Origin of the sequence: Pseudomonas peli (genome assembly GCF_900099645.1) — a bacterium.
In the GTDB taxonomy this organism is placed as follows: domain Bacteria; phylum Pseudomonadota; class Gammaproteobacteria; order Pseudomonadales; family Pseudomonadaceae; genus Aquipseudomonas; species Aquipseudomonas peli.
On sequence record NZ_FMTL01000001.1, the window covers coordinates 1,424,610 to 1,655,295 of the forward strand.

Sequence of the window (230,686 nt, forward strand, 5' to 3'; positions counted from 1 at the left end):
TTGAGCACATGCTCCAATACGCTGCCCTGAGCCAGCCCCAGGTAGGCCAACTCCCAATACCAACGCGCCAGCGTGGCATGCACAGCGGCCTTGTGAGCACCGGTCGCATCGGCCAGTTGCTGCAGTGACACTTGGATACGGTGATTGATCTCGCTTTCTTGCCGATCAAGCATCGAGTAGGCCAGTAATCGCACATCATCCGCAGGGTCGCGCAGCGCCAGCTTGAGAATGGGGATCGAGTCCTTGCTGGGCATCCGTCGGGTGGCAAACAAGGCACTCACGCGCTTTTGCGCACTGGGCGCATGGCGCAATACATCCTGTAAACCACCGTCCTGGAACATCAAGTCACGGCTGCGTTCTTGCGGACGAAACGGCAGGTCAGGGACGCCAATCGCATCCCAGGCCTGTTCTTTTTGCGTGCGCGGCATATACAGCGCCGGAAAGACCGCGATGGCCACCCCAATAGCACCCAGTACCGGGACAAAGAAAGACAGGCTGAAGATAAACAGCGGGCTCCACGGCAATGGATATTTGTAGCGATTTGGCAGTAGCAGCCAGACACCTGCCGCCAGCAGCGCGCTGCTGATGCCATGGGCAGAAACGAACAGCAGCGCGGCCGCGCCGATAGGCATCTCTTGGAACAACGCCCCCCAACTGCCTAACTCAAATACAAAGGCGCCGCTAAACAGCCACTTGCTTATCATCGAACCCACACTCATTGAATAGGAAGTGACGCAATGCTTCGCGCTCACGCCCGACGCCGATGTCATAGTGGTGGGTGCGTACACCGAGACTTTCCAGCGTCTGCCCCAGTCCAAAACGCTCAGTGAGCATGCTGTGCAGACGCTGCAGGTAACCCTTGGAGCCTTCAGCCGATGTCAGTGGCAGCAACACCAACACGCAGGGATTCGACTGATCAACAGATTTGAGCTGCAGGTCCAGTCCGCGCTGACTGCTTTCGAGCAGGTTCAACAATTCCTCACGGTGCGCTGACGGGCCCACGGTGAAACCCAACAAATAGGCATCAAGGCCATGCTGCTGGGCATCGTGTAAACAACGCTTGAGGTTCTGACTGAACACCTGGGCATCACTGTCCTCGAGCTGAAGCGCCTGCGGATCACTCAACAACAAGTCGGCAATGTGTCCTGCCAGAATCGCCAAAAGGCTCAAGGTTCTGTCGTTGAAGGAGAAAAACGGCATCTGCTCAACAGCCAGCAGCGCCAGGATCCGACCTTCGGTGTCGACCAAGGGAATGCACGCTTGGTACTGGGAATGCTCGCGACTCTCACCGCGCTCTAACAGGTCTTCCCGCACACTTAGCAACTCACCGCGTTCCAGGCAAAGCTTGACGAGCAAATCATCTGCCCGCATGGGTTTGCCCGCACCCAAGCTGTTCAGTGGTTGCAATTCAAGCTGACCACTGGGAGCTACACGGTACAACCCCGCCACATGGAACGAGCCATATTGTGCCAACAAGTTCATGATCGACTCAGCGAGCGCGGCCAACGCATCGTCACCACGGGGTAACGCACGCAATTGGCTGCGCAAGCCTAACAGCGAGCTGCGCAAGCTGCGGTCATTGCCTGCCACACGCTGCTCAAGGCGGTCGTGAGAGATCCGTAGCATGTAGTGCGTGCGCGTAAACGCATCCAAACGCAGCTGCCGATAGTCGTTGGCCATGTCCAGGCGTTCCAGACGACGCTCCCAGATGTCGCGAAACTCCCCCACCAGCATGCCGGTAATCAGAACGCCAACGATGAACGAATCCGGTATGTCCTGATACACCACATAACCGCTCGCGCGGTAGGCAAACAAAACCAACACCAGCAGCACCGCACTGATCAGGCCATGCATAAAGCCATAGCGCATACCCAGCAACAGGGGCGCCAACACCAACCATGGGAAAGTGTTGTGTACCAACATTGGATCATGAGGTGACAGCCAATACCCCAGGCCCAGTCCCAGCCCAGTCAGTATCAGTGTTTCCAGCCACGAAACGTGCGAACTGGCACGTGGGGCTAGCGTGAAATCCTTGTGCGCCGAGTCCATAACAATTACTCGAGCGACAAATCGCCAATAAGCTCACGCAACACTTTTTGCGCAGTCCCTGCCAGGCTTTCGCGTGACCAGCCGGCGCGAGCGCCACTGCTGCTCCACACTACACGGCCACTGTTCGGTTCGATGATCTGCAGGCTAATACCCACGGCTGGCTCGCCATCGAGACCGCTTTTGTATTGCCATTCATCAACACTGCCGCTGACAACGTAATCAAGGTTTTCCTGACGCGCCCACGCCAATGCCTGATTAAAGCGTTCACGATCATCCAGCAGGGGCATTTCATCTTGTGTAACGACGGGGTACAGCCGAGGGCGCAATCCCTCCTCGGCCATTACACTGAGCAAAATGTGCTCGCTGCGCTCACCCGCTTGCGGTGCTTGGGAATAATTGATCAGCGGCAGCAGCCCCCACTGTGCGTCACGCGGTAGCGATTCACTCGCTTCGCGGGTGAAGCTTGAACAGCCCGTGACCAAAAGTGCAACGGCCATCAGGGCCAGGCAGCGAATGGATAACATCGTGTATTTCTCCTGTTAAATCTCTGATCAACGCCCAAAACGGGCGCTATAGGTCAAACCAAAAGTCCCACCCGCCTCGCCACCACCACTGCGCGGTGCCGATTGGTAACCGAAGGTGACGGCTAGCTCGTCATCACCCAACACTTCCACACCCAAGCCGGTATTGATTGCGTAATTGAACTCTTGCTCGGTCCACTGCCAACCTGCGAGTACGTCGACCAGCCAGGTGTACTGAGCGCGCCCACGGTTCAGTGCACCGGGAAAACCACGCCGCCAAGTACTGCCGACATACAACTGGCCGAAACGCTCCTGCAGCAGGTCACTCGCCACGGCACCTTCAATATTCAATGGCCCGCCATTGGGCACACTGATGGTGTCACCTTGCTCGTCAATCTCCTGCCGTGTACTCAGAAGATCGGGATCAATACCACTTTCTAAACGGTTGTTCTGGTAGTTCACACCGCTGCGCAGTAACCAGGCGGGCCCCTCAAAAAATACTGCATGCGTGAGTTCGAGGTTGAACTCTTCACCATTGCCAATCGCATCGCCCTGACGCGTCGCAAACCGCTGATGCCCCAGCGACCAGTTGAGTTGATCACGCGCGGAGAAGCTGTGCCGTCCACTGACATTCAGGCCATCACGCATGCCCAATGCCCGCAGCAGTCCACCCTGATCAGTTTCCCGATGCCAGTCCAGCCCTAGCTGCAGTTCATCACGCGAGGACACCTGCCACGAACGCAAAACGCCAAACCCCAGGCGATCCTCATCAGTGCGTAAACTGCCATCAAAAGTCAGGGCAAAAGCGCCATCGCTCAGTTCACGCTGCAACATCAACTTGGCATTTCTCTCGCGACCCAGCACATCACTGTCGAGCGTCTCACCGTCATACTGCGCCTGGCTGAGCCTCACGTCGGCATACCAGTCGTTGCCTACGTGCCGGGCTATTTGCAGAGACGGGCCGTACAGGTCAATACCGCCAAAGTCACGCTGCATCCAGCCAAGCTGCATGCCCTGCGGCATGCGCTCGTGCAGTTCCACAGTCTGACGCAGCAACTGCTGGCGCACACCGGAGACCTGTTCATCCGACAGACTGGCCAAGCCTTCACCTAGTGCCGCACCACTGCGACCCAAGCGAGTAAGCGCCTCGACACGCTGAGAGGGGTCAAGCCCACCCTCCGCAAGCATATGCTCAAGCTGTTGGCGGTTCTGCGCACGCAGCGCTTCTTGTAGCTGCTCATAGCGACTGATGCTTAACCCTTGAATGCGCGCCCAGGCCAGCCATTGATCTTTCAACGCTGCCTGATTGCTGGCATCAAGTTGAGTGAGAAACTGAGTGAACCAGACTTGCAACATTGGCAATGAGCCGTCCTGCCACATCAGCGCCTGGCGCTCGGCACTGCGCATAGACTGCGTACCGCCTACCAGGCGCAAGTACATGCTGTAACGTTCAGGATTGCCTGCCAATTGCCCAGGCTTAATGCGCGACAGTAGAAACGTGCGTAGGCGCAAGGCCTTGTCCGCATAGCCCGCACCTTCAAGGGCGTCGGCATAGGCGGACTGAACCAACCAGTCACCAGGGCGCAACTTTAGGTACATTCTGAACCAGCCCAGTGCCGGCCCCGTGCGGTTTAACAGCATATTGGCACTGGCGAATGGCAGCCACAGTTCACCGTCATTGGCAGCTAAAGCCCGCCATTGTTGCAGCAAAACCGGCAGCTCATCTCGGCGACCCTGATCAATAAACAGCCAAAGCAAGCGCTGACGAAATACGTTCTGATCCGGGTATAGGCTCAACCCCAGGCGATAAATACGCTCGGCCTCATCTATTCGCCCGCTCCGGCTGGCGAGCACGCCGCGCGCGCTCAACACCGAGGCTTGCCGCGCACCACTAGGCGAGCGGCTGGCTTGGTCGACCAGCGCCTGCAGTTGCTGCCACTCCCCCAATTGTTCCGCCAGGCTCAGCGCACTGCTCAACCGTCTTGGATCCGCATTACGCTGCCAACTCTGAATCAGCAGAGCCAAGGCCTTTTCGGGGGCTTGCTGGGTATAAATATGGATCAAACGCTCTTCGGCATTACTGCCTAGCGTTCCATCCAGCGCCAAGAGCCGCTCGTATGCAGCACGCACATCATCGTCGCGCTCCAGTTCCCAGGCGAGGTTACCGCGCAGAAACCAGTAATCGCTGCTTTCCACCTGAGTATTATCGATAGCATCCAGCACAGCCCAGGCCGCAGGCGCATCAAACCGCGCCCAATCCACTTCCGCCCACCGTACCCGCTGTTCGATGGTCAAACCGAAGCGTTTATCTATCTCGGCCCACAAGTGGGACTCCTGCTCATATTGCAAGGTATGTTCAAGAATCTGCTGCAGACGCACCCAGGCGATCTTCTGCTCGGGGTACTGCCGCACATAGCTGCGCAACCAAGCCTCACCCTGCTCAGGTGTACCCCGCGATTGATGGCTGTAAACCAATGCATCCAGCTCTTCATCGGTTAGCCGGCGCTGTTGCGCCAACTGTGCCAACAAGGGAATTGCTTGATCAAAGTCAAACAGCTGGGCAGCCAGGCGCCAGGCATGCTCGCGCATGGCGGCATCCTCTGTGAGCTGCAAGGCCATCACCCAATAAAGCAGTGCGTCCTGGGGTCGTGCGGTCCACTCCGCCAGCTTGGCCATTTGCGACAACAGTTCAAGGTCATCAGGTCTATCGTGGAGCAACACCTGCCCGGTCGCCCACGCACGCTCAAGGTCACCGGCGGCCAGGTGCAGCCGCATTTCCACGGCTAACGCCTCAGGATCTTCAGGACGCTGGGAACGCCAGCGCTCCACGAACAATTCGGCCAAATCATAACGATGACTGCCGACGGAGGCCCTCACCGCTGCCTCCAACAGAACAGTGTCTGTTCCGTCCAACTCAAGCATGTGCTGACTGAGCAACTCCACCGCACGCTCGCCGCGCTCAGCGGACAACAGGCTATAGAAAGCCTGCTCAAGAAAGGCCATACGCGCGCCTGGGGTGGCTGCGGACGCCATCAACTCCAAGTACAAATCAGCGGCTAACTGAGCGTTACCACTGGCGAGGTACCATTTCGCGGCCTCGCCAAGCCATTCCACTTGACGCGCGGGGTCACGTGCTGCCAATTCAGCATAAACTGGCGCCGCCAGTGCCGGCGCACCCAACGCTAAGGCATATTTCGCCATACGCAATCGTTGAGCATCGGACAACACCGAACGATCGAGCGCAGCAAAGCTTTCAATCAGCTGTTTCTTGAGGGAAGGTTCAATACCTTGCGGGTCGGCCAATGCCTGCAAAGCATCAAGCTCAGCACGGTAAAAAGGGAGGCTGTCTACTCCCGCGGGGCTGAGTTTGAGCAGATGGCTGCGTGCGCGTGGGTAATCACCCAAGGCAATCAATTGCTCAATCAGGCTGAGGCGCAGCGCCTGGTCTTGAGGGTGCGCCTCAAGCAGGAGCTCCGAATAGTTGATCGATACGGCATCTGGCTGCTTGCCGTCTGGCAGAAATGCATCCTCGCCTTTATAGACCAACACCAGCAGGCCACCGACGAGTAGAGCAACCAGCAACAGGGTCCATGGGCTCAGCAAACGCCTAGTTTTAACGGCAGGTGAGTTGGGCATCAAGCACCTGCTTCAGTGGCACATCAAAATGCGATAACCCCTGCCGCTGAAGTCCAGCGTATGTTTTCCCCGCCACGACCAGGCTGCAACTGCCAGTTGCACGAACACTGAAGTTCAACGGCAGGTTGCCCGCGAACGACAGGCGCACGCGTTGATCATCCAAATAATCCCACGCCAGCAATGGCAGGCTGGCTTGTTCAAGCGATGGACGCGGATCGCGCTGATCACGCAAGACCAGCACAGCGTGGTCACGGCTTAAATGAACATAGCGGCCTTGGGGCAGATCACGCACACCAGCAATACCCTCAGAACGAAGCAGATCAGGCCAACCCATTGCTGGGTCAAGTCGCACAGTACGCAACCCGTCCATCGCGCGGATTTGCCAACTCCCATCACTGCGCTTGGCCAAGCTGGCTTGATAGAGACCATGCATGCGTGGAATGTAATCGCTCATCCACAGCGAGATGGGCTGCTGATCCTGCATATCACGGTAAATATCGTGCATCACCTTGATGGAGGCTTGTTTAGTGCCTGAGTAGAAGTGGTAGTACAGGTGAAGCCCGCGCAGTCTGCGTGGTTTATCGGTCAGCGCGAAGGTTTCCATCACCCCGCGGAAACCGTAATACGGACCGGTCCACAAGTTGGTGTAGACGTTCTCGTTAATCACCGGCGCATAGTAGTGAGGCCCCCCCGCAGTCGGCCGAATCAGCGGATAGAGGCCTGTGAGTGATGGGTAGGCATTGGTCAATGCCGTATTGCCGCCATTGACGTTGGCCAGGCCGCTGTCGTAAGCCAGCTTGATGGTGGCAGCATCCGGCATGGCATCACCCGACCAGAACACCATTTTCACTGGCTTTTTAGCCGTGGTGAGGCGCTGATTGATGTAGTCCCGTGACCCGACAATTTCACGCGTGAAATCCAGCTTGTCATACCCCGGAATCGCCATCATGTAGCCATATTCCGGGTTGAAGCCCTCACGCTTTGCGGCCGACTCAGGTTGCCAGAAAAAAGGATGGCTGAAGGTATGTGTGGCCACTTCTACTTTGTCGTCAGCCAGGATTTCGCGGGCAACCGGCTCAAGTTCACGAGCAAGGTGAGGGTACTTCCCACGCGGCCCGACCTCGCCCTCAATCACCGAGACAGAAGTCAAAAAGGGATTGGGCCGGATGAACTCCTTGAGAACGGCAACGCCGGAATAAGGCGTACCGGGGATCTCGGCGCGAGAGACGAACCCATCACCATCGATGTGCACAGTGGCGATGCGGCGACCATTCTCAGTGGTGGCATCGGGCCTGGGCATGACCTGCAATTGCAATGCACGCTGCAAGAAGTCAAAGGGGTCGAGAATCCAACGGCGTTGCCCCTGCGCCTCTTCGAACACATAAGGTGACAGTGCAATCCCGCCCCACGCCCCGATAGCAACGGGCGTGTAAACACCTGGCTCACGGCCCTTCAGCGCCAGCACTGGCTGAGTATCCCCATCAAGCATAGTCAACGCAGGCAAATCGCGGCTGCGCGCTACCAGCGGCGCCTCGAAGCTACCCAACAATTTAGCATCGTGCTCGACCACTTCCGCCGTTCCGCTCAAGGGCGCAGACATGAAGCGCAGCCCCAGGCGTTTGAGTACGCCATCGTTCTCAGTCGGCAACCCCGCAAAAATCGCCAGGGGGATATGCTCGTCCATGCGTGCAATGAGCCACTGATTAAAGGCCTGGGCATTGGCGGGCGAACCGCTGGTCATCCAGGTAATAACGCCTGCATACAACCCACTCATCGGCCCGACAGGCAATTCATCTGAGGGTAAGTAGTCCACCCTATAACCCAGGTACTCGAGCAATCCACCCAACGAGATATGGCCTGGGTTGTCCTCCATAGGCCCTTCACGGGGATCATAGATCAACGCAATTCGACGCGGCTGCACCTCGATCGAGCTGACCCCCAGGTAATTCAGGTCAGGCAGGGTGACATAAGGAATAAAGCCCTCAGATTGCAGCTTCCGCGCCAGCTCGCGAGCCTCATCGCGACGCTCTGGCGGCAAATAATCAATCGCAACGAGCGGAATACCCTGAGCGCGCAATGGCTGCAGGTGTAACTCAAGCCAATCACGATCGTCCTGAGGCACGACGCGGTATGAGCGCCTTGAAGCATCCCAGCCGGCATGAATTGACTCAACCGCCACGGCAGCAGCAACACCCGGCAACTCGGGCAACACCTCAAAGCCGCGATTGAAAAATAGCTTCAAGCTGGGTTCGCGACGGTGCAACTCAGCAAGAAAATCTCTCAGGGCAAGGCGCTGAGCCTCTCTTTCATCTTCAGGCAGCAACTGAAAGCTATCGAGGGTGTCGAGGAACAGACCTGAATACCCTGCGGCGCGAAGCTCAGCCGCGCGCTTTAGCAAATGCGCCCGCCACACCGGGGATGTCAACCGCATCACCTGGCTATTCCAGGCTTGGTTGCGCACATTCTTTTCAGTCGACGCCTGCGCACCCTCACCGACCACGGCCAAGTCGCCGTGAAACTCACCAACGGATAAGTAGGCAAACGGCTGACTGCCCTGAGCCCTCAGCAACTCCACATCTTTTTTCTGGACGTGCTCAGGCTCGAGCACGCTCCAATCGAACTGAGCAAGCTCGCTAAATGGCGGATTGGCGGCGTACCAGAACGCGACACTTTGCGGCACATCAGAGAATGCATAAGCGGAAGAAAGACAGCCTGAACAGGCCACCCAAGCGCCCAAAACATTAAGCAGCTGGCGACTCCAAAAACGGTTAAATCTAATAGCCATACGAATTAACTAAAACCGACCTTGGTTAACCTTAAAAAACACTCGAATATAATAGAGCGCAATAAAATGCAAAGCCATTATTCACAACAGATACAAGCAGCGCAAGTTAATACACCAGAGTCATACAAATGACGCCAAACTTATAGCGAAGACAAGCCACTCATAACATATAAAGTTAATATAATTTTTAATTCACTAAAGCTTAAAACACTCAAGCAACTTTAATTTTAAACTCAAGCTAGCTGGGCAACAGCGACCCCGACGACGCATCGCCAGTAAAGACTCTCATTTCTAATAAAACGCGCAAAACACCAGCCCCGCATCAATAAATCAACTCACTACTCGCTGCAACGGCACATACAACTTGGAGTAAAGAGCCTCTACGGCATCACGCGCCTGCGGCGCTATATAGCCACCTTCCAGCGCCAATACCTGATAGATGCCTCGACGCAGCATCTCTTGACTCAGGTCGCCAGGATTGCCACGGGTGGTGCAGAGAAAGCGCACCCAGGAGGTCATGATGATCCAACTGTTGAGGGTCAGCGCCTCGATTTGCGCCGCATCCATGAGCAGGATGCCGGCCTCGACAAAGCCCTGATAAATACCCTGCGCGCGCTGTAGGCAGCGCTGCGAGAACAGCTTGTAACGTTCAGCCAGCTCAGGGTCGCTGTCGAGCAGGTGTTCCAGGTCGCGGTGCAGAAAGCGGTAATGCCACATCGCCGCCAACAGCGCTTCGAGGTAAAAGGTCTTGTCCTGCACCGTCAGCGCACGACCTTCAGGACGGCGCAGGAAGGTGTCTACCTGACGCTCATAGAGGGCAAACAACTCGGCGATGATCGCCTGCTTGTTACGGAAGTGGTAGTACAGGTTACCCGGCGAAATCCCCAGGTGCGCCGCGATATGGTTGGTGGTGACATTGCGCTCGCCCTGCGCATTAAACAGCGCCAGGCTTTCCTGAATGATGCGTTCGCGGGTTTTCAGTGGGACGGACATAGCGGCTCGATCTCGACTCAAAAGCCCGGCAAAGGTACACGCAGAAACAGCCAAAGTGTTACCCGCGCACCAACTGGCATGCGGCACCAACTGTTCGATGGGCTGCGTCCGTCGGCTGGCCTCGGCATCCTATTTGACAGATTAGAGCAATTGCTCTAAAAATCCAGCACACCTTTTCTGCAGCGGCTCAGACCTTCTGACGCACTGCACTGCTGGAATGCCGAGGAGCAATACCATGGTCGCCGACGTCGCTTACCTTGAACAAAGCCTGCACAACAGCCAACAACAGCTCAGTCAGCTGGAGAACAGCTTTGCCCGGCAGCGTGAGGCGTTCAAGGCCAACCCGATGCCTTCGGCTGAGCAGCGCATCCAGTGGCTCAACGTGCTGCGCGACCTGCTCAGCAACGAACGTGATGCGCTGATCCGTGCTATCTCCCAGGATTTCAGCAACCGCAGCGCTGACGAAACCCTGCTCGCCGAGCTGATGCCTAGCCTGCATGGCATTCACTACGCGACTAAACGCATCAAGAAATGGATGAAGCCTTCACGCCGCAGCGTCGGCATGCAGTTTATGCCAGCTGCCGCCAAGGTCATCTACCAGCCACTGGGCGTGGTTGGCGTGATCGTGCCGTGGAACTACCCGCTGTTCCTCGCCATTGGTCCGCTGGTTGGCGCGCTGTCGGCCGGTAACCGGGTGATGATCAAGATGAGCGAGTCGACACCCGCCACCTCGCAACTGGTCAAAGACCTTTTGGCCAAGGTGTTCCCCGAAGACCTGGTCACCGTGGTGCTGGGCGAAGCGGAAGTCGGCATGGCCTTCTCCAAGCTGCCCTTTGATCACCTGCTATTCACCGGTGCCACCAGCATCGGCAGGCATGTGATGCGCGCCGTCGCTGACAACCTGACCCCTGTGACGCTGGAACTGGGCGGTAAATCGCCTGCCATCGTCAGTGCTGATGTGCCGCTGAATGACGCTGCCGAGCGCATCGCTTTCGGCAAAACCATGAATGCCGGCCAGACCTGCGTGGCCCCGGATTATGTGTTGGTACCGAAAGACCGCGTGGAGGGCTTTGTCGAGGCTTACCGCAATGCTGTGCTGGGCTTCTACCCAACACTTGCCGACAACCCCGACTACACCGCGATTATCAACGAGCGCCAGCAGCAACGCCTGAACAGCTACCTGCAGGACGCCGAAGGCAAGGGCGCAACCATTGTCCCGCTTTATCCCGCCGCTCAGGGCCGACGCATGCCCTATGCCGTACTGCTGAATGTGACGGATGACATGAAGGTGATGCAGGACGAGATCTTCGGCCCGCTGCTGCCGATCATCCCCTACGACAAGCTGGACGACGCGTTCAGCTTTATCAACGAGCGCGACCGACCGCTGGCGCTCTACTACTTCGGCTACGACAAGGGCGAGCAACAGCGCGTACTGCATGAGACCCACTCGGGCGGCGTATGCATCAACGACACCTTGTTGCACGTGGCGCAGGATGACATGCCCTTCGGCGGCGTCGGCCCATCTGGAATGGGTCACTACCACGGCCATGAAGGCTTTCTCACCTTCAGCAAGGCCAAGGGCGTGTTTATCAAACAGCGCTTCAACGCCGCCAAGATGATCTACCCGCCTTACGGCAAGTCGATCCAGAAGCTGGTGTACAAATTCTTCGTTCGCTAACTCCATCGCGCCCTGGTTACTCAGGGCCATGGCCTGCTCGGTGAAAACAATAATGCCTGACACCACCCTTGAAACGCCCAACCTGAGCCGACGCAGCCTGCTTAAGGTTGGCTTGATGGGCTCAGCACTGCTTGCCACAGCGGGGCTGACTGCCAGCCTGAGCGGCTGTTCGGCCAGCATGCCAAAAGCCGGTTTTGCGGTGATCCGCGAGTCTGACCTGGCCTTCCTGAACGCCTTGATCCCGGTGATGCTGGCCGGCGCCGTAACCACGGAACAGCTGCCGCAAGCGGTATCAAACACCCTCGCGAACCTTGATTACAGCCTTAACCACCTATCACCGGAACTGCTCAAACTGACCGTGCAGCTGTTCGATGTACTGGCACTGCCGATCACCCGCGGCCCGCTTACCGGGATTTGGGGTAGCTGGGAGAACGCCTCAAGCGCCGATGTACAGGCCTTCCTCGACCGCTGGCAGAACAGCTCAATCAGCCTGCTGAAAATGGGCCACGCGTCGCTGCTACAACTGGTGATGATGAGCTGGTACAGCCGCCCAGAATCATGGGCGCATTGCGGCTACCCCGGCCCACCGACAGTTTGAACTTGCGGCATCTCTAATAAGAATTCGCCTGAGAGCACCCTAAATGCCTGTACCCGACAGTTTCAAAGAAGGCTTGGCCCGTGGTTGGAAAACCTACAATGGCTCACGCCTGGACAACGACCTGACCCTGGAAGCCGACGTGGCCATCGTTGGTAGCGGAGCCGGTGGCGGCACCACAGCGGAGATTCTCAGCGCTGCCGGATTCAAAGTGCTGTTGATTGAAGAAGGCCCGCTGAAGACCAGCGACGACTTCAAGATGCTCGAAGACAAAGCCTACGCCAGCCTCTATCAGGAAGGCATCGGCCGCATGAGCAAGGACGGCGCCATCACCATCATGCAAGGCCGCGCTGTGGGCGGCACCACGCTGATCAACTGGACCTCGAGCTTCCGCACCCCTGCCACAACGCTGGAGCACTGGGCCACGGAACATGGCGTCAAAGGCCATAGCCCTGAAGAAATGGCGCCCTGGTTCGAGCAAATGGAGCAGCGCCTCGGTGTAGCGCCCTGGGCTGTACCGCCAAATGCCAATAACGCGGTGATCAGCAGTGGCTGTGAAAAGTTGGGCTATGAGTGGAAAGTCATACCGCGCAACGTGCGCGGCTGCTGGAACCTCGGCTACTGCGGCATGGGCTGCCCGACCAATGCCAAGCAATCGATGCTGGTCACCACCATCCCCGCCACCCTGGAAAAGGGCGGCGAGCTGCTCTATCTCGCCCGCGCCGATAAATTGCTGATCGACGGCGATCACGTTACCGGAATCGAATGCCTCGGCATGGACGAGCGCAGCGTCGCGCCCAATGGCCGCAAAATCACGGTCAAAGCCAAGCACTATGTCTTGTCGGGCGGCGGCATCAACACCCCCGGCTTGCTTCTGCGCTCGAATGCGCCAGACCCGCACCAGCGCACCGGCAAACGCACTTACCTGCACCTGGTGAACTTCTCTGCAGCCTTGTTCGAGCAGGTGATCAACCCTTACTACGGCGCACCGCAGTCGATCTACTCCGACCATTTCCAATGGGATGACGGCACGGCCGGGCGCCTCTCCTACAAGCTCGAAGTGCCGCCGCTGCAACCGGCGCTGACAGCGACCCTGCTCGGGCGCTTCGGCATCGACAATGCCATGCGCATGGAACAGCTGCCCAACACCAACGTGATGCTCGCCCTGCTGCGCGACGGCTTCCACCCGGAGAGTGCCGAAGGCCGCGTGGAACTGCGCGGTGACGGCAGCCCGGTGCTCGACTACCAAATGACCGACTACACCTGGGATGGTGTACGCCGCGCCTTCCATACCATGGCCGAGATCCAGTTCGCCGCCGGTGCCAAGGCAGTGCTGCCGCTGCATGCCGACGCCGGTTACGTGAAAACCCTGGCTGAAGCCAAGAGCCTGATCGATAACCTCAGCCTGGAGCTGTACCGCACCCGCCTGGGCAGCGCCCACGTGATGGGCGGCTGTGCCATGGGTGAGGACCCGCAGCAGGCCGTCACCGACAGCCTGGGCCGCCACCACCAGCTGAGCAACCTGTCGATCCATGACGGCTCGCTGTTCCCCACCAGTATCGGCGCCAACCCGCAACTGTCGGTCTATGGGCTGACCGCCAAACTTGCGAGCAAACTCGCCGAACGCCTCAAGTCCGCCTGATGGCGAGGTATTCACGGGCCCTTGCCGGCCCGTGAATCGCCTGGATCGGTGGCACCTGACTTGGCCACGGGGAAACGCTGCGCTACCATCCGACTCCCCAACGGACCCGCCAGGACGTCACGATGAATCGAGTGTTATACCCAGGCACCTTCGACCCCATCACCAAGGGGCACGGCGACCTGGTCGAGCGTGCTGCACGGCTGTTCGACAGCGTGATCATTGCGGTCGCGGCCAGCCCGAAGAAGAACCCACTGTTCAGCTTGGAGCAACGCGTTGAGCTGGCACGCGAAGTCACCAAGCACCTGCCGAACGTTGAGGTCGTGGGTTTTTCTACTCTTCTGGCACACTTCGCCAAGGAACAGGGCGCGAATGTATTCCTGCGTGGTCTGCGCGCGGTCTCTGACTTCGAATACGAGTTCCAGCTGGCCAACATGAACCGCCAACTGGCACCCAATGTGGAAAGCTTGTTCCTCACGCCGTCGGAGAAGTACTCGTTTATTTCCTCGACCCTGGTGCGCGAAATAGCCGCGCTGGGCGGTGATATCACCAACTTCGTGCACCCAGCCGTGGCTGCCGCGCTGACTGAACGCTTCAAGCGCTGACCACTGAAGCCTCTGTTCACGACTGAAACGCTGTTGTTATCCAACTAGGGTGGCGCACTCCAGATCGTGGGCAAGGCGCGTGCATGCGCGGCCCTGATGCGGCACAATTCCTCTCATAGTCTTCCTGCACACATCTAGGCTGCGCCTGCGGGCTGCAGCAGGAGTTGTTCTGTCATGTCCTTGATCATCACCGACGACTGCATCAACTGCGACGTCTGCGAACCCGAATGCCCGAATGCGGCGATCTCCCAGGGTGAGGAAATCTACGAGATCGACCCCAACCTGTGCACCGAATGCGTCGGCCACTACGACGAACCCCAATGCCAGCAGGTCTGCCCAGTCGATTGCATCCCGCTCGATGAGAACAACGTCGAGAGCAAGGATGAGTTGATGCAGAAGTACCTGATCATTACCGGTAAAGCATGAAAACCGGCCGCCTGATCCGCGGCCTGCTCCCCTGGCGCCCTCTGCTCGGTGCGCTTGCCTTACTGTGTGCCTTTGAGCTGCAGGCCGCCGCTCAGCCTCAACATATCGCCATTGCCAGCGCACACCCTGCCGCCACCGTGGCCGGGCAAGAAACCTTGGCCCTGGGTGGCAATGCTTTTGACGCAGCGGTGGCCATCAGCGCCGCCTTGGCGGTAGTTGAACCTTACGGCTCGGGCCTGGGTGGAGGCGGTTTCTTTCTGCTGCGCGAAGCCGAGGAATCGCCGACCTACCGCTTTCTCGATGCCCGCGAACGCGCTCCGCAAGCCGCCCACGCCGATCTGTACCGGGTCGACGGCGAAATCCGCAAAGACCTTTCGCTGAATGGCGCACTGGCTGCTGCTATCCCCGGCCTGCCGGCCGCACTGGTCGAACTGGCCGAACGCTTCGGCCGTCTGCCATTGCGCGATTCACTGGCCCCGGCAATCCGACTCGCCAGCAGCGGCGTCAGCATCGACCGGGTCTACCGTGAGCGCGCGGGCTGGCGCATCGAGGCCATGCGCCAGGATGTGGAAACGGCGCGGATCTTCCTCGACAAAGGCGAAATACCTGAAGAATTCGGTCTACTGCGCCAACCGGAGCTGGCACGCACCCTCGAACAGCTCGGCAGCCAGGGCCGTCCAGGTTTCTACGCCGGCGAGGTCGCGGAGCAGCTGGTCAAGGCCATAAAGGATGCGGGTGGGATCTGGACGCTCAAGGACCTGGCCGACTATCGCATCGTTGAACGCCAACCCCTGCGTGTCTCATTGAGTCAGGGCCGCGAACTGATCAGCGCACCTCCGCCGTCTGCCGGAGGCATCGCCCTAGGGCAAAGCCTGCTCATGCTGCAGCAGTTGCCCTGGCAGACAACCGACCGTGTGCAACGCACACACCTTATCGTCGAAGTACTGCGCCGCGCCTATCGGGATCGCGGCCTGCTGGGTGACCCGGACTTTGTTCATAACCCGACGCAGCACCTGCTGGCACCTGCTCATCTAAATCAGCTAGTCAGCAGCATCGACCCGCAACGCGCTACCCCAAGTGACAACCTACCGCCCAGCAACACCTGGCATGAAGGCGACCACACCACCCATTTCTCGGTTCTCGACACTGAAGGCAATGCCGTGGCTGCCACCCTGTCGGTCAACCTGCCTTTTGGCGCAGCCTTCACTGCACCCGGAACCGGCGTATTGTTGAACAACGAGATGGATGACTTTGCCGCCGACGCCCAAGGCAGCAATGCCTATGGCCTGCGCGGTAGCCAGGCCAACAGCATCGCCGCCGGCAAACGGCCTCTGTCGAGCATGAGCCCAAGCTTTATCGAAAGCACCGAGGATTTCGCCAGCTTCGGCACGCCAGGCGGCAGCCGAATTCCTAGCATGGTTTTGTTAGCCATGCTGGAGTACCTGGATCATCAGCCCATCGAGCGCTGGCCCAGCGTCAGCCGCTACCACCACCAGTTCCGCCCAGATCTGATCGAGCACGAGCCCGATACATTCAGCCCAGCAGAAATCTCGGCGCTAGAAGCGCTCGGGCATCAGTTGAAATCCACAGGCAGGCAATACGGCAATCAGCAGGTGCTGCTGTGGAACAAGCAGGGCGGGAAGGTTGAAGCGGCAAGCGATCCACGCGGGCTCGGTACTGCGGTAGTCACACCAGTAGTACCGCAATAATGCGGATCACTGATGCGCCAGATGAGCGCTTCTCAGGGCTGCCAAACCAAACACCGCGACAGCCCAGAAGCAGCGAAAACTATCAGTTCTGCTTATAGCCGCTAGTCGTGCAGCCCAGGCAACGTACAAAAGCTTCCTTGCCTGGCTCAACGACCAGTGCATGGCCCGCTTCACCAATATTGCCGCCAGCGGCCGTGAACGGCAGGCTCACCACGAATGCCAAGGCACCGATGGCAGTTGCACCGATCAGCAATGGCCGTGCAATCAGCAGATCGCCAATCATCGAAAAAGCTTTAGGAGCATCAGCCGTGTATAGAGGGTCGCCGCTAGAGTTCTGCTGCGCTACGTCAGCATAAGCCGGCAGCGTCAGCAGGCCAGTGGTCAGCGCCAGAGCAGCAGCGGTTGAGCGGAACAGTTTCATGGGGCGATCCTTAAGCTATTAGGAGGCGGTGAGACTAACTATAACAGCGCATTGATAATTGTCAGCGTGACGGCCGTCAATCGCCATAAAAGGCATATTCAGGTTTTTTCGGAATAAAGGGCCGATAAAACGCCAGTATCTTCTCTAGATCGGCTGCTTCATCCCCGCTCGGCACAAAAGTCGGACCAATAAACACGCGGCGATTTTGATAGTCCAACGCCCCGAGCACAATCGGTACGCCAGCGCCGAGGGCGATGTGGTAGAAGCCCATCTTCCAGCGCTCAACCTTTTTGCGCGTACCTTCGGGTGAAAGAATCAGCATAAATTGCTGATGCTCGCTAAAGGCCCGTACCGCCTGCTCAACCGTATTGCCCTGACGCTCACGACGAATGGCAATGCCACCCCACAACCGCATCAATGCGCCAAAAGGCCAGCGGAAAATCGTATGTTTGCCGAACCAACGAGCATTCAGACGCAGCACGAACTTCACCGCGATAAAGATCACAAAGTCCCAATTGGACGTATGGTGCGCGCCGATCACCACAAATTTATCGAGCTTCGGCAGTTCACCTTCGATGCGCCACCCCATCAGCTTCAGCGCCAGACGCCCGACCCACTCGGCCAGTGGGTTACGGGGTAAATAGTTACCGGACATCATTACCTCGGTCATTCTTATTGTTGTGTTGTTCAGCTCAAACACAGGTGCCAGCGGCCAAAGTTAGCCTGGCCAAAAGTCTTAGCGTTGGCAGCGCGGACAATACACGCTGGCGCGCTGGCCCAGCTTGACTTCACGTAACGTGCTACCACAGGTCTTGCAAAACTCACCGCCACGCCCGTACACAAACAGTTCCTGCTGAAAATAACCGGGCTGCCCATCACCACCGACAAAATCCCGTAGCGTGGTACCACCGCGCTCGATGGCATACGCGAGGATGCGTTTGATCTCATCCGCCAGTTTCAGATAGCGCGCCCGCGACACTGAGCCTGCTTCACGGCGCGGGTCGATACCGGCAGCAAACAGTGCTTCGCTGGCGTAGATATTGCCAACGCCCACCACCACCGCGTTATCCATGATGAAAGGTTTGACGGCCATGGCACGACCACGGGACAACTGAAACAATCGCTCGCCATCGAACAGATCGGTCAACGGTTCAGGTCCCAGCTTGCTGAGCAGCACATGGCGAAGCGGATCACTGCTCCACAGCAGCGCACCAAAGCGCCGCGGATCGGTGTAGCGCAAGGCCAAACCGGACTCCAGCTCGATATCCACATGCTCATGCTTGGCCGCCGGCAGGCCCACCTCGACCAGACGCAGGCTGCCGGACATGCCCAGGTGGCTGATCAAACTCCCGGTTTCAGCCTTGATCAGCAGGTACTTAGCACGCCGCTCGACACACTCGATGCGTTGCCCGGACAGCTGGATATCCAAATCTTCGGGAATCGGCCAGCGCAAGCGCCGCTCGCGCACGATGACACGACTGACGCGCTGCCCCTCAAGGTAGGGGGCGATGCCACGGCGGGTGGTTTCTACTTCTGGAAGTTCGGGCATGGCAGGTCGTCAGGTGAGCCGAAAAACGGGCGCTCACCTTAGCAGGAATGGGTAAAAGCGACGAGTCAGGCAGCCCGGGCTAACTTGCGCCCATGTCACGGATGCTCTCGCGCAGGTTCTCGAAGTCATACTCCGACAACCCGACATATTCCAGCACCAGCTGTTCGATGCTCTGCCATTCAAAGTCATCGGGTTGGTTACCCAAGACGCGATAGCTCGAGCAAATGTGCTCGGCCATTTTAAGAATCGCCAACAGGGTTTTCAGCTGCGCATCCCGACTGGAGTCTTCTGTGAAAATTGCCAGCGCATTATGGTGACTGGCGATGGCTTCGCACAGGTGCAACGGCAGGTTCCATGACTTGGCAGTGAAATAACCGACCACAGCATGGTTAGTGTTGAGCAGACGGTTCTCGGTATCCACCACACGACGCTCATCGGTGGCACTGGCGTAGGCTTCTTCAAGTACGGTCATGTAATTGGGAAAGCGCTTGATCATCAGCGGGATGCCACAATTGTGGAACAAGCCGAGGGTGTAGGCCTCATCGGGGGAGTGATAGCCGATGCGCTTGGCCAGCGTCAGGCAGGTCATGGCCACATCCTGAGCGGTGTCCCAGAACCGGTTGAGGGTGACGATGGCCTCATCCGTCAGCTCTCCACGGATCGACTGAGCGTTGATCAGGTTGATCACCGTGTTGCAACCCAGCAGGTTGACCGCCTGCTGGATCGAGGCAATGCGATTGGTCAGGCCGAAGAACGGTGAATTCACCAGTTTCAGTAGCGCACCGGACAGCCCCGGGTCGTGGCTGATCAATTTGGCGATCGTCCGCAGATCCGGGTTCGGCATCACCTGCTCCATCTGCAAGTCCACCATGATCTGCGGCTGCGGTGGCACGCTGATGCCCTGCAGCACCTGCTGGATATATTCGGCGGAGAGCTCTTGAGACATGACGGGCACAACCGGTATGAGAGGTAGTAGACAGTCTAGCTAAACCCACAACACTTCCACAGACGACTTTTGTAACCGACCTAAGGCGGCGCAACCCGCTATAATTCCGCTCTTTTTTCGGAGTTCCCAGCATGTCCATGCCCAGCCTGCGCCTGAAAGCCAACGCCGATCGACGCCTGCGCGCCGGCCATTTGTGGGTGTACAGCAACGAAATTGACGTTGCCGCCACACCGTTGAGCGGTTTTGCCGCTGGCGATCAAGCCGTGCTCGAAGCCGCAGGGGGTAAGCCGCTGGGTATTGTCGCAATGAGCCCGAACAACCTCATCTGCGCGCGCCTGCTCTCGCGTGATGTCAAGCACGTGTTGGACAAATCCCTGCTGGTGCATCGCCTGAACGTCGCCCTGTCGCTGCGTGAGCGGCTGTTCGATAAACCCTGCTACCGCCTGGTGTATGGCGACTCCGATCTGCTGCCGGGCCTGGTGGTCGACCGTTTCTTTGACATTCTGGTGGTGCAACTGGCTTCCGCCACCATGGAACGCCACAAGGACGACGTGCTCGCCGCCCTGATCCAGGTGTGCAAACCCAGCGGCATCCTGCTCAAGAACGACTCCGCTGCCCGCGATGCAGAAGGCCTCGCGCGTTATGTGGAAACCCCGTTCGGCGTGGTGCCGGAATGGGTTGCCCTGGAAGAGAACGGTGTGAAGTTTGAAGCGCCAGTGATCGAAGGGCAAAAGACCGGCTGGTTCTACGACCACCGCATGAACCGCGCGCGCCTGGCGCCTTACGTCAAAGGCAAGCGCGTACTCGACCTGTTCAGCTATATCGGCGGCTGGGGCGTGCAGGCTGCGGCCTTCGGTGCTAGCGACGTGATGTGCGTGGACGCCTCCGGTTTCGCCCTCGACGGCGTGGAGCGCAACGCTGCACTGAATGGTTTGACCGACCAGGTCGCCTGCGTCGAAGGCGATGTGTTTGAAGCGCTGAAACAGCTCAAGGCCTCGGAAGAGCGCTTCGATGTGATCGTCGCCGACCCACCCGCCTTTATCAAACGCAAGAAAGACCAGAAGAACGGTGAAGGCGCGTATCGCCGCCTTAATGAACAGGCGATGCGCCTGCTCAACAAGGACGGCATCCTGATCAGCGCCAGCTGCTCCATGCACCTGGAAGAAGACAACCTGCAGAACATTCTGCTGACCAGCGCGCGCCATCTGGACCGCAATATCCAGCTGCTCGAACGCGGCGCCCAGGGCCCAGACCACCCGGTGCACCCAGCCATCGCCGAGACCCGTTACATCAAGAGTCTGACGGTGCGTCTGCTGCCAAACAGCTGATCCAGCAGCCTCACACAACTTGACCCATACTGGACACGCTTGGGCCAAGGGGGTGAGCGTGAGCGATTGCACACAGGACGAGGCACTGTTCAGCAAGGTCTTCGAATCAGCGCCACTGGGCATGGCGCTGATCGACTCGAACGGACGACTGCAGCACATCAATACGGCACTGGCGCAGCTGCTTCAGTGTTCGCCGCAGGCGCTGCTGGGGATGACCCTGGAAGACCTGCTGCACCCGCAAGACCGCGGCGTTTGTCGCTATGCCCGCGAGCAGGCGAGGCGTAAGCAAGCGGATACGCCCTGCGGAGAGGTCCGCCTCCAGCGCGGCGAGGACGATTATCTGTGGTCCCGGCTCAGCCTCTGCCCCGTGTCGACCGGCGACAGCCCTATCAGCCATTACCTGATTCGCGTGGAGCTACCCCGCACCACCCAGGAACGCGCCGAACAGATCTACCTGCTCAGCTTTGCCCTGGACTACATCACGGACGGCGTGCTGTTACTGGATGATCAGCTCTGCATCCGTTACATCAACGAGGCCGCCAGCCGCCTGCTCGGTCAAGCCAGGCAGTACTTGCTGGGCCAGGCCATTGGCCAGGCATTGGCCAGGCATTGGCCCCGCTCGCCCGGCACAGTGACGAGGAGCTGCACGATGTCATCGACAGGCGGCACGCGCTCTCTCTGGACCTGGTCCATCCGGTCGACAACAGCCATCACCACGTCTCGGTCCAGTTCAACCGGTTTCTCTATGACCGACGAGACTACAGCCTGGCGCTTATTCACGATGTCACTGACCAGCAACGCATGGCGGCAACCTTGCGTCAGAGCGAGCGCCAGTTCCGTGTGCTGATTGAAAATACCCACGATGCGATTGGCCGGCTCACCCCAGATTTTCGCTTGATCTATGCCAACCCGGCGCTGGAAGCGCTCTGCCAGCTGCCGTTGGTCGAGGCCCGTGGCCGTCCGGCACGGGAGGCCTTCGGCGACAACTCGCAGGTCGACATCTTCGCTGACATGGTGCGCGAGGTGGCCAACAGCGCCACCTCGATCGAGCAGGAACTGATCCACGGCATCGACGGTCCGCCCGACCAGCAACATCATTACCTCGTGCAACTGGTCCCGGAACTCAACCCCGACGGCGAGGTGAATAGCGTGCTGTCGATGGCCCGCGACATCACCAGCATCCGCAAGACCGAGCGGCGCCTCTCGGAAAGTAACCAGCAATTGCGTGAGCTGACCAGCCGCCGCGAATCAGCCCGCGAGGAAGAGCGCAAGCTGATCGCCCAGGAAATCCATGACGAGCTGGGCCAGCACCTCACCGCCCTGCGCATGGGCATCTCAATGCTGCGCTTGCAGTTCGGCGAGCAGGCTCCTGGCCTGAACGATAAAGTGCTGCACCTGATGGGCCTGTGTGATCGCACCATTCAGGTGGTCCGCTCCATCGCCACCAGCCTGCGCCCCGCCGCGCTTAATATGGGATTGTACCCGGCGCTGGAGTGGCTGATTGGCGAGTTCCGCCAGCACAGCCAAATCCACTGCGATTTCACCACCCATACCGGCGAGCCACGGCTTAGCGATGAACAGGCGACGAAAGCCTTCCGCGTGGTCCAGGAAGCCCTCAACAACATTGCCCGGCATTCCGGCGCCAGCCGCGCCCAGGTCAGCCTTGAGCAACTCGATGACGTCTATCGGCTGGACATCACCGATAACGGGCGCGGATTCGATACCGACCTGGTCAATAAACGCTCGTTAGGCCTGGCGGGCATGCGCGAACGAGGGATCAGCCTGGGCGGCGAAGTCGTGATTTTCAGCCACCCGGGACAGGGCACCACCGTGCAAGCCACCTTTCCCGCTACGCCGCCCGAGGAGGCACCGTGATCCGTATTCTCATCGCTGACGACCACGCCATCATGCGGGGCGGGCTCAAACAACTGATCGAATTCGATCGACACCTGCAAGTCGTGGCGGAGGCGGAGAACGGCAGCCAGGTGCTCGAGCGGCTGCGCGACACAGCGGTCGACCTGCTGCTGCTGGACATGAGCATGCCTGGCCTGAGCGGCGAAGACCTGATCGCCCGCATACGCACCCATCACGCCAAGCTGCCTATTCTGCTGCTGAGCATGCACAACGAACCGCAGATCGCCCAGCGCGCACTCAAGGCCGGCGCGGCTGGCTACCTGACCAAGGATCACAACCCGGAAACCCTGCTCGCGGTGATCCACCGCACGGCGGCCGGCGGACGCTACCTGGACCCACGCATCGCCGAACAACTCGCCTTTGCCGGCACTGCAACCGGCGAGAGCACCCTCAAGGACCTCTCGGACCGCGAATACCAGATCCTGCGTATGCTCGCCCAAGGCCTGAGCGTCAACCAGATCGCCGAACACCTGGTGATCAGCAACAAGACCGTCAGCACCCACAAGGCCCGCCTGATGGAAAAAATGGGCTTCAGCTGCAACGCCGAAATCATCAAGTACGCCATGGCCCAGGGCCTGACCGAGTAGGGAAAACCTTACAAAAAAGCAGGATGTCCCGACGCCATCATCGGAATCCTCCGATAGTTCAGCCCGCCGCCTGACTCCATTCTGACACCAGCCCCGCAGCCCGGCATGCGCGGCCCTGGTGTCCAATGGAGCGCACACGTGACCAATCCGACCTCTTCAGCCCTTTGGCTTCCAACGGCCATCTCGAGCCTCAGTTGCTTCGTGTTGCTCGGGCTCGCCGCACAGGTCCCCTCCACGTATTGGCTGGCCAGCGCACTGCTGCCGGGCGCACTGGTTTACCTGTGTCAGCGCCATGCCGCCGGCATCCAGGCCACCGCGCTGCTGCAGGCGCAGCAGCAGGGCGTCGAGCACGGTCAGGCTGAAGAGGCCGCACGCCACGTCGCAGGCCTGCCGGAACTCTGCCGCACCATTACCCCCATCTGGTCGCAGCAGATCGACGCCGCCCGTCAGCACACCCAGACCGCCATCGACGCCCTCAGCGAGCGTTTCACCCACCTGGCGCAGCGCATCAGCGCGGCAGTGGGCACCGGCGCGCAACACGACAATGACACCCTGCTCAACCTGCTGGCCAGCAGTGAGCGCGAGTTGGAGGACATCGTCAGCCAGCTACGCCAGGCGCTTAACAGCAAAGAAACGCTGCTCGCCGAGGTGGTCAGCCTCAACAGCCACACCGCTCAGCTCAGGGCCATGGCCAAGGACGTCGGCGACGTCGCCAAGCAAACCAACCTGCTCGCACTGAACGCCGCCATCGAAGCCGCGCGGGCCGGCGAAGCTGGGCGCGGTTTTGCCGTGGTCGCCGACGAAGTGCGCAAGCTCTCCACGCTGTCGGAAGAAACCGGCCGACGCATCGGCGAGACCATAGAAACCGTCAGCTCCGCCATTGAACGCACCCTGCACGTCTCCAACGAGCATGCCAGCCGCGATGCCAACACCCTGGGCAACGCCAGTGAAGTGATCCGCCAGGTCATTGAAGACTTCCGTAACGGGGTCACTCGCCTGGTCGCGCATGGCAACGCGCTGCACACCCAGAACCAGGCAGTGGGTGACGAGATTTCCGAAGTCCTAGTGGCGCTGCAGTTCCAGGACCGGGTCAGCCAGATGCTTGGCCACATGCGTGATGACATCGAGAAGCTGGGCCTGCGCTTGGGCGAAACCACCCAGCACATCGACGCACGCGACTGGCTGGATGACCTGTCCCACACCTACACCACCCCCGAACAGCACGCCATCCACCATGGCCGTAGCACCCCCGCCGCCAGCAGCGCTGCCGACATCACTTTTTTCTGAGGACAAACCATGGCCAAGACCATTCTCATCGTCGACGACTCCGCCTCCATCCGCCAGGTCGTCGGCATGACCCTAAAAGGTGCCGGGTACGACGTCATCGAAGGTGTCGACGGCAAAGACGCGCTGACCAAGCTCGACGGGCGCAAGGTTCACCTGATCATCAGCGACGTGAACATGCCGAACATGGACGGCATCACCTTCCTGAAAAACGTCAAGCAACTGCCCAACTACAAATTCACCCCCGTGATCATGCTGACCACTGAAGCGGGGGACGGCAAAAAAGGCGAAGGCCAAGCCGCTGGCGCCAAGGCCTGGGTCGTCAAACCCTTCCAGCCGGCACAAATGCTGACGGCTGTTTCCAAACTGATTCTGCCTTAGGCCAGGAGCGACGCCATGTCTGCTACTTCGCTCGCCGACGACACCCGTCACCTGGCACTCGACGGCCCCCTGAGCATCTACACCGCCGCCGACACCAAGCCGCAACTGACCGCCGCCCTGCAGGGTGCAATTGCCCTGCAGATCGACCTGAGCCAGGTTGAAGAATTTGACTGCGCCGGGCTGCAGCTGCTGCTGGCGACCCAGGCGCACGCGCAGCGGATGGACATCTGCCTGCGCTTTATCGGTGCCAGCGCACCCATTGTCGAGCTGCTGCACCTGAGCGGCCTGGCCGGGCAACTGCCCATAGAGGAGGCCTGCGCATGAACCTCGACAGCGTGATCGGCACCTTCATCGCCGAAAGCCAAGAGTTGCTGCAGCAGATGGAAGACGCCTTGCTGCAGATTGAGCACGCGCCCGATGACGCTGAGCGGATCAATGCGATCTTTCGCGCCGCACACACCATCAAAGGCTCGGCAGGTCTGTTCGGCTTCGACTCCATCGTAGCCTTCACCCACGTCGCCGAAAGCGTGCTCGACCGGGTACGCGCCGGCGATGTGCGCTTCAATGGCGACCTCATCGCGCTGATGCTCAACGTGGGCGACCACCTCGCCGGGCTGATCAGCCAGCTCGCCAGCGGCCATGACCTGAGCGACCTGCCAGAGACCACACGGGCAACCGAAGCGGCGCTGACCGGTGAACTGAGCCACTACCTCGAACCGCAGCCGGCCAACACGACACCTGCCGCAGCGCCCGATACCCCCACACCGGTTGCCGGAGCCGGGCACTGGCACCTGTCGCTGCGCTTCGGTGTCGACACCCTGCGCAACGGCATGGACCCCCTGGCGTTCTTGCGCTACCTCGGCACCCTGGGCAGCATCCTGCATGTGGAACCGGTGCTCGACCACCTGCCGCCCCTGGAGGCGCTCGACCCGGAGAGCTGCTACCTCGGCCTGGAGGTGGCGTTCGAATCCCAGGCCGACCAGAGCGCCATAGAAGGTGCATTTGAATTCGTCCGCGAGGAAGGCAGCATTCGCATACTGCCGCCTCAGGCGCCCTTGTCCGCCTTCCGTGAGCTGATCGCAGAACGCGCCGCCGAAGGCACAGCCCAGGTCGAGCGCCTGGTGCGGTGTGGAAGCCTGGCCGCTGACGCCTTCGAGCAGGCGGCGCAGCACAACGACAGCGCACACGAAACCGCCACCACCCGCGCCGCCGACACCCCAGAACGCGCCGCCAAGGACAACAGCCGCACCAGCAAGGACGCCAACCTGATCCGCGTCGACGCCGACAAGCTCGACCAACTGATCAACCTGGTCGGCGAACTGATCATCGCGGGCGCCAACACCCGCATGCTGGCCCAGCGCAGCAATCTGGCTGATATGTGCGAGTCCGCCGAGACCCTCTCGCGCCTGGTCGAAGAAGTGCGCGACAGCGCCCTGACCCTGCGCATGGTGCAGATCGGCGCCACCTTCAACCGCTTCCAGCGCGTGGTGCGTGATGTCTCCCGCGAGATAGGCAAAGACATCGTCCTGCAGATCAGCGGCGGCGATACCGAGCTGGACAAAACCGTGGTGGAAAAAATTGGTGATCCGCTCACCCACCTGGTGCGCAACGCCATGGATCACGGCATCGAACCGGCCGAAGTACGGCACAGCGCCGGCAAGCCATTGCAGGGCGTCGTGCGCCTGAACGCTTACCACGAGGCCGGCGGCATCGTCATCGAAGTGTCCGATGACGGCGGCGGTCTCAACCCGCAAAAGATTCTCGCCAAAGCGACCCAGCGCGGCCTGGTCAGCGAGGGCCAGCAGTTCGGCGACAAAGACCTGCTCAACCTGATCTTCGAGCCCGGCTTCTCCACCGCCGAGCAGATCAGCAACCTCTCTGGCCGTGGCGTCGGCATGGACGTAGTCAAGCGCAACATCACCGCCCTGCGCGGCACCGTCGAACTCGACAGCGTGCTGGGCCAGGGCACCTGCGTGCGCATCCGCCTGCCCCTGACCCTGGCCATCATTGACGGCCTCTTGATCGGCGTCGGCCAGTCCAGCTATGTGGTGCCGCTGGACATGGTCGAGGAATGCATCGAACTGCCCAGTGCCGAGATCGCCGGGCAGCAGCACCTCGACCTGCGCGGCGAGGTATTGCCCTTCATTCGCCTGCGGCAGTTGTTCGATGACCAGAGCCAGCCGCCACGCCGCGAAAACGTGGTGGTGGTGCGCTATGCCGGCATCCGTGCCGGGCTGGTGGTTGACCAGTTGCTCGGCGAGTTCCAGACCGTGATCAAACCCCTGGGCAAAGTGTTCTGCCAGGTGCCTGCACTGAGCGGCTTCACCATTCTCGGCAGCGGCGCCGTGGCCTTGATCCTCGATATCCCAGGCCTGCTGACGCAGGTCACGCAGCACGCCAATACGCGCATCGCTGGCCAATCCAATGCACTGAGGAGTACCGCGCAATGAACCGCGCCCTTCGCAGCATCGCGCTGCTTGGCTTGGCGTCCCGCCTGGCAGTCATTGCCGATTGCATTTACGGATGCCTGGGTCGGCCATGCGCTGAGGCACTTCAACCCCGTGAACTGTGTATCAGTCGGGCAAACGTTGCTGGCCGTGGGCGCGGATTCACCCGCGTCGGGAGCTGAACCATGCAGAGCCATCTTGAACTGCACGGCCAAACAGAGCCGCAGCGCCAGTACCTGACATTCCGGGTCGACCAGGATCTGTACGGCGTCGCGACCGGCCAGGTGCGTGAAATTCTCGAACTCGACCAGATCACGCTGGTACCGATGATGCCCAGCGTGGTGCGCGGCGTAATCAACCTGCGCGGTGTGATCGTACCGATCATCGATCTGGCAGAACGTTTTGGCCACGGCCACACACGCCTCGGCGTACGCACCTGCATCGTCATCATGGAAATTCACGAAGACGAGGAAACCCACTTGATGGGCGCTCTGGTCGACGCCGTCAACGCCGTCGTGGAAATCGAACCCAGCGCCATTCGCAAGGCGCCGGCGTTCGGCAGCCGCATTCGCGGCGAGTTTATCGAGGACATGGCCCGTATCGGCGAGCACTTCCTCACCCTGCTGTGCATGGAGCAGGTGCTGTCTGTCACCCAGATCGCCGCCATGGCAGGCCAACTCAGCGAAGTCCCCCATTTTTCATCCGATGCGCGCGCGCAGGAGCAAGCAAATGACCATCAGCAAAAAGATGATTCTTCTGGTTCTCTCAGCCGTGCTTGGCATCCTTGTGCTGTCTGGCGTGGGCTATCAGCAGATCAACCAGGTGTTCAACGCCGCCAACCACGGCAACATCAATTCAATCCCCAGCCTCGTTGCCCTGGAGAAAATGGGCGGCGCGGTGAACGTCCAGATCCAACTGGTCTACCAGCACATCCTGACGACCGATGCCGCCGCCATGGCGGAACTCGAGCCGAGGATCACCAGCAATCGCAACGAAATCCAGCAATCGATTGAGGACTACACCAAGGTGTTGTCCGACGATCAGGACAAGCAGTTGCTTGAGGCCGACCGCACAGCCATCGTCACCTTCCTGCAGGGTGCTGACGCAGTCCTGGAGTTTTCACGCAAGAACGAGAACGAGGCCGCTCGCAACGCGCTCATCGCCTTGCAGCAGGGGGCCATCGATCCGCTGCATGAAGCCATTCAGAGACACCTGGACTACAACATCGATGCCGCCAACAAAGGCAGTCAGTCGGCGCAGAGCACCCTTGAGCAAGCCACGCTGATCTCCATCGCCGTGTCGCTGGTCACCCTACTGGTCATCAGCCTGATCGGCACGCTGATCACCCGCAACCTGCTGAGCCAGCTCGGCGGTGAACCGCTCTATGCCGCCGACATGGTGAGCCGCATTGCCGCGGGTGACTTGACCGTCAATGTGGAGACCAAGGCCGGTGACACCACCAGCATGCTGGCGGCGATCAAAGGCATGGTGGACAAGCTCGCGCAGATCATCGGTGAGGTGCGCAGCAACGCCGATTCACTGTCCAGCGCCTCCGAGCAAATTTCCTCTACGGCCCAAAGCATGAGCCAGGGCGCATCGGAACAAGCCGCTTCGGTCGAAGAAACCAGTGCGTCGATGGAGCAGATGTCCGCTTCCATCGCACAGAACACCGAAAACGCCAAGGTCACTGATGGCATGGCCAGCAAGGCAGCGCGCGAGGCTGACGAGGGCGGTCAGGCGGTGAAGGACACCGTGGCGGCGATGAATACCATCGCCGACAAGATCGGCATCGTCGACGACATCGCCTACCAGACCAACCTGCTGGCACTCAATGCGGCCATCGAAGCGGCCCGCGCCGGCGAGCACGGCAAAGGCTTCGCCGTGGTGGCGGCAGAAGTGCGCAAGCTGGCTGAGCGCAGCCAGGTAGCTGCTCAGGAAATCAGCGAAGTGGCCAAGAACAGCGTCTCGCTGGCCGAGCGCGCCGGCAGCCTGCTCGATCAGATGGTGCCGTCGATCGCCAAAACCTCCGATTTGGTGCAGGAAATCTCCGCCGCTTCCGAGGAGCAGAGCGCCGGTGTCGGGCAGATCAACACGGCCATGAACCAACTCAGCGAGATCACCCAGCAATCGGCCTCCGCGTCCGAGGAACTGGCCGCCACCGCCGAAGAGATGAGTGGCCAGGCCGAACAGCTGCAGCAGTTGATGGACTTTTTCAAAATCCACAGCAGCGGTGGCAGCAAACGTGCTGAGCGCAGTGAGGCGGTCAGGCGCACGCGTGACGACAGCGAGGTCAGCAATACCTCGTTCGCCCTGGAGTCTGCGCCTGGCGGTTTCATCCGCTTCCAACACTGACACCCTATTGGCAGCGGGCACCCAAAGGTGCCCCAGGAGCGACGCATGTCCAGCTTCAACCCAGCGACCGCCACGGACACCCGCCAGCAATACCTGACCTTCACCCTTGGCGAGGCGCTCTTTGCTGTCGGCACGCTGAATGTCCGCGAGATCATCGAATATGGGCACCTCACGCCGGTACCGCTGATGCCACCGAGCATCCTCGGCGTGATCAACCTGCGCGGCGGTGTAGTGCCGATCCTGGACCTGCGTCAGCGCTTCGGTCAGGGGGCAACCCAGGTCAGTCGGCGCTCTTGCATCGTCATTCTGGAAGTCCAGCGCAGCGGTATCGACCAGGTCATCGGCATCGTCGTCGAGGCGGTGAATGCCGTGCTGGAGATTCCCGAACAGGACATCGAACCGCCGCCCAGCTTCGGCAGCCAAATCCCCACCGACTTCCTCATCGGCATGGGCAAGCTCGATACACGCCTGGTGGTGCTGCTCGACATTGGCCGCGTGCTGTCGCTCGATGACCTGCAGTTACTGGCCGGTCGCGAACTACCCGAATCGGCCTGAGCCCAGGAGCCTGCAATGAGTGTCACCAACCTGAGCAACCGCGAATTCCAGCAGTTCCGCGACATGATCTACGGGATCGCCGGCATCGCCATGGGTGAGGCCAAACGCCAGCTGATCGCCGGTCGTCTGAGCAAGCGCCTACGCCACTACGAGCTGAACAGTTTCGGCGATTATTTTCAGTTGTTGCTCAAGGACCAGGCCGAGTTGCAGACCGCAGTCGACCTGCTGACCACCAACGAAACCTACTTCTTCCGCGAGCCCAAGCATTTCGACTTTCTCCGCGAGCGCCTGCAAAACGAACTGCGCAGCACAAGCCAACCGCTGCGCGTCTGGAGCGCGGCGTGCTCCAGTGGCGAGGAACCCTACACCCTCGCCTTGCTCCTGGCCGACTGCCTGGGCCCGCGGCCATGGGAGATACTCGCCTCGGACATCAGCACACGCATCCTCGACAAAGCGCGCGCCGGCATCTATCCCATGGAGGATGCCAGTGGCATCCCGCGCGAGCTGCTACATCGCCACTGCCTGCAAGGCACCGGCCAGCATGCCGGCCTGTTCACCCTGGAGCCTGCGCTCAAGCAGCGGATCAGCTTTCGCCAGATCAACCTCAACAATGCCTTGCCTGATGTCGGCCTGTTCGACGTGATCTTCCTGCGCAACGTGATGATCTATTTCGACCAACCCACCAAACGCCAGGTGGTCCAACGCCTGAGTGCGCGGCTGCGGCCGGGGGGGTACTTTTTCGTCAGCCACTCGGAAAGCCTTAACGGCTTCAGCGACGAGCTGCAGGCCCTGCGCCCCTCCATTTACCGCAAGCCTCATGCATAAGCCCGAGGGCGTTATCGAGATATTCCTGCAACCAGGGGATCTCTACTTCGGTGACCGCCACACGCGCATCCGCACGTTATTGGGCTCGTGCGTGTCACTGGTGCTGTGGCATCCCCACGAACGGCTCGGTGGCATGTGCCATTACATACTCCCCAGCCGCAACCGCCAGGGTGAGCAACTGGATGGCCGCTATGCCGACGAAGCGCTGCACCTGCTGCTCAAGGAGGTTAATGCCAGTGGCACCCATATCGAGGACTACCGCATCAGCCTGTTCGGCGGCGGCAACATGTTTGGCGCCCTGACGCCGCGCAACATCGGCGAAACAAACGTCAGCGCAGGCCTGGAACTGCTCGCCGCTCACGGCCTGCGTTGCCACGCTCGGCATGCCGGCGGGCGGGGCTACCGCAACCTGATTTTCGACATATGGAGCGGCCACGTCGCACTGCGCTGCCCCTCTCAACAACAGATCGCTACACGCCGCTATGAGGCGCAACCATCATGAAGAACATCAAGGTGATGATCGTCGACGACTCCGCTGTCGTCCGCCAAGTGTTGAGCGGGAGCCTGTCCGAACACGCAGGTATCGAGGTGATCGGCACGGCTGCCGACCCCCTCTTCGCCCTGGACAAGATGCAACGTAACTGGCCTGACGTGATTGTCCTGGACGTGGAAATGCCGCGCATGGACGGCATCACCTTCCTCAAGAAGCTGATGGCCGAACACCCGACGCCTGTGGTGATCTGCTCGACCCTCACCGAGAAAGGTGCAGCCACCACCATGGAAGCCATGGCAGCAGGCGCGGTGGCCATCGTCACCAAGCCACAAGGTGGCCTGCGCCAGTTCCTGCTGGAGGCCACCGAGGAGCTGGTCAGCGCCATTCGTGCCGCCTCCCAGGCGCGGCTCAAGCGCCTCACGCCCGCATCACCGCCCGTACAGCCAACCCCGAAACTCAACGCCGACGCCATACTTGCTCCGGGCAGTGGCAACGCCATGACCCGCACCACCGAACGCATCATCGCCCTTGGCACCTCCACCGGCGGCACACAGGCCCTCGAGTACGTGCTCACTGCGTTGCCACGCGTCTGCCCGGGTATCGTCATTGTCCAGCACATGCCCGAACGCTTCACCGCAGCGTTCGCCGAGCGCCTCAACGGCCTCTGCCAGATCGAAGTAATAGAAGCCCGCAATGGCGACCGCGTTATACCCGGGCGCGCCCTGATCGCCCCCGGCGGACGCCATATGCTGCTCAAGCGCAGTGGTGCGCAATACCTGGTCGAAGTGGTCGACGGCCCGCCCGTATCCCGTCACAAACCCTCGGTCGACGTGCTGTTTCGCTCCACCGCCCGCGCCGCCGGGGCCAATGCCACCGGCATCATCATGACCGGCATGGGCGACGACGGCGCCCGTGGCCTGCGCGAAATGCACGACGCCGGCGCCCTCACCCTCGGCCAGGACGAAGCCAGTTGCGTGGTCTATGGCATGCCCAGAGAAGCGATGAAGCTCGGCGCGGTCAACCGCGAGATTGCGCTGGAGCAAATCCCCGCCTACATCCTGCGCAGCGACCGCCCCTAACCAGCAGCCTTTCCCCACATACCCTGCCGGGCGTAGAATCAAGCGATTCATCGCCTGGCACCCCCCGGCGGACCCGTGAGCTCCGGCTGCCCGAACGGTGATCCCGTTTCGTCATGCAGCCCCACAACCCTGCGGCGACCTGCCGCCCAACGACGCTCACCGCACACATACCCCGAATTAGTCGCAGGAAACCGCCATGCCTGATTACCGCTCGAAAACATCTACCCACGGCCGCAATATGGCCGGCGCTCGCGCCCTGTGGCGCGCCACCGGGATGAAGGACGAAGACTTCAAGAAGCCGATCATCGCCATCGCCAACTCCTTCACCCAGTTCGTGCCCGGCCACGTGCACCTGAAGGACATGGGCCAGCTGGTCGCCCGCGAGATCGAGAAACACGGCGGCGTGGCCAAAGAATTCAACACCATCGCGGTCGATGACGGCATCGCCATGGGCCACGACGGCATGCTCTATTCGCTGCCGAGCCGCGAGATCATCGCCGACTCCGTGGAGTACATGGTCAACGCCCACTGCGCCGACGCCATCGTCTGCATCAGTAACTGCGACAAGATCACCCCCGGCATGCTGCTGGCATCGCTGCGCCTGAACATCCCAGTGATCTTCGTGTCCGGCGGGCCGATGGAAGCGGGCAAAACCAAGCTGGCCAGCCACGGTCTGGACCTGGTCGACGCCATGGTGATCGCCGCAGACGACACGGCCAGTGACGAAAAAGTCGCCGAATACGAGCGCAGCGCCTGCCCGACCTGCGGCAGCTGCTCCGGCATGTTTACCGCCAACTCGATGAACTGCCTGATGGAAGCCCTGGGCCTGGCCCTGCCGGGCAACGGTTCGACCCTGGCCACCCACAGCGACCGCGAGCAGCTGTTCCTGCAAGCCGGCCGCACCGCCGTCGAGTTGTGCAAACGCTACTACGGTGAAGGCGATGCCTCGGTGCTGCCGCGCAACATCGCCAACTTCAAAGCGTTCGAGAACGCCATGACCCTGGACATCGCCATGGGTGGTTCAACCAATACCATCCTGCATCTGCTGGCCGCCGCCCAGGAAGGCGAAGTCGATTTCGACCTGCGCGATATCGACCGTCTGTCGCGCAAAGTACCGCAGCTGTGCAAAGTCGCGCCGAATATCCAGAAGTACCACATGGAAGACGTGCACCGCGCCGGCGGCATCTTCAGCATCCTCGGTTCGCTGGCCCGTGGCGGCCTGCTGCACACCGACCTGCCGACCGTACACAGCACGTCCATGGCCGAAGCCATCGCCAAATGGGACATCACCCAGACCGACGATGAAGCCGTGCACACCTTTTTCCGTGCAGGCCCGGCCGGCATCCCGACCCAGACCGCGTTTAGCCAGAGCACGCGCTGGGACACTGTGGATGATGACCGTGAAAACGGCTGCATCCGCAGCGTCGAGCATGCGTACTCGCAAGAAGGCGGCCTGGCCGTGCTCTATGGCAACATCGCTGTCGACGGCTGTGTGGTGAAAACCGCTGGTGTGGATGAGTCCATCCACGTCTTCGAAGGCACCGCGAAAATCTTCGAGAGCCAGGACAGCGCCGTGCGCGGCATCCTTGCCGACGAAGTGCAGGCTGGTGACATCGTCATCATCCGCTACGAAGGCCCGAAAGGCGGCCCAGGCATGCAGGAAATGCTCTACCCAACCTCGTACCTGAAATCCAAAGGCCTGGGCAAAGCCTGCGCCCTGCTCACTGACGGCCGCTTCTCCGGTGGTACCTCGGGCCTGTCCATCGGCCACGCCTCGCCGGAAGCCGCAGCAGGTGGTGCCATCGGCCTGGTGCGCGAAGGCGACAAGATCCTGATCAACATCCACGAGCGCAGCATCAACCTGCTGATCAGCGATGAAGAGTTGGCCGCACGCCGCGTGGAACAGGACAAGAAAGGCTGGAAGCCGGTGGAAGTGCGCCCGCGCAAAGTCACCACGGCGCTCAAGGCCTATGCCCTGCTCGCCACCAGCGCCGACAAGGGCGCAGTGCGTGACAAGGCCCTGCTGGACAAACTGGTGCCGTAAACCAACACGCAGCAGACAAAAGCCCGGCCTAGTGCCGGGCTTTTTGTTTTCAGCTCACGCCCATATAGCGCCCGGCGCGATGGTTGATCGCCAGCACCATGTTCAACGCCAGCGCGCCGAGGATCGACAGCGCCACCTTGTCCAGCGGCACAACCATTACCGCGCCCAGCACGATCAGCACATCAATGGCCATCTGCACATTGCCGGCGCGCATGCCGAAACGCTCCTGCAGGTACAGCGCGAGGATATTCACCCCACCCAGGCTGGCGCGGTGACGGAACAGCATCAGCAGCCCCAGGCCCATGGCGAAACCGCCGAACAGCGCGGCATACACCACATTCAGGTGAGTGAAGCCGATCCAGTGCGGGGTTAATTCGGCCAACAGCGAGACCATCCCCACCGCACAGAAGGTGCGCAGGGTGAACGGCCAGCCCATGCGCCAGATGGCCAGGGCGTAGAACGGCAGGTTGATCAGAAAGAACATCAGGCCGAAGGGCCAGCCGAACAGGTACTTCATCAGAAAGGCCAAACCCACGGTGCCACCTGTGAGCAACCCGGCCTGGCTGTACAAGGTGATGCCCAGCGCCACCATGGCGGTGCCCAGCAGCAGCGCCAGGCCATCTTCCCAGAGCGGGTGGCGAATAAAGAGCGCGGCAATACGATCCGGCTCGGCGTGATCGGCATCAGCGTCATGCATGGAGAACAACCTGTAGAGGGCAAACGACAAGAGACAGCGTAGCGGCCAGCAAGGCAGCGCCTGGCATCGATTAACGCGACACAACGACGATGCGCAGCGTGACACGCACGACCAGCGGCCATCCTGGCGAAGATCAATGCTGCACAGAAAAACTCAACCCGAACGGGCTATTTGCGATCCCACACTTCAAACACATAGCCCGGCGTTTCCAGGCCTTCCGGGTGTTCGATGGCGGAAGACAGGTGCCAGTCAGCCTCATCCACGTCAGGGAAGTAGGCATCGCCCTGGGGGCTGATGCCTACGCGGGTCAGGTACAGGCGATCAGCCTGGGCCAGACCCAGCTCATAGAGTTGCGCACCACCGATCAGCATCAGCTCCTCGGCATCCTCTTCGCGTGCCCAGGCTTCGGCCCGCTCAAGCGCGGCGTCGAGGCTGGCGAACACTTCTGCACCTTCCAGCTGCAAGCCAGGCTGACGGCTGACCACCAGATTAAGCCGACCCGGCAAGGGGCGACCGAGCGAGTCCCAGGTCTTGCGACCCATGATGATCGGCTTGCCCAAGGTCAGGGCCTTGAAGTGCTTGAGATCCGCCGGCAAATGCCAGGGCAGTTGGTTATCGCGGCCAATGACGCGGTTTTCCGCGAGGGCGGCGATCATGCAGAGAGGCAGAGAATTTTTCATAGACGCGAGAATACCGTCTGCGTAGCGATCATTGAAGCCTTCCCCTGAACAGACTCGGTACCCTTAACCATCCTGGCGCTTACCCACCACGCGGTTACGCCCCTGCTCCTTGGCCAGGTAGAGCGCGACATCTGCCAGGCGCAAGGCATCACCCAGACTCTGATGCGGCTGCGGGGTCAGGTAGGCCATGCCGATGCTCAGCGTAACCACGCCAGCGGCATCCGAATGAGCATGCGTCAGGCCCAGACCTTCGATGGCGCTGCGAATGTCCTGCAGAATCGCCAGCAGTTGCGCTTCCTCCAGGCCATACCAGACGCCGACAAACTCCTCCCCGCCATAACGCGCCGCGCAATCCAACGGCCGCCGCGCGTGCTCGCCAATCACCCGAGCCACCTGGCGCAACGCATCGTCGCCGGCCGCGTGGCCATAGTGGTCGTTGTAACGTTTGAAGAAGTCCACATCCATCATCACCACGCCCAGGGCCTGCTTATCGCGCTGCGCCTGACGCCAGCTGCGCTCGGCACGCTCACTGAAGGCGCGGCGATTGAGCAGTCCTGTGAGGAAATCCTTCTCGGCCAGGTCCTGCAGCAGCCCATTGGCCAGGAAGTTCTGCCGCGTGGCGTACTCGAGGGAATAGCAGCCCACCGAGCCAATGATGTTGGCCAGCGCCAGGAAAAGGGCGTTGCTCAGCAGCAATTCGCCTGCCAGCCCCAGGCTCAATTCCACCGCCAGATAGGCGAAGAAAGTCAGCCAGCCACACAACACCGCAGTGGTGAAGCGCAACCCGGTGAGGAAATAGAAGAACACCGTGACTAGGATGATGCCCTCATAGGGCAGCGCAAAGTTGTGGTAACGGGCCAGGCCAATGATGCCCGCCACGGCCAGGCCGGAGAGTAACGCCACGATGCCGCCGATCAGCTGCAGATGATCACGCAAACCCGGTCGGTAGGTGGCCAGCCAGGCCAGGAGCAGCATCGGCTGAATGACTGCCAAGCGTAGGGCGAGTATCCGGCCGCGCAGTGGGTCCGGCAGGTTGATCGCATCCAGCAGCACAAACAGCAGCGCCAGCAGCGTCGCCACCAGCAATGACCAGCGCATACGCCGCAGAAACACGTTGGCGTGATAACGCTTGAACGCCTGCTCCAGTTCATCGTCAAAACTCAGCGCACGAAATCCCTGCTGATGCTGACGCAGGTAGGGCGAATCCTGATTGACCCAATCCAGATGCGGTAACTTCACGATGGCACTCGCTTTTATTGTTATGCATTCAGGGGCTGGTGATCGATACATGCAGCCGCCCGCTGACGACAGACTAGCTGGACTGGCCACACTAGTACACGCATGCACCGCGGTGCCATGTACCGGCCGCTGCGGTTATGCTCTGGCTTCCACTCAGCTATGGAACACCGCGTGAGCCCACTCAACATCCCCACGCCCAGCCGACTGCAGCGCCTCTGGCTCAGTGAAACCATTCGCTTGCGTGAGGAGCATGCCGGCCCGCTGGACGACAGCGAAGCCAACCGTCGCGCCCAGGCCAAAGGCGGGGCACTCGCTGAGCGCATCCAGAATCGTGCCTGGTCGCTGTGCGAACGCGACGGCCAGGTATCGGCGCTGCAGCATTGGTTACACGGCGCACGCCTGGCTGGGTTGTTGCTGGTGCTGCTGGCTATCCTCAGCGGCAGCGGCTTGGCGGTGGCAGCGTTGGGCGATGGTTTGCGCCCGGTCAATGTGTTCTGGGCCCTGGGCAGCCTGCTCGGGCTGAACCTGCTTCTGCTGCTGGGCTGGGCGCTGGGTCTGCTGCTAAGCCGCGACAGCACGGGCGCCCTCGGCCATCTGTGGTTATGGCTGAGTGCCAAGCTCGCGCGCGACGCCCAAGCCGCACAACTGGCCCCTGCTCTGCTGTTGATGCTGCAACGCCAACGCCTCAGCCGCTGGGGGCTGGGCGTACTGGTGCAGGGTTTCTGGCTGCTAACCCTGCTTACCGCACTGCTGACCCTGCTGGCCCTGCTGGCCACCCGCCGCTATGGCTTTGTCTGGGAAAGCACCCTGCTTGGCGGCGACAGCTTTATCGCCATGACCCAAGCCATCGGCAGCTTGCCGGCGTTGCTCGGTTTCAGCCTGCCGGATGCCGAACTGATCCGCGCAAGCGGCGACAGTGCCCTGGCCAACGAAAGCGCGCGGCTTAGCTGGGCCGGCTGGCTGGTGGGTGTGCTGGTGGTCTACGGCCTACTGCCGCGCCTGGGCCTGCTGCTGCTCTGCCTGTGGCGCTGGCGCCGCGGTTGTGCGGCGCTGAGCCTGGACCTCAGCTTGCCGGGCTACAGCCTGCTGCGCGAACGCCTACAACCGAGCAGCGAACGCCTGGGCGTATGCGATGAGGCTCCGACGCAGCTGCATCAGCCGCAGGCCGGCAGCCTTACCGAAGGTAGCCAGGGTGCGTTGCTGGTAGCCGTCGAGCTGGACCCGCAACGCAGCTGGCCACCCGCGCTGCCCAAGGGCATCGGCGATGCCGGCGTGATCGACAGCCGCGAACAGCGCAACCAGCTGCTCGACCAGCTCAGTCGTTTCCCACCGGCGCGCCTGCTGATTGCCTGCGACCCGCGCCGCTCGCCGGATCGCGGCAGCCTGGCGCTGCTCGGTGAACTGGCGCGTACGGCCAGCGCTACGCGGATCTGGCTGCTGCCCCCACCGCCCGGTGAAGCGCTCGACAGCGCCCGTTTGGGCGACTGGCACCGCGCCCTGGAGCAATTGCAGCTGAGCTACAGCGACAGTGCGCCGTTCAGCTGGCTGGAGCATGGCCATGACTAAAGCCCTCAAGCTGGCCGTGGTCGGCCATACCAATGTCGGCAAGACCTCGCTGCTGCGCACCCTGACCCGCGATGTCGGCTTTGGTGAGGTGTCCCATCGCCCCAGCACCACTCGCCACGTCGAAGGCGCACGGCTGTCGGTGGACGGCGAGGCGCTGCTGGAGCTGTACGACACCCCCGGTCTGGAAGACGCCATCGCCCTGCTCGATTATCTGGAACGCCTGGATCGCCCCGGTGAACGCCTGGACGGCCCGGCGCGGCTGGCGCGCTTTCTCGACGGCAGCGAGGCGCGCCAGCGTTTCGAGCAGGAAGCCAAGGTACTGCGCCAGCTGCTGGCCTCGGACGCCGGCCTCTATGTGATTGATGCGCGCGAGCCGGTGCTGGCCAAATACCGTGACGAGCTGGCGGTGCTGAGCATGTGCGGTCGGCCCTTGCTGCCAGTGCTGAACTTCGTCAGCAGCAGCCAGCACCGCGAACAGGACTGGCGCGACGCCTTGGCCCGCCTTGGCCTGCATGCCCTGGTGTGCTTCGACAGCGTGGCGCCGCCGCTGGATGGCGAGCGTCGCCTATACGACAGCCTGGCGCTGCTGCAGGAAAAAGCCCGACCGCAACTGCAACGCTTGATCGACGATCACCTGGCGCAACGCCAATTGCGCAAAAGCAGCGCTGCGCGGCTGATCGCCGAACTGCTGCTGGACTGTGCCGCCTGCCGCCGTAGCGTGGCGGCGCAAGCGGTGCTGGAACAAGGCGCCATCCACGAACTGCATCAAACCATTCGCCAACGCGAGCAACGCTGTGTGAAAGCCTTGCTGCGCCTGTATGCCTTCCGCCAGGACGACGCCAAGGCCGGTGACCTGCCCTTGCTCGACGGCCGCTGGGGTGACGACCTGTTCAACCCGGAAACACTCAAGCAGCTCGGCATCAATATCGGCGGCGGCATGGCGGCGGGCGCGGCTACTGGCGTGGGCGTCGATCTGCTGGTCGGCGGGATTACCCTCGGCGCGGCGGCGCTGATCGGTGCCGTGCTCGGCGGCAGCGCGCAAACCCTGCGCGGCTATGGCGCGCGGCTGAAAGGCAAACTCAAGGGCCAACGCGAGCTGACCGTGGACGACGCCGTGCTGCGCCTGCTCGCGCTGCGTCAACAGCTGCTACTGCAAGCACTGGAAGCCCGTGGTCATGCCGCGGTCGAGGCCATCAACCTGAGTACGCCGCAGGACACCAGCTGGCGCGAAGGCAAGCTGCCGGAGGCCCTGCACAAAGCCCGCGCCCACCCGGAATGGTCATCGCTCAACCCCGGCGCGACACTGGAAGAGGGCGAGAGGCAGGAGCAGGTGCAGCAGTTGGCGGCGGAGTTGCTCTAGCTCTGAGACATCGCGGCAATGGCCACGATTAACGATCAGACTGCGACAGGCGCCGGGATATGCGGATGCGCCTGGTAGCCAACCAGCTCGAAGTCCTCGAACTTGAACGCCAGCAGATCCTTCACCTCGGGATTGAGCTTCATCACCGGCAGCGGTAGCGGCTCACGGCTCAGTTGCAGGTCGGTCTGCTCGATATGGTTGGCGTACAGGTGGCAGTCGCCGCCAGTCCAGATGAAGTCACCGGGCTGCAAACCGCAGACTTGGGCGACCATCAGGGTCAGCAGCGCGTAGCTGGCGATATTGAATGGCACACCCAAAAATATATCAGCCGAGCGCTGATACAGCTGGCAGCTCAGCTTGCCGTCGGCCACATAGAACTGGAACAGCGCATGACATGGCGGCAGAGCCATCTGCTCAACCAGGGCCGGGTTCCATGCAGATACGATCAGGCGGCGCGAGTCAGGGTTCTTCTTGATCATCTCGATCAACTTGCTGATCTGGTCGATCGACTCGCCGTTCGGCGCCGGCCAGCTGCGCCACTGGTAGCCGTACACCGGGCCAAGATCGCCGTTCTCGTCGGCCCACTCGTCCCAGATACGCACACCGTTGTCCTTCAGGTACTTGATGTTGGTGTCGCCCTGAAGGAACCACAGCAGCTCGTGGATGATGGATTTCAGGTGGCACTTCTTGGTGGTCACCAGCGGGAAGCCGTCGGCCAGGTTGAAGCGCATCTGATGGGCAAAAATACTGTAGGTGCCAGTGCCAGTACGGTCACTCTTGAAGGTGCCGGTCTCACGCACCAGGCGCATCAGGTCGAGGTACTGTTTCATTGCACGGCCTCCTGCGCCGCCTGGCGCTTGTAGGCATAGGCGATCAGACCCAGGCCACCGAGGATCATCGGCACGCAGAGCACCTGGCCCATGGTCAACCAGCCGCCTGCCAGGTAACCCAGCTGAGCATCCGGCACGCGGACAAACTCAACGATAAAACGGAAGATCCCGTAGCACATGGCAAACATGCCGGACACGGCCATGGTCGGGCGCGGCTTGCGCGAGTAGAACCAGAGAATGGCGAACAGCGCCACACCTTCCAGGGCGAACTGGTACAGCTGCGAGGGGTGGCGCGCCAGTTGCTGCGGGTCGGTGGGGAAGATCATCGCCCACGGCACGTCGGTCGCCTTGCCCCACAGTTCGGCGTTGATGAAGTTGCCGATACGCCCAGCACCCAAGCCAATCGGCACCAGCGGCGCAATAAAGTCCATCAGCTCAAAGAAGCTCTTGTTGTTGCGCTTGCCGAACCACCAGGTGGCCAGCATTACGCCGATCAACCCGCCGTGGAACGACATGCCACCTTCCCAGATGCGCAGCATGCGCACCGGTTCGGCGATATAGGCAGCCAAATCGTAGAACAGCACGTACCCCAGGCGGCCACCGAGGATCACGCCCATGGCGACCCAGAACACCAGATCGGAGAGCTTCTCCTTGTTCCAAGTCGGCGCGAAGGCGTTGACCCGGCGCGAGGCCAGCCACCAAGCGCCGCCGATGCCGATCAGGTACATCAGGCCGTACCAATGGATTTTCAGTGGGCCAAGGGCCAGCGCAACTGGGTCGATCTGCGGGTAAGGCAGCATCAAAAACTCCTTAAACGAGGAAACTCAGGCCCACGCTAAACAGCAGCAGGGCAAACAGACGCTTGAGCAGGCGCGGCGACAACTTGTGCGCCAAGCGTGCGCCGACACGAGCAAAGTACATGCTGGGGATCGCAATGCCGGCCAACGCCGGTAGGTAGACAAAGCCCAGGCTCCACTCTGGCAGCGCGGGTTTATCCCAGCCCAGCCAGATAAAACTCAGGGCGCTGGCTATCGCAATCGGCAAACCGCAGGCCGAAGACGTGGCCACCGCCTGCTGCATCGCAACGCTGCGCCAGGTCAGGAACGGCACGGTCAGCGAACCGCCGCCAATCCCGAAAATCGCCGAGGCCCAGCCAATCACGCCACCGGCCAGGGTCAGCGCCGGCTTGCCTGGGACAGTGCGGCTGGCTTTGGGTTTCAGTTCCAGGGCCATTTGCACGGCAATAATGATCGCAAACACGCCGATGATCTTCTGCAGCAGCGGCCCCTGAATCGCCGCTGCAGTCATTGCGCCCAACCCAGCACCGAGCAGAATACCCAGGGTCATCCAGGCAAATACCGGCCACAGCACGGCGCCTTTACGCTGGTGTTCCAGCACCGAGTTGATCGAGGTGAAGATGATCGTCGCCAACGACGTACCGACCGCCAGGTGGGTCAGGATCATCGGATCAAAGCCCTGCGCAGCAAAACTCAGCACCAGCACCGGCACGATGATAATGCCGCCACCCACCCCGAATAACCCGGCAAGCGTTCCGGCGGCAGCCCCCAGGACCAAATACAGCAGCAGTTCCATCAGCACCCCCGCAAACAATCCGGCATGGTAACGGATGCACAGGGCCGGACTCTACTTTGGGCGATGGATGTCCGTCCTGGCTTTGCGTAAAGTGCCTGCATCGCCTGTGGAATAGACCAGCATGCGCCCGACCCTGTACCTGAAGCTGAGCTGTAACCAGATGCACCTGACGCATCTGCAGAGTGGCCGCGTACTGCACTTGCAAGCGGACCCTGCGTTCAGCAACCCACGCCTGTTGGTGGCAGATTTTGCGGCAGCACAACACCTGCTGCTGGGCGGGATCACGGCCCTGCTGCCCCATCGTTTCCTGCGTCTGAGCCGACCACCGCAACTGCTGATTCAACCGCTGGAACGCCTGGAGGGCGGTTTGTCTCAGGTTGAAGAACGCATTCTGCTGGAGCTTGGCCTCGGCTGCGGCGCGCGCAAGGTGCGCCTGCACCTGGGCCAGGAGCTGGACAATGCCGGCGTGCTGGCGAAATTAGGGAGCTGATCATGTGCCTGATCGTCCTGGCCTGGCGACCGGGCCATGCCCAACCGCTGCTGGTGGCCGCCAACCGTGATGAGTTCTATGCTCGCCCGAGCCAGCCCCTGGCCGAATGGCCCGACAGACCGGGACTGATTGCCGGGCGCGATCTGCAAGCCGGAGGTACCTGGCTGGGTGTCGGTCCGGGCGGACGCTTTGCCGCACTGACCAATATTCGCGCCCCCGGCCAGGCATTAGGCAGCCGCTCTCGTGGCGAGCTACCGGCAGCCTTTCTCAGTGGCGACCGCAGCATCGACACATTTCTACAAGACCTGCACGAGCAGCGGCACCACTACAGCGGCTTTAACCTGCTGCTGGGTGACCCTCAGCAGCTCTGGCACTTCAACTCCCATACCGGGAACGCCACGCCCTTGGCGGAAGGCGTACACGGCCTGTCGAATGCCGACCTGAATACGCCCTGGCCCAAGCTGCAGCGGGCCAAGCAGGCCCTGAGCGATGGCCTGCATGAAGCCACCCCACAAATGTTGCTCAAACTGTTGGCCGACCCCACCGGTGCGGCGGACGCGGAGCTGCCGCAAACCGGTATCGGCCTAACCGGCGAACGCCTGCTTTCCAGCGTGTTTATTACCAGTGCCAGCTACGGCACGCGCGCTAGCACCGCCTTGATTGTGAATGCCGACGGCAGCCGCACGCTCACCGAACGCACGTTCGGCAGCCATGGCAGTTATCTGGGTGAGGTGCTCGTGCCCTGTTGAGGCCGCTCAGTCGCTGCGCACAGGTTCGCTGAGCTCATCCAAGGTAAACAGCGGCGCGGCAATCGCCGGGTCGTCGGCATCCGCCACCAGCAGGGGTCGACCATCGGCCTGAAAGGTCAGCCCTTCGATCTTCACCACTGGCGCCAAGCGGCTCAGCGCGACGATATTCAGTTGCGCGTCCAGCCGCCCAAGCACGCTGCCAACGCAGGCACCATCCAGGTAGCTGGAATCAGTAGCCTCTGCCGATGCCGTGAAATACAGCGCGCCCCAGGGCGCCACGCTGAGATCGGTGAGGCTCAATTGCACACCGTCCAGCTCCGGTAATTGCAGCGGCACAATGCGTTGCAAAGTGGCTGCACTCAACTGCCCGCCTTCTAGATCGCGCAGCACCTGCGGCAAATCGAGCAGCACCAGGGCGTTTTCTCGGCCACGACCATTGCCGCGCTGCGCCAGTAGCACCTGCTGGTGATAGACCACGCCGCCTTCGATATTCAGGTCCTGAAAGTGCTCAGCGAGCGCCCGGTACAAGGGATTAAGGTCGATCACGCGCACATTCCCGGCCTCAACCAGACAACCGCGACAGCGGTGTTCGGTGGAACCGGAACCTAACGCCAACAGGCTGTCAGCGGGCAATGACATCAAGGCTTCGAAGTCGGGCTTTCGGCGCTTGCGCAGCTTGGCATCGCTGGGTAATTCGCCGGGGAGCAGAGTCAGCTCGGCCTGCCAGTCGCCGCTCAGGCTGTAGCGCTGCAGCACCAGTGCATCGTCGGCCAACACCCAGAAACTATGCCCCTGACAGACCAATGCACTGGCTGCCGACAGCCGCAGCGTGGCCAGTTGGCGCAATTGCAGGGGGGTTGCGGCAAGCGTCAGCATGAGCCGCGAGCACTCACGCCTGAATATCTGACGCCGGATTGATCATCCGACCCAGGCCGAGGTTGCGTAGGGCCAGCTGCAGGGTGCTGTGAATCACCTGTGGGTTGTCGATGTTCATCACCTGGCCCAGCAGCTCCTGGGCTTTGCCCAGACTGATCTGCCGCAGCAGCCATTTCACCTTGGGCAGGTTGGTGGCGTTCATCGACAAGCCGTCGAAGCCCATCGCCATCAGCAACACGGCGCACGCCGGATCACCGGCCATCTCGCCGCAAATACTCACCGGCTTGCCTTCGGCGTGGGCGCCGGCCACTACCAGGCGCAGCGCCTGCAGCACCGCCGGGTGAAGGAAGTCATAGAGGTCAGCGACGCGCGGGTTGTTACGGTCCACGGCCAAGAGGTATTGGGTCAGGTCATTCGAGCCGACCGAGAGGAAGTCGACTTGGCGTGCCAGTTCGCGCACCTGATAGACCGCAGCGGGGATCTCAATCATCACCCCGACCGGCGGCAGCGGCACGTCGGTGCCTTCATCGCGCACTTCGCCCCAGGCACGGTGAATCAGGTGCAGCGCCTCTTCCAGCTCCTGAATCCCGGAAATCATCGGCAGCAGAATGCGCAGGTTATTCAACCCTTCGCTGGCCTTAAGCATGGCGCGGGTCTGCACCAGGAAGATTTCCGGGTGGTCGAGGGTGACGCGGATACCGCGCCAGCCGAGGAAGGGGTTGTCTTCCTTGATCGGGAAATAGCTCAGCGCCTTGTCACCGCCGATATCCAGGCTGCGCATGGTCACCGGCAGCGGGTGGAAGGCGGCCAGCTGCTCGCGATAGATCGCCAGCTGCTCTTTCTCGCTGGGGAAGCGCTCCTTGATCATAAACGGCACTTCAGTGCGGTACAGACCAACGCCTTCGGCACCGCGCTCCTGGGCGCGCTTTACATCAGCAAGCAGGCCGGTGTTGACCCACAGCGGCATACGGTGGCCGTCGAGGGTTTCGCACGGCAAGGCGCGCAGTGCATCTAGACCCTGCGCCAGCTGGCGTTCTTCCTCGACCACTTCGGCGTATTGCTTGCGCAACACTTCGCTGGGGTTGGTGAACACCTCGCCGTGGTAGCCGTCGACGATCAGCTGAATACCGTCGATCTTCGAATACGGCAGGTCGACCACGCCCATGACCGTGGGAATACCCATGGCCCGCGCAAAGATGGCCACATGCGAGTTACCCGAGCCCTGTACCGAAACCAGGCCGACCAGCTTGCCTTCCGGTACTTCGCCAAGCATCGCCGGCGACAGCTCTTCGCTGACCAGAATGCAGTTGTCCGGGTACACCAAGGTCTGTTGACGCGCCTGCTGCAGATAGGCGAGCAGGCGTCGACCGAGGTCTTTGACATCGCTGGCGCGCTCACGCAGGTAGGCGTCGTCCATCAGTTCAAAACGATTGATGTGCTCGCCAATCACCTGACGCAGTGCGCCCTGGGCCCACTGACCGGTGCGAATGACCTTGACCACCTCGTTACCCAGGGCGGCGTCTTCCAGCATCATCAGGTAGACGTCGAACAGCGCGCGCTCTTCCGGGCGCAGCTGCGTGGCCATTCTCGCCGACAACGCGCGCATGTCGCTGCGAACGCCTTCCAGAGCATCATTGAACAGGGCCAGCTCGGCGGCGATGTCATCGACGGTCTTATCCGGCACCACTTCCAGATCAGCCGGCGGCAGGACCACCACTGCGGTGCCCACGGCTGCGCCAGGCGAGCCGGGTACGCCGATGAACTTGGCTTCCTGAATGCCCTTACCCTGCCGACCCAGGCCACGGATCGAACCGGTGGCCTCGGCGTGGGCGATAACCCCGGCGAGCTGGGCGCTCATGGTCACCAGGAAGGCTTCTTCGCCTTCGTCGAACTGGCGCTGTTCTTTCTGCTGGATGACCAATACACCCATCACCTTGCGGTGGTGAATGATTGGCGCACCGAGAAATGAGGCGTAACGCTCCTCGCCGGTTTCGGCAAAGTAGCGGTAGCGTGGGTGTTCGGACGCGTGTTCGAGGTTGAGCGGCTCTTCGCGGGTGCCGACCAGGCCGACCAAGCCCTCGTTGGGGGCCATGCTGACCTTGCCGATGGCTTTCTTGTTCAAGCCCTCGGTGGCCATCAGCACAAAGCGATTGCTTTCAGGGTCCAGCAGGTAGACCGAGCAGACCTGGCTGCCCATAGCCTCGCGCACTCGCTGCACGATAATGCCCAGCGCCGCCTTGAGGTCCTTGGCGGCATTTACTTCCTGGACAATCTTGCGCAGCGTATTGAGCATACTTGGCTCTAGCCTGTGTCAGTCCCGCGCCAAGAGGCGCGGAGCGAGTTCCTTGAGGGCGCGACGGTAAACCTCGCGCTTGAATGTCACCACCTGGCCCAGCGGGTACCAGTAACTGACCCAGCGCCAGCCGTCGAACTCCGGCTTACCGGTCAGGTCCATGCGCACCCGATCCTCTGCGCCAGTCAAACGCAGGAGGAACCACTTCTGTTTCTGCCCGATGCACAGCGGCTGGCTGTGCGTGCGCACCAGGCGCTGAGGCAGACGATAACGCAACCAGCCTCGGGTGCAGGCGAGAATTTTCACATCCTGCTGTTCAAGGCCAACTTCTTCGTTCAATTCGCGGTACAGCGCTTCTTCCGGTGACTCATGGTCATTGATCCCGCCCTGCGGGAACTGCCAAGCGTCCTGGTTTATCCGACGCGCCCACAGCACCTGGCCGACATCATTGGTCAGAATGATGCCGACATTCGGGCGAAAACCATCGGAATCGATCACGGCACACAACCTCGTAAACGCCTGAATTTAAGACATGCGGGCATTGTTCCACAAAGGCCGCGGCAGCAGCAACGCGAGCGGGGCGCGTAATAGGAATGACCTATAAAAGCCGTTATTCTGGCCGCCTTTCGTAGCTGGCAATCAAAGGTGCTCCCGTGCGTTTGGCTTTATTCGATCTCGACAACACCCTGCTCGGCGGCGACAGCGATCACGCCTGGGGGGACTACCTGTGTGAGCGCGGCATCCTCGACGGGATTGCCTATAAGGCGCGCAACGATGACTTCTATCAGGACTACCTGGCCGGCCGCCTGAACATCACCGACTACCTGAACTTCAGCCTGGAAATCCTCGGCCGCACGGAAATGGCGCAGCTGGAGCAGTGGCACCGCGAGTTTATGCGCGACTGCGTCGAGCCGATCATCCTTGCCAAAGGCGAAGCGCTGCTCGCCGAGCACCGCGAAGCCGGCGACAAGCTGTTGATCATCACCGCCACCAACCGCTTCGTAACCGCGCCGATTGCTGCGCGCCTTGGGGTCGACACCCTGCTGGCCACCGAATGTGAAATGGCCGACGGCCGCTACACCGGACGCACCACCGACGTGCCGTGTTTCAAGGAAGGCAAGGTCACCCGCCTTAACCGCTGGTTGGCGGAAAGCGGCCTTAACCTCAACGACAGTTACTTCTACAGTGACTCAATGAACGACCTGCCCCTGCTGGAGCAAGTCACTCACCCCTTCGCCGTCGACCCCGATCCAAACCTTCGCGCTGAAGCAGAAAAGCGTGGCTGGCCGGTGATCTCGCTGCGCTAAACTAGCTGCAAATAAAAACGCCGCCTGATCAGGCGGCGTTTTTATTGCGGTATTGATCAAGCTGGCTTGGCGCCCATCAACCCCATGATCACCAGCAACAACAACACGATCAGCCCGGCATAGACCGCGCAGAAACCCAGCAGGCGCGTGGGTGCTGGTGCGCCATTAAGGGCTTGCCAGGTGCTCAAGCGGCCCGCCAGCAGCAACCCGGCAACCATCAGCACACCAAACAGCACGCTGCTGAGCAGCAGCCAGGTTTGGCTCAGCGGCAAACCGATAAGATCAACCAGCAACCAGCCGGTTACCGGCAGGCTCAGAGCCAGCAGGCCGAGCACCGGCATGCTGATCAAGCGGGTGCGTTTCAGCTTGCGCTGCAAGATGGCGGCATCACCGCCACGCGAGGCCTTCCATAACATAAACAGATGCACTAACACCCCAACCAGCAAGAGGATGCCGGGCAGCATGTGCAGCATTTTCAGCAATGGGTAATGTTCCATTGTTTCAGTCCTACCGGGTTTCCGGCTTATCCAAGAAAGAGTTTGTACGCCGGGTTATCGCTCTCATCCCAGTAGGGATAGCCGATGGCTTCCAGCGCCGCTGGCACCAAATGGCGCTCGGCCTGCGGCACCTGCAGGCCCGCGACCACTCGACCATCGGCCGCACCGTGATTGCGGTAGTGGAACATTGAGATGTTCCAGCGCCCACCTAATTTCTGTAAGAAATTGAACAATGCACCCGGACGCTCAGGAAACTCGAAGCGGTAAACGCACTCATCCGGCACCGCTGCCGCATGACCGCCAACCATATGACGGATATGCAACTTGGCCAGTTCGTTGTCAGTCAGGTCCAACACCGGGAAGCCCTGGTCGCGCAGACCCTGAACCAGCGCGGCACGCGGGTCACTTTCAGGGTGGGTTTGCACGCCGACAAAGATATGCGCCTCCTTATCTTCGTGATAGCGGTAGTTGAACTCGGTGATCTGCCGCTTGCCAATGGCTTCGCAGAACGCCTTGAAGCTGCCCGGTTGCTCAGGGATGGTCACGGCGATGATCGCTTCACGCTTCTCGCCCAGTTCGGCGCGCTCAGCGACATGGCGCAGGCGGTCGAAGTTGACGTTGGCCCCCGAGTCGATACCCACCAACACGCGCCCACTGCAGCCTTCACGCTCCACATACTTCTTGATCCCAGCCACGCTGAGCGCACCGGCCGGCTCGGTGATCGAACGGGTGTCGTCGTAGATGTCCTTGATCGCCGCACAGATCTCGTCGGTGCTGACGGTGATCACCTCGTCAACATGATCCTTGCACACATCAAAGGTGTGCTGACCGATCTGCGCCACGGCCACGCCATCGGCAAACAGCCCAACCTGCGACAGCACCACACGTTCACCGGCGGCCATCGCGGCCTGCAGGCAATTGGAATCGTCCGGCTCAACACCGATGACCTTGATCTCTGGGCGCAGGTATTTGACATAGGCGGCGATACCCGCAATCAGCCCGCCGCCGCCCACCGGCACGAAGATCGCATCGATCGCCCCCGGTTGCTGACGGAGGATTTCCATCGCAATGGTGCCCTGCCCGGCAATGGTGTGCGGGTCATCATAGGGATGGATATAGATGTAGCCTTTCTCATCGACCAGCTTCAGCGAGTAGGCCAGTGCTTCCGGGAAGCTGTCGCCGTGCAGCACCACCTTGCCGCCGCGCGAGCGTACGCCCTGCACCTTGATTTCAGGGGTGGTCTTGGGCATCACGATGGTCGCCTTGACCCCCAGCACTTTGGCCGCCAGCGCCAGGCCCTGGGCATGGTTGCCGGCCGAGGCGGTCACCACACCGCGCGCCAGCTCCTCAGTCGAAAGCTGCGCCAGTTTGTTGTAGGCACCGCGAATCTTGAACGAGTACACCGGCTGCAGGTCTTCACGCTTGAGCAGAATCTGGTTGCCCAGGCGCTCGGAAAGCTGGTTAGCGGCTTGCAGCGGGGTTTCAACCGCCACGTCATAGACGCGCGAGGTGAGGATTTTCTTGACGTACTGTTCGAGCATGGCGGGATCGCAGGCGGCTTTTCAGAGAGTCAGCGAGTCTACCCCAGCGTTGCGCCGAACGACCATACAAGCCACAGGGTTTTCCCGGCCAGCGGCCCCCTGGCGCCTCAGTCAGGCTATAATTCGCGCCTTTCAATCACTCCCACTCCAGGCCTAAAGATGAATCAGGATCAACTCAAGCAAGCCGTCGCCCAGGCTGCCGTCGACTTTATTCTCCCCAAACTCGACGCCAAGAGTGTGATCGGTGTCGGCACCGGCTCCACTGCCAACTGTTTTATCGATGCCCTGGCCAAGCACAAGATGGAGTTCGACGGCGCTGTGGCCAGTTCCGAAGCCACCGCCGCACGCCTCAAGGGCCATGGTATTCCGGTGTATGAGCTGAACACCGTCAGCGACCTGGAGTTCTATGTGGATGGCGCCGATGAAAGCGACGAGCACCTCAATCTGATCAAGGGCGGTGGCGCGGCCCTGACCCGCGAGAAGATCGTCGCGGCCGTGGCGCAGACCTTTATTTGCATCGCCGACGCCAGCAAGTTGGTGCCAGTCCTCGGCGCCTTCCCACTGCCGGTGGAAGTGATCCCGATGGCGCGCAGCCACGTCGCCCGCCAGTTGGTCAAACTCGGCGGCGATCCGGTGTACCGCGAAGGCGTGGTGACCGACAACGGCAATATCATCCTCGACGTGTTCAACCTGTCGATCACCAACCCGGTGGAGCTGGAAAGCCAGATCAACGCCATCGTCGGCGTGGTCACCAACGGCCTGTTCGCTGCACGCCCAGCTGACCTGCTGTTGCTCGGCACCGCAGAAGGCGTGAAAACCCTCAAGCGCGCCTGATCGCCGCCGGCACTAAGGCAGTCCATAGCGGCTGTGCAAAAATGGATCAGGTCGGCAGACAGCCTGCGTCCTTTGCGACATGCTGCCAGCAGTGCTTAGCAGGTCGTTAAACCGTAATCAGGATCGTCAGGGAGCTTTATGTCCGCATTCGTCTCGTCCACCCATGATCGCCAGTTGGAACTCGCCGACCTGCTGCGTGAGCTGGTCGCCCAGGGGCGGACCAATCAGGACAATGCCGAACAATGCCTGGCAATCCGCCGCAGTGCCGTTAATAACCAGCAGCATCCGCTGGAATTTCTTGCCGCGCAGCAACTGGACGATCTGAAAAACCCTGGCAAGAAGCTTGAACTGGAAGGCCTGACCAGTTGGCTGGCGGAACAATGCGGACAGCCCTTTCTGCGCATCGACCCGCTGAAGATCAATGTTGCCGCCATCACCCCGCTGATGTCCTATGCCTTCGCCCAGCGCCACAAGATTCTTGCTGTGGCGGTGGACAACGACAGCGTGACCATCGCCAGCAGCGAGCCTTTGGTAAATAGCTGGGAAGCCAACCTGACCCACGTGCTCAAGCGTCCGATCAAGCGCGTGGTGGCTAGCCCAACGGATATCCAACGCTTTACTGTGGAGTTCTACCGCCTAGCCAAATCGGTAAGCGGCGCCTCAGCCGGCGACACTAAGATCAGCAACATGGGCAACTTCGAGCAACTGCTCAACCTCGGCGCCCAGGATCAGGAGCCGGACGCTAACGACGCACATATCGTCAATATCGTCGACTGGCTGTTTCAGTACGCCTTCACCCAACGCGCCAGCGATATCCATATCGAGCCACGCCGCGAACAGGGCAGCGTGCGTTTTCGCATCGACGGCGTGTTGCACACCGTCTACCAATTCCCGCCTCAGGTAACAATGGCCATCGTCAGCCGCCTGAAAAGCCTGGGACGGATGAACGTTGCAGAAAAACGTAAACCGCAGGATGGCCGGGTGAAGACCAAGACCCCGGATGGCGGTGAAGTCGAACTGCGCCTGTCGACACTGCCCACCGCGTTTGGCGAAAAAATGGTGATGCGGATCTTCGACCCAGAAGTGCTGCTGAAAAGCTTCGACCAGCTGGGTTTCTCTGCCGACGATCTGAAACGCTGGCAGAGCATGACCAGCCAGCCCAACGGCATCATTCTGGTTACCGGCCCCACCGGATCGGGCAAGACCACCACGCTGTACACCACGCTCAAGCAACTGGCCACGCCGGAAGTTAACCTCTGCACCATCGAAGATCCGATCGAGATGGTCGAGCCGGCCTTCAACCAGATGCAGGTGCAACACAATATCGACCTGACCTTCGCCAGCGGCGTACGCGCGCTGATGCGCCAAGACCCAGACATCATCATGGTCGGCGAAATTCGCGACCTGGAAACCGCCGAGATGGCGATTCAGGCGGCGTTGACCGGACACCTGGTACTGTCCACCCTGCACACCAACGACGCGCCCAGCGCGATCACCCGCCTGCTGGAACTTGGCGTGCCGCACTACCTACTCAAGTCCACCCTGCTCGGTGTAATGGCCCAGCGCCTGGTGCGCACTCTATGCCCGCACTGCAAGGCGCCACAGACGCTGGATGAAGACGGCTGGCAGAGCCTGACCAAACCCTGGAGCGCGCCACTGCCGACTCAAGCCTGCCGTGCCGTAGGTTGCCTGGAATGCCGCGACACCGGTTACCGCGGCCGCGCTGGGGTGTATGAAATCATGCTGATCAATGATGCGATGAAGCCGCTGATCACCGCCGATACCGACCTGATTGCCCTGCGTCGGCATGCGTTCAAGGAAGGCATGCGCAGCCTGCGTCTGTCTGGCGCGCAGAAGGTCGCCGCCGGCCTGACCACCATTGAGGAAGTGCTGCGGGTCACTCCGCAGAGCGAGCAGAAATAGCCTTAGCCCATGCGTTTCAGCTGCGCGGCAAACGCTGCTGACGGGCGAGGATGCTTGCCATTCGCTGCGGCTTGCAGTCCAAGTAGGCTGAAGCCTGCAACCAGCGCTGATTGGAATGCCAGGCGAAGAGAAACTGCCCGCCCTTGAGCTGATCCACCACCATCCGTGCCACTTCCGGACGCACCGCCGGGCAACCCAGGCTGCGGCCGATACGCCCATGCTTCTGTGCCCAGCGTGGGCTGACATAACCGGCGCCATGAATCACGATGGCACGCTCGCGGGCCAGGTCATTCAGGCCAGGCTCCAGGCCATCCATACGCAAGGAATAGCCATGCTTGCCGCGGTAGCTTTCCGCCGTGCGGAACAAGCCCAGACTGGATTGATGGCTACCCAGACGATTGGAAAACACCTCGGCGAAGTTCTCCCCGGACTTGCGGCCGTGGGCGACGAAATCGCGCAATAGCAGACGCTTGCGCTGCAGATCGAATATCCATAACCGCCGCTCGGTGGAAGGCCGCGAATAGTCGATCACCGCAAGGCGGCGAGCCGGACCCGCACCATGATTGACCGCGCACTGCATGGCCGCCAGCGCATGCTGCAGCGCCTGCTGATTGAGCCCGGGGGCAATCTGCGCCAGATCCCTGAGCAAGCCATCCTGCTCGGTTGCTGTCGCCGACAAGGGCATGCAAGAAAGCCAAAAGCCGATCAGGCAGAACCTGCCAAGACGTCCAAACATTGCGCAAATACCTCGAGTACCTTCGGACGTCCTGTCACAAGATCCGCCCCTAGCCCGCCTATACTGGTTGCGGCTAACCCGCTTTTCGGCCGAGGACTGGAGCAGTAGATTGTTCAAAAAACGCACACTCTACCTGAGCGCCGCCCTGCTCATCCTGCCATTGGTCGCCAACGCCACCGGTGCGCCCTTCGCCACCAGCGTCGATCTGCGCCCATTGCTGGCTCATTTGACGCAGCGCTGCAGCCCATTACCGACAAGCCTAGACGAGAATGCTCAGCGCCTGCTGCAGGCTTTTTATGCGCAACGCGACGGCCAGCCGGCCTGGCAGAACAGCGAACAACTGCTGCAATTGCGCGAACAGCTGGCGCAATTGGACGATGACGGCCTGCAGCCCAGTGACTATCTGCTGCCCAGCCTGGTCGCGGAAAGCTTCGCCAAGCAGCGCGACTGCGCGGAACTGCTGACCAGCCACAGCTACCTGCAGGCCCTGCTGCACCTGCGCCGCGGCCGCTTGCTGCAACAGCGCCTGGAACCGCTGTGGCAGGCGCCAGGGCAAACCAACCCGGACCCGCAACTGGCGACCCTCTCACTGGCCCTGCTGCATCTGCACACGCCGTCCCTGGCCTTTGCCAGCGCACGGCCGGCTACCGTGCAATACCAGCGGCTGCGTAGCGCTTATGCGCAACAACGCCTACAGCCGCTGCAGGAGTGGACGACACTCGCCAGCGGCGCACAGCTCAAACCCGGCGGCAAGGATGCGCGACTGCCAGCATTGCGCACACGCCTGATCGCCCAGGGCTACCTGGCTGCACCGCAAGAAGAACTGGGCAGCACCTATGATCTGGCCACACAAAGCGCGCTGGAGAATTTCCAACGCGACCACGGCCTTAACCCGGATGGCATCCTCGGCCCCGCCAGCCTGACCGAGCTGAATATCAGCCCACAGATGCGTCGCGAGCAGCTGCGCGCCAACCTTGAGCGCCTGCGCTGGCTGGCAGACTCTATGGGCGAGGCCAAAGTGCTGATCAATGTTGCGGCCGCCGAAATCCAGGTGCGGCGCGATAACCAGCTGCTTTGGCGCAGCCGTACCCAGGTCGGCCGTGCCGAACGGCAGACTCCGCTGCTCGCCTCCAGCATTGTACGGCTGACCCTCAATCCGACCTGGACCGTGCCGCCGACCATTCTGCGTGAAGACAAATTGCCGGCTATTCGCGAAGACATCAGCTACCTGGAGCGTCACCAGATGAGCGTGCTCGACCGCGACGGCAACCTCCTCGACCCGCAGAGCATCGACTGGGAAAGCCCCGGAGCGATCCGCCTGCGGCAGTCGGCCGGTAGCCATAACCCGCTCGGCCGCGTCGCTGTGCGCTTCGACAATCCATTCGCGGTCTACCTGCACGACACGCCCAGCCAGCAGCTGTTCAGCAAAGCGCCGCGTGCGTTCAGCTCGGGCTGCGTAAGGGTCGAGGCGGTCGATACCCTGCTCGCCTGGCTGCTCACCCCGGATGAGCTGAGCAGCGTGCAGACGCGTATCGCCAGCGGCGAAACCCAGCAATACCGCCTGCAACATCCGGCGCCGCTGCTGATTGCCTATTGGACGGTAGAAGCCAGCAAGGACGGGGCACTGCGCTACTACCCAGACATCTACGCGCGCGACATGCGCCTGGTCAAAGCGCTGGCGCCAAACGTGCACTGATCGGTCGCCATGACCGTTGATCGGCACACTCTGCAACGCCATCGACAGCAGTGCCAACGCCAACTGTGCTTAGATAGCTGAACAGCTAATCCGCAGACTAAAACCCACCAAGGAGCTACACCACATGGAAATCGGCAGCGTCATCTTTCTCTTTGTCGGCCTCGCCGTCGCCATCGTTTTTATGGGTTTCAAGGTCGTGCCGCAGGGTTTTGAATGGACGGTGGAGCGCTTCGGTCGCTACACCAACACCCTTAAGCCTGGCCTGAATATCATCGTCCCGGTGATGGACAAAGTCGGCCGCAAGCTCAACGTAATGGAAAACGTGCTGGATATTCCGCCGCAGGAAGTGATCACCGCCGATAACGCCACGGTGCAGATCGACGCCATCTGCTTCTTCCAGATCATCAATTCGGCCCAGGCCGCCTACGAGGTGAACAACCTCGAACACGCCATCCGCAACCTAGTGATGACCAATATCCGTACCGTGCTCGGCTCCATGGAGCTGGATGCCATGCTCGGCCAACGCGACGCAATCAACGAGAAGCTGCTACGCACCGTTGATGAAGCCACCGCGCCCTGGGGTATCAAGATCACCCGTATCGAGATCAAGGACATCAGCCCACCCGCCGATTTGATGGCCGCCATGTCCGGGCAGATGAAAGCCGAGCGGATCAAGCGCGCACAGATTCTCGAAGCCGAAGGCCTGCGCGCCGCCGCCATCCTTACCGCCGAAGGGCAGAAGCAGGGCGACATCCTCAAGGCCGAAGGCCAGCGCCAGGCTGCCTTCCTCGAAGCCGAAGCGCGCGAACGTGCCGCCCAGGCAGAAGCTGAAGCCACGCGCATGGTTTCCGAAGCCATCGCCCAGGGCAACGTGCAGGCGGTTAACTACTTCGTCGCGCAGAAATACATCGAAGCCCTCGGCCAACTGGCCAGCGCCAATAACAGCAAGGTCATCCTGATGCCGCTGGAAGCCAGCCAGGTGATCGGTGCAGTCGGCGGTATCAGCGAAATTGTCAAAGCCACCTTCGGCGAGAAGAAGGGTTAAACCATGTGGGACTTTTTACAGCACCTGTCGTACTGGAACTGGCTGGCGTTCGGCACTCTGCTGCTGATCCTCGAAGTGTTCGGTGCCGGTGGCTATCTGCTGTGGATCGGCCTGGCCGCCGCCAGCGTCGGCCTGCTGACCTTTATCTTTCCGGGCCTGCCCTGGGCTGCGCAGTTCATCCTGTTCGGCCTACTGTCGATACTCACCGCAGTGTTCTGGTGGCAGCGCCAACGCAGCGCCGCCAAACCCTCCGACCAGCCTGGGCTGAACCAGCGTGGCAGCGAATTCATGGGACGCACCTTTGCCCTGCATGAAGCCATCCATGAGGGGCGTGGCAAGATAAAAGCCGGAGACTCGTTGTGGTTGGTCAGCGGCCCGAATCTACCGGCGGGCACGCCGGTGCGCGTAGTGGGTCAGGACGGTGTGGTACTGCGGGTCGAAGCCGAGTAATCGGCCTAACAGGCAAACCGGCACTGGCGGACAACGCCCAGTGCCGGTTTGCTGCCTGTCAATCAGGCAATGCGTAAACCTTGAACAGCGCCTTGACCATATCCCCCGGCTCACCGAAGTAGCGACCGTATATCTGCTCCAACTCACCGGAGCGCTGCGCCTTGCTAAGGGCCGTGTCGACCAACAGGCGGAAGTCTTCGTCACCACGCGTTAAGGCCATCGCCACCGGGGCGAATTCGTAGATTCGCTCCAGCACCTGCATATCACTGGCATCATCACGCTTGGCCAGGTAATTCTTCAGGAGCATGCGCTCAGAAAAGAACGCATCGGCCTTACCCTCGGCCACCAACTGCACACCTTCCTCCTGGCTGCTGACGGTCACCACCGTAGCGACAACACCCAGCATGCGTTGCTGCTTGCGAATCCAGGCTTCTGTCGCTTCGCCCTGTTTAACCGCATAGGTATGGTTAGCCAAGCCGCGATTGACCGTGGCGCGCCAAGTCGGTCCGCTGTGTGCAACCTCACCGTTGAGCACCTTGAGCAAAGCCTCGGGCGCATCCTTACGCACCAAGACCGCCAGCCCGGCGGTGTAGATGGGCAGGGAGAAACTGACGTGCTTACGCTGACTGAGGCTTTCCACACTGGGCGAGCAGAGCAGGTCGAGCGAACCGTCACGCACGGCGTTCAGCCCTTGTGTCGCCGTCACAGACTGATAGCGCACCTGCAGCGCAGGCAGGTTCAGTTCGGTTTTGACCTGTTCGACCACCTTCTCGCACAGCTCAATCGCATAGCCGCCGACTTCACCGTTTTGCAGGCTGCTGAACGGGGCAATGTCGTCGATGTAGCCCAGATTAAGCGTGTTGCTGCTTTCGATGCGCTGCAACGTCTCGGCGTGGGTTACAGGCGACAGCGCCAGGAGGCAGGCCAGCAGAAGGTTGCACGGATTACACAGGTGAATATTCATATCCATATCCCCAGATTCAAAGGGTTTACCAGCCATTACGCCTTACAGGGCGTGGGTTGCTCGGCAACAAAGCGCTTGGCGATAAAACCGTACAGCAGATAACCCAACGCCAGCACCAGCATCGCGCCGAACACCGCATCCTTGCCCGAGGCATACAGGGCGTAGAAGCAATAAACCATCGCCACCATCAGCACCATCACGTTGCGGGTATAGATCGCCGCGCTGACGCGGGCCTTGTACATGATCACCAACAACCCGGAGAGCGCCGTGATATAAGGGATCAGGTTGGTGACGGCCGCCAGATTGACCAACTTGCTGAACTGCGCGCTGGCGTTCGGCGAGATAGTCGAAAGCGCCAACAGGGTTTGCAACACCCCGCACACGATCATGCCGATCACCGGTGCATTGGCCGCCGTCACCTTGCCGAACAGTTTGAGGAACATGCCCTGATCCGCCGTGACCTTGGCCGTTTGCGCCAAAGTGAACTGCCAACCCAGCAGCGAGCCGATACAGGCCATGACAGCCAAGCCCATGATGATGTTGCAGATAAAGGGGTTGAACATCTGCGCATAGACATAGGCAAATGGCGCGCTGGAGTTGGCCAGTTCGGCATTCGGTACGATGCCCTGAATCACCGTGGTCGACAGCACATACACTACGGCTGCGCCGAGGGTGCCGAACAGGCAGGCCAGCGGCACATTGCGCTCTGGATTTTCCACCGCATCGGAGTTCTGCGCCGCCGACTCCATGCCGAGGAAGGCCCACAGAGTCAGCGGAATACTCTGCGCAATCGCGTCGCTGATCTTCAGGCTGTGCGGGTTCCAGGCATCCTTCAACACCGCAGGGTCAAACCAGAACCAGCCGATCAGGCTGAGCCCCGCCACCGGGATGATCACGCCCCAGACAGTGATCGCGCCAATTCTGCCGGTGATACGCGGGCCGCCGAAGTTGGCCACTGTGGTCAGCCAGATCAGCCCGACCGTGCCGACAAACAGCGGAATCGCGCCACTGCCCAGCCAGGGGAAGAACGGTGTGAGATAACCCACTGCAGAAATACCGATGGCCACGTTGCCGATGGCCAGCGAAAGGAAATACAGAAACGAACAGAGGAAGAACGCCGACTTGCCGTGCGCCTCCTCGGTATAGGCCGACATACCGCCCGAGCGGTGGCAGTAGATGCCGCACTGGGCGAAACAGTAGGCAATGGCCATGGAGCCGACTGCCGTGATGATCCACGACAGCAACGAAACCGCGCCCAACTGGGCCATGCTCGACGGCAACATGATGATGCCGGAGCCCATCATATTGACCGACACCAGGGTGGTGAGCCCCACCAGGCTCATCTTCTTGCTTGACTCAGCCATCGACCTCTCCTTGTTCTTTGCGTGGCACTGGCGCGGCCAGCAGCCAAGGCTGCTGGCCGGGAGTGGCTAAGCGTTACTGTTTGACCACATAGACCTTGTACGTCAGCCCACCCTGGCCATCGCGCTCAATCTCGACGCCATGGTTGTCGTGTTCGAAACCGGGGAAATGGCTATCGAACAGCTCCATCGCCAGCAGGTAATCGATGATCGCCTGCTTGTCCGCGCCAGCCTTTTCGCCCGGCATCATCAGCGGGATGCCCGGTGGATAAGGCACGACTTGCACGGCTACGGTGCGGTCCAGCATGTCACGCACGGAGATCTGCTCAATCTGGCCTTTCACCAGCTTGGCAAACGTCGCCCGCGGTGATGACACCACATCCGGCAACAGGCTGAAGGCGGCGTCCATGTTGTGCAGCAGCTTGGAGGCGAGCATGTCCTGGTGCATGGCGTCGGCCAGGTCCTTGAGGCCCATGCCGGCGTAACGCTCGCCATGGCTGGCGACCAGCTCAGGCATCACCAATTCCAGCGAGGCGTTGCTGTCGTAGTGCTTCTTGAACTCCATCAGCCCGGCGACCAGCGAACCCCACTTGCCCTTGGTTACGCCCAGGCTGAACAGCAGCAGAATCGAATACGGCTCGGTCTTTTCCACCACGATGCCGCGGCTGGAAAGGAACGATGACACCAGCGGCGCCGGAATGCCGCTGGCCTCCATCTGCCCTTCCAGGGTCTGCCCTGGGGTCAGCACGGTGACCTTGATCGGGTCGAGCATGCAGTAATCACGGCCCAGGTCACCAAAGCCATGCCAGCTAGCGCTCGGCTGAAGCACCCAGGCATCGCCCTGGCGTAATGTCTGCGGGTCGAGGTCGGCAAAGGGCACGCCGTTGACCTCATCCGGTTGCCACACGCCAAACCACCAATCCTGCGGCTTGCGCTTACGCACCTCATTACCCAGACGCACCATGGCCTGGCGGAAGGCGATGGCTTCGCCGATGGACTCATCGGTGAGGTACTCGCCGGCATCATCCATCATCTTCGCCGACACATCGGTGGAGGCAATGATGCTGTATTGCGGCGACGTCGAGGTGTGCATCATGAAGGCTTCATTGAACAGCGCCGGCTTGACCGGCACCTTGCCCGAGCGGATATGGATCATCGAGGCCTGCGACAGCGCCGCCAGCAGTTTGTGGGTCGAGTGGGTAACGGTCACCGTGGCGTCATCGGCATGCCGTTCGCCACGGTGCATGCCGTAGCGGCCTTCATACAGCGGATTGAAGCGCGCGTAGGCATACCAGGCTTCGTCGTAGTGAATCCGGTCGACGCTCTGGCTCAGTTCGCGGGTGGTGGTCTGCACGTTGTAGCAAAGGCCGTCGTAGGTCGAGTTGGTCAGCACCGCCAGTACTGGACGGGCCTGTTTGTCGGTCATCAGCGGACTTTCGGCGATTTTCTGCGCCACCGCCTCGGGCGTCAGCTCGCTGCGTGGCACCGGGCCGATCAGCCCGCGTGCGTTACGCCGTGGCCGCAGGTACAGCGGCACAGCGGCACAGCGGCACAGCGCCGGACATATTCAGCGCGTAATTCAGCGATTTGTGGCAATTGCGGTCGACCAGCACCGCGTCGCCATCGGTTACCGCCGAGTGCAGGACGATCTCGTTGCTGGCTGAACTGCCGCCGACCGAGAAGAAGGTGTAATCGGCGCCAAACACCCGCGCGGCATTCTTTTCCGCCTCAGCAATAGGCCCGGAGTGATCATTCAGCGAGCCCAGCTCACCCACCGACACGCTGAGGTCGGAGCGCAGCATCTGCTCGCCGTAGAAGTCGAGAAAACTGCGACCCACTGCGGTCTTCATAAAGGCAGTGCCGCCGGTATGCCCAGGGGTGTGCCAGGAGTATTCGTGGGTGTCAGCGAAGTTCACCAGGGCGCCAAAAAATGGCGGCAGGATGCTGTCCAAATAACGCCGAGCAGCGGCTTCAATGCGTCCGGCGACAAACGCCGGGCTGTCTTCCGGCTGCCAGATAAACCCATCGATATTTTCAACAAACTCCAGCGGCACCCGGCTCTGATGCGCCTGGCTCATGCCGAGCATGATCGGCAGCTGTGCGGTGCGCTGGCGGATCAGCTGAATCAGGTGCAGCGCTAACGGCAGATTTTCCTCACACAAACCCCAGCCGAGGATGACGCAGCAATAGGCTGGGTCGGCGCGAAAGGCGATTTCCGCGTCATCCAGCGAGCTGACTCGCTCAACCTCCAGGCCATGTTGCTGCAAGGCCCGACCCACCTCCTCGGCGCTGCGCAGAACGATGCTGTCCGGGTGCTCCAGGGTGTTGACCACAATCAGCACCGGGTAACGCTGAGCGAGGGATGCCGGCAACGGCACTTTGGCGTGACTCATGATGAACTCCTTGTAATAGACCTGATGGGTGCCAGCCCTTAGCGCTTGAGGCACCAGAAGTGGTAGCCGCCGTCCTGATGCACGGCGCCCTCTACCTCTTTCTCGAAACCGGGGAAGTGGTTGCCCCAATCCTGCAGGGCCTGGATGTAACGAATCCACGGGCCATCCAGCGGCCCGAGGTTCTCGCCGGGCATGACAATCGGGATGCCTGGTGGATACGGCATGATGCCAACCCCGGTAACCCGCCCTGCTGCCTGCTGCAGCGGCAACAGCTCGACCTCGCCGGCTTGCAGCGCCTGGAACGCGGCACGTGGCGTTGTTTCGATCAACGGCAAATTGCCGAAGGCTTCGGCCTGCAGGGCGTCCATGCGGCTGCTGCGCATGTACTCGAACATCTCGCTGCTGAGGTCACGCAGGCCCATGCCGCAGTAGCGCTCAGGCGCCTGGGCGACCAGATCAGGTAACACCCGTTCCAGCGCCACATTGCCGTCGTAGTGGCGCTTGAAGGCCAGCAGCACATTGATCAGCGTGCCCCACTTGCCCTTGGTTACGCCGATGCTGAACAGGCAAAGCACCATAAAATCGGTGATTCGCGACGGCACAATGTTGTTGCGGTAGAGAAAGGCACCGAGGATTGGCGCGGGGATGCCCTCCGCCAACAGCTGGCCGTCGGCACCCATGCCCGGCACCATGATGCCGACCTTGATCGGGTCGAGCATGCACCAGCCTTTTTCCAGGCCAGTGAAACCATGCCATTCGGCGCCTGGCTCCAGCTCCCAGCAGGCGGGATCGCTGGTCAGTTGCTCGACAGCGGCGTCAGCAAAATCAACCGTCTTGCCGGTTTTGCTATCGCAGACCTGCGGCGCGTTCCACGGCTGGAAGAACCAGTCGCCGCGGCTGGCGAACTCGCGGTGGGTACGCGCCAGCGCCTGGCGGAAATCCACCGCCTCGCGCAGCGAATCCTGGGTCAGGCTATAGCCGCCGTTGCCATCCATCATCGCCGCGCCCACCTCGTTGGAGGCAAACAGCGCGTACAACGGCGAGGTACTGGCCTGAATCACGAAAGATTCATTGAAGCGGCTGTGCTCGACCGGGTTGCGGCCGTTGCGGATATGGATAAACGAGGACTGCGACAGCGCCGCCAGCAACTTGTGGGTCGAGTGGGTGGCAAACACCGTAGGGCCATCGGCCGGGTGGCTGGCGGGGTCGCCACGCATGGCGTAACGCCCCTGGTACAGCGGATTGAAGCGCGCGTAGCCGTACCAGGCCTCATCGAAGTGAATGCGCTCACTGCTCTGCGCCAGCATGCCCTCGGCGCGTTCGGCGTGCAGGCACATACCGTCATAGGTGCAATTGGTGACCACGGCATACACGGGCTTGCTGCCCTTGGCCTGGGCGCGCAGCGGGTGGTTGGCGATGGCGGCCTGGATGCGCTGCGCATCGAACTGCGCGGGCAGCAGTGGGCCGATAATCCCGTAGCGGTTGCGTGTCGGCGTCATATACAGCGGCAGGCCGCCAGTCAGCACCAGGCCCTGCTCGATGGATTTGTGGCAATTACGGTCGCACAGGGCGAACTGGTTTTCACCGACACAGGCCATAAAGATCGCCCGGTTGGAACCCGAGGTACCGTTAAGTACCGAGTAGCTGGCGTGGGCGCCAAAGATCCGCGCCACATAGGCTTCGGAGTCTGCCACCGGGCCGCTGTGATCGAGCACTGAACCAAGGCTGCCGCGCTCGATACCGCTGTCGGTGCGAAACAGGTTTTCCCCGAAGAAATCGAAGAATACCCGGCCCACCGGCGACTTGGTAAAGGCAATCCCGCCCTGATGCCCCGGCGCAGCCCAGGAGTGCTCATCTTTCATGGTGTAGCGCAGCAGTGCATCGGTAAACGGCGGCAGCAGGTGCTCAAGGTAGCGGTTGATCGCGGCAATCACCCGACCGACGACAAAGGGCGCCGTGTCTTCGAGCATCCAAACGAACTCGTCGGCCAGCCCCATGGCCTCCACCGTGATGCTTTTCTTGGCATTACGGTCGGCCATCAGAAATACCGGAACGTTTTCGTTGCGCTGGCGAATGCTACGCAGCAACTCCAGTGCCTGGGCATGGGAGCTGTCGTCATTCTTGCCCAGGGTCCAATCGACGCAGATGCAATGCAGCGCCGCATCGGACATCACCGCCGCCAACCCATCCTCGTAGGAAGTGGCCTTGATCAGCTCGGCATTGCGGCTGGCAAACTCGTCGACCAGCTCGTTGAGCACGCGCCCACGCATGCTAGTGGGGCTGCCGAGGTCATCGTCGACCATCAGCACGCGCATTTTCAGGGGTTTGTTGGTTCGTCCAATCATCAACCTGCCTCCATCGTCCTTTTGCGCAAACGCAGTCGCACTGCCTATACCCTGACATCCATTAACCGTGCGGGGGTTAGTGCATAGAAACCGGGGAATTGATGCATGCGCACTCAACGCACTATGCACCGAGCAGCGAAACATCTTGTGACATGGATCAACAGCCTAGTCAGCATCGCGGGCCGCGCAAACTTTCTGACCGAACAAACAGCTGAGTGCGACGAATAGCCGTGCTAGAGCGGCACAGTGCCATTACGAGCGATGGGCAAAGACGCAGAAACAACAAAGCCCCGCGAGGCGGGGCTTTGTTTTGCAGCTAAGCGGGAGGCTTAGGCGTCGCTATCGGCTGTGGCCTTGTAAGCGGCCGCATCCAGCAGCTTGTCCAGCTCGCTGGCATCGCTCGGCTTGAGCTTGAAGAACCAGCTGCCGTACGGATCGCTGTTGACGCTTTCCGGGCTGTCGGCCAGTCCGTCATTGATCGCGATGACTTCACCGGAAACGGGTGCATAGATGTCGGATGCGGCCTTGACCGATTCCACCACCCCGGCTTCCTGACCGGCATTCAGGCTCTTGCCGACTTCTGGCAGCTCGATGAATACCACATCACCCAGGGCTTCCTGCGCGTGATCGGAAATGCCTACGGTAACGCTGCCATCGGCTTCCAGGCGCGCCCACTCGTGGCTGGCGGCGTAACGCAGATCGGCGGGGATATTGCTCATGTGTCGTTCCTCATCTGACATGACGGCGACCACGCCGTCATGGAAATTTAGCAGGCCTTGGCCATACCGAAAGAAAGTCTTTAAAAACCTAGCGAGCCGCTCCAACACGGGCGCTCTCGACCATCCATGGCTAACTCAAGGCTTAGATAAGCGCCTTGCCGTTACGCACAAAACTCGGCTTGACCACCCGCACCGGGTACCACTTGCCGCGAATCTCAACCTCGGCGCGCTCCTGAGTCGCCGCCGGCACGCGGGCCAGGGCGATGGATTTACCCAGGGTCGGCGAGAAGCTGCCGCTGGTAATCTCACCTTCGCCCACGCCCTCAACCCGCACCACCTGATGCGCACGCAGCACGCCGCGCTCTTCCAGCACCAGGCCCACCAGCTTGGAGGGAACGCCTTCGGCCTTCTGCTTCTGCAGCGCGACACGGCCAACGAAACCACGGCTGGCCGGCTCCCAGGCGATGGTCCAGGCCATGTTGGCGGCCAGTGGGGTAACACTTTCGTCCATGTCCTGGCCGTAAAGGTTCATCCCGGCTTCCAGGCGCAGGGTGTCGCGCGCGCCGAGGCCAATCGGGGAAATCCCGGCACCGACCAGCTCATTAAGGAAGGCCACTACTTCGCTGGCGGGCAGCATGATTTCCAGGCCGTCTTCGCCGGTGTAACCGGTGCGGGCGATAAACCACTCGCCATCAGGCTGGCCTTCGAACGGCTTGAGGCTCTGAATCAGGTTGGCGCGCGACTGGCTGACCAGCTCGGCGGTCTTGCTGCGCGCATGCGGGCCTTGAATGGCCAACATTGCCAGTTCGGATCGCTCGTGCAATTGCACGTCGAAGTCGACGCTCTGCAGGTGCATCCAGGCCAGGTCCTTGTCACGCGTCGAGGCATTCACCACCACGCGGTAACCGAAGTCGGTGAGATAGACGATCAGGTCATCCACCACCCCGCCCTGCTCATTGAGCATGCCGCTGTAGAGGGCTTTACCGATACTTTGCAGGCGCTCGATGTCGTTGGCCAGCAAGTGTTGCAGATAGGCCTTGGCCTGGCTGCCACTGACATCCACCACGGTCATGTGCGACACATCGAACACCCCGCAGTCGCGACGCACCTGATGGTGCTCCTCGACCTGCGAGCCATAGTGCAACGGCATGTCCCAACCGCCGAAGTCGACCATCTTGGCACCCAGAGCGAGGTGCAGGTCATAGAGCGGTGTGCGCTGTCCCATAAGTGTCTCCTTGCGGGCTGGGCAGTGCAGCGGCAACCCGGCTGAGCCCACACAATCGGGCACTGGCACGGGCTATCAAGATGATCGGCCGCTGCGAATGGCGCGCATTGTAGCCGCAACACCGGGGGCGGTCATCCCAACGTAGCAGCCTGTCGCGCAGGCCCGTTTGGCTAACCGTGACGGCGCGCCGAACGGCGGATCAGCAGAATCACCGGCAACAGGCCGACCAGTACCAGAGTCAGGGCCGGCAGCGCAGCGCGTGCCCACTCGCCTTCACTGGTCATTTCAAACACCCGCACCGACAGCGTGTCCCAGCCGAAGGGGCGCATCAACAGGGTGGCGGGCATTTCCTTGAGCACATCGACGAACACCAGCAGCGCCGCCGACAGCGCACCCGGCACCAGTAGGGGCAGATAGACCTTGAAGAACAGCCCGACGCCGCCAACACCGAGGCTGCGCGACGCTTCCGGCAAGGAGGGGCGGATGCGCGCCAGACTGTTTTCCAGCGGCCCGTAGGCCACCGCCATAAAGCGGATCATATAGGCCAGCAGCAGCGCCGACAGGCTGCCGAGCAGAATCGGCTTGCCCGCACCGCCCAGCCAGCTAGACAGCGGAATCACCAGCTCACGGTCCAGATAACTGAAGGCCAGCATAATCGCCACCGCCAGCATCGAACCCGGCAAGGCATAGCCGAGGTTGGCCACGCCGACAGTGCCGCGCATCAAACGGGTCGGGGTCAAGCGCCGGGAGAACGCCAACAGCAAAGCCACGCTGACGGTGATCAGCGCCGCCATCGCGCCCAGATACAAGGTGTGCAGGATCAATGCGCTGTAGCGTTCATCCAGATCGAAACGACCGCGCTGCCAGAACCAGACGATCAGCTGCAGCACCGGGATAACAAAGCCACAGGCGAACACCAGGCCGCACCAGGCACTGGCGGCCAGCGCCTTGCCACCCTTGAGGTGATACAGCGCCTTGCCGCGCGGCCGCTCATTCACCGGACGCACCGCACCGCGGGCGCGGCGTTCGCCGTAGAGCACCAACATCACCGCCAGCAGCAGCAGGCTGGCCAGCTGGGTGGCGCTGGTCAGGCTGTAAAAGCTGTACCAAGTCTTGTAGATGGCCGTGGTGAAGGTGTCGAAGTTGAACACCGAGACCGCGCCGAAATCTGCCAGGGTTTCCATGATGGCCAGCGCCAGACCGGCGCCAATCGCCGGGCGCGCCATCGGCAAGGCGACGCGCCAGAACGCACGCCAGGGGCTCAGACCAAGCACCCGCGCCGCTTCCATCAAGCCCTTGCCCTGGGCCAGAAAGGCATTGCGCGCGAGCAGGTAGACGTAGGGGTAGAACACTAGCACCAACACGATGATCACCCCGCCGGTGGAACGCACCCGGGGAAAGCGTACGTCACTGCCAAACCACTCGCGCAGCAGCGTCTGCAGCGGGCCGGCGAAATCCAGCAGGCCGACAAACACGAACGCCAGTACATAGGCGGGAATGGCAAATGGCAGCATCAGCGCCCAGTCCAGCCAGCGCCGACCGGGGAACTCACAGAGGCTGGTGAGCCAGGCCAGGCTGACGCCGAGCAGCGTCACCCCCACGCCCACACCGAGGACCAACACCAGGGTATTGCCGAGCAGACGCGGCAACTGGGTTTGCCACAGGTGCGCCCAGATCTGCTGGTCGACCTCGTGCCAGCTAAACATCAGCACGCTCAGCGGCAGCAGCACCAGCAAGGCAACGGCAAAGGCGATGGGGTACCAGCGGCGCTGGGCAGGATGGGCCACGCAAAATCCTCAAGACAAAAACACAACGCCCCGGGCTAAGCCGGGGCGTCGAGTATAACTGCGTGCGTAGAGTTAGAACCTGATTACGATTTCGCGAGCTAGAGTCCTGCAAGGCAAAAACAGGCGAGGAAGCGGAGTGTACTTTTGTACATGAGCATTCCGAGCCTGTTTTTAACGCCGCAGGGCCGACGCGCAGCAAATCGTTATGGTCTTAGTTCCAGCCAGCGCGGTCCATCAGCATGGTGGCTTCGGCCTGGCGCTTGCCAGCCACTTCGGTGGCGATGGTATCGGCCTTGAAAGTACCCCAGGCAGCCACTTCGGCAGACGGCTCAACCGCCGGGTTGGCCGGGAACTCCTGGTTAACGCCGGCGAAGATGGTCTGCGCTTCTTCGGTGGTCATCCACTCCAGCAGCTTGCGTGCGGCTTCGGCGTTTGGCGCGTACTTGGTCACACCGGCACCGGCCAGGTTGACGTGCACGCCACGGTCGTTCTGGTTCGGCCAGTACGGCTTGACTTTCAGATCCGGCTGCTGCTGGTGCAGGCGGCCGTAGTAGTAGGTGTTGGTGATGCCAACGTCGCACTGGCCGGCGTCGATGGCTTGCAGCAGCGCGGTGTCATCGGCGAACACGTCGGTGGCCAGGTTGTTGACCCAGCCCCTGACGATTTCTTCAGTTTTGGCCGCGCCATGGGTTTCGATCAGGGTGGCGGTCAGCGACTGGTTGTAGACCTTCTTGCTGGTACGCAGGCACAGGCGGCCTTCCCAGTTCTTGTCAGCCAGGGATTCGTAGGTGCTCAGCTCGCTCGGTTTAACCCGCTCGGTGGAGTAGAAGATGGTCCGCGCGCGCAGCGACAGGCCGGTCCAGCTGTCAGTGCTGGAGCGGTACTGGGCCGGGATATTGGCGTTGATAAGCTCAGATTTGGTCGGCTGCAGCACGCCTTCCTGCTCGGCTTGCCAGAGGTTGCCGGCGTCTACGGTGATCAGCAGGTCAGCCGGGGTATTGGCACCTTCAGCCTTCAGACGCGCGATCAGCGGCGCTTCCTTGTCGGTGATGAACTTGACCTTAACCCCGGTTTTGGCGGTGTAGGCATCGAACACCGGCTTGATCAGCTCGTCGATACGCGAGGAATACACCACCACTTCATCGGCGGCCTGCGCTGTGCTGGCGAGCGCAGTGAGGGAGAGTGCGGCGAACAAGCCTTTGCTTACCTGCATGGTGTAATGCCTCTTGGTATAGACGAGTTAAGGTGCCAAATAGTAGTGAATGACATTTAGGTTCTCAACTCGTTATCTATTTAAACCTGTAACAAGTGCCTTCAATCCTCCTTATGCCACCGCCTGCTGCGCGGCCAACTGCTTGGCCTGCTCACGCAAAACAAACTTCTGCACCTTGCCGGTGCTGGTTTTCGGCAGGCAGGTAAACACCACGCAGCCCGGCACCTTGAAACGCGCCATACGCTGCTGACAGAAGGCGATTACTTCCTCGGCCGTCAGCTCGGCACCTGGCTTGAGGGTGACAAAAGCGCAGGGGGTTTCGCCCCATTTGGCATGGGCCATGGCCACCACAGCGGCTTCGAGGATCTGCGGATGGCGATACAGCACGTCTTCCACCTCGATGGAGGAGATGTTCTCGCCGCCGGAAATGATGATGTCCTTGCTGCGATCCTTGATCTCCACATAGCCGTCAGCGTGCCACACCGCCAGATCGCCGGAGTGGAACCAGCCACCGGCAAAGGCCTCGGCGGTGGCAGAGGGGTTTTTCAGGTAGCCCTTCATCACCACGTTGCCGCGCATCATGATTTCGCCGATGGTCTGGCCGTCTTTCGGCACCGGTTGCAGGGTGTCCGGGTCGGCCACCATCAGGCCGTCGAGCAGCGGCGCTCGCACGCCCTGGCGGGACTTCAGGCGCGCACGCTGCTCCGGGCTTTCACTGTCCCACTCGCTTTTCCACTCGCAAGCCACGCTGGGGCCGTAGGTTTCGGTCAGGCCATAAACGTGGGTAACGCGGAATTCCAGGGCTTCCATGGCTTCGATTACCGCAGCGGGTGGCGCGGCGCCGGCGGTGAGCACTTTTACCGGCTGGGTCTTCAGCTCTTTTAGCGCCTCATCAGCGTTGGCCAGCATATTCAGTACGATGGGCGCACCGCAGAAATGGTCGACGCCATGCTCGGCGAGCAACGGGTAGATGGCTTCGGCACGCACATGGCGCAGGCACACGTTGACCCCGACATAGGCGGCCAGCGCCCAGGGGAAGCACCAGCCGTTGCAGTGGAACATCGGCAGCGTCCACAGGTACACCGGGAAGCGGCTCATGTCCCAGCACATGGCGTTGGACAGCGCATTTAGGTGTGCGCCACGGTGATGATAAACCACGCCTTTGGGGTTGCCGGTGGTGCCGGAGGTGTAATTGAGGGAGATCGCCTGCCACTCATCAGCCGGCAACTGCCAGGCATAGTTCGGGTCACCTTCGGCCAACAGCGCCTCGTACTCCAGCTGACCGATCAGCAGACCGTCAGCGTATTCCGGGTCATCGATACCAATCACCAACGGCGGCTGTGGCAAGTGGCCGACCACGCGCTGGGCCAACTCGCCGAACTCCTTGTCCACCAGCAACACCTTGGCTTCGCCGTGCTGCAGGATAAAGGCGATGGCTTCGGCATCCAGGCGGGTATTGATGGCATTCAGCACGGCACCGCACATCGGCACACCAAAATGCGCCTCGAACATCGCCGGGCCGTTGGGCGCGATCACCGCCACCGTGTCGCCCAGGCCGATGCCACGCTGGGCCAGCGCCGAGGCCAAACGAATACTGCGGCTATAGGTTTCGCCCCAGGTCTGCCGCAGGCTGCCATTAATCAGCGCCAGGCGCTGCGGGTAGACGCTGGCGGCGCGCTCAAGAAAGCTCAGCGGGCTGAGCGCCTGAAAATTTGCTGCATCACGGGGCATGCCGTATTCGTAGGGATTGACGCTGTGCATTGTTGTTCTCCAGCTGGGCGTTGTGCGCAGAGACCATAGCAGCCGTAAGGTTTTTGCGATGCGCGACCTTGGTCGAAACCGTGACTCGCAAGTCAGCAATCACGTCAGCATAGGCATCCGAACAGCCATGCTGGGCGCTTGATCGCGGCGCAATAACCGCCGCAGAGCGTTCCAGACTGCGTGACAAGCCTCCATAGCCTTATCTCGGTTTGTCTGGCGTTATCTTTTCAAGGAGTTATCGAGTGACTTCACGCTTACCTGTGATCGTTGGTTTTGGTGGCTATAACGCGGCTGGGCGCAGCTCCTTCCACCATGGTTTCCGCCGCACCGTGATCGAGTCCATGGACACGCCCGCGCGCCAGCAGACCCTAGCCGGCCTGGCGGTGATGATGAAACTGGTCAAGGTGGTTGATGGCCACTATCAGGATGACGCCGGCAACACCCTGAGCCTGGCCGAGATCGACAGCCGTTTCGCCGAGCAGATTCTCGCCTCGACCCTGGTGCGACGCATCGAGAAGCAGCACCTGGATGTCGACGCCGTGCACTGGCAGAAGACCATCGACATCAGCGCCACCGCCGGCCAGCCGCTGAGCTTTATCACCCTGCGCAAGCACCTGCCCGAGCCGCTGCCATCCGACTGGACGGTGGACGAGTTGAACGCCAGCGAAGTACTGGTGACCCTGCACGACAACTGCGAATTCAAGGTCGACAGCTACCGCGCCCTGCCGGTGAAATCCGCCGGACAGCTGCCCAGCGGCTTCGAGCCGAGCGAGCTGTATAACGCGCGCTTCCATCCGCGCGGTCTGGCCATGACCATCGTCGGCGTCACCGACGCCCTACGCGCCACCGGCATCGACTGGCAGACCATCATGCAGCATGTGGCGCCGGACGAAGTCGCAGTGTTTGCCGGCAGCATCATGAGTCAGCTGGATGAAAACGGCTTCGGCGGCCTGATGCAGTCGCGCCTCAAGGGTGGTCGTGTCACCGCCAAGCAGCTGGCCCTGGGCCTGAACACCATGCCGGCGGACTTTATCAACGCCTATGTACTGGGCAGCGTCGGCACCACCGGCAGCGTCACCGGCGCCTGCGCCACCTTCCTTTATAACCTGCAGAAAGGCATCGAGCTGATCAGTACGGGCAAAGCGCGGGTAGCCATCGTCGGCAATAGCGAAGCACCGATCAATCAGGAATGCATCGAGGGCTACGGTGCCATGGGCGCGCTGGCCACCGAAGACGGCCTGCGCCAGATCGAAGGCAACGAGACTGTTGATTTTCGCCGCGCCAGCCGCCCGTTTGGCGAAAACTGCGGCTTTACCCTGGCCGAAGCCTGCCAGTTCGTGGTGCTGATGGACGACGCACTGGCCCTGGAGCTGGGCGCGGACATCCATGGCGCTGTGCCGGATGTGTTTATCAACGCCGACGGCTTCAAGAAATCCATTTCCGCCCCCGGCCCCGGCAACTACCTGACCGTGGCCAAGGCCGTGGCCAGCGCCGTGCAACTGTTGGGCATCGACGCAGTGCGTGAGCGCAGCTTTGTGCATGCCCACGGCTCCAGCACCCCGGCCAACCGCGTGACCGAATCGGAAATTCTCGACCGCGTGGCCGCAGCCTTCTACATCAAGCAGTGGCCGGTCACCGCAGTGAAAGCCTTTGTCGGCCATTCCCTGGCCACCGCCAGTGGTGACCAGGTGATCTCCGCCCTGGGCAGTTTCAAGTACGGCATCATCCCCGGCATCAAGACCATCGATGCGGTGGCTGAAGACGTGCACCAACAGCACCTAAGCTTCGCCACCGCCGACCGCACCCGCGCGCCCGGGCAGCTGGATCTGTGCGTAATCAACTCCAAGGGCTTTGGCGGCAACAACGCCAGCGCCCTGCTGCTGGCGCCGCATGTGGCCGAACGCATGCTGCGCAAGCGCCATGGCGAAGCGGCCTTTGCTGCCTACCTGCAGCGCCGCGAAGCCACGCGCAACGCCGCTCAGGCCTACGACGCGCAGGCGCTGCTGGGTGACCTGGGGATTATCTATAACTTCGGCAACGACCTGATCGACGATAAGCAGATCGAGATCAGCGCCGAACAGATCAAGGTGCCGGGCTTCGCCCAGCCGCTGCTGTTTAAAAAGGACGAACGCTACGGCGATATGCTCGACTGAGCATCAGTGATGGGTGGGCCTGCGGCTAACCCATCCTAAGGCCTTGGCTTAATCCAGCGCACGAGCCAGCTGAATCAGCTCGGCGCGCCAGGGGGCGGCGGCCGGCAGAGCCAGAAAATACGGGTTAAGCAGCGACTCACGCGCCTCATAGGTCAGCACTTCGCCCTTGAGCGTCAGCACTTCACCACCAGCGCCTTCCAGCACGCCCTGCGCCGCGGCGGTGTCCCACTGCGAGGTGGGGGCCAGACGCGGGTAGCAATCGGCATTGCCTTCGGCCAGCTGGCAGAACTTCAGCGAGCTGCCGACATTGGCCAGTTGCAGATCACCAAAACGCTCGCTCAACCCGGTCAACAACGCTTCCTGCGCCGGGCTGGAATGACGGCGGCTGGCCACCAGAGTAAACGCCTCCTGCGGGGCCAGCCGTACACGAATCGGCTCAGCCTGGCCCGCCGCATCGGCGCGCCAAGCTCCCATGCCTGCACCGCCGTAATAGCACTGGCCGGTGGCCGGAATGCCCACCACGCCAAACACCACGCGCCCCTGCTCAATCAGCGCGACGTTGACGGTGAACTCTTCGGAGCCGGCGATAAATTCCTTGGTGCCATCCAGCGGGTCAACCAGCCACCAGCGCGACCACAGCGCACGAGTGCTCAGGGCAATATCGGCCGCCTCTTCGGATAGCACCGGAATATCAGCCGCCAAGGCCAGCAGGCCGTCATTAAGAATATGGTGCGCGGCCATGTCGGCAGCCGTGAGCGGCGACGCATCGGCTTTTTCATTCACCGTCACATCGGCGCGCCAATGCGGCAATGTTGCCGCGCCAGCCTGGCGCACCAGTTCAATCACAGCGGGGATCAGCGGATGGCTCATGGCTTAAAGATCCCACGCTGAGTCAGTACATCGCGGGCCAGGTACAGCGCGGCCAGGGCGCGACCTTCGGTGAATTGCGGGTGCTGGATCAGGCTCGACAGTTCGCGTAGGCTGGTCTGGTCGACGCGCATCGGCTCCGGCTCATCGCCCGGCAGGCGTTCTTCATAGAGGTCCGAGGCCAGTACCACCTGAATCTTCTGGCTCATATAGCCCGGCGACAGGCTCAGCTCGGCCAGCAGCTCAAGCTGGCGCGCACCAAAACCGGCTTCTTCCTTCAGTTCGCGGTTGGCCGCCACCAACACGTCCTCACCGGGTTCGATCAGCCCTTTGGGCAGCGACAACTGATAGTCATCGGTGCCGCCGCAATATTCCTCGACCAGCAGGGCATGCTCGGCATCGACCATCGCCACCACCATCACCGCGCCATAGCCGGAACCCTTGCCCACCAGCCGCTCGTAGGTGCGCTCCACGCCGTTGCTGAAGCGCAGTTGCAGCTCCTCAACGCGGAACAGGCGGCTGCTGGCGACAATTTCGCGAGCGAGTACGGTGGGTTTCTGACGCATGGGGCGGCTCCTGGGCAGGACATAGCGGGTTATCATAGCGCGGCTTTTCCTATTATCTGCGTAGGAGATTGCGCGATCACGACGCCTGCGGCGCAAATCGCGACCGCCTGCGCATCTACCAGAAGAACTGCGCATGCCTGCCTTGCCCTGGAACGCCATCGACACCGTCCTGCTGGATATGGACGGCACCCTGCTCGACCTGCACTTCGACAACCACTTCTGGTTGCAGCACCTGCCGCAGCGCTATGCCGAGCATCATGGCGTCAGCCGCGCGCTGGCCGAAGCCGAACTGCTGCCGCTGTTTCGCGAGCACGCCGGTACGCTCAACTGGTACTGCACGGATTTCTGGAGCCGCGAGTTGAACCTGTCGATCCGCGACCTCAAGCGCGAAGTCGCGCACCTGATCGCCCTGCGCCCGGACGCCGACACCTTTATCCAGGCGCTGCGCCAGGCCGGCAAGCAGGTGGTGCTGATCACCAACGCGCACCGCGATTCGCTGTCGCTGAAGCTGGAACGCATCGAACTGGCGCCCTATTTCGACCGGCTGATCAGCTCCCACGACTATGGCTTCCCCAAGGAAGACCAGCAGTTCTGGCACGCCCTGCAGCAAGACATCAGCTTCACACCGGCGCGCAGCCTGTTTATCGATGACAGCCTGCCGATCCTGCGCAGCGCCGGGCGCTTTGGCATCGGCCACCTGCTCGCCGTGCGTCAGCCCGATAGCCAGGCGGGGCCGAAGGACACCGAGGAGTTTGCAGCCGTCGAAGACTACCGCGCACTGGTGCAGGGGCTTTAACCTCACACCCGCTGGCCGCCCTAGGACGTTGAGGACGCATCATGGATATCAAACAGCTGAAGTTCCTCATCGCCCTGGATGAAACCCGCCACTTCGGCCAGGCCGCCGCGCGTTGCCACATCACCCAGCCGACCCTGTCGATGCGCCTGCGTCAGTTGGAGGACGAACTGGGTCTGGAGTTGGTGCGCCGTGGCCAACGCTTTGAGGGGTTCAGCGCCGAGGGTGAGCGCATTCTGGCCTGGGCGCGCAGCCTGATGGCCGCGCACGATGGCCTGTATGCCGAAGCAGCAGCCTGCCGTGGCCAGCTGGTCGGCACCCTGCGCCTGGGCGTGGTGCCACTGGCCGGTTTCGATCCCATGCGCCTAGTGCAGTTTTTCGCTGAGCAGCATGCCGGGCTGCGCTTTCAGTTGTTCGCCCTGAGCAGCGAGGAAATTCTCGAGCGCCTGGGGCGTAATCAACTCGACCTTGGCCTGTCGTATCTCGACCGCCTCAACCCGGAACATTTTGACAGCCTGGAGCTGGCCGAAACGCGCATGGGCCTGCTGTATGACCGCCGCCACTTCCAGTTCACCGACCCGGCCCTGCGCTGGGAAAGCCTGATCGACCTGCCGCTGGGCCTGCTCTCGGCCGGCATGCACTTTCGCCAGTCCATCGACCACAGCTTTCGCTCCCGTGGCCTGACGCCCAGCCCACGGCTGGAAACCGATGCGGTGCATCAACTACTGCAAGCGGTCAGCGCCGGGCTGTGTTGCGCAATCATGCCGCTCAACAGCGGCCTGGCCGAGTTCACCGAGCACTTGGCGCTGACGCCGATTGAGGATGCCCACACCCTCGCCCCGCTGGGCCTGATCCTGCGCCGCAGCGCGCCGCGCTCGGCCCTGGCCGTGGCCTGCTTTGCTGAAGCGCAGAAACTTTTACCGGACGCGACTGACTGAAAGGCCCAGGTTTGAAGCTTTGATAGATGCTGTCGATCACGAGATCAGCAACAGTGATTAGACGCCCCCGTTAGAGCGGCCTAGGCTGGCGCTATTGCCTCGCCGCCGGGAAGCCTGCTCATGCCACGTCACGCCCCGACCGTCGCTAAAGATTCCGCGCCGATACTGCTGCCAGCACCCACCTACAGCTATGTCGAACTGGCGGACGCACCACAGGACGGCGCTGCTGCGCTGGCCAGCGAGACGGCGCTGGCGATCAGCTACAACGGCATCAGCCACAGCGTGATGATGGTCTCGCCCAGCGACCTTGAAGACTTTATCTACGGTTTCAGCCTGAGTGCCGGCCTGATCGACAGCTTCGATGAGGTCTATGATATTCGCCTCCAGCAGCACGACAGCGCCATCAGCGCCGAGGTGCAAGTCAGCAACCGCGCCTTCTGGGCGCTCAAGCAGCAGCGGCGCACCCTGGCTGGCAACAGCGGCTGCGGTCTGTGTGGGGTGGAGGCGCTTGAACAAGCCCTGCCGCACCTGCAAAGCCTCACGCCCAGTCCACTGCCGGCAGCCGCCCACTTACAAGGTTTACGTACGCGAATTCAGGCCGTACAAACGATGGCCCGCCACAGCGGCGCCGTGCATGCCGCGCTGTTTGTTGATGGCCAGGGGCAGATCCGCCTGTGCCGAGAAGACATCGGCCGGCATAACGCCCTCGACAAGCTGCTCGGTGCCCTGCATCGCGAAGGTGGGGACCCGCGCCAGGGTTTTGCCGTGGTCACCAGCCGTTGCAGCCTGGAGCTGATCCACAAGACCCTGCGCGCCGGCATCGGCACCTTGGTCAGCCTGTCCGCGCCGACCACCCTCAGCGTGCAGTGGGCGCGACAGCACAACCTCAACCTGATTCACCTGCCCCAGCACAACGCGCCACGGGTCTACAGCCCGGCCGCACCCGGAGTCGCCCAGCCATGAGCCTGCAACCGATCAATCCGCGCTATCAACCGTACAAGGGCGCAGCCGCCGGCTGGGGCGCGTTGCGCAGCGTGACGCACTTCTGGCTGGACAGTAAGCAGCCGTTCAAAAATCTGCGTGCCCTGCTCAAAACCAACCAGCACGGCGGCTTCGACTGCCCCGGCTGCGCCTGGGGTGATTCACCGGAAGACGGCCGCATCAAGTTCTGCGAGAACGGCGCCAAAGCGGTCAACTGGGAAGCCACCAAACGCCGTGTGGACGCGGCTTTCTTCGCCCGTTACAGCGTCAGCCAACTGCGTGAACAAAGCGATTACTGGCTTGAATACCAGGGCCGCCTAACCGAGCCGATGCGCTATGACGCCGCCAGCGATCATTACCAACCGATCAGCTGGGACGCCGCTCTCGCCCTGATCGCCGAGCATCTGAATGCGCTGGAAAACCCCAATCAGGCCGAGTTCTACACCTCCGGCCGCGCCAGCAACGAAGCAGCCTACCTCTATCAGCTGTTCGTCCGCGCCTTTGGCAGCAACAACTTCCCTGACTGCTCGAACATGTGCCACGAAGCCAGCGGCGTGGCCCTCGGGCAGAGCGTGGGCGTCGGCAAGGGCAGTGTGACCTTCGCCGACTTCGAGCACAGCGATGCGATCTTCGTGCTCGGGCAGAACCCCGGCACCAACCACCCGCGCATGCTTGAACCGCTGCGCGAGGCGGTGAAGCGCGGCGCGCAGGTGGTGTGCTTCAACCCGCTGAAGGAGCGCGGCCTGGAGCGCTTTCAGCATCCGCAACATGCGCTGGAGATGCTCAGAAACGGCTCCGAACCGCTCAACACCGCGTTCTTCCGCCCGGCTCTGGGCGGTGATTTAGCCGCCCTGCGCGGCATGGCCAAGTTCCTCCTGCAATGGCACCGCGAAGCGCTGGCCCAGGGCGAGCCAGCGGTGTTCGACCTGACCTTTATCGCGGAACACACCCACGGCGTGGACGACTATTTAGCGCTGCTGGATACCAGCAGTTGGGCGTCGCTGGTCGAGCAATCCGGCCTGAGCCTGGATGAGCTGCAACACGCTGCCCTGCTCTACCGCCGTGCCGAGCGGGTGATTATCTGCTGGGCCATGGGCATCACCCAGCACCACAACTCGGTGGCGACCATTCAGGAAATCGTCAACCTGCAGCTGCTGCGCGGCAACCTCGGCCGCCCCGGCGCTGGCCTGTGCCCGGTGCGCGGCCACAGTAACGTGCAGGGCGACCGCACCATGGGCATCAATGAGCGCCCGCCAGCGGCCTTTCTCGATGCGCTGGAGCAACGCTTTAACTTCCAGGTGCCGCGTGCGCAGGGCCACAACACCGTCGAGGCGATCAACGCCATGCTCGACGGAAAGGCCAAGGTGTTTATCGGTTTGGGCGGCAACTTTGCCCAAGCCACCCCGGACAGCCCGCGCAGCCATGCCGCGCTGAGCCGCTGCGCGCTAACCGTGCAGATCAGCACCAAACTCAACCGCAGCCACCTGACCACGGGAGCCGACGCGCTGATCCTGCCGTGCCTCGGCCGTACCGATATCGACCACCAGGCAGGCGGCCCGCAAGCGGTGACCGTGGAAGACTCGTTCAGCATGATCCACGCCTCCTACGGCCAGCTCGAACCGCTGTCGGCGCAGATGCGTTCGGAGCCGGCGATCATTGCCGGTATCGCCAAGGCCACGCTGGGCAATCATCCGGTCGACTGGGACGCGCTGATTGCCGATTACCGGCGCATCCGCGAACTGATTGCCGAGACCATTCCTGGCTTCAAGGACTTCAACCAGCGCCTGCAACACCCCGGCGGTTTCTACCTGGGCAACGCCGCTGCCGAACGGCGCTGGCTGACCGCCAGCCACAAAGCCAACTTCAAGGCAAACCCGCTGCCTACCGATCTGCTGCCGCCGCAGGTGCGCAGCAGCGGGCAAACGCCGGATCTGATCCTGCAGACGCTGCGCTCCCACGATCAGTACAACACCACCATCTATGGCCTGGATGACCGCTACCGTGGGGTCAAAGGCCAGCGCCAGGTGCTGTTCGTCAACGAAGCGGACATCCTGCGCCTGGGCTTTCAGCCGGGGCAGCAGGTCGATATCCAGTCGATCTGGGATGACGGCATCGAGCGCAAGGTTGTGGGCTTTACCCTGCTGGCCTTCGACATTCCCGCTGGCCAAGCGGCGGCCTACTACCCGGAGGCCAACCCCCTGGTGCCGCTGCAGAGTTTTGGCGCGGGCAGCTTTACCCCAACCTCGAAATACGTAGCCATCCGCTTGCAGGCCCATCAGGCCACTGCGCGCATTCTTTAAGCGAATGTGTGGCGGCGATCACAGCGGCGACCAGCGGCAGGGAATTTTTCGGCAAACCGCCCTCTAAGACTGTGCGCGGAGTAATCATCCTTTAAAAACAAAGGCCTAGCTCCGCACACCCATTTAGTCGAGAAGGTCTGCCGTATGCGTACATTATTTTCTGCGCTGGTATTCAGCGCCCTGGCTTCGCCCCTGGCCCTGGCGGGCGATACCGGCAAGGTCGCCATCGGCGGCGGTATTGGTGGCGCCCTGGGCAACGTAATCGGTCAACAAGTCGGTGGCAGCACCGGCGCGGCGATTGGTGCAGGCCTGGGCGGCGCAGCGGGTGGGGTGATTACCGCCCGCGACGGCAACAAGACCGAAGCCGCACTCGGCGGTGGCCTGGGCGCAGCCGGTGGTTCGGTACTGGGTAATAAGGTCGGCGGCAGCACCGGTTCAACCATCGGCGCCGGCCTGGGCGGCGCAGCCGGTGGCGCATTAGCTAATGAATACGCCGGCGGCAGCGAACGTGATCGCGGCCACTACAACGGCAAGAAACACAAGAAGCATAAAAAGCACAAACATCACTAAGTGCCGAGTGCTGACAACAAAAAGCCGCCTAACAGCGGCTTTTTTGTGTGTGGTAAGCACCTTAGCCGCGACGCCAGCCTGGCGGCGCGCTGCTCAAGCGCCGCTATGCAGACGGTTCCATCAGTAGCACCGTCAGCGCCGCCCGCAGGTTCTCGGGAATGCTCATCGGGCGGTTGCTGCTGCGGTCGACGAAGACATGCACAAAGCGCCCGGCCGCGCAGGCCTCATCTTCATCGGCCTTGAACACGGCCAGCTCGTACTGCACCGAACTGTTGCCCAGCTTGCCGACCCGCAGGCCGATCTCGATGCGCTCGGGGAAGGCGATGGAAGCGAAGTAGTCGCAGCTGGAGCTGACCACAAAACCGACTACCTCGCCGTGATGGATATCCAGGCCGCCGACTTCGATCAGGTAGGTGTTCACCGCGCTGTCGAAGAAGCTGTAGTAGGTGACGTTGTTGACGTGACCGTAGACATCGTTGTCATGCCAGCGCGTGGTGATCGGCTGGAAGTGCCGGTAATCGCTGCGCAAGTGTTGGGGTTGGCTCATCGGAAGTCCTTGAGGTTAGCGAGGCGGCTTAATAGGCCACCTGGTAGATGGCCAGGGCATGGGCCTCGGTCATTTCCCGTGGGTTGTTCACCAGCAGGCGCTGTTGCTGCATGGCGTCGCGGGCCAGAGTCGGCAGCATGTCTTGCGGCACGCCGGCATCACGCAGGCGCGTAGGCAGGCCGCTGCGCACACTGAAATCGGCCAGCGCGCCGATAAACTGCTCGGTCTGCTGCAAAACACTGCCGGCGCGCAGCTGATCGCCCAGCACCAGCGGCGCCAGCTCGGCATACAACGGCGCGGCCGCATTGCCGTTGAAGCCCAGCACATGCGGCAGCACCAAGGCGTTACTCAAGCCGTGGGGAATATGGAAATGCCCGCCCAACGGATAAGCCAGCGCATGCACCGCCGCCACCGGCGCATTGGCAAACGCCTGGCCGGCCAGGCAGGAACCCAGCAACATGGCCTGACGCGCCTCGCGGTTACCGCCGTTATGCACCACTTCATCCAGATTGGCCGCCAGCAGGCGCAACGCTTCGCGGGCCAGCAGGTCGGACAGTGGATTCTTTTTCAGCGCACTGGTATAGGCCTCAATGGCATGCACCATGGCGTCGATTCCGGTAGCGGCGGTCACAGCCGGCGGCAGGCCGAGGGTCAGCTCGGCATCGAGCAACGCCAGGTCCGGCAGCAGCAGCGGCGAGACCACGCCCATCTTGGTGGTTTCGCCGGTGGTGATGATGGAAATCTGCGTGACTTCCGAACCGGTGCCGGCGGTGGTCGGCACCAGAATCAGCGGCAAACGCTGACCCCGAGCATTGCCAACGCCGTAAATCTGCGCCAGCTCCTGGCCGCACTCAGGATGCGCCAGCAGCGCCACCAGCTTGGCTACATCCATCGAGCTGCCGCCGCCAAAGCCGACGATCAGCTGCGCCTTGAGCGCGCGGGCCTGCTCGACCGCTGCCAGCAGAATCGCCTCGGGCGGGTCGGCGACCACCTGATCGAAGACCTCAACCGTCAGCTCGGCACGGGCAAAACCTGGCAGCACCTCATCCAGCAGGCCGAGCTTGCTGATGCCCGGATCGGTGACGATCAGCACCCGTTGCGCGCCGCGCTCGCGGCACAGCTCGGCCAAACGCCGGGAGGCGCCGATCTCACACAGAATCTGCGCGGTGGTGGCAAAGCTAAAGGGCAGCATGGGGTGATCCTCTTGTTGTAGTGATTGGCGCGCGCCGCAGCGTGGCTTGCACCCACGCTACGCGCTTCGGTCAGAAGGCGAAACTCGCCTCATCCATGGCCATCAGGCAGTCGGCACCGCCCAGCAGGGACTCCCGATGGGCGCTGGCACGTGGCAACACCCGGCGCAGGTAGAAGTCGGCGGACTGCAACTTGGCCTGGTAGAACGCTGCCTCGCCGCTGCCCGTCTCCAGGGCATCCTGTGCCCGTGCCGCCGCCTGCAGCCAGAAACCGGCCAGCAACACATAGGCCGAATACTGGAGGAAATCCACCGATACCGCGCCGATCTCCTGCACATCGCGCTGGCTGGCGGCAATCACCGCGCTGCTCAGCTCGCGCCACTCACCCAGACGCGCTTGCACGCTTTTGGCCAACTCGGCCAATGCCGGACGGCCCACCTGGGCGTCGCACAGCTCACTGAACTCGGCCTGCAACGCCGACAGTTCGGCACCGCCGTCACCGAGCACCTTGCGGCGGATATAGTCCAGCGCCTGGATGCCGTTGGTGCCTTCATACAGCTGGGTGATGCGGCTGTCGCGCATCAGTTGCTCGATGCCCCACTCGCGGATAAAACCGTGGCCGCCATACACCTGCACCGCGTGGCTGGCGACTTCCTGGCCCATATCGGTAAAGAAGGCTTTAACGATCGGGATCAGCAGCGCCGCGCGCTTGCCGGCGGCCTTGCGCGCGGCGGCGTCCGGATGGCCGTGCTCAAGGTCGAGCTGGCGCGCGCAGTAGGCCGCCAGCATACGGCTGCCTTCGACCAGGCTCTTCTGCGTCAGCAGCATGCGCCGCACATCGGGATGATTGATGATCGGATCAGCCGCCTTGCCCGGTTCGGCCGGCCCGCTCAGCGCGCGCGACTGCAGGCGCTCGCGGGCATAGCGCAGCGCGCCCTGGAAAGCCGCTTCGCCGATGCCTAAGCCCTGCAAACCGACCTGAAAGCGCGCGTCGTTCATCATGGTGAACATGCAGGCCAGGCCCTGGTTGGCTTCGCCGATCAGCCAGCCGGTGGCGCCGTCAAAGTTCATCACGCAGGTGGACGCCCCCTTGATGCCCATCTTGTGCTCGATGGCGCCGCAGGACAGCGCGTTGCGCTCGCCCGGAGTACCGTCGGCAGCGGCGACAAATTTCGGTACCAGCAGCAGGCTGATGCCCTTTACCCCGGCTGGCGCATCCGGCAGACGGGCGAGCACCAGATGAATGATGTTTTCTGACAGGTCCTGCTCGCCGCCGCTGATAAAGATCTTGCTGCCGCTGACCTTGAAGCTGCCGTCCGCCTGCGGCTCAGCCTTGGTGCGCAGCAGGGCCAGGTCGGTGCCGGCCTGCGGCTCGGTGAGGCACATGGTGCCGGCCCATTGGCCACTGACCAGTTTGTGCAGGTAGGTGTTTTTCAGCGACTCGCTGCCGTGCTTGTACAGCGCCAGCACCGCGCCTTCGGTGAGCCCGGAATACACGCGGAACGACAGCGAGGCACCCATCAGCATCTCGTGGAAGTTACACGCAAGCATCTGCGGCAGCGCCTGGCCGCCGTATTCGCTCGGCCCGGTCATACTTGCCCAGCCGTTATCGACATACTGCTGATAAGCCTCGGCAAAGCCATCCGGCGTGCGCACCTGGCCATCACTCAGCTGGCAACCCTGCTCGTCACTGTTGCGATTCAGCGGCGCCACCACCTCGGCGGCGTAACGCGCGCCCTCCTCCAGCACGCCGTCGATCAGCTCGCGGTCAAGGCCGTTGCCGAGCAGCTGACAGTGGCCACTGATATCGAACAGCTCGTGCAGCACAAAGCGCATATCGCACAGCGGAGCCTGATAACTCATACCCGGCCCTCCTGCACATCGGATACCCGCACGTCGGCGAAGCGCTGGCCGCTGCTGGCCAGTTTTTCAATCAGCCGCGCCGGCAGCCAGTGCTCACCGAACGCGGCCTGCAACGCTTTCAAACGATCATGAATCGCCGCCACACCCTGGCCATCGGCCCAGTTCATCGGTCCACCCTTGTCGGCCGGGAAACCGTAGCCATTGAGGTAGACCAGATCGATGTCGTGGCTGTTGGCGGCGATGTTCTCTTCGAGGATTTTCGCGCCCTCGTTCACCAGCGCCAGCAGGCAGCGTTCGAGAATCTCCGAAGGATCAATGTCGCGGCGCGTGAAGCCCAGCTGCTCGGACACCTGCAGCACCAGCGCATCCACTTCAGGGTCATGCTCAGCCTGGCGACTGCCTTCGGCGTAGCGGTAATAGCCCATGCGCACCTTCTGGCCAAAACGGCCGAGGCCGCACAGGCGGTTATCCACCTGCACCGCCGGATCATCCTGGCCCTTACCGGCCAACTCGCGGGCGCGCCATTCCAGGTCGATGCCGACCACGTCATACATGCGGAACGGGCCCATGGCGAAACCAAAGCCCTGCAACGCGGCGTCAACCTGATGCGGATAAGCCCCTTCGAGCAGCAGCATGCGCGCCTCGCGCACATAGGTGTGCAGCATGCGGTTGCCGATAAAACCGTCGCAGTTACCCGCCACCACGCTGACCTTGCCAATGCGTTGGCCCAGGGCAAGTGCCGCGTCCAGTACCGCCGGCGCAGTCTTGGCGCCGCGCACGATTTCCAGCAACTTCATGATGTGCGCCGGGCTGAAGAAGTGCAGACCGAGCACGTCCTCCGGGCGTTTGGTCACAGCGGCAATCGCGTCGATATCCAGCGCCGAAGTGTTGCTGGCGAGGATCGCACCGGGCTTCAGGGTGGCATCGAGCGTGCGGAAGATCTGCTGCTTGAGTTCAAGGTTCTCGTATACCGCTTCGATCACCAGATCGGCATCTGTCAGCGCGGCGTAATCGCCCACCGGGGTGACGCAAGCCAGTCGCGCGGCCGACTGCTCGGCGCTGATCCGCCCCAGCTTGAGGTTGTGGGCATTGGTCTCGGCCACCACCTTCATGGCCTGCTCGAGCATCTGCGGGTTGTTGTCCAGCCACAGCACTTGAATGCCGGCGTTGGCCAGGCTCATGACGATACCGCGCCCCATAGTGCCCGCGCCGATCACGGCGGCCTGTCGAACCTCGAATGCCTTGCTCATGCCCACTCCTCTGATTAGTGCTGAACGAAATGCCTGTGCTGCAAAGAAAATTCGCCAGCCACCTTAAGCAAGGCGCTACTATTTTTGAAATTTAGTCTTGTGATAAGTCGTATTCAGCAGATGAATTTCTCTACCTTCGACCTCAACCTGCTGCGCGTGTTCGATGCACTGATGCGCGAGCAGAACGTTTCCCGCGCGGCCGAGCGCCTGGCCCTGAGCCAGCCGGCGGTGAGCAACGCACTGAATCGCCTGCGCGAACTGCTCGATGACCCGCTGCTGGTGCGCGTGGGCCGCAGCATGCAGCCCACGCCGCGCGCCCAAGCGCTGGAAACGCCGATCCGCGCGGCCCTGCAGCAACTGGAACAGAGTCTCAGTGCCGGCGACGTGTTCGATCCGGCCAGCAGCCGCCAGCACTTCAGCATCGCCGTCACCGACTATGTCGAGCTGATCTGCATGCCACGGCTGCTTGAACAACTCAGCCAGCAGGCACCCGGCATGCGCATCGACATCCGCCACCTGAGCCCCAGCCTGCCGGCCGAAGCGCTGGACAAGGGCGAGCTGGACCTGGTGCTGGGGCGTTTCGAGGACATCCCCGCGCGCTTTGCCCGCCAGCACTGGATGAGTGAAACCCTGCAACTGGCGCTGCGCCGCGACCATCCGCTGGGCAACCAACCGATGGACCTGCCGACCTTTCTGCAGCTGCGCCACCTGTGGGTACACGGCGGTCAGACGCGTGGCATGGTCGACCAATGGCTGGGCGAACAGGGCCTGTGCCGGGAGATTCGCTACACCACGCCCAATTACCTGCAGGCCGCGCATATCGTCGCCAGCAGTGAACTGGCTGCCGTGCTGCCGACCCAGCTGGCGCGCCACTTTGCCCGCCTGCTGCCGCTGCAACTGTTCGAGCTGCCGTTCGCCCTCGGCCCGTTTCACCTGGAAATCGTCAGCCTGGCCCAGCGCCAACGTGACCCGGCGCTGCATTGGCTGATTGAACAGATCCAGCAGATCGATCAGCGCTGATCACCCGGCAGCCGGACAAAGCCTTCCTATACTGACGGCTACTGTCGTGCGGTCGTGGGGGATCAATCATGCTGAAATCGGCGTTGGCACTGCTGTTGGTGCTGCTGGGCACACTGGCGCAGGCCCAGAATCTGGAGATCGTGCTGCTCGATAATCAGGGCAAACCGCTGAGTGACGCCGTGCTGTGGATCGAACCCGGTCCGGCGCAAAGCCAACCCGCTACTGCAGTGATGGACCAGCAGAAGCGCCAGTTCACCCCCTATGTTCTGCCAGTACAGGTCGGCACCACGGTGAGCTTCCCCAACGCCGACCCGATCAACCATCACGTTTACTCCTTCTCGCCGGCCAAGCGTTTCGAGCTCCGCCTGCACCAGCAGAAGGCCGCACCGCAGGAAATGCGTTTCGACCAGCCTGGCCTGGTCACCCTGGGCTGCAATATCCATGACTGGATGCTCGGCTTTATCCTCGTGCTCGACACCCCCTGGTTCGCCCAGACCGACAGCCAGGGCAAAACCCGCCTGGACTTCGATGCCGCCGCCGGACAAACCCTGCACATCTGGCACCCACGCATCGCCGATCCGCAGGAAGCCATGAGCCGCGCCGTACCCAGCGACGGCACGTTAACCTGGCAACTCACCGGCGCGCTGAAGCGCGACCCTCGGCCGAAAGAGCCGAAAGCCCGCCCCATGGCCAAAGATGACTACGCCTCATGACCCTGCGCGGCAAGATTCTCGGCTTCTTCCTGCTGTTGCTGCTGGCGGTCATGGTGCTGCTATTGGCACTGGTTTATCGCTCCACGTATCAACACACTCTGAGCCAGGTGGCCGGGCAGCTGAACTTCGCCCATGCGGTGCTGAGCAACGAGCTGCAGAGCCGCCGTCAGGCGCAGAGCGCCATGGCCGATCTGATCGCCAAGGACTTCACCCTGCTCGGCGAAATCGCCGACCTGATCGCCAGCCCCCAGCAGGAAGCGCAATCACTGTCCGCAGCACTGGAATCGTTTGCCTCGCGCAGCCAGGCCAGCTTTGCCCTGGTCAGTGCGCCCGAGGGGCTGATCCTGGCGGGCACCAGTGGCGAACTGTTGCCGGGCGCGCAATTACCCTGGAATGACCTGCTCGACACAGACGATGCACAGAGCAAAGAACGCCTGGTGGTGTTCGGTGAACGGGTACTGCATATCAACGCCACGCCAATCTTCGCCCCACGGCCCAACCTGATGGGCTGGCTGCTGATGGCTTTTGAACTGGACGATCAGGCGACCGCGCACCTGGCCCGTCTCAGCGGCGCCGACGTCGCGCTGCTCGACGGCCGCCCTGGGCAATACCGGGTATTGGCCAGCAACCTGCAGGCGTTGCCTCGGGCCGAGCTGGCCAGCCAGCTGCTGCCAAATGCTGAGGGCGTGTTCCGCTTCGACTTACAGGGCCTGGAGCAGGTGGCCCTGCGCGCACCTCTAGTGGATACCAGTAGCGAACTGCAGGTGCTGCTGATGCGCTCGCTGGCCGCCGAGCTGGCTGATTACCAACCGCTGCAATGGCAGCTGGCAAGCATCTTTACCATCGCCCTGCTGCTGGCCGGGCTCGGCGCACTGTGGATTGCCAACACCGTCAGCCGGCCGCTGAGTCAGATGGTCGACAACGTGCGGCGCATCGCCAGCGGCGACTATCAGGTACCAATGGAAACGCAGGCGAGCGGCGAAGTCGGCTTACTCGCCCGCGAATTCGTCGCCATGCAGCAAGGCATTGCCGAGCGCGAAACCACCATCAGCTTTCTCGCTTACCGCGACCCGCTGACCGAACTGGCCAACCGCAACCGTTTTGTCGCCGAGCTGCAACAGGCCCTGACGCAGTGTCCGCCAGGCGCAGGTATCGCCGTGCTGCTGATGGACCTGGACAACTTCAAGGACCTTAACGACACCCTCGGCCACGACGCCGGCGACCAGCTGCTCTGCCAGCTCGCCGCACGCCTGCAGGTGCTGCTACGCCCCGGCGAGCAACTGGCGCGTCTCGGTGGTGACGAGTTTGCGCTGCTGATCAGCCCCTGCCAGCCGGGCTGGCTGATCCCTGCCGCCGAGCATTACCGCGCCGCTCTGCACGAGCCATTCGCCGTACGCGGCATCAGCATGACCCTCAACGCCACGGTTGGAATCGCCCTGTACCCGGATCACGGTGAAAGCGCCGGCAGCCTGCTGCAGCATGCCGAAGTGGCGATGTATCTGGGCAAACAGCAGCGCTCGCCCTACGCCCTCTACCGCCCAGAGCTGGACCGCCACAGCCTGCTGCGCCTGGCATTGATGAGCGAACTGAAAGGCGCGGTGGAAGGCGGTCAACTCAGCCTGTATTTCCAACCGAAACTGAATATCCGTGCGCGCAGCCTGTATGGCGTGGAATGCCTGGTGCGCTGGATTCACCCGGTGCATGGGTTTATTCCGCCGGACGAATTTATCCCCCTGGCCGAACAGACCGGCAACGTCTGCGCCCTGACCCGCTGGGTGGTGCGCACTGCGGTGGCGCAGAGTCGCGCCTGGCAGGAGCAGGGCTTGGACCTGAAGACCGCGATCAATATCTCCGCACTGGATCTGGCCGATCCCGGCTTTGCCGGTTTTATCGCCGCGCAACTGGCCGAACATGACGTGCCGCCATCTGCCCTGATCGTGGAAATCACTGAAAGCGCGGTGATGGCCGACCCGGAACTGGCCATGGGACAACTGCAGGAGTTGTGCGAATTGGGCGTGCAGCTATCGATCGACGACTACGGCACGGGCTATTCGAGCATGGCTCAACTCAAGCGGCTGCCGGTGCATGAGCTGAAGATCGACAAGTCCTTCGTGCTCGACCTGCTGAGCAACCCCGACGACGACATCATCGTCCGCTCGACCATCGAACTGGGCCACAACATGAATCTCAAGATCGTCGCTGAAGGGGTGGAAACCGAAGCCATTCTCGACCGTCTCGATCAGCTCGGTTGCGATATCGCCCAGGGCTACTTGCTGAGCAAACCGCTGCCACCCGCCGCGTTTGCCAGCTGGCTGGAAAACTGTCAGTGGCACTTGCCTGCCGCAACTACTGAAGGCGCTGCTCGCCAACCGCGACCACCGGGCAATTAACGATAATCCCACTGGCCCTCACACTGACCAAACCTTGCTCCTGCGCTTGCAACACGGCATCAGCCGAGCGCAACGGGCTGCCTGGCGTACCACTCAACCAGCGCACCTCATAGACATGCCACAACGGGCTGTAGGCCATGTCCTGGTTATCCCCACCTAATGGCAGCGGGATAGACGGGAATACGCTGGCCTGGCTGTCATCAACAAATTTGTAGACCCGATCATAAGTCGCCAACGGATGCGGTCCGGGCTCATCGGGCAGTGCATTGGCCAGTCTCGGCACATAATTGGCCTGCATCACTGTCGCCATCTGCGCATCCGAAATATCGGTGGTCAGGTAGTAAACCTGCTCACCGTTGTACCAACCCGGCAACACCGGCAGGCTCATATGAGTAACGTGCGACCGGCTACAACCACTCAACAACGCGGCTAAAAAAAACACACCCAGCAAAGCACGCATGCACAGCTCCCTTAGACTTTTCAAGTGATCAGGCCAGTAGAGTCTGATTGTCCGGCGTTATTACAGATTCAGGCATAGCCCGCCTTGGCCCGTTGCCAACAGCGCTGCGATACAGGCATACCTGTCGCCAGTAAGCGCCTGAACAATTCAACACGCACAAAAAAGGCCGCTGCTGATCATCTTGATCAGCAGCGGCCCGGGAAAACGGTGGGGCGCGGGTTAAAACGCGTTATCACCAATCAACATGCCGTGCACAACCATATAGGTCTTGCGCCCGGACTGCAGAGTCAGCGGGCTGCGCTCAGCGATCACCCAGCCTTTGGCCAGCAATTTGTCGATGTGCGCCCGCAGCTCTGGCAGGTAACGTTGCTCTTGCTGAAGCGATTCCATTCTTTTCATCCTCTAGAGGACTCCTTTGCGACAGCAGCCAGGTATACCGGCCCGTTCATCCGTGAAAGCTGTCACAAAAGCATAGTGGCCTAATGCCTGTCTCTAAAGCGGCAAATGGCCACATCTCTGTAGGCATAACGCAGCAAGCAGCTATAGCGTTTGGCTTACATCACTATGCAGTCTAGACCGCTGTGGCCGCAGCGGCAGTTTCGCCGACATGCGGTGAGCTGAACTCCAGGTAACCGTCCTCAACCTTGCCGTAACGCAGCAGCGCCAGGTCCAGCAGATAATTCTGATAGAGCTTCCATGGCGCGCGATCACCCTGGGTGGGAATCTTGTCGGCGGCGCGCTGGATATAGCCGGACGCCAGATCAAGGAAGGGCGCCTCTTTAACCTTCCGCGAACTGTCACGCGGGGTGCACTGGCGCATGCCGTTGGCATCCATATGGTTGATCAGGCGGCAGAAGTATTCGCTGGAGAGGTCCGCCTTGAGCGTCCAGCTGGCATTGGTATAACCCAGCACCACCGCCGCATTCGGCAGATCACGTAGCATGATGCCGCGGTAGCCCATGCTCTTGGCCGCATCGAAGGGCTGCCCATCCACCACCACTTGCATGCCGCCAAACAGCTGCAATTCCAGACCGGTGGCGCTGATGATCACATCCGCTGGCAGCTCCTGGCCCGACTTTAGGCGGATGCCCTTGGCGGTGAACCCGTCGATAAATTCAGTCACCACCGAGGCCTTGCCCTCGCGCAGCACCTTGAACAGGTCGCCATTGGGCACTGCGCACACACGCTCGTCCCAGGGTTTGTAGCGCGGGCTGAAGTGACGCATGTCGAAGCCCTTGCCCAACTGATGACGCGCCAACCCGAGCAACGCCTTGCGTACCAGGTTGGGGAAGGCCTTGGACAGTTTGTAGAAGCCCAATTGCACCGCCACATTGCGCGTGCGCGCCAGGCGGTAGACCCAGGTTTCCGGCAGGAACTTGCGCAGCACGTCGGAGATCGGATCGCCCTGCGGCAGGCTCACCACATAGGTGGGCGAGCGTTGCAGCATGGTCACGTGCTTGGCCTTATCGGCCATCGCCGGCACCAGGGTAACGGCTGTCGCGCCGCTGCCGATCACCACCACATTCTTGCCGCTGTAATCGAAGTTTTCCGGCCACAGCTGCGGGTGGATAAATTCGCCCTGGAACAGTTCACGGCCTTTGAAATCGGGGGTATAGCCCGCTTCATAGCGGTAGTAGCCGGTGCACATCAGCAGGTGCTGACAGCTCAGCTTGAACGGCTCGGGCTGATCGCCGCGCTGTACCTGCAGCGTCCAGGTGGCGCGTTCACTGCACCAGTCGGCCTTGAGTACCTTGTGCTGGAAGCGGATGTGCTGCTGGATGCCGTTTTCCTCGGCCGTTTCTGCGATATAGCTGCGGATCGACGGGCCGTCAGCGATCGCCAGCGGGTTGGTCCAGGGTTTGAAGTTGTAGCCAAGGGTGAACATGTCCGAGTCGGAACGGATGCCTGGATAACGGAACAGATCCCAGGTACCGCCCAGCGCTTCCCGGCCTTCGAGGATGGCGAAGCGCTTGCCGGGGCAATGCTTCATCAGGTGATAGGCCGCACCAATGCCGGACAGGCCGGCACCAATGATCAAGACATCCAGGTGTTCGACAGACATGGGGGCTCCTCAGGCTTCTTGTTATGGCTGCAGGTCGATAGATCGATCCGTAATGCCCGCCAGATTCACCCGCAATAGCGCGTTTGTCATCCAACCTTTAGTGGTGTGATCAGGCGCAGGCTGACCACAGTTATGGCTGAAGAATGACCAGAGCGCTCAACCACCTGACCAGCGATCAGAAACGGTCGCGCAACACCACTTCGGTGTACGGCAGTTTGCCGATACGCGGCTTGGGCTCAATGGTCTTCTTGCCTACCGCGACCATCAGGGCGATGACATGGTTTTCAGGCAGGTTGATCAACTTTCCCACCGCATCGAAATCAAAGCCGTCCATCGGGCAGGAATCCAGACCCTTGCCGCGCGCGGCGAGCATCAGGGTCTGCGCCATCAGGCCACAGCTGCGCATGGTTTCATCGCGCTGCACCTGCGGTTTGTCGCGGTAATAGGTGTCGATGGCACCGGCCATATAGGCCTGTACTTCTTGCGGAGCGCCTTCCCAAACGCGGCCGACATCTTCCTGCCAGCTGTCGAGCTTGGCGCACACCACCACCAGCATCGAGGCGTCGGTCACCTGCGCCTGGCCCCAAGCCACGTCACGCAGTTGCTGGCGCAGTGCCGGATCGCTGACTTCAACCAAACGCACGTGCTGCAGGTTGAACGCTGAAGGTGCGAGCAAGGCCAGTTGCAGCAGTTCATCCTTCTCAGCATCACTCAGGGTAAATGCCGGGTCATAGCCTTTGACGGCGCGGCGGCTGCGGATGGCTTCGTCGATATGCATGGGGGATCCTTCTATGCAGGTGTGAAAGAGAGCAATGCTAGGCACTTGCCGGGCGTAACGCCAAACGCCTTTACCGATAACAATGATCGATACAGACGATTCTAGGCGGCCGCCTGCTAAAATCGCCGCCTCGCCAAATTGACCACAGCCCATGACACCAGCCGCACTCATGACCCTCCAGCAACACCTGCTCGACGCCCTAACTGCGCCGCCCAGTGAAACTCGCCGGCTGTTTCACGGCAGAGGCCGCTGCTGGCCGGGGCTGGAACAGATCACCGTGGATTGGTTGCAAGGCGTGCTGCTGGTGGCGCTGTTCAAGCCGGTGAGCGATACCGAACTGGCCGCGCTACAGCAGATGCTGCTCGACCTCGGCCAATCCAACACCTGGCAGCAAAGTGGCGCGCACAGCCTGATGCTGCAACAGCGCTACCTGCCAGAAAGCCCCACGCAATGGCTGCAGGGCGAACCGGTTGAGCACTGGGATATCTTTGAGCACGGCCTGCACTACCGCCTCGACCTGGGCAAAAAGCAGAACAGCGGGCTGTTTCTCGATATGCGCTATGGCCGTCAATGGGTACAGGCGCAGGCAGCGGGCAAGCGCGTGCTCAATCTATTCGCCTACACCTGCGGGTTTTCCGTGGCTGCACTGGCCGGCGGCGCGCGCCAGGTGGTCAATCTGGACATGGCCAGGGCTGCGCTCAACCGTGGCCGCGATAATCATCGGCTGAACCAGCACGACCTCAGCCAGGTGGTATTTCTCGGCCACGACCTGTTCAAATCCTGGGGCAAGGTGGCCAAGTACGGTCCTTATGACCTGATCATCATCGACCCACCGTCGTTTCAGCGCGGCAGTTTCGTGCTGAGCAAGGACTACCCGAAGGTGCTGCGCCGCCTGCCCGAATTGTTGAGTGCAAACGGAACGGTACTGGCCTGCAGCAATGAGCCGGAAATCGGCCCCGATTACCTGATCCAGGCCATGGCCGCTGAAGCACCAAGCCTGCACTTCAGCGAACGCCTGGATAACCCGCCAGAGTTTCCCGACAGCCAGCCAGACAGCGCCCTCAAGGCACTGGTGTTTCAGCGGCACTGAACCCGCTCGCAGGGCGCCGACTAAGGACAATATTGCCTGTTGCAGGCTGGTCTACAGTTAGGCGACCACCCCTCGCGAGATCGCCGCAATGACGCTAAAAATCCTTGGCCTTGCCCTTTCCGCCACGCTGTTACTGACCGCTTGCGCCAGCAACACCCCGCAACCGTCGCAGTATTCGGGCTTCCTCAGTGATTACTCACAGCTACAGCCCGCACAGTCGGCCAGCGGCGCGCCGGTGATGCGCTGGGTATCAGCGGACTTTAAGCCCGAGAACTACCGCACGGTATTGGTCGAACGGCCAGTGTTTTACCCCGCACCGACGCCCACCGCCCAAGTTAGCCAGCAGACCTTGGACAGCATTGCCCTCTACTTGCAGCAGGCCATACGCCTTGAACTGGCTGGACGATTCAAGGTTGTCGAATATGCCGACCGTGACACCCTGGTACTGCGCTCGGCCATAACCGCGGTCAACCTGTCGCCGGAAGGGCTGAAAGTCTACGAAGTGGTGCCGATTGCCCTGGTTGCCGCGGCCGCCAGCACCGCCGCCGGTACTCGCGATCTCAACAGCAGCATTTATGTTGAGCTGGAAGCCATCGACGGGCGCAACAGCCAGCCGATGACCCGCGTGATACGCAAGGGCCATGGCCTGCAGCTGGAAAACGACAGCACTCAGCTCAGCCTCAAGGACATCAAGCCGGCGCTGGATGAGTGGGCCAAAGATGCGCGCAACTTCAAACCCTAAGGTCTGACGGCTTAGGCAAATACAAAGTATTTGCGCACCGTCTCGACCACCTCCCAGGTGCCTTTCATCCCGGGCTCGACGATAAAAATGTCGCCGGCCCGCAGATGAATCGGCGCCTGACCCTCAGGGGTGATGATGCAGTAACCCTCCTGGAAGTGGCAGTACTCCCACTTTTCATAGGCCACCTGCCATTTACCGGGCGTGCAGATCCAAGTGCCCATTATCTTGCTGCCGTCCGCCGAAGTGTAGGCGTTGAGGTTGACGGTGTGCGGCTCGCCGGCGATGCGCGTCCACTTGCAGGCATCCAGCAGCGGAATCGGCTGGGTATCACGCAGTACGGTAATCGGTGACATGAGTGGCTCCTAAGGTCGGTAGAACATCACCCGCAGCCTAAGGCCGCCCACCTGCCGCGACTGTCCTGAGGTCGACCTGCAACTGCCTGGAAGCGCAGCCCCTCCACTCAGGCCGACGTACCAACCGCGTGCTACTTTGAAGAGGGCCTGTTGGCTTATTCAGCCGTTTGCCCGATCCGGAGATGCTCTATGTCCAGTCTTTACCGCTTGGTCACCCGCAGTGATTTTGACGGCCTGGTGTGCGCCGCCCTGCTCAAACACCTGAACCTGATCGACGACATCCTCTTCGTCCACCCCAAAGACATGCAGGACGGCAAAGTGGCGATCACCAGTCACGACATCACCACCAACCTGCCGTATGTCCCTGGCTGCCACCTGGCCTTTGACCATCACCTCAGCGAGACCCTGCGTAACCAACCGGCGAGCAATCACCTGATTGATGCCGATGCGCCTTCCGCAGCCAGGGTGGTGTGGAAGCACTACGGCGGTCACGACGCGTTCCCACGGGACTGGGACGAAATGATGGAGGCCGTGGACAAGGCGGACGCCGCACAATTCAGCCGCGAGGACATCCTCGATCCACAGGGCTGGGAGCTGCTGAGCTTTATCATGGATGCGCGCACCGGCCTCGGCCGCTTCCGTGATTTCCGTATTTCCAATTACCAGCTGATGATGCAGCTGATCGACTTCTGCCAGACCCACGGCATCAATGAAATTCTCCAGCTGCCCGATGTTGAAGAGCGTGTGGCGCTGTACCTGGATCACCAACGCGAGGCCCAAGCGCAGATCCAGCGCTGTGCCACGGTCTACCACAACCTGGTGGTGCTTGATCTGCGCAATGAAGAAACGATCTACGCGGTCAACCGCTTCGTCATCTATGCCCTCTATCCGCAGTGCAATATCTCGATCCACGTGATGTGGGGCGTTAAACAGCAGAACACCGTGTTCGCCATCGGCAAATCGATCCTCGACCGCAGCTCCAACACTAATGTCGGCGAGCTGTGCCTGAGCTACAACGGCGGCGGCCATGCCAATGCCGGCACTTGCCAGCTGGCCAACGAGGACGCTGAAGCCGCTTTGCGCGAGCTGGTTGCCGAAATCACTGCCGACGGTTAGGCAGCACGATGTCCTAAGCAGGCTGGGCGTAGCCTCTGCTAGAGGGTTAAGCTGTGCCCTATGAGCACAGTACCTTTTATCACGCCGCTTGAGTCCAGCCGCACGGATGCGCCTTCTGGGTTGCGCATCGGCGGCGACTGGACACTCGCTCACTACGCCGACCTGGAAGCCCAGGTCCGGCAACTGCACGGCACATTGAGCAGCACCGCCAGCGTCGACTTGCAAAGCCTTGGCGCTCTGGACACTGCGGGTGCTGCCTTGTTGGTGGAGTTGCTCGGGAGCCAGCGCTTAGCGCAACTGGCTCAGGATGCGCCAGGGCTGCCCAGCGAGCGCCGCGCCCTGTTGCAAACCGTGGGCACAGCGATTGCCGACGCCGGCGATGCGCTATCCAGCAAACACATCCCCGCCTGGCGTGAATTCTTCGGGCAGATCGGGCAGGCCGTCGACGAGCTCTGGCAACAAGGTATCGCCCTGCTCGGCTTTATCGGCATGACCCTGGCGGCGATGTTCGCCATCCTTCTGCGCCCCGGCCGCTGGCGCATCACCTCGCTGGTCGCGCATTTGCAACAGAGCGGCCTGAATGCCGCGCCCATCGTCGCTCTGCTGACGTTTCTGGTCGGTGCGGTGGTGGCCTTTCTCGGCGCGACGGTGCTCGCCGACTTTGGCGCGAGCATCTACACCGTCGACCTGGTGGCGTTTTCCTTCCTGCGTGAATTCGGCGTGCTGCTCACTGCCATTCTGATGGCCGGGCGCACCGCCAGCGCCTTTACCGCACAGATAGGCTCGATGAAGGCCAACGAGGAAATTGACGCCATCCGCACCCTGGGCCTAAGCCCCATGGAGCTGTTGGTATTGCCGCGGGTATTCGCCCTGCTGATCGCCCTGCCGATCCTCACCTTTATCGCCATGCTCAGCGGCATCCTCGGCGGCGCGGTGGTCTGCGCCCTCAGCCTGGACATCTCACCGGCCATGTACCTGGCCATGCTGCAGGAAAATATCGCCCTCAAGCACTTCCTGGTGGGCATGGCCAAGGCGCCGATATTTGCCTTCCTGATTGCCGTGATTGGCTGTCTGGAAGGTTTCAAGGTCACTGGCAGCGCGCAGTCGGTGGGCGAGCGCACCACTTCCAGCGTGGTCCAGTCGATTTTCGTGGTGATCGTACTGGATGCCCTGGCGGCACTGTTTCTGATGGAGATGGGCTGGTGACGGGCGAAGCGATTATCGAAGTGCGCAACCTGGTCAACCGCTTCGGCGCGCAGACCGTGCACCAGGACCTGGCGCTGGACCTGTATCGCGGCGAAGTGCTCGGTGTGGTCGGCGGCTCAGGCACGGGTAAATCGGTGCTGCTGCGCAGCATCCTCGGCCTGCGTCGCGCCAACACCGGCACCGTGCGGGTGTTCGGTGAAGAACTGCTGAGCCTGCCCGCCGAGCGCCGCTCGCAGCTGGAGCGGCGGTTTGGTGTGCTCTACCAGCGCGGTGCGCTGTTCTCCTCGCTGACGGTGACCGAGAACACCGCCTTGCCGCTGATCGAACATGCCGGCCTCACGCGCGCCGCCGCCGAACGCCTGGCTCAGGTCAAGCTGGCACTGGTCGGTCTGCCACGTGGCGCGGGCGACAAATACCCGACAGAACTGTCCGGCGGCATGATCAAACGCGCGGCGCTGGCCCGCGCCCTGGCCCTGGAGCCGGACATCCTGTTTCTCGACGAACCCACCGCAGGGCTCGACCCGATTGGCGCGGCAGCCTTCGACCAATTGATCCTGACCCTGCGCGACGCCCTTGGGCTCAGCGTGTTTCTGGTCACCCATGACCTCGACACCCTCTACACCATCTGTGATCGGGTGGCCGTACTGGCGGAAAAACGCGTGCTGGTGGCCGACCGCCTGGACGTTGTAGCCGCCACCGACAACCCTTGGATTCACGAGTATTTTCACGGCCCGCGCGGACGCGCAGCCGAACAGGCCGCCAGCGGCGCGCCAGGGAGCAACTGAATGGAACCGCGTGCCCACCACGTGTTGATTGGCCTGTTTACCGTGCTGATGGTTGCCGCGGCCTTGGGCTTTGCCCTGTGGCTGAGCAAGGCCAGCTCGGACCAGGAAACCCACGACTTTGACGTGATCTTCAACGAAGCGGTCAGCGGTCTGTCGGCCGGCAGCGCGGTGCAGTACAGCGGCATCAAGGTCGGCGACGTGATCAGCCTGCGCCTCGACCCGAACGATCCGCGCAAGGTTCGCGCGCACATCCGCGTCAGCGCCAACACACCGATCAAACAGGATACCCGCGCTCGCCTGTCGATCACCGGGATCACCGGCGCCTCACTGATCCAGTTGCACAGCGGCACCCCGGAAAGCCCGGCCTTGGAAGGCAAGAACGACCAACTGGCGGAAATCATCGCCGATCCATCACCGCTGACCCGCCTGATGTCCAACGGTGAAGACCTGGTTGTCAGCGTCACTCGCCTGCTCGACCGCGCCAACCAGCTGTTCTCGCACGAAAACATCGGGCGTATTTCCCGCACTCTGGACAACATCGAACAAACCAGCGCCAGCGTGGCCGAACAGCGCGACGAGCTGCGCCAGGCCCTGCAACAGATGACCCGCGCCAGCCAGGAGGCCACTGACCTGATGCGTAACGCCAACCAGCTGCTCAGCGGCCCAGGCCACGACGCGGTCAACAGCGCCAATCGTCTGATGGCCTCATTGGAGCGCAGCAGCAGCAGCGTCGAACGCTTGTTAGCGGATAACCACAGCACCCTTAACAACGGCATGCAAGGCATCGGCGAACTGGGCCCGACCATTGTCGAACTGCGCGAAACCCTCAGCGCCCTGCGCTCCTTCGCCCGCCGTCTGGAAGAAGACCCGGCCGGCTACCTGCTGCGCAGTGACACCATCAAGGAGTTTCAACCATGATTCGTCTTCGCCTGCTCGCCGCCCTGCTGCTGATCGGCAGCCTGGCCGCCTGCTCGGTCTTGCCGAAAAGCCAGGTGCTGAGCATCTACCGCCTGCCGGCCAGCAGCCTGCCCAGCCATGACGCCAGCGCCGATTGGGCGCTGCGGGTGAACAAGCCCTACAGCAGCCAGCTGCTCGACAGCACGCGAATTGCCGTATTGCCGCCGGGCGACCAGATCAGCGCCTACCAGGATGTGCGCTGGAGCGACCGCGCACCGCTGCTGCTGCGTGACCGGCTGATCGACGCCTTTCTCGACGACGGCCGCCTCAAGGCGGTGAGCAGCGATGAAAGCCGCCTGCAGGCTGACCTGGAGCTGGACGGCGACCTGCGCGCCTTCCACAGCGAATACCAGAACGGCCGCCCAGCCGCGCGCATCCTATTCGAAGCCCGCCTGGTGCAGAGTGGCAGCCTGCGCATCCTCGCCAGCCGGCGTTTCGAAGTCAGCCAGGCGGCCAGCGACACCTCGGTGCCGGCGGTGGTCAACGCCTTCGGCCAGGCCGGCGACCAACTGGCCCGCGAGGTGCTGGAGTGGACTCTGACCCAAGGTCAGACCGCGCAGCAAAAATGAACTGAGTTGTTCCAGCGAGGGGCGAACCATGGACAAATTTATGCAAGCGGCCATCGACGAAGCCCGCCAGGGCCTGGCCGAAGGCGGCATCCCGATCGGCTCGGTGCTGGTGCATAACGGCCAGATTATCGGCCGTGGCCACAACCGTCGCGTGCAACAAGGCAGCGCCATCCGCCATGGTGAAATGGACGCCCTGGAAAACGCCGGCCGGCAAAGCGCGCAGACCTACCGCGAGTCGGTGCTCTACACCACTCTTTCACCCTGCGCGATGTGCAGCGGCGCAATCCTGCTGTATGGCATCCCCAAGGTGATCATCGGCGAGAACCAGACCTTCCTCGGCGAAGAAGCGTTGCTGCGCGAGCGCGGCGTGCAGCTCGATGTGCTGCACAACAACGAATGCCTGCACCTGATGCAGGCCTTTATCGCCACCCAACCGACGCTGTGGAACGAGGATATTGGCGAGTAGCGGCTAGCCGCGCTGGGCGATCAGCCACTCGCGCACTGCCGCATAGGGGTAGGCGTCCAACGCAGCAAAGCCACTGAACTGACGCGCTTTGAGCTTGGTGAACAGCGGCACGCTGATGCCACAGAGGTAGCGCGTCAGGCATTCAGTGCTCGGCTCAACGCCCTTGAGTTCCTGATGCTTGCGCACAAAACCGTCACAGAGTGCCTGCATATCCAGCTCCGCCAGCGGCGGCAACGCTGGCGGCTCGGGTAGCCGGGCAACCTGTCCCCGGCACACCGAACAATGCTCACACTGCTGCGGCGCGTTGGCGTCACCGAAATAGGCGGCCAAACGCTGACTCAGGCACTGCTCGCTGGCAAACAGCGCGAGCATGGCGTGAATCCGGCTGATCTCGCTGGCCTCCTGCTGGCTGAAATAGCCGTGCAGTTCGACGCTCAAGGCCGCGGGATCGAAGCCCGGGTCGAGCAGCGCGTAGACCTCAGTCATCTGCTTGCTTTCCAACTCGACCCAACCCTTTTCCTGGAAGTAATCCAGGGCTTTGATCACCCGACCGCGCTCGGCCTGGTGCTGCTGATAGAGCTGGTCGAAATCCACCGTGCACCAGGTACGGGCGCGCTGCGAGGTGCTGATCAATGCCTCGACAAACTGCCGCCGCTCGCCCTCAAACTTCTCCAGCAGCGCTTCGGGCTCAAGGAGGAATTTGAAACGATATTCGGCGAAATAGGCGTAACGCGGGGCGATGATGCCGCGTAGCTCCAACTGCACCAGCAGGGTTTTCAGCGGCAGCTGGCGGATATTGCTCTGCTCGGAGAGTTGGTTAAGCATCAGCTCCCATTCGCCGTTATCACTTTCACTCAGCAGCTTATCGAGCACACAACGAATGCCGTCCAGCTCCGGCGTATCGCCATAAACAAAGTTTTCCAGCACGTTGAGGCTGTCGCGATTGGCCAGCACCAGGCAGTCGGAGGGCTGGCCATCGCGCCCAGCGCGACCGATCTCCTGGCTGTAATTCTCGATGGATTTTGGCAGGTCGAAGTGCAGCACATTGCGGATATCGGCCTTGTCGATGCCCATGCCGAAGGCGATGGTGGCGACGATGCAGTTGATCGTCCCGGCCATAAACTGACGCTGAATCGCCTCGCGCGCCTCATGCGGCATACCGGCGTGGTAGGCACTGGCAGCAATGCCCCGCTGGCTCAGGCGCGTGGCCACTTGCTCAGCAGTTTTCTGCTGGGTGACGTAAACGATGCTTGGCTGCCCGGCTTTGGCATCCAACCACTGCTCCAGACGACGCTGCTTGTCGGCGCCGCTGACTGGCTCGACTAGCAGGTTGAGGTTGGCGCGATAGAAACCTGTGGTGACCACATCATCAGCGGCGATGGCGAACTTCTGCTGCATATCGGCAATCACCGGCGGCGTGGCCGTGGCAGTGAGCAGCAGCACCTGCGGGATGCCGAACTGGCGCTGATAGTCCGGCAGTTTGAGGTAATCCGGGCGGAAGTTATGGCCCCACTCGGAGATGCAATGAGCCTCGTCAATCACCAGCAACGAGATCGGCACCTGGCCGATAAAGTTGCGAAACCGCTCGTTCTTTAGCCGTTCGACCGAGATCATCAGAATCTTCAGCTCACCGGATTTCGCCCGGGCCATCACCGCGCTGGCCTCCTCGCGACTTTGCGCCGAATCGATACTGGCGGCACTGATGCCACGGCCATGCAGGAACGCCAGCTGGTCCTGCATTAACGCCAGCAAGGGCGAGACCACCAGGGTCAGGTGCGGCAGATGCAACGCCGGCAGCTGATAACACAACGACTTGCCCGAACCGGTGGGGAAGATCGCCGCCGCCGAACGCCCAGCCAGAACGGCCGTGACCACACGCTCCTGACCGGGGCGCAATTGCTTGAAGCCGAACACACGTTCCAGGGTACTCATGGCTGTCACTCCATTGACCGCCGCGGCGGTAAACAATGATTAATTCCTACAGGTCGCACCGCTATTGCCAATCCAACTAACACCACGGGCAACACAGGCGTACATTCAAACCATGCCAATAAAAAAGGAGATGAGTATGCAGGTATCTGGTTTCAGCGGCAGCTTGCCGGTTATCCACTAGATCGCTCACCACCCAGGCCAGATGGCCGCACAGCAAAGACCCCGGCGGAACCGGAGTAGCTGATGCGAACCACAGGCCGATGCGCAGTCTGGCGGGAAACTCAGGTTCGCCGTTAGGTGTGCCAAACCATGGCCCTAACGCCGCCACACAACTCGAAAGCACCAGCGGCCACCCGCGACATATCGACACCTACCTGGCACTCGCCAGTCATGCTGAAGTCGACAGCTGCAGACAATGGCCCTGGAAATCGCCTGAGTTGCCAACCCCGTTAGCGCTGTGGCCCGAGACAGCCATACAGCAACAGCCAAGGCCGTGCAGAGCGGCCACCTGAGCAAGAGTGCAACGCATGACACCAGCAAACGTGCCTGATCTGCTAGCAGATACGCACCCAAAGCCGCCTCCGGGCGGCTTTTCCGTTTCTTACTGTGCCTGCCAGTGCACCCCGAGAAGGGCTTTAGCCGCGACAACTCGCTCATTAACGAAAGTTCGCCGCTAAAGCGCCTCCTACAGATTGATGCTTAATTTCCCATGCATAAAAAAACCGCCGATTTCGGCGGTTTTTTCAACGCGACAGTTACAACTTAAAGCTGCGGGCCGGCGTTCTTGATGGCATCGCTGACATCGAACTTCTTGAAGTTCTCGATGAACAGACCGGCCAGGCCTTTGGCGGCTTCGTCGTAGGCGTTCTTGTCTTCCCAGGTGTTGCGTGGGTTGAGCAGATTGGTTTCAACGCCCGGTACCGACTTCGGCACGCTCAGGTTGATGATCGGCAGCAACTCGGTTTCGGTACCGATCAGCGCACCGCTCTGAATCGCTGCAATCACGCCACGGGTGGTCGGGATGTTGAAACGCTTGCCAACACCGTAGCCACCGCCGGTCCAGCCGGTGTTGACCAGATAGACCTTGGAGCCGAAGCCGCGGATACGCTTGATCAGCAGCTCAGCGTATTCGCCAGCCGGACGCGGGAAGAATGGCGCACCGAAGCAGGTGGAGAAGGTCGACTTGATGCCGCCGCCCGAACCCATTTCGGTGGAACCGACCAGCGCGGTGTAACCGGAGAGGAAGTGGTAAGCCGCTTGCTCTTCGTTGAGGATCGACACCGGCGGCAGTACGCCAGTCAGGTCGCAGGTGAGGAAGATCACGGCGTTCGGCTCACCGCCGAGGTTCTTCTCGCTGCGCTTCTCGACCAGCTCTAGCGGGTAAGCCGCGCGGCTGTTCTGGGTCAGGCTGTCGTCGGCGTAGTTCGGTACGCGGTTCTCATCGAGCACCACGTTTTCCAGCACGGCGCCAAACTGGATGGCTTTCCAGATTACCGGCTCGTTCTTCTCGGACAGGTCGATGCACTTGGCATAGCAACCGCCTTCGATGTTGAACACCACGCCCACGCCCCAGCCGTGCTCGTCGTCGCCGATCAGGTAGCGGCTTTCGTCAGCCGACAGGGTGGTCTTGCCGGTGCCGGACAGACCGAAGAACAGGGTCACGTCGCCTTCTTCACCGATGTTGGCCGCGCAATGCATTGGCAGCACGTCGGCGTCCGGCAGCAGGAAGTTCTGCACGCTGAACATGGCTTTCTTCATTTCACCGGCGTAACGCATGCCGGCGATCAGGACTTTCTTGGCGGCGAAGTTGAGGATCACGCAGCCATCGGAATTGGTGCCATCACGCTCCGGTACGCATTCGAAGTTGGCGACGTTGAGCACTTGCCACTCGTCTTTGCCAGCCGGGTTGTACTGCTCCGGATTGATGAACAGGCAACGGCCGAACAGGTTCTGCCAGGCGGTGGCGGTGGTCATCTTGACCGGCAGGTAGTGCGCGTCGGCAGAACCTACATGAACGTAGGACACGAAGCTGTCCTGCGCGTCGGAGAACGCTTGTACGCGGTCCCACAGGGCATCGAACTTGTCAGCCGGGAACGGACGGTTGATTGCGCCCCAGGCGATTTTCGCCTCGGTGCTCGGCTCTTGCACGATGAAGCGATCAGCCGGCGAACGACCAGTGCGATGGCCTGTGCGTACGACCAGCGAGCCGTTGGCGGCCAGCTCGCCTTCACCGCGACGAAGAGCTTCTTCGACCAGTTGGGCAGCGCTGATGTCGGTGTACACGGCGTTGTTGGCTTGCGTCATGTGGGTCCCCGTCGGCCACGTGGCCGAGTCTTCCGAACGTTTTGTAGTAGAAATCTGATCACTACTACAGCGAAAAAAGTGCGCCGGATTATGCCAGAAAAAGCCAGCTGCGGGTGCAGCCTCTGATCAGATCATTCCGACACGGTTTAGGGGCTGTGTGCCCCCGAATCTGCTTGAAACTCAGTGGCGCGTATCCGATGGCGCTTCGATGCTGCCATCGATAAACAGTTGCAGCACATCGGCGGCATCGAACAGATAGCGCTCGTTGCAGAACTGGCAATCGATTTCCACGCTGCCGCCGTGCTCCTGCACCAGCGCTTCGGCGTCGGCTTGGCCGAGGCTGATCAGCGCGCGACTGGAGCGCTCACGTGAGCAGCTGCAGCGAAACAGCAAGGCACGTGGGTCGAACAGGCGCAGCGCCTCCTGGTGATACAGGCGATGCAACAGGGTTTCGTTATCAAGGCCCAGCAGTTCTTCAGCCTTCAGCGTATCGGCCAGGGCCATGGCATGCTGCCAGCTGGCTTCACGCTCATCCGCTTCTTTCAGGCGGTCCGCCGGCAGCTGCTGCAACAGCAGGCCGCGAGCACGCTGGCCATCGGCGCTGAGCCAGAAACGCGTCGGCAACTGCTCGGACGTGGCGAAGTAATTGGTCAGGCAATCGGCCAGGGTATCCCCTTCCAGATCGACGATGCCTTGATAACGCTGCCCGGATTTCGGGTCAACGGTCATGGCCAGCACGCCATCGGGCATCAGCTCGCGCAGGTTGGCATCGGCAGTGATCTGTTCAGCGTGGTAGCGGGCGATACCGCGCAGCTCACCTTCGCTGGAGCACTCAACCATCAGCAGGGGCACGGCACCGGAGGAGCGCGCTTGGAGAATCAGCAGGCCTTCAAATTTCAGGGTGCCAATCAACAAAGAGGCGGCAGCAAGCAGTTCACCCAACAGCTGGGCGACCGGTTGCGGGTAGGTGTGTTTGGCCAGCACATGGCTGTAGCTGTCGGTCAGGCCGACCAGTTCGCCACGGATATCGCTGTCGTCGAACAAGAAGCGTTGGGAAAAATCAGACATGCCAACTTCACTGAATGTGACTCGGCCCGCGATTTTAGGCGCAAACGCCCATCCGACCAAGCGCCTCTTATCTATCAGCGCTGCGGGTGGAAGCTATCGATACAAAACCGGGTCACAGTTGTCGGCAAAAGACAGGGAGAAATTTTGCATTTCGGGCCCAACTCCCTAGGATGCCGGCCGCTTTAAAAGCCTACAGATGACAAGGATGTCTCTGCATGACCCCTGCTTTTCTTAACGATCAGTGGCGTATTCGCCCATTGGTTGCCAGCCATCTCGTCGCTCTGCTGCTTGCCAGTTGGTTGTGGGCACCCAGCCGCGCGCTGTGGGACCAATTCGACCTGCAGCTGTTTGCCCTGCTCAATGAGCCCGTGCACAGCGCCAGGTTGTGGGCACCAACCTGGGCGATCGGCAGCATGCGCCCGGTGGACATGGGTGTTGGCGTGCTGATGCTGGCCGTGATGCTCAAGGCCGATCTGGTGTTCAGCAGCGCCCAAGTGCGCAAGGCGCTGTATGCCTTTCTCGCGGCGCTGATCGTGATGCTGCTGTTTCGCGTCGGTTTCGCCGAGCTGGTCAAACTGATGGGTTGGCAGCGCCCGAGCGCATCCCTGGTAGTGGAAGGCGCCGCACGGCTGACCGAACTGTTCCCGGACTGGGAAGAACGCTGGGATATGAAGGACAGCGCCACCCGCAGCTTCCCTGGCGATCACGCATCAGTGCTGTTGATCTGGGCGATGTTTATGAGCTTCTTTGCACGCAACTGGCGTTTGCTGCTGGTCTGGAGCATGGCGGTGATCTTTATGCTGCCGCGTCTGGTGGCGGGTGCGCACTGTGGTTCGGATGCCCTGGTAGGCGGCCTGTTCCTCGCCTTGCTGGGCTTGGCCTGGTCCTGCTATACCCCGCTTGCGTACAAGACCAGCGAATGGCTGGAATATGTTACCCAACCGCTGCTCAAGAGCCTGGCAACGCTGCCAATGCTGGGCCGACTGAACGTTATCAGCGGCCGCTAGGCGAAGGCTGTGCCGTGCGCAGCTGAACAGTGCAGCGCTGCTGAGCACGGCGGTCGGCGACACGCGGCCTAGAACTCGTCATCAGCCCACGGATGGCGCAGGCCGCCATCCTGCCGGTCATTGAAGTCGTGAATCTGCCGCCGTTGCTTCTTACTGGGCCGACCCTCGGTCTGCATGCCCAGTGCCCCGGCCTTACGCTGTGCGGCGGCCTGTTCGCGGCGCTCAATGCTTTCGGCTGTCTCGGTGTACAACGCCTGCGCTTCAGGCGCACCGCGACGCACCACGGACAGTGCCTGCACCACTACACTGCGCTCCTCAAAGCCAGTGCGAATCACATAAACATCGCCCACCCTCGGCTCCTTGCCGGGTTTGCAGCGCTCACCGCGATGATGCACCTTGCCACCCTCAATCGCCGCCTTAGCCAAGGCGCGGGTCTTATAGAAACGCGCGGCCCACAGCCATTTATCCAGGCGTACCTTGTCGTCGTCTTTTTTCTCGCTCATCCGGCCCTCGCTGATCACACCGTGCAGGCGGACATTTTGCCTGATGCAGTTGTCACACGTGCCAACTAGAATGCCCGCACATAACCCGGAACTGCCCTTTGAAGACTTTTGACCAACTTGGCGTAATCGGTTTGCGCGAATGGATCAACCTGCCGGAACTGGGCATGGTCGGCCTGCGCGCCAAAATTGATACCGGGGCCAGTACCTCCAGCCTACATGCCAGCGATATTCAACCGTTCGACCGCGACGGCGAGCCTTGGGTGCGCTTTACCGCCCACCTCGGCACAGTGGTGCAGCGTCGGCATCGCTGCGAGGCACAACTGGTTTCAGTGAAAACCATCAAAAGCTCCAACGGCCACAGTCAGTCGCGCTATGTGATTCGCACTCCCCTGACGCTAGGCGAGCGCGAATGGCCGGTCGAATTCACCCTGACATGCCGCAAAACCATGCGCTACCGCGTGTTGCTTGGCTCCAAGGCGCTGATTGCCGGTCAGCTGCTGGTCAACCCGGCGCTGACTTACGTACAGAACAAACCCACCCTCGCTGACTCCCCTGGTGCCCCATGAAGATCGCCGTGCTGTCGCGCAACCCGCGCCTGTATTCCACCCGCCGCCTGGTCGAAGCCGGGCAACAGCGGGGCCACGAGATGGTGGTGATCGACACCCTGCGTGCCTATATGAACATTGCCAGCCACAAGCCGCAGATCCATTACCGCGGCAAGCCGCTGGAAGGCTTCGATGCAGTGATTCCCCGCATCGGCGCCTCAGTGACCTTCTATGGCTGCGCCGTGCTGCGTCAGTTCGAGATGATGGGCGTGTTTCCGCTCAACGAGTCGGTGGCCATCGCCCGCTCGCGGGACAAGCTGCGCTCGCTGCAACTGCTGTCGCGCCGGGGTGTCGGCCTGCCGGTCACCGGTTTCGCCCACTCGCCGGATGACATTGCCGACCTGATCCAGATGGTCAACGGCGCACCGCTGGTGATCAAGGTGCTGGAAGGCACCCAGGGCATCGGCGTGGTGCTGTGCGAAACCGCCACCGCTGCCGAGTCGGTGATCGAGGCCTTTATGGGCCTCAAGCAGGACATCATGGTGCAGGAATACATCAAGGAGGCCGGCGGCGCGGACATCCGCTGCTTCGTGGTGGGCGACAAGGTGATTGCAGCGATGAAGCGTCAGGCCAAGCCCGGCGAATTCCGCTCCAACCTGCACCGTGGCGGCAGCGCCAGCCTGATCAAGATCACCCCGGTAGAACGCATGACGGCCATCCGCGCGGCCAAGGTGATGGGGCTGAGCGTAGCCGGCGTGGATATCCTGCGCTCCAATCACGGCCCGCTGGTGATGGAGGTGAACTCATCGCCCGGCTTGGAAGGCATCGAAACCACCACCGGCAAGGATGTCGCCAGCCTGGTAATCCAGCACCTGGAGAAGAACAGCGGCCCAAACCTGACGCGCACCAAAGGCAAGGGTTGAGCCGGATATAGGCGAACGCACGGCCAAACATGGCCGGGCCTGTATGGCAGGACGCGGCAGAGGTGCCGACACACAGACTCAAGCCTATACGTCGTGCCGCTCCATCCAGGCCTGGAAATCCGCTTCTTTCAGCGGGTGACTGAAGTGATAGCCCTGCCCCAACGAGCAGCCATGCTGACGCAGGCAATCAAGTTGCCACTGGCTTTCAATGCCTTCGGCCACGCACTCCAACCCCAGGTTGCGGGCGATCACCAAGATGGTCTGCACCAATACCAGGCCGCTGCCGTCTTCAGCGTCCATATCCCAGGTAAAGCTGCGGTCAATCTTCAAACGATCCAGCGGCAGGCGCTTGAGGTAAGTCAGCGAGGAGTAGCCAGTGCCGAAATCATCAATGGCAAACCGCACGCCCAGCGTCTTGAGCGCCTGCATATTGCTGATGCACTGCTCGACTTCTTCCAGCAACACGCCTTCGGTGATTTCCAGCTCAAGCGCCGTGGCCGGCACCTGATGGCGTGCTAAGCACTCACTGATGCGCGCGACACAGTGACGCTGGCGCAGTTCACGCGGGCTCAGGTTGACTGCCAATACCAGCTGCGGCCACTGCGGTAACCAGCGTGCCAGCGCTGCACAGGCCTGTTCCAGCACCCAGGCACCGAGTTCCTCGATCAACCCCGTTTCTTCGGCCAACGGGATAAAGTCGCCGGGCATGACTTCGCCGCGCTCCGGGTGCACCCAACGCAACAGCACTTCTGCGCCGGCAATACGCTCGGTGGCCAACGCCAGTTGCGGCTGAAACACCAGGTACAGCTGGTTGCGCTGCACCGCCTGGCGCAGTTCGCTTTGCATCTGCAAGCGCTGGTCGATAGCCGCCTGCATCTCCGGGGCAAAGAAATGCAACGCGTTGCGCCCGCCCTGCTTGGCCCGGTACATGGCGGTATCCGCCTGTTTCAGCACGTCGGAGGCCACCTGACTGCCGAAAGGATGCAGGGCGATACCGATACTGGCGCTGATCGACAGCTCGTGACCATCAATCCAGCAGGTGCCCACCAGGCTTTTCAGCAGCTTCTCCGCTGTAATGGCTGCCGCTTCAGCCGCCAGTTGCGGGTTGCTGTCGAGCCCTTCGAGCAGCACCACAAATTCGTCCCCGCCCATCCGCGCCAGGGTGTCTTCGGCACGTAAACCACTGGCCAGTCGCGCCGTCACCTCACGCAAGAGGCCATCGCCGACCAAATGACCGAGACTGTCGTTGACCGTCTTGAAGTGATCCAGATCGATGAACAACAGGGCGCCCAGGGTATTTTCGCGCTGTTCACGGTCCATCGCATGCTGCAGGCGGTCGAGCAGCAGACGCCGATTGGGTAGACCGGTGAGTTCATCGCTGAACGCCAGTCGCTCAATTTCACGCTGATAACGCTGACGTTCGGAAATATCGGTGACGCTGCCGCGAATCAGCACCGGCTCACCGGGCATGCGCACCAGGCGCACCTCGCATGGAATCTGTCGCCCTTTACTGTCGCGGTGCAACCAGTCAAATACTGGCGCTTCACCCTTCATTGCCCGCTTCAAGTAAACCTTACCCAGCTCAGCCGTAAGCTGACCATCGGCCTGCTTGTTAGGGCTCAGGTCAAATACGCGCTTGCTGGCGATTTCCTCGCGGCTGTAACCCAGCAAACGCAGGGCATTGTCGTTGCACTCGACCAGCGTTCCGTTGAGATCGAACAGCAGGATCGCCTCAGGCGCATTCTCGACGATGGTGCGGTAGCGCGCCTCGGCCTGCAGGCGCTCGCTGATGTCTTCGACCAGCAACAGAAACATGCGCACCCGACCGGTGCTGTGGCGCACCGCACGCAGGCTGACACGGGTGTGCACCAGGCTGCCGTCGGCCCGACGAAAGCGCTTTTCCAACTCGAACCCTTCACGATGCCCGCTGAGTACCTGGTCGAGCAGCGGCTGTTCGTTACGCAGGTCATCGTCCTGCGACAGCTCTTCCCAGCTGGCCGCCAGCAGCTGTTCGCGCGAGCGTCCAAGGATGCTGCAGAGCTTATGGTTGACCTCTTCCCAGGCAAAGCTCGGACTGGTCAGGGCCATACCGATCAGCGGCGCTTCGAAGAACAGGCGCAGCCGCTCATCACGCTCGCGCAGTTGCTGCTCGGCGTATTTACGCGCACTGACATCCTGCAACGCGCCATACACCCTGACCAGTTCGGCGCCATCACGCTCGGTAATACCGCGGATACGCAGCCAGCGCGTCTTGCCCTTGGCAGTCAGCAGGCGCACCTCAATGTCGAATTGCTCCAGCCCATCAATCAGCTGCTGCAGCACTTGCTCGGCCAATACTCGGCCGCTGGCATCCAGGTAGCTCAGGGCACCACTGAGGTCCGGCGTGCCGTTTTTCGGGTCCAGCTCGTAAATACGAAAGCAGCCGGCGCTCCAGTCCATATTCTGCTCGGGCATGTTCAACACCCAGCCACCCAGGTTGGCAATGTGCTCGGTCTGGCTGAACAGGTAGCTTTGCTTGAGCAGCTCGTCGCTCTGCGAACGCACTTGGGTAGCCAGCTGCTCGCGGGCAGTGACATCACTTTGCAGGGCGACGAAATGGCTAATGCCCTGGTCGTCACGCATCGGCGCAAGGGTAAATTCATTCCAGAACTGCTGACCATCCTTGCGGTAGTTACGCAGCACCACATCGCAGCCCATGCCCTCGCGCACCGCTTGCTGCAAGCGGCTCAAGCCCTGTTGCTGTTGATCATCACGCAGCAGGAAGTTCCAGTTGTTGCCCAGGGCTTCCTCGCGGCTGTAACCGGTAATCTGCTCGAACGCCGGGTTGCAATAGATCAGCGGCAACGCCGGCTGACGGGCATCAGCAATGATCACCCCCAGTGGGCTGGCCTCCAGCGCCAGGTTGGCCAGAGCCAGTTGCTGCTGTATCTGCGCACTGCGCGCCAAGGCCTGGCGCAGGTCACTCAGGCTGCGCCCCACCAGCAGCGTGGCGAGCATAAATAGCAGTACGCTGAAATGCAGTTCCAGACGCTGCGGGTCGAGCCAGGCTGAACTGTTCACCAGGCCGCGCAACAGCGGCAGAATCAACACCATCAACACACTGAGCGCAGCGCCACAGAGGCCGCCGGCAAAGCCCCAGACCAAGGCCAGGCCCAGCATCATCACGCCGATCAACGGCAAATTAAGGGTTAGCGGCAAGACACCGAGCAGCCACGGCATTCCGATTAACAGCACCAGCAGCAGCGGCCATGGCGGTAACTGGCGTAGCACCTCGGGCACGTGCTCGCAGCCGCTGCGCACGGGGCCCGCCAGCCAACCGCGGCGGCGTAACCAGGGCGTCAGGTAGACCAATAAGGGGATGGCGAGGGCCAAGGCCGTGAGGCTGTCAGCCAGCCATAGCGTCATGCTGCCCGAAAGCAACGCCTCAAGCGGCAGGTGACCGAACAACCAGAGATTGCCCTGCACCCCCAGCACCATGGGAACAATTGGCAACAGCACGCCGAGCAGCATAAAGCGCAGCAAATGGCTGAGATCGGGCAAGGCCGGGTCAAACGGCCGCAATCGCAGCAACAGCCAGGCCAGCGCTACACCCAGGGTTTCCGGCAGGGCATAGAGCGCAGCCCACTGCCACTCCAGCCCCCACAGTGGGATCGACACCGCTGCATTGAGGTACACCGCCAGCAGTACGCGCGGCCCCCACCACAGCGCAAACACCAGCGCCAAGGCAAACGGCGGATACCACAGCGCCGACCCGTCGGTGAACTGAGTCGCCAGGGACAGCCAGGTGGCCAGATGGAGCAGTGGCAACGGCAGCAGCCAAGTCCATAGAGAGAGGCGGTGGGGAACTGCAGGCATGCTGACCTCATGTCATCGCGCTGATAAAGCATAGTTCAGCGCAGTGATGACAGTATGCCAGTGCGGTCTAGACGGCGTCGCGCGGTAACAACAGACCTAACGGTAGGCACACCCGCGCCTCAAGGCCACCGCCAGAGCGGTTGCGCAACTCGACGCTGCCGCCGTGCAAGGCAGCAATCCGCTTAACGATGGCCAAACCCAGGCCGGCACCTTGCCCGCCCCGGGCGCGGTCACCACGAATAAAGGGATTGAAAATACTGCCCAGCTCCGCCGGATCAATCCCTGTCCCACGGTCCAGCACGCTCAACACCACATACGGCGCGCTGTGGTCACCCGACAGGGAAACCGCCACCTCCACCGCATTGCCGCCATAGCGCAGGGCGTTTTCGATCAGGTTGACCAGCAACCGTTTGAGCGACACTCGGCGCAATGGAAATGCTGGCACGGACTCCAGGCACAGCCGAACCATTTCCTGCTTCTGGTTATACGGCGCAACCACTTCACGGATCAGCTCAAGCAAATCCAGCTGCTCCAGCGGCTCGTCACGCCCGTCGCGGATAAAGGCCAGGAACTGGTCGAGAATCGCATCCATGTCTTCGATATCGCGCACCATGTCTTCGGTCAGTTCCGAGTCGGTGTGCAGAAACTCCATGGACAAGCGCAGACGGGTCAGCGGCGTGCGCAGGTCATGCGACACCCCGGCGAGCATCAGCTCCCGCTCGCGGGCTGCCTGTTCAACGTCTTCGGCCATCTGGTTGAAGGCGCGGTACACCTCGGTCATCTCGCTCGGCGTATCGCTGACCGGCAGCCTGACGCTGCGGCCTTTACCGATCTGCCGGGCAGCGAATACCAGGCGCTTGAGCGGTGCACTGAGCTGACGCACAAAAATCCACGCGGCGGCGGTGGACAGTAGGCCAATGGCCAAGAACCAGCCCAGCACACTCCAGATCCGCTGACCGCGCAGCGGGTGCGGATACAGCGGCACCCGTAACCAATCGTCACCCAGCGCTGGTGCATGCACCCAAAGTGCCGGCGGGCTCTTGGCGCGCACCCGTACCTCGGTGTCAGGGCCCAGCTCAGTGCGCATCTGACGCTCGAAAATCTCACTGTAGGGCCAGTGCTGTTCGGTGGCGGGCACCTGCTCGTAAGGCACCCGCTTCAGCCCGGCAGCCTCGGCGATGGTGGCGCGGTCTTCCGGGTCCGCCGCCCAATAGGCGCGCAGGGTCAATGCGGCGCCGTGGCTGTACTGACGGTCGACCAGCACATCCTCGTTCATCATCAGATAAACCAGGGTCAGCGCCTTGGAAAACAGCACCACGATCAGCACCAGCCACAGCGTGCGGGCGAAAAAGCTTTGCGGGAACCAGAGAGGGGTTTTCATGCATCAGACCGTAAGCGAACAGTGAAACCGCGCCGCTGTATAAGCGGCCATACATTCTGGCCAGCCAGAGACAAGGCAAAACCTGCCGTGGAGCAAAAGAGTAAAAGTGCCCAACGATAAGGATGAGCCCAAGGTGCAAAGGGGTTCGCCAACAGCGTTAAAAACCCCGTGAAGACCAGCCAAACCAGCACCGCCACCCTGATTCGTCTGGCGGGCCAACGCACTGCAGCGGCATTTTGCAGCACCGACAGGGCAACAAAAACATACAGCGCGAGGTGCAGCGCAATGCCCCAGCTGATCCCGCCACGCAGGCTCAGCCCGCGTGACGCTGCCATTGATACAGCGGTTTCATGCAGATACACGAATAGCAGAACAGCCGACGCGCTTAACAGCAGTACCTGCAAGCACGCCGTGAGCACCACCCGCCATGTCACTTATTACCATCCGGCACAAACACGTAGCCAACACCCCAGACGGTCTGGATATAGCGCGGCTTCGACGGATCCGGCTCAATTAGCCGGCGCAGACGGGATATCTGCACGTCGATGGAACGCTCCAGGGCGTCCCACTCGCGGCCACGGGCTAGATTCATCAGTTTGTCGCGGGTCAACGGCTCACGGGCGTGCTGCACCAGCGCCTTGAGTACGGCGAACTCGCCAGTGGTGAGCATGTGCACTTCCTCACCTTTCTTCAGCTCGCGAGTGGCCAGAGACAGTTCGTACTCGCCGAAACTCACGCTTTCGTCTTCGCTGCCCGGCGCGCCTGGCACTACCGGCGCCTGACGGCGCAGCACAGCCTTGATGCGCGCCAGCAGTTCACGCGGGTTGAAAGGCTTAGCCAGGTAATCGTCAGCGCCCAGTTCCAGGCCTTGAATACGGCTGGCTTCATCGCCCTTGGCGGTGAGCATGATGATCGGCACTTGGTTGTTCGACTCACGCAGGCGACGGCAGGCAGACAGCCCGTCCTCACCCGGCAGCATCAGGTCGAGCACCACCAGGTTGAACAGCTCGCGGGCCAGCAGGCGGTCCATCTGCTCGACGTTTTCCACCGCGCGCACACGGTAGCCCTGCTCGTCGAAGAAGCGCTCAAGCAGGCGACGCAGGCGAGCGTCGTCGTCGACGATCAGGATTTTTTCGCCTTCAACAGGAAGTGCAGTGCTGCTCATTCAGGGCTCCTTGACCAGACCTCCGCCGGGCGCGGACGCGCTGGCAGTATGCAATGGCCGGCATTATGGCTCAGGTGCCACAGCCGACGTGCAGCCCATTGTTAGCAGATTTTTCCCGGACGGGTTCCCGGCGCGTTGCCGGGCAATGTTTATAATGCGCGGCTTTCGTGTCTGGCCCGTGGTCTGCGTGGCTGGTTTTTCGTTTCCGTGTGGGTAGCTTTTTCTATGCTCAGCATCAACAACCGCATCGCCGAAGAACTGGGCGTACGCCCGCAACAGGTCGCCGCCGCCGTGGCGCTGCTCGACGAAGGCTCTACCGTGCCGTTTATCGCGCGCTACCGCAAAGAGGTTACCGGCAGCCTCGATGACACCCAGCTGCGCACCCTGGAAGAGCGCTTACGCTACCTGCGCGAACTCGACGAGCGCCGCGCCAGCATCCTCGCCAGCATCGAGGAACAGGGCAAACTGACCCCTGAGCTAACCCGCGACATTAACTTGGCTGACACCAAGACTCGCCTGGAAGACCTCTACCTGCCGTTCAAACAGAAGCGCCGTACCAAGGGCCAAATCGCCCTGGAAGCCGGCCTCGGTGAGCTGGCCGACGCCCTGTTTAACAACCCCGAGCTGAATCCCGAAAGCGAAGCTGAGCGCTTTATCGACGCTGAAAAAGGCTTTGCCGACATCAAGGCCGTGCTCGAAGGCGCCAAGTACATCCTGATGGAGCGCTTCGCCGAGGATGCCAACCTGCTGGCCAGCCTGCGCAGCTACCTCAAAGACAACGCCATCCTCAGCGCCCGCGTAGTCGCCGGCAAAGAGAACGAAGGCGCCAAGTTCCGCGATTACTTCGAGCACGACGAAAAGCTCAAGGGCGCACCGTCGCACCGCGCCCTGGCGATCTTCCGTGGGCGTAACGAGGGCATTCTCAGCGCCAGCCTGAAAGTCGGCGACGAGCTGCCGGGTAGCATGCACCCGTGCGAAGGCATGATCGGCGAGCGTTTCGGCATCAGCGCCCGTGGCCGCGCCGCCGACAAGTGGCTGGGCGAAGTGGTGCGCTGGACCTGGAAGGTCAAGCTCTACACCCACCTGGAAACCGACCTGTTCGGCGAGTTGCGCGAAGCCGCCGAAGACGAAGCGATCAACGTGTTCGCCCGTAACCTGCACGACCTGTTGCTGGCCGCACCGGCCGGCCCGCGCGCCACCCTGGCGCTGGACCCGGGCCTGCGTACCGGCTGCAAGGTGGCGGTAGTGGATGCCACCGGCAAGGTGCTGGAAACCTCCACGGTTTACCCCCACGCACCACGCAACGACTGGGACGGCACCCTGGCGATCCTCGCCAAGCTATGCGCCAAGCACGCAGTCGACCTGATCTCCATCGGTAACGGCACCGCCAGCCGCGAGACTGACAAGCTGGCCGCTGACCTGATCAAGAAGCTGCCCGGCCTGAATCTGACCAAAGTCATGGTCTCCGAGGCTGGCGCCTCGGTGTATTCCGCCTCGGAGCTGGCCGCCAAAGAATTCCCGGACATGGACGTGTCGCTGCGCGGCGCCGTGTCCATCGCCCGCCGCCTGCAGGACCCGCTGGCCGAACTGGTGAAGATCGACCCGAAATCCATCGGTGTCGGCCAATACCAGCACGACGTGTCGCAGCTGAAACTGGCGCGCTCGCTGGATGCGGTGGTCGAGGACTGCGTAAACGCCGTCGGCGTGGACGTGAACACCGCCTCCGCCGCCCTGCTGGCGCGCATCTCCGGGCTGAACACCACCCTGGCGCAGAATATCGTCGCCTTCCGCGACGCCAACGGCGCATTCAACAGCCGCGCCGACCTGCTCAAGGTGCCGCGCCTGGGTGACAAGACCTTTGAGCAGGCCGCTGGCTTCCTGCGTGTAATGAACGGCAGCAACCCGCTGGACGCCTCAGCCGTGCACCCGGAAACCTACCCGCTGGTGCAGCGCATCGCCGCCGATACCGGCCGTGATATCCGCTCGCTGATCGGCGATTCGGGCTTCCTCAAGCGCCTCGACCCGAAGCAGTTCACCGACGATAAATTCGGCCTGGTGACCATCGGCGACATCTTGAGCGAGCTGGAAAAACCCGGCCGCGACCCGCGCCCGGAGTTCAAGACCGCCGAGTTCCAGGAAGGCGTAGAAACCCTTAACGACCTCAAACTGGGCATGATGCTCGAGGGCGTGGTGACCAACGTGACCAATTTCGGCGCCTTCGTCGATATCGGCGTGCACCAGGACGGTCTGGTGCATATCTCGGCGCTGTCGGAGAAATTCATCAAGGACCCGCACGAGGCGGTCAAGGCCGGCGACGTGGTCAAGGTCAAGGTTATGGAAGTCGACATCCCGCGTAACCGTATCGCCCTGTCGATGCGCATGGGCGACACGCCGGGCGAGAAAATCGAAGGCCCGCGGGGCGGCGCTCGGGGCGGCAAGCCGGCCGGCAATCCGCCGCGCAGCGAACGCCACTCCAGCCAGGACAAGCCGGCTCCGGCCAGCGGCGGCATGGCGGCGCTGTTTGCCAATGCCAAACAACTGAAGAAATAAGCCAACGCCCACGGACATAGGCGCTATGTCCGTGGGCCGCCCTTGCAGCGTCGCCCAGATGCAAAAGCACAGCGCCCAGCTATAACCTTCTTCATCCGCGCCGGGTTATAAAGCGCTATCGACCGCTGAACGCGGTTTTCTCGCCCCCTTGTAGAGCGTGCGTGTCGTCCCCATATTGGAGCGACCGATGCGTGAAGGAATGCAATCTTGAGCGACCTGTTACCCCGCCGCCTGGCCCAGCTTGGCGAGCGCGCCAACCTCTCCCTGCTTTCCCAATGCCTGCACGGTATCGAGCGCGAATGCCTGCGCGTCGACGGCGATGGCCAGTTGGCCCTGACGCCGCACCCGGCTGCCCTCGGCTCGGCGCTGACCCATACGCAGATCACCACTGACTACTCCGAGTCGCTGCTGGAATTCATCACACCGGCCGAGCCTGATCCGGCGGCGACCTTGGCCGATCTGGAGCAGATCCACCGCTTCGCCTACAGCAAGCTGGATGGCGAATACCTGTGGAGCCCGTCGATGCCCTGCGCCCTGCCGGACGAGGAAACAATTCCGATCGCCCGTTATGGCAGCTCGCATATCGGCGAACTCAAGTACGTGTATCGCAAGGGTCTGGCCCTGCGTTACGGCAAGACCATGCAGTGCATCGCTGGTATTCACTACAACTTCTCCCTGCCGGAAGCGCTGTGGCAGCTGCAGCAGCAGGCCGAAGGTGATACGCGCAGCGCGCGGGACTATCAGTCGGCGCGTTATATCGCGCTGATCCGCAATTTCCGCCGCTACAGTTGGCTGCTGATGTACCTGTTCGGTGCCTCACCAGCGCTGCACAAAGGTTTTATGCGCGGCCGCCCGCATCAGTTGCAGGAACTGGACGCAGAAACCCTCTACCTGCCCTACGCCACCAGCCTGCGCATGAGCGATCTGGGCTATCAGAGCACCGCACAATCTGGCCTGACACCCTGCTACAACGACCTGGCCAGCTACACCGACAGCCTGCGCCAGGCCGTCGGCACGCCCTACCCGCCCTATGTGGAAATCGGCGCGAAGAAGGATGGCGAGTGGCTGCAACTGAACACCAATATTCTGCAGATCGAAAACGAGTACTACTCGAATATCCGCCCCAAACGCGTGACCTACAGCGGCGAGCGGCCGATCCAGGCGCTGATGGCCCGTGGCGTGCAGTACGTTGAAGTGCGCTGCCTGGACATCAACCCGTTCCTGCCGCTGGGCATTGATCTGACCGAATCGCGCTTCCTCGACGCCTTCCTGCTGTTCTGCGCATTGGCCGACAGTCCGCTGCTGGAAAGCGGCGAATGCCATGCCTGCACCGACAACTTCCTCGCCGTGGTCAAGGAAGGTCGCCGGCCAGGTCTAGAGCTGCAGCGCAATGGCCAGCCAGTGGTGCTGCAGGCATGGGCCGATGAGTTGCTGGAGCAGATCCGTCCGCTGGCCGAGCTGCTCGACCAGAACCACGGCGACAACGCCCATAGCCTGGCCTTGCAGGCGCAACAGGCCAAGGTTGTCGACCCCAGCCTGACGCCTTCCGCTCAAGTGCTGGCGCAACTGCAACAGGGCCTGAGCTTTACCGAGTTCGCCCTGCGCCAGAGCAAGCGGCACGCCGAGTACTTCCGCAGCCAGCCGTTGAGCGCCGAACAGCAAGCGGCCTTCGAAGCCAGCGCCGCCCAGTCGCTACACGACCAAGCCGAACTGGAAACTCACGAAGAAGGCGACTTTGACAGCTTTGCCGCGGCGTATCAGGCCAGCATCCTGGCTCTGGCTGTTTAACCTGCGGAGAATGCCGGCTCGCGCGCAGCCGGCATTTCGCCAACTGCATCACATAAACTGCCAGCGGTGGCAAAAGCGAGATCAGCGGCGCAGCCCTGCCCAGGCGATGCGGCTAGCATTGCACGGGTAAATCCACTGCGAGCTGCCGCCATGGCCTGCGCCGACCTCAACACGGAAGATGACCAGCACTGGAGCCTGGAAAGCCTTAATAAGGCTTACCAACAGGGCTACATGGCAGGGCTGACCGGGCAAACCAACACCCCACGCGCGCTCGCCGCCGATGTGCTGATCGCCGCCTGGGAAGCAGGCTGGGACGACGGCAACGAGCAATTCGAGCTGCACAAACGCTACAGCGCCTGATCCCTCGCTCTACCCAACCCTCATCTGCACACACCGTTCACGCCCGCAGCACGTCAATCTGCGCGGCTGTGCATCGCCTTGCCTTTGATCGGCGATTGCTTTGCGATAGCGCATTAATTCGATTTTTATTCGATATAAATCGATAAAAACTCATATAGTGCCTTATATTTTGCTTTTAAAGCCGATTTTTATCGGATATAAATAGACCATCCACTGCCGTGACTCGCCCGCGAGGCATGGCACAGTCGCCGGCCTCTGCTAGTGTCAGATGACCGCCCCAACTGCTCTTGAGGTGCCAAATCATGCCCCGTATCGTTACTGTCGCCGCCACCCAGATGGCCTGCTCCTGGGATACCGCTGCGAATCTCGCCAACGCCGAGCGCCTGGTGCGTCAGGCCGCCGGCAAGGGCGCACAGATCATCCTGCTGCAAGAGCTGTTCGAGGCGCCGTACTTCTGCCAGAAGCCCAACCCGGACTACATGCAGCTGGCCACCCCGGCCGAGAGCAACCCGGCGATCCTGCACTTCCAGAAAATCGCCAAAGAGCTGCAAGTGGTCCTGCCGATCAGCTTCTATGAACTGGCCGGCCGCGCGCGCTTCAACAGCATCGCGATCATCGACGCCGACGGCAGCAACCTCGGGATTTATCGGAAAAGCCATATCCCGGACGGCCCGGGCTATCACGAGAAGTACTACTTCAACCCCGGCGACACCGGTTTCAAAGTGTGGAACACACGCTATGCCAAGATCGGCGTGGGCATCTGCTGGGATCAGTGGTTCCCCGAGTGCGCGCGCAGCATGGCGCTACTCGGTGCCGAGATTCTGTTCTACCCAACCGCCATAGGCAGCGAGCCGCATGACCCGAGCATCAGCTCGCGCGACCATTGGCAGCGCGTACAGCAGGGCCACGCCGGTGCTAACCTGATGCCGCTGATCGCCAGCAACCGCATCGGTCGTGAAGACCAGGGCGACTACCACATCAACTTCTATGGCTCGTCGTTTATTGCCGACCAGTTCGGCGCCAAGGTGCAGGAAGCCAACGAAACCAGCGAGGCGGTGCTGATGCACAGCTTCGATCTGGATCAGCTGGAGCATATCCGCAGCGCCTGGGGCAGCTTCCGTGACCGCCGCCCGAACCTCTACGGCCCGCTAAAAACCCTCGACGGCCATCTGGCCTCCGAGTAACAACGCCCCTGTAAGAACGTCCCTATAAGATGGGAGGCGACGCGCAGCGTTAATACCCATCCGTCCCCGCTCAATGTTTTGGTGAATTTATGACAACCCTGACGACTACCCCACGCGCCGACGGCTTCCGCATGCCCGCCGAGTGGGAAAGCCACAGCCAAACCTGGATGGTCTGGCCCGAGCGCCCGGACAACTGGCGCTTGGGCGGCAAGCCTGCGCAAGCCGCGTTCACCGCCGTGGCAAGGGCGATTGCCGAATTCGAGCCAGTGACCGTTGGCGTGTCCGCCGGCCAGTATGAGAACGCCTGCGAGCGCCTCACCCACGCCAATATCCGTGTGGTGGAAATCACTACTGACGACGCCTGGGTGCGCGACACCGGGCCGACCTTCGTCACCAACAACAGCGGCGAAGTGCGCGGTGTGGACTGGGCGTTCAACGCCTGGGGCGGCCTGAATGGCGGCCTTTATGCCAACTGGGTGCGTGATGATCAGGTAGCCCGCAAGATTCTGCAGATCGAAGGCTGCGCGCGTTATCGCACCGATGAGCTGATCCTCGAAGGTGGCTCAATCCATGTCGACGGTGAAGGCACCCTGATCACCACCGAGGAATGCCTGCTCAACCCCAACCGCAACCCGCACCTGAACCGTGAGCAGATCGAGCAGTACCTGGCTGATCACCTGACCATCGACACGGTAATCTGGCTGCCAGACGGCCTGTTCAATGACGAAACCGACGGACACGTCGACAACTTCTGCTGTTACGTGCGCCCTGGTGAAGTGCTACTGGCCTGGACCGACGACGCAAACGACCCCAACTACCCGCGCTGCCAGGCCGCCATGCGCGTGCTGGAAAGCGTGCGGGACGCCAAGGGCCGTCAGCTGATCGTGCACAAGATGCCGATTCCCGGCCCGCTGTATGCCAGCGATGAAGAATGCGCCGGCGTCGATCTGGTGGCCGGCACCCAGGAGCGTGATCCGTCGATCCGCCTGGCGGGTTCCTACGTCAACTTCCTGATCGTCAACGGCGGCATCATCGCGCCCAAGTTCGACGACCCCAAGGATGCCGAGGCTGAAGCCATCCTGCGTCGCCTGTTCCCCGAGCATCGCGTGGTGATGGTGCCGGGCCGGGAGATTTTGCTGGGCGGCGGCAATATTCACTGCATCACCCAGCAGCAGCCGGGCCCGCAAATAGCTGGTTAAACATTCAAGGTAGGATGTAAAGTTTCGCCCTGCCAGTCCGATACAGTTCTGGTGAGCGCCAGTGGGCTGGCAGGGGAAAATGATGTTCAACAAGGCAATTAAACAAGCGCTCAGCAGCGCGCTGGCTAAACTGCGTGCCGCAGAAGCCAGGAAGATGGCCGTCGACCGTTCGACCGCCATGATTGAATTCAAACCTGACGGCACCATCGTCAGCGCCAACGAAAACCTGCTGGCCACAATGGGTTATCGACTTGAGGAAATCGTTGGTCAGCATCATCGCATCTTCTGTTTTCCCGACTACCAAGCCAGTGCCGAGTACCGGAAGTTCTGGCAGCGCCTGGCCGCGGGCGAGTTCATCCGCGAGCGTTTCCTCAGACGCCACAAGCAAGGCCAGGAAGTCTGGCTAGAGGCCAGTTACAACCCGATCAAGGGTCCTGATGGCCGTATTGAAGGCGTGCTCAAACTGGCTACCGACATTACCGCGCTGGTAGCCCGCGAGCAGGAACAGAACAGCATGGTTGAGGCCATTAGCCGCTCCATGGCCGTAATTGCCTTCAACCCCAAAGGCGAAGTGCTCGAAGCCAATGAAAACTTCGAGCAAACCATGGGTTATCGCCTGAATGAGATTCGCGGCAAACACCACCGCATGTTCTGCACCCGAGAGGAGGCGGACTCCGCCGAATACCGCCGCTTCTGGGAGCGCCTGAACAAAGGGGAGTTCTTCTCCGGTCGCTTCCAGCGCATCAATCGGCATGGCGACACCATTTGGCTGAGCGCCACGTACAACCCAGTGTTTGACGCTAGCGGCAAGCTGTACAAAGTCGTCAAATTTGCCCGTGATGTCACGGGCCTGGTACGTCAGCAGCAGGCCGAGTCAGAAGCCGCCAAGCTGGCCTACGACATCTCCCAGCAAACCGATGAAAGCGCCCGCCATGGTGCCAAGGTGATTCGTGAAACCGTTGATGTCGTGCGCGGCATCGCCGATGAGCTGTCACGCGCCGCCGAAGGCATCACCGCTGTCAGCCAGCAATCGGAGATGATCAGCAGCATCGTTCAGGTGATCCGCGGGATTGCCGAACAAACCAATCTATTGGCGCTCAATGCGGCCATCGAAGCGGCGCGTGCCGGCGAGCAAGGCCGTGGCTTTGCTGTGGTGGCGGATGAAGTGCGCAACCTGGCCGCGCGCACCAGCCAGGCCACCGTGGAGATTGTCGAGGTCGTCAAGCGCAACCATGAACTGGCGCAGGTTTCGGTCGACAGCATGCAGGCAAGCCGCCACAAGGTTGATCAAGGGGTGAACCTGGTCAACCAGGCCGGTGATGTCATCGAAGAAATCCAGAGCGGCGCACGGCAAGTGGTGGATGCCGTCCGCCAGTTCGCCGACGCCCTGGAAGAGCACTGATTACGGCGCGCGAGCCGCGCCGCTAGACCGCTGTGAGCAGCGTGCCCGGCCGCCAGCGACTGGGCATGCCTCAGTCCTGCATGGCCTCGGTGAATTGCCCAATAGCATCCACCACTCGCTGCGCTTCGTCGCGGATCTCCAGCATCACCTCGCCTGCTTTGTTGGCGAGCAGCACACCCTGCTCAGCCTTCTGTTTACTGCCCTCCATCCCACCAACAGCCTGCAAGGCCAGGTCATGGTTGAGGCGTACCACTTCATTGATCTCCACCGTGGCCTGGCTGGTGCGCGCAGCCAGGTTGCGCACCTCATCCGCCACCACAGCAAAGCCGCGGCCTTGTTCACCAGCTCGTGCCGCCTCGATGGCCGCATTGAGCGCCAAGAGGTTGGTTTGTTCGGCAATCCCGCGGATCACCTGAACGATGCTGCTGATGCGTTCTGACTGCGCGCTCAAGGCCTCGATATTGCCGGCTACCTTTGAAAGCTCATCGGCGATACCGCGCACCACTTGTACCGTCTCTTCCACGGTGGCTGCGCCCTTGATCGCGCTTTCATCGGTTTCCCGGGCGATATCAAACGCCAGTTGCGCGGCAGCGGATTCGGCCTCACGGTGCTCAATCTGATGGGTGATATCAGTGGCGAACTTGATCACCCCATACAGCCGACCACCCGCGTCATACAGTGGGTTGTACGTCGCCCGCAGCCACACCACGCGCCCGCCTTTGGCCACGCGCTTGAAGCGATCGGCAATAAACTCGCCCTGGTTCAGGCGTTGCCAGAAGCGCCGGTACTCATCACTGGCGGCCTCCTCATGGGTGCAGAACTGGCGGTGATGCACGCCACGGATCTCCTCCAGGCGATAGCCCATGGTGCTGAGGAAGTTTTCATTGGCCTCCTGTACCTCACCCGCCAGGTTGAACTCGATCACGGCAGTGGAGCGGTTGATCGCCTGCAGATAGCTGTCGTGCTGATGCTCAACGTGCATGCGCTCGGTGATATCTGCGGCCAGTTTAATCACCTTAACAACCTTACCCTGGGCATCCCGTACCGGCAGGTAGCTGGCTTCCAGCCAGACTTCACGGCCGCCCTTGGCAATGCGCATGTAGCGGTCACTGAAGCTCTCACCGTCAGCCAGACGCTGCCAGAACTTGGCATACGCCGGACTGGCCAGCTGCGCTTGGCTGCAGAACATGCGGTGGTGCTGACCGCGTACTTCTTCCAGGCGATAGCCCATGACGGCAAGAAACGGCGCGTTGGCATCGAGAATCTCGCCCTGAGGGGTGAACTCGATCATGGCGAAGGTTTGTCGGATGGCCCCGATTACCTGCTGGCTGGCCGCCAGCTGTAACTGGCACTGCTGTAATTCACTGTGACTCTTTGATCCGAACATTTAAGCGCCTCAAGCAGGACAAAATTGCTCAGGGCAGATGATCAATAACTCATCCCTGATCAACCGGCGTATCGACACGCGGTGGATAACGTTTAGCTCAGATTCACTGCGCGCGCATGGCCCGCGCCGTACTTTCTGCATCCAGCGTTCGCAACGCCTGGTACTGGCTGACAAATACCTGCCCGCCAAAGCGTTGCAGAAACTCCGAACGCTGCAGTCGATCCATCACCGGCCCCTTCACTTCGGCCAGGTGCAGCTGCACGCCTGCGCTGTGCAGACGCTCGCTGATCGCTTCCAGGGTATCCAGCGCGCTGGCATCAATCTGATTAACCCCGGAGCACATCAACACCAGATGCCGCACGCTTGAGCGCTTGGCAATCAGCGCGCCGATACGCTCTTCCAGAAACCGCGCATTGGGGAAGTACAGGCTTTCATCGACGCGCAGCGACAGCACGCTGGGGCTTTCCACGACCTGATAGCGCTCGACATTGCGAAAGTGCTCGCTGCCGGGCAGCTGGCCGACCACCGCCATATGCGGCCGGCTGGTAGGCCAGAGAAACAACAGGAGCGACAAGCTCACCCCGAGCAGAATGCCGGCCTCAACACCGTACAACAGCACGCCGACCAGCGTTGCCAGCTGCGCTATCCCTTCCTGCGGCGAGTAGCGCCAGGTGCGGCGCAGGCCGGAGACATCAATCAGCCCCACTACCGCGACAATAATGCTCGCGGCCAATACCGCTTGCGGCAGGTGCTGAAGCAACGGCGCCAGACCGAGTACTGCCGCGAGCATCAGCACCGCCGCAAACACACCCACCAACGGCGTGGCCACATTGCTTTGCAGCGCCAGCGCCGAGCGCGAAAAGCTCGCCGCGACCGGCATGCCACCACTGCATGCGGCAGCAATGTTGGCGGCGCCCTGGCCGAGCAGTTCCTGGTCAGGGTTGATCGACTGACGCTTGCGCATCGCCTGGCTCTGGGCAATGGACACCGACTCGACAAAGCCCACCAGGGCAATCAACACGGCCGCTGGCAGCAACTCGCGCAGCAAGCCCAGCTCCAGGTTCGGCAGCCCCAGTGGCGGTAGACCCGCGGCCACCGTGCCGACCACCCGCACGCCATAAACTTCCAGTTGTAGCGCCGCGCCCAGAGCCATCGCCAACAGCATCAGCAGCAACGCACTCAACTGCCTGATACGCAGCGCCAGCGCCTCAGGCACACCGAACAGGACCAGGTTACGCAGCAGCACCAGCAGCGCCAGGCTGCCCAGCCCCAACAGCAGCGTCGGCAGGTGCAGCGCCGGTAACTGCATATACAGCGCGGGCAACACCTGCAACAGGGTCAGGCCATCGGCCGAGATACCCAGCAGGTGCTTGAACTGGCTGACTGCAATCAGCAACGCAGAGCCGCTGACAAAACCGGAAATCACCGGATGGCTGAGAAAGTTGGCAACAAAGCCCATCCGCAACAGACCCATCAGCAGCAGGAATACGCCGACCAGCAGGGTCAAGGTGGTAGCCGCTGCCAGATACGCCGCAGTACCAGCGGCAGCCACCGGGGCCAAGGCCGCCGCCGTCATCAGCGATAGCACCGCAACCGGGCCGAACGACAGTGCCACGCCGGGGCTGGCCCCGATCAGGGCATAGACAACCAGCGGCAGAATGCTCGCGTACAACCCCGCCACCGCCGGCAACCCGGCCAGCTGCGCATAGGCCAACGCCTGTGGCACCAGCAGTAGACAAACCAGGCAGGCGGCGAGCAGATCGCGTCCAGCCTGATCGCGGTCGTAACGACGCAAGGTAGTCAGCAGCGTCCACCTAGAGAACATTCAGCGGCACCTTGAGGTAACGCACACCATTGTCTTCGGCGGGCGGCAGATGGCCGGCGCGCATATTCACCTGCACTGAGGGCAGCATCAGCGCCGGCATGCCCAGGCTGGCATCGCGGGCCTGACGCATGGCGACAAAGGCCTCCTCGTCGACGCCCTGGTGCACATGCACGTTATGCACGCGCTGCTCGGCCACGGTGGTCTGGTAGCGATGCTGCTCACGCCCCGGCGCCAGGTAGTCGTGGCACATAAACAGTCGGGTGCTGTCGGGCAGGGCAAACAGCCGACTAATCGAACGGTACAACGCCCGTGCATCGCCACCCGGAAAGTCGCAGCGCGCGGTACCGTAATCCGGCATAAACAGGGTATCGCCGACAAACGCTGCATCGCCGATCAGGTAGGTCATGCAGGCTGGTGTATGCCCAGGGGTATGCAGGGCACGGGCATTTAGCGAACCGAGCTGAAACACCTGCTCATCGCGGAACAACTGATCGAACTGGCGGCCATCAACGGCGAACTCGCTGCCGGCATTGAACAACTTGCCGAAGGTGTTTTGCACCACGCGAATCTGCTCGCCAATTGCCAGCTGCCCGCCCAACGCGGCCTTGAGATAGGGCGCAGCGGACAGGTGGTCGGCATGTACATGGGTTTCCAACAACCACTGCACGCTCAGGTCCTGCTCGCGCACGTAGGCGATCAAGCGGTCGGCGCTGGTAGTGGCGGTTCGCCCGGCCGCCGCATCGTAATCCAGCACCGAATCGATAATGGCGCAGTGTGAAGTGGCTGGATCGCTGACGACATAACTGTAGGTCGAGGTGGCAGGGTCGAAAAAGGCCTGAATGAGCGGGGACATGGCAGCTCCAACCGACCGGCGGTGAAACCGGTCGGTATTGCAGTGGGTTAAGCCTTGGTCTTGCAGGTGCTGATACCCAGCAGCGGGTATAGCGGACAGAAGCGAAACAGACCGGTTGCCAGCGGCACGATGCCGATCAGCCCCCAGAGGCCAATCACGCCGCTCAGGCTCAAGCCCAACAGAATCAGACCTGCGGCAATGCGCAGGCTACGGTCGAGGGTGCCAACATTTGCTTTCATAGTGATCTCCCGATCATCAATTACCCGCGCCGGCGTTCCAGCGCAGCAAACACAACCATTCCCACCAGCATGGCCGCCACGAACAGCAGCACCTGCCAGCGCCCTGTGAGCAGAATCGCCACGGCTGGGCCCGGACAGATGCCGGCAATCCCCCAGCCAATACCGAATAACAGGCTGCCGCCGATCAACCGCCGATCCAGCTCACGTTTGCCCGGTAACTGCATCGGCGCACCAAGCAGACTGCTGCGCTGCGCGCGCGCCCAACTGAACGGCAAGAACGCCACGCCAATCGCTGCCGCCATCACCAGCACCAGCGAGGGGTCCCAGGCACCAGCCAGATCAAGAAAACCAAGTACCTTGGCCGGATTAGCCATGCCAGCGGTCAGCAGGCCAATGCCAAAAATCACACCGGCGAGAAAGGCCATCAGTTTGCGCATGCTCAAGCCCCCAGCAGATGACGCAGGACAAACACCGTGACGAAACCGGCAGCCATAAAACTCAAGGTGGCAGCCAGGGAACGCGGTGACAGCCGCGATAAACCACAGACGCCATGCCCGCTGGTGCAACCTGCGCCATAACGGGTACCGACACCGACCAGCAGACCGGCAACCGTCAGCGCCAGCCAGCCGCTATCGATCTGAATTTCGGGCAGACGACAAAACAACTGCCAGAGCAGCGGCGCGAGCAGTACGCCCAGCAGAAACAGACCCTTCTCGCCCCACCCTTCACCACGCTCAAGCAAACTGCCGATCAGGCCGCTGATGCCGGCCACCCGGCCATTCATTACGACGAACAGACTGGCGGCCAGGCCGATCAATGCGCCACCCGCCAGGGCGCTCCAGGGCGTGAAGTTGTACCAATCGATACTCACTGCTCACCTGCGCAGAACAGCTGATACAGGGTGTTGATCACCGCCAGCGCCGCCGGGCTGCTGATGCAGTAATAAATTTGCTTACCCTCACGACGCGTCGCCACCAGCCCTTCACGGCGCAACACCGCCAGCTGCTGCGACAACGTCGGCTGTTGAATACCCAGCAACATTTCCAGCTCGCTGACATTGCGTTCGCCCTGGGAGAGCTGACACAGCAACAACAGGCGATCCGGATTGCCCAGGGCCTTGAGCAACTGCCCCGCCGCATCGGCATTGGCGCGCAATTGCTGGATATCGAGTGGCGGATGTTCAGGCGTCATGGCAAGCAACTCAGTTAAGATAAAAACAATCTATTATTTTATATATTTAATAGCAAGCACCGCCCGGCCTCCATACAGCGGTCAATCGCAGGCGATAAAAAACCCGGAACGGAGTCCGGGTTTTTTGTTCAGTGCAGGCAGGGCTGGATGCAACAACTCAGCCTACAGCCACCGCAATCAGAGCAATGGCAGGGTGTAGCTGACGATCAGACGGTTTTCGTCGATGTCGTTCGCGAAGTTGGAACGCACCGACGCGTTACGCCAGCGTACGCCCAGGTTCTTCAACGCCCCTTCCTGGAACACATACATCAGCTCGCTATTGCGCTCCCACTCCTTGCCTTCGGAGATTCCGCGACCGCGATCGACATTGTCGCCGGTCAAGTAACGAGTCATAAAGGTCAGGCCCGGAATACCGATCGAGGCGAAATTGAAGTCATAACGTGCCTGGTAAGACTTTTCGTCTTTGTTGGCAAAGTCGCCGATCTGCACGTAGTTAACCAGGAACGGGTCAGTGCCATTGATATACGCGAAGCCAGTGTCACCGCTCATTCTCTGGTAGCCCAGGCCGAAGGCGTGACCATCCAGACCATAGGTAACCATGGCACCTATAGCTGTGTTGTCGATGTTGCTACGGTTGCCGTCGTCAGTGGAGCGCGCATAACGCAGGTCAGTTTTCAGGCTTTGCTTATCGCCCAGAGGCAGTACATGCACGGCGTTAAAGGAATGCTGTTTATACAGCTCGTCCAGGTTGGAATAGTAATAACCGGCCGTCAGATCCTTGCTGATTTTGTAGGTGCCGCCAATGAAATCAAAAGCATCAGTCGTGGAACCACCGCTCAAGCGGATACCACGGGTACCTACAGTGCCACGGGTGCTATTGAAGCTATTGGTAACCGAAATATCTTCGTAGTCACTGGAGTTACGATTGTTCACTTCACGCACGTGTGCAGCTTCAAGCATCAGCCCATCGATCTCTTGCGAGACCAGGTGGCCAGCTTCAAACACTTGCGGCAGAAGGCGACTGTCGCTGGATGCGATAGCAGCATTTTTGAACTGCATCTGACCTACGCGCAGGGTGCTATTGGAAATCTTCGCCTTGGCAGCAACTGCCAGGTCTGAGTAGTTGTCCTGAGAACCACCGGAAGAATTATCAGGGACCAGCAAGCCACTGCCGGCGGTACCGTCACCAGAATCCAGTTTGAAACCGAACATGCCAATAGCATCAGCGCCAAAACCTACTGTACCGTCGGTAAACCCAGAGTTCGCACGCAGAATAAAACCTTGCGCCCACTCTTCTTGCTTGGACTGGCTCTGCGCAGGCGCATCGCTATTGCCCTGGCGGAAATCACGATTGAAGTAGAAGTTACGCGCTTCGAGAGTGGCTTTGCTGTCGCCAATAAAATCGGCATGGGCGACTTGGCTCAGGGACAAGCCCAGGGTGCTGGCCGCGACGGCCAGAGCCAGGGAGGTCTTTCTCATTATGTTTTCTCCAGTTGTGTGTGGGTTGCACATCGGTGCGGGTACTGTCTTCACGGATGAAGCGGCAGGCGCGCACCGAATTCGGGGGTTATTGCAAAGCCAGGCGCCGGACAGGCGAACGGGTGCCGCAGCCAGAGCGGCCGTGCAATAAGCGAGATCAGGTGAGCGCGTGAGAACAGTCAGCGCGAGCTGGGGAATGAGGGCATGGCAGCGGACAGGTCAGCATCATGGCGCAGGTCTCTTCATTTTTATTGTCGGCCCATCAACCAGGCCGTTATGTAGAGAGCCCTACGCAGATACTGTGCCAGCCGCCAAAAACAGCTCGCCGACGCGTCTATTACAAGGTTTTACAGGCTTTCCGGGGGAGTGCCGAAGCCTGACCGAAGCAGCGATAAGCGGATTTTTGCCGATAGCAAAATATGAAGAGGCGGTTTATCGCCAGCACGCAGACCGTCATACCTCGGCGCGTGATCAGTCCACCACCACCTGATTCTTGCCCTGGCGTTTAGCCCGGTACATCGCGGCATCCGCCCGGGCATACAAGGCATCCAGGCTTGCATCTTCGGGGCGCAGGCTGGTGAGGCCCTGGCTCAGGGTGATGCCGAAGGTTGTCCCGGCATGGCTGAAACTCAGCCGCCGTGTATCACGCTGTAACCGCTCGGCAATCTGCTCGGCCAAGGCCGGCTCGCAGCGCGGAAACAACGCGGCAAACTCCTCCCCACCGATGCGTCCGAACAGATCACCACGGCGCAGAGTGGTCGCCCCGCAGTAGGCCAGACGCTGCAGCACCTGATCACCCATCTGGTGGCCATAGCGGTCATTGATCTGCTTGAAGTCATCCAGGTCGAGCAGCAGAAAAGCCAGTGGACTGTTGTATTCACGGGCCTGCTCAAACTCGCGCTGAGCACATTCGAAGAAGTGCCGACGGTTACTGCTCTGGGTCAGCACATCGGTGGTGGCCAGGCGGTGCAGCTCGCCTTCCAGCTGTTTCTTCTCAGTGATGTCTTCGGCAATGCCAACAATGATATGCGGCTTACCCGGCGAGCTTTCACGGCTGACAAAGCACTTATCACTCAGCCAGCGGACCTGACCATCGCCACGGATGATGCGGTACTCGCGCGCCTCGACGGCGCCGGTTTCCAGCACTTGGGCAAAGCTTTCGGCGGCGTAGTCCAGATCATCGGGGTAGATGTTGTTGCGCCACTCGTCGTAGCCGGCCAGCAACAGCTCGGTGGAGCGCCCGAAGACGCGCTCATAGGCGGGGCTGACGTAGACCACCCGCTGGGCATTCCAGTCAAATGCCCAGAGCACCGCGTTGACACTGCCAAGTAGGGTGCTGAACAGCTGCTCGCGTTCCTGTAGCCGCGCCACCTCGGCACGCGTGTGCAACAACGCCAGTGTCAGCTCTTCCTGCTCCAGCTGCTGTCTGTTGACTTCATCCATAAACACCGCCGCCGCTCTCAGATAACGGGGATATGACAGCAGCATACGCCAGAAGTTAAAAAGCCCGCCAATAGGCGGGCTTCGTTGGCGTAAAAGACCGTCAGGCCGTCGCCGGACGCAGCGAGTAGGTCTTCAGTTGTTCGGCGAATTCACGCAGCGACTGAATACCGCTGGCTTCGGCCTCAGTGACCCACTGCTTGATGGCTTCAAGCATGTCATGACCATTGGCGCTGGTTTTCACCCAGATTTGCTGCAGGGCCAGGCGCTTTTCGTAGATCACCTTGAGTGCCTGGCTCTGCTCCAGCATGCGCTGGATGCGCGCCTGGTGACCTTCGTCCAGCAGGCTCGGCTCACGCGAGAGCAAACGCTTGGCGCGGTGGAAGTGGTGACGAACCGAGGCATCGGCCTTGGCCAGTTCCTGCTGCACCAACGGTGCGATCACCAACTTGCGGTACTGCGCCATGATCTGGAAGCGGTTGTTGAGGATGGCCATTGCAGTGTCCATGTCCAGGCTGCGCTTGCCTTCTACCCGGTGGGCGATCGGCGCAACGCGCTGCACCTGGGCCAAACCAAGCAGACTGAACAGTTTGATCCAGAACCAACCCATGTCGAATTCCCACTTCTTCACCGACAGCTTGGCGCTGTTTGGATAAGTGTGGTGATTGTTATGCAGCTCTTCACCGCCAATCAGAATGCCCCACGGCACCAGGTTGGTCGCCGCATCGCGGCACTCGAAGTTGCGGTAGCCAACGGCATGACCAAGACCATTGATCACGCCAGCCGCCCAGACCGGAATCCACATCATCTGAATAGCCCAGATGGTGATACCGGCAGCACCAAACAGCGCCAGGTCGATGGCGCCCATCAATGCCACGCCGCCAACCGGGAAGCGTGAATAGAGGTTACGTTCGATCCAGTCTTCGGGACAGTTTTTACCGTAGATGCGCAGGGTTTCCAGGTTCTTCGCCTCTTCGCGGTACAGCTCGGCACCGGTACGCAACACCGTGCCCAGGCCCTTGATCACCGGACTGTGCGGATCATCCACGGTTTCGCATTTGGCATGGTGTTTACGGTGGATTGCCGTCCACTCGCGGGTGTTTTGTGCCGTGGTCAGCCACAGCCAGAAACGGAAGAAGTGCTTCAGCGCCGGGTGCAATTCAAGCGCGCGGTGCGCCGAGTAGCGATGCAGGTAAACCGTGACACTGACGATGGTCACGTGCGTCATCAGCAGAGTGACTGCGATCAGTTGCCAGACCGACAGATCGAGAAAACCGTTGTACCACATGGATCACGTGCCTCATGAAAAAGGAAAGACATGGCTGCTTTTTAGCGCACATCTGTACACATTATCCCTGACCCGGATCAGAAAACCAGTTGGTCTTTTGCATAAGAATGCCGCGCCCTATCTACATCTATAATGCCGGCCTTACGCAAAGGACTGACTTTTACCCCATGAATATCCCGCAAAGCCCTTGGCGCTTGACGCTCACCTATGCCTTGGCCGCTGGCCTTTGGGTGTTTTTCAGTGACCGTTTGCTGGCCACTCTAGGCCTGCCGTTGGCGCAACTGGAACGCGCACAACTGCTCAAGGGGCTGGGCTTTGTGTTGCTGACGGCTGGTTTGCTGTACGCCGTTCTGCGCACCCATCGTCAACAAAACAACCTGGTCAACCTGGCGCTGAGCAGCAGTAAGCAGCGCTTGCATCAGGCATTGGAGGCGGCCAAGAACGGTATGTGGGACTGGGACCTGCAAACCCAGAGGCTGTATTTCTCCCCCGGTTACTCGGCCCTCCTGGGCGTGGGCCCTGAAGCACTGGGCGATGACCCCGACCTCTGGCGGCAGCGACTGCACCCCGATGACCGCGTGCTCTTCGACCGTAACCTGGAGCAGCGCCTGGCCGCCCGCAACCCTGCGCCCTATGAAGTCAACTATCGCCTGCTGCACCAGGACGGCAGCTACCGCTGGATTCAGTCACGCGGACGCCTGTTGCTCGACGAGCATGGTCAGCCCGAACGCCTGATCGGTACCGCCAGCGACATTACCCAGCGCCGCTACGACGAAGACAGCCTGCGCCAGGCCGCAGCGGTCTTCGATGCTACCCAAGAAGGCGTGCTGGTCACCGATGTGCAGCAAAACATCGTGCACTGCAACCCGGCTTTTACCCGTATCACCGGTTACAGCCAGGATGAAATCCTCGGCCAGTCACCGGCCATTCTGAAATCCGGGCGGCATGACCAGGCCTTTTACGACAGCCTATGGCATGCCCTGCAAAACCGCGGGGCGTGGAGCGGCGAAATTTGGAATCGGCGCAAAAGCGGCGAAATCTACCCGCAGTGGCAATGCATCCGCGTGATTCACGACGAGCAGGGCGAGATCAGCCATTACGTCGCAGTGTTCTCCGATATCAGCGCGTTGAAACGCTCACAACGCGAATTGGATTACCTGGCGCATCACGACCCATTGAGCAACCTGCCCAACCGCCTGCTGTTCACCGAGCGTGTCGAGCGCGCCCTGGAGCGCGCCACGCATGATGAGCAGCGTGGCGCGGTACTGCTGATTGACCTCGACCATTTCAAGCACATCAACGAAAGCCTCGGCCACACCATCGGTGACATGCTACTCAAGGAGGTGGGCGAGCGCCTCGGCCAGCAGCTCGGCAAGCGCATGACGCTCGCCCGCCTGGGTGGCGACGAGTTCGGCCTACTCGATGAGAGCTGCAGCAGCGCAGAGCAGGCCGCCGTGGTCGCCCAGCGCTTGCAGGCGTGCCTGACTCGGGCCTTCCGAATCAATCAACAGGAACTGTTCGTCACCGCCAGCATCGGCATCAGCCTCTACCCCGCAGAGGCCACTGATGTCGGCCAGGTGTTGCGCAATGCCGACTCAGCGCTGTTCAAAGCCAAAAGTAACGGCCGCGAAAGCTACGCCTTTTACAGCCAGGAGCTGACTGAACACGCCCGCCAGCGCGTCGAACTGGCCAGCGCCCTGCGTCATGCCCTGGATCATCAGGAGCTGCGCGTCTACTACCAACCGCTGGTCTGCCTGCACAGCCAGGAAATGATCGGCGTTGAAGCCCTGGTGCGCTGGCAGCACCCACAACGCGGGCTGGTGCCGCCCGGCGAATTTATCCCGATTGCCGAAGAAACCGGGCTGATCGGCGCCATCGACGCCTGGGTACTGGAGCAGAGTTGTCGGCAGATGGTCGCCTGGCAGATCGCGGGGTATTCACTGCGCTTTGTTTCCGTGAATGCCTCCAGTCGCCTGTTCAGCCGGGGTGGTCTGGACCGACGAGTGGCAGAGGTGCTGCGTGATACCGGCCTGGCCCCGGCATACCTGGAGCTGGAAGTTACCGAAAGCGCGGTGATGGAGGACCCCGACGCCGCGCTGGCCTTGCTTGAGCGCCTGCGCGCACTCGGTGTCCGCCTGGCGATTGATGACTTCGGCACGGGCTACAGCTCGCTGGCACGCCTTAAGCGCCTGCCCGTGCACAAACTTAAACTGGATCAGAGCTTTGTCAGTGGCTTACCGCATGATCAGGACGACGTGGCCATCACGCGAGCCGTCATCGCGCTAGGTCATAGCCTGGGGCTCAAGGTACTGGCCGAAGGGATTGAGCAGCTCGAACAGGTCGAATTGCTCCAACAACTCGGCTGCGACCATGCCCAGGGCTACTATTTCGGTCGCCCGCAACCGGCAGAACACTTGACCGCACACCTGGCGCGTAGCGCCACAACCACGAGCTAAGGCAGCACGCATGCGCGTCATGATTCTGGAAGATGACAGCTGGATCGCCGATCTGCTCAAGCAGATCGTCCTCAGCCTGCGCCCTACCAGCCACGTGGTATGCCTCGACAGCGTCAGCGCGGCCCTGCGCGAATGGCAGCAGCGCCCCGCTGAGCTGGTCATTTGTGATTGGAATCTGCCGGACGGCCCCGGCACCCGCTTGCTTGAGCAGGTGCGCCGCGACAACAGCAGCACGCCGCTGGTAGTGATCACCGGCCGTTCCGACCGCGCCAGCGTACTGGCCGTGCGTGCCTTGAAAATCAGCGCATTTATCAGCAAGCCCTTTCAGGCCGCGCATGTCGCCGCCAGCCTGGCCGTCTTGCTGCCCTCGACAGGTGATGAGTTACACCGCCCGAAAACCGCACACCAGGACCTGCTCAGCCATCTGGCCAACGTGCCCAGTCATGAGCTGCAGTTACCGCTCAAATCACATGTTCGCGATCATCTGCTGCAACGCTTCAAGGGTGAGTCTGTCGACTTACGCCAGTTGGCCAGCGAATGGCAGCACGACCCCGCACTCACCGCACGCCTGCTCGCCGTGGCCAATAGCAGCGCCTACAACCTGGCGGGTAAGCCCTGTATCAGCCTGCTCGACGCGTTGCAGAAACTGGGCGCAGACAACAGCCTGAACCTGGCACTGGGCCTGGCATTACGCCAATGCAGCGTGCTGGATAACGCCCTGCTGCGCCTGTTTGCCCAGGCCCACCTGGACAGCACCGAGTTACTGATTGAGCGCAGCACTCAGCTCGCCCGCCAATGCACCCTGGACCCAGCGCCGTTCCACACCGCGGCCCTGCTGCACCGCATGGGCGAGTTGTGTGTGCTGTACCTGGCGCAGGTCTGGCAGGACAGCGGGCAGTGTTTCAGTGAAGGCCATGTGTTGCAGGCCCTGGACCAATTCAGCGGCCCGTTTGCCATCAGTATCAAGGCACAATGGCACGTGCCATTGCAGCTGCGCGAGCTGATCGGCGCGTGCTACAACCTGCCTGCCCACAACCTCAAACGCGAGAACATCCTCATGCGCCTGGCCGCCTGTGAACTCAACAGTGCACCTGATGACCCCGAGTTGGCCCGCCTACGCCGGCTGGCGGGGCTGATCTGAATGGCACTCTGCCTGGCTAGAAGCATGACGGAGCTGAAGGATGTTTAAACCCTTCAAACTCAACGCCATCCACGGGATTGTCGGCTTGGGTAGCCTGGGCCTGGCGCTGCTTTTCAGCGTGCTCGGCGGTATTGCGCTGAACGAGCGGGAAACCCTATGGACCCTGCAAATCGCCAAACAGCATGAGCTGCAACGCCTCACCCTGTACAACAGCCAGCATGAGCTGGAGCAACAGGCGCAACTACTCGCTGAAACCTTAGCGGCCGACGCCTGGCTGGTTGACCTGGTGCGCCAGGCCCAGGCGCTAGCAGGCGGTGCGCCCGCAGACAGACAACACCTCAACGCTATCCGCGACCAGCTCTACACCCGCCTTGCGCCGCGTTGGCGCAACCTACAAGGCATTCGCCCGTTTAACCTCTCGATCCACCTGGCTCCTTCGGCCGAAGTGCTGCTGCGTGTCCATGAACCGCAGTCGTTTGCCGACTTCCCCACCGCGCAGCGCCCCATGTTGCTCGACAGCCTGAGCGAAGGTAACGCCAAGGCAGGCCTTACGGTGGATGGCGATGCCCTGAGCATGCGCGCCATTGTGCCATTGACGGTGGACACCCCTGACGGTCGCATGAATGTCGGCGCGCTGGAGGTCAGCCTGGATGTATTGAATAACTTGCCACAGCTGGACCGTGAGCTGGATGCCGGCGTAGCCCTGTTGGTCAAACGCCAGATTCAAACGTCCGCCAGCCGCGATGACGCGCGCAACGCTCCGGCAACACCGCACGCTTACTGGCACCTGGCGGGCTTCTCACAGGTGCAGATACAACACTGGCAAGCAGAGCATCGCCTGCCCGCCCCAGACGCAGGCAACACCTTCATATTGCTGGAGGATCGCGGCCGCACCTACCTGCTCAACCAGGTGCTCTTGAATGACTACCAGGGCGAGCCGGCCAACCCCGAAAGCACCGTTACCGTCCTGAGCTGGCGTGACATCACCACGCTGTACAGCCTGCACCTGCGCGACAACCACTGGCTGGTGGCCAAGTGGTTACTGGCCTGGCTGGCCGCCGAAATGCTGTTGCTGTTGCTGCTCCGGGCCACCCGTCACAGCAGCCAACGGTTTATTCAGCGCCACAACGCCGAACTAGAGGCCAAGCACCAACAAAGCGAAGAGGCGCGCCAGCTACTGGCGTTGATCACCGAAACGCAGGCGGCCTATATCAATGCCGACAATCAGCGAGAGTCCTTCGAAACGCTGCTCGGCCGTATTCTGCAAGTCAGTGCCAGTCAGTTCGGCTTTATCGGCGAAATCCGTCGTGACGAAGCCGGTGCGCCCTACCTGCGTACATTCGCCATTAGCAATATCGCCTGGGATGCCCAGAGCAGCGCGTTCTTCGCCACCCATGCGCCGCAAGGCCTGGAGTTTCGCAACCTCAACAGCCTGTTTGGCCAGGTGATCCGCAGTGGTCATGCACTGATCAGCAACGACCCGGCCAATCACCCGAACCGTGTCGGATTGCCCCCCGGTCACCCGCCGCTATTGGCATTTGCCGGCTTGCCCATTCATGCCAATGGCGAGCTGCGCGGCATGCTCGGTTTGGCGAACCGCGAAGGTGGCTACGACGAAGAGTTCGCCACGCAACTGCAACCGCTGCTGACCACCCTCGGCCAGTTGCTCGAAGCCCTGCGCCGCGACCATCAACGCATGCAGACCCAGCAACATATGCAGCGTCAGCAAGCAGCCTTGCGCGCGCTCAATGAAATTGCTGCACTGCCTAAGCTGAGCAGCCACGAACAACTGCGCCAGGCCCTGCAACTGGGTGCACAATTCTATGACATGCCAATCGGCATCATCAGCCAGATCGAGGCGGACACCTACCAGGTCAGGGTTCAAGTGTCGCCGCCCGACACCCTGCAGGACGGTCAATGCTTCGTCCTCGGTGACACCTATTGCAGCATTACCCTGCGCAGCAATGATGTAGTCGCCATTGCAGCCATGGGCCAGAGTGAACATGCCGCCCACCCCTGTTACCCGCTGTTTGCCTTGGAAAGCTATATCGGCACCAGCATCTGGGTCACCGGTCAGCGCTTCGGCACTCTGTGCTTCGCGTCCAGCAAGGCGCGCGCGACGCCCTTTGATGAGGCCGATGAAGAGTTTATGCGCCTGTTTGCCCGCTGGGTCGGCGCCACCTTGGAGCGCATGCGCCATGAAGAACAGACCCGCGAAGCGCGCAGCTTTCTGCAGGCAGTGCTCGACTCTGCGACTGGGGTCAGCATCATCACCACCCATACCGACGGCCTGATTACCCTGTTCAACTCCGGTGCCGAACGCCTGCTGGGTTATCGCAGCGCCGAAGTCATTGGCCGCCACACCCCAGCCTTGTTCCACCTGACCGAGGAAATTCAGGCGCGCGGCCAGCAGTTGACTCGCCAGCTGGGCACTGACGTCAGCGGCTTTGCAGTATTCACCCGCGTCCCCGACCAAGGCGAGCCGGAAACCCGTCAGTGGACCTACCGCCGTAAAAACGGCGAGCTGCGCATCGTCAACCTCACCGTCAGCACCATGCGTGATACACAGGGCGTGATCACCGGTTACCTGGGCATCGCAAGCGACATCAATGACCAGCACATGACCACCCGCGCCCTGCAAAAGAGTGAAAGTCGTTTTCGCGGTCTGGTCAGCAATTTACCGGGCGCGGTGTACCGCTGCCGCAATGACGAAAACTGGTCAATGAGCTACCTGAGCGAAGAGATTTATGCGCTCAGCGGCTACCCTGCCCACGACTTTATCAACAACCGCGTGCGCAGCTTCTCCAGCGTGGTGCACCCGGATGACCTGCCGATCACCTACCGCGCTGTGGCTGCGATTGAGCGTAAGGAGTCCTTCGAACTGACCTACCGCCTGTTACATGCCGACGGCCGCAGCGTCTGGGTACGGGAAAAGGGCCGCGGCGAATACGACAGCCACGGCGAGTTGCAATGGATTTCCGGCTTCATCTGGGACATCAGTGACCGCAAGGCCGTGGAAGACCAGCTGCGCCTCAGTCAACAGCGTTTCAGCAGCGCCTTCAGCACCGCGCCCCAGGGCATGGCGCTGGTCTCGCTGCAGGGGCAATGGCTGGAAGTCAACGAAGTGCTCTGCGAGATGCTTGGCTACAGCCGCGAAGAGCTGCTGCGCAGCAACTTTCAGCAGATCACCCACCCTGACGACCTGGATGCCGATCTGCAGCATATCGAAGAGCTGCTGGCCGGCGAGATCAATACCTATCAGATGGAGAAGCGCTACCTGGATAGCCAGAGGCGGATCATCTGGGTACTGATGAGCGTGTCACTGGTACGCGACAGCAACGATGCGCCGGTGCACTTCGTGGTGCAGATCCAGGACTTCAACGAACGTATCGCCGCCGAAATGGCCATCCGTGAGCGCGAGGATTACCTGCGCACCCTGCTCGACAACGTGCTCGACGCAATCGTTACCATCGACCAGCAGGGCTATATCGAAACCTTCAACCACGCCGCCGAGCGCATCTTCGGCTACAGCCACCTGGAGGTTTCCGGGCACCGGGCCACCCTGCTGCTGCCTGAGCCGCAACGCTCAATGCGTGCCCGCTACCTCAACCATTTCCTGAAAACCGGCATCCAGCAGATTCTGGGCAAGGAAATCGAGCTGACCGCCCTGCGCAAGAATGGCGAGAGCTTCGCCATTGAGTTGGCCATTTCGCAGATCAGCCACCAGGGTGAGCGGCGCTTTATTGCGGTCATCCGCGATATTGAAGAGCGTAAACGCATTGAGCGGATGAAAAACGAATTCGTCTCCACCGTCAGCCATGAACTGCGCACGCCACTGACCGCGATTGCCGGCTCCCTGGGCCTGGTCAATGGCGGCGCGCTGGGAGACGTGCCGGCGGGCATGCAACAGATGCTGCAGATCGCTCAGGACAACAGCCAACGCCTCAACTTGCTGATCAATGACCTGCTCGACATGGAAAAACTGGTGGCCGGCAAGATGCTCTTCGAGCTACAGGACGAAGCACTGCAACCGCTGCTGGAACAGGCCATTGAAGAAAACCAGCCTTACGCCAGCCACTATCAGGTGCACTTGCAGCTACACGACCTGCCTATCAAGACCCGCGTGCGTGTCGACAAACTGCGCCTGGCTCAGGTGCTGGCAAACCTGCTGTCCAATGCCGCGAAGTTCTCACCGCAGGGCCAGACCGTTGATGTGCGCGTGCACGAACAGGGCACGCGCGTTCGCGTCAGCGTGACCGACCACGGGCCCGGTGTTCCAGAGAATTTCCAGGCGCGCATCTTCAGCAAATTCTCCCAGGCGGATGCCACCGATACCCGGCAGAAAGGCGGCACAGGCCTGGGCCTGGCAATCAGCAAGGAAATCATCGAGCGGATGAACGGTCACATCGGTTTCGACTCAAGCCCCGGTCATGGCGCGACTTTCTGGTTTGAACTGACTACCCTGGCCCAAGAAGCCAGCCCTGAGGAAACCCGGCATGTCTGAGCTACAGCGTATTCTGCACGTGGAAGACGACCCCTCCATCCAAGCCGTGGCCAAGCTCGCGCTGGAAGCAGTGGGCGGTTTTCAGGTGCTCAGCTGCTCATCCGGCCAGGACGCCCTGGATCAACTGCAGGGCTTCGCACCGGACTTTATCCTGCTAGATGTGATGATGCCGGACATGGACGGCCCGCAAACCCTGGCACAGATCGCCCGGCTGATCGACATCAACCAGGTGCCAGTGGCCTTTATGACCGCCAAGGTGCAACCGGCGGAAATCGCCCATTACCGCAGCCTCGGCGCCCGCGATGTGATCATCAAACCCTTCGACCCGATGCAGCTGGCCGCGCAGGTGCGCCAGATCTGGAGCCTGGCCCATGAGTAAAGGCAAAAGCACCGCTGATGAACTGCAGCAACACCTGCAGCAGTTAAGCAACGCCTTCGCCGTGCGCCTGCAGGTAGAACTGCCCGCCCTCGCACAGAACGCCGAACGCCTGTTGCACGCCGCCGACCCGCAGGAGCAGCTGCAGCACCTGCAAAGCCTGCGCGACCAATTACACAAACTTGCCGGCGCCGCTGGCACCTTTGGTTTCAGCAGCCTGGGCCAGCGCGCCCGCGAGCTGGAACAGGAAGCCGATCAATGGCTGGAAACCCTGCAGCAGGAACAACAGAGCCTGCAAGACTTCAGCCACAGCCTGCAGCAACTCGCACTTCAGCAGTTTCAAGCCGAACGCGGGCAGGAAGCCGCCACCCGCGTAGTCAAACCGCCACGGCCGAACAGCAGTGCGCGGCGCATTTATATCCTCGAAGATCAATTGGCGATTGGCGAAAACATGCGCCTGACACTGAACAACTTCGGCTATCACGCCGAACACTTCAGCCATATCGCCGACCTCGACCACGCACTGCAACAACAACTGCCCGATGCGCTGATCGTCGACGTCAACCTGCCTGACGAAAGCCTCACCGGCCTGGAATATGCCGCCAGCCTGCAACAACGCCTGGATGAACCGCTGCCGCTGCTGGTGATCACCACCCAGGACGATTTCGCCACCTACCTTGAAGCCGTGCGCGTTGGCGCCATGGGTTTTTTCACCAAGCCCGTCGACATCCCACAACTGGAAAACCGCCTGGAGCGCTGTTTTGCCCAGCAACAGGGGGAACCGTACCGGGTGCTGATCATCGATGATGACCGCGAACTGGCCAGCCGCTTCAGCCTGATTCTGCGCGGCGCCAATATGCTGGTGGAGATGCTTCACGAACCGGCTGATATCTTCGCCCGCATGCGCAGCTTCAACCCCGAAGTGGTGCTGCTGGACGTGAGCATGCCCGACTGCACCGGCCCGGAACTGGCGCAGATCATCCGCATGAACGACGACTGGCTGCGCGTGCCGATCGTCTACCTGTCGGCGGAAACCGATATCAACCGGCAGATGAACGCGCTGATCAAGGCCGGCGATGATTTCGTCACCAAGCCGATTTCTGATAATGCCCTGGTCGCTGCAGTGTTCTCCCGCGCCCAGCGCGCGCGCCTGCTGAGCAATGCGCTGTCGCGCGACAGCCTCACCGGGCTACTCAAACATGCCGACATCAAAGAGCAGGCGGCAGTCGAGCTGGAACGTGCGCAGCGCAGCGGCAAACCCGCCAGCGTGGCCATGCTCGATATCGACTTCTTCAAGAAGGTTAACGACAGTTACGGCCACGCCGCCGGCGACAACGTGATTCGTGCCCTGGCCAACTTGCTGCGCCAGCGCCTGCGGCGCATCGACAGCCTCGGGCGTTACGGCGGCGAAGAGTTCCTCGTGGTGCTGCCGGACTGCCCGCCCGATCAAGCCTTACGGATTCTTGATGAAATCCGCCAGCGGTTTGCCGACCTGCACTTTATTGCCGACGGCCAGCAATTCTCGGTCACGCTGAGCGCCGGCATTGCCTCCACCGATGATGCCCCGGCAAGTGCCGACGACCTGCTGGATAAGGCCGACCGCGCGCTCTACACCGCTAAACACGGCGGACGCAATCAAGTGCGATAGCCGCCGTCGAACAGCCCTCTCGACCTGCCAACACCTCACACCCCTGGCCAACGCTCAGCAGGGATGTGCTGCGCCTGCTCGCCAGACAAGCTTTACAAATCATGTCGAAGCCTGAACTCTGCGGCATATTGTTGTACAAAGGTTATGCAAAACAAATAACCCTGTATCAGGAGATTTTTATGTTTGCCCAACTGACTTCGACCACTCAACGCCTCAAGCGCACGCTCATGCTCACAACTGCCGCACTGACATTCGCGGCAATGCCAGCATTCGCCGACATGCACGGTGACAAGAAAGACATCGTCGACAGCGCGGTTGCCGCCGGCCAATTCAACACCTTGGTGACCGCTGTAACCGCCGCCGGTCTTGCTGAAACCCTCAAAGGTGAAGGCCCTTTCACCGTTTTCGCCCCCACTGACGCGGCGTTTGCCAAGATCCCTAAAGCCGACCTCGATGCTTTATTGGCCGACAAGGAAAAGCTTACCGCCGTGCTCACTTATCACGTCGTACCCGGCAAGCTGATGGCCGCTGACCTGGCCGGGAAAACCAGCCTGAAAACTGTACAAGGTGGTGAGCTGACGCTGGACACCAGCAATGGCGTGACCGTCGACGGTGCAGCCGTCACGAGTGCCGACATTGAAGCCAGTAATGGTGTGATCCATGTCATCGACTCAGTCGTACTGCCCAAGTAAACCGTACCAACGCTGCACAGAAGCCGACCCTGTTTAGGGTCGGCTTTTTTGTTGGCGGACCGATGAGATGTAGCCACACTTGGCTTTGTGAAATTTATCGCGTAGATTTTCATGAAATTATTTAAATAGAATTTCATAAGGCGCGCCATGTTCAAACAATCCGCCCAGCACATCGGCACCTACTACGCCGGCACCTACCCCGGCGCTATCCCGCTACGCCCGCGCTTGCAGGAAGCGTTGCAATGCGATGTGCTGATTGTCGGCGGTGGTTTCAGCGGGCTGCACAGCGCGCTACGTCTGGCCCTGGCGGGCAAGAAGGTGGTGCTGCTGGAAGCCAGCCGCCTGGCCTGGGCCGCCTCCGGGCGCAACGGGGGTCAGGCGCTGCCGGGTTGGTCCTGCGATATGCCGCCGTTTGAGAAGGCATTAGGCCTGGAGCGCGCCCGCCGCCTGTGGGACAGCATGGTCTGGGCCGCCGAAGAAATGCGCGAGCTGCCCGAGCGGCACAACTTCGATATCGACTACCGCACCGGCGCGATCTACACCGCCGTGCTGCCGCGCCGTGTGCGCCAGTTGCAGGACAGCTTGGAAGAAGCCGAGCAGAAGTACGGCTATACGCAGCTGAGCTTTATCCCCAAGGACGAACTGCCGCAGTGGATCGCCAGCCCGCGCTACCTCGCTGCCCTGCATGACAGCGGCGGCGCCCACCTTAACCCGCTGAAACTCGCCCAAGGCCTGGCCGATGCCATCGAGAAGGCTGGCGGCAAAATCTTCGAGCAGAGCAAGGCGCTGAGCTATCAGGAAACGGCTGACGGTTATGTAGCGCGCAGCGAACACGGCGAGGTGCGCAGTGACGTGCTGGTACTGGCCTGCAATGCCTATATCGACAAGCTTGATCCGCAACTGTCGAAACGTCTGCTGCCGGTCGGTTCCTACCAGGTCGCCACCGCGCCACTGGACCCGGAGCTGGCACGCTCACTGTTCCCGCGCGGCACCTGCGCCATCGACAACCAGTTTGTACCCGACTACTTCCGCGTCACCCCGGACAACCGCCTGCTGTTCGGCGGCGGCTGCACCTACCTCGGTGGTATCCCCGCGGACGTGCCGGCAGCCACCCGACCTTATCTGGAGCGGGTGTTCCCGCAACTGCGCGGTGTGCAGATCGACTACGGCTGGGGCGGGCATATCGACTGCACCATGCACCGCACCCCGGATGTCGGCCGCAGCGGGCAGAAGTACTGGCTGCAGGGCTTCTCTGGCCACGGCATCCTGCCGACCCTGGCTGCCGCCCGCGCGGTCAGCGATGCGATCCTCGGCGACGCCGACCTACTTGAGCTGTACCAGGGCCTGAGCAACCCGCGTTTCCCCGGCGGCGACCTGCTGGCCGCGCCGATCGAAGCCGTCGGCAAGGCCTGGTATCGCCTGCGCGATGTCATTTAAGGAAGTTGACCATGGACATGCAGGAAGAAGTCGAAGGTCTGGCGATCCTGATCCGCGACCTGCGCAAGCACAAGAACCTCACCCTGGGTGAGCTGGCCGCGCGTATCGACCGTTCGGTGGGCTTTCTCTCCCAGGTCGAGCGCGGCCTGTCGCGCCCAACCGTGGCTGACCTCACCGCGATCAGCGAAACCCTCGGCGTACCGACCACCTATTTCTACAGCCTGAGCAAGCCGCGCGACGTGCCCTGGGTTACCCGTCCCGGCGAGCGCCGCACGCTGTATTACGCCGGCGGCATCACCGATGTGCTGGCCTCGCCAACCATGGCTGGCGGCTTCTCCATGCTCGAAAGCCATCTACAGCCCGGCGCCACCAGTGGCGATGGACATTTGAACGACAGCTCCGAGCAAGGCGGCTTTGTCCTCGAAGGCGAGCTGACGATCTGGTACGGCGACGCCGCCGAGCCGGTCACCCTCGGCCCGAATGACAGCTTCCAGCTGCCGCCGCATGCGCAGTTTCGCTACGCCAACCTTTACGATTCCCCCACACGAGTGCTCTGGGTCTTCACCTGACCCGCGCAGATAGCCGCCATGACAATAAAAACAGTATTCCCCGACCTGCTCAGCGAAGTCCGTGCCTTTCGCAGCGCCCACCCCGAAGTGCGTTATGTCGACCTGATCAGCCTGGATATTCCCGGGCATTTCTACGGCAAGCGCTACCCCATCGATATGCTCGAGAAGGTCGCCGCCGGCAGCCCGCTGAAAATCCCACAGAACTGCGTGCTACTTGGCGTGCAGGGCGGCCTGCACCCGATTGGCGACTACTGCTTCAACGACGGCGACCCGGATGCACCGCGCCGGCTGATTCCCGGCACGCTCAAGCCGGTGCGCTGGGAAAGTCAGCAGCTGGGGCAGATGCTGATCAGCTCCGACGGCACCGAAGCACCGATCGAGTTCGAGCCGCGTGAAGTGCTCGCCCGCGTGCTCAAGCGCCTGGCCACACGCGGTATCCGCCCGGTGGTGGCCTTCGAGCTGGAGTTCTACCTGTTTGATCGCAAGCTGCAGGACGGCCTGCCGCAGTTCCCCCGCGACCCGCTGTGCGACGATGCCGATGACCAGCCGAATATGCACATTGAGCGCCTGTCGCGCTTTGCCGATGTGCTGCATGAGATCGTCGACGCCGCCAATGAGCAGGGTGTGGACGCCAACGTGATCACCGCCGAACTCGGCCCCGGCCAGTTCGAGATCAACTTCGGCCATTGCGACGACGGCCTGCGCGCCGCCGACTGGGCCGCCCTGTTCTGCCGCAGCACCCGCGGCGTGGCGCTCAAGCATGGCCAGCGCGCCAGCTTTATGAGCAAGCCCTACCTTCATGCGCCAGGCAGCGGCATGCATGTGCACGTCAGCCTGTATGACGCGGCCGGCAATAATCTGCTGGCCCGTGACGAACAACGGCCGCTGCGCCATGCGGTGGCCGGTTGCCTGGAACTGCTGCCGCACTGCATGCCGATCTTCGCCGCCAACCACAACGCCTTCCGCCGCTACGGTGCCATGGTCAACGCCGCCAGCCGCGCCAGCTGGGGCTTCGAGGACCGCGATGCGTGCATCCGCATTCCCGAATCGGACGGCAAGAACCTGCGCATCGAACACCGCCTGGCCGGCGCCGATGCCAACCCTTATCTGGTGCTGGCGGCGATTCTCACCGGTATGGAACACGGCCTGGATGCCGGCCAGGAGCCGATTGCCCCGCTCAACGAAAACCGCCAGAGCGGCATCGAATTCCCTCAGGACATGCTCGGCGCAGTCAGCGCCATGCGCGACCATCCGGTGGTCAACCAGGGCCTGGGCAGTGAATTCGTGATGGTCTACTGCGAAAACAAGCGCCAGGACCATCTGGCTTTTATGCAGGAAGTGAGTGCACGAGAGTACCGCTGGTTTCTCTAAGAGACAGCGCGCCCGTTGCCATGGCAGCGGGCGCGCGGCTTCAACGCAACAGATACACCGCCAGCCCGACCAACGCCGACACCAGCAACACCTCCATCACCCCGCGTTTGAAGCGCAGCAGCGCCAGCGCCGCGCCCACGGCCAATAGCGCCGACGGCCAGTCGAAAGTGCCGGCAAAACCCCGCGGCCAGAACACGTGATAGGCAAAGAACAGCGCCAGATTAAGGATCACCCCCACCACTGCCGCAGTAATCGCGGTCAGGGGTGCGGTAAATTTCAGCTCGCCGTGGGTGGATTCCACCAGCGGCCCGCCGGCGAGGATGAACAGAAAGGACGGTAAAAAGGTGAACCAGGTGACCAGCGCTGCCGCCAGCGCACCACTGACAAAACCCGAATCGCCGCCGAACACCGGCTGCAGGTAAGCCCCGACAAACGCCACGAACGCCACCACCATGATCAGCGGCCCCGGCGTGGTTTCCCCCAGCGCTAGGCCGTCGATCATCTGCGTCGGGGTCAGCCAGCCGTAATGGCCAATGGCACCCTGATAGACATACGGCAGCACCGCATAGGCGCCGCCAAAGGTCAGCAGCGCCGCCTTGGTAAAGAACCAGGCCATCTGCGTCAGCGTGCCGTCCCAGCCGAACAGCCAGGTCAGCAGGCCCATCGGCAGCAACCAAAGCAGCGCTCCCACCACCACCAGCAGCGCCAGGCGTGATGCGCGAAAGCGCGTATGCGCCAGCGGCGGGCTGTCATCATCGATCAGCGCCGGGCCATAGTTCGCGTCCTGCGCCACATGACCGCCCCCCAGGCTGAACTGTTGCGGCAACAGGCGACCACCGAGATAACCGAGTAGCGCTGCACCAATCACGATCAACGGAAACGGCAGATTGAAGGCAAAGATGGCGACAAAAGACGCACCGGCAATGCCCCACAGCCAGTTGTTCTTCAACGCCCGTGAGCCGATGCGCCAGGCCGCCTGCATGACGATAGCGGTCACCGCCGGCTTGATCCCATAGAAAATCCCCGCCACCAGCGGCACATCACCGAAGGCGATATACAGCCAGGACAGGCCCATCAGGATAAACAGCGACGGCAGCACAAACAGCACCCCGGCAATCACCCCGCCCCAGGTGCGGTGCAACAGCCAGCCGATATAGGTGGCGAGCTGCTGCGCCTCTGGCCCCGGCAGCAGCATGCAGTAGTTCAGCGCATGCAGAAAACGCCGCTCGGACAGCCAGCGGCGCTTCTCCACCAACTCCTGATGCATGATCGCGATCTGCCCAGCTGGCCCGCCGAAGCTGATCAGCCCCAGTTTCAGCCAAAACCAGAAGGCCTCGCCCAGGCTAACGGCGGGCGGTGCTGTACGCGTAGACGACTCGGACATAGGGCACTCGCGGCATTAAGAACGCTCGCACTATAACGCGCCGCCATGACGATTTAAGCGCGCACCGCTCAAGCCCGGACGCAGATTTCCGTATACTGAGCGCCGCTGCATCCCCTTCAACCTGCCCGTGAAGCGCCCCGTGAAAATCCGCCAATCGATAGTAAGCCTGCTGCTGATTTGCAGCTGCGTTGTAGTTGCATCGAACACCCAGGCTGCACCCGCCAAACAACAGGACCTGGCCGCCGGCAGCGCGCTGCTGGTCGATCTGCAAACCAATCAGGTGCTCTACGAGCGTAACGCCGACAGCGTGGTGCCAATTGCTTCGGTGACTAAACTGATGACCGCCATGGTCACCCTCGACGCCAAACTGCCGCTGGATCAGCAGCTGCCGATCATGATTCGTGACACCCATGAAATGCGCGGCGTGTTCTCCCGCGTGCGCGTGGGCAGCGAGCTGAGCCGCCGCGACATGCTGCTGCTGGCCCTGATGGCCTCGGAAAACCGCGCCGCCGCCAGCCTGGCACACCACTACCCGGGAGGCCACGCGGCCTTTGTCGCGGCGATGAATGCCAAGGCCCGCGCCCTGGGCATGAAGCATTCGCGCTTTGTCGAGCCCACCGGCTTGTCGGAACACAACGTCTCCAGCGCCCGCGACCTGGTGCTGATGCTCAAGGCCGCACGCCAGTACCCGCTGATCAGCCAGTTCAGCACCACCTCGGAAAAGACCCAGGCGTTCCGCAAACCCAACTACACCCTGGGTTTTCGCAACACCAACAACCTGGTACGCAAACCGGGCTGGAGCGTGCAGCTGAGCAAAACCGGCTACACCGGCGAAGCCGGCCGCTGCCTGGTGATGAATACCGTGATGAATAACCGCCCGGTAGCGTTCGTGGTACTGGATGCCTTCGGCAAATACACCCACATGGCCGACGCCAACCGCCTCAAGCGCTGGCTGGAAACCGGCAAGGTCACCGCCGTGCCGCCAGCGGCCATCAGCTACCGCCAGCAGAAACTGGCGCAGCGCCAGGCCAACGCCACGCAGTAAACCACCCATGCAATAAGGCCCGCAGACAGCGGGCCTTATTCGTTCTGGCAGTCGTTCAGCCGCTGTTCAAGCCAAACAATGGCTGACGTGTGCCGAACACCAGAAAGCGCGCCAGCTCAGGGAGCGGCAACGCCTTACTGATCAGGTAGCCCTGCACCTGATCGCAGCCGTATTGGCGCAGCAGTGCCAGTTGCTCGGCATTTTCTACGCCCTCGCCCACCACCTGCAGGTTGAGGTTGTGCGCCAGGTTGATCATCGCCCGCACCAATTGGCGATTCTCCGCACGCTCACACATGCCGCCGACAAAGCTCTTGTCGATCTTCAGCAGGGTGATCGGTAAGTTGTTCAAGTGCACAAAGGAAGAGAAGCCGGTGCCGAAGTCGTCCAGCGAGAAGCGCACACCGAGACGACCGAGGGCCAGCATGGTCTGCTGCACCTGATCACTGCGGCGCATCACCGCGGTTTCGGTTAGCTCGAATTCCAGCCACTGCGCATCAACGCCACGCTCTTCGATCAGCCGACTGAGGGTTGGCAGCAGCTGGCTGTCCTGAAACTGACGAAATGACAGGTTGACCGCCATATGCAGCGCTGGCAGACCACGCCCGCGCAGCCACTGCATATCGCGCAGCGCACGGCTGATCACCCAGTAGCCGAGCGGCACGATCAACCCGCTCTCTTCAGCCAGTGGCACAAACTCGTTGGGCGCCAGCAAGCCGTGCACGCTGTGGCGCCAGCGCACCAGCGCTTCCAGGCCGAGGATGCGTCCGGTTTGTAAACACAGGCGCGGCTGGTAGTGCAGCTCCAGCTCGTCACGGCGCAGGGCTCGGCGCAGCTCGCTTTCCAGGTCAGCCTGGTTGCGCGCACTGCGGTTGATCCGCTCGTCATAAACATGAAAAGAGCAGCCCTGCTGGCTCTTAGCCTGCTGCATGGCGATATGCGCATGCCACATCAGTGGGTCAGCGCTACTTGTGGCGCGGGAATGGGCAAGGCCGAGGCTGCAACCGATCAGCAGACTTTCGCCGTCAATCCAGTAGGGTTCACCGAGGGCTTCGGTAATCTGCGCGGCCAAGCGCTCTGCGCGCTGCGGGTCGCGGCGGCTGTCGATCAGCAAGGCAAATTCATCGCTGCCCAGGCGCGCCACCTGGTCGCCTGCCTGCAGCTGCGCCTTGATCCGCGCCACCACTTGCAGAATCAGGCTGTCGCCACCCTGGTAGCCGAGGGCATCGTTAGCGTGGCGGAAGTTGTCCAGATCGAGGTGGCCGAGGGTCAGGCCACGGCCTTCATACTCGGCCAGGCGCGCAGCCAGCAGGGTCTGGAATCCTTGGCGATTGGCAATGCCGGTCAGGGCATCCTGATCCGCCAGGCGGTGCAAGGTGTCGTTGAGTTTGCCGTACTCACGGGCATAGCGCAGGCAGCGACGCAGCACCTCGCTGCTGAGCTGATGACGCACCAGCCAGTCGCAGACACCCTCAGACTCGACGTCGGGCTCGGCATCCAACAGCAGGACAATCGGCAGGGAACAGCGCCCGGAGGCAGGCAGGTATTGGGGGGTGGTGAGGAGCAAGGCGTTGCTGGGTTTATCGAACAGCGCGCTGGCCGCCTCCCAGGACGGTGCGGTGATCAGCGCATAACCGCTGCCGAGCGCACCCAGACGTTCACGCAGCAACTGCGCCCAGCCCGGCGTTTCCGCCAGCAACAGCAAGCGTAATGGTTCGACGAACGCGGACAAACAACTTCCCCCACAGCACAAATAAAGAGCATTACAACCGCTCGGATGCGTCGTAATCGACGTCTAATCACGCACATCCTTGTGTCAGTGGCGCGTGTCCTGCGGCGAGGCTGGACCCGAAAGTGGCACCAGAGTACTGGAATAGGAAAATTAACCAAGCCTGGCGGTTTGCAATTATGTGCACTGCGACACACTTCCAGATGGTCACGGCACAATGCGCCAGGCCTGTTAAAATGCGCGCCCACTTCACCTGACGATTGACTCCATGTCCCGACTGAACCCCCGGCAGCAGGAAGCCGTGAACTATGTCGGCGGCCCACTTTTGGTGCTCGCCGGCGCAGGCTCCGGCAAGACCAGCGTGATTACCCGCAAGATCGCCCACCTGGTGCAGAACTGCGGCATCCAGGCCCGCCATATCGTCGCCATGACCTTTACCAACAAGGCGGCGCGCGAGATGAAAGAGCGCGTCAGCTCGCTGCTCAAAGGCCCCGAGGCTCGCGGCCTGACGGTCTCGACCTTCCACAACCTGGGCATGAACATCATCCGCAAGGAATACGCGCGCCTGGGCTACAAGCCGGGTTTCTCGATCTTCGATGACGGCGATATCAAGGCGCTGCTCACCGACATCATGCAGAAGGAATATGCCGGTGATGACGGTGCGGACGAGATCAAGAACATCATCGACAGCTGGAAGAATGACCTGATCCTGCCCGAGCAAGCCCTGGCCGGCGCCCGCAACCCCAAGGAGCAGACGGCGGCCATCGTCTATCTGCACTACCAGCGCACCCTGCGCGCCTACAACGCGGTGGACTTCAACGACCTGATCCTGCTGCCGGTGATGCTGTTTCAGGAACACGCCGACATCCTGGAAAAATGGCAGAACCGCATCCGTTACCTGCTGGTCGACGAATACCAGGACACCAACGCCAGCCAATACCTGCTGGTGAAGCTGCTGGTGGGCATGCGTAACCAGTTCACCGTGGTCGGTGACGATGACCAGTCGATCTACGCCTGGCGCGGTGCGCGCCCGGAAAACCTGATGCTGCTGAAAGAGGACTACCCCTCGTTGAAGGTGGTGATGCTGGAGCAGAACTATCGCTCCACCAGCCGCATCCTCAAGTGCGCCAACATCCTCATTGCCAACAACCCACATGCCTTCGAAAAACAGCTGTGGAGCGAGATGGGCATGGGCGACGAGATCCGCGTGATCCGCTGCCGCAACGAAGACGCCGAGTGTGAACGGGTGGCACTGGAAATCCTCACCGAGCACCTGCGCACCCAGCGCCCTTACAGCGATTACGCCATCCTCTACCGCGGTAACTACCAGGCCAAACTGATGGAGCTGAAGCTGCAGCACCATCAGATTCCCTATCGCCTCTCGGGCGGCACCAGCTTCTTCGCCCGCCAGGAGGTGAAGGACTTGATGAGTTACTTCCGCCTGCTGGTCAACCCGGATGATGACAACGCCTTTCTGCGCGTGATCAACGTGCCGCGCCGCGAAATCGGCTCGACCACCCTGGAAAAGCTCGGCAACTACGCCACCAACCGCAAGATCAGCATGTACGCCGCCGCCGGCGAAATCGGCCTGGGCGAGCAACTGGATACACGCTACACCGAGCGCCTGGCGCGCTTTACCAAATGGATGGACCGGGTGCGCCAGGAGTGCGCGCAGAACGACCCGATTGCGGCGATTCGCAGCATGGTGATGGACATCGACTACGAGAACTGGCTGCGGCAGAACGCCTCCAGCGACAAAGTCGCCGACGCGCGCATGGGCAACGTCTGGTTCCTCGTCGAGGCGCTGAAGAACACCCTGGAGCGCGACGAAGAGGGTGACATGACCATCGAGGATGCTATCGGCAAGCTCGTGCTGCGCGACATGCTCGAACGCCAGCAGGAAGAAGAGGAAGGCGCCGAAGGTGTGCAGATGATGACCCTGCATGCCTCCAAGGGCCTGGAGTACCCGTCGGTGTATATCCTCGGCGTGGAGGAAGAAATCCTCCCGCACCGTTCCAGTATCGAGGCCGACACGGTCGAGGAAGAGCGGCGTCTGGCCTATGTCGGCATCACCCGCGCCAAACGCAACCTGACCATGACCTTTGCCGCCAAGCGCAAACAATACGGCGAAATCATCGACTGCTCGCCGAGTCGTTTCCTTGATGAATTGCCGCCTGAAGATCTGATCTGGGAAGGCCTGGAAGACGCAGCACCGGAGGTCAAAGCCGCCACCGGCAACTCGGCGCTGGCCAATATGCGCGCCCTGCTAAAAAAATAACCGGCAACACCGCGCGGGCACAGATAGACGTATTTCGTCACCGCCTGCATCCGCGCTACGCTGCACCATTACATCCCGGCGCAGACCGGGTATCAGAAAGAACGACGAGGGTAATCGCGTGGAAGCGCTGAAACAGAAGATTCGCGATGAAGGCACCGTGCTCTCGGAGCATGTACTCAAGGTTGATGCCTTTCTCAATCACCAGATCGACCCCAAGCTGATGCAGCAGATCGGTCATGAGTTTGCCCAGCGTTTTGCCGGCCAGAACATCACCAAGATCGTCACCATCGAAGCCTCGGGAATTGCTCCGGCAGTGATGGCAGGTCTGGAATTAGGCGTACCGGTGATTTTTGCGCGCAAGTACCAGTCACTGACGCTCAAGGACGACTTGTACATCTCCAAGGTGTTTTCCTTCACCAAGCAGACAGAAAGCACGCTGGCCATTTCGGCCAAGCACTTGGGCGCCCACGACCATGTCCTGTTAATTGACGATTTTCTCGCCAACGGCCATGCCGCCCGCGCCCTTATTGATCTGATCGGCCAGGCCGGTGCAAGCATCGCCGGTATCGGTGTGGTGATCGAAAAATCCTTCCAGCGCGGCCGCGCCGAGCTGGACGCACAGGGTTATCGGGTCGAGTCGCTGGCGCGCATTGATTCACTCAAGGATGGTCAGGTCAGCTTTATCGACTAAGAGCCGTAGCCCACCGGGAATTGCCTTGAGCCGTTTCTAGCGCCCACAAAAAAGCCGCCTTTTAAGGCGGCTTTTTCACAGCAGCGTCAAGCGACTTACAGGCCGGACATCTTCTGGATTGCACCACGCAGCTCGTCATCCGAGCAGTCAGCGCAGGTGCCTTTCGGCGGCATGGCGTTGATGCCGGCAATCGCGGTTTTCAGGATAGCGTCGATACCACCTTCTTTATCAGCACGTGCCTTCCAGGCAGCGGTGTCGCCAATTTTCGGCGCACCCAGGATACCTGGGGTGTGGCAGGCACCGCAGTGCTTGGCAATGATGTCATCGGCAGTACGCGCACCGCCGCCAGCAGCAACGGCTACAGCACCCACGCCCTTGCATTCTTCACCCATCACACAGACTTGGCCAACCGGCTTCAGTCGGTCAGCAATGGCGTCGTCGGTCGTGGCCTGAGCAGTCACTGCCCACAGGGCCAATACGGTAGCCGGTGCTACCAGGAGCTTTTTAATCAGGTTCACGGTACACCCTCTTCGTGGCTAGTCACGCTCGCGGCCACGGTTTCGCGAGCGGGTAGCAGTATAACGGCAAGCCGGGCTGGCCGAAACAACCCAGATTGTCGCAGGGTTATTTAGAAATTGGCCGGCGTGGTCGCACTGATCAGCCGGGCAGGCTGTTCGAATGGGTTACGGAAACGGTGCGGCTTGCTGCTCTCGAAGTAGTAGCTGTCACCCGGCTCAAGGATAAACACCTCGTCGCCGACAGTCAGTTCCAACTTGCCTTCAACCAGCATGCCGGCCTCTTCACCTTCGTGGGCGTACATCTCATCGCCTGTGTCAGTGCCGCTCGGGTAGGTTTCATCGAGGAAGGAAATGGCCCGGCTAGGATGCGCCTTACCCACCAGTTTCATGGTGATGGCCCCACTGCAGATATCGGTGAGCTCGGCGGCGCGATAGACCACCTGAGCCTGGCTATCCTGCTCCACATCCAGGGAGAAGAACTCCACCAGGGACATGGGGATACCCGCCAACACCTTTTTCAACGAACTGATCGAAGGGCTTACGCTGTTCTTCTCGATCATCGAAATGGTGCTGTTGGTGACGCCCGCCCGTTTGGCGAGTTCACGCTGGGAAAGGCCTTTGAGTTTGCGAATGGATTGCAGGCGTACACCGACGTCCAATGCTGGAGTCCCCCTTGGGAGTGATACGGAAAAGTCGCCGTATCATGGCATAGCGTTCAGAATTTACAACACTCGCGTTCAAACTCGTCTACAGCGTGGCTGTTAGTGCCCGAGGTAGAGCAGCGGCGCCCTTCGCAGGTTGCAGAAAAGCTGATAAGGAATACTGCCGGCCTGGGTGGCCACGTCGCTGGCGAGGACCTGTTTACCCCACAGCTCGACCCGGCTGCCCAGGCCCGCTTGTGGCAGATCAGTCAAATCGACGGTGAGCATGTCCATCGACACGCGGCCGATCAGGCGGGTCAGTTGGCCGTCAACCGCCACTGGCGTACCGGTAGGCGCGTGACGTGGGTAACCGTCGGCATAGCCCATGGCAACTACGCCAACGCGTGTAGACCGCTCGCTGACAAAGCGTGCGCCATAGCCCACCGGCTCGCCGGCCGGCAGTTCGCGCACGCTGATGATCTTCGAGTCCAGGGTCATGACCGGTTGCAGACGCGCGGCCACGGCCTGCGCCTGTTCGAACGGTGTGGCGCCGTAGAGCATGATGCCGGGACGCACCCAGTCGCTCGGCACATTGGGCCAACCCAATACGGCTGGCGAATTGCGCAGGCTGACCTCGGCGACTATGCCCTGGCGCGCCTGCTGAAACACCGCCAACTGCTCAGCACTGCGCGGGCAATCCAGCTCGTCGGCACGGGCGAAGTGGCTCATCAGCACAATCTTCGCCACCTTGCCGCTGGCCAGCAGGCGCTGATAGGCCGCCTGGTAATCGGCCGGGTGTAGGCCGACGCGGTGCATGCCGCTGTCCATCTTCAGCCACACCGTCAGCGGACGGCGTACCGCGCTGCGCTCAATCACCTCCAGCTGCCACAGCGAATGCACCACACACCACAGTTCGTGCTGCTCGATCAGCGGCAATTCGTCGGCTTCGAAAAAGCCCTCCAGCAACAAAATCGGTCCGCGAATACCGGCCTCGCGCAGCTGCAGTGCTTCCTCGATACAGGCCACGGCAAAACCATCGGCCTGCTCCTGCAACGCCTGGGCACAACGCACCGCGCCATGGCCGTAGGCATCCGCCTTGATCACCGCCAGGGCGCGGGCGCCGCTGACTTCACGGGCCAGTTGGTAGTTGTGACGCAAGGCTTGCAGGTCGATCAGGGCGCGGGCAGGACGCATGACGTTCTCGGCTATCAGCAGTTTTCAGAAGTAAAAAAGCCCGGTGTGATGGCCGGGCAAACACTTATCGCAAACGGGACGGGCCGATTTACAGGGCGGCCACGATCATCATTTCCACCAGCACCTCAGGCTTGTACATCTTCGCCTCGACGCAAGCCCGTGCAGGCGCCGCGCCTGGCGCGACCCAGGCATCCCAGACCTGATTAAGCCCGGCGTAATCGCGGTCCATGTCCTTCAGGTAGATGGTCACGGAAAGGATCTTCGACTTGTCGCTGCCGGCCTCGGCCAACATGCGGTCGGTATTGGCCAAGGTTTCGCGGGTTTGCTGCACGATGTCGCCGCTGTAGTCGTCCGCCAGTTGCCCGGCCAGGTAGACCGTGCCGTTATGGATGACGATTTCGCTGTAACGACTTTCAGTGTGCAGGCGCTGTACTGACATGCTTGTGACTCTCCTGGGAACGGCTGTAACGGGAAATATCCAGGCCTTCGGCGCTGATCTGCGGACGCTTTTTCGCCATCAGATCGGCAAGCAGGCGACCGGAGCCGCAGGCCATGGTCCAGCCCAGTGTGCCGTGACCGGTGTTGAGGAACAAATTACGCAAGCCGGTGGCACCGACAATCGGCGTGCCGTCCGGGGTGGCCGGGCGCAGGCCGGTCCAGAATTCGGCCTGGCGCAGATCGCCGCCTTGCGGGTAGAGATCGGCGGTAATCATTTCCAGGGTTTCGCGACGACGCGGGTTGAGGCTCAGGTCGAAGCCGGCGATTTCCGCCATGCCACCCACGCGGATGCGGTTGTCGAAACGGGTGATCGCCACCTTGTAGGTTTCATCGAGGATGGTTGAAGTCGGCGCCATCGCCACATTGGTGATTGGCACGGTCAGCGAGTATCCCTTGAGCGGATACACCGGCGCTTTGATGCCCAGCGGCTTGAGCAGTTGCGGGCTGAAGCTGCCGAGCGCCAGCACGTAGCGGTCGGCGGTTTCCAGCTTGCCGTCGATCCACACGCCATTGACCCGGTCGCCCACGGCGTCGATCCGCTGAATGTCCTGACCGAAGCGGAATTCCACACCCAGCGCCTTGGCCATCTCGGCCAGTTTGGTGGTGAACAGCTGGCAATCGCCGGTCTGGTCATTCGGCAGACGCAGCGCGCCAGCCAGCTTGTCGGTCACAGCGGCCAGGGCCGGTTCAACGCGGGCGATGCCAGCGCGGTCGAGCACTTCATAGGGCACACCGGATTGCTGCAGCACGGCGATGTCTTTCGCCGCGTTATCCAGTTGCGCCTGGGTGCGGAACAGCTGGGTGGTGCCCAGGCTGCGACCTTCATAGGCGATACCGGTTTCCGCGCGCAACTCGTCGAGGCAGTCGCGGCTGTACTCGGACAACCGCACCATGCGCTCCTTGTTCACCGCGTAACGGCTGGCGGTGCAGTTGCGCAGCATCTGCGCCATCCACAGGTATTGGTCGATATCCGCAGTGGCTTTGATTGCCAGCGGTGCGTGTTTTTGCAGCAGCCACTTGATCGCTTTCAGCGGCACGCCCGGGGCAGCCCATGGTGAGGCGTAGCCAGGGGACACCTGGCCAGCGTTGGCGAAGCTGGTTTCCATGGCCGGGGCGTGCTGCCGGTCGACCACCACCACTTCAAACCCCTGACGCGCCAGGTAATACGCACTGGCTGTACCAATCACACCGCTGCCGAGAACTAAAACCCGCATGCCGCTCTCCTCGCCGCGACAATGCGCGACGGATAATTCCTGAGATCACAATTGAGCGCAGTATAGGAAGAGATCAGCAGTGCTTTTCACTATATAAATAGCTATATTTGGCGACAATTCTTGGCAAAATCGCCTTCTACAGAGGGGTATCCACCGTGCGCACCCAACATCAGAGCCGCCGCGAACTGGACAAGATCGACCGCAATATCTTGCGGATCCTGCAGGAAGATGGGCGCATCAGCTTTACCGAGCTGGGCGAGCGGGTTGGCCTGTCGACCACACCCTGCACCGAGCGCGTACGCCGCCTGGAGCGCGAAGGGATCATCATGGGCTACCACGCCCGGCTCAACCCGCAGCAGCTCAAGGCCAGCCTGCTGGTGTTTGTCGAGATCAGCCTGGACTACAAGTCCGGCGACACCTTCGAGGAGTTCCGCCGCGCCGTACTGAAGCTGCCGCATGTGCTCGAATGCCACCTGGTGTCTGGCGACTTCGACTACCTGGTGAAGGCGCGGATCAACGAGATGGCCAGCTACCGCAAGCTGCTCGGCGACATCCTGCTCAAGCTGCCGCACGTGCGCGAGTCGAAGAGCTATATCGTCATGGAAGAAGTGAAAGAGAGCCTGAGCCTGCCGATTGCCGACTAGCAGTCAGACAAGAACTTGGCGGGTAGTCGCAATCAACTGGTGCACCTGCTTTGCCACTGCAGGCTCAATCATCTGCTCCGGTCCCTGGCCACGCGGGCATGGCAGGCTTGGCGTGGTGCCAAACAGCCGGCAGATCAGCGGGCGCTGGTCATACACCGTGCAGCCTTGCGGGCCCAGGTGCACGCAATTGAACTCGGCCAGTGCAGCGTCATGCTCGGCATCACTTTTCACCGGCAGCCGCGACATCTCCTCGGATGAGGCCGTGACCGGGCCGCAGCAATCGTGGCAGCCCGGCACGCAGGCGAAACTGGGAATCTGCAAACGCAGCTGATCGATCTTTCGACTGGTGCAACTCATGGACGTGATCCTGAAACACAGGCCGGCATAGTAACCGTGGCCAAAGTTGAATCGCGACAGGAGCAGCGGCTAACCGACGAAAATCCGCTTATTTCGCGATTGCCTCTTGGCGTTTGGCAAATTCGACGCTTATGCTTCGTAAAATTTTCCAAACATAATAATCAGGATTCCACACATGAACGCCCGCGTTCACCAGCCGGTTCACAGCAGCCAGCACGCCAACTCCTATTACGCCGCCAGCGCCAATCGCCAGCTCGACTACCCCGCCCTGGGCGGTGAGTTGCGTGCCGATGTGTGCATCGTCGGCGGTGGTTTTTCCGGCCTTAACACAGCCATTGAGCTGGCACAGAAAGGCCTCTCGGTAGTGCTGCTGGAAGCGCATAAGATTGGCTGGGGCGCCAGCGGGCGCAACGGCGGCCAGCTGATTCGCGGTGTCGGCCATGGCGTGGAGCAATTTGAATCGGTGATTGGCGCGCAAGGCGTGCGCGAACTGAAACTGATGGGCCTGGAAGCGGTGGAAATCGTCCGCCAGCGTATCGAGCAGTTCAATATCGACTGCGACCTGACCTGGGGCTACTGCGACCTGGCCAACAAACCCAGCCACCTCGCTGACTTCGCCGAAGACATGGCCGAGCTCAAGCAGCTGGGTTATCGCCATGAAATGCGCCTGCTGCAACCGGAGCAGATGCACGAAGTAGTCGGCTCCAATCGCTATGTTGGCGGCATGATCGACATGGGCTCCGGCCACCTGCACCCTCTCAACCTGGCTCTCGGCGAAGCCGCTGCAGCACAGAGTCTGGGCGTACAGCTGTTCGAGAACTCGGCAGTGACGCGCATCGACTACGGCAGTGAGGTCAAGGTGCACACTGCCCAGGGCGTGGTGCGCGCAACTACCCTGGTACTCGGCTGCAACGCTTATCTGAATGGCCTGAACAGCAATTTGGGCGGCAAGGTGCTGCCGGCCGGCAGCTACGTGATTGCGACCGAACCGCTGTCCGAAGCCGAAGCGCGGGCGATCATTCCGCAGAACATGGCGCTGTGTGACCAGCGCGTAGCCCTGGATTATTACCGTCTGTCCGCCGACCGCCGCTTGTTGTTCGGCGGTGCCTGCCACTATTCCGGTCGCGATCCTGCAGACATCGCCGGCTATATGCGACCTAAAATGCTGGAAGTCTTCCCGCACCTGAACGACGTGAAAATCGACTACCAATGGGGCGGCATGATCGGCATCGGCGCCAACCGCCTGCCGCAGATCGGCCGTCTCAAGGAACAGCCCAACGTGTATTACGCCCAGGCCTACTCGGGCCACGGCGTCAACGCCACGCACCTGGCCGGCAAACTGCTCGGCGAGGCCATCGCCGGCCAGGCCAGCAGCGGCTTCGACCTGTTCGCCAAGGTGCCGCACATGACCTTCCCTGGCGGCAAACACCTGCGCTCGCCGCTGCTCGCCCTGGGCATGCTCTGGCACCGGATGAAAGAACTGGTCTGACGTACTACGCAGCAGGCCACAACGACCTGCTGCGCATTCCCCTCACAGCTTCCAGAACGGCAGCTGCGCCTCGCGCAGGGCCTGCCCGCGGCTTAGCCCGATATCCTTGAGCTGTTCATCGGTCAGCCTCAGCAGCGCGCGGCGAGTCGTCAGGCGCTGCCAGAATGTGCTCCAGCGGCGTACAGCTGGCTTCGCCGCATCCTTTTGAGCATACAGATGCCCGCCCGCAGACTGCTGCAGCTCGCCTGATTTAATTGTCAGCCTGACATCACTCAACCCGTTCATCGCCTGCTCCTGCACGTAAGCCTGATGGGAGGTCATGATGAGTGACGCGGGAAAAGCATGACAGATTCAAAAATATACTTTTAAATCCATACAGATTTCAGAAACCAAGCTCTGAATGGTGGATTTGTTGCCTATCTGTACTGACTTGGTGCGGCACACAGAGAAATTGCGAGGCAACTGTTATGACGCTTTACGTCAACCTGGCTGAGCTGCTCGGCGCCCGTATCGAGCAGGGTTTGTATCGCCCCGGCGATCGTCTGCCCTCCGTGCGCGCCCTCAGCCTGGAACATGGCGTCAGCCTGAGCACCGTGCAGCAGGCCTACCGCCACCTGGAGGATCAGGGCCTGGCCACGCCCAAGCCCAAGTCCGGCTACTTTGTGCCCCAGGCACGCCAGCAGCCGGCGCTACCGATGGTCAGCCGCGCCGCCCAGCGACCGGTGGATATTTCCCAGTGGGACCAGGTGTTGGAGCTGATCAGCCGGCCGCCAGGCGGTGATGTGCTGCAACTGGGGCGTGGCATGCCGGATATCAGCAGCCCAACCCTGAAACCGCTGCTGCGCACCCTGTCACGCATGAGCCGCCGCCAGGAGGTCAAGGAGCTGAGCTATGGCAGCCTGTATGGTGACCCTGGCCTGCGCGCACAACTGTCACGCCTAATGCTCGACTCCGGCTGCCAGATCGCCATTGAAGAGATCGTCACCACCACCGGCTGCCACGAAGCCCTGTCCGTGGCCATTCGCGCCGTGTGCGAGCCGGGCGACATCGTGGCCGTGGACTCACCGAGCTTTCATGGCGTAATGCAGGCACTCAAGGGCTACGGCATGAAGGCCCTGGAGTTGCCCACCGACCCGCTCACCGGGATCAGCCTGGAGGCCTTGGAACTCGCGCTGGAGCAATGGCCGATCAAGGCCATCCAGCTCACCCCCAACTGCAACAACCCGCTCGGTTACATCATGCCGGAGGTCAACAAACGCGCCCTGCTGGCCCTGGCGCAGCGCTATGACGTGGCGATTATCGAGGATGATGTGTACGGCGAGCTGGCCTACAGCTACCCACGCCCACGCAGCATCAAATCATTCGACGAGGACGGTCGCGTGCTGTTCTGCAGCTCGTTTTCCAAGACCCTGGCGCCCGGCCTGCGGGCCGGCTGGATTGCCCCGGGTCGCTACCTGCAACAGGTGCTGCACCTCAAATACATGAGCACCGGCATGGCCGCACAACTGCCCCAGCTGGCCCTGGCCGAGTACATCGCCAGCGGGCATTACGAGCCGCATCTACGCCGCATGCGCAGCCAATACATGCGCAACCGCGATTGCATGATCGACTGGGTCAGCCGCTACTTCCCCGCCGGCACGCGGGTCAGCCGGCCCCAGGGCGGCTTTATGCTGTGGCTGGAGCTGCCACAGGGCTTTGACAGCCAGCGCCTGAACCGTGTGCTGCAGCCATACAACATCCAGATCGCGCCCGGCAGCATCTTTTCCGCCGCCGGCAAATACCGCAATTGCCTGCGCATCAACTACGCCGGGCAACCCACTCCAGCGCTTGAACAGTCAATTCGCCAGGTCGGCGAATGCGTGGCCGCGCTGCTCGCCGAGCAACAACTCGTACACAACAGCGCAGAGGTTGCGGTCACGCCTTGATGGCCGCCACCTCGCTGAATGCACCTCGCTGAAACGCCAACCAGACAAACAGCGCCGCGCCAATCGCCATCAGGATCGGCAGCGCATGACCGCTGACCCACTGACTGGCGGCACCGGTCGACAGCGGCCCGAGCAGACAACCCGCGCCCCAGAGCAGGGCGATATGCGAGTTGGCGCGCACCAGCGCATCGTCGCGGTAACGCTGCCCGACCAGAATCAGCGACAGGGTGTACAGGCCGCCCGCGCTGGCGCCAAACAATACCAGCACGACCCAGATCAGCGGCGTGTGCAGCAATGACGGAATGCTCAGACTCGACAGCAACAGCACCACCCCGCAGCAGCGGAACAGCGTCTGCCGTGGCACCCGGTCGGCCATCCAGCCAATCGGCAATTGCAGCGCCGCACCGCCCACCACCACCGCACTGACCATGATCAATGCCATCTGCTGGGCAAAGCCTTCGCGCACCAGGTACACCGGCAGCAAGGTCAGCACCATCGCCTCGAACGCGGCAAACAGCACCACCGCCCAGGCAATCGCCGGCGAAGTGCGGCAGAACGCCAGTATGCCGCGCCCGGACGCACTCTGCGCATCGACCTTGGGCGCTCCATCGCGGCCCAACAGCAGCAGGCTACCGCCCACCAGCAGCGCGGCAGAGAACCAGAAGCCGCGGTCACTTTCCGTACCCAGCAGGGTCAGCAGCAGCGGCCCGCACAGCTGGCTGAGCGCAAAGCCGGTGCCATACAGCGCCACCAGACGGCCGCGCAGACGGTCCTCGACCAGCTGATTGATCCAGCTTTCGCCGAGCACAAACACCACGGTCAAGGAGATGCCAATCAGCAGACGCAGCAGCAGCCACAGCGGATAGCTCGGCATCACGCTCAGCAGCGCCACCGAGGCGGCGCTGGCCAGTAGACACAAGCGCAGGGTCTGCGGCGTGCCGAACCAACCGGCCAAGTGCCCGGTCAGCCGCGCGCCGAGCAACACGCCAACGGCCGGCATGCCCGCCATCACGCCAATCGCAAAGGGGCCATAACCCCAGGACTCAAGGCGAAACGACACCAGCGGCAGCGTCACGCCCAACGCCAAACCGACGATCACCACCGCCGCACTGACGGCGAAATAGGTCATCCAATTCATTTTTCTCACTCCATTCCCTGGCTCGCTCAACACCCGTTGCACAGATGCAAAACGGCCGGGCTCCATAGGAACCCGGCCGCAAATGGATTTAGTGGAGCCAAACCCGTCAGAGCTATGGGACTAAGGCCAGGCAAGGCGCCCCGGAGCTTTTAAGCGCAGCGTACTGCAGTACGTGAGCATTAAAAGCGAGGACGCAACGCAGCATGGCCGACGGCCCGGAGGTCGTCCCGGTAGCGTTACAGTTTGATCCAGGTCGCCTTAATCTCGGTGTACTTATCGAAGGCATGCAGCGACTTGTCACGGCCGTTACCAGACTGCTTGAAGCCGCCGAACGGTGCGGTCATATCGCCGCCGTCGTATTGGTTGACCCACATGCTGCCAACACGCAGCGCCTTGGCGGCCAGGTGAGCCTTGGACAGGTTGCTGGTCCAGATGGCGGCTGCCAGGCCGTAGATGCTGTCGTTGGCGATCTGGATCGCTTCCTCGGTGCTGTCGAACGGGATCACCGTCAGCACGGGGCCGAAGATCTCTTCCTGAGCGATGCGCATGGCGTTGTGCGCGTCATCGAAGATGGTCGGCTCAACGTACTGGCCGCCAGTCTCTTCCAGGGTGCGTTTGCCGCCGCAGAGCAGCTTGGCCTGATCCTTGTGGCCGGCGTCGATGTAGCCAAGCACGGCATTCAGGTGACCCGCATCGACCAGCGCGCCGACTTTGGTGTCAGGGTCTAGGGCATGACCGGCTTTCCAGTCCTGCATGGCCTCTAGGACCATGGGCATGAATGTGTCTTTGATCGAACGCTCCACCAGTAGACGTGAGCCGGCGGTGCACATCTCACCCTGGTTAAAGCAGATTGCTGCTGCAGCGGCCTCGGCTGCGGCCTTGAGGTCCGGCGCATCAGCGAAAACGATATTCGCGCTCTTGCCGCCGGCTTCCAGCCAGACGCGCTTCATGTTCGATTCGCCGGCATAGATCATCAGTTGCTTGGCGATCTTGGTCGACCCGGTAAACACCAGCGTGTCGACGTCCATATGCAGCGCCAGCGCCTTGCCGACGGTGTGGCCGTAACCTGGCAGCACGTTGAGTACGCCCGCCGGGATGCCGGCGTCCAGTGCCAGCTGCGCCATGCGCAGGGCGGTCAGCGGGGATTTTTCGGACGGTTTGACGATCACCGAGTTGCCGGTGGCCAGCGCCGGGCCGAGCTTCCAGCAGGTCATGATCATCGGGAAGTTCCACGGCACGATGGCCGCGACTACGCCGACCGGCTCGCGAGTCACCAGGCCCAGCTCGTCATGCGGGGTAGCCGCCACTTCGTCGTAAATCTTGTCGACCGCTTCGCCGCTCCAGCGAATCGCCCGCGAGGCACCCGGCACATCGACACCCAGGGCGTCGCTGATCGGCTTGCCCATGTCGAGGGTCTCCAGCAGGGCCAGCTCTTCGGCGTGCTGATCCATCAGGTCGGCAAAACGGATCATGATGCGCTTGCGCTGAGCCGGCGCCATACGCGACCAGACGCCGGACTCAAAGGTGGCGCGGGCATCCGCCACGGCCAACTCGGCATCGGCCAGGTCACAGCTGGCTACTAGGCCGAGCAGGCGTCCGTCGACCGGGCTGATGCACTCAAAGGTGGCTCCAGAGACAGCGGCGCGGTACTCGCCATGAACAAAGGCGCGGCCTTCGATCTTCAGGTTCTTGGCGCGCTGCTCCCAGTCGGCACGAGTCAGGCTAGTCATTCGAACATCCTCTATCGCTAGTAAAGCGCCGCTGGTGGTCGCTGCGCTGTCAATTATTCTGCATGGGGCCGCAAGAACCTGCTCACCCAATCCTGCCGGCAACACTAAACCAGCGGCCTGCACACTTCCAATATTTTTTACAAAAACTGGCAAAGCCGCCTTGTTATGTGTGCTTTATTAAACATAGACTGCCGAAATTACCACCCAAACCGACAACAAGCCTGGCCTAAACCGGCGCTCAATTCCTACCGGACATGCTTATGAATATCGAAAAGATCGTCGACTTCGCCACCGCCACCACCACGCCTGAACATTACCGTCCGGCAGCAGAGAAAGTGCTCAAGGGCGCCCCCGAGCAAAGCGTGCGCAACCACTACGGCAGCTCGTGTGGCCAATTCAATACGGGGATCTGGGAAGGCGACGTCGGCCATTGGACCATCAACTACACCGAACACGAATACTGCGAGATTTTGCAGGGTGTCTCGGTGCTGCGCGACAAGGACGGCAACGCCAAGACCCTGCGCGCCGGCGACCGCTTTGTTATCCCGGCCGGCTTCTCTGGTACCTGGGAAGTGCTGGAGCCCTGCCGCAAGGTCTATGTGATCTTCGAGCAAGCCAGCCACTGATCAGGCCACTCTTCATGCGTCACCCTTTGCCCGCCTTTATGGCGGGCTTTTTGTGGCCTGCACATCACGACAGTAAATCGCAGGCAAGAAAAAGCCCGCTATAAAAGCGGGCTTTTTCGGCAAGGCGTCAGATCAATTACTTGATCTTGCCTTCCTTGTACATCACGTGCTTACGCACAACCGGATCGAATTTTTTAATTTCGATTTTGTCCGGAGTGGTGCGCTTGTTTTTGTCGGTAGTGTAGAAGTGACCAGTACCGGCACTCGAGATCAAACGGATCAATTCACGCATGACTTTCTCCTTAAACCTTTTCGCCGCGAGCACGCAGCTCGGACAGAACGACGTCAATACCACGCTTGTCGATGCAACGCATGCCTTTGGCAGAAACGCGCAGACGCACGAAACGGTTTTCAGACTCGACCCAGAAGCGGTGATGCTGCAGGTTCGGCAGGAAACGACGACGGGTTTTGTTGTTTGCGTGGGAAATGTTATTCCCGGTTACCGGACCCTTACCGGTAACTTGACAGACTCTCGACATGCCTCAGCCCTCTAAAACCACATGCCCAACCCGGCATGGGTTGGCCGCTAATTATTCAATCTTGGCGCTCAGCGCCGCGTATCTCGAGGGTCTTACCGGCCGTACCTGAAAGCGCAAGAACCGGGCCCCTACAAAAGAGCGCTGCTTTATACCAGAAAGCCCTCAGCGCAACAAGGTTAAACGCACATTCCCCGGCGCGCTTCGCACTGCAATTTCCGCTTCCAGACCTGCCAGCAACAGCAATAGCGCAGATCGACCGCTCGTCGCCAAGACTGATTGCCCTGCCTTCGTTTAATAGCCTAGGGTAAGACCTGCGCCAGCGTCCCCACGCGACCAAGGAGTTTGCCATGCGTCTCGCCGCCCTACCGCTACTGCTCGTTCCACTGATTACGCCCGCCCTGACCCAGGCCAGTACGCTCAGCGTCTGCACTGAGGCCAGCCCAGATGGCTTTGATGTGGTGCAGTACAACTCGCTGACCACCACCAACGCATCAGCCGACGTGCTGATGAACCGCCTGGTGGATTTCGATGCGACCAGCGGCACGTTGCAGCCGAGCCTGGCGCAAGCCTGGGAAGTCAGCCCGGATGGCCTGAGTTACAGCTTCACCCTGCGTCCGGACGTGCAGATCCATAAGACCGAGTACTTCACCCCCAGCCGCGCATTGAATGCCGATGACGTGCTGTTCAGCTTGCAGCGCATGCTTGATCCGGCGCACCCGTGGCACAAGGTCGCCCCCAGTGGTTATCCCCACGCCCAGTCGATGCAGCTACCGAGCCTGATCAAATCCATCGAAAAAACCGGCGAACACAGCCTGCGCTTTAGCCTTAACCGCCCGGATGCCACCTTTCTCGCCACCTTGAGCATGGGCTTCGCGTCTATTTACTCCGCCGAGTACGCCGCGCAATTACTGGCAGCCGGTACGCCGGAAACCCTCAACAGCCAGCCCATCGGCACAGGGCCGTTTGTCTTCAAGCGCTTCCAGAAGGACGCCAGCGTGCGCTACAGCGCCAACCCGAGCTACTTCGCAGGCAAGCCTGCGGTGGACAATCTGGTATTCGCGATCACACCCGACGCCAACGTGCGCTTGCAGAAGTTACGCCGCGGTGAGTGCCATATCGCACTGTCGCCGAAACCACAGGATGTTCAGGCGATCAGCGCTGATAACAACCTGAAAAGCACCCACACCGCAGCCTTTATGACCGCCTTCGTCGGCATCAACAGTCAGCATCCACCGTTGGATCAACCCGCCGTACGCCAGGCGATCAACCTGGCGTTCGATAAATCCAGCTACCTCAAGGCAGTATTCGAAAATAGCGCCGAGGCCGCCAACGGCCCCTATCCACCGAATACCTGGAGCTACGCCAGCGAACTGCCCGGTTACCCCCACGACCCGCAGAAAGCCCGCGACCTGCTCAAGCAGGCCGGCCTAGCCGATGGCTTCAGCACCACCATCTGGACCCGCCCCACCGGCAGCGTACTCAACCCCAACCCGAGCCTGGGCGCGCAGTTGCTGCAGGCTGACCTCGCCAAAGTCGGCATCAAAGCGGAAATCCGCGTGATTGAATGGGGCGAGCTGATTCGCCGCGCCAAAGCTGGCGAGCATGACCTGCTATTTATGGGCTGGGCAGGCGACAACGGTGACCCGGACAACTTCCTCACCCCGCAGTTTGCCTGCGCCTCGCTCGAATCCGGGCTGAACTTCGCGCGCTATTGCGATCCGCAACTGGACAAGCTGATCGCCGATGGCAAAAGCACCAGCGACCAGGCGCAGCGCAGCCAGTTGTATAAAAAGGCGCAAACGATCATCCAGCAACAAGCGCTGTGGCTGCCGCTGGCCCACCCGACCGCCTATGCGCTGACGCGCAAGCAGGTCGAGGGTTATCAGGTCAGCCCGTTCGGTCGCCAGGACTTTTCCAAGGTACGCCTGGCGCCTTAGAGCCAACCGTACTCGGCCATCGACAGCGGCTCACCGTCGCCGACGATAAAGTGGTCGAGTACGCGCACATCCACCAGCTCCAGCGTCTCTTTCAGGCGGCGGGTCAGCACCCGATCCGCCTGACTGGGCTCGGCGACACCGGACGGATGATTATGGGTCAGAATCAGCGCAGCCGCGTTGTGCGCCAAGGCGCGCTTGACCACCTGACGGGGGTAAACACTGGCACTGTCGATGGAGCCATGAAATAGCGCTTCAAAGGCCAGCACTCGGTGCTTGGCATCGAGAAACAGACAGCCGAACACCTCATGCGGCTCGTGGCGTAGCAGCGCTTTCAGGTAATCGCGCACGGCCTGCGGGCTTTCCAGCGCCGAATCGCGGCGCAGTTGTTCGGCCAGGTGCCGACGTGCCATCTCCAGCACCGCCTGCAGCTGGGCGAATTTAGCGGGCCCCAGGCCTAGCCGCTGACTGAACGAAGACAGGTCGGCCTGTAACAAAGCACGCAGACTGCCGAAGTCGCCCAACAGGTGACGCGCCAGATCCACAGCACTCTGCCCAGCCACTCCGGTGCGCAAGAAAATTGCCAACAACTCAGCGTCGGTGAGCGCGGCGGCGCCTTGAGCGAGGAGTTTTTCCCGTGGGCGCTCGGCCGCCGGCCAATCACGAATACTCATCACACCTCCATGTGCGCTAAAAGGCGCGACAAAGCGCCACGTCAGCGAGCGCAAAGCCAAGCCAGGCAAGCACTTGGCAGCGCTACTCGCATACAACCCTTGTGCTATCGTAGCCCAACTTTTATGCGGCGACCGGCCTGGGGAGGTGTCAGCGTCGCGGTGTATACCCATCTCTATAAAAGGCAGGCCTATGCAGCGGCTGTATCGGAAACGCATCATTGTTGGCGTGGGCGGCGGTATTGCCGCCTATAAAAGTGCTGAGCTGATTCGCCGACTCAAGGACCAGGACGCCGACGTGCGCGTGGTCATGACCAAAGGTGGTCGAGAGTTCATCACCCCGCTGACCCTGCAAGCCCTGTCCGGGCATCCGGTGCACCTCGACCTGCTCGACCCCGAGGCCGAAGCGGCCATGGGCCATATCGAGCTGGCACGCTGGGCTGACCTGGTCCTCATCGCCCCCGCCACTGCCGACCTCATGGCGCGCCTGGCTCAAGGTGTCGCCGATGACCTGCTGACCACACTGGTGCTGGCCACCGACGCCACCGTCGCTCTCGCACCAGCAATGAACCAGGCCATGTGGCGCGACCCAGCGACCCAGGCCAATGCCCAGCTGCTGACCCAACGCGGCCTGCACCTGTTCGGCCCAGCCGCAGGCAGCCAGGCCTGCGGCGATGTCGGCCTGGGTCGTATGCTCGAAGCGGAACAGCTGGTGCAGTGTGCCGCTGACTGCTTCCAGCATCAGGCACTGACCGGCAAGCATGTGCTGATCACAGCGGGCCCGACCCAGGAAAACATCGACCCGGTGCGCTACATCACCAACCACAGCTCCGGCAAAATGGGTTTTGCCCTCGCCGAAGCGGCAGCTGAGGCCGGCGCTAAAGTCACCCTGATCAGCGGCCCAGTACACCTGCCCACACCTGAGCGCGTTACCCGCATCAACGTCACCAGCGCCCGCGACATGCTCGCCGCCTGCGAAGCCGCGATGCCCTGCGACCTGCTGATCGCCGCCGCTGCGGTGGCCGATTACCGCCCGGAAGTGGTCGCCCAGCACAAATTGAAAAAAGACCCCACCAGTGGTGATGGCCTACTCCTGCAAATGGTCCGCAACCCGGATATTCTCGCCACCCTGGCGGGGCGTAGCGACCGGCCGTTCAGCGTCGGCTTTGCCGCCGAAACCGAAAATCTGCTGGAGTACGCCTCGCGCAAACTACGCGACAAGAATCTCGACCTGATTGTCGCCAATGACGTGGCCAACCCCAGCATCGGCTTCAACAGCGAAGAAAACGCCATCACCATCATCGACCGTGAACTGCAACAAAGCAGCTTTGCCCAGACCAGCAAGAGCAAGATTGCCCGCCAGCTGGTGAGCTTTATTGCCGAGCGCATTGCCAGCTGCTGACGCCCACTTACCGAACAGAGCCCGATATGCACGCCTTACAAGCCAAGATCCTCGACCCGCGCCTGGGCACCGAATTTCCGCTGCCGCACTACGCCACACCGGGCTCCGCCGGCCTCGACCTGCGTGCCATGCTCAAGCAGGAGCTGGTGCTTGAGCCGGGGCAAACCGTGTTGATCCCCACTGGCCTGTCGATCTATATCGGCGACCCCGGCCTGGCCGCAATGATCCTGCCGCGCTCGGGCCTGGGTCACAAACACGGCATCGTGCTGGGAAACCTCGTCGGGCTGATCGACTCGGACTACCAGGGCGAATTGATGGTGTCTTGCTGGAACCGCGGACAAAGCGCCTTCACCATCGCCATCGGCGAACGCATCGCCCAGCTGATTCTGGTCCCGGTGGTGCAAGCGCATTTCGAACTGGTTGAACAGTTCGATGAGAGTCAGCGTGGCGCAGGTGGCTTTGGCCACTCCGGTAGCCATTGATTGCCTTAATCTAATTTCCAGGATGAATTGCCGAGGAGACGCTGCATGAAACTCTTCAAGCGCACGGCCAAGGACACTGACGAGACAAGCGCCAGCGCCCAACTGACCAGCGCCCCCGCCGAGGTCAAAGCGGCCAAGAACAGCCCCAACGCCCTGTTACCGGGCATGCTGGCTGCCTTGATCGGCATCATCCTGGCCGGTGCACTGCTGTGGTTTGGCCCGCTTAACAGCGCTTACCAGCAGCAACTGCAACAACTCAGTCAGGCGTGGGGCGGTGGTCAGGCGACTGTGCTGCAGAAAGCCCTGCAACAGCTGAGCGCTGACACCCAGGCGGCTGCTCGCAACCCGCAACTGCTGCAGGCCCTACAAAGTCAGGACATTACTCAGGTACGCGCAGCCGAACGCAACCTCACCTACTGGTACGGGGTAGTCGACGCGCACCTCAATGCCCGTGGCCAGGCTGTGCAGGACATGGGCCGCAGCGCGCCGATGAACTTCGCCGCGCTGGACATGCTGCGCCGCGCCGAAAACGGCCAGACGCCTGCACCCGAGGCCTACAAGGTCGGCCAACGCTGGCTGGTGTATAGCGCCGCGCCGCTGCGTCTAAGCGAAGGTGAGCCGCTGCATGGCACCCTGCTGCTGGCTGTAGACTTGGAGCGTCTGCTCGCTAGCCTACCGGTGATGCCTGCCGAAATCGGCCAGATCCAGCTGATCCAGCAATTTAATAACACCGCTGCCCAGGTCCTGGCCCAGCGCGGTGACGCGCAAGGCAACGCGCAGTCATTCAGCACTGGCAACCCCAACTGGACGGTCAGCTTTACCCCTGGCCCGTCACTGACCAACCCGGTGTTCTCGCCGCTGCTGCTGGCCATCGCCGGGCTACTGGCTCTGGCTGGCGCCATTACCGGCCTCTACCTGCTGCAGAGCAGCCTGCAACGCCACCTGCGTGACGACGTGCTGCAGCTGGGGCAGATGCTCAAGGAGCTGTCCGCCGGCAAGGCCGTCAAGGCGTTCAGCCTGAGCCTGCCTGCCCTGGATATTCTGGCGCAAAACCTTGCACGCATGCCGCGCCGCGCTACGGAACAGGCCGCCGCCCCGACTAATAATGCAGGCGCAGTCAATCCAGGCGTCGCCGCTATGCAGACGCCTGCCAGCGCCATGGTCGACCCCCTGTTTCAGGACACCGACATCCTCGATATCGATATTCTCGATGAAGACCAGGACCTGCTCGGCCTCGATGAACCGACGCCAGCCCCCCTGCAGACGAAAGCACCCAAACTGCCAGCCGATATCTTCCGCGCCTACGATATTCGTGGCGTAGTCGGTCGCAGCCTGAATGCCGAAACCGCCTACTGGATCGGCCGCGCCATCGGCTCACAAAGCCTGGCCCAGGGCGAGCCGAACATCGCCGTCGGCCGCGACGGCCGTCTGTCCGGCCCGGAACTGGCGCAACAGCTGATCCAGGGCCTGCTCGACTGCGGCTGTAACGTAAGCGATGTCGGCATGGTGCCGACGCCTGTGGTGTATTACGCAGGGCATATCCTCACCGGCAAATCAGCGGTGATGCTCACTGGCAGCCACAACCCACGCGATTACAACGGGTTCAAGATCGTCATAGCCGGCGATACCCTGGCCAACGAACAGATCCAGGCGCTGAAAGCACGCATCGACAACAACGATCTGGCCAGTGGCGTCGGCACGGTCGAGCAGGTTGACGTGCTGGAGCGCTACTTCAAGCAGATCCGCGACGACATCGCCATGGCCAAGCCCATGCGCGTGGTAGTCGATTGCGGCAACGGCGTAGCCGGAGTGATCGCGCCGCAATTGATCGAGGCTCTGGGCTGCTCGGTTATTCCGCTGTACTGCGAAGTCGACGGCAACTTCCCCAACCATCATCCGGACCCCGGCAAGCCGGAAAACCTGGCGGACCTGATTGCCAAGGTGAAAAGCGAGAAAGCCGATATCGGCCTGGCCTTCGACGGCGACGGCGACCGCGTCGGTGTGGTGACCAATACCGGTACCGTCGTCTACCCCGACCGCCTGCTGATGCTGTTCGCCAAAGACGTGGTGTCACGCAACCCCGGCGCGGACATCATCTTCGACGTCAAATGCACGCGCCGCCTGACCCCGCTGATCAGCGGCTACGGCGGCCGGCCGGTGATGTGGAAAACCGGTCACTCGCTGATTAAGAAAAAAATGAAGGAAACCGGCGCGCTGCTGGCCGGCGAAATGAGCGGGCATATCTTCTTCAAGGAGCGCTGGTTCGGCTTTGACGATGGCATCTATGCCGCCGCCCGCCTGCTGGAAATCCTCAGCCAGGATCGCCGCGACGCTGAACACGTGTTCAGCGCCTTCCCCAATGACATTGCCACCCCGGAAATCAATATCCAGGTCACCGAGCAGAGCAAGTTCAGCATCATCGAGCGCCTGCAGCGCGACGGTGTATGGGGTGAAGGCAATATCACCAACCTCGATGGCGTACGCGTCGACTACCCCAAAGGCTGGGGCCTGGTGCGCGCGTCCAACACCACGCCGGTGCTGGTACTGCGCTTCGAGGCGGAAACCGAAGAAGAACTTGAACGGATCAAGGAAGTCTTCCGTGCCCAGCTGTACAGCACGGTACCCGACCTCGATCTACCGTTCTGATTGATTAGCGAATTTTCTACTGGAGCCCTGCATGACCCTCGAACGTGATGCCGCCACCAACGTCGCCAAGGTACTGTCCGAAGCGCTGCCGTATATCCGCCGCTTCGTCGGCAAGACGCTGGTGATCAAATACGGCGGCAACGCCATGGAAAGCGAAGAGCTCAAGCAAGGCTTCGCCCGCGACATCGTGCTGATGAAGGCGGTGGGCATCAACCCGGTAGTCGTCCACGGCGGTGGTCCGCAGATCGGTGATCTGCTCAAGCGCCTATCCATCGAAAGCCACTTTGTCGACGGCATGCGCGTCACCGATACCGCGACCATGGACGTGGTGGAAATGGTCCTCGGCGGCCAGGTCAACAAGAGCATCGTCAATCTGATCAACCAGCACGGCGGCAGCGCCATCGGCCTGACCGGTAAGGATGCCCAGCTGATCCGCGCCAAGAAACTTACCGTGACCCGGCAGACGCCGGAGATGACCCAGCCGGAAATCATCGATATCGGCCATGTCGGCGAAGTCACCGGGGTCAACATCGACCTGCTGAACATGCTGGTCAAGGGCGACTTTATTCCGGTCATTGCACCGATTGGCGTCGGCCAGGATGGCGAGTCATACAACATCAACGCTGACTTGGTGGCTGGCAAGGTTGCTGAAGCGCTGAAAGCCGAAAAGCTGATGCTGCTGACCAACATCGCCGGCCTAATGGACAAGCAAGGCCAGGTGCTGACCGGCCTGACCACCGAACAGGTCGATAGCCTGATCGCCGACGGCACCATCTATGGCGGTATGCTGCCGAAGATCCGCTGCGCCCTGGAAGCGGTGCAAGGCGGGGTGACCAGCGCACATATCATCGACGGTCGCGTACCGAACGCCGTGCTGCTGGAAATCTTCACCGACAGCGGTGTGGGTACCCTGATCTGCAACCGTAAGCGCCACTGAGAACCTGTTTACGATCTGCTGCGCGTCGGCCTTACTGTGTTAAAAACAGGCTCGGAATGCTCATTTACACCAGTAAACTCCGCTTCCTCGCCTGTTTTTTCCTTGTATGGCTCTAGCTCGCAAGATCGTAAATAGCTTCTAAGCATCCATAAGCGAATCAGCCGGGTAATCCTGGCTGATTCAGCCGCCTGATAGCCTGCTGCAACCCTTGCAGCAGGACGCCGCAACACCGAAGCTCAGTGATCCTACTGCCAGCCAGAGGTGCACCACATGCCAACCGCGCCATTCCGTGAAATCTTCAGCTTTTTCCACACGCTGCGCGTGCGCTGGGCCGAAGTCGACCCGCAGAGCATCGTGTTCAACGGCCACTACCTGACCTATGCCGATGTCGCTATCACCGAATACTTCCGTGCCCTGGACATCCGCTATCCGGACGATTTGAGCCGCGACGGCGGAGATTTCTTCGCCATCAAGACTGTGTTGGAGTACTTGGCACCCGCCCGTTTTGATGACGAGTTGAACATTGGCATCCGCGTCGCACGCTTGGGCCGCTCCAGCCTGAGCTTTGCCATGGGCATCTGGTGTGGCGAGCAGGCGCTGACCGCCGGAGAAGTGATTTATGTGCACGCGGACAGTGCAAGCCGCAGCAGCAGTCCGCTACCGGCATGGTTGAGGGAGAAGATTCTGGCCTTTGAGCGCTGCGCGCCCGAGCAATAAAGCTACCGGTTGCGACCCAGCAGCTCCTTGAGGCGATCACGATCAGCATTGAAACTGCTGTCCGCCTCTTTACGTGCAGCCTGATAACGCAGGATGTCGTCCTTGAGACGTTCCTGTTCGGCTTTCTGGTTATCGATCTGCGCCAGCAAATGCGCCGGCACTGCACGCCCCGCACGCTCATGGTCAGCGGCCTGACTTTGCAGGTTGGCCTGCTGCGTACGCACTGACTGCAGGTTGCCGCGCGCCACACCGATCAAACCATCCAACTCAGCCAGCTTGCGCTCACGCGCGCGCTCGACATCGTCTGGCGTGCTGTAGAGCCGCAGCAGCTGTGCATCAGAGCTGGCGCGGGCCTTCTCAGCAAGGATGTGTTTCATTTCCTCCGGGCTGGGCGCCGGCGGGATCACCTGAACCACTCGTCCCTGGTCATTCAACACTTCATAGCCCTTGCTGATGTGCTCTGGCGGCACACCCTGACGGCTAAGCACCGTGGTGCCCTTGTCATCGACGTAGCGGTACAACTCAGCCGCACCCGCCACAACCGGCAGCAGTAGGCCTAGCAACAGCGAACAGCAGGTCTGGGCAGGTCTATGCATCGATGCAGCACCTTATCGACAGGTTAGATTCCGTATTCGGCGCGGTAAGCTTGTACCGCCGGCAGATACTGCTTGAGTTCAGCATCCTCTGCCAGATATTCCAGCACCTGTTCGAGTGACACAATGCTCACCACCGGCATGCTGTAGTCGCGCTCGACCTCCTGAATTGCCGATAACTCGCCTTTGCCACGTTCCTGGCGGTTCAGTGCGATCAGCACACCGGCGGCTTGCGCGCCCTGAGCCTGAATGATCTGCATCACTTCACGAATCGCCGTACCAGCGGTAATCACGTCATCGATGATCAGCACACGACCCGCCAGCGGAGCGCCCACTAGGGTGCCACCTTCGCCGTGATCCTTGGCTTCCTTACGGTTGAAGCACCATGGCATGTCGCGCTGATGATGCTCAGCCAGCGCCACTGCGGTGGTCGCAGCCAGCGGAATACCTTTATAGGCCGGACCAAACAGCACGTCGAAGTCGATGCCACTGTCTACCACCGCTGCGGCGTAGAAACGCCCGAGCTGAGCCAAGGCCAAACCGCTGTCAAACAACCCTGCATTGAAGAAATAAGGACTGATGCGCCCGGATTTGAGGGTGAACTGACCGAAGCGCAGAACCCCACGCTCGATGGCAAAACGGATGAAATCACGTTGATACGCTTGCATTAAAAAGCCCCGGACAGCACGGATTTACTAGGTAATTTAGCTAATAGAGGTGAGCTCGGGTATCATACACGCACGTGATTTTGGGGGCCATTTATGCGGATCATCAGTGTGAACGTGAATGGTATTCATGCGGCAGTCGAGCGCGGTTTGCTCAGTTGGCTGCAAGCACAGAATGCCGACGTCATCTGCCTGCAGGACACCCGCGCCTCCGCCTTTGAACTGGACGACCAAGCCCTCCAACTGGATGGCTATTTCCTCTATGCCTGCGATGCAGAAGTGCCCAGCCAAGGTGGCGTGGCACTGTATTCGCGGTTGCAACCCAAGGCGGTAATCAGCGGCCTCGGCTTTGAAATGGCCGATCGCTACGGGCGCTACCTGCAGGCCGATTTCGACAAAGTAAGTATTGCCACCATGCTGATGCCCTCGGGACAGCAGGGTGATGAAAGCTTGAATCAGAAATTCAAGTTTATGGACGACTTCACCCATTATTTGGACAAGCAGCGCCGAAAGCGCCGCGAGTACATCTATTGCGGCTCGTTCTACGTGGCACACCAGAAGCTCGATGTGAAGAATTGGCGCGACTGCCAGCAATCACCCGGTTTCCTCGCCCCTGAACGCGCCTGGCTGGATGAAGTGATTGGCACCATGGGCTATGTCGACGCGCTGCGCGAAGTCAGCCGCGAAGGCGACCAGTTCAGCTGGTGGCCGGACAGCGAGCAGGCCGAAATGCTTAACCTCGGCTATCGCTTCGACTACCAGCTGCTCACGCCCGGCATGCGCCGCAGCATCCGCAGTGCCCGTCTGCCGCGCCAGCCACGCTTCTCACAGCACGCGCCGCTGATAGTCGATTACGACTGGATGCTCAGCGTATAGCCTGATCAGCAGCGCACAAAAAAGCCGGCTAATAGCCGGCTTTTTGTTGTTCGCACTACGCTTATTTCACCAAGCGCCAGGCAAAGGGGTAACGATAGGCCTGGCCTTCATTGGCTTTGATCCCGGCAATAATCGTCAGCACCAGCGCCGCGATGCTAACCAGCAGCAGCAGCGGGAAACCGATTACCACCACCATCAGCAGGAAGCATAGCAGCGCAGCCAGAGCCACGCTGATCTGGAAATTCAGCGCTTCCTTACCTTGAGCATCGACGAATGGATCAAGGTCCTTCTTGATCTGCCAGACGATCAACGGCCCAAGCAGATTGCCAAAGGGAATCACCAGCCCGAGAAAGGCCGCGAAGTGGCAAAACATAGCCCACTGACGGGCTTCAGGACCGGGAATCGGTTGTGGCGCTTGGGACCCGTCGCTCATGGTGCTTCTCCGTGCGTGATGGGCGTGTAATACAGCTCAATCAGTCTGCCAGTGCTGCTTGTTGCAACTCGAACAGCTCAGTCATGCCTTTTTGCGCCAACGCCAGCATGGCGTTCAGCTCGGCCGGCTGGAATGGCGCACCTTCGGCAGTGCCCTGCACTTCGATAAAGCCACCGGCGCTGGTCATCACCACGTTGAGGTCGGTTTCCGCAGCGGAATCTTCCAGATAATCTAGATCCAGCACCGGCTCGCCCTGATACATGCCTACCGATACGGCGGCAATCATCTGCTTGAGCGGATCACCACCTTTCAGACCGCCACGTTTCTTGATCACTTTCAGCGCGTCGACCAGGGCCACCATGGCACCGGTGATGGACGCGGTGCGAGTACCACCGTCAGCCTGGATCACGTCGCAGTCAACGTACAGGGTGTTCTCGCCCAGCTTCGACATATCCAGCGCGGCGCGCAGCGAACGACCGATTAAACGCTGGATTTCCAGGGTGCGGCCGCCCTGCTTGCCACGGCTGGCTTCACGCTGGTTACGGTCACCAGTGGCGCGCGGCAGCATGCCGTACTCGGCGGTCAACCAACCCTGGCCTTGGCCTTTGAGAAAGCGCGGAACGCCCGACTCGACACTGACCGTGCAAATCACTTTGGTATCGCCAAATTCCACCAGCACCGAACCCTCGGCATGCTTGGTGTAGTTGCGGGTGATGCGAATCGAGCGCAACTGATCGGCGGCGCGGCCACTAGGACGTTTCATCTAGGAATTCCTGCTCTGAATAAAAAATCTGCTCGGCATTATAGGGCCGTAAGCCCGTAGCGGGTGTGCCGAATTGGGAGCGGCCGACGCACTGCGCTACAATCCTGCGCCTTTCGTTCCGACTTTTCGCGAGGTTCACCCATGATCCACAGCATGACTGCCTTCGCCCGCGCCGAACAGGCGAGCGCCAACGGCACCCTGAGCTGGGAGCTGCGCTCGGTCAACCATCGCTACCTGGAATCTCATCTGCGCCTGCCGGAAAGCTTCCGTGACCTCGAAGGCGCGGTACGCGAAGCGCTGCGCAACGGCCTGTCGCGCGGCAAAGTCGAATGCACCCTGCGCTTTAGCGACGACAATGCCGGCAAAGCCCTGCAAGTGAACCTTGAACGCGCCGCCCAGCTGGTCGCCGCCGCCGAAAGCGTTGCCGGCTTGATCAAGCAACCTGCCGCACTCAACCCGCTGGAAGTGCTGGGTTGGCCCGGCGTACTGGTGGCCGACGCCGCCGACCCGCAAGCGCTGAATCAAAGCGCCCTGAGCCTGTTCACCGAGGCGCTGAACGAACTGAAGAACGGCCGCGAGCGCGAAGGCAGCGAACTGGCCAAGCTGCTCAATGAACGCCTGGACAGCATCCTCGAACAGGTCGTCGCCCTGCGCGAACTGGTGCCGCAGATGCTCGCCGGACAACGGCAGAAGATTCTCGACCGCTGCGCCGAGATGCAGGCCGAGCTGGACCCGCAGCGCCTGGAGCAAGAGCTGGTGATCCTCGCGCAAAAAAGTGATGTCGCCGAAGAGCTGGATCGCCTCAGCACCCACGTCAGCGAAGTGCGCCGCGTACTGAAAACTGGGGGCCAGGCCGGTCGGCGCCTGGACTTTCTGATGCAGGAACTCAACCGCGAAGCCAACACCCTCGGCTCCAAGGCCTTCGACACCCGCAGCACTCAGGCGGCGGTAAACCTTAAAGTGCTGATCGAGCAGATGCGCGAACAAGTGCAGAACATCGAGTAAGACAAACCGCTACTGCTACTCTTCGAACAACGCGTTCCAGGATTGATCCATGAGCATAACCACCGGCACCCTCTACATCATTTCCGCCCCGTCCGGCGCAGGCAAAACCAGCCTGGTCAAAGCGCTGATCGACAGCGAGGCGCAGATCCGAGTCTCCGTGTCGCACACCACCCGCGCCATGCGCCCGGGCGAAGTAGATGGAGTGAACTACCACTTCGTCAGCCGCGAGCAGTTTCACGCCATGCTCGATAAGACCGAATTTCTTGAACACGCGGAAGTCTTCGGCAACCTCTACGGCACCTCGCAAGAATGGGTCAAACAGACCCTGCGCGACGGCTTCGACCTGATTCTGGAGATCGACTGGCAAGGCGCGCAACAGGTACGCCGGTTGATGCCGGAAGCCAAATCGATCTTTATTCTGCCGCCGACCCAGGAAGCTCTGCGCCATCGCCTGACCAACCGCGGCCAGGACAGCGGCGAGATCATCGAGCGACGCATGCGTGAAGCCGTCAGCGAGATGAGCCACTACGTCGAATACGACTACCTGTTGATCAACGATGACTTCGCCCACGCCTTGAGCGATCTGAAGGCGATTTTCCGCGCCAATCAGCTGCTGCAAGGCCCGCAACAGCAACGCCATAGTGGTTTGCTCAGCGAGTTACTGGTCTGACTTATCGCACTGCGGCAAATCAAAGCTTCCCTTAATGCTGGTGATTTTTTAGACTATCTAGTCCGCTCGCCCATTTGGGCCCAGCTCTACTACGCATTTGCTACGAGGAACACCATGGCCCGCGTTACCGTCGAAGATTGCCTGGATCACGTTGATAACCGCTTTGAGCTGGTCATGCTCGCTACCAAGCGCTCGCGCCAACTGGCTACCGGTGGCAAAGAACCGAAGCTGGCTTGGGAAAATGACAAGCCGACCGTAGTCGCGCTGCGTGAAATCGCCGCTGGCCTGATGAGCTACGACGTCATCGCCCAAGACGACATCGTCGAAGAAGAGCCACTGTTTGCTGCATTCGAGGAAGAGGCTAACGAGCCTCTGTAAGCCTATGCCGGGTCGACGTCGTCAGGCGCAGGGTCATCTGAATCGGCAAGGGGAGCGCCCATGCCGAGCATAGACGCCCTCGCCGACAGACTTTCGACCTACCTCGACGGCGACCAGGTCAACCTGGTTCGCCGCGCTTATTTCTACGCCGAACAAGCCCACGACGGCCAACGCCGCCGCAGCGGCGAAGCCTACGTCACCCATCCCCTGGCAGTGGCGAGCATCCTGGCTGACATGCACATGGACCATCAGAGCCTGATGGCCGCGATGCTGCATGACGTGATCGAAGACACCGGTATCGCCAAGGAAGCCCTGGACGCGCAGTTCGGCGAATCCGTGGCTGAACTGGTTGATGGGGTCAGCAAACTGACCCAGATGAACTTCGAGACCAAAGCCGAGGCCCAGGCCGAGAACTTCCAGAAAATGGCCATGGCCATGGCCCGCGATATCCGGGTGATTCTGGTCAAACTGGCCGACCGTCTGCACAACATGCGCACCCTGGAAGTGCTGTCCGGCGAAAAACGCCGACGCATCGCCAAGGAAACCCTGGAAATCTACGCACCGATTGCCAACCGTCTGGGCATGCACAGCATGCGTATCGAGTTCGAAGACCTGGGTTTCAAGGCCATGCATCCGATGCGCTCCGAGCGCATCCGCACAGCGGTCAAGCGTGCTCGTGGCAACCGCAAGGAAATCGTCAACAAGATCGAAGAGTCGATCACTCACTGCCTGGCCCGCGAAGGCATGGAAGGCGAGGTGATGGGCCGCGAGAAGCACCTCTACGGCATCTACCAGAAGATGCGTGGCAAGCGCCGGGCGTTCAACGAAATCATGGACGTCTACGCCTTCCGCATCGTCGTCGACAAGGTCGACACCTGCTACCGCGTACTCGGTGCCGTGCATAACCTGTACAAGCCCCTGCCCGGCCGCTTCAAGGATTACATCGCAATCCCCAAAGCAAACGGCTACCAGTCGCTGCACACCACGCTGTTCGGCATGCACGGCGTACCGATCGAGATTCAGATCCGCACCCGTGAGATGGAAGAGCTGGCCAACAACGGAATTGCCGCACACTGGCTGTACAAATCTAACGAGGAAGACCAGCCCAAGGGCAGCCACGCCCGCGCGCGGCAGTGGGTCAAGGGCGTGCTGGAAATGCAGCAACGCGCCGGCAACTCGCTGGAATTTATCGAGAGCGTGAAGATCGACCTGTTCCCCGACGAGGTCTACGTGTTCACGCCCAAGGGCCGCATCATGGAGCTGCCGAAAGGCTCCACAGCGGTCGACTTCGCTTACGCGGTGCACACCGACGTCGGCAACACCTGCATCGCCTGTCGTATCAACCGCCGCCTGGCGCCGCTCTCGCAAGCTCTGGAAAGTGGTTCGACGGTGGAAATCGTCACCGCTCCCGGCGCTCGGCCAAATCCGGCCTGGTTGAGCTTCGTGGTCACCGGCAAGGCCCGTACACATATTCGTCATGCGCTGAAGCTGCAGCGCCGCTCGGAATCCATCAGCCTTGGCGAACGCCTGCTGAACAAAGTACTGGCCGGTTTCGACAGCCGCGTCGACAAGCTCTCGCCCGAGCGGGTGCAGGCGGTGCTCGCCGAATACCATCAGGACGTCATCGAAGACCTGCTGGAAGACATCGGCCTGGGCAACCGCATGGCCTATGTAGTGGCGCGCCGCCTGCTCAGTGACAGCAACGAAGCGCTGCCGAGCAGCGAAGGGCCGCTGGCGATCCGTGGCACTGAGGGTCTGGTGCTGAGCTACGCCAAATGCTGCACGCCGATTCCGGGCGACCCGATTGTCGGCCACCTGTCTGCCGGCAAAGGCATGGTGGTGCACCTGGACAGCTGCAAGAACATCGGCGAGATCCGTCACAACCCGGAAAAATGCATCCAGCTGTCCTGGGCCAAGGACGTTACCGGCGAGTTCAATGTCGAGCTGCGCGTCGAGCTTGAGCACCAGCGCGGTCTGATCGCCCTGCTGGCAGGCAGCGTGAATGCCGCCGACGGCAATATCGAGAAGATCAGCATGGACGAGCGCGATGGCCGCATCAGCGTCGTGCAGCTGGTGGTCAGCGTGCATGACCGCGTACATCTAGCCCGCGTGATCAAGAAGCTGCGCGCCCTGACCGGGGTGATCCGCATCACCCGCGCGCGCGCCTGATCGGCGAATACCCGAATTGAACAGCGCAATCAGCCGCCAGCTGTACTTTGACAGCCGCTGTGGCTTTCACCCAACCTAGGCAATCTAACTGGCAGCGTGCCGATGGCGCTGCAGTGTTCCCCCACATCAGCTTTACAGGAGTTCCCATGAGCAAGAGCGTTATCACCAGCGACAAGGCCCCAGCCGCAATCGGCACCTACTCCCAGGCGATCAAAGCGGGCAACACCGTGTACATGTCCGGACAGATCCCGCTGGACCCGAAAACAATGGAGCTGGTGGAAGGCTTCGAAGCCCAGACCGTGCAGGTATTTGAGAACCTCAAGGCCGTAGCCGAAGCCGCTGGCGGTTCGTTTAAGGACATCGTCAAGCTGAACATCTTCCTCACCGACCTGTCGCACTTCGCCAAGGTCAATGAAGTCATGGGCCGTTACTTCGAGCAGCCCTACCCGGCCCGCGCCGCCATCGGCGTAGCCGCCCTGCCACGTGGCTCGCAGGTAGAAATGGACGCTATTCTGGTTCTCGAATAAGCCCCTCGGCGGGGCCGCGGTCCCGCCCTTCTCTCTTGAGGACGCCGCATGCGTTGCCTGTTTGTTGCCCTGCTCACCGGCGTCCTGCTCAGCGGTTGCGCCAGCACACCGCAAGACCCAAGCGGCACTTGGATCAACCAGGCCGCCATTGAAGCTGCCGTCAAAAGCGGCAATCTGCGCGAAGCCTTGCTGGCTTATGGGCCTAACCTGGAGTGGCAGCTCGACAGCCCGCGCCAGCTGGCCAGTTTCAGCAACGGTTTTGAACGTGGTGAAGGTCGTTTTAAACGCCAGGCAGATGGCGAGCTGCGCGTGCACTTCTACGGTGACTTTGAAGAAAGCCTAAGCCTTAACAATGACGAGCTGATTCAGGCGCAGAGCGATACCTGGCCGGAGCAGCGCTTTGTCCGCGCACCGACAGCCCCAGGTCCACTTGCACCGCCAGGGAGCAGCTTCGAGCAGGCGTTGTACAGCGCCTACCTGGGCGGCACCTGGTTGATTGAGGAAGGTCTGGGCCAAGGCGGTCTGGTACTGTTCCAGGCCGACGGCAGCTTGCAGGGCCTGCCAGGCGCAGAGCGTTATGCGTTGTGTCTCGCAGGTGATTGCGCGGCCATGAGCGGCGAGTTCGACAGCCTCTGGCTGCAGCTGGGCGACCAGGGGCAGAGCTGGCTGTTCGAGCTTGAAGGCGACCAATTGCGCGTCTTTGAAGCGCTCAATCGCTCACAGATCGATGAAATGCCCAACTACTACAAAGGCCAGCAGCGCTGGCTGTTGGTCAAACGCTAAACCGCGCGAAATGCCAAGCTACAGCTGCTGCAAAATCGCCCGGTAACCCTCGCGGTAGCTCGGGTACTGAGGCGTCCAACCCAAGGCGCGAGCACGGGCGTTGCTGCAGCGTTTGCTGCCGGAACGGCGCACCGTTGAGTCGTCAGACCAATGACTGATTTCCAGCTGCTCACGCAACCACGCCACCACGTCATGCAGCGGCGCAGGCTGATCGTCGACGCCGATATAGCAGTTATCCAGCGCCACACCACGGGCATCGGCCTGCAGCAGATAGGCCAGTAGCCCAGCCGCGTCATCGACATGGATGCGGTTGCCATACAACGGCGGCTCACTGACCACCCGATAACCCTGACGCACTTGCTTGAGTAACCACTCGCGGCCGGGACCATAGAGGCCGGTAAGGCGCACCAGGCTGGCTGGCAGCCCGCTGTTCAACGCCAGTTGTTCAGCCTCGCGCATGATACGGCCGGAATAGCTGTCAGCCTCTGCAGGGGACTGCTCATCCACCCATTCACCGAGTTGTTGGCCATAGACGCCACTGCTGGAAACAAACAGCAGGCGCTTGGGCCGTTGGCTGTATTGCGCAAGCCAGGTGAGCACGCGGCGCAAGCCATCGACATAGGCGGCGCGGTAACCGGCCTCATCATGGTCAGTGGCGGCCGCGCAATACACCAGGTAATCCAGCGGTTCGCTCGGCCAGGCGGCCGGGCAGGCATCGGCATGCAGATCGCCGGCTACCGGGCGAATACCCTGTGGCAGCAGCGCCACACTGCGGCGCAGGCCATACACCGTCCAGCCTGCAGCGCTTAGCTGCTGACCCAGACGGCCGCCGACATCACCACAGCCGGCAATCATCAGTGTCTTACTCATCGTTGCGTATTCCTTAGGGGCTGTTGCTTATCAGGGCAACAGTGCCACCAAGCTGGCCTGTTGCACCAGCTCCAGTAGCGGCTGCGGATACACACCGAGGAAGAACGCCAGCAACGCGACGAACAGCAACATCACACCACCCGCCTGCTGCCCCCAATGCAGAGGCGCGTCATGGCGGCGCAGGTTCGGCTCGACCATAAACAGGGTGACCATCACCCGCAGGTAATAGAACACACCGATAGCACTGCCGATCACGAGGGCGGCGAGCAGCCACCACTGCTGCGATTGCACACCAGCAGCGACTACGTAGAACTTGCCGATAAACCCGGCCGTCAGCGGAATGCCAGCCAGCGACAGCATCATCACGGTGAGCACCGCGGTCAGGTAAGGGCGGCGCCAGAACAGCCCACGGTATTCATACAGGGCATCGGCATCACGGCCGCTGTAGGGCGTCGACATCAGGGTAATTACGCCGAATGCACCCAGGCTGGTCAGCACATAGGTGGCCAGGTATACGCCAACCGCTTCCACGGCCAAGCCCTTGCTGGCGATCAACGCCACCAGCAGGTAGCCAAAGTGGGCAATGGAGGAATAACCGAGCAGACGCTTGAGGTTGTTCTGCAACAGCGCCAGCAGGTTGCCGAAGATGATCGAAGCGATGGCGATTAGCGTCAGCAGCTCATTCAACCAGCCGCCTGCGGTGGCCGGCGACATCTGATACAGACGCAACAGCACGGCAAACACGGCGACCTTACTGGCCGTGGCGAGGAAGGCCGCCACCGGCGCCGGCGCGCCCTCGTAAACGTCCGGTGTCCATAAATGGAACGGCACCAGCGACAGCTTGAAGGACAGGCCAATCAGCATCATGCCCACGCCCAACTGCGCCAGCATGCTCGGCAGGCCGTCGGCGGCCAATTTGGCGCCGATGCCAGCGAAGGTCAGGTTGCCCGACTCGGCATACAGCAGCGCCATGCCGAACAGCAAAAATGCCGAACCGGCGGCGGACAGCACCATGTACTTGATGCCGGCTTCCAGCGAACGCTTGTTGAAGAAGGCGTAAGCGATCATGCCGTAGGTCGGAACCGAGAGCAGTTCCAGGCCAATAAACAGGCCTGCCAGATGCTGCGCGCTGACCAGCACCAGACCGCCAGCGGCGGACAGCAGCATCAGTAGGTACAGCTCTTCACGGTTGCCCGGGTAGCCCTTACCGGACTCACCGCCCAGGTAGGCGTGGGTCAGCGTCACACAGGCCAGGGTCGCGGCCAGCACCAGAGCCATGTAGTAGCAGGCGAATTTATCCACCAGCAGCAGCGGCGTAACCTCAATGGGCGTTACGCCCAGGGCCGGCAGCAGTGACAGCAGGGCCAGGTTAAGGCCCAGCACCGAGAGGCCGAAGGTCAGCGTGTGGTTGCGCTTCCAGGCGATGGCCAGCATCACCAGCACCACCGTGGCACTGGTGATCAGCAGCGGCAGCAGCGCGATAAAGTGTTGAGTCGTGAATTCCATACGCTACTTACCGGGCCGGAACAGGTTGATTGAGGGCACTACCCAGCCACTGCTGCACGCCTTGCATGCTGGCGGCGGAGGTGTCGAGCACCGGCTGCGGGTAAACACCGAGCAGGATCAGCAGCACAGCGAGGCCGAGCACCATGCTCAGCTCACGCAGCTGCAGGCCAGGCAAGGCAGTGTCCGCCTTGGCCGGGCCGAAGTAGGCGCGGTGAATCATGATCAGCGAGTAAACCGAGCCGAACACCAGGCCGGTGGCAGCCACCACGGTGACCCATGGCGCACTCTGGAAGCTGCCGATCAGAATCAGGAACTCACCGACGAAGTTACCGGTGCCCGGCAGGCCCAGCGCCGCAGCGGCAAAGAACAGGCTCAGCGCCGGCAGCCAGGGCATGCGCGCCCAGATGCCGCCCATCTCACGCATATCACGAGTATGCAGGCGTTCGTACAGCTGGCCGCAGAGGATAAACAGCGCCGCAGCGGACAGGCCGTGGGCGAGCATCTGCACCACGGCGCCCTGCAGGGCGATCTCGCTGGCCGAGTAGATGGCGATCAGCACAAAGCCCATGTGCGACACGCTGGAATAGGCCACCAGGCGTTTGATGTCGGTCTGCGCGAACGACAGCAGCGCGCCGTAGATGATGGCGAACACGCCAAGCCACTGGGCGATCGGCGCAAACTCGGCTGAGGCATTGGGGAACAGAGGCAGAGCAAAGCGCATCAGGCCATAGGCTGCAGTTTTCAGCAGGATACCGGCCAGATCTACGGAGCCTGCGGTCGGCGCCTGGGCGTGGGCGTCCGGCAGCCAGGAGTGGAATGGCACCACCGGGAACTTCACCGCGAAGGCGATAAAGAAGCCGAGCATCAGGATGTACTCGGTACCAGCCGCCATCTTGGTGTTGAGTAGATCGGCGTAGTTGAAGGTCAGCACGCCGGTTTGGTCGAAGTGCACAAATACCAGGCCGAGAATCGCCAGCAGCATGATCAGGCCGCTGGCCTGGGTGAAGATAAAGAACTTGGTGGCGGCGGTGATGCGGGTCTTGCCGTCGCTGCCGCTATGACCCCAGAGCGCGATGAGGAAATACATTGGCACCAGCATCATTTCCCAGAAGAAGAAGAACAGGAACAGGTCAACGGCAAGGAACACGCCGACCACGCCGCCAAGAATCCACATCAGGTTGAGGTGGAAGAAGCCGACGCGGTTCTGGATCTCGTTCCACGAACAGAGCACCGAGAGCACACCGAGCAGGCCGGTGAGGCTGATCATCAGCACCGACAGGCCGTCCAGTGCCAGGTGCACACTGATGCCGAAACGCTCGATCCACGGCAGTTGGAACTCGGCCGCCCACTGCGGCGCAGCACCCGGCGCAGGCGCCAAGCTGAAGTCGCCAGTGGCCCACAGCCACAGACTCAGACCGAACAGCAAGGCCATGGTCAGCAGGGCGATCCAGCGCGGCAGGATGTTGCCGAAGCGCTCGCACTGCCAGCACAGCAGGCCGCCGATAAAGGGGATCAGGATTAGCCAGGGCAGAATCATGACGGGCTATTTTCCTTAATTCAGAAACAGGAGAACGGCGAGCACCAGCACGGCGCCCCCGGCTATCGATGTGGCGTACCAACGCACCTGGCCGGTCTCGCTGCTGGCCAGCAAGGCGTTGCCGCCACGCGCCAGACGCGGAATCAGGCCAATGCTGCGGTCGATCGGGTCGTGCCCGAGCAACCGGCAAAGCAACAGGTACGGTCGCACAAACAGCTTGTCGTAGAGCCAGTCGAAGCCCCAGGCCGCGAACCACCAGGCCGAGAGGAAGCGCCCCGGCGCGCTCTGCGCCACTGCCGTGGCGAAGCTGCGCTTGCCGAGGAACAGCAGCGCAGCCAGGACGATGCCGATGATGGCAATGGCCCCCGAGGCGATTTCCAGGCTGTGCTTAGCATCACCGCCGGCATGGCCGACGCTTTGCGGCAACACGCCCGCCAAGGGTGGGCTGATCAGCGCACCAATAAAGGTCGACAGCACAATCAGGGTGACCAGCGGCAGCCAGTGTGCGATGCCATGGCCGGCATGGGCTTCAGTCTTCTGCTCGCCATGGAAGGCGATAAAGATCAGGCGGAAGGTGTAGATCGAGGTCAGGAAGGCGCCCGCGAGGCCGGCATACAGCAACCACTGATGACCGCTGGCAAAAGCTTCCCAGAGGATCTCGTCTTTCGAGTAGAAACCGGCCGTGATCAGCGGCAACGCCGCCAGGGCCGCACCGCCGACGATAAAGCTGGCGTAGGCCAACGGCAGTTTCTTCCACAGACCACCCATCTTGAAGATGTTCTGCTCGTGGTGGCAGGCGTTGATCACCGCACCGGAGGCGAGGAACAGCAGGGCCTTGAAGAAGGCGTGGGTCATCAGGTGGAAGATCGCCGCGTCCCAGGCGCCAACGCCCAGGGCAAGGAACATGTAACCGATCTGGCTCATGGTCGAGTAGGCAAGGATGCGCTTGATGTCGGTCTGCACCAGCGCCGCAAAACCAGCCAGCACGAGGGTCACGCCGCCGACGATGCCGACCAGTTCGAGAATCTCCGGGGTCAGCAGAAACAGGCCATGGGTACGGGCGATCAGGTACACGCCGGCGGTAACCATGGTCGCCGCGTGGATCAACGCCGACACCGGGGTCGGACCGGCCATCGCATCGGCCAACCAGGTTTGCAGCGGCAGCTGGGCGGATTTACCCACCGCGCCGCCGAGCAGCATCAGCGTGGCGATCCACAGCCAGCTATCGCCTTCCACGTACTTCTGCGGCGCCAGTGCCATCAGCTCCTGAATATTCAGGGTGCCCAAGTGGAGGAACAGGATAAACAGGCCGATGGCCATAAACACGTCGCCGATACGGGTGACGATAAAGGCCTTGAGCGCCGCGTTGCCGTTGGCGGTGTGCTTGAAGTAGAAGCCGATCAGCAGGTAAGAGCACAGCCCCACGCCTTCCCAGCCGAAGTACAGCACCAGCAGGTTATCGCCCAGCACCAGCAGCAGCATGCTGAAGATAAACAGGTTGGTGTAAGCGAAGAAGCGCGAGTAGCCCTCCTCACCGCGCATATACCAGCTGGCGAACAGGTGAATCAGGAAACCCACGCCGGTAACCACGCCGAGCATGGTCAGCGACAGGCCATCGAGGTACAGGGTGAAGCTCGGCGCAAAACCGGCCACGCTCATCCACTGCCACAGCACCTGCGTAAACACGCCGTTTTCCGGCGGATTAAGGTTGAACTGCACGATCACCCAGGCCGCCGTCAGCGCTGACAGGCCCACCGAACCGACGCCAATCAGCGCGGAGAGGTTCTCGGAGAAACGCCCGCGCGAGAAAGCCAGAAGAAACCAGCCCAGCAGCGGAAATACACAGGTCAGGAATAGAAGGTTCATCCGCGCATCTCGCTGGCAGCGTCGACATCGAGGGTGTTGAAGCGGCGATACAGCTGCAACAGGATCGCCAGGCCAATACTGGCTTCGGCGGCGGCCAGAGTGATCACCAGGATAAACATCACCTGGCCGTCAGGCTGGGCCCAACGGCTGCCGGCCACCACAAAAGCCAGGGCGGTAGCATTCATCATCACTTCCAGGCTCATCAGCACAAACAGGATATTGCGCCGCACCATCAGGCCAATAAGGCCGAGACTGAATAGCACGCCGGCCAGCGCCAGGCCATGCTCCAGGGGAATCGCATTCATGCCGTGGGCTCCTTGGCATCGTGACGGCCGAGGTGATAGGCCGCGACCAGCGCAGCGAGCAGCAGCATCGAAGCCAGCTCCACCGCCAGCAGGTAAGGCCCGTACAGGGCGATACCGACCGCTTTGGCATCAATGGTCTGCAAACCGAGGGCCGCTCCACTGGGCGACTGAAACAGCACATAGAGCAATTGCCCCAGCAACAACGCCGAGAGAATCGCCGGGCCGGTCCAAATACCCGGCGTCAGCCACTGGCGCTCCTGCTCGACCGCCGCCGGGCCGAGGTTGAGCATCATCACCACGAAGACGAACAGCACCATGATCGCGCCGGCGTAGACGATGATTTCCAGCGCGCCGGCAAACGGGGCGCCGAGGGCAAAGAAGGTCATCGCCACGGCCAGCAGCGAGAGAATCAGGTACAGCAGGGCATGCACCGGATTGCTCGCGGTGATCACCCTGAATGTGGCCGCCACGGCAACGCCGGCGGCGAGGTAGAAAGCGAATTCCATGTCCCCTCCTTAGGGCAGTAGGCCTTTGACGTTGATCGGTTCGGCTTCATTCTGCGCAGCACCTTTCGGCTTGCCGGCAATGGCCATACCGGCGACGCGGTAGAAGTTGTAGTCCGGGTTCTTGCCCGGGCCGCTGATCAGCAGGTCTTCCTTCTCGTACACCAGATCCTGACGTTTGAACTCGCCCATCTCGAAATCCGGAGTGAGCTGAATCGCCGTGGTCGGGCAGGCTTCTTCGCACAGGCCGCAGAAGATGCAGCGCGAGAAGTTGATGCGGAAAAAATCCGGGTACCAGCGGCCATCTGGGGTTTCCGCCTTCTGCAGCGAGATACAGCCCACCGGGCAGGCCACCGCACACAGGTTGCAGGCCACACAGCGCTCTTCGCCGTCGGGGTCGCGGGTCAGGACGATGCGCCCGCGATAACGCGGCGGCAGGTACACCGCCTCTTCCGGGTATTGCAGGGTGTCGCGCTTGCGAAAGCCATGGCTGAAGACCATGGCCATGCTGCGCAGTTGGGTGTAGGTGCCGTGCACCACATCCCGTATGTATTTGAACATTCTGTGGTTCTCCTTACTGGGCCGCGGCCAGCACGAATGCGCCGGTCACCAGCAGGTTGATCAGGGTCAGCGGCAGGCAGAACTTCCAGCTGAAGGCCATGACCTGGTCATACCGTGGCCGCGGAATCGAGGCGCGCAGCAGGATGAAGATCATGATGAAGAAGCAGGTTTTCAGGGCAAACCAGAAAAACGGAATCTGCGGCAGGATGCCAAACGGCCCGTGCCAACCGCCGAAGAACAGAGTTACCAGCAGCGCCGAGATGGTGATGATGCCGATGTATTCACCGACGAAGAACATGCCCCATTTCATCCCGGCATATTCGATGTGATAACCGTCAGCCAGCTCCTGCTCAGCTTCCGGCTGGTCGAAGGGGTGACGGTGAGTCACCGCCACGCCGGCGATAAAGAAGGTACAGAAGCCGAAGAACTGCGGAATGATGAACCAGAGGTTTTCCGCCTGGTAATCGACGATGTCGCGCATGTTGAACGAGCCAACCTGAGCGACGATACCCATCAGCGCCAGGGCCAGAAACACCTCGTAGGACACCGTCTGCGCCGAGGCGCGCAGCGCGCCGAGCAGGGCAAACTTGTTGTTACTCGCCCAGCCAGCAAACAGCACGGCATACACAGACAGGCCGGCCATGGCGAAGAAGAACAGGATGCCGATGTTCAGGTCCGCGACGCCCCAGTTCGGGGTGACCGGGATAATCGCAAAGGCCATCAACATGGCCGCGAAGGCGATCATCGGCGCCAGGATAAAGATGAACTTGTCGGAGAACGGCGGCGTCCAGTCCTCCTTGAAGAACATCTTGATCATGTCCGCGGCGATCTGAAACATGCCGAACGGCCCGACCCGGTTGGGGCCGTAGCGGTCCTGCCACCAGCCCAGCAGGCGCCGTTCAACAAAGCTCAACAACGCGCCGCAGACCACCACCACCAGCAAAATCACGATGGCTTTGAGTACGGCGATCAGCACGTCCAGCACTTCGGGGGTCAGCCAACTCATTGCGCGGCCTCCTCAATGCGGGTGACCACGCTACCTGCGATCAGCGCCGGCATGCCCACCAAGCCCACTGGCAAGCCGACCACACCAATGGCCAACTCTTCGGTGATCTGCAGCGGCAGGCGCAGGGTCTGCCCGGCGACTGTCAGGCTCAGCAGCGCGCCGTCATTTACGCCCAGGCGATCCGCTTCGGCCTTGGCCAGCAGCGCGTAAGGTGCGGGAATGCGCTCTTGCAGCGGCGCGGCGCCGGCCGAGGTTTCTTCACTGCCGAACAGGTGATGCAGCGCCACGGCCTGCAAGGTACCCGGAGCCGGGTTAAAGGCGGCCGGTACACTGAACCAAGGCAGCACCGTGCCTTTGGCTTCCAGCAGACGCACACCGGGGTCACCAGCGCGCAGATGGCCGCCGACTTCGTCCTGGAACTTGTTCCAGGCCTGCGGCGAGTTCCAGCCCGGCGACCAGGCGAATGGAATCTGCTGACGGTCTTCCTTGCTGCCGAAATAGCCTTCCATGGAGAAGGCAAACGCCGAATCCTGGTCCTGCGGCTGGCGCGGCTCATGCACGCTGATATTGGCGCGCATGGCGGTGCGACCGCTGTAACGGTGCGGCTCACGGGCCAGTTTGAGGCCCTTAATGCGGAAGGTGGCGTTGGGCGCGGCTTCGCCGATACGCGCCAGCAGACTGTTGCTGGCAGCAACGGCAGCGGTCACCGCATCCAGCTGGGTCCAGTCGAGCGGCTTGCCCTGCAGGGTGCTGTGCAGAGCATGCAGCCAGCGCCAGCCTTCACGAATCAGGATGTTGGCGTCGTAGTAGCTCGGTTCGAACACCTGGAAGAAGCGCTGAGCACGGCCTTCGAAACTGACCAGGGTGCCATCGCCTTCGGCGAAGCTGGCTACCGGCAGCAGCAGATGGGCTTTTTCGCTGGTGGCGGTGTGCTGATGGTCGGCGACGATCACCAGCTTGGCGGCCGCCAATGCGGCATCTACCTGGGTAGCATCGGCGCGGCGGTACAGGTCGTTTTCCAGCACGATCACGGCATCTGCCTGAGCGGATGTCAGCGCCTGCAGCGCCGCATCGACAGACTCGCCACCCAGCAGGGCCAGGCCCATGCTGTTGGCTTCCGGCACCACCAGGCTGATGGAGGCGTTCTTTTCGCGATTCTTCAGCGCGCTGGCGATATTGGCTGCTGCTTCGATCAGGCTCTTCTCACCCAAAGAGGCACCAGAGACGATCAGCGGACGCTTGGCTTCAAGCAGCGCTTCGGCAATCAACTGCACCAGTTCGCCAACATCGGCATCCAGACCATTAACCGCTGGTGCGCTAGGGTCGATGGCGTGGGCCACAGCGAAACCAATACGCGCCAGGTCAGCCGGGGCCGCGTGCACGCAGGCTTCGGCGATATCATCCAGACGCGTGGCGGTGACGCTGGCGATAAACAGCGGATGCAGCGCGTCCTGAGCGACGTTCTGCACGGCGGCCATGTGCCAGTCCTGAATCTTCATCGACGCAGCGATTTCAGTGGCCTTGCCCTTGACCGCCTGACGCAGGGCCAGGGCCATGCGTGCGGCGGTTTGGGTGAGGTCTTCACCAAGGATAAACACCGCGTCGTGCAGCTCGACTTCACGCAGGGTCGGCACCGGCAGCGGGCCGTTCTGCAGGATGTCGCGGATCAGGCGGATATTTTCCAGCTCGCCTGCAGCGATACCGGAGTAGTAGTTGGCATCGCCGACCAGCTCGCGCAGGGCGAAGTTGCTTTCCAGGCTGGCGCGCGGCGAACCGATGCCGATTACGCGTTTGCCCTTGAGCAGCTCGGCGGCCTTGTCCAGCGCAGCGTCGATGCCGAGCTTTTCGCCACCGTCTTTATTCACCAGCAGCGGCTGACGCGGGCGATCAGTACGATTGACGTAGCCGTAGCCAAAACGGCCACGGTCGCAGAGGAAATACTGGTTCACATCGCCGTTGAAGCGGTTTTCGATGCGCCGCAGTTCACCGTAACGCTCACCCGGGCTGGTGTTGCAGCCGCTGGCGCAGCCATGACAGATGCTCGGGGCGAACTGCATGTCCCACTTGCGGTTGTAGCGCTCGGAGTGGGTCTTGTCGGTGAACACACCGGTCGGGCAAACCTCGACCAGGTTGCCGGAAAACTCGCTTTCCAGCACGCCGTCTTCGACGCGGCCGAAGTACACGTTGTCGTGCGCGCCATACACACCCAGGTCAGTACCGCCGGCGTAATCCTTGTAGTAACGCACGCAGCGGTAGCAGGCGATGCAGCGGTTCATCTCATGAGAGATGAACGGGCCGAGCTGCTGGTTCTGGTGGGTGCGTTTGGTAAAGCGATAACGGCGCTGGTTGTGGCCAGTCATAACCGTCATGTCCTGCAGGTGGCAATGACCGCCCTCCTCGCACACCGGACAGTCGTGCGGGTGGTTGGTCATCAGCCACTCGACGACGCTGGCGCGGAACGCCTTGGATTCTTCATCGTCGATGCTGATCCAGGTGTTGTCGGTGGCCGGCGTCATGCACGACATGACGATGCGCCCGCGCGTATCGTTTTCATCGGTGTACTGCTTGACCGCGCACTGGCGGCAGGCGCCGACGCTACCGAGCGCCGGGTGCCAGCAGAAGTAAGGGATATCGAGACCGAGGGACAGGCAGGCCTGCAGCAGGTTGTCCGCCCCATCGACTTCGAAATCTTTGCCGTCTACGTGGATAGTGGCCATGGTTCAGGTTTCTTCTTTGCCCGCCGAAGCGGGCTTGGCTAATGGAATCACGTTGTGCTGCGGGGCCAGATCAGTGGCCGCCAGAGCGCCATTTTTTACGCGGGGACGAACTGCCCCGTCGTTGCCGGAGCCGCCGAGCTGGCCACGCCAGCCTCGAACTCCGAACGGAAATACTTGATCGCACTGCCCAGCGGCTCAACTGCACCTGGTGCGTGAGCACAGAAGGTTTTGCCGGGGCCAAGGAAATTGACCAGACCGAGCAGCGTGTCGATGTCCTGCTGCGTGCCTTGCTTGCGCTCCAGGGCGCGGAGGATCTTCACGCTCCAGGGCAGGCCATCGCGGCACGGCGTACACCAGCCGCAAGATTCGCGGGCGAAGAACTCTTCCATATTGCGCAGCAGCGAGACCATGCTGATGCTGTCGTCCACCGCCAGTGCCAGGCCGGTGCCCATGCGCGTGCCGACCTTGCCGATACCGCCGGCATACATCAGCGCATCCAGGTGCTCGGGTAGCAGAAAGCCTGTGCCGGCACCGCCGGGTTGCCAGCACTTGAGGGTGTAGCCATCGCGCATGCCGCCAGCGTAGTCCTCGAACAGCTCGCGAGCGCTGATGCCGAAGGGCAGCTCCCACAGACCAGGGTTCTTCACCTTGCCGGAGAAGCCCATCAGCTTGGTGCCGTGGTCTTCACTCTCCGGGCGGGCCAGGCTCTTGTACCAATCCACGCCGTTACCGACGATGGCCGGCACGTTACACAGGGTCTCGACGTTGTTTACGCAAGTCGGCTTGCCCCACACGCCGACGGCGGCAGGGAACGGCGGCTTGGCGCGCGGGTTGGCGCGGCGGCCTTCGAGGGAGTTGATCAGTGCGGTTTCTTCACCGCAGATATAACGGCCGGCACCGGTGTGAACGAACAGTTCGAAATCGAAACCGCTGCCGAGAATGTTCTTGCCCAGCAGGCCGGCGGCCTTTGCTTCCTCAATGGCGCGATTCAGATTCGTCGCCGCATCGACGTACTCGCCGCGCAGGAAGATGTAACCGCGATAAGCCTTGAGCGCGCGGGCGGAAATCAGCATGCCTTCCACCAGCAGGTGCGGCAGCTGCTCCATCAACATGCGGTCCTTCCAGGTATTCGGCTCCATCTCATCCGCATTGCACAGCAGGTAGCGGATGTTCATGGATTCGTCGGCAGGCATCAGGCCCCACTTCACACCAGTGGGGAAGCCGGCGCCACCACGGCCCTTGAGGCCGGAGTCTTTTACCGTCTGCACGATGTCAGCCTGAGCCATCTCACTCAGCGCTTTGCGCGCAGCGGCGTAGCCGTTCTTCTGCTGGTACTCCTCCAGCCACACCGGCTGGGCGTCGTCACGCAAGCGCCAGGTCAGCGGATGGCTTTCCTCGCTGCGGGCGATCTTGTTGGCCGGGCCGATGGAGGTCAGCGTCTTGATGCTCATACGTAGGCCTCCAGCAGTTTGGCGACGCCATCAGGTTGCACGTCGCCAAAGGTATCGTCGTCGATCATCAGCGCCGGGGCCTTGTCGCAGTTACCCAGGCAGCACACCGGCAGCAGGGTAAAGCGGCTGTCGTGGGTGGTCTCGCCGAGGCCGATACCGAGCTGCTTGTGCATTTCAGCGACGACCGACTCATGGCCACCGACATAGCAGGTCATGCTGTCGCATACACGGATAATGTGGCGGCCCACCGGCTGACGGAAAATCTGACTATAGAAGGTGGCCACGCCTTCGACGTCGCTGGCGGGAATACCGAGGATTTCACCAATCGCATCGGCGGCGCCATCCGGCACCCAGCCACGGGCTTTCTGCACGATTTTCAGCGCTTCGATCGACGCCGCGCGCGGGTCTTCGTAGTGGTGCATCTCGTGCTCGATGGCCGCATGTTCGGCTTCGCTGAGGATGAAACGATCAGTCTGGATTAGCGTGTTGCTGTTGGTTGTCTGGGTCATGTCAGCGGTCCACGTCAGCCATAACGAAGTCGATACTGCCCAGGTACGCAATCAGGTCGGCAACCATGCTGCCGCGAATCACTGAAGGGATCTGCTGCAGGTGCGGGAAGCTCGGCGTGCGAATACGCGTGCGGTAGCTCATCGTGCTGCCGTCGCTGGTCAGGTAGTAGCTGTTGATACCCTTGGTCGCCTCGATCATCTGGAAGCTTTCGTTGGCCGGCATCACCGGGCCCCAGGAAACCTGCAGGAAGTGGGTGATCAGGGTTTCAATGTGCTGCAGCGTGCGCTCTTTCGGCGGTGGCGTGGTCAGCGGGTGATCGGCCTTGTACGGGCCTTCCGGCATATTGCGCAGGCACTGGTCGATGATCTTGATGCTCTGACGCATCTCTTCCACGCGCACCATACAACGGTCGTAGGCATCGCCATTGGCGGCCAGCGGCACTTCAAACTCGAAGTTCTCGTAGCCGGAATACGGCCGCGCCTTGCGCAGGTCGAAGTCGCAGCCCGTAGCGCGCAAGCCAGCGCCAGTGGTGCCCCACTCCAGCGCTTCCTTGGTGTTGTACTGCGCCACACCGATTGTCCGCGCCTTGAGGATGCTGTTTTGCAACGCGGCCTTTTCGTACTCGTCGAGGCGCTTGGGCAGCCAGTCGACGAATTCTTTGACCAGACGATCCCAACCACGCGGCAGGTCGTGAGCGACACCACCGATGCGGTACCAGGCCGGATGCAGGCGGAAGCCGGTGATGGCTTCGATCACCTTGTAGGCGCGCTGACGGTCGGTAAAGGTGAAGAACACCGGGGTCATCGCGCCGACGTCCTGGATATAGGTGCCGAGAAACAGCAGATGGCTGGTGATGCGGAAGAACTCGGCCAGCATGATGCGAATCACGTCGACCCGTTGCGGCACAGTGATGCCCGCAAGTTTTTCCACGGCCAGAACATACGGCAGGTTGTTCATCACCCCGCCGAGGTAGTCGATGCGGTCGGTGTAGGGAATAAAGCTGTGCCAGCTCTGCCGTTCAGCCATCTTCTCGGCGCCACGGTGGTGGTAGCCAACTTCCGGCACGCAATCGACGATTTCTTCACCGTCGAGCTGCAGGATTATGCGGAACGCACCATGGGCCGACGGGTGATTGGGGCCGAGGTTGAGGAACATATAGTCCTCGTGCTCGCCGCCACGCTTCATGCCCCAGTCTTCCGGCTTGAAGCGCGCGGCTTCTTCTTCCAGCTGCTGCTTGGCCAGGGTCAGGCTGAATGGATCGAACTCGGTGGCGCGCGCCGGGTAATCCTTGCGCAGCGGGTGACCTTCCCAGGTCGGTGGCATCATGATCCGCGTCAGGTGCGGGTGGCCGCTGAAGTGGATGCCGTAGAGGTCCCAGACTTCGCGCTCATACCAGTTAGCGTTGGGCCAGATGCTGGTGACGCTGGGCACATTGAGGTCGCGCTCGCTCAAGGCGACCTTGAGCATGATGTCGCTGTTTCGCTCCAGCGACATCAGGTGATAGAACACGGTGAAATCCGCACCCGGCAGACCACGACGCTGGGTACGCAGGCGCTCGTCGACACCATGCAGGTCATACAACATGACGTAGGGGCGCGGTAAGTTGCGCAGGAAGGTCAGGATTTCGACCAGGCGCTCGCGGGCCACCCACAGCACCGGCATACCGGTACGGGTGCTCTGTGCGGTGAAGGCGTCAGCGCCAAAACGGGAATTCAGTTCGACGACCACATCTTGGTCGTCAGCCTTGTACGGCGGTATGGACAGAATGCTGTCTGCAGTCATGGTCTCGGTCGCTATCGGTCAACGGCGTCAGTAGGCGGGCTCAATAGAGCCCAGGCTCACACTTCGTCGGGGCTACGCAGATTGGTCACGGCGATCCGCTGCTCGCGACGCTGTTCTTTCTGCGAAGGCATTTCGGCACGGTAAACACCCTGATCACCGACCACCCAGGACAACGGCCGGCGCTCCTGACCAATGGATTCCTGCAGCAGCATCAAGCCTTGCAGAAATGCCTCAGGACGGGGCGGGCAACCGGGAATATAGACGTCGACCGGCAGGAACTTATCGACCCCCTGGACCACAGAGTAGATGTCGTACATGCCGCCAGAGTTGGCGCAGGAGCCCATCGAGATCACCCACTTGGGTTCCAGCATCTGCTCGTACAGGCGCTGGATGACCGGGGCCATCTTGATAAAGCAGGTGCCGGCGATGACCATGAAGTCCGCCTGGCGCGGGGATGCCCGGATCACTTCAGCACCAAACCGGGCCACGTCGTGCGGCGCAGTAAAGGCGGTGGTCATTTCCACATAGCAGCAGGACAGGCCGAAGTTGTAGGGCCACAGGGAGTTCTTGCGCCCCCAGTTCACTGCGCCGTTGAGAACATCTGAGAGCTTGCCCATGTAGATGTTCTTGTGGACTTGATCATCTAGCAGCGGGTCGGAAACAGTCTCCCGCTCGCCGACCGGATAGCGCTCATTGGGCGCATCCGGATCGATCCGAGTAAGTTTGTAGTGCATTGCCAAAGCCTCATTGTTTTAGCTTCGCCTGCCGCTCACGACGACCCTGAGGTGCCCAATCGAGCGCCCCGATCCGCCAAAGGTAGACAAGACCTGCCAACAGAATTGCTATAAAGACTGTAGCTTCGATTAGCCCAGCCCAGCCGCTTTCGCGCACTGAAACGGCCCAAGCGAAGAGAAAGAGGGCTTCGACATCGAAGATCACGAAGAGCATCGCGACCAAATAGAATTTAGCTGACAGGCGCAGGCGCGCACTGCCGACGGGCAACATGCCGGACTCAAAGGGTTCGTTTTTGCTGCGGCCCCAAGCTTTGCTACCCAGCAGGCTAGACAAACCAAGCATAAAGCCAATCAGCCCGAAGACTCCGAGCAGGAACACAGCAAAAGCCCAGTTATGGGACATAGTCGTTACCGCATCAGGCATGCCGGTACTCCCTAGGTAAAAGGAACGGCTTGTAAAATTTTATTATGGCGAACGCGACCCAAAACCGGGTCATTTGCAAAGTATGGCCGCAATTCTATGCGCACAACGCTTTAGTAACTAATTATTTTCTGTTCACAAAGCGACAAAAATACGTAGCCAATCGCCAAAACCCTCTCAACGCATCAACCACGGGCGTTGAACCGCATCAGCAGTTGGTTCGATTGAATACAGCCGCTATGCTTGGCTGCATCTCAATGGATAAAGACTATGACCCTCACCGAACTGCGCTACATAGTCACCCTCGCTCAGGAACAACATTTCGGCCGTGCAGCCGAACGTTGTCACGTCAGCCAGCCAACGCTGTCGGTGGGGGTGAAAAAACTCGAAGATGAGCTCGGCGTGCTGATCTTCGAACGCAGCAAAAGCGCAGTGCGCCTTACGCCTGTGGGTGAAGGCATCGTGACCCAGGCGCAGAAGGTTCTGGAACAGGCCCAAGGCATTCGCGAGCTGGCCCAGGCCGGCAAGAACCAGATGGCCGCCCCTCTGAAAATCGGCGCGATTTACACCGTCGGTCCTTACCTGTTTCCGCATCTGATTCCGCAACTGCATCGTGTTGCCCCGCAGATGCCGCTGTATATCGAAGAAAACTTCACCCACGTGCTGCGTGACAAGCTGCGCAACGGTGAGCTGGACGCGATCATCATCGCTTTGCCATTCCACGAAGCCGATGTGCTGACCAAGCCACTGTACGACGAACCCTTCTATGCCCTGCTGCCTGCCGGCCATCCGTGGGCGGAACTGAAGACCATCGACAGCAAGCTGCTGAATGACAAGAGCCTGCTGCTGCTCGGTGAAGGCCACTGCTTCCGCGATCAGGTGCTGGAAGCCTGCCCAACCCTGCGCAAGGGCGGCGAAGACAGTGCCAAGCACACCACCGTAGAATCCAGCTCGCTGGAAACCATCCGCCACATGGTCGCCTCGGGCCTTGGCGTGTCGATCCTGCCGTTCTCAGCCGTTGACAGTCATCATTACGCCCCTGGTGTAATCGAAGTGCGCCCGCTCAGCCCGCCCACACCGTTCCGCACCGTGGCCATCGCCTGGCGCGCCAGTTTCCCTCGGCCGAATGCCATCGAAGTCCTGACCGACTCGATCCGCCTGTGCTCGGTGGCCAAACCACTGCCCAAGAGCAGTTAACACAAGCCATGACCGAATTGGCCGCGGTTTCTGTTACCGCGCTGAAAGGCGTGGGCGCTGCCCTGGCTGAAAAGCTCGCCAAGGTTGGTCTGGAAACCCTGCAGGACGTGCTGTTCCACCTGCCGCTGCGCTATCAGGACCGCACCCGCATCGTGCCAATTGGCGCGCTACGTCCGGGCCAGGATGCCGTGGTAGAAGGCATCGTCGCCGGCGCCGATGTGGTCATGGGGCGGCGGCGCAGCCTGCTCGTGCGCTTGCAGGACGGCAGCGGGACACTGTCTTTGCGCTTCTACCACTTCAGTCAGGCGCAAAAGGAAGGCCTTAAACGCGGCACACAGGTGCGCTGCTACGGTGAAGTGCGGCCTGGCTCCTCGGGTCTAGAAATTTATCACCCGGAATACCGTGCGCTGTCTGGCAGCGAGCCGATTGCCGTGGAACAGACCCTGACGCCGATCTACCCGACCACCGAAGGCCTCACCCAGCAACGCCTGCGTCAGCTCAGTGAACAAGCCCTGGCGCGCCTCGGCCCGCACAGCCTGCCGGATTGGCTGCCGCGCGAGCTGGCCGACGATTACCAGCTCAGCCCTCTCGATCAGGCCATTCGCTATTTGCATCGACCTCCGCCGGATGCCGACCTAGAAGAACTCGCCGAAGGCCGCCACTGGGCCCAGCACCGCCTGGCCTTCGAGGAATTGCTGACTCATCAACTGTCGCTGCAACGCCTGCGTGAAAGCGTACGCGCGCAGCAAGCTCCAGCGCTGCCTCTGGCGAAAACCCTGCCGCAGCAATACTTGGCCAACCTGGGCTTTACCCCCACTGGCGCGCAACAGCGGGTCGGCGCGGAAATCGCCTACGACCTCAGCCAGAGCGAGCCGATGTTGCGCCTGGTGCAGGGCGATGTCGGCGCCGGCAAGACCGTGGTCGCTGCCTTTGCCGCACTGCAAGCGCTGGAAGCCGGTTACCAGGTGGCGCTGATGGCGCCTACCGAGATTCTTGCCGAGCAGCATTTTATCAACTTCAGCAAATGGCTCGCGCCGCTGGGTATCGAAGTCGCCTGGCTGGCCGGCAAACTCAAGGGAAAGGCCCGTGCCAGCGCCCTGGAGCAGATTGCTGGCGGCGCCCAAATGGTGGTGGGCACCCACGCGCTGTTTCAGGAAGAAGTGCGCTTTGCCAAACTGGCGCTGGTGATCATCGATGAACAGCACCGCTTTGGCGTGCAACAGCGCCTGGCCCTGCGACAGAAAGGCATCGGCGGGCGTATGTGCCCGCACCAACTGATCATGACCGCCACGCCGATCCCACGAACCCTGGCGATGAGCGCTTACGCTGACCTCGACACGTCGATCCTTGATGAATTGCCGCCTGGCCGAACACCCGTGAACACCCTGGTCATCGCCGACAGTCGCCGCCTGGAAGTGGTCGAGCGTGTGCGTCTGGCGTGCAACGAAGGGCGCCAGGCGTATTGGGTCTGCACACTGATCGAGGAATCCGAAGAGCTGACCTGCCAGGCGGCCGAAACCACCTTCGAGGATTTATCGGCGGCGCTCGGCGGGCTGAATGTGGGCTTGATTCACGGACGCATGAAACCGGCAGAAAAAGCGGCGGTGATGGACCAGTTCAAGCAGGGCCGACTACAGCTGTTGGTCGCCACTACCGTGATCGAGGTCGGTGTCGACGTGCCCAATGCCAGCCTGATGATCATCGAAAACCCGGAACGCCTGGGCCTGGCTCAGCTGCACCAGCTGCGCGGCCGGGTCGGGCGCGGCAGCGCCGCCAGCCATTGCCTGCTGCTCTATCACCCGCCATTGTCACAGCTGGGGCGCGAACGGCTGGCCATCATGCGCGAGACCTGCGATGGCTTCGTGATTGCCGAAAAGGATCTGGAATTGCGCGGGCCCGGTGAAATGCTCGGTACTCGCCAAACCGGCTTGCTGCAGTTCAAAGTCGCCGACCTGATGCGTGATGCCGACTTGCTTCCAGCAGTGCGCGATGCCGCGCAAACCCTGCTGGAACACTGGCCGCAGCATGTCAGCCCGCTACTTGAACGCTGGCTACGGCATGGCCAACAATACGGACAAGTGTGAGCGAGAGTTTGCTGGCGTTTCGTTCGCAAGCTGCGTTGCTGTGCAAGATCTCGCCAGGCAAGACGGAGGACGCAGGTAATGGTGTTGCCTTGCCAAGTCCTCCAACAGCGCATGGCGAGATTTTTCGCGCAACCCGAAGGGCGGTATCTGTTTTAGCGCGATGCTGCGTTTCTCGACACTCATTTGGCACACCATACTTCGTGTCTCGTGCCTTGCCTCGTGCTAAAACAGACTCCAGCGCGCCCGCTAACGAAACGCAAACAGACCCAAACAGCACAACTGTCGTCTGCGCCGCATTTTCCTGATCCCGCTGTATATACTCGGGGTATTGCTACTTCTGCTGGATACCGTCATGACCGAACTTGCCCTTGCTCCCGAGACCGCTCCGCGCCCGCCAGCGGTGATTCTGCAGTTGCTGGAAAAGCTCGGCCTACCCTATCAAGTCTGCCGTGATCTACCGGGTCTGGCGGTCGCACAGCGGCTTCAGGCAGTGTTGCTGGATGACTCAGTGGGCGCCCTGCTGGTGCTCTATCCACAGAGTCAGCTACTCGATCTCAACCGCCTGACTGAACTGACCGGCCGCCAGCTAACGGCAGTGAAGCCGGAGCGCCTGGAGCGGATGCTCGGCAAGCACAACCTGAAAGTGCTACCCGGCCTACCGCCTTTGACCAGCTCGCCGTGCCTGTATGACGAACGCCTGCTGGACGTGCCAAGCCTGTACATCGAGTCGGGCCAGCCTGGTGTGCTGCTGGAACTGGCCATTGATGCGTTCAAAAGCCTGCTGAGCAAAGCCAGCGCCGCGCGCTTTGGTGAGCCGCTGAGCAATATCCGCCTGAACCTCGACCGCCCAGACGACGACCGCGCGGAAATCACCCTGGCGGTGCAAGCCTTTACAGCCCGGCGCATTCAGCAGCGCCTGGAAGAAACCATCGAAATCCCCCCCCTGCCGGAAACTGCGCAAAAAATCATCAAATTGCGCGTCGACCCGGAAGCCACGGTCGATGACATCACCGGCGTGGTCGAAACCGATCCAGCCCTGGCCGCCCAGGTGGTCAGCTGGGCCGCCTCACCTTATTACGCCGCCCCCGGTAAGATCCGCTCGGTGGAAGATGCCATTGTCCGCGTGCTGGGCTTTGATCTGGTGATCAACCTGGCCCTTGGCCTGGCGCTGGGCAAAACCCTGAGCCTACCCAAAGATCAACCGCAGCACGCGACGCCTTACTGGCAACAGGCGATCTACAGCGCAGCCGTAATCGAAGGTCTAACCCGCGCCATCCCGCGCGCGCAGCGCCCGGAAGCCGGCCTGACCTACCTTGCCGGCCTGCTGCATAACTTCGGGTATCTGGTGCTGGCACATGTGTTTCCGCCGCACTTCTCGCTGATCTGCCGGCACCTGGAGGTCAACCCGCACCTGTCGCACAGCTATATCGAGCAACACCTACTCGGCATCAGCCGCGAACAGATCGGCGCCTGGCTGATGCGTTACTGGGATATGCCAGAAGAACTGGCTAGCGCCCTGCGCTTCCAGCATGACCCGGAATATACCGGCCCCCACGCCACTTACCCAAACTTGGTGTGCCTGTCGGTCAGCCTGCTGCGTAATCGGGGTATCGGTGCCGGCCCGCAGAGCGAGATTCCACAAAGCCTGTTCGACAACCTAGGCATTAGCCGGGAAAAAGCCGAAGACGCCGTGAGCAAAGTGCTGGCCGCCGAAGTCGCGCTGCGCGAACTGGCCGCGCAATTTCACCCTGCGAACTAAAGCGGGCTGAACAGAAAAGGGGCCCACGGGCCCCTTTTTCATGGCTGCCGGCTGACTATTTCTTCAGCTGCGCGCGCCGTGCGGCAAACAACTCCGGCAGCACCTGCACACTGCTATCGAGCAACTGCGCCACGTCTGGCTGCTCATACAGGGCGGCATATTCGGCCAGCTTTTCACTGGGCATCTGCCGGTAGGCATACAACATAAAGGACTCCACCGCTTGCGCGCTGGAAGCCCGCAGCGCGTCTTCCTGGGCCTTGGTTTGAGTGCTCAGCGCTTTTTCGTCGATGCTTTCGCCACGCCCCTGCAACGCCAGAAACGCCTGGGTTTTGCCGATTTCATAGCGCAACAGGGTGGCCAGGGTCGTAGTGTGTGCGGCAGCATCCAGGCGACGGACCAAGGCAAGACGCTCCTCACGCGGCGGGCGCTCGCCCAGCTGTTTGCGGTAAGCCGCCAGGCCTTCTGCTCCACCCTCACCGACCGAACGCTCGGCGGCAGTAAAGCCCTGCGCCAACGGGCTTTCCAGCAGGCTCTTGGCCTTTACCAACTGGGCTTGATCGAGTTTACCGGTCAGCTTCTTGGCCAAGTCCAGGCACAGGTCATCGGCGGCAAACACCTTGGCCAACTGCGCTTGCTGTTTATCGCTCAGCCCGCGTTGCACCAGCGGCGCGCTCTGCTCGCAGAGCAAACGGATGCCTGCCAGCTCGAATAACGGCGCAAAGGCTTCGGCTTTGGGGGGCGCAGCATGGGCAAGGGAGGTGGAAAACAGCAGGGCAATCAGCAGAAAACGCATGGGTAAACTCTCACTAGGGCTATGCCCAGCCTAGCGAATGCGGTGCGCGCAGGCCAGCCCTGGCGCGCACAGCTGCGGATCAGGCAGCTTTTTTGGCGGCGTCTTTCTTTTTCGGCATCAGGTATTTGGTCAGGCCCTGGAACCAGATGACCAGCGCCGGGTTACCCTGGATTTGGATGTCCTTGTTCTGGATGCCCTGCATAAACGCCAGCTGCTTGTTCTTTGCGCTCATGGTAGCGAAACCATATGCAGCATCCTTGAAGCCCAGGGCGAAAGCCGGCTCAGTGGCCGCGCCGCGCTTGCTAGTGATGCGCTGATCTTTGACGATGAAGTGACGGGCAACTTTGCCATCCAAGGTGTGCAGTTGGAACACCATATTGCGATCGACCAACTGCTGCTGGAATGCCGGGTTTTCACGGCTGGCCTTGGCCATCAGGCGGCCCAGCATCCACAGAAGAAAACGAAATTTCATGCGCAAGGCCTCGCGAAGGGTAGGGAAAAGGCGGCGCATTGTAGCGGTTTGCAGCGGGGACTACATCCGGCTGAAAGAAGGGCGTGAGCACGCCAGCCGGTAGGAGCGACCCGGAGCCGAAGGCTCCGGGCTGAGGACTCAGTTAACCGCGTCTTTAAATAACCCGCAGAAAACCGTTTCAAAATTCACGTTTTGCAATTTATTTATTCATAATCATGCACTTACAATGTATAAATCCATGCTACTGCGCTAATCGTTTCAATTCAACCCCTCAGCCCCCTAGATTCGTTGCGGAGGGATCAGGATCGCCGTGATTTTGAAACAGCGACCGCTCGGTGACTCCCCCAACACGATCTATGAGCTGCCAGAAAATGATACGTTTTGATAAATCGGTGCCTCCAAAGCTGCTTGTAATACACGAACATCCCGTCCTCCGCGCCCAGGCTCGCAAGCATCTGGAGTCATCCGGATACACGGTGGTTGAAGCAGGTAGCTGTAGAGAGGCTATCGCAATCATGCATACCTGCACCTTCGCAGGAATAATTGTCGATAACGATATGGCTGATTATGAGGCTGCATCTCCACTTTCCGCTCGGAGCGCTACTGGAAACTCTAATATCCCGTGCATAGTACTTGCAACAACTCGGGTTATTCGAAAGCCGGATAAAGATTTCAACACAACCTTAGATGATTACTTGTATAAGCCTTTCAAACCTAGCGCTCTAGCCAAGCATGTACATCAATTAATAAAGACCTCTGTTGAGATCGAGCATTTAAGGCTTGTATGCCCCGCAGCCTACGCATTGACAGGGACAACAGGAATTAACCTCACAAAATTCAACCTTCCTTTTAAACAGATGATTGTGCTTCATGCTCTTGTCAGCAACTCACCTCGCGTTGTGAGCAAAGCATGTTTCGTAGACGTTCTATATTCACACAAGAGCCCGCCAATAAATCCTTATAATGCGGTAGAGTCCTTAGTTTTTCATTTACGTAAAAGACTACGCGCCGAAGAATCAAATGTGAGTATAAAATCTGTTCGAGGCGTTGGGTATAGAGCTTCCATTAACCAAATACAGAATTCGATAAAAAATGTTAATTTTCTGAAGCTCTAAAAATCCAGCCTCTACGAAATATCGGGATTGAAAGCCGCGTCTTTACCGGATTTACTTTATCAAATTAAACGTTTAAAACATCCTAGTACACCTATCACCGACTATGGGTGCCGGACTTGGTGATGAAGGTATTTCTTCGACTTTAACGATGATTTGTTCGTTACTTAATACGCTGAGGGCAGGAAGTGCTTAGACGGTTCTTCTGACCGGGATGCCCTTCTCAATGAGGTGAAGGCTGTCAAACTGCCCATGATCGTTATGAACGATGACGACCCAAACGACCGGTTGTGTCCATATTGTCTGGGTGAGCGCTCCCGGCCAAGAAGCCAACGGGCTCATTTTCCCGTCCTTTTGTCGCCGCAACGCGGAACATATTGTGCTGCCACTCTGGAGTGGGCGTCATCAAGCGTACCGCTTCGTCTGAGAGCTTAGCTATCAAGGCATACTTGTGGGTCTTTCTCTTTTGCATCAGGTTAATCCTCGGCATATATGCGCGCGCAAACATCTACCAAGCCTCGCAATCGGTACATGCGCCCGATCGAAGCAACACGCGCAACAGCGCTGCAACCGTCGCAGATCCGTTTATCAGTCATGCCTCAACGTCTGAGTCCTAACATCCATGCCCACACCCCCTAATTTCTTAGTCGATGACATGGTCAACCACACACTCGCAACTCCCACTTCTCCTGATCCATTAGACGTCAAAACTTCAAAAACAAGCCAACAACTGCTGCCTGTAATGCTGGGAAAAACTCACCTGATGACTTGGCTCGACTGAAAAGCCCTCTAGTGAAATGATGCTCGTAGTTCCAGCCCCAATAGCCTGCTCTTTGCCACATCCAATACTGTTATCTAGATTATTGATATTGTCCGCAGCCTCGATCGAGCTCGGCGTTGAGCCTGAAGTGGAAGCTGGCATCTGTACCTCGTTTAGTACCGCCAAGTCCTCCGGCAAATCATCCGCAATTCTCTCAGCCAAACACTGCAGCGTCGGCTCCGCCAACATGAACAGCCAAGCTTGATCATCGGACTCACCTGTACGCCTAAGCACTCGCCCAAGCACTTGCCGGTAATGCAACTCGGTGCGAATGCGGCTGAGATAGCAGCACACCTGAAGCCGGGGGATGTCCGTTCCTTCGCTGATCATTCCGACAGCGACAATCCAGGGCGAGGCGCTCTGCCTAAACGCATTGATCACCTGCTGCGCATCTGGGATTTTGTTGGTCACAATGCAGCAAACCCCACCCCTGGATTCCAAAGCCTGGGCAATTTGCTGAGCGTGCTCAATGTCAGTGGCAACAACCAAACCGGCAGCATCCGGCTTGATTTGGCGAAGCTCATTGAGCTTGCTACAGCCAAGATCGAGTAGCTGATTGATCACGTCGTCATGGCGTAGCAATTCTTCGTAGGTGACCGGCGATTCCCCCAAGAGCTTGGCGATACTGGGGAACATTCTGACTGTACTCTCAGGACCCATTTCCTCGGTAAGTTTTACCTTCTGATTGTCGAGCAAGACAATACGAGGAGAACGGCATACCGCATCGGCTATGGCCTCTTTCAGTCCGTAGCGGTAGTCACAGATCAAGTGCCCTTCTGGCGTCGAGTATCGGGCCAAGACAATAGCCCGGTCATCTGAGCGCCATGGCGTACCGGAGAGCGCCAAGGTGAAGGCTGCTCGGTCTTGTATCCGATGTAATATCTGCTGCCCCCAGGCGTTGCTGAGAAGCGGATCATGGCCAGCGCAATGGTGAATCTCATCGAAGACCACGAGCACACGGTAATCATCAAGAAGCTGCCAGAACCCCTCATCTCTGTACTCCATGGCCTGGTAGGTAAACGCCGTTCCCACAGCGCCTATCTGGCCATCCAGTCGCCGGCCAAGTACTTCTGCAAAGGTTGAGCGGAAGCCATCGACAACCTGGCAGGATGGCGCGAAGCACATCACCAGATCGATTTTCTCCTGCTTAAGCAACCTGCTGGCTAGCTCTGCCGCCATGCGTGTCTTCCCGGCTCCCGGCGTCGCCTGGCAGAAGAAGTGCGGTGTGGTAGCAAAGTGCTCCAATGCCGTGTCGATGCAGCTGAGTTGCCAGTCTCGTAGCGATCTGGTCATCGTGCAGCAAGCGTCTTGATGGTCTTTTCGATGGCCCGAAGATGGCCGAGTAGACGTGAACTGCGATCCCTGGCTTCCAGGTACTCGTCTTCGACCTTATCCCGCAAATGCGGCATTTCTTCTAGGAGCAGCTTGAATCGCTCCGCCTCTCCCATTGAAGAGAGGAAGTCCAAGCGGATTTCTTTGTGGAGCGCTTCCAGATGCTGATCCGCACTGGCTGACGACTCAAGCGGGACAGCCTCAACTTGAAAAACTACAGATTCCCGCTCGGGCTCAGAAACAGTCTTTAGGCTGTTCTCAAACCCGTTGTCAACCAGCTCCAATTGCAGGTGTGCCGGAATCGGTTTCAGGTGATAGACCTGTCCCCGCGAACGACGCTCTTCATCAAGCACAAGCCAGCCCGTGCGCAGTAATCGCCGAATCTGCTCATACACATAGCGGCGCACATCGGCGATACGAAAAGTCATGCCCTCTAGACGCTTGGCATAGGCATCACGCAGTTCACGGGTAGTGAATCTTATGCTCCCTTCTTCCTGAAGCAGCTCATACAGACGCCTGTCGAAGATAAACGAGGCCGATTTCATTGAGGCACCAGAAGAGTTAACGCGTAAAAATGCGGATTATAATCCGTGGCTCGTGCGTCCGCAAACGCACGATAGTGCCGCCTCAGAGGAATTGAGACGGTCATGGATAAATTGGCGAAAGTGTTAGGGGAACGCATCCGAACACAAAGGAAGATTTGCCACATGTCTCAGGATGTACTGGCGCTGGCCTGCAGTATCGATCGTAGCTATATGGGTCGGATCGAGCGTGGCGAAGTAAACATCACCGTCGAGAAGCTTTATCGTATTGCTGGCGAGCTGGCCTGCGACCCCTCCTGCCTTTTGCCTCAAATGTCAGAGCTACAACGCAGCTGACTAATACTGCCGGCGTCTGACGTTTTCTCCTGACTGCTTAATTTGCTTTTCGGCTCCAGGGCCTTGCTAGCCCAGCTCGCGCGCCAGCTTTTATTCCAACACGCTTTCCGGGTTATTCGGGTTGAGGACAGGGGCCGCGAGCTTGGCGGAAGTGGAGACGACCTCCATAATGAAATCAAAGCGAGGCTCTCTAAACCAGAGCCTGCGGCTCTTTGCCCCATATGAGTAACCCATCATGGCTCGCCCCATCAAATCCCGAGGCACAAAGGTTCACACCTTAGACTCTAAGGACTCGCTCAAGAAGCAAGCCCTTGCCACGCGGATTGATCAAGAACAAGACCACCATTTCATGACCCATGATGCACTGGCCGATGTAGATGCCGGCAGGGTGATCAATCACCAAACTATCCAGGATTGGGCTGACAGACTCAGTGACGGAGATCCGACCCAGCGCCTTCTGCGCTGATATGTCTTTAAGCAATAGCGCTGGGCGCTAGCAGACTATTGTCTGCCCAAAAACTGCAATTGAACTAAGGGTATCTATGTTTGACTACAGTGATCCGCAGTACAAAGAACTGCTTGCACTGGCCACAGAGGTTCTTGGCAGTAGCGAAATTGCCGTGGCATGGATGAATACGCCGGCTTTAGGTCTAAATGGCGCTCGCCCGATCGATCTTATTTTCGGCCCAAATAGTGCGGAAGACGTGAAAGCTCTATTAGATCGTATGCATTATGGGGTTTATCATTAACAAAACTATGGCAACGGCTCGCGATTGCGCGCTTGAATGACTACCTCCATTACTTGTCACGAACAACTCTAAGCTTTACCTCTGAATGGTTCGGCCAACTGATCTATATATCTGGTGGGGTAGCGCCGATCACGCAGGCCGACATCATTGCTACCTGGTTGATTGGCACTGTCGTAGAAGGTTTTGAAGAGCAGATCCCAAACCAGCAGGAACTCACCGAAATTAACTTGGGCGTCCTCAAAGTCACGCTTGTGATGCCAGCGATGTGTTTCAGCTACGCCGATAATGCACCGCAACCATCCTAGCGAGTAGTCCACATTGGAATGCTGGAAGGCCAAGTGCACGGTCAGTATCCCGAACCAAGTTGCCACCAATTCTGATGGAGTGCCCATCGCGAAAAGTACGAGCAATCCGGGGCCGGCCATGATTGCGGCATGGAGAGGATGCCGACGCTCCCCGTTCACCCAGTAGAGCCGCTCCGCACTGTGGTGAGGCTCGTGTAAATACCACAGCCAAGGGATGTGGTGACTGAGGCGGTGCATGGCATACAAACTCAGGTCCAAGATGGCTGCAACAATGAGCAGTTGTAACCAAAGAGGCAGCTCGGTGGGGAACCCGCTCAGCTCCGCAGGCACTAGGTCCCCCAAGAGCGATAGTACGGTGGCAGTGAACTGGATGACCGACAAATTCACTACAAGGTGAATCAGGTCCGTCAGGGTATCGTCATGGTCGTCTAGCCAGTCCTGCCGAAACGGCTGAAATCGCTCCAAGCCAGCTACGCAGCCGACCCCCAAGGCCGCTAATATGGCTGTACTCGGCCAGTAAGGAATGCCTTGATAGAGCAGCCAGACCATACCGGCCGATACGCCACCGAAAATGGCTGGATAACTAAACCAGCGAATTAAAAACCTCGAAGTGCTGCCCATCGTGAATCCTCCATGCAGTAGGTTTCACTCTGAACTGTGCGGCCGCTATACGCTTGAACGAAGGAGCTGATATTCACTTGGGCTGCAGATACGCAAACCGCATCGGCGGAAGCATCTCAGTTGAAGTGAATATCAGCTTGTTAGTTTCACGTGACCGAGTGCGGAAGAGGGATCGAGCCCAAACAACACCCGAAAAGAGCGTGAAAAATGTGCGGCATCGGCAAATCCAGCAGCATGGGCAGCCTCTGTCAGATTGTGGCCGATAGACACAAACCGTAGCGCCACGACTAGCCGGCTCCACTTGCGATAGCTACGCAGTGGAAGACCAGTTTGCTCAACGAACCAATGAGAAAACCGGGTGGGCGACAGATGCACAAGCTCGGCCAGTCGTATCCGATCATCGTGTCGCTCCTCCAGCGCCTGAAGCACTGCCCGCATACGCGGTTCAGCTGCCTGCGGTGTTTTCAGGCCCAGCAGTCGCCTAACCTCCTCACGAACCAGATGAGCAGATACCTCCGGCGTTTCAAGTACCCGCTCGATGGCAAACGTATTGCCGACAGAAATCGAGACCAACTGGGCGGCCGATATACAGCTCATAGCACGAGCCTCTTCCGACAGCGCATCAAGGTATATCGAAAGCACTTCAGTGCCTTCAATCTGATGCAGTGTGCCGGCCTTTATGCAGATGGCCGGTGCAGTAAGCGCCTGACTCGGCCCTCGCACCGTCACTTGACCGCTAAGGCCAATGGTCACTTGGTGCGCCATATGGCTGTGCCGATCATGGCTGCCGGCGTGCCCCAAGAATATCCCCAGCCCTGGCGATACCCAGGCTTTTCCACGCCAGCAGACACCCTCGGGAATGGCCATTTAAGCGCCTCAGGCCTTTGTGTCGTGCTGATGTTCGATTTTGCGGATTTCGGCCTGAAAAGCCTCATCGAGCAGGCTCGGCTTCTTGCGCCATGGCTGGCGGTCAGGCTTGCGCTGCGCGGCGTACAACACGATTTCACCGCCTGTGGTAGCAACAAAGCTTTGTGCTTGTCGCTCAAGTTCGGCTCTTAACTCGTCTTTGGTCATGACGACCCTATGATGGTTGCTGGGGAAATTCCATGTGAAAGGCGGTGATGCCATTGCCGGAGGTACACCAGATCTTTCCTTTGTGGGACTCAACGATTGATCGAGTAATGGCCAAGCCAAGCCCGGCATTGCTCGGACTGCCTTCACGGCGCGCCGGGTCTACTCGATAGAAACGATCGAACAGTTTATCCAAGTGCTCCGGCTTGATGGTTTCGCCGGGGTTCTCGACGATGAGCGTGATAGCACTTGCAGTCGACTTGATCGTTACCGAGATCGTTTTCCCGGCAGGTGTATAGCGCAGTGCATTCGACAACAGATTCGAGATCGCCCGATCCAGCATCAGCTTGTCACCCAGCACGCTGCCTGAACCGGTCACAACCAACTGGATGCCATGCTCATCAGCTATTAGGTGGTAGTACTCAAACAGCTTGGTGACTACCTCGCTGAACTCAATGCGCGTCTGCTCGGGAATGATCAAGCCGTTGTCCGATTTAGCCAGGAACAGCATGTCATCGATCATGCGCGACATGCGTTTCAGATCTTCTAGATTCGAGTAGAGGTTCTCTTCATAGGCTTCGAGGTTGCGTTTTTGGGTGAGTACCACTTCGGTGTGCGTCATCAGGTTGCTGAGAGGTGTGCGTAACTCATGAGCGATATCGGCAGAGAAATTTGAGAGTCGAACAAATGCGTCGTCGAGCCTGGCAAGCATCGCATTAAACGAAGTAACCAACTGCTGAAGTTCAAGGGGGACGGGCTCCAGTGGGATACGCTCTTTCAGCGACCTCGCCGACATTGACGTAGCAACCAGGGTCACCTGTCGCAGGGGTCTCAAACCACTACGCGCAACAACCCAGCCCAACGCAGCGCTGACCAATGCGCTAATGACCAAGCCAAGCCAGAACCACCGCTGCAGCGTTTCAAAGAAATGCACGTGATTGGTCACGTCAAGGATCAATAGGGCCGTAAGGAACGCGGGCTGATCAGGGGTCGAAACCTGCGCAGTCATACCTCTGTACATGTGCCCGTTCTCCTCCCACTCCCACATACCGTGATCAGGGTTGAGGCGGTACTTTTCTGGAACATTGAACGCCTGTGGCTCGGCAAAAAGTACAGTGCCGTCGTTTGCAAAGATGACTGCCGCCAGATCGTGGTGAGCCCCTAATAGCGCTTTCAGCTGAGGCAGCACTCCTTCAAGGTCTGCATGACTCCGTGTATTACTCAGAATCTGCTGAGTCGATTCGAGCTTCTCATCCAGTGTTTGCTGGTCGAGCATCATGAAGTGATGTCGACTGAGCTCATTGAAGCTCAGGCCTGCCACTGTGAGGACTGCAATCACCGCAAGCATGAACATCAAGCTCATGCGCGCGGTCAGTGACAGGTGCTTCATTCCGACTCCGGAGCATCAAGCATGTAACCCATGCCACGAGCGGTATGAATCAGTTTCAGCTCGAATTCATCGTCAATTTTCGCCCGTAAGCGCCGGACAGCAACTTCGATAACATTGGTATCGCTGTCGAAATTCATGTCCCAAACCTGGGAAGCGATCAACGATTTCGGAAGGACTTCGCCGCGCCGGCGCAGCAGTAGTTCGAGCAACGCGAACTCCTTCGCCGTCAGGTCAATTCGCTTGCCACTGCGTACGGCACGGCGCTTCAGCAGATCAACCTCAAGGTCGGCTATTTTCATGGTGGTCTGCGTGGGCGAACTATTACCGCGGCGGAGCAATGTCCTGACGCGGGCTAACAGCTCAGAGAAGGCGAATGGCTTGACTAGGTAATCGTCCGCCCCCAGCTCTAGACCTTTGACACGATCCTCAACACCGTCACGTGCCGTCAGAAATAACACCGGGACATCCTTCCCTGCGGCCCGGATCATCCGCAGCACTTCCCAGCCATCCAGACCCGGCATCATTACGTCCAAAATCAGCAGGTCATAGGCTTCGCTCAGTGCATGCTGAAGCGCATCCGTTCCCGTCATAACACGGTCGACGTTGAATCCAGCCTCAGTGAGACCCTGTTGCAGGTAAATGCCTGTTTTTGGTTCGTCTTCAGCGACCAGAAGTTTCATGCGGGCTGTTCCCAAATTTTGAGTGGCCTGAGTGTGCAGTCAAATCCCCCTCCCAACCAGAAGCTTACGCAAATGTAATCCTAGCCTCAGCTCTCTGTCAGGATGCCTTGTCTAGGGTGCAGACATGATCACTAGGTTGTGCTCTTGGCCCTCGAATGAATAACAACCAGAGGTGCCCAGTCACAGCGTCAACTGAGGAGACTGCCCTATGAAACTGCTTAAACCCTTATTTCTGGCTGGTTCGCTCCTGCTTTCTTCAGCTGTTCTGGCAGAGGGAGGGAGCGACCGCATCTTCGAACGCATCGAGAGCATGCGCGACAAAGCCGAAGCGGTGCTGATTCAGGCGGAAAAGGCTCCCGCCAGCGAGCGCCATGTGCATATGAAGGAGCACATGAAAATGCTCGACGAGATGATGAGCCAGCTTCACAACGAGCATCCTGCTCCCGGCATATCTACGGAGGAACATCTCGCGTGGATGGAACGGCACGACAAATTGGTTGATGACGTCCTCGCGCAAATGATGCGTGAGCACAAGCTGATGATGGCTGATAAAGAGTGCCATCCATAGGATTCCCCATCTTCAAGGCCTTCATGATTGCTCCTTTGGCCTAGCGGCACCTTGACGGTGCCGCATTTTTTTCAAGCTGACTAATTTGTAGTTTTGGGGTAAGCCCCCCGGCAGGATGCGGGGAATAGCATGAGGTTTCCAACCACCTCAGTGAGGTCTCATCATGAAACGTTCACGCCCACAACTGTTGGTCACAGCACTTCTCTTCGCAGCTGTAGCTCAAGCCTCTGCGCAAACTTCCAGCAGCGCACCCAGCATTGGCCAGCAGGCCCAAGCGACCCCCGCTACGCGTACCGTTTTCATCAAGATGGATGACATCAGCTACGGCCAGAAATCTATCGATGTGAAGCCTGGCGAAACTGTCCGCTTCGTGTTGAAGAATGAAGGAGCGCTGATGCACGAATTCAATATCGGTAAAGCCGTATCGCAACTGGAGCATCAACGCGAAATGGCTGCTTTGTTCAAAGACGGCACACTGACGCCAACAGGCAAAGCAACGTCAATTGTCTGGCGTGAACGATCAGGCTTAGGGGACTCCAATCCACCGGGCATTCCTGAAGTCGTTCAAGCGATACATGATGATCCCAACGCCATCCTTGTTGAGCCCGGAACTACCAAGGAATTTGTCTGGACCTTCCACGACACGGCTAACCTCAACTTCGCCTGCACCCTCCCAGGACATTATCAGGCAGGGATGGTCGGTGAGTTCGTCATGCGTTGAATCAAAAGCCGGTGCCCCGGCAAATGCCGGGCCGCACCTGGCTTTAGTGAATCTTTCAGATATGTAGTTTTCGCGTAAGGCTACTAACAGCACCGCCTGATTAACATCAATCTCGTTCCCAACAACTCCATTTTCGAGATTTATTATGAAAGCCAAACTCGCTTCTTTGTTTATTACCACAACCCTGGTTTTTTCCGCCTCTATAGCCATGGCTAGCCCGAACCATAGTAAAAGCGATATCGGTCAGCCTGGGGGCTCCACAAAAGCGGATCGAACCATCGAAATCAGGATGGGCGATATCTTTTTCGAGCCGAAGAGTATTGATATCAAAGCAGGAGAAACCGTCCGCTTCGTACTCAAGAATGAGGGCTCGCTGCTGCACGAGTTCAACTTGGGCATGGCAGCCGCACATGCCGCCCATCAAAAAGAAATGGCAGCAATGTTTCAGAACGGCACGCTTTCTCCAACTGGAGCACAGGACATGAGCAACATGGATCATGCCATGGGCGGGATGAAGATGGTCGGCATGAAACACGACGATCCAAACAGCGTCTTGATCGAGCCGGGGGCCACTGAAGAACTGGTATGGACCTTTACCAACGCAACGGGGCTTGAGTTCGCCTGCAACATCCCAGGCCATTATCAATCGGGAATGGTCGGCAAAGTGAACGTACGCTAATCATTGAGTTCGGATTGATATACGTCAATTGCTGGGACGCAGTAGAGACTATTGTCATTTGCTGTCCCACCAATACTGCCTCAACTCAAACGAGGATCGAGCCATGGACCACTCCCACCACCCAGGCTCTGAATTGCCATTCTGGAAACGCAAAACTGGCATTGCGCTGATCATGCTGGCTGTCATCGGCGTTTTTTATGTGGCCCGCGAGCATTTTGGCCACATCTCCCAGGTACTGCCTTACTTGATTCTGCTGCTGTGCCCGCTGATGCACATGTTCGGCCACAACCACGGCGGGCATTCCCATCGCAGCGAGACCGATATTCCCAAGGACGACAATAGGAAGTAAGCCTAATGCCCACCACCCAGTGCCATCTCGACCATGAGCATTCCAAGCATCAGGAAGACCAGCATGGAAGTCAGCACGATCCGGTGTGCGGCATGGCCGTCAAACCAGACAGCCCATTCAGTGAGAGCCACGAAGGTCAGACATACCGTTTCTGCAGCGCGAAATGCCAGGAGAAGTTTCGCGCAGACCCTACCCGCTACGTGCACCGTCCCCAGCATGATGAACATATACATCATGAAACACCGCTTACCGCACCTGGAGCCTCTGGATCTGCGGAGTACACCTGCCCGATGCATCCGGAAATACGTCAGCCACAACCTGGCAATTGCCCCATCTGCGGCATGACCCTGGAGGCAGTGATCCCGGAATTAGAGGAAGAGGAGAATTCAGAACTCAAGGATTTCTCCCGGCGCTTCTGGTGGACGCTCCCTCTCACGATCATCGTGACTGTATTGGCTATGGCCGGCCACTCGTTAACGCTATTCCATGGCGCAACGCAGAACTGGGTGGAGCTTGCCTTGGCAACGCCTGTAACGCTGTGGGGCGGCTGGGTATTCTTTGCCCGAGGCATCGACTCAGTCCGTCATCGCAGCCCCAATATGTGGACACTGATTGGCCTGGGTACAGCGGCAGCTTACCTCTACAGCGTTGCCGCAACCCTGGCCCCACAGCTGTTCCCCCAAGCCTTCTTCCAAGACGGGCGCATTGGTGTCTACTTCGAGGCTGCGGCGGTAATCATCTCCCTGACGTTATTGGGCCAGATGCTCGAACTCAAGGCTCGCTCACAAACCTCAGCCGCTATTAAATCGCTATTGGGCCTGGCACCCAAAACCGCGCGGCGCATCAAGCCTGACGGCCAGGAAGAAGATATTCCATTGACCCATGTGCACCTGGGCGACCATCTGCGAGTACGCCCCGGCGAGAAAGTCCCGGTGGACGGTACTGTTCTCGAAGGCGAAAGCGCCGTCGATGAAGCCATGCTGACCGGCGAACCGCTACCGGTGACCAAGCGCGTTGGCGATACGCTGATTGGCGCGACCATGAATACCCACGGCAGCCTGGTCATGCAAGCGCAGAAGGTGGGCGCCGATACCATGCTGTCCCAGATCGTGCAGATGGTCGCCAGAGCACAGCGCTCCAAGGCACCCATGCAGCGTATGGCTGATGCCGTGGCGGGCTACTTCGTGCTTGGCGTGATCGCTATAGCGATCCTCACCTTCTTCAGCTGGGGCTTGTTCGGTCCGGAGTCGGGCTGGGTATTTGGTCTGATCAACGCGGTTGCCGTACTGATCATCGCCTGTCCCTGTGCACTGGGTCTTGCGACCCCTATGTCGGTGATGGTTTCGACTGGCAAGGCTGCAACCAGTGGTGTCTTGTTCCGCGATGCCAGTGCCATAGAGAACCTGTGCAAGATCGATACGCTGATCGTCGACAAAACCGGCACGCTGACCGAGGGACGGCCTGTATTCCACAGCGCAGAGGGTGCCGGCCCATTCGAACCGAACGAGGTGCTGCGATTGGCTGCAAGCCTTGATCAAGGCAGTGAGCATCCGCTGGCCCATGCGATCGTTGATTACGCCCGCACCCAGGGTATTGAGTTGGCCAAGCCGGACTCTTTCGAGTCGGGCTCCGGCATCGGTGTGCGCGGCCAAGTGGAAGGTCGGCAGCTGCAATTGGGTAATACAGCATTGATGGCAGACGCCGGAGTAGATGCCACACCTCTGAGTAACCGGGCAGAGCAGCTCCGCCTGGAGGGCATCAGCATTGTCTTCTTGGCGGTGGATGGCGTTCTAGCAGGACTTCTGGCGGTCTCCGATCCGATCAAACCAACCTCCAAACAAGCAGTCACCAGGCTTCAAGAGGTCGATGTGAAAGTCATCATGGCCACTGGCGATGGACTTACAACCGCAAGGGCTGTAGCCAGGGAGTTGGGTATCGAAGAAGTCCATGGCGAGGTTAAACCTCAGGACAAGGAAAAGTTGGTTGCCGATCTGCAGAGCTATGGCCGCCGAGTAGCCATGGCTGGCGATGGCATCAACGACGCCCCTGCGCTGGCTCGTGCCGATGTGGGTATCGCGATGGGAACCGGTACAGATGTGGCGATGAACAGTGCTCAGGTGACCTTAGTCAAAGGTGATCTGATGGGCATCTTACGGGCAAGAACATTGTCCGTGGCCACGGTAAAAAACATGCGGCAGAACCTAGCCTTTGCCTTCATCTATAACGCCATGGGAATTCCACTAGCAGCAGGGGTGCTTTATCCCCTGACTGGCCACTTGCTGTCGCCCATGATTGCGGCATTGGCTATGAGCGTCAGTTCAGCATCGGTTGTATTCAACGCATTGAGACTGCGGAAAATCCGCATCGACTGAAATGAACGTGAATCTAAAGCCAGTTGACAGGTATCAGTAATTCCATCAACTCCGAAAGGACATCTACCAGCGCTAAAAAACAAGCTTGACCTTACCATCGTGTCAAGGTCGATGCTCAGGTTACGGCATCTATGCCGCCTAACCAACGAGGTGATTTATGTTCGCTCTACAGGTATCAGGAATGGGTTGTGGCAGTTGCGTCAGCAAGATCACAAAGGCAATTCAGGCGGTAGATGAAACCGCAAAAGTGGAGATTGATCGTGCTGCCGGTAAGGTGTCGGTAGACAGCCAAGAACCCGCGGAATCTATCCGCAAGGTGATTCAGGACCTGGGCTATACCGCGCAGGTCAGCGCGTAAGAACCGACTGAGTTGTGATCGACTCCATTTGACACCCTCAACTCGAACTTTTGCGAGCGATGAGGTCATGGCTTCAGGGCCATGACCTCATTTGAAACCCTTGATATCAGACCAGTACCGCTGTCTGTGCCTCGATCAGAGTTTCCACTGCCGCATAGAGGTCAACGTCCGTTTGCTGAGTTTTGATCGAGACCACCAGGCTGTACCTTACGGTGTCGTCATATCGCTGCTGCTTAACAAGCGTTTTCCACCACCCCAGTGCGGGATAGATACCAAGCATTCCCCGTCCTGCCAGTTCAGCTGCAGTGCCTCGCCAGATGTCCGAGTGGAGAGAGCCTCGATGTCTTGTCTGGGTACCGAGCAGCCAGTTCGGATCTGAGCCGCCACCCTGGTAACCACCTTCCTCTTCATCCCGTGCACGCTTGTTGATGCGCTGGCGGAACTGGTCACGATCTTCGTTTGGGCGGCTGACATCGAAGCGCAAGCCATGCGACTCGTAGCGATAGCGCCCCTTGATACCGCGTTCGGCTATGCCGGGGTTTGGCTCTACGAAGTAGGAAAGTGTCACCCGCATTTCCACCTCGATGTTGCCTAGGTTGAGCAGTTCCTGCTGCGGCCATGGAAGCAGATGAAGATGCATATCCCGCGCGGTGGGCGGCTTGGTGCCCTGCCTCATGAACGGCCTAAGATGGTCCTCGACAATCATGGTCAAGGAGTCGCCGGCACTCCACAGGGCGCGACTCAGATCTGGTACACCAAAGCCGCAGTGCTTGACCAGATTCTCGTAGCCTGCCTTGGTGCCAGCAGCAAGGAAATCCTGCCTCATACGATCGGGCCACTCAGCTGAGTGCACGATTAGAGCTCGTACAGTCTCGGGCCAGAACTGTGGGTAGTTCGTCGATACTTGTGCGGCCATGCGAGCTGCTAGCGCGGATGCTGCGCTGGTGGCGCTGGTCGTCGTCAAAAGCCGTTGTTCTGGTTCGTGTGCCGTGGTGACAAGGGAAAGACAGGGCTCGGTGTATGCTTGTTGCCCGTCTGTAGCCAGGTTGCCTCCTTCAAACACTACATCGGGTTTCAAGGGCCAAGCCGAGTTGCTCCAGGTCCCCGAAGTCGTGCTGTATGGGCTGAGGCTGCCTGCGGCAGCGATCGGGCGCAATCCAGGGTTGGGAGGGTCGATAGTGACCTTCTGGGTGTAAGCGCCTACGCACAGTGCGTTCCAGGCCTGGGCCGGATCATGGATTCCGTCAGTGGTGGTGTTATGCGGGTAGTGGGTGGCCTGGTTCTTGTCCGCATTGCCGGCGGACACGACGATCAGCCGAGGGTTAGCCCTCTCTCCCAATACGTCGGATGCGAGCTCATCAACTGCTGCTGACCATGCGGAAGGGCGGCCGCGATCTCGGTCGTCGAGGCTGGTGATCGCCATGCTGTAGACCCTGCGCACTTCCGGCTTGGCGGTATCCGGTTGGGTTACGGCGTCGATCATCAACGCGCCATAGGGCTCCTTTTGATTTCCCTGGGCTGCGGGGAGCAATTTCACCGACTCAAGGCGGTGCTCGATCGAAATCGGATTCTGCCCATTGAGAGGGTCAAACAGATCACCATAAAGGGCGATTCCTGCGAGCTGTGTGCCATGACCCGTAGTATCCGCAACACCCCAGTTGTGGTTGACGGTGTAAAGGTCATTCGCGTCAATGTGATGAGCTAAGAGTGGGTGGCCCCGATTGACTCCGGTATCTAGAAGGCAGACGCGGATACTGTCGTCCCCTGCGGGGGTGGTTCGCTCAAGCAGGTTCTCGACCCATTCTCTTTGTTCTAGCGGCGCAAGGGCATCAAAAAACTCGGCGGTGTCCTTGGCTCTACGAATCTCGGCGACTTCGTTGAGCAGCAAGAGTGACCGAGTGATGGCTGCTCGCGAGGCGCAGACGTTGAGGACTGTCCGCTCAGGAAACTTCAGCACTTTTTCGGATGTATGAAAGCCACATGCTTCGGCAACCGACTTAAAGCGGTTCAGCACTGCTTCACGGCCTTCCCTGATAGGCAACCAGAATTCCCACCAAATGGTTTCGTTTTCATCTGGCGGCAACACTGCGGGATCATCAGTCCACAGGGCGTTGAAAGCTGCGACTCGGATTTCTTGGATTGGATTCAGGAGCGGAGCGTTGCGCGGACTCCCCTTAGAGGTCTCCACCTCCAGGTATTGCCTGACGAGGTTCTCAAAGGCTTTGAGCTGACCATCTGGAACGAATACCGTGGCGAAGTCAGTATTCGTGGCGGGGTCATGACGCAGGTTCATGAGCTCAATGCGCTGAGCGCCTCGGGCAAGTCCTTCGAATGCAAGCGCGTAACCAGGCTCGCTCCGAAATTCGATTTGCAGGCCGTACCCACCTTCGGACCTTTCTCCTTGTCGCATTTGCCTTTCAGATGCTTCGCGCTGCAGCTGTACTGCAGAGGCCATCTGACCGCTGACATGTTGGAGTTGAGCGAGTAGCTTTCCGCCATGAGCCCCTCGATTTGGCGTGGGGTAGCGAGGGTCTCGTGTTGCTGATGCTGTGGATCGGAACCGTTCGGGTAGTCCCTGTCCCTGGAGATGAAAGTGAGGCCGTTGTCCGTTGATCGATTCCGTCATCTAAATGCTCAACTACGTTAGGAGTGCCGTCTCCCGTGGAAAGTCTTCCGTTCTTCAAGGTGTCTTTCCATGTCCTTGACCGCCATCTCGGTACGGTCATGAATGATCGTGTCCTTGATCGCGTCGTCTGCCGCCCTCGCAAGTTCTGCATGGCTGAGCCCCTCTGCGACCTTGCAGAGTTTGTCCCAGCTGCGAATCGACTTGGAAAAGTTCGCTAGTCGATTCTTGAGCACAGCCTTGGTCTGTTCCTGATTGGGCAGTCCGTATTCGATAACATCATCGAAGCGTCGGAACAAGGCGTAGTCAAGAATTTCAGGGTGATTGGTGGCAGCGATGATCAGGCTGTTGGATTGATCCTGCTCGATCATCTGCAGAAAGCTGTTCAGGACGCGACGGATTTCGCCCACGTCGTTGGCAAGACCACGCTGGGAACCGATGGCATCGAATTCGTCGAAGAAATAAATGCCGCGAGTATCGCGAATGGCATCAAAAATCTGACGCAGCTTGGCTGCGGTCTCACCCATGTACTTGGTGATGAGGCTATCAAGGCGGACAATGTACAGCGGAATCCCGAGCTCGCCGGCAAGCGCCGATGCGGTCATGGTCTTGCCGGTACCAGGTGGCCCAACCAAAAGCAGCTTGCGGCGAGGGGAGAGGCCGTGTGCGCGAATCTTCTCGAAATTGCGCTGCTCATTAATGATTCTTCCAAGACGGGCATGAGTGGCCTCGTCCAGGATCATTTCCGAAAAGCGGGTCTTTGGAAGAGCTACTGAAAGCAGGTTGCTCAGCTCGCCACGAGGCTGGCCGATGGGCACCGGTTGCCCGGAAGGCAGACGATTTTTCTTGGCCGATTCAATTAGAGCCCGCAAATCTTCTGCAAGCTTCCCGTGACCTTGCTTAGCCTCATGGGCCGCCATCTGCATAGCAACGGCAAGGAAATGCGTGTCATCTCCCTTGATATGCGAGCGCAGAAGCGCTTTCAGTTGTTCGCCGCTAGCCATGGTTATCTACCTTTCCGTAGGGGTTAGTTTAATCGTTAAGACCCGCTTCTGACCTTGAATACGTCAACTTTTATTCACACAAGCAATCAGTGTCTGGCCTGAGTTCAACGCAATTCATTTAACGCCGCGGCCCTGCCAAGGGCGGTGGCCATCCAGCTGGGAAGACTTGCACGGACCGAACCTAGGCTTTCCCACTCCACCTTCGCTAAGTGCCGCCGAAGTTTCTGGGCCGAATTTTCAGCCTGATCTTCACCCACCCAGGCCATCGCCCTGAGCGCATCCCCAGCTGGCGTCGCCCCCAAGGAGAACAGCCAGTAGGGCGCGTGCTGGAAGTAAATTGTCCGGGAGCCGACTACCAATCGCTTACTGCGTCCTGTGGTGAGGTACACCTCTTTAGCCGAAGCAGCTCGCGTCAACCCCATTGACTTCGCGGCCTGTGCGCCATCGGGCGAGATGCACTGCTTACCCTGAGCAGCGATTGATTTCGCCAATGACTCTGCCGACGGGGCCCTGATCTGGTCTTTTTCACGCACCGGCGCAACGTAAATACCGCGCGCTATTCGCATCAGTTGCCCGGCTTTAGCCAGGCGACAAAACGCCTGATCAACCGCCGCACGACTACCAAGATGAAGAAACTCTTTGGGCGCAAGAACTCCACCCTCGCTTAGGGATTGGCTGCGTTCCAAGATCGCTTGCGGGATCGATCGCATATGAAAGCTCGGCTCATATCAATGTCAGATATTTGATTACACTTCTGACATTTGAGCAACAGCCGTTCGTCTTTTGTCGCCAGGGTTGGGCTAACCGGCTCTTTCTAATTGAGCTACGGGTGTTCGAGGCTTTGCTGAACGCCACAACGGTGCGACGGCTAAAGCGGCACAGTTGCTCGCGCATGTGGGACAGGCGCGAGCCAAGCAGCTGTCACCCAAAAGTTCTTAGCGTGCGGGCTCAGCCCAGAGGCTGATACGGACTGCGGCAGTGCCGGCGACAGTTCGAACTGGCGCGTCGTGAAATAAATCACCCACAGGCCTTGACCTTCCCACACAGGGAAGCTTGAAACTTCTCTTCAACAGAAACATTCAAGGGATATTTCAATGGCTTCCGTTGCCCAACAAGACGTCAATCCATCCATGTCCTCAGTCACTCGCCTGAGCCTGCCCGTCGAAGGCATGACGTGTGCTTCGTGTGTCGGCCGCGTCGAGCGCGCGCTGAAAGAGGTCACCGGCGTGCAGATGGCCTCGGTCAATCTGGCCACCGAGCGCGCCGATATCACTTTCACGGGTTTGGCCGACCCGCAGGCGGCTGTACACGCCATCGAGAGCGCCGGCTACACCGTTCGCGAAGAGACCACCGAGCTCGTGATCGAGGACATGACCTGCGCATCATGTGTGGGCCGGGTTGAGAAGGCGCTAGCAAAAGTCCCTGGCGTGCTTGAAGCCACTGTCAACCTGGCGACCGAGCGCGCAAGGGTGCGCCACCTTGCAGGGGGCCTCTCCACGGCCGACCTTGAAGCAGCGGTCGAACAGGCGGGTTACAAGTCCCGACGCTTGTCCGCCGAAACGCCGACTGCGGGCGATCAGGACGCCGAGCGTCGTGAGAGCGAGGCACGAGCGCTGCGGCGCGATCTGCTTGTCGCCTCCACCCTCACCTTGCCAGTCTTCATCCTTGAGATGGGCTCTCACCTCATTCCCGCCATGCACCATTGGGTGATGGGGTTCCTAGGACAGCAGTCGAGCTGGTATATCCAGTTCGCGCTCGCCACCCTTGTGCTATTCGGTCCGGGCCTACGCTTCTTCCAAAAGGGCGTACCGGCGTTGCTGCGCGGTGCCCCCGATATGAACTCGCTGGTTTCGCTCGGCACCGTGGCGGCTTACGGCTATTCGGTGGTTGCAACCTTTACCCCCAAAGTGCTCCCGCAAGGTACCGCCAACGTCTATTTCGAAGCTGCCGTGGTCATCGTGACCTTGATCCTGCTCGGACGAACGCTGGAGGCGCGCGCCAAGGGGCGTACGTCGCAGGCGATCAAGCGGCTAGTCGGACTTCAGGCCAGGACCGCGCGTGTCGAGCGCAACGGCGAGGCGATCGAAATTGCGCTCGATCAAGTGGCGACAGGTGACGTCGTGCTCGTTCGTCCGGGCGAGAAGATTCCGGTCGACGGCGAGGTCGTCGAGGGCACCTCTTATGTTGACGAGAGCATGATCACCGGCGAGCCGGTGCCCGTGTCGAAGGGCGCGGGGGCTGAGGTCGTCGGTGGCACGATCAACAAGACGGGCGCTTTCAGTTTCCGCGTAACCAAGGTCGGCGCGAACACGATGCTCGCGCAGATCATCCGCCTCGTCGAAGAAGCGCAGGGTTCCAAGTTGCCGATACAGGCGCTGGTCGACAAGGTGACCATGTGGTTCGTCCCGGCGGTGATGGCTGCGGCCGCGCTGACCTTCCTGGTCTGGCTGATCTTCGGCCCAGACCCGGCGCTGACTTTCGCGCTTGTGAATGCGGTCGCGGTTCTCATCATCGCCTGCCCTTGCGCCATGGGGCTGGCCACGCCGACCTCGATCATGGTCGGTACTGGCCGCGCGGCCGAATTCGGCATTCTCTTCCGCAAGGGCGAAGCCTTGCAGTCGCTGCGCGATGTGAGCGTGGTCGCACTCGACAAGACCGGCACACTGACCAAAGGACGCCCCGAACTGACCGACCTCGTCCCCGCCGAGGGCTTCGAATACAATGAGGTCTTGGCTCTCGTTGCTGCGGTCGAAACCCGCTCCGAGCACCCAATCGCAGAAGCGATCGTCGCAGCCGCAAAACAGCGGGACATCACGCTCGCACCCGTCGATGGCTTCGATGCAACACCGGGCTTCGGCGTGTCGGCCAAGGTCGCTGGTCGGACCGTCGCTGTAGGCGCGGACCGGTTCATGACGCAGCTCGGTCTTGATGTATCGAGCTTCCTGCCAACTGCCAAGCGTCTTGGCGAGCAAGGCAAGAGTCCGCTCTATGCCGCGATCGACGGCCGCTTGGCGGCGGTTATCGCAGTCGCCGACCCGATCAAGGAAACGACGCCCGCGGCGATCAAGGCGCTGCACGCGCTCGGGCTCAAAGTCGCAATGATCACCGGTGACAACGCAGCTACAGCCGCGGCGATCGCCAAGCAGCTCGGCATCGATGAAGTCGCTGCCGAGGTCTTGCCCGACGGCAAGGTCGCAGCACTGAAGAAGTTCCGGATCAATGGCGCGCGTGTCGCCTTCGTGGGCGACGGTATCAACGACGCACCGGCACTTGCAGAAGCGGACGTTGGGCTAGCGATCGGAACGGGAACCGATGTGGCGATCGAGGCAGCTGACGTAGTACTGATGTCGGGCGACCTGCGTGGCGTGCCGAACGCCATCGCGATCAGCCAGGCAACGATCCGCAACATCAAGCAGAACCTGTTCTGGGCCTTCGCATACAACGCCGTGCTGATTCCGGTCGCAGCGGGCGCGCTCTACCCGGTGAACGGCACGCTGCTTTCGCCGATCTTCGCTGCTGCAGCGATGGCCTTCTCCAGTGTCTTCGTGCTCGGGAATGCACTCCGGCTCAAGCAATTCCGGGCCCCCATGACCGTCGAAACTCGTACCGAGACGCCGATTAGCAGTACGACATCGAACAAACCACGCCTGGTGAATAGTCGTTAATCCCAGGGATCAGAAGCTATGACTGACGAATAAGGAAGTTAACTGGCCGCCACAGATGAAAGGCGGCCAGCCGCTACTGGCAAATGCTTAATGGCAGTGGTAATCGCCCGTTTTGTGGTTGCGGTGACAGCCTTTGGAATCCGTACCGCCGCTGTGGGCAAGGGCTGCCACGGAGGTTAAAGCGAGAACAGCAGCAATCAGGACAGCAGAAAACTTCTTCATGAGGAACTCCTTTTCAGCTTCTTGTTGTGTGTGACTCAAGTCACACTTGCAAGGTATGGCAAAAAGCCTGCATTGAGCAAGAAGGCTGCGAAGAGGGAAGCCCTATCTAGCCGAGCGAGCGAATCAGGTGCAGTGCAGCCAGATGCCCAGGGTAGAACCAATAGCCCCAGCGCTTGACCGGCCAGATTTTGAAATGGCCCGGTCGGCGCAGCAGCAATAGCCCAAGCAGTGGAGCGGCGAAGGCGACGGCTACTATCAGCAGGGTAAAGGGCTGCAATTCCCACTCCGCGAGCCAGCGGTTGCGACTGTTGGCCATTACGCAAAGCGCGGCGGGCAATAGCCACACAAGACCAGGCCGTTGAATAGCCAGCAGCAATGCCGCCGGCAGCAGCGTTCCGAAAACGCCGTACATCAGGCGCTCCTGAATCAGCACAGCCACAGCCGCGCCAGCCAGAGCCAGAACAAAACCGTCGCGTCCACGGTGATGCGCGCCCCAGGCGATAAGTAGGCCCAGCAACAGCGAAGGCATCACGTTGATCGTGCTGCTGTCGCTGGACAGCAGGCGATAGGGCAACTCCGAGATCACGGCAAACGCCGCCATCCAGCCGAGGTAACGAACATTATCCTCGGTGTACAAGGCTCCCGATTGCGAGCGCGCGACATTGGCTGCAATCCCCAGGCAGAACAGTGGAAAGGCTAAGCGCCCCACGATGAACAACCATTCGGTGTCAGGCCAGACGTAGCGCAGGTGATCCAGCAGCATGGTCAGCATTGCCAGCCACTTGATCAAATCCAGGTTGGTGTCGCGCGTATGCAGGCTCACCCGAACCACCCAAGCGTCAAGGCAGCTAGCACCAGATAGCGAGTGGCCTTGGCCAGCGTCACGATCAACAGAAAGCTCGAGAACGGTTCGCGCATAACACCGGCTACCACGGTAAGCGGATCACCAATGATCGGCACCCAACTGAGCAGCAGCGACCAGCGACCGAAGCGGTGATAAGCCTGCTGGGCCTTTTCCAGTTTGCCTTCGCTGACGGGAAACCAGCGCTTGTGGCGGTAGTGCTCGATAGAGCGACCCAGCAGCCAGTTCAGCACCGAGCCCAGCACATTACCCGTGGTGGCCACTGCCAGCAGCGCCCAGGCCGCGTAGCGGTCGGTCAGCAGCAACCCAACCAGTACCGCCTCCGACTGCATAGGCAACAGCGTGGCGGCACCGAAGGCGGCGAAGAACAGGCCGAAATAACCGGATAATTCCCACATTGGGCTAGGCGTTCAGGCCGATCCAGCCGTGGAAGCCGACGTAAATCCCCACACCAATGATCAGCACGCTGGACAGGTAAGGGGCGCGACGCGCCACAACATCCAGCCAGGGCCAACGATTGGATGCCTGGCGTGCACCGATAGCGGCGGCAGCGCCAACGGAGACCAGGGTGATGGCTAAGCCAATGCTGAAGCACAAGACCAGCACGGCCCCCAGGGCGACTTCCTTCACTTGCAGGCAGAGCAGCAGCACGGTGATCGCTGCCGGGCAGGGAATCAGTCCGCCCGTCAGGCCGAACAGGATGATCTGGCCGGTGGTGACGTTGCGGTTGCTGAAGCGCTTGCGGATGTCGTTGGCATGCGCCCGCTCATGGGCATCCTGGTAGCCCTCCAGCGACAGCTCAAGCCCCTCCAGCTCGGAGTGCTCATGGTCATGACCGTGGCCGTGCTCGCGGAATTCCAGGTCATAGTCGTGGGAGTGACCGGCATGCCCCAGAATTAGGCGCGCGGTGAATTCGTGGGGTTCAGGGATCTCGCCCACTGACTCCAGGTAGTCCCCCCGGTCGACGAAGCAAAACTGCCGGGCCAGTCCATCGGGACAAGTAGTCAGCAGGCTCACTTCTGCAGCCGGCCAGACATGACCACTCAAAGTCTTCAGCCGCCAGCGCGGTGGAACGCCTTCTTCGAAGATCGACAGCTCGATACGCCCGTGCCCGGTATCGATACGATGCGTTTCATCGTGGTGGTGATGGTCATGTTGATGTTCGTCACCTTCCTCGAAACGCCACATCTGCTCGCCACGCCAGGTGCGCCAAAGCATCCACAGGGCGATGGTGATGATGATGGCGGCAGACGCGAGCTGGAAATACGGCTCGGTGGTTTCGGCATCCAGGTTCTGCCCCAGGTACATGCCAGCCATGGCTACCAACCAGACCACGGCTGTGTGTGAAAGCGTTGCGGCAAGACCCAGTAGAACGGCCTGCTTCACCGTGCCACGAATGGCCACGATAAACGCCGCCATCATGGTTTTCGAATGCCCCGGTTCTAGGCCGTGCAAGGCTCCCAGTAGGATGGCGCTAGGGAAGTACAGCCAGGCCTGCGAGGCCCCCTGTTGCAACAGTTCGGCGAAGCTCGACATGGGGAAGAGACCTAGAGGTATTTGGTGATTTGCTTGAAATCTTCGAGTGATGCGCGCTCGCCTGTCGCGAGTGCTTCGACCGTATGCTCCAGACAGTGGTCGATATGGTCTTGGATAAGCACACGCTTGGCTTGGCAGACGGCTTTTTCCACGGCATGCAGCTGCTGAGCGATGTCGACGCAGGCCCGGCTGTCTTCGATCATGCTGACGATGCTGCGCAGGTGGCCCTCCGCACGTTTCAACCTTTTGATGATATCGCTATGACTTTGGTGCTGGTGGCCGTGTTCGTGATCGCTCATGCCTTGAGTCTCATGCGTCGATGAATTACGCTCGAATGCTATCCCCCTGGGGGGGATATGGTCAAACCGACCACCTCTTCCAGAAAAGCCACACGCTTAGGCATTGAAAGAACCACGACATGCTCAGCAACCCCATCAGCACCAAGGTGATTTTCGCCCTTGCCCTCGCCATCTTGATGGCCTGGGCCGGACATACCTCTGCGCTGTTTATGGGTTCGAGCCAGCAGGCTTTGGATGGTAACGACACCATTCATCCGCATACTCATGGTGACGAGGCTCTGGCCTGTGCTGCGTACGGGGATCACTGCCA

General features: G+C 60.8%; 209 protein-coding genes and 4 pseudogenes (2 of these 213 only partly in view). 102 read left to right on the forward strand and 111 right to left on the reverse strand.

The features are described from left to right. From BLO50_RS06815 to BLO50_RS06840, 6 genes are all read right to left on the reverse strand, one after another. Window positions 1–704, reverse strand: partial view of a tetratricopeptide repeat protein gene (locus BLO50_RS06815; RefSeq protein ID WP_090250191.1) — the 5' portion only. It extends 286 nt beyond the left edge of the window; 704 of the gene's 990 nt are visible here — the first part of the coding sequence; its start codon is at window positions 702–704; its stop codon lies off the left edge, out of view. Continuing rightward, complete coding sequence (locus tag BLO50_RS06820; RefSeq protein ID WP_090250194.1) at window positions 682–2,049, reverse strand: PelD GGDEF domain-containing protein; 1,368 nt, start codon at window positions 2,047–2,049, stop codon at window positions 682–684. The genes BLO50_RS06815 and BLO50_RS06820 overlap by 23 nt, the downstream gene beginning before the upstream one ends. 5 nt (window positions 2,050–2,054) lie before the next feature. Next, a complete protein-coding gene (locus BLO50_RS06825; protein WP_090250196.1) occupies window positions 2,055–2,573 on the reverse strand; it encodes a penicillin-binding protein activator LpoB in 519 nt (172 codons plus the stop codon). Between the two features lie 27 nt (window positions 2,574–2,600). Further along, a complete protein-coding gene (locus BLO50_RS06830) occupies window positions 2,601–6,206 on the reverse strand; it encodes a tetratricopeptide repeat protein (RefSeq protein WP_090250198.1) in 3,606 nt (1,201 codons plus the stop codon). Then, window positions 6,184–8,991: a bifunctional glycoside hydrolase/polysaccharide deacetylase family protein gene (locus tag BLO50_RS06835; RefSeq protein ID WP_090250201.1), complete on the reverse strand. Its 2,808-nt coding sequence runs from the start codon at window positions 8,989–8,991 to the stop codon at window positions 6,184–6,186. The genes BLO50_RS06830 and BLO50_RS06835 overlap by 23 nt, the downstream gene beginning before the upstream one ends. Before the next feature lie 330 nt (window positions 8,992–9,321). Then, a complete protein-coding gene (locus tag BLO50_RS06840; protein ID WP_090250203.1) occupies window positions 9,322–9,984 on the reverse strand; it encodes a TetR/AcrR family transcriptional regulator in 663 nt (220 codons plus the stop codon). Between the two features lie 235 nt (window positions 9,985–10,219). Between BLO50_RS06840 and BLO50_RS06845 the strand changes: the two genes are divergently transcribed. The 6 genes from BLO50_RS06845 (at window position 10,220) to ggt (ending at window position 16,636) form a co-directional block, all read left to right on the forward strand. Then, window positions 10,220–11,662, forward strand: a complete 1,443-nt coding sequence (locus BLO50_RS06845) for a coniferyl aldehyde dehydrogenase (protein ID WP_090250206.1) — start codon at window positions 10,220–10,222, stop codon at window positions 11,660–11,662. 52 nt (window positions 11,663–11,714) lie between these two features. Further along, window positions 11,715–12,260, forward strand: coding sequence for a twin-arginine translocation pathway signal protein (locus tag BLO50_RS06850; protein ID WP_090250208.1), 546 nt, complete (start codon window positions 11,715–11,717; stop codon window positions 12,258–12,260). Window positions 12,261–12,303: 43 nt separating this feature from the next. Continuing rightward, entirely contained in the window at window positions 12,304–13,899 is a 1,596-nt protein-coding gene (locus BLO50_RS06855; RefSeq protein ID WP_090250210.1) for a GMC family oxidoreductase, read from the forward strand. Between the two features lie 122 nt (window positions 13,900–14,021). Next, window positions 14,022–14,501 carry a pantetheine-phosphate adenylyltransferase gene (gene coaD, locus BLO50_RS06860; protein WP_090250212.1) on the forward strand — a complete coding sequence of 160 codons (480 nt, stop codon included), beginning with the start codon at window positions 14,022–14,024 and terminating at the stop codon, window positions 14,499–14,501. A 174-nt stretch (window positions 14,502–14,675) separates the two neighbouring features. After that, entirely contained in the window at window positions 14,676–14,927 is a 252-nt protein-coding gene (locus BLO50_RS06865; RefSeq protein WP_090250215.1) for a YfhL family 4Fe-4S dicluster ferredoxin, read from the forward strand. Further along, a complete protein-coding gene (gene ggt, locus BLO50_RS06870; protein WP_090250217.1) occupies window positions 14,924–16,636 on the forward strand; it encodes a gamma-glutamyltransferase in 1,713 nt (570 codons plus the stop codon). Before BLO50_RS06865 ends, ggt begins: the two co-directional genes overlap by 4 nt. 82 nt (window positions 16,637–16,718) lie before the next feature. On the opposite strand, the gene BLO50_RS06875 is transcribed toward ggt, so the two are convergent. From BLO50_RS06875 to BLO50_RS06890, 4 genes are all read right to left on the reverse strand, one after another. Then, window positions 16,719–17,057 carry a multidrug transporter gene (locus BLO50_RS06875; protein ID WP_090250220.1) on the reverse strand — a complete coding sequence of 113 codons (339 nt, stop codon included), beginning with the start codon at window positions 17,055–17,057 and terminating at the stop codon, window positions 16,719–16,721. 76 nt (window positions 17,058–17,133) lie between these two features. Further along, on the reverse strand, window positions 17,134–17,712 hold the full coding sequence (locus BLO50_RS06880) for a lysophospholipid acyltransferase family protein (RefSeq protein ID WP_090251322.1): 579 nt from the start codon (window positions 17,710–17,712) through the stop codon (window positions 17,134–17,136). 81 nt (window positions 17,713–17,793) lie between these two features. Then, complete coding sequence (gene mutM, locus BLO50_RS06885) at window positions 17,794–18,606, reverse strand: bifunctional DNA-formamidopyrimidine glycosylase/DNA-(apurinic or apyrimidinic site) lyase (RefSeq protein ID WP_090250223.1); 813 nt, start codon at window positions 18,604–18,606, stop codon at window positions 17,794–17,796. Window positions 18,607–18,685: 79 nt separating this feature from the next. Then, entirely contained in the window at window positions 18,686–19,498 is an 813-nt protein-coding gene (locus tag BLO50_RS06890) for an HDOD domain-containing protein (protein ID WP_167144312.1), read from the reverse strand. 185 nt (window positions 19,499–19,683) lie between these two features. On the opposite strand from BLO50_RS06890, the gene BLO50_RS06895 reads away from it, so the two are divergent. The 15 genes and pseudogenes from BLO50_RS06895 to ilvD all read left to right on the forward strand — a co-directional run bounded on the left by BLO50_RS06895 (window position 19,684) and on the right by ilvD (window position 34,841). Then, complete coding sequence (locus BLO50_RS06895; protein ID WP_090250228.1) at window positions 19,684–20,880, forward strand: class I SAM-dependent rRNA methyltransferase; 1,197 nt, start codon at window positions 19,684–19,686, stop codon at window positions 20,878–20,880. 58 nt (window positions 20,881–20,938) lie between these two features. After that, window positions 20,939–21,727, forward strand: coding sequence for a PAS domain-containing protein (locus BLO50_RS21990; protein ID WP_244152845.1), 789 nt, complete (start codon window positions 20,939–20,941; stop codon window positions 21,725–21,727). Continuing rightward, window positions 21,682–22,755 (forward strand): PAS domain-containing sensor histidine kinase, encoded by a 1,074-nt coding sequence (locus BLO50_RS21995; RefSeq protein WP_244152846.1) that lies wholly within the window; start codon window positions 21,682–21,684, stop codon window positions 22,753–22,755. Before BLO50_RS21990 ends, BLO50_RS21995 begins: the two co-directional genes overlap by 46 nt. Then, window positions 22,752–23,381 (forward strand): response regulator, encoded by a 630-nt coding sequence (locus tag BLO50_RS06905; RefSeq protein WP_090250231.1) that lies wholly within the window; start codon window positions 22,752–22,754, stop codon window positions 23,379–23,381. Before BLO50_RS21995 ends, BLO50_RS06905 begins: the two co-directional genes overlap by 4 nt. Before the next feature lie 105 nt (window positions 23,382–23,486). After that, window positions 23,487–24,668: a methyl-accepting chemotaxis protein gene (locus BLO50_RS06910; protein WP_090250233.1), complete on the forward strand. Its 1,182-nt coding sequence runs from the start codon at window positions 23,487–23,489 to the stop codon at window positions 24,666–24,668. 9 nt (window positions 24,669–24,677) lie between these two features. After that, on the forward strand, window positions 24,678–25,046 hold the full coding sequence (locus BLO50_RS06915) for a response regulator (protein ID WP_090250236.1): 369 nt from the start codon (window positions 24,678–24,680) through the stop codon (window positions 25,044–25,046). A gap of 15 nt (window positions 25,047–25,061) precedes the next feature. Next, complete coding sequence (locus BLO50_RS06920; protein WP_090250239.1) at window positions 25,062–25,370, forward strand: STAS domain-containing protein; 309 nt, start codon at window positions 25,062–25,064, stop codon at window positions 25,368–25,370. Next, window positions 25,367–27,496, forward strand: a complete 2,130-nt coding sequence (locus BLO50_RS06925; RefSeq protein ID WP_090250241.1) for a chemotaxis protein CheA — start codon at window positions 25,367–25,369, stop codon at window positions 27,494–27,496. Before BLO50_RS06920 ends, BLO50_RS06925 begins: the two co-directional genes overlap by 4 nt. Before the next feature lie 182 nt (window positions 27,497–27,678). After that, a pseudogene (locus tag BLO50_RS06930) lies at window positions 27,679–28,128 on the forward strand (chemotaxis protein CheW); the annotation flags it as partial. 94 nt (window positions 28,129–28,222) lie between these two features. After that, window positions 28,223–29,845: a methyl-accepting chemotaxis protein gene (locus tag BLO50_RS06935; protein WP_090250244.1), complete on the forward strand. Its 1,623-nt coding sequence runs from the start codon at window positions 28,223–28,225 to the stop codon at window positions 29,843–29,845. Window positions 29,846–29,890: 45 nt separating this feature from the next. Beyond that, the gene (locus BLO50_RS06940; RefSeq protein ID WP_090250247.1) at window positions 29,891–30,400 is read left to right on the forward strand and encodes a chemotaxis protein CheW; all 510 of its coding nucleotides are present in this window, start codon (window positions 29,891–29,893) and stop codon (window positions 30,398–30,400) included. 15 nt (window positions 30,401–30,415) lie between these two features. Next, complete coding sequence (locus BLO50_RS06945) at window positions 30,416–31,225, forward strand: CheR family methyltransferase (protein WP_090250250.1); 810 nt, start codon at window positions 30,416–30,418, stop codon at window positions 31,223–31,225. Further along, window positions 31,218–31,727 carry a chemotaxis protein CheD gene (locus BLO50_RS06950; protein WP_090250252.1) on the forward strand — a complete coding sequence of 170 codons (510 nt, stop codon included), beginning with the start codon at window positions 31,218–31,220 and terminating at the stop codon, window positions 31,725–31,727. Before BLO50_RS06945 ends, BLO50_RS06950 begins: the two co-directional genes overlap by 8 nt. Continuing rightward, window positions 31,724–32,797 carry a protein-glutamate methylesterase/protein-glutamine glutaminase gene (locus BLO50_RS06955; protein ID WP_090250255.1) on the forward strand — a complete coding sequence of 358 codons (1,074 nt, stop codon included), beginning with the start codon at window positions 31,724–31,726 and terminating at the stop codon, window positions 32,795–32,797. Before BLO50_RS06950 ends, BLO50_RS06955 begins: the two co-directional genes overlap by 4 nt. 196 nt (window positions 32,798–32,993) lie before the next feature. Continuing rightward, entirely contained in the window at window positions 32,994–34,841 is a 1,848-nt protein-coding gene (ilvD, locus tag BLO50_RS06960; RefSeq protein WP_090250257.1) for a dihydroxy-acid dehydratase, read from the forward strand. Between the two features lie 49 nt (window positions 34,842–34,890). On the opposite strand, the gene BLO50_RS06965 is transcribed toward ilvD, so the two are convergent. The 3 genes from BLO50_RS06965 to BLO50_RS06975 all read right to left on the reverse strand — a co-directional run bounded on the left by BLO50_RS06965 (window position 34,891) and on the right by BLO50_RS06975 (window position 37,457). After that, window positions 34,891–35,538 carry a YitT family protein gene (locus tag BLO50_RS06965; protein ID WP_090250259.1) on the reverse strand — a complete coding sequence of 216 codons (648 nt, stop codon included), beginning with the start codon at window positions 35,536–35,538 and terminating at the stop codon, window positions 34,891–34,893. Window positions 35,539–35,705: 167 nt separating this feature from the next. Beyond that, complete coding sequence (locus tag BLO50_RS06970; protein WP_090250261.1) at window positions 35,706–36,218, reverse strand: dihydrofolate reductase; 513 nt, start codon at window positions 36,216–36,218, stop codon at window positions 35,706–35,708. A 63-nt stretch (window positions 36,219–36,281) separates the two neighbouring features. Beyond that, on the reverse strand, window positions 36,282–37,457 hold the full coding sequence (locus tag BLO50_RS06975) for a GGDEF domain-containing protein (RefSeq protein ID WP_167354438.1): 1,176 nt from the start codon (window positions 37,455–37,457) through the stop codon (window positions 36,282–36,284). A 159-nt stretch (window positions 37,458–37,616) separates the two neighbouring features. On the opposite strand from BLO50_RS06975, the gene BLO50_RS06980 reads away from it, so the two are divergent. After that, on the forward strand, window positions 37,617–39,023 hold the full coding sequence (locus BLO50_RS06980; protein WP_090250266.1) for a DUF2868 domain-containing protein: 1,407 nt from the start codon (window positions 37,617–37,619) through the stop codon (window positions 39,021–39,023). Further along, on the forward strand, window positions 39,016–40,383 hold the full coding sequence (locus BLO50_RS06985; protein ID WP_090250269.1) for a DUF3482 domain-containing protein: 1,368 nt from the start codon (window positions 39,016–39,018) through the stop codon (window positions 40,381–40,383). The genes BLO50_RS06980 and BLO50_RS06985 overlap by 8 nt, the downstream gene beginning before the upstream one ends. A 35-nt stretch (window positions 40,384–40,418) precedes the next feature. Here the strand turns inward: BLO50_RS06985 and BLO50_RS06990 are convergent, their stop codons facing one another. The 3 genes from BLO50_RS06990 to BLO50_RS07000 are packed head-to-tail and all read right to left on the reverse strand — an operon-like array spanning window position 40,419 to window position 42,806. Beyond that, the gene (locus tag BLO50_RS06990) at window positions 40,419–41,213 is read right to left on the reverse strand and encodes a thymidylate synthase (protein WP_090250272.1); all 795 of its coding nucleotides are present in this window, start codon (window positions 41,211–41,213) and stop codon (window positions 40,419–40,421) included. Beyond that, complete coding sequence (gene lgt / locus BLO50_RS06995; protein WP_090250274.1) at window positions 41,210–42,013, reverse strand: prolipoprotein diacylglyceryl transferase; 804 nt, start codon at window positions 42,011–42,013, stop codon at window positions 41,210–41,212. The genes BLO50_RS06990 and lgt overlap by 4 nt, the downstream gene beginning before the upstream one ends. A gap of 10 nt (window positions 42,014–42,023) precedes the next feature. Next, window positions 42,024–42,806, reverse strand: coding sequence for a sulfite exporter TauE/SafE family protein (locus BLO50_RS07000; protein WP_090251325.1), 783 nt, complete (start codon window positions 42,804–42,806; stop codon window positions 42,024–42,026). Between the two features lie 121 nt (window positions 42,807–42,927). Between BLO50_RS07000 and BLO50_RS07005 the strand changes: the two genes are divergently transcribed. Beyond that, window positions 42,928–43,296: a hypothetical protein gene (locus tag BLO50_RS07005; RefSeq protein ID WP_090250277.1), complete on the forward strand. Its 369-nt coding sequence runs from the start codon at window positions 42,928–42,930 to the stop codon at window positions 43,294–43,296. A gap of 2 nt (window positions 43,297–43,298) precedes the next feature. Next, on the forward strand, window positions 43,299–44,045 hold the full coding sequence (locus BLO50_RS07010) for an NRDE family protein (protein ID WP_090250279.1): 747 nt from the start codon (window positions 43,299–43,301) through the stop codon (window positions 44,043–44,045). Between the two features lie 6 nt (window positions 44,046–44,051). Here BLO50_RS07010 and BLO50_RS07015 read toward each other — a convergent pair whose 3' ends face one another. From BLO50_RS07015 to BLO50_RS07025, 3 genes are read right to left on the reverse strand one after another with little or no spacing between them, the layout of a single operon-like run. After that, window positions 44,052–44,921, reverse strand: coding sequence for a DUF6929 family protein (locus tag BLO50_RS07015; protein WP_090250282.1), 870 nt, complete (start codon window positions 44,919–44,921; stop codon window positions 44,052–44,054). 13 nt (window positions 44,922–44,934) lie between these two features. Next, window positions 44,935–47,214 carry a phosphoenolpyruvate--protein phosphotransferase gene (gene ptsP, locus BLO50_RS07020; RefSeq protein WP_090250284.1) on the reverse strand — a complete coding sequence of 760 codons (2,280 nt, stop codon included), beginning with the start codon at window positions 47,212–47,214 and terminating at the stop codon, window positions 44,935–44,937. A gap of 18 nt (window positions 47,215–47,232) precedes the next feature. Next, window positions 47,233–47,712: an RNA pyrophosphohydrolase gene (locus BLO50_RS07025; protein ID WP_090251327.1), complete on the reverse strand. Its 480-nt coding sequence runs from the start codon at window positions 47,710–47,712 to the stop codon at window positions 47,233–47,235. A gap of 155 nt (window positions 47,713–47,867) precedes the next feature. Here BLO50_RS07025 and BLO50_RS07030 point away from each other — a divergent pair, with 155 nt between their 5' ends. Beyond that, complete coding sequence (locus tag BLO50_RS07030) at window positions 47,868–48,521, forward strand: histidinol-phosphatase (protein ID WP_090250287.1); 654 nt, start codon at window positions 47,868–47,870, stop codon at window positions 48,519–48,521. Window positions 48,522–48,577: 56 nt separating this feature from the next. Here the strand turns inward: BLO50_RS07030 and BLO50_RS07035 are convergent, their stop codons facing one another. After that, window positions 48,578–49,018, reverse strand: a complete 441-nt coding sequence (locus BLO50_RS07035) for a DUF2269 family protein (RefSeq protein ID WP_090250290.1) — start codon at window positions 49,016–49,018, stop codon at window positions 48,578–48,580. Between the two features lie 26 nt (window positions 49,019–49,044). Then, the gene (gene ilvA, locus BLO50_RS07040) at window positions 49,045–50,559 is read right to left on the reverse strand and encodes a threonine ammonia-lyase, biosynthetic (RefSeq protein ID WP_090250291.1); all 1,515 of its coding nucleotides are present in this window, start codon (window positions 50,557–50,559) and stop codon (window positions 49,045–49,047) included. Window positions 50,560–50,718: 159 nt separating this feature from the next. Here ilvA and rpiA point away from each other — a divergent pair, with 159 nt between their 5' ends. Next, on the forward strand, window positions 50,719–51,393 hold the full coding sequence (rpiA, locus tag BLO50_RS07045) for a ribose-5-phosphate isomerase RpiA (RefSeq protein WP_090250294.1): 675 nt from the start codon (window positions 50,719–50,721) through the stop codon (window positions 51,391–51,393). Window positions 51,394–51,531: 138 nt separating this feature from the next. Beyond that, window positions 51,532–53,316: a type IV pilus assembly ATPase TfpB gene (gene tfpB / locus BLO50_RS07050; protein ID WP_090250298.1), complete on the forward strand. Its 1,785-nt coding sequence runs from the start codon at window positions 51,532–51,534 to the stop codon at window positions 53,314–53,316. 16 nt (window positions 53,317–53,332) lie between these two features. On the opposite strand, the gene BLO50_RS07055 is transcribed toward tfpB, so the two are convergent. After that, window positions 53,333–54,001: a murein L,D-transpeptidase catalytic domain family protein gene (locus tag BLO50_RS07055; RefSeq protein WP_244152847.1), complete on the reverse strand. Its 669-nt coding sequence runs from the start codon at window positions 53,999–54,001 to the stop codon at window positions 53,333–53,335. A gap of 160 nt (window positions 54,002–54,161) precedes the next feature. On the opposite strand from BLO50_RS07055, the gene BLO50_RS07060 reads away from it, so the two are divergent. The 3 genes from BLO50_RS07060 to BLO50_RS07070 all read left to right on the forward strand — a co-directional run bounded on the left by BLO50_RS07060 (window position 54,162) and on the right by BLO50_RS07070 (window position 57,243). Next, window positions 54,162–55,748 (forward strand): L,D-transpeptidase family protein, encoded by a 1,587-nt coding sequence (locus BLO50_RS07060; protein WP_090250303.1) that lies wholly within the window; start codon window positions 54,162–54,164, stop codon window positions 55,746–55,748. Between the two features lie 124 nt (window positions 55,749–55,872). Further along, window positions 55,873–56,793, forward strand: a complete 921-nt coding sequence (locus BLO50_RS07065) for an SPFH domain-containing protein (protein ID WP_090250305.1) — start codon at window positions 55,873–55,875, stop codon at window positions 56,791–56,793. A gap of 3 nt (window positions 56,794–56,796) precedes the next feature. Further along, the gene (locus tag BLO50_RS07070; protein ID WP_090250308.1) at window positions 56,797–57,243 is read left to right on the forward strand and encodes an NfeD family protein; all 447 of its coding nucleotides are present in this window, start codon (window positions 56,797–56,799) and stop codon (window positions 57,241–57,243) included. A 58-nt stretch (window positions 57,244–57,301) separates the two neighbouring features. Here the strand turns inward: BLO50_RS07070 and BLO50_RS07075 are convergent, their stop codons facing one another. From BLO50_RS07075 to BLO50_RS07115, 10 genes are all read right to left on the reverse strand, one after another. Then, window positions 57,302–58,207 (reverse strand): amino acid ABC transporter substrate-binding protein, encoded by a 906-nt coding sequence (locus tag BLO50_RS07075; protein ID WP_090251330.1) that lies wholly within the window; start codon window positions 58,205–58,207, stop codon window positions 57,302–57,304. A gap of 35 nt (window positions 58,208–58,242) precedes the next feature. Further along, window positions 58,243–59,571: a putrescine-ornithine antiporter gene (gene potE / locus BLO50_RS07080; protein WP_090250310.1), complete on the reverse strand. Its 1,329-nt coding sequence runs from the start codon at window positions 59,569–59,571 to the stop codon at window positions 58,243–58,245. Between the two features lie 73 nt (window positions 59,572–59,644). Further along, window positions 59,645–61,105 carry an Orn/Lys/Arg family decarboxylase gene (locus tag BLO50_RS22000; protein ID WP_244152848.1) on the reverse strand — a complete coding sequence of 487 codons (1,461 nt, stop codon included), beginning with the start codon at window positions 61,103–61,105 and terminating at the stop codon, window positions 59,645–59,647. Continuing rightward, a complete protein-coding gene (locus BLO50_RS22005) occupies window positions 61,077–61,961 on the reverse strand; it encodes an Orn/Lys/Arg decarboxylase N-terminal domain-containing protein (RefSeq protein WP_244152849.1) in 885 nt (294 codons plus the stop codon). Before BLO50_RS22005 ends, BLO50_RS22000 begins: the two co-directional genes overlap by 29 nt. 38 nt (window positions 61,962–61,999) lie before the next feature. Next, window positions 62,000–64,306: an Orn/Lys/Arg family decarboxylase gene (locus BLO50_RS07090; RefSeq protein ID WP_090250313.1), complete on the reverse strand. Its 2,307-nt coding sequence runs from the start codon at window positions 64,304–64,306 to the stop codon at window positions 62,000–62,002. 329 nt (window positions 64,307–64,635) lie between these two features. Further along, entirely contained in the window at window positions 64,636–65,025 is a 390-nt protein-coding gene (gcvH, locus tag BLO50_RS07095) for a glycine cleavage system protein GcvH (protein WP_090250315.1), read from the reverse strand. A 142-nt stretch (window positions 65,026–65,167) separates the two neighbouring features. After that, complete coding sequence (gene gcvT / locus BLO50_RS07100; RefSeq protein WP_090250318.1) at window positions 65,168–66,250, reverse strand: glycine cleavage system aminomethyltransferase GcvT; 1,083 nt, start codon at window positions 66,248–66,250, stop codon at window positions 65,168–65,170. A gap of 170 nt (window positions 66,251–66,420) precedes the next feature. Continuing rightward, a complete protein-coding gene (locus BLO50_RS07105) occupies window positions 66,421–68,037 on the reverse strand; it encodes an ABC transporter permease (RefSeq protein ID WP_090250321.1) in 1,617 nt (538 codons plus the stop codon). Window positions 68,038–68,248: 211 nt separating this feature from the next. Next, window positions 68,249–69,250 carry an extracellular solute-binding protein gene (locus tag BLO50_RS07110; RefSeq protein ID WP_090250324.1) on the reverse strand — a complete coding sequence of 334 codons (1,002 nt, stop codon included), beginning with the start codon at window positions 69,248–69,250 and terminating at the stop codon, window positions 68,249–68,251. Between the two features lie 111 nt (window positions 69,251–69,361). Further along, a complete protein-coding gene (locus BLO50_RS07115) occupies window positions 69,362–71,011 on the reverse strand; it encodes an acyl-CoA synthetase (protein ID WP_090250327.1) in 1,650 nt (549 codons plus the stop codon). Between the two features lie 242 nt (window positions 71,012–71,253). Here BLO50_RS07115 and BLO50_RS07120 point away from each other — a divergent pair, with 242 nt between their 5' ends. Beyond that, window positions 71,254–73,164, forward strand: a complete 1,911-nt coding sequence (locus tag BLO50_RS07120) for a beta-ketoacyl synthase (protein ID WP_090250330.1) — start codon at window positions 71,254–71,256, stop codon at window positions 73,162–73,164. A gap of 48 nt (window positions 73,165–73,212) precedes the next feature. On the opposite strand, the gene cysQ is transcribed toward BLO50_RS07120, so the two are convergent. After that, window positions 73,213–74,034, reverse strand: coding sequence for a 3'(2'),5'-bisphosphate nucleotidase CysQ (gene cysQ / locus BLO50_RS07125; protein ID WP_090250332.1), 822 nt, complete (start codon window positions 74,032–74,034; stop codon window positions 73,213–73,215). Beyond that, a complete protein-coding gene (gene nudE, locus BLO50_RS07130) occupies window positions 74,031–74,597 on the reverse strand; it encodes an ADP compounds hydrolase NudE (RefSeq protein ID WP_090250334.1) in 567 nt (188 codons plus the stop codon). The genes cysQ and nudE overlap by 4 nt, the downstream gene beginning before the upstream one ends. Window positions 74,598–74,730: 133 nt before the next feature. Here nudE and yrfG point away from each other — a divergent pair, with 133 nt between their 5' ends. From yrfG to BLO50_RS07155, 5 genes are all read left to right on the forward strand, one after another. Beyond that, the gene (gene yrfG, locus BLO50_RS07135; RefSeq protein ID WP_090250336.1) at window positions 74,731–75,393 is read left to right on the forward strand and encodes a GMP/IMP nucleotidase; all 663 of its coding nucleotides are present in this window, start codon (window positions 74,731–74,733) and stop codon (window positions 75,391–75,393) included. A gap of 41 nt (window positions 75,394–75,434) precedes the next feature. Beyond that, window positions 75,435–76,328: a LysR family transcriptional regulator gene (locus tag BLO50_RS07140; protein ID WP_090250338.1), complete on the forward strand. Its 894-nt coding sequence runs from the start codon at window positions 75,435–75,437 to the stop codon at window positions 76,326–76,328. A gap of 120 nt (window positions 76,329–76,448) precedes the next feature. Continuing rightward, window positions 76,449–77,291 (forward strand): formate dehydrogenase accessory sulfurtransferase FdhD, encoded by an 843-nt coding sequence (gene fdhD, locus BLO50_RS07145; RefSeq protein WP_090250341.1) that lies wholly within the window; start codon window positions 76,449–76,451, stop codon window positions 77,289–77,291. Further along, window positions 77,288–79,609: an FdhF/YdeP family oxidoreductase gene (locus BLO50_RS07150; protein WP_090250344.1), complete on the forward strand. Its 2,322-nt coding sequence runs from the start codon at window positions 77,288–77,290 to the stop codon at window positions 79,607–79,609. The genes fdhD and BLO50_RS07150 overlap by 4 nt, the downstream gene beginning before the upstream one ends. Before the next feature lie 144 nt (window positions 79,610–79,753). Next, on the forward strand, window positions 79,754–80,179 hold the full coding sequence (locus BLO50_RS07155; protein WP_090250346.1) for a glycine zipper domain-containing protein: 426 nt from the start codon (window positions 79,754–79,756) through the stop codon (window positions 80,177–80,179). 103 nt (window positions 80,180–80,282) lie between these two features. Here BLO50_RS07155 and BLO50_RS07160 read toward each other — a convergent pair whose 3' ends face one another. From BLO50_RS07160 to BLO50_RS07175, 4 genes are all read right to left on the reverse strand, one after another. After that, window positions 80,283–80,726: an acyl-CoA thioesterase gene (locus BLO50_RS07160; protein ID WP_090250350.1), complete on the reverse strand. Its 444-nt coding sequence runs from the start codon at window positions 80,724–80,726 to the stop codon at window positions 80,283–80,285. A gap of 28 nt (window positions 80,727–80,754) precedes the next feature. Beyond that, window positions 80,755–81,918 (reverse strand): iron-containing alcohol dehydrogenase, encoded by a 1,164-nt coding sequence (locus BLO50_RS07165; RefSeq protein ID WP_090250353.1) that lies wholly within the window; start codon window positions 81,916–81,918, stop codon window positions 80,755–80,757. Window positions 81,919–81,988: 70 nt separating this feature from the next. After that, window positions 81,989–83,779 carry an acyl-CoA dehydrogenase C-terminal domain-containing protein gene (locus tag BLO50_RS07170; protein WP_090250355.1) on the reverse strand — a complete coding sequence of 597 codons (1,791 nt, stop codon included), beginning with the start codon at window positions 83,777–83,779 and terminating at the stop codon, window positions 81,989–81,991. After that, window positions 83,776–85,029: a 3-hydroxyacyl-CoA dehydrogenase gene (locus BLO50_RS07175; RefSeq protein WP_090250358.1), complete on the reverse strand. Its 1,254-nt coding sequence runs from the start codon at window positions 85,027–85,029 to the stop codon at window positions 83,776–83,778. The genes BLO50_RS07170 and BLO50_RS07175 overlap by 4 nt, the downstream gene beginning before the upstream one ends. Before the next feature lie 120 nt (window positions 85,030–85,149). Between BLO50_RS07175 and BLO50_RS07180 the strand changes: the two genes are divergently transcribed. From BLO50_RS07180 to BLO50_RS07190, 3 genes are all read left to right on the forward strand, one after another. After that, complete coding sequence (locus tag BLO50_RS07180; protein ID WP_090250359.1) at window positions 85,150–86,049, forward strand: LysR family transcriptional regulator; 900 nt, start codon at window positions 85,150–85,152, stop codon at window positions 86,047–86,049. A 68-nt stretch (window positions 86,050–86,117) separates the two neighbouring features. Next, window positions 86,118–86,762 (forward strand): methylamine utilization protein, encoded by a 645-nt coding sequence (locus BLO50_RS07185; RefSeq protein WP_090250362.1) that lies wholly within the window; start codon window positions 86,118–86,120, stop codon window positions 86,760–86,762. Further along, the gene (locus tag BLO50_RS07190; protein ID WP_090250364.1) at window positions 86,759–89,152 is read left to right on the forward strand and encodes a putative bifunctional diguanylate cyclase/phosphodiesterase; all 2,394 of its coding nucleotides are present in this window, start codon (window positions 86,759–86,761) and stop codon (window positions 89,150–89,152) included. The genes BLO50_RS07185 and BLO50_RS07190 overlap by 4 nt, the downstream gene beginning before the upstream one ends. On the opposite strand, the gene BLO50_RS07195 is transcribed toward BLO50_RS07190, so the two are convergent. From BLO50_RS07195 to BLO50_RS07205, 4 genes are all read right to left on the reverse strand, one after another. Beyond that, complete coding sequence (locus BLO50_RS07195; protein WP_143003806.1) at window positions 89,109–89,612, reverse strand: DUF7482 domain-containing protein; 504 nt, start codon at window positions 89,610–89,612, stop codon at window positions 89,109–89,111. The two genes, BLO50_RS07190 and BLO50_RS07195, sit on opposite strands and share 44 nt — an antisense overlap. Window positions 89,613–89,831: 219 nt before the next feature. Beyond that, the gene (locus BLO50_RS21805; protein WP_167143638.1) at window positions 89,832–90,002 is read right to left on the reverse strand and encodes a hypothetical protein; all 171 of its coding nucleotides are present in this window, start codon (window positions 90,000–90,002) and stop codon (window positions 89,832–89,834) included. A gap of 181 nt (window positions 90,003–90,183) precedes the next feature. After that, complete coding sequence (locus BLO50_RS07200) at window positions 90,184–91,674, reverse strand: flavin-containing monooxygenase (protein ID WP_090250370.1); 1,491 nt, start codon at window positions 91,672–91,674, stop codon at window positions 90,184–90,186. Between the two features lie 175 nt (window positions 91,675–91,849). Then, a complete protein-coding gene (locus BLO50_RS07205; protein ID WP_090250373.1) occupies window positions 91,850–92,452 on the reverse strand; it encodes a nitroreductase family protein in 603 nt (200 codons plus the stop codon). Between the two features lie 151 nt (window positions 92,453–92,603). On the opposite strand from BLO50_RS07205, the gene BLO50_RS07210 reads away from it, so the two are divergent. Both BLO50_RS07210 and BLO50_RS07215 read left to right on the forward strand, forming a co-directional pair. After that, window positions 92,604–93,542: a class I SAM-dependent methyltransferase gene (locus BLO50_RS07210; protein ID WP_090250375.1), complete on the forward strand. Its 939-nt coding sequence runs from the start codon at window positions 92,604–92,606 to the stop codon at window positions 93,540–93,542. Between the two features lie 88 nt (window positions 93,543–93,630). Further along, on the forward strand, window positions 93,631–94,284 hold the full coding sequence (locus tag BLO50_RS07215) for a DUF3313 domain-containing protein (RefSeq protein WP_090250376.1): 654 nt from the start codon (window positions 93,631–93,633) through the stop codon (window positions 94,282–94,284). 11 nt (window positions 94,285–94,295) lie between these two features. On the opposite strand, the gene BLO50_RS07220 is transcribed toward BLO50_RS07215, so the two are convergent. Beyond that, the gene (locus BLO50_RS07220; protein WP_090250378.1) at window positions 94,296–94,637 is read right to left on the reverse strand and encodes a cupin domain-containing protein; all 342 of its coding nucleotides are present in this window, start codon (window positions 94,635–94,637) and stop codon (window positions 94,296–94,298) included. A gap of 189 nt (window positions 94,638–94,826) precedes the next feature. On the opposite strand from BLO50_RS07220, the gene BLO50_RS07225 reads away from it, so the two are divergent. From BLO50_RS07225 to BLO50_RS07250, 6 genes are read left to right on the forward strand one after another with little or no spacing between them, the layout of a single operon-like run. Then, entirely contained in the window at window positions 94,827–95,753 is a 927-nt protein-coding gene (locus BLO50_RS07225; protein WP_090250381.1) for a DHH family phosphoesterase, read from the forward strand. A 60-nt stretch (window positions 95,754–95,813) separates the two neighbouring features. Further along, window positions 95,814–96,959, forward strand: a complete 1,146-nt coding sequence (locus tag BLO50_RS07230) for an MlaE family ABC transporter permease (protein ID WP_090250383.1) — start codon at window positions 95,814–95,816, stop codon at window positions 96,957–96,959. Next, window positions 96,956–97,744 (forward strand): ABC transporter ATP-binding protein, encoded by a 789-nt coding sequence (locus BLO50_RS07235; protein WP_090250385.1) that lies wholly within the window; start codon window positions 96,956–96,958, stop codon window positions 97,742–97,744. The genes BLO50_RS07230 and BLO50_RS07235 overlap by 4 nt, the downstream gene beginning before the upstream one ends. Then, window positions 97,745–98,662, forward strand: a complete 918-nt coding sequence (locus tag BLO50_RS07240) for an MlaD family protein (protein ID WP_090250387.1) — start codon at window positions 97,745–97,747, stop codon at window positions 98,660–98,662. Continuing rightward, window positions 98,659–99,270 carry an ABC-type transport auxiliary lipoprotein family protein gene (locus tag BLO50_RS07245; RefSeq protein ID WP_090250390.1) on the forward strand — a complete coding sequence of 204 codons (612 nt, stop codon included), beginning with the start codon at window positions 98,659–98,661 and terminating at the stop codon, window positions 99,268–99,270. The genes BLO50_RS07240 and BLO50_RS07245 overlap by 4 nt, the downstream gene beginning before the upstream one ends. 28 nt (window positions 99,271–99,298) lie before the next feature. Further along, the gene (locus tag BLO50_RS07250; RefSeq protein ID WP_090250392.1) at window positions 99,299–99,736 is read left to right on the forward strand and encodes a nucleoside deaminase; all 438 of its coding nucleotides are present in this window, start codon (window positions 99,299–99,301) and stop codon (window positions 99,734–99,736) included. A 3-nt stretch (window positions 99,737–99,739) separates the two neighbouring features. On the opposite strand, the gene BLO50_RS07255 is transcribed toward BLO50_RS07250, so the two are convergent. The 3 genes from BLO50_RS07255 to hslO form a co-directional block, all read right to left on the reverse strand. Next, window positions 99,740–101,668 carry a RecQ family ATP-dependent DNA helicase gene (locus BLO50_RS07255; RefSeq protein WP_090250395.1) on the reverse strand — a complete coding sequence of 643 codons (1,929 nt, stop codon included), beginning with the start codon at window positions 101,666–101,668 and terminating at the stop codon, window positions 99,740–99,742. Window positions 101,669–102,430: 762 nt separating this feature from the next. Next, entirely contained in the window at window positions 102,431–103,972 is a 1,542-nt protein-coding gene (locus tag BLO50_RS07260) for a phosphoenolpyruvate carboxykinase (protein ID WP_090250397.1), read from the reverse strand. Between the two features lie 180 nt (window positions 103,973–104,152). Beyond that, window positions 104,153–105,040 (reverse strand): Hsp33 family molecular chaperone HslO, encoded by an 888-nt coding sequence (hslO, locus tag BLO50_RS07265; RefSeq protein ID WP_090250400.1) that lies wholly within the window; start codon window positions 105,038–105,040, stop codon window positions 104,153–104,155. Between the two features lie 215 nt (window positions 105,041–105,255). On the opposite strand from hslO, the gene BLO50_RS07270 reads away from it, so the two are divergent. After that, window positions 105,256–106,047 carry a phosphatase PAP2 family protein gene (locus tag BLO50_RS07270; RefSeq protein WP_090250403.1) on the forward strand — a complete coding sequence of 264 codons (792 nt, stop codon included), beginning with the start codon at window positions 105,256–105,258 and terminating at the stop codon, window positions 106,045–106,047. 68 nt (window positions 106,048–106,115) lie between these two features. On the opposite strand, the gene BLO50_RS07275 is transcribed toward BLO50_RS07270, so the two are convergent. Continuing rightward, entirely contained in the window at window positions 106,116–106,550 is a 435-nt protein-coding gene (locus BLO50_RS07275; protein ID WP_090250405.1) for an RNA-binding S4 domain-containing protein, read from the reverse strand. A 98-nt stretch (window positions 106,551–106,648) separates the two neighbouring features. Between BLO50_RS07275 and rimB the strand changes: the two genes are divergently transcribed. Both rimB and rimK read left to right on the forward strand, forming a co-directional pair. Further along, window positions 106,649–107,116 carry a retropepsin-like aspartic endopeptidase RimB gene (gene rimB, locus BLO50_RS07280; protein ID WP_090250408.1) on the forward strand — a complete coding sequence of 156 codons (468 nt, stop codon included), beginning with the start codon at window positions 106,649–106,651 and terminating at the stop codon, window positions 107,114–107,116. After that, on the forward strand, window positions 107,113–108,018 hold the full coding sequence (gene rimK, locus BLO50_RS07285; protein ID WP_090250411.1) for a 30S ribosomal protein S6--L-glutamate ligase: 906 nt from the start codon (window positions 107,113–107,115) through the stop codon (window positions 108,016–108,018). Before rimB ends, rimK begins: the two co-directional genes overlap by 4 nt. Window positions 108,019–108,102: 84 nt before the next feature. Here rimK and BLO50_RS07290 read toward each other — a convergent pair whose 3' ends face one another. The 4 genes from BLO50_RS07290 to ompR form a co-directional block, all read right to left on the reverse strand. Beyond that, the gene (locus tag BLO50_RS07290) at window positions 108,103–111,873 is read right to left on the reverse strand and encodes a bifunctional diguanylate cyclase/phosphodiesterase (protein WP_090250413.1); all 3,771 of its coding nucleotides are present in this window, start codon (window positions 111,871–111,873) and stop codon (window positions 108,103–108,105) included. Between the two features lie 67 nt (window positions 111,874–111,940). Then, on the reverse strand, window positions 111,941–113,254 hold the full coding sequence (locus tag BLO50_RS07295) for an ATP-binding protein (protein ID WP_090250417.1): 1,314 nt from the start codon (window positions 113,252–113,254) through the stop codon (window positions 111,941–111,943). Next, the gene (locus BLO50_RS07300; protein ID WP_143003807.1) at window positions 113,251–113,658 is read right to left on the reverse strand and encodes a hypothetical protein; all 408 of its coding nucleotides are present in this window, start codon (window positions 113,656–113,658) and stop codon (window positions 113,251–113,253) included. Before BLO50_RS07300 ends, BLO50_RS07295 begins: the two co-directional genes overlap by 4 nt. A 26-nt stretch (window positions 113,659–113,684) precedes the next feature. After that, window positions 113,685–114,419: an osmolarity response regulator transcription factor OmpR gene (gene ompR / locus BLO50_RS07305; protein ID WP_090250422.1), complete on the reverse strand. Its 735-nt coding sequence runs from the start codon at window positions 114,417–114,419 to the stop codon at window positions 113,685–113,687. 225 nt (window positions 114,420–114,644) lie between these two features. Here ompR and BLO50_RS07310 point away from each other — a divergent pair, with 225 nt between their 5' ends. From BLO50_RS07310 to BLO50_RS22260, 7 genes and pseudogenes are all read left to right on the forward strand, one after another. Further along, window positions 114,645–116,969 (forward strand): Tex family protein, encoded by a 2,325-nt coding sequence (locus BLO50_RS07310; RefSeq protein ID WP_090250425.1) that lies wholly within the window; start codon window positions 114,645–114,647, stop codon window positions 116,967–116,969. A 207-nt stretch (window positions 116,970–117,176) separates the two neighbouring features. Next, a complete protein-coding gene (gene gshA, locus BLO50_RS07315; RefSeq protein ID WP_090250427.1) occupies window positions 117,177–118,757 on the forward strand; it encodes a glutamate--cysteine ligase in 1,581 nt (526 codons plus the stop codon). A 150-nt stretch (window positions 118,758–118,907) separates the two neighbouring features. After that, window positions 118,908–119,117, forward strand: a complete 210-nt coding sequence (gene rmf, locus BLO50_RS07320; RefSeq protein ID WP_090250432.1) for a ribosome modulation factor — start codon at window positions 118,908–118,910, stop codon at window positions 119,115–119,117. A gap of 302 nt (window positions 119,118–119,419) precedes the next feature. Continuing rightward, window positions 119,420–120,301, forward strand: coding sequence for an N-carbamoylputrescine amidase (aguB, locus tag BLO50_RS07325; RefSeq protein ID WP_090250434.1), 882 nt, complete (start codon window positions 119,420–119,422; stop codon window positions 120,299–120,301). An 89-nt stretch (window positions 120,302–120,390) separates the two neighbouring features. Next, a complete protein-coding gene (gene aguA / locus BLO50_RS07330) occupies window positions 120,391–121,500 on the forward strand; it encodes an agmatine deiminase (RefSeq protein ID WP_090250437.1) in 1,110 nt (369 codons plus the stop codon). A gap of 154 nt (window positions 121,501–121,654) precedes the next feature. Next, window positions 121,655–122,359: pseudogene (locus BLO50_RS22255) on the forward strand (PAS domain-containing protein); the annotation flags it as partial. A 99-nt stretch (window positions 122,360–122,458) separates the two neighbouring features. Further along, window positions 122,459–122,902, forward strand: a pseudogene (locus BLO50_RS22260) (methyl-accepting chemotaxis protein); the annotation flags it as partial. A gap of 70 nt (window positions 122,903–122,972) precedes the next feature. Here the strand turns inward: BLO50_RS22260 and BLO50_RS22265 are convergent. The 11 genes and pseudogenes from BLO50_RS22265 to desA all read right to left on the reverse strand — a co-directional run bounded on the left by BLO50_RS22265 (window position 122,973) and on the right by desA (window position 132,604). Next, complete coding sequence (locus BLO50_RS22265) at window positions 122,973–123,425, reverse strand: methyl-accepting chemotaxis protein (protein WP_425262268.1); 453 nt, start codon at window positions 123,423–123,425, stop codon at window positions 122,973–122,975. 90 nt (window positions 123,426–123,515) lie between these two features. Then, window positions 123,516–124,289, reverse strand: a pseudogene (locus BLO50_RS22270) (PAS domain-containing protein); the annotation flags it as partial. A 103-nt stretch (window positions 124,290–124,392) separates the two neighbouring features. Then, complete coding sequence (locus tag BLO50_RS07345; protein ID WP_090250443.1) at window positions 124,393–126,114, reverse strand: SulP family inorganic anion transporter; 1,722 nt, start codon at window positions 126,112–126,114, stop codon at window positions 124,393–124,395. Then, window positions 126,104–126,967 (reverse strand): MBL fold metallo-hydrolase, encoded by an 864-nt coding sequence (locus BLO50_RS07350; protein WP_090250445.1) that lies wholly within the window; start codon window positions 126,965–126,967, stop codon window positions 126,104–126,106. Before BLO50_RS07350 ends, BLO50_RS07345 begins: the two co-directional genes overlap by 11 nt. 47 nt (window positions 126,968–127,014) lie before the next feature. Beyond that, the gene (locus tag BLO50_RS07355) at window positions 127,015–127,206 is read right to left on the reverse strand and encodes a YgaP family membrane protein (protein ID WP_090250448.1); all 192 of its coding nucleotides are present in this window, start codon (window positions 127,204–127,206) and stop codon (window positions 127,015–127,017) included. 20 nt (window positions 127,207–127,226) lie between these two features. Next, on the reverse strand, window positions 127,227–127,643 hold the full coding sequence (locus tag BLO50_RS07360) for a DUF6691 family protein (protein WP_090250450.1): 417 nt from the start codon (window positions 127,641–127,643) through the stop codon (window positions 127,227–127,229). Window positions 127,644–127,645: 2 nt separating this feature from the next. After that, window positions 127,646–128,077 (reverse strand): YeeE/YedE family protein, encoded by a 432-nt coding sequence (locus tag BLO50_RS07365; RefSeq protein WP_090250453.1) that lies wholly within the window; start codon window positions 128,075–128,077, stop codon window positions 127,646–127,648. Continuing rightward, window positions 128,074–128,397 carry an ArsR/SmtB family transcription factor gene (locus BLO50_RS07370; RefSeq protein ID WP_090250455.1) on the reverse strand — a complete coding sequence of 108 codons (324 nt, stop codon included), beginning with the start codon at window positions 128,395–128,397 and terminating at the stop codon, window positions 128,074–128,076. Before BLO50_RS07370 ends, BLO50_RS07365 begins: the two co-directional genes overlap by 4 nt. A gap of 177 nt (window positions 128,398–128,574) precedes the next feature. Then, window positions 128,575–129,876, reverse strand: a complete 1,302-nt coding sequence (locus BLO50_RS07375) for an OprD family porin (protein WP_090250458.1) — start codon at window positions 129,874–129,876, stop codon at window positions 128,575–128,577. A 471-nt stretch (window positions 129,877–130,347) separates the two neighbouring features. Continuing rightward, on the reverse strand, window positions 130,348–131,319 hold the full coding sequence (locus BLO50_RS07380) for a GGDEF domain-containing protein (RefSeq protein ID WP_090250461.1): 972 nt from the start codon (window positions 131,317–131,319) through the stop codon (window positions 130,348–130,350). Between the two features lie 100 nt (window positions 131,320–131,419). After that, a complete protein-coding gene (gene desA, locus BLO50_RS07385) occupies window positions 131,420–132,604 on the reverse strand; it encodes a delta-9 fatty acid desaturase DesA (protein WP_090250462.1) in 1,185 nt (394 codons plus the stop codon). A 167-nt stretch (window positions 132,605–132,771) separates the two neighbouring features. On the opposite strand from desA, the gene dibA reads away from it, so the two are divergent. The 9 genes from dibA to BLO50_RS07430 all read left to right on the forward strand — a co-directional run bounded on the left by dibA (window position 132,772) and on the right by BLO50_RS07430 (window position 146,798). After that, window positions 132,772–135,060 (forward strand): phosphodiesterase DibA, encoded by a 2,289-nt coding sequence (dibA, locus tag BLO50_RS07390; RefSeq protein ID WP_090250465.1) that lies wholly within the window; start codon window positions 132,772–132,774, stop codon window positions 135,058–135,060. Window positions 135,061–135,070: 10 nt separating this feature from the next. After that, on the forward strand, window positions 135,071–136,201 hold the full coding sequence (locus BLO50_RS07395) for an HDOD domain-containing protein (RefSeq protein ID WP_090250468.1): 1,131 nt from the start codon (window positions 135,071–135,073) through the stop codon (window positions 136,199–136,201). A 40-nt stretch (window positions 136,202–136,241) separates the two neighbouring features. Beyond that, entirely contained in the window at window positions 136,242–140,705 is a 4,464-nt protein-coding gene (locus BLO50_RS07400; RefSeq protein ID WP_090250470.1) for a PAS domain S-box protein, read from the forward strand. Next, complete coding sequence (locus BLO50_RS07405) at window positions 140,698–141,084, forward strand: response regulator (RefSeq protein ID WP_090250473.1); 387 nt, start codon at window positions 140,698–140,700, stop codon at window positions 141,082–141,084. Before BLO50_RS07400 ends, BLO50_RS07405 begins: the two co-directional genes overlap by 8 nt. After that, window positions 141,077–142,729 carry a diguanylate cyclase gene (locus BLO50_RS07410; protein ID WP_090250475.1) on the forward strand — a complete coding sequence of 551 codons (1,653 nt, stop codon included), beginning with the start codon at window positions 141,077–141,079 and terminating at the stop codon, window positions 142,727–142,729. Before BLO50_RS07405 ends, BLO50_RS07410 begins: the two co-directional genes overlap by 8 nt. Window positions 142,730–142,794: 65 nt before the next feature. Continuing rightward, on the forward strand, window positions 142,795–143,421 hold the full coding sequence (locus BLO50_RS07415) for a fasciclin domain-containing protein (RefSeq protein WP_244152850.1): 627 nt from the start codon (window positions 142,795–142,797) through the stop codon (window positions 143,419–143,421). Between the two features lie 147 nt (window positions 143,422–143,568). Further along, window positions 143,569–144,858 carry an NAD(P)/FAD-dependent oxidoreductase gene (locus tag BLO50_RS07420; protein WP_090250481.1) on the forward strand — a complete coding sequence of 430 codons (1,290 nt, stop codon included), beginning with the start codon at window positions 143,569–143,571 and terminating at the stop codon, window positions 144,856–144,858. A gap of 11 nt (window positions 144,859–144,869) precedes the next feature. Further along, window positions 144,870–145,427, forward strand: coding sequence for a helix-turn-helix domain-containing protein (locus BLO50_RS07425; protein WP_090250483.1), 558 nt, complete (start codon window positions 144,870–144,872; stop codon window positions 145,425–145,427). A 24-nt stretch (window positions 145,428–145,451) separates the two neighbouring features. Further along, entirely contained in the window at window positions 145,452–146,798 is a 1,347-nt protein-coding gene (locus tag BLO50_RS07430) for a glutamine synthetase family protein (protein WP_169852828.1), read from the forward strand. 40 nt (window positions 146,799–146,838) lie between these two features. Here BLO50_RS07430 and chrA read toward each other — a convergent pair whose 3' ends face one another. Further along, entirely contained in the window at window positions 146,839–148,182 is a 1,344-nt protein-coding gene (chrA, locus tag BLO50_RS07435; protein ID WP_090250489.1) for a chromate efflux transporter, read from the reverse strand. 139 nt (window positions 148,183–148,321) lie between these two features. Here chrA and pbpG point away from each other — a divergent pair, with 139 nt between their 5' ends. Continuing rightward, entirely contained in the window at window positions 148,322–149,227 is a 906-nt protein-coding gene (pbpG, locus tag BLO50_RS07440; RefSeq protein ID WP_090251335.1) for a D-alanyl-D-alanine endopeptidase, read from the forward strand. A 55-nt stretch (window positions 149,228–149,282) separates the two neighbouring features. On the opposite strand, the gene BLO50_RS07445 is transcribed toward pbpG, so the two are convergent. Then, window positions 149,283–150,956: a putative bifunctional diguanylate cyclase/phosphodiesterase gene (locus BLO50_RS07445; protein WP_090250491.1), complete on the reverse strand. Its 1,674-nt coding sequence runs from the start codon at window positions 150,954–150,956 to the stop codon at window positions 149,283–149,285. Between the two features lie 265 nt (window positions 150,957–151,221). Here BLO50_RS07445 and rep point away from each other — a divergent pair, with 265 nt between their 5' ends. Both rep and BLO50_RS07455 read left to right on the forward strand, forming a co-directional pair. Further along, window positions 151,222–153,231: a DNA helicase Rep gene (gene rep, locus BLO50_RS07450; protein ID WP_090250494.1), complete on the forward strand. Its 2,010-nt coding sequence runs from the start codon at window positions 151,222–151,224 to the stop codon at window positions 153,229–153,231. Window positions 153,232–153,349: 118 nt separating this feature from the next. Further along, complete coding sequence (locus tag BLO50_RS07455; RefSeq protein ID WP_090250497.1) at window positions 153,350–153,922, forward strand: xanthine phosphoribosyltransferase; 573 nt, start codon at window positions 153,350–153,352, stop codon at window positions 153,920–153,922. A 95-nt stretch (window positions 153,923–154,017) separates the two neighbouring features. Here BLO50_RS07455 and BLO50_RS07460 read toward each other — a convergent pair whose 3' ends face one another. The 5 genes from BLO50_RS07460 to dadA all read right to left on the reverse strand — a co-directional run bounded on the left by BLO50_RS07460 (window position 154,018) and on the right by dadA (window position 157,987). Then, window positions 154,018–154,440, reverse strand: coding sequence for a c-type cytochrome (locus BLO50_RS07460; protein WP_090250499.1), 423 nt, complete (start codon window positions 154,438–154,440; stop codon window positions 154,018–154,020). Between the two features lie 110 nt (window positions 154,441–154,550). Continuing rightward, the gene (locus BLO50_RS07465) at window positions 154,551–155,099 is read right to left on the reverse strand and encodes a cupin domain-containing protein (RefSeq protein WP_090250501.1); all 549 of its coding nucleotides are present in this window, start codon (window positions 155,097–155,099) and stop codon (window positions 154,551–154,553) included. A gap of 102 nt (window positions 155,100–155,201) precedes the next feature. Further along, complete coding sequence (gene alr / locus BLO50_RS07470; protein ID WP_090250504.1) at window positions 155,202–156,275, reverse strand: alanine racemase; 1,074 nt, start codon at window positions 156,273–156,275, stop codon at window positions 155,202–155,204. A gap of 88 nt (window positions 156,276–156,363) precedes the next feature. Beyond that, window positions 156,364–156,714, reverse strand: a complete 351-nt coding sequence (locus tag BLO50_RS07475; RefSeq protein WP_090250506.1) for a RidA family protein — start codon at window positions 156,712–156,714, stop codon at window positions 156,364–156,366. Next, on the reverse strand, window positions 156,689–157,987 hold the full coding sequence (gene dadA / locus BLO50_RS07480; RefSeq protein WP_090250509.1) for a D-amino acid dehydrogenase: 1,299 nt from the start codon (window positions 157,985–157,987) through the stop codon (window positions 156,689–156,691). The genes BLO50_RS07475 and dadA overlap by 26 nt, the downstream gene beginning before the upstream one ends. A 155-nt stretch (window positions 157,988–158,142) precedes the next feature. Here dadA and dadR point away from each other — a divergent pair, with 155 nt between their 5' ends. After that, complete coding sequence (gene dadR / locus BLO50_RS07485) at window positions 158,143–158,631, forward strand: transcriptional regulator DadR (protein ID WP_090250512.1); 489 nt, start codon at window positions 158,143–158,145, stop codon at window positions 158,629–158,631. A gap of 3 nt (window positions 158,632–158,634) precedes the next feature. On the opposite strand, the gene BLO50_RS07490 is transcribed toward dadR, so the two are convergent. Further along, window positions 158,635–158,988, reverse strand: coding sequence for a YkgJ family cysteine cluster protein (locus BLO50_RS07490; protein WP_090250514.1), 354 nt, complete (start codon window positions 158,986–158,988; stop codon window positions 158,635–158,637). Window positions 158,989–159,163: 175 nt separating this feature from the next. On the opposite strand from BLO50_RS07490, the gene BLO50_RS07495 reads away from it, so the two are divergent. Next, a complete protein-coding gene (locus BLO50_RS07495; protein WP_090250517.1) occupies window positions 159,164–160,477 on the forward strand; it encodes an NAD(P)/FAD-dependent oxidoreductase in 1,314 nt (437 codons plus the stop codon). 42 nt (window positions 160,478–160,519) lie between these two features. Here BLO50_RS07495 and BLO50_RS07500 read toward each other — a convergent pair whose 3' ends face one another. After that, window positions 160,520–160,762, reverse strand: coding sequence for a DUF1127 domain-containing protein (locus BLO50_RS07500; RefSeq protein ID WP_090250519.1), 243 nt, complete (start codon window positions 160,760–160,762; stop codon window positions 160,520–160,522). Between the two features lie 182 nt (window positions 160,763–160,944). Between BLO50_RS07500 and BLO50_RS07505 the strand changes: the two genes are divergently transcribed. Continuing rightward, a complete protein-coding gene (locus BLO50_RS07505; RefSeq protein WP_090250523.1) occupies window positions 160,945–162,402 on the forward strand; it encodes an aminotransferase-like domain-containing protein in 1,458 nt (485 codons plus the stop codon). Here the strand turns inward: BLO50_RS07505 and BLO50_RS07510 are convergent. Both BLO50_RS07510 and BLO50_RS07515 read right to left on the reverse strand, forming a co-directional pair. Further along, window positions 162,392–163,540 carry an MFS transporter gene (locus tag BLO50_RS07510; protein ID WP_090250527.1) on the reverse strand — a complete coding sequence of 383 codons (1,149 nt, stop codon included), beginning with the start codon at window positions 163,538–163,540 and terminating at the stop codon, window positions 162,392–162,394. The two genes, BLO50_RS07505 and BLO50_RS07510, sit on opposite strands and share 11 nt — an antisense overlap. A gap of 236 nt (window positions 163,541–163,776) precedes the next feature. Continuing rightward, on the reverse strand, window positions 163,777–165,270 hold the full coding sequence (locus tag BLO50_RS07515; protein ID WP_090250529.1) for an aldehyde dehydrogenase: 1,494 nt from the start codon (window positions 165,268–165,270) through the stop codon (window positions 163,777–163,779). Between the two features lie 260 nt (window positions 165,271–165,530). Between BLO50_RS07515 and BLO50_RS07520 the strand changes: the two genes are divergently transcribed. Further along, window positions 165,531–165,896, forward strand: coding sequence for a cupin domain-containing protein (locus tag BLO50_RS07520; RefSeq protein WP_090250532.1), 366 nt, complete (start codon window positions 165,531–165,533; stop codon window positions 165,894–165,896). A gap of 136 nt (window positions 165,897–166,032) precedes the next feature. On the opposite strand, the gene rpmG is transcribed toward BLO50_RS07520, so the two are convergent. Continuing rightward, the gene (rpmG, locus tag BLO50_RS07525) at window positions 166,033–166,188 is read right to left on the reverse strand and encodes a 50S ribosomal protein L33 (protein ID WP_022960960.1); all 156 of its coding nucleotides are present in this window, start codon (window positions 166,186–166,188) and stop codon (window positions 166,033–166,035) included. Window positions 166,189–166,198: 10 nt separating this feature from the next. Continuing rightward, complete coding sequence (rpmB, locus tag BLO50_RS07530; protein ID WP_090240685.1) at window positions 166,199–166,435, reverse strand: 50S ribosomal protein L28; 237 nt, start codon at window positions 166,433–166,435, stop codon at window positions 166,199–166,201. A 347-nt stretch (window positions 166,436–166,782) separates the two neighbouring features. Between rpmB and BLO50_RS07535 the strand changes: the two genes are divergently transcribed. Beyond that, window positions 166,783–168,372 carry an ABC transporter substrate-binding protein gene (locus BLO50_RS07535; protein WP_090250534.1) on the forward strand — a complete coding sequence of 530 codons (1,590 nt, stop codon included), beginning with the start codon at window positions 166,783–166,785 and terminating at the stop codon, window positions 168,370–168,372. On the opposite strand, the gene radC is transcribed toward BLO50_RS07535, so the two are convergent. Beyond that, entirely contained in the window at window positions 168,369–169,043 is a 675-nt protein-coding gene (gene radC, locus BLO50_RS07540; RefSeq protein ID WP_090250537.1) for a RadC family protein, read from the reverse strand. The two genes, BLO50_RS07535 and radC, sit on opposite strands and share 4 nt — an antisense overlap. Window positions 169,044–169,233: 190 nt before the next feature. Between radC and coaBC the strand changes: the two genes are divergently transcribed. The 5 genes from coaBC (at window position 169,234) to BLO50_RS07565 (ending at window position 175,224) form a co-directional block, all read left to right on the forward strand. After that, window positions 169,234–170,442 carry a bifunctional phosphopantothenoylcysteine decarboxylase/phosphopantothenate--cysteine ligase CoaBC gene (coaBC, locus tag BLO50_RS07545; RefSeq protein WP_090250539.1) on the forward strand — a complete coding sequence of 403 codons (1,209 nt, stop codon included), beginning with the start codon at window positions 169,234–169,236 and terminating at the stop codon, window positions 170,440–170,442. A gap of 26 nt (window positions 170,443–170,468) precedes the next feature. Further along, window positions 170,469–170,924, forward strand: coding sequence for a dUTP diphosphatase (gene dut / locus BLO50_RS07550; RefSeq protein WP_090250542.1), 456 nt, complete (start codon window positions 170,469–170,471; stop codon window positions 170,922–170,924). A 1,257-nt stretch (window positions 170,925–172,181) separates the two neighbouring features. Further along, entirely contained in the window at window positions 172,182–173,570 is a 1,389-nt protein-coding gene (algC, locus tag BLO50_RS21915; RefSeq protein WP_208597432.1) for a phosphomannomutase/phosphoglucomutase, read from the forward strand. A 31-nt stretch (window positions 173,571–173,601) separates the two neighbouring features. After that, the gene (gene argB, locus BLO50_RS07560; protein WP_090250547.1) at window positions 173,602–174,507 is read left to right on the forward strand and encodes an acetylglutamate kinase; all 906 of its coding nucleotides are present in this window, start codon (window positions 173,602–173,604) and stop codon (window positions 174,505–174,507) included. Window positions 174,508–174,777: 270 nt separating this feature from the next. Continuing rightward, window positions 174,778–175,224 carry an acyl-CoA thioesterase gene (locus BLO50_RS07565; RefSeq protein ID WP_090250549.1) on the forward strand — a complete coding sequence of 149 codons (447 nt, stop codon included), beginning with the start codon at window positions 174,778–174,780 and terminating at the stop codon, window positions 175,222–175,224. A 2-nt stretch (window positions 175,225–175,226) separates the two neighbouring features. Here the strand turns inward: BLO50_RS07565 and BLO50_RS07570 are convergent, their stop codons facing one another. After that, window positions 175,227–175,820, reverse strand: a complete 594-nt coding sequence (locus tag BLO50_RS07570; protein WP_090250551.1) for a DUF4124 domain-containing protein — start codon at window positions 175,818–175,820, stop codon at window positions 175,227–175,229. Between the two features lie 23 nt (window positions 175,821–175,843). After that, window positions 175,844–176,485, reverse strand: coding sequence for an orotate phosphoribosyltransferase (gene pyrE, locus BLO50_RS07575; RefSeq protein ID WP_090250554.1), 642 nt, complete (start codon window positions 176,483–176,485; stop codon window positions 175,844–175,846). A 93-nt stretch (window positions 176,486–176,578) separates the two neighbouring features. Here pyrE and BLO50_RS07580 point away from each other — a divergent pair, with 93 nt between their 5' ends. Next, window positions 176,579–177,358 carry an exodeoxyribonuclease III gene (locus BLO50_RS07580; RefSeq protein WP_090250555.1) on the forward strand — a complete coding sequence of 260 codons (780 nt, stop codon included), beginning with the start codon at window positions 176,579–176,581 and terminating at the stop codon, window positions 177,356–177,358. Between the two features lie 61 nt (window positions 177,359–177,419). Here the strand turns inward: BLO50_RS07580 and BLO50_RS07585 are convergent, their stop codons facing one another. Together BLO50_RS07585 and rph are read right to left on the reverse strand one after the other, a co-directional pair. Beyond that, window positions 177,420–177,791: a DUF4870 domain-containing protein gene (locus BLO50_RS07585; RefSeq protein ID WP_090250556.1), complete on the reverse strand. Its 372-nt coding sequence runs from the start codon at window positions 177,789–177,791 to the stop codon at window positions 177,420–177,422. 40 nt (window positions 177,792–177,831) lie between these two features. Further along, on the reverse strand, window positions 177,832–178,554 hold the full coding sequence (gene rph / locus BLO50_RS07590) for a ribonuclease PH (RefSeq protein ID WP_090250558.1): 723 nt from the start codon (window positions 178,552–178,554) through the stop codon (window positions 177,832–177,834). Window positions 178,555–178,695: 141 nt separating this feature from the next. Here rph and BLO50_RS07595 point away from each other — a divergent pair, with 141 nt between their 5' ends. From BLO50_RS07595 to BLO50_RS07620, 6 genes are all read left to right on the forward strand, one after another. After that, complete coding sequence (locus BLO50_RS07595) at window positions 178,696–179,559, forward strand: YicC/YloC family endoribonuclease (protein WP_090250560.1); 864 nt, start codon at window positions 178,696–178,698, stop codon at window positions 179,557–179,559. A 49-nt stretch (window positions 179,560–179,608) separates the two neighbouring features. Next, window positions 179,609–180,229, forward strand: a complete 621-nt coding sequence (gmk, locus tag BLO50_RS07600; RefSeq protein ID WP_090250563.1) for a guanylate kinase — start codon at window positions 179,609–179,611, stop codon at window positions 180,227–180,229. Between the two features lie 114 nt (window positions 180,230–180,343). Next, entirely contained in the window at window positions 180,344–180,607 is a 264-nt protein-coding gene (rpoZ, locus tag BLO50_RS07605; protein WP_090250565.1) for a DNA-directed RNA polymerase subunit omega, read from the forward strand. Window positions 180,608–180,667: 60 nt separating this feature from the next. Continuing rightward, the gene (gene spoT, locus BLO50_RS07610) at window positions 180,668–182,776 is read left to right on the forward strand and encodes a bifunctional GTP diphosphokinase/guanosine-3',5'-bis pyrophosphate 3'-pyrophosphohydrolase (protein WP_090250567.1); all 2,109 of its coding nucleotides are present in this window, start codon (window positions 180,668–180,670) and stop codon (window positions 182,774–182,776) included. 146 nt (window positions 182,777–182,922) lie between these two features. Then, window positions 182,923–183,303, forward strand: coding sequence for a RidA family protein (locus BLO50_RS07615; RefSeq protein WP_090250570.1), 381 nt, complete (start codon window positions 182,923–182,925; stop codon window positions 183,301–183,303). A gap of 48 nt (window positions 183,304–183,351) precedes the next feature. Next, window positions 183,352–184,086 carry a hypothetical protein gene (locus tag BLO50_RS07620; protein WP_090250572.1) on the forward strand — a complete coding sequence of 245 codons (735 nt, stop codon included), beginning with the start codon at window positions 183,352–183,354 and terminating at the stop codon, window positions 184,084–184,086. An 18-nt stretch (window positions 184,087–184,104) separates the two neighbouring features. Here BLO50_RS07620 and BLO50_RS07625 read toward each other — a convergent pair whose 3' ends face one another. From BLO50_RS07625 to BLO50_RS07690, 14 genes are all read right to left on the reverse strand, one after another. Further along, window positions 184,105–184,956 carry an SDR family oxidoreductase gene (locus tag BLO50_RS07625; protein ID WP_090250575.1) on the reverse strand — a complete coding sequence of 284 codons (852 nt, stop codon included), beginning with the start codon at window positions 184,954–184,956 and terminating at the stop codon, window positions 184,105–184,107. Window positions 184,957–184,986: 30 nt separating this feature from the next. Continuing rightward, the gene (gene nuoN, locus BLO50_RS07630) at window positions 184,987–186,462 is read right to left on the reverse strand and encodes an NADH-quinone oxidoreductase subunit NuoN (RefSeq protein ID WP_090250578.1); all 1,476 of its coding nucleotides are present in this window, start codon (window positions 186,460–186,462) and stop codon (window positions 184,987–184,989) included. 7 nt (window positions 186,463–186,469) lie between these two features. Next, window positions 186,470–187,999 (reverse strand): NADH-quinone oxidoreductase subunit M, encoded by a 1,530-nt coding sequence (nuoM, locus tag BLO50_RS07635; RefSeq protein ID WP_090250581.1) that lies wholly within the window; start codon window positions 187,997–187,999, stop codon window positions 186,470–186,472. A 15-nt stretch (window positions 188,000–188,014) separates the two neighbouring features. Then, entirely contained in the window at window positions 188,015–189,865 is a 1,851-nt protein-coding gene (nuoL, locus tag BLO50_RS07640; protein WP_090250584.1) for an NADH-quinone oxidoreductase subunit L, read from the reverse strand. Continuing rightward, window positions 189,862–190,170, reverse strand: coding sequence for an NADH-quinone oxidoreductase subunit NuoK (gene nuoK, locus BLO50_RS07645; RefSeq protein ID WP_090250586.1), 309 nt, complete (start codon window positions 190,168–190,170; stop codon window positions 189,862–189,864). The genes nuoL and nuoK overlap by 4 nt, the downstream gene beginning before the upstream one ends. Further along, the gene (gene nuoJ / locus BLO50_RS07650; protein WP_090250589.1) at window positions 190,167–190,676 is read right to left on the reverse strand and encodes an NADH-quinone oxidoreductase subunit J; all 510 of its coding nucleotides are present in this window, start codon (window positions 190,674–190,676) and stop codon (window positions 190,167–190,169) included. The genes nuoK and nuoJ overlap by 4 nt, the downstream gene beginning before the upstream one ends. A 9-nt stretch (window positions 190,677–190,685) precedes the next feature. Then, complete coding sequence (gene nuoI, locus BLO50_RS07655) at window positions 190,686–191,234, reverse strand: NADH-quinone oxidoreductase subunit NuoI (RefSeq protein ID WP_090250592.1); 549 nt, start codon at window positions 191,232–191,234, stop codon at window positions 190,686–190,688. Window positions 191,235–191,247: 13 nt separating this feature from the next. Beyond that, the gene (nuoH, locus tag BLO50_RS07660; RefSeq protein ID WP_090250594.1) at window positions 191,248–192,240 is read right to left on the reverse strand and encodes an NADH-quinone oxidoreductase subunit NuoH; all 993 of its coding nucleotides are present in this window, start codon (window positions 192,238–192,240) and stop codon (window positions 191,248–191,250) included. Beyond that, window positions 192,237–194,957 carry an NADH-quinone oxidoreductase subunit NuoG gene (nuoG, locus tag BLO50_RS07665; RefSeq protein ID WP_090250597.1) on the reverse strand — a complete coding sequence of 907 codons (2,721 nt, stop codon included), beginning with the start codon at window positions 194,955–194,957 and terminating at the stop codon, window positions 192,237–192,239. Before nuoG ends, nuoH begins: the two co-directional genes overlap by 4 nt. A gap of 95 nt (window positions 194,958–195,052) precedes the next feature. Then, the gene (nuoF, locus tag BLO50_RS07670) at window positions 195,053–196,408 is read right to left on the reverse strand and encodes an NADH-quinone oxidoreductase subunit NuoF (protein WP_167354439.1); all 1,356 of its coding nucleotides are present in this window, start codon (window positions 196,406–196,408) and stop codon (window positions 195,053–195,055) included. Further along, entirely contained in the window at window positions 196,405–196,917 is a 513-nt protein-coding gene (gene nuoE / locus BLO50_RS07675) for an NADH-quinone oxidoreductase subunit NuoE (protein ID WP_090250599.1), read from the reverse strand. Before nuoE ends, nuoF begins: the two co-directional genes overlap by 4 nt. 1 nt (window position 196,918) lies before the next feature. Then, a complete protein-coding gene (gene nuoC / locus BLO50_RS07680; protein ID WP_090250602.1) occupies window positions 196,919–198,700 on the reverse strand; it encodes an NADH-quinone oxidoreductase subunit C/D in 1,782 nt (593 codons plus the stop codon). Window positions 198,701–198,756: 56 nt separating this feature from the next. Next, on the reverse strand, window positions 198,757–199,434 hold the full coding sequence (locus tag BLO50_RS07685) for a NuoB/complex I 20 kDa subunit family protein (protein WP_090250605.1): 678 nt from the start codon (window positions 199,432–199,434) through the stop codon (window positions 198,757–198,759). A gap of 10 nt (window positions 199,435–199,444) precedes the next feature. Continuing rightward, window positions 199,445–199,858, reverse strand: a complete 414-nt coding sequence (locus BLO50_RS07690) for an NADH-quinone oxidoreductase subunit A (RefSeq protein ID WP_090250607.1) — start codon at window positions 199,856–199,858, stop codon at window positions 199,445–199,447. A gap of 267 nt (window positions 199,859–200,125) precedes the next feature. On the opposite strand from BLO50_RS07690, the gene BLO50_RS07695 reads away from it, so the two are divergent. The 3 genes from BLO50_RS07695 to BLO50_RS07705 all read left to right on the forward strand — a co-directional run bounded on the left by BLO50_RS07695 (window position 200,126) and on the right by BLO50_RS07705 (window position 204,895). Next, window positions 200,126–201,052, forward strand: coding sequence for a hydrogen peroxide-inducible genes activator (locus BLO50_RS07695; RefSeq protein WP_090250610.1), 927 nt, complete (start codon window positions 200,126–200,128; stop codon window positions 201,050–201,052). 8 nt (window positions 201,053–201,060) lie between these two features. Then, window positions 201,061–203,136, forward strand: a complete 2,076-nt coding sequence (recG, locus tag BLO50_RS07700; RefSeq protein ID WP_186343789.1) for an ATP-dependent DNA helicase RecG — start codon at window positions 201,061–201,063, stop codon at window positions 203,134–203,136. A 352-nt stretch (window positions 203,137–203,488) separates the two neighbouring features. Continuing rightward, complete coding sequence (locus BLO50_RS07705) at window positions 203,489–204,895, forward strand: aminoacyl-tRNA deacylase and HDOD domain-containing protein (protein ID WP_090250615.1); 1,407 nt, start codon at window positions 203,489–203,491, stop codon at window positions 204,893–204,895. A 55-nt stretch (window positions 204,896–204,950) separates the two neighbouring features. Here BLO50_RS07705 and BLO50_RS07710 read toward each other — a convergent pair whose 3' ends face one another. Continuing rightward, window positions 204,951–205,688: a hypothetical protein gene (locus BLO50_RS07710; RefSeq protein WP_090250617.1), complete on the reverse strand. Its 738-nt coding sequence runs from the start codon at window positions 205,686–205,688 to the stop codon at window positions 204,951–204,953. A 79-nt stretch (window positions 205,689–205,767) separates the two neighbouring features. Then, window positions 205,768–206,160 carry a helicase gene (locus BLO50_RS07715; RefSeq protein ID WP_090251339.1) on the reverse strand — a complete coding sequence of 131 codons (393 nt, stop codon included), beginning with the start codon at window positions 206,158–206,160 and terminating at the stop codon, window positions 205,768–205,770. Between the two features lie 371 nt (window positions 206,161–206,531). Between BLO50_RS07715 and BLO50_RS22275 the strand changes: the two genes are divergently transcribed. Beyond that, on the forward strand, window positions 206,532–207,275 hold the full coding sequence (locus BLO50_RS22275; protein WP_167143831.1) for a response regulator transcription factor: 744 nt from the start codon (window positions 206,532–206,534) through the stop codon (window positions 207,273–207,275). A 709-nt stretch (window positions 207,276–207,984) separates the two neighbouring features. Here the strand turns inward: BLO50_RS22275 and BLO50_RS07730 are convergent. Beyond that, window positions 207,985–209,385 (reverse strand): DEAD/DEAH box helicase, encoded by a 1,401-nt coding sequence (locus BLO50_RS07730; protein ID WP_090250625.1) that lies wholly within the window; start codon window positions 209,383–209,385, stop codon window positions 207,985–207,987. Then, a complete protein-coding gene (locus BLO50_RS07735; RefSeq protein ID WP_090250628.1) occupies window positions 209,382–209,969 on the reverse strand; it encodes a hypothetical protein in 588 nt (195 codons plus the stop codon). Before BLO50_RS07735 ends, BLO50_RS07730 begins: the two co-directional genes overlap by 4 nt. 102 nt (window positions 209,970–210,071) lie before the next feature. On the opposite strand from BLO50_RS07735, the gene BLO50_RS07740 reads away from it, so the two are divergent. From BLO50_RS07740 to BLO50_RS07750, 3 genes are all read left to right on the forward strand, one after another. Beyond that, complete coding sequence (locus tag BLO50_RS07740) at window positions 210,072–210,302, forward strand: helix-turn-helix domain-containing protein (protein WP_090250631.1); 231 nt, start codon at window positions 210,072–210,074, stop codon at window positions 210,300–210,302. A 235-nt stretch (window positions 210,303–210,537) separates the two neighbouring features. Further along, window positions 210,538–210,768 carry a hypothetical protein gene (locus tag BLO50_RS07745; RefSeq protein ID WP_090250633.1) on the forward strand — a complete coding sequence of 77 codons (231 nt, stop codon included), beginning with the start codon at window positions 210,538–210,540 and terminating at the stop codon, window positions 210,766–210,768. 76 nt (window positions 210,769–210,844) lie between these two features. Further along, a complete protein-coding gene (locus BLO50_RS07750; RefSeq protein WP_090250636.1) occupies window positions 210,845–211,051 on the forward strand; it encodes an antitoxin Xre/MbcA/ParS toxin-binding domain-containing protein in 207 nt (68 codons plus the stop codon). A gap of 68 nt (window positions 211,052–211,119) precedes the next feature. Here BLO50_RS07750 and BLO50_RS07755 read toward each other — a convergent pair whose 3' ends face one another. The 5 genes from BLO50_RS07755 to BLO50_RS07775 all read right to left on the reverse strand — a co-directional run bounded on the left by BLO50_RS07755 (window position 211,120) and on the right by BLO50_RS07775 (window position 215,118). After that, window positions 211,120–211,977 carry a sterol desaturase family protein gene (locus BLO50_RS07755; protein WP_090250638.1) on the reverse strand — a complete coding sequence of 286 codons (858 nt, stop codon included), beginning with the start codon at window positions 211,975–211,977 and terminating at the stop codon, window positions 211,120–211,122. 132 nt (window positions 211,978–212,109) lie between these two features. Further along, entirely contained in the window at window positions 212,110–212,730 is a 621-nt protein-coding gene (locus BLO50_RS07760; RefSeq protein WP_244152870.1) for a helix-turn-helix domain-containing protein, read from the reverse strand. A 123-nt stretch (window positions 212,731–212,853) separates the two neighbouring features. Further along, window positions 212,854–213,051: a hypothetical protein gene (locus BLO50_RS22020; protein ID WP_090250644.1), complete on the reverse strand. Its 198-nt coding sequence runs from the start codon at window positions 213,049–213,051 to the stop codon at window positions 212,854–212,856. Window positions 213,052–213,058: 7 nt separating this feature from the next. Then, window positions 213,059–214,438 (reverse strand): heavy metal sensor histidine kinase, encoded by a 1,380-nt coding sequence (locus tag BLO50_RS07770; RefSeq protein ID WP_090250646.1) that lies wholly within the window; start codon window positions 214,436–214,438, stop codon window positions 213,059–213,061. Next, a complete protein-coding gene (locus BLO50_RS07775) occupies window positions 214,435–215,118 on the reverse strand; it encodes a heavy metal response regulator transcription factor (protein WP_090250649.1) in 684 nt (227 codons plus the stop codon). Before BLO50_RS07775 ends, BLO50_RS07770 begins: the two co-directional genes overlap by 4 nt. A 208-nt stretch (window positions 215,119–215,326) precedes the next feature. Here BLO50_RS07775 and BLO50_RS07780 point away from each other — a divergent pair, with 208 nt between their 5' ends. The 6 genes from BLO50_RS07780 (at window position 215,327) to BLO50_RS07805 (ending at window position 220,165) form a co-directional block, all read left to right on the forward strand. Next, window positions 215,327–215,686 carry a co-regulatory protein PtrA N-terminal domain-containing protein gene (locus BLO50_RS07780; RefSeq protein ID WP_090250653.1) on the forward strand — a complete coding sequence of 120 codons (360 nt, stop codon included), beginning with the start codon at window positions 215,327–215,329 and terminating at the stop codon, window positions 215,684–215,686. A 163-nt stretch (window positions 215,687–215,849) separates the two neighbouring features. Continuing rightward, window positions 215,850–216,407, forward strand: coding sequence for a cupredoxin domain-containing protein (locus BLO50_RS07785; RefSeq protein WP_090250655.1), 558 nt, complete (start codon window positions 215,850–215,852; stop codon window positions 216,405–216,407). A 145-nt stretch (window positions 216,408–216,552) separates the two neighbouring features. Continuing rightward, a complete protein-coding gene (locus BLO50_RS07790) occupies window positions 216,553–217,086 on the forward strand; it encodes a cupredoxin domain-containing protein (protein WP_090250657.1) in 534 nt (177 codons plus the stop codon). 103 nt (window positions 217,087–217,189) lie between these two features. Beyond that, window positions 217,190–217,435 carry a DUF2933 domain-containing protein gene (locus BLO50_RS07795; RefSeq protein WP_090250659.1) on the forward strand — a complete coding sequence of 82 codons (246 nt, stop codon included), beginning with the start codon at window positions 217,190–217,192 and terminating at the stop codon, window positions 217,433–217,435. Between the two features lie 5 nt (window positions 217,436–217,440). After that, window positions 217,441–219,807 carry a heavy metal translocating P-type ATPase gene (locus BLO50_RS07800; protein WP_090250662.1) on the forward strand — a complete coding sequence of 789 codons (2,367 nt, stop codon included), beginning with the start codon at window positions 217,441–217,443 and terminating at the stop codon, window positions 219,805–219,807. A gap of 157 nt (window positions 219,808–219,964) precedes the next feature. Then, window positions 219,965–220,165, forward strand: coding sequence for a heavy-metal-associated domain-containing protein (locus tag BLO50_RS07805; protein WP_090250664.1), 201 nt, complete (start codon window positions 219,965–219,967; stop codon window positions 220,163–220,165). Window positions 220,166–220,271: 106 nt separating this feature from the next. Here the strand turns inward: BLO50_RS07805 and BLO50_RS07810 are convergent, their stop codons facing one another. The 3 genes from BLO50_RS07810 to BLO50_RS07820 all read right to left on the reverse strand — a co-directional run bounded on the left by BLO50_RS07810 (window position 220,272) and on the right by BLO50_RS07820 (window position 224,502). Next, a complete protein-coding gene (locus BLO50_RS07810; RefSeq protein ID WP_090250667.1) occupies window positions 220,272–222,620 on the reverse strand; it encodes a S8 family peptidase in 2,349 nt (782 codons plus the stop codon). 188 nt (window positions 222,621–222,808) lie between these two features. Further along, a complete protein-coding gene (locus BLO50_RS07815) occupies window positions 222,809–223,792 on the reverse strand; it encodes an AAA family ATPase (RefSeq protein ID WP_090250670.1) in 984 nt (327 codons plus the stop codon). 104 nt (window positions 223,793–223,896) lie between these two features. Then, window positions 223,897–224,502 (reverse strand): DUF6088 family protein, encoded by a 606-nt coding sequence (locus BLO50_RS07820; RefSeq protein WP_090250673.1) that lies wholly within the window; start codon window positions 224,500–224,502, stop codon window positions 223,897–223,899. A 384-nt stretch (window positions 224,503–224,886) separates the two neighbouring features. Between BLO50_RS07820 and BLO50_RS07825 the strand changes: the two genes are divergently transcribed. Beyond that, complete coding sequence (locus BLO50_RS07825; RefSeq protein ID WP_090250675.1) at window positions 224,887–227,457, forward strand: heavy metal translocating P-type ATPase; 2,571 nt, start codon at window positions 224,887–224,889, stop codon at window positions 227,455–227,457. An 87-nt stretch (window positions 227,458–227,544) separates the two neighbouring features. Here BLO50_RS07825 and BLO50_RS07830 read toward each other — a convergent pair whose 3' ends face one another. The 5 genes from BLO50_RS07830 to mreA all read right to left on the reverse strand — a co-directional run bounded on the left by BLO50_RS07830 (window position 227,545) and on the right by mreA (window position 230,376). After that, window positions 227,545–227,679 carry a YHYH domain-containing protein gene (locus BLO50_RS07830; RefSeq protein WP_010490700.1) on the reverse strand — a complete coding sequence of 45 codons (135 nt, stop codon included), beginning with the start codon at window positions 227,677–227,679 and terminating at the stop codon, window positions 227,545–227,547. A gap of 106 nt (window positions 227,680–227,785) precedes the next feature. After that, window positions 227,786–228,502 (reverse strand): TraX family protein, encoded by a 717-nt coding sequence (locus tag BLO50_RS07835; RefSeq protein WP_279615021.1) that lies wholly within the window; start codon window positions 228,500–228,502, stop codon window positions 227,786–227,788. After that, window positions 228,499–228,939 (reverse strand): YqaA family protein, encoded by a 441-nt coding sequence (locus BLO50_RS07840; protein WP_090250679.1) that lies wholly within the window; start codon window positions 228,937–228,939, stop codon window positions 228,499–228,501. The genes BLO50_RS07835 and BLO50_RS07840 overlap by 4 nt, the downstream gene beginning before the upstream one ends. Window positions 228,940–228,943: 4 nt before the next feature. Beyond that, the gene (locus BLO50_RS07845) at window positions 228,944–230,077 is read right to left on the reverse strand and encodes a nickel/cobalt efflux transporter (protein ID WP_090250682.1); all 1,134 of its coding nucleotides are present in this window, start codon (window positions 230,075–230,077) and stop codon (window positions 228,944–228,946) included. Between the two features lie 11 nt (window positions 230,078–230,088). Then, the gene (mreA, locus tag BLO50_RS07850; protein ID WP_010953869.1) at window positions 230,089–230,376 is read right to left on the reverse strand and encodes a metal-sensing transcriptional repressor MreA; all 288 of its coding nucleotides are present in this window, start codon (window positions 230,374–230,376) and stop codon (window positions 230,089–230,091) included. Window positions 230,377–230,495: 119 nt separating this feature from the next. Here mreA and BLO50_RS07855 point away from each other — a divergent pair, with 119 nt between their 5' ends. Further along, window positions 230,496–230,686 carry the 5' portion of a hypothetical protein gene (locus BLO50_RS07855; RefSeq protein WP_090250684.1) on the forward strand. 169 nt of this gene lie beyond the right edge of the window, so the window shows 191 of its 360 coding nt (coding positions 1–191); it begins with the start codon at window positions 230,496–230,498; its stop codon lies off the right edge, out of view.

Coding starts and splice junctions, on each gene's coding strand:
- nuoI (WP_090250592.1), bottom strand. CDS start 191,234: ATGTTCAAATACATACGGGATGTGGTGCACGGCACCTACACCCAACTG.
- BLO50_RS07165 (WP_090250353.1), bottom strand. CDS start 81,918: ATGCTGCCCTTTAGCTTTGCCACCACCGCGCAGATTCTGTGTGAGATC.
- rpmB (WP_090240685.1), bottom strand. CDS start 166,435: ATGTCGAGAGTCTGTCAAGTTACCGGTAAGGGTCCGGTAACCGGGAAT.
- BLO50_RS07170 (WP_090250355.1), bottom strand. CDS start 83,779: ATGAGTTATCAGGCTCCGCTGTGCGATATGCGCTTTGTGCTGCACGAG.
- BLO50_RS07295 (WP_090250417.1), bottom strand. CDS start 113,254: ATGAAAACCCCTCTCTGGTTCCCGCAAAGCTTTTTCGCCCGCACGCTG.
- BLO50_RS07735 (WP_090250628.1), bottom strand. CDS start 209,969: ATGAAATCGGCCTCGTTTATCTTCGACAGGCGTCTGTATGAGCTGCTT.
- BLO50_RS06935 (WP_090250244.1), top strand. CDS start 28,223: ATGACCATCAGCAAAAAGATGATTCTTCTGGTTCTCTCAGCCGTGCTT.
- rmf (WP_090250432.1), top strand. CDS start 118,908: ATGGCCTGCGCCGACCTCAACACGGAAGATGACCAGCACTGGAGCCTG.
- BLO50_RS06850 (WP_090250208.1), top strand. CDS start 11,715: ATGCCTGACACCACCCTTGAAACGCCCAACCTGAGCCGACGCAGCCTG.
- BLO50_RS07625 (WP_090250575.1), bottom strand. CDS start 184,956: ATGAGTAAGACACTGATGATTGCCGGCTGTGGTGATGTCGGCGGCCGT.
- BLO50_RS07585 (WP_090250556.1), bottom strand. CDS start 177,791: ATGAGCGACGGGTCCCAAGCGCCACAACCGATTCCCGGTCCTGAAGCC.
- nuoJ (WP_090250589.1), bottom strand. CDS start 190,676: ATGGAATTCGCTTTCTACCTCGCCGCCGGCGTTGCCGTGGCGGCCACA.
- BLO50_RS07205 (WP_090250373.1), bottom strand. CDS start 92,452: ATGCATATCGACGAAGCCATCCGCAGCCGCCGCGCCGTCAAAGGCTAT.
- BLO50_RS07345 (WP_090250443.1), bottom strand. CDS start 126,114: ATGTTCTCTAGGTGGACGCTGCTGACTACCTTGCGTCGTTACGACCGC.
- BLO50_RS07225 (WP_090250381.1), top strand. CDS start 94,827: ATGTCCAGTCTTTACCGCTTGGTCACCCGCAGTGATTTTGACGGCCTG.
- BLO50_RS07405 (WP_090250473.1), top strand. CDS start 140,698: ATGTCTGAGCTACAGCGTATTCTGCACGTGGAAGACGACCCCTCCATC.
- nuoC (WP_090250602.1), bottom strand. CDS start 198,700: ATGACTGCAGACAGCATTCTGTCCATACCGCCGTACAAGGCTGACGAC.
- BLO50_RS06955 (WP_090250255.1), top strand. CDS start 31,724: ATGAAGAACATCAAGGTGATGATCGTCGACGACTCCGCTGTCGTCCGC.
- BLO50_RS07740 (WP_090250631.1), top strand. CDS start 210,072: ATGGATAAATTGGCGAAAGTGTTAGGGGAACGCATCCGAACACAAAGG.
- BLO50_RS07240 (WP_090250387.1), top strand. CDS start 97,745: ATGGAACCGCGTGCCCACCACGTGTTGATTGGCCTGTTTACCGTGCTG.
- pyrE (WP_090250554.1), bottom strand. CDS start 176,485: ATGCAAGCGTATCAACGTGATTTCATCCGTTTTGCCATCGAGCGTGGG.
- BLO50_RS07375 (WP_090250458.1), bottom strand. CDS start 129,876: ATGAGAAAGACCTCCCTGGCTCTGGCCGTCGCGGCCAGCACCCTGGGC.
- nuoG (WP_090250597.1), bottom strand. CDS start 194,957: ATGGCCACTATCCACGTAGACGGCAAAGATTTCGAAGTCGATGGGGCG.
- BLO50_RS07260 (WP_090250397.1), bottom strand. CDS start 103,972: ATGACGCAAGCCAACAACGCCGTGTACACCGACATCAGCGCTGCCCAA.
- BLO50_RS07775 (WP_090250649.1), bottom strand. CDS start 215,118: ATGAAACTTCTGGTCGCTGAAGACGAACCAAAAACAGGCATTTACCTG.
- BLO50_RS07815 (WP_090250670.1), bottom strand. CDS start 223,792: ATGGCTAGCGGCGAACAACTGAAAGCGCTTCTGCGCTCGCATATCAAG.
- BLO50_RS07745 (WP_090250633.1), top strand. CDS start 210,538: ATGGCTCGCCCCATCAAATCCCGAGGCACAAAGGTTCACACCTTAGAC.
- BLO50_RS07275 (WP_090250405.1), bottom strand. CDS start 106,550: ATGAGCGAGAAAAAAGACGACGACAAGGTACGCCTGGATAAATGGCTG.
- nuoH (WP_090250594.1), bottom strand. CDS start 192,240: ATGAGTTGGCTGACCCCCGAAGTGCTGGACGTGCTGATCGCCGTACTC.
- BLO50_RS07195 (WP_143003806.1), bottom strand. CDS start 89,612: ATGCGTGCTTTGCTGGGTGTGTTTTTTTTAGCCGCGTTGTTGAGTGGT.
- BLO50_RS06985 (WP_090250269.1), top strand. CDS start 39,016: ATGACTAAAGCCCTCAAGCTGGCCGTGGTCGGCCATACCAATGTCGGC.
- BLO50_RS21995 (WP_244152846.1), top strand. CDS start 21,682: ATGGCGGCAACCTTGCGTCAGAGCGAGCGCCAGTTCCGTGTGCTGATT.
- BLO50_RS07220 (WP_090250378.1), bottom strand. CDS start 94,637: ATGTCACCGATTACCGTACTGCGTGATACCCAGCCGATTCCGCTGCTG.
- hslO (WP_090250400.1), bottom strand. CDS start 105,040: ATGTCTGATTTTTCCCAACGCTTCTTGTTCGACGACAGCGATATCCGT.
- desA (WP_090250462.1), bottom strand. CDS start 132,604: ATGTGGTACAACGGTTTTCTCGATCTGTCGGTCTGGCAACTGATCGCA.
- BLO50_RS07215 (WP_090250376.1), top strand. CDS start 93,631: ATGACGCTAAAAATCCTTGGCCTTGCCCTTTCCGCCACGCTGTTACTG.
- BLO50_RS06880 (WP_090251322.1), bottom strand. CDS start 17,712: ATGTCCGGTAACTATTTACCCCGTAACCCACTGGCCGAGTGGGTCGGG.
- rph (WP_090250558.1), bottom strand. CDS start 178,554: ATGAAACGTCCTAGTGGCCGCGCCGCCGATCAGTTGCGCTCGATTCGC.
- BLO50_RS06830 (WP_090250198.1), bottom strand. CDS start 6,206: ATGCCCAACTCACCTGCCGTTAAAACTAGGCGTTTGCTGAGCCCATGG.
- BLO50_RS07000 (WP_090251325.1), bottom strand. CDS start 42,806: ATGGAACTGCTGCTGTATTTGGTCCTGGGGGCTGCCGCCGGAACGCTT.
- BLO50_RS07845 (WP_090250682.1), bottom strand. CDS start 230,077: ATGTCGAGCTTCGCCGAACTGTTGCAACAGGGGGCCTCGCAGGCCTGG.
- BLO50_RS06945 (WP_090250250.1), top strand. CDS start 30,416: ATGAGTGTCACCAACCTGAGCAACCGCGAATTCCAGCAGTTCCGCGAC.
- ompR (WP_090250422.1), bottom strand. CDS start 114,419: ATGAGCAGCACTGCACTTCCTGTTGAAGGCGAAAAAATCCTGATCGTC.
- BLO50_RS07795 (WP_090250659.1), top strand. CDS start 217,190: ATGGACCACTCCCACCACCCAGGCTCTGAATTGCCATTCTGGAAACGC.
- BLO50_RS07420 (WP_090250481.1), top strand. CDS start 143,569: ATGTTCAAACAATCCGCCCAGCACATCGGCACCTACTACGCCGGCACC.
- gcvT (WP_090250318.1), bottom strand. CDS start 66,250: ATGGGACAGCGCACACCGCTCTATGACCTGCACCTCGCTCTGGGTGCC.
- BLO50_RS07015 (WP_090250282.1), bottom strand. CDS start 44,921: ATGCTGACGCTTGCCGCAACCCCCCTGCAATTGCGCCAACTGGCCACG.
- rpoZ (WP_090250565.1), top strand. CDS start 180,344: ATGGCCCGCGTTACCGTCGAAGATTGCCTGGATCACGTTGATAACCGC.
- aguA (WP_090250437.1), top strand. CDS start 120,391: ATGACAACCCTGACGACTACCCCACGCGCCGACGGCTTCCGCATGCCC.
- potE (WP_090250310.1), bottom strand. CDS start 59,571: ATGGCTGAGTCAAGCAAGAAGATGAGCCTGGTGGGGCTCACCACCCTG.
- BLO50_RS07400 (WP_090250470.1), top strand. CDS start 136,242: ATGTTTAAACCCTTCAAACTCAACGCCATCCACGGGATTGTCGGCTTG.
- tfpB (WP_090250298.1), top strand. CDS start 51,532: ATGTCCGCATTCGTCTCGTCCACCCATGATCGCCAGTTGGAACTCGCC.
- BLO50_RS07005 (WP_090250277.1), top strand. CDS start 42,928: ATGCGCCCGACCCTGTACCTGAAGCTGAGCTGTAACCAGATGCACCTG.
- BLO50_RS07730 (WP_090250625.1), bottom strand. CDS start 209,385: ATGACCAGATCGCTACGAGACTGGCAACTCAGCTGCATCGACACGGCA.
- BLO50_RS07380 (WP_090250461.1), bottom strand. CDS start 131,319: ATGGATGAAGTCAACAGACAGCAGCTGGAGCAGGAAGAGCTGACACTG.
- BLO50_RS07425 (WP_090250483.1), top strand. CDS start 144,870: ATGGACATGCAGGAAGAAGTCGAAGGTCTGGCGATCCTGATCCGCGAC.
- BLO50_RS07770 (WP_090250646.1), bottom strand. CDS start 214,438: ATGAAGCACCTGTCACTGACCGCGCGCATGAGCTTGATGTTCATGCTT.
- rpmG (WP_022960960.1), bottom strand. CDS start 166,188: ATGCGTGAATTGATCCGTTTGATCTCGAGTGCCGGTACTGGTCACTTC.
- BLO50_RS06845 (WP_090250206.1), top strand. CDS start 10,220: ATGGTCGCCGACGTCGCTTACCTTGAACAAAGCCTGCACAACAGCCAA.
- BLO50_RS06925 (WP_090250241.1), top strand. CDS start 25,367: ATGAACCTCGACAGCGTGATCGGCACCTTCATCGCCGAAAGCCAAGAG.
- BLO50_RS07035 (WP_090250290.1), bottom strand. CDS start 49,018: ATGGAACATTACCCATTGCTGAAAATGCTGCACATGCTGCCCGGCATC.
- coaD (WP_090250212.1), top strand. CDS start 14,022: ATGAATCGAGTGTTATACCCAGGCACCTTCGACCCCATCACCAAGGGG.
- BLO50_RS07750 (WP_090250636.1), top strand. CDS start 210,845: ATGTTTGACTACAGTGATCCGCAGTACAAAGAACTGCTTGCACTGGCC.
- ilvD (WP_090250257.1), top strand. CDS start 32,994: ATGCCTGATTACCGCTCGAAAACATCTACCCACGGCCGCAATATGGCC.
- BLO50_RS06825 (WP_090250196.1), bottom strand. CDS start 2,573: ATGTTATCCATTCGCTGCCTGGCCCTGATGGCCGTTGCACTTTTGGTC.
- BLO50_RS07570 (WP_090250551.1), bottom strand. CDS start 175,820: ATGCATAGACCTGCCCAGACCTGCTGTTCGCTGTTGCTAGGCCTACTG.
- gmk (WP_090250563.1), top strand. CDS start 179,609: ATGAGCATAACCACCGGCACCCTCTACATCATTTCCGCCCCGTCCGGC.
- BLO50_RS22275 (WP_167143831.1), top strand. CDS start 206,532: ATGATACGTTTTGATAAATCGGTGCCTCCAAAGCTGCTTGTAATACAC.
- BLO50_RS07705 (WP_090250615.1), top strand. CDS start 203,489: ATGACCGAACTTGCCCTTGCTCCCGAGACCGCTCCGCGCCCGCCAGCG.
- BLO50_RS07475 (WP_090250506.1), bottom strand. CDS start 156,714: ATGTCAGTACAGCGCCTGCACACTGAAAGTCGTTACAGCGAAATCGTC.
- BLO50_RS07510 (WP_090250527.1), bottom strand. CDS start 163,540: ATGAATTGGATGACCTATTTCGCCGTCAGTGCGGCGGTGGTGATCGTC.
- lgt (WP_090250274.1), bottom strand. CDS start 42,013: ATGCTGCCTTACCCGCAGATCGACCCAGTTGCGCTGGCCCTTGGCCCA.
- mutM (WP_090250223.1), bottom strand. CDS start 18,606: ATGCCCGAACTTCCAGAAGTAGAAACCACCCGCCGTGGCATCGCCCCC.
- dadA (WP_090250509.1), bottom strand. CDS start 157,987: ATGCGGGTTTTAGTTCTCGGCAGCGGTGTGATTGGTACAGCCAGTGCG.
- BLO50_RS07250 (WP_090250392.1), top strand. CDS start 99,299: ATGGACAAATTTATGCAAGCGGCCATCGACGAAGCCCGCCAGGGCCTG.
- argB (WP_090250547.1), top strand. CDS start 173,602: ATGACCCTCGAACGTGATGCCGCCACCAACGTCGCCAAGGTACTGTCC.
- BLO50_RS07685 (WP_090250605.1), bottom strand. CDS start 199,434: ATGCACTACAAACTTACTCGGATCGATCCGGATGCGCCCAATGAGCGC.
- BLO50_RS07490 (WP_090250514.1), bottom strand. CDS start 158,988: ATGAGTTGCACCAGTCGAAAGATCGATCAGCTGCGTTTGCAGATTCCC.
- BLO50_RS07595 (WP_090250560.1), top strand. CDS start 178,696: ATGATCCACAGCATGACTGCCTTCGCCCGCGCCGAACAGGCGAGCGCC.
- radC (WP_090250537.1), bottom strand. CDS start 169,043: ATGAGTATTCGTGATTGGCCGGCGGCCGAGCGCCCACGGGAAAAACTC.
- BLO50_RS07520 (WP_090250532.1), top strand. CDS start 165,531: ATGAATATCGAAAAGATCGTCGACTTCGCCACCGCCACCACCACGCCT.
- BLO50_RS06840 (WP_090250203.1), bottom strand. CDS start 9,984: ATGTCCGTCCCACTGAAAACCCGCGAACGCATCATTCAGGAAAGCCTG.
- BLO50_RS07360 (WP_090250450.1), bottom strand. CDS start 127,643: ATGCGCAAACTGATGGCCTTTCTCGCCGGTGTGATTTTTGGCATTGGC.
- BLO50_RS22005 (WP_244152849.1), bottom strand. CDS start 61,961: ATGAGTCACGCCAAAGTGCCGTTGCCGGCATCCCTCGCTCAGCGTTAC.
- BLO50_RS06865 (WP_090250215.1), top strand. CDS start 14,676: ATGTCCTTGATCATCACCGACGACTGCATCAACTGCGACGTCTGCGAA.
- BLO50_RS07150 (WP_090250344.1), top strand. CDS start 77,288: ATGAGCCTGCAACCGATCAATCCGCGCTATCAACCGTACAAGGGCGCA.
- BLO50_RS07200 (WP_090250370.1), bottom strand. CDS start 91,674: ATGTCTGTCGAACACCTGGATGTCTTGATCATTGGTGCCGGCCTGTCC.
- BLO50_RS07780 (WP_090250653.1), top strand. CDS start 215,327: ATGAAACTGCTTAAACCCTTATTTCTGGCTGGTTCGCTCCTGCTTTCT.
- BLO50_RS07355 (WP_090250448.1), bottom strand. CDS start 127,206: ATGAAAGCAAATGTTGGCACCCTCGACCGTAGCCTGCGCATTGCCGCA.
- BLO50_RS07695 (WP_090250610.1), top strand. CDS start 200,126: ATGACCCTCACCGAACTGCGCTACATAGTCACCCTCGCTCAGGAACAA.
- BLO50_RS07410 (WP_090250475.1), top strand. CDS start 141,077: ATGAGTAAAGGCAAAAGCACCGCTGATGAACTGCAGCAACACCTGCAG.
- BLO50_RS07505 (WP_090250523.1), top strand. CDS start 160,945: ATGACGCTTTACGTCAACCTGGCTGAGCTGCTCGGCGCCCGTATCGAG.
- BLO50_RS07800 (WP_090250662.1), top strand. CDS start 217,441: ATGCCCACCACCCAGTGCCATCTCGACCATGAGCATTCCAAGCATCAG.
- BLO50_RS06970 (WP_090250261.1), bottom strand. CDS start 36,218: ATGAAAAATTCTCTGCCTCTCTGCATGATCGCCGCCCTCGCGGAAAAC.
- spoT (WP_090250567.1), top strand. CDS start 180,668: ATGCCGAGCATAGACGCCCTCGCCGACAGACTTTCGACCTACCTCGAC.
- BLO50_RS07180 (WP_090250359.1), top strand. CDS start 85,150: ATGAATTTCTCTACCTTCGACCTCAACCTGCTGCGCGTGTTCGATGCA.
- BLO50_RS07805 (WP_090250664.1), top strand. CDS start 219,965: ATGTTCGCTCTACAGGTATCAGGAATGGGTTGTGGCAGTTGCGTCAGC.
- BLO50_RS07055 (WP_244152847.1), bottom strand. CDS start 54,001: ATGCCCTTGTCGGCGACAGCAACCGAGCAGGATGGCTTGCTCAGGGAT.
- rimK (WP_090250411.1), top strand. CDS start 107,113: ATGAAGATCGCCGTGCTGTCGCGCAACCCGCGCCTGTATTCCACCCGC.
- BLO50_RS07515 (WP_090250529.1), bottom strand. CDS start 165,270: ATGACTAGCCTGACTCGTGCCGACTGGGAGCAGCGCGCCAAGAACCTG.
- BLO50_RS07620 (WP_090250572.1), top strand. CDS start 183,352: ATGCGTTGCCTGTTTGTTGCCCTGCTCACCGGCGTCCTGCTCAGCGGT.
- nuoF (WP_167354439.1), bottom strand. CDS start 196,408: ATGAGCATCAAGACGCTGACCTCCATCGGCCCGGCCAACAAGATCGCC.
- BLO50_RS07810 (WP_090250667.1), bottom strand. CDS start 222,620: ATGGCCTCTGCAGTACAGCTGCAGCGCGAAGCATCTGAAAGGCAAATG.
- recG (WP_186343789.1), top strand. CDS start 201,061: ATGACCGAATTGGCCGCGGTTTCTGTTACCGCGCTGAAAGGCGTGGGC.
- ilvA (WP_090250291.1), bottom strand. CDS start 50,559: ATGCTCGAACAGTACGTCAAGAAAATCCTCACCTCGCGCGTCTATGAC.
- dut (WP_090250542.1), top strand. CDS start 170,469: ATGCACGCCTTACAAGCCAAGATCCTCGACCCGCGCCTGGGCACCGAA.
- nudE (WP_090250334.1), bottom strand. CDS start 74,597: ATGCGTCAGAAACCCACCGTACTCGCTCGCGAAATTGTCGCCAGCAGC.
- BLO50_RS07755 (WP_090250638.1), bottom strand. CDS start 211,977: ATGGGCAGCACTTCGAGGTTTTTAATTCGCTGGTTTAGTTATCCAGCC.
- BLO50_RS07175 (WP_090250358.1), bottom strand. CDS start 85,029: ATGAGCAAGGCATTCGAGGTTCGACAGGCCGCCGTGATCGGCGCGGGC.
- BLO50_RS07185 (WP_090250362.1), top strand. CDS start 86,118: ATGCTGAAATCGGCGTTGGCACTGCTGTTGGTGCTGCTGGGCACACTG.
- BLO50_RS22020 (WP_090250644.1), bottom strand. CDS start 213,051: ATGACCAAAGACGAGTTAAGAGCCGAACTTGAGCGACAAGCACAAAGC.
- BLO50_RS07820 (WP_090250673.1), bottom strand. CDS start 224,502: ATGCGATCGATCCCGCAAGCGATCTTGGAACGCAGCCAATCCCTAAGC.
- BLO50_RS07190 (WP_090250364.1), top strand. CDS start 86,759: ATGACCCTGCGCGGCAAGATTCTCGGCTTCTTCCTGCTGTTGCTGCTG.
- mreA (WP_010953869.1), bottom strand. CDS start 230,376: ATGAGCGATCACGAACACGGCCACCAGCACCAAAGTCATAGCGATATC.
- BLO50_RS07395 (WP_090250468.1), top strand. CDS start 135,071: ATGCGCGTCATGATTCTGGAAGATGACAGCTGGATCGCCGATCTGCTC.
- BLO50_RS06920 (WP_090250239.1), top strand. CDS start 25,062: ATGTCTGCTACTTCGCTCGCCGACGACACCCGTCACCTGGCACTCGAC.
- BLO50_RS07495 (WP_090250517.1), top strand. CDS start 159,164: ATGAACGCCCGCGTTCACCAGCCGGTTCACAGCAGCCAGCACGCCAAC.
- BLO50_RS07140 (WP_090250338.1), top strand. CDS start 75,435: ATGGATATCAAACAGCTGAAGTTCCTCATCGCCCTGGATGAAACCCGC.
- BLO50_RS07110 (WP_090250324.1), bottom strand. CDS start 69,250: ATGCAGGTAAGCAAAGGCTTGTTCGCCGCACTCTCCCTCACTGCGCTC.
- BLO50_RS07370 (WP_090250455.1), bottom strand. CDS start 128,397: ATGACGCCTGAACATCCGCCACTCGATATCCAGCAATTGCGCGCCAAT.
- BLO50_RS07615 (WP_090250570.1), top strand. CDS start 182,923: ATGAGCAAGAGCGTTATCACCAGCGACAAGGCCCCAGCCGCAATCGGC.
- BLO50_RS07160 (WP_090250350.1), bottom strand. CDS start 80,726: ATGAGCCAACCCCAACACTTGCGCAGCGATTACCGGCACTTCCAGCCG.
- nuoL (WP_090250584.1), bottom strand. CDS start 189,865: ATGAACCTTCTATTCCTGACCTGTGTATTTCCGCTGCTGGGCTGGTTT.
- BLO50_RS07710 (WP_090250617.1), bottom strand. CDS start 205,688: ATGCGTTTTCTGCTGATTGCCCTGCTGTTTTCCACCTCCCTTGCCCAT.
- BLO50_RS07075 (WP_090251330.1), bottom strand. CDS start 58,207: ATGAATATTCACCTGTGTAATCCGTGCAACCTTCTGCTGGCCTGCCTC.
- alr (WP_090250504.1), bottom strand. CDS start 156,275: ATGCGTCCTGCCCGCGCCCTGATCGACCTGCAAGCCTTGCGTCACAAC.
- BLO50_RS06835 (WP_090250201.1), bottom strand. CDS start 8,991: ATGGCTATTAGATTTAACCGTTTTTGGAGTCGCCAGCTGCTTAATGTT.
- BLO50_RS07715 (WP_090251339.1), bottom strand. CDS start 206,160: ATGAAATTTCGTTTTCTTCTGTGGATGCTGGGCCGCCTGATGGCCAAG.
- BLO50_RS07565 (WP_090250549.1), top strand. CDS start 174,778: ATGCCAACCGCGCCATTCCGTGAAATCTTCAGCTTTTTCCACACGCTG.
- BLO50_RS07690 (WP_090250607.1), bottom strand. CDS start 199,858: ATGCCTGATGCGGTAACGACTATGTCCCATAACTGGGCTTTTGCTGTG.
- nuoM (WP_090250581.1), bottom strand. CDS start 187,999: ATGATTCTGCCCTGGCTAATCCTGATCCCCTTTATCGGCGGCCTGCTG.
- yrfG (WP_090250336.1), top strand. CDS start 74,731: ATGCCTGCCTTGCCCTGGAACGCCATCGACACCGTCCTGCTGGATATG.
- aguB (WP_090250434.1), top strand. CDS start 119,420: ATGCCCCGTATCGTTACTGTCGCCGCCACCCAGATGGCCTGCTCCTGG.
- BLO50_RS06965 (WP_090250259.1), bottom strand. CDS start 35,538: ATGCATGACGCTGATGCCGATCACGCCGAGCCGGATCGTATTGCCGCG.
- BLO50_RS07270 (WP_090250403.1), top strand. CDS start 105,256: ATGACCCCTGCTTTTCTTAACGATCAGTGGCGTATTCGCCCATTGGTT.
- BLO50_RS07010 (WP_090250279.1), top strand. CDS start 43,299: ATGTGCCTGATCGTCCTGGCCTGGCGACCGGGCCATGCCCAACCGCTG.
- BLO50_RS06820 (WP_090250194.1), bottom strand. CDS start 2,049: ATGGACTCGGCGCACAAGGATTTCACGCTAGCCCCACGTGCCAGTTCG.
- BLO50_RS06910 (WP_090250233.1), top strand. CDS start 23,487: ATGCGCGGCCCTGGTGTCCAATGGAGCGCACACGTGACCAATCCGACC.
- BLO50_RS06895 (WP_090250228.1), top strand. CDS start 19,684: ATGTCCATGCCCAGCCTGCGCCTGAAAGCCAACGCCGATCGACGCCTG.
- BLO50_RS07245 (WP_090250390.1), top strand. CDS start 98,659: ATGATTCGTCTTCGCCTGCTCGCCGCCCTGCTGCTGATCGGCAGCCTG.
- BLO50_RS06940 (WP_090250247.1), top strand. CDS start 29,891: ATGTCCAGCTTCAACCCAGCGACCGCCACGGACACCCGCCAGCAATAC.
- BLO50_RS06990 (WP_090250272.1), bottom strand. CDS start 41,213: ATGAAACAGTACCTCGACCTGATGCGCCTGGTGCGTGAGACCGGCACC.
- BLO50_RS07230 (WP_090250383.1), top strand. CDS start 95,814: ATGAGCACAGTACCTTTTATCACGCCGCTTGAGTCCAGCCGCACGGAT.
- BLO50_RS07090 (WP_090250313.1), bottom strand. CDS start 64,306: ATGATTGGACGAACCAACAAACCCCTGAAAATGCGCGTGCTGATGGTC.
- BLO50_RS07840 (WP_090250679.1), bottom strand. CDS start 228,939: ATGTGGGAATTATCCGGTTATTTCGGCCTGTTCTTCGCCGCCTTCGGT.
- dibA (WP_090250465.1), top strand. CDS start 132,772: ATGAATATCCCGCAAAGCCCTTGGCGCTTGACGCTCACCTATGCCTTG.
- BLO50_RS07825 (WP_090250675.1), top strand. CDS start 224,887: ATGGCTTCCGTTGCCCAACAAGACGTCAATCCATCCATGTCCTCAGTC.
- BLO50_RS07500 (WP_090250519.1), bottom strand. CDS start 160,762: ATGAACGGGTTGAGTGATGTCAGGCTGACAATTAAATCAGGCGAGCTG.
- BLO50_RS07830 (WP_010490700.1), bottom strand. CDS start 227,679: ATGAAGAAGTTTTCTGCTGTCCTGATTGCTGCTGTTCTCGCTTTAACC.
- gcvH (WP_090250315.1), bottom strand. CDS start 65,025: ATGAGCAATATCCCCGCCGATCTGCGTTACGCCGCCAGCCACGAGTGG.
- BLO50_RS07790 (WP_090250657.1), top strand. CDS start 216,553: ATGAAAGCCAAACTCGCTTCTTTGTTTATTACCACAACCCTGGTTTTT.
- BLO50_RS07535 (WP_090250534.1), top strand. CDS start 166,783: ATGCGTCTCGCCGCCCTACCGCTACTGCTCGTTCCACTGATTACGCCC.
- BLO50_RS07210 (WP_090250375.1), top strand. CDS start 92,604: ATGACACCAGCCGCACTCATGACCCTCCAGCAACACCTGCTCGACGCC.
- BLO50_RS07290 (WP_090250413.1), bottom strand. CDS start 111,873: ATGCCTGCAGTTCCCCACCGCCTCTCTCTATGGACTTGGCTGCTGCCG.
- nuoK (WP_090250586.1), bottom strand. CDS start 190,170: ATGAATGCGATTCCCCTGGAGCATGGCCTGGCGCTGGCCGGCGTGCTA.
- BLO50_RS07350 (WP_090250445.1), bottom strand. CDS start 126,967: ATGTCCCCGCTCATTCAGGCCTTTTTCGACCCTGCCACCTCGACCTAC.
- chrA (WP_090250489.1), bottom strand. CDS start 148,182: ATGTCCGAGTCGTCTACGCGTACAGCACCGCCCGCCGTTAGCCTGGGC.
- BLO50_RS07155 (WP_090250346.1), top strand. CDS start 79,754: ATGCGTACATTATTTTCTGCGCTGGTATTCAGCGCCCTGGCTTCGCCC.
- BLO50_RS07255 (WP_090250395.1), bottom strand. CDS start 101,668: ATGAGTACCCTGGAACGTGTGTTCGGCTTCAAGCAATTGCGCCCCGGT.
- BLO50_RS07070 (WP_090250308.1), top strand. CDS start 56,797: ATGTGGGACTTTTTACAGCACCTGTCGTACTGGAACTGGCTGGCGTTC.
- BLO50_RS07785 (WP_090250655.1), top strand. CDS start 215,850: ATGAAACGTTCACGCCCACAACTGTTGGTCACAGCACTTCTCTTCGCA.
- BLO50_RS07065 (WP_090250305.1), top strand. CDS start 55,873: ATGGAAATCGGCAGCGTCATCTTTCTCTTTGTCGGCCTCGCCGTCGCC.
- nuoN (WP_090250578.1), bottom strand. CDS start 186,462: ATGGAATTCACGACTCAACACTTTATCGCGCTGCTGCCGCTGCTGATC.
- cysQ (WP_090250332.1), bottom strand. CDS start 74,034: ATGAGCCATCCGCTGATCCCCGCTGTGATTGAACTGGTGCGCCAGGCT.
- rpiA (WP_090250294.1), top strand. CDS start 50,719: ATGAATCAGGATCAACTCAAGCAAGCCGTCGCCCAGGCTGCCGTCGAC.
- BLO50_RS06855 (WP_090250210.1), top strand. CDS start 12,304: ATGCCTGTACCCGACAGTTTCAAAGAAGGCTTGGCCCGTGGTTGGAAA.
- BLO50_RS06915 (WP_090250236.1), top strand. CDS start 24,678: ATGGCCAAGACCATTCTCATCGTCGACGACTCCGCCTCCATCCGCCAG.
- BLO50_RS06950 (WP_090250252.1), top strand. CDS start 31,218: ATGCATAAGCCCGAGGGCGTTATCGAGATATTCCTGCAACCAGGGGAT.
- BLO50_RS07115 (WP_090250327.1), bottom strand. CDS start 71,011: ATGCACAGCGTCAATCCCTACGAATACGGCATGCCCCGTGATGCAGCA.
- rep (WP_090250494.1), top strand. CDS start 151,222: ATGTCCCGACTGAACCCCCGGCAGCAGGAAGCCGTGAACTATGTCGGC.
- BLO50_RS21805 (WP_167143638.1), bottom strand. CDS start 90,002: ATGGAATCGCTTCAGCAAGAGCAACGTTACCTGCCAGAGCTGCGGGCG.
- BLO50_RS06980 (WP_090250266.1), top strand. CDS start 37,617: ATGGAACACCGCGTGAGCCCACTCAACATCCCCACGCCCAGCCGACTG.
- nuoE (WP_090250599.1), bottom strand. CDS start 196,917: ATGACCCAGACAACCAACAGCAACACGCTAATCCAGACTGATCGTTTC.
- ggt (WP_090250217.1), top strand. CDS start 14,924: ATGAAAACCGGCCGCCTGATCCGCGGCCTGCTCCCCTGGCGCCCTCTG.
- BLO50_RS07310 (WP_090250425.1), top strand. CDS start 114,645: ATGCTCAGCATCAACAACCGCATCGCCGAAGAACTGGGCGTACGCCCG.
- coaBC (WP_090250539.1), top strand. CDS start 169,234: ATGCAGCGGCTGTATCGGAAACGCATCATTGTTGGCGTGGGCGGCGGT.
- fdhD (WP_090250341.1), top strand. CDS start 76,449: ATGCCACGTCACGCCCCGACCGTCGCTAAAGATTCCGCGCCGATACTG.
- BLO50_RS06875 (WP_090250220.1), bottom strand. CDS start 17,057: ATGAAACTGTTCCGCTCAACCGCTGCTGCTCTGGCGCTGACCACTGGC.
- BLO50_RS07580 (WP_090250555.1), top strand. CDS start 176,579: ATGCGGATCATCAGTGTGAACGTGAATGGTATTCATGCGGCAGTCGAG.
- ptsP (WP_090250284.1), bottom strand. CDS start 47,214: ATGCTCAATACGCTGCGCAAGATTGTCCAGGAAGTAAATGCCGCCAAG.